Below are 181,182 nucleotides of genomic sequence, written 5' to 3' on the forward strand. Positions count from 1 at the left end.
CTAATAATATTATGAGGACTAATAGAAAGCTCTTTATAAAAACCTTGTTCTATTTATAATCAAATAATTAATTGAGGTCGTCGTGGATAATTCAGATATTGTAAAACAAATCTATGGAATTAATTTATCATATCTCCTGCTGGCGCAAAGGATGCTAAAGGAAGATAAATATGCAGCATTTTATCGACTAGGAATGGAAGAGAGATTAGCTGATAAAATAATGGAATTAAATCTTCACGAATTAGTGAAGCTCGCAGAAACGAATCAACTTATTTGTAAATTACGATTTGAACAAACAGAGGTGATTGAGAAATTAACACAAGATTCGCGTGTGGATGATTTACAGCAAATTCATACGGGTATCATGTTAGCCAGTCATTTATTACAAGCGCGTACCGATAGTAAGCGACTCAGACAATAGTGGGGAAGTTATGAAAGAAAAAAGCGTGTTAAGAGAGGGGCAAGATATTCGTGTTGCAATGGACCTGATCCGACTGGGGGCAAGATTACAGCTTTTAGAGAATGAGACCGTATTAAGTCGAGGCCGCTTAATTCGGCTCTATAAAGAGATTAAAGGTTCTCCCCCTCCTAAGGGAATGCTCCCTTTTTCTACAGACTGGTTTATGACGTGGGAGCATAATATTCACGCGACGGTCTTTTATCATGCTTGGCAATTTCTAAGAAAGACGACAGAGAAAACCGATGTTGATTGTCTTATCCTTGCCTACCGCTTGTACTTGGAGCAATGCCCTGCCGAGGAGGAGGGGAGCGAACCCCTATTAGGTCTTACACGTGCATGGACGTTAATCCGTTTTGCTGAGAGTGGCATGATTGAGCTTTCGGCCTGTCGGCAGTGCCAAGGACATTTTATTAATCATGCACACCAGCCGAAAGGGAGCTTTGTGTGCAGTCTATGCCAACCGCCCTCAAGGGCAATAAAAAAACGTAAACTTTGTTATTCCGAAGCCGATAAAGGGTATGAAGAGAATAAGGGGTTACGTTATGGAACATTATGAATAACTAAATTCACGTTTCAGCAATATATCTATCAGTAACTCCTTTATTTAAAAAATCAGGGATGTACCTTGTTAGGGAGTGACTGTGTTTATAATTATTGGCTATATTATAGTGACTGCATCGATTCTCGGTGGCTACGCAATGGTAGGTGGCCATATGGGAGCATTATACCAACCCTCAGAATTGGTAATAATTGGCGGCGCGGGAGTAGGGGCTTTATTTGTTGGTAACAATGGTAAAGCCTTAAAAAAGACACTTACCTCAATACCCATATTATTTCGTGGTTCTAATTACACTAGGCAACATTATCTTTCATTGATGAGCCTGTTATTCAATATTATGTCTAAATCGAGGCAGCAGGGATTGTTATCAATAGAAAAAGATATTGAAGATCCTAGTGTAAGTGAACTCTTTAACCAATATCCCAAACTCACGGCCGATCCCTTACTGATGCATTTTTTAACCGATTATTTGCGGCTGATGATTAGCGGTAATATGAGCGCCTTAGAAATTGAATCGCTGATGGATGAGGAAATTGAGACCTGTGAACATGAAAACGATGTTCCCGCACAGAGTATCGCGGCAGTGGGAGATGCCTTACCCGCTTTTGGTATTGTTGCCGCGGTCATGGGTGTCGTCCATGCGCTCGCTTCTGCGGATAGACCTCCCGCCGAATTGGGTGAACTTATCGCGCATGCGATGGTGGGTACCTTTTTAGGGATATTACTTTCGTACGGTTTTGTCTCGCCACTGGCAACTGTGCTGCGGCAGAAATCGGCAGAAAAAATTAAGATGCTGCAGTGTATTAAAGTGACCTTGTTGGCCAATCTGCATGGTTATGCACCGCAGGTAGCGGTAGAGTTTGGTCGTAAAGTGCTTTATACCACTGAACGTCCGGCCTTCACCGAGCTCGAGGATTTTGTGCGTAACAATAAACCGGGTGTCCGTAGTGCGGAGGCCAGCGAAGAATGAAAGACTCTAGGCCGCCCATTATTGTTATTAAGAAGAAGAAGAAACATGCTCGTCATGATAGCCATGGCGCGTGGAAGATTGCTTATGCTGACTTTATGACGGCGATGATGGCTTTCTTTATGGTCATGTGGTTGATCTCCATTGCCGACCCACAAAAATTAGAATCATTGGCCGACTATTTTCGTATGCCTTTACGGGTCGCGATCTCACCTGGAAAACATCAAAGTGATGCGACCTCGATTATTCCTGGTGGTGAGGCGGGACAGAAAACAAACGCTATAGAAAGCTTACCTAACTCGTCGCGGAGCGACAAGGATAAAGACCGCGACCGTAAAGCCTTACAAGGGATTAAAAATAGAATCGAACAACTACTGATCACCGATCCGCGATTGAAATCCTTACGGCCCCATCTATTTATCACCATGATTAATCGGGGATTGCGAATACAAATTATCGACAGTCAGCAACGCCCCATGTTTCTGAAAGGCAGTGCTAATATTGAGCCTTATATGGCCGAAATTCTGCAGGGCTTGGCACCTATTCTCAATGATGTATCGAATAAAATCAGCATTGCAGGTCATACCGACAATTCCCCCTATGCGAACGGCGATCATGGGTTTAGTAACTGGGAATTATCGACGCAGCGGGCCAATGCATCGCGGAGGGAGCTAGTGAAAGCCGGATTGGTTGAGGGAAAGGTACTGAGAGTTATCGGTATGTCAGACACCATGAATATGAAGGGTGTTGACTCCGATGCACCGGAAAACCGCCGGATTAGTTTGCTGCTCTTAACCCATGATGCCGAAAAAGAAGTGGAAAAGGAGAATCATGAAGGCCAAGCATTGGTCATCACTGCGGCAGGTGAACTGCAGCGTGCGATGACATCACAGAGTACGGAACAGGATAATCACGACCCACAGCCGACGGAGAGGAAAGAGTAAAGAATGGATATCTCTGATTTTTCTCAAACATTTTTTGATGAAGCAGATGAATTGTTGGCTGACATGGAACAGCACTTGCTGGCGCTGGAACCCTCCAATCCTGATTCAGAACAACTTAATGCAATATTTCGAGCAGCGCATTCCATTAAGGGCGGTGCGGGAACCTTTGGTTTTAGCATTCTGCAAGAAACCACACATATTTTAGAAAATATTCTCGATAATGCGCGATGCGGCGAATTGTCGTTAACCAGTCAGCTTATTGATCTCTTTTTGGAAACCAAAGATATCATGCAAGACCAACTCAATGCCTATAAAAGCTCTGCACAACCGGATGAAGCGACCTTTCAGTATATTTGTGAAATGTTACGCAAAATTGCGCTGAACCAGCCCGCGACAGCCATGGCAACCCCAGTCGTCAGTGATGTTATAGAGGCTGCCCCCCCACTACAGACGGAGCAGACAGTCAGGATAAAACTGTCGCGTCTAAAGCGTGCGGAAGCCGAGTTACTGCTGCAAGAAATAAACCATCTTGGCTCGGTCACGTTGCTCGGTCAGGATGCCGAGAGCTTGGATCTGCAGGTCAATGGAGTCAGTCGAGAGGCGTTGATTGCGGTACTCTGCTTTATCATTAATGAAGATCAAATTAGTTTTCCTGAAATAGGATCTTCGCCATTGTTATCCAACGACGAGGCTGGGGTTAAGGCGACCTCGCCACCACCGACACCGCCAACAGCCAGTAAACCTGCGGCGGCGAAAGCACCAGATAGCGGCAGTATTCGAGTTGCGGTGGAGAAAGTGGATCAGCTCATCAACTTGGTCGGAGAGTTAGTCATCACCCAATCAATGCTTTTACAGCACGTTTCAGAATTAGAGCCGACCCTGCACGGGGCATTGTTTAATACGGTGAATCAACTTGAGCGTAACGCTCGCGATTTACAAGAGTCGGTCATGTCGATACGTATGATGCCGATGGAGTATGTCTTTAGCCGTTTTCCTCGGCTCGTTCGAGACTTAGCGGCGAAGCTGGGTAAAAAAGTGGAGCTCACACTGCAAGGCGGCTCGACGGAATTGGATAAGAGTCTGATTGAACGGATTATCGATCCATTAACCCATCTGGTGCGCAACAGCTTGGATCATGGTGTGGAATTGGCAGAAAAACGTCGTGCAGCGGGAAAATCGGCGGAGGGAAACCTCGTTCTGTCGGCAGAACATCGCGGCGGCAGTATCTGTATTGAGGTGACCGATGACGGCGCGGGATTAGATTTGGATCGGATCTATCAAAAAGCCCTCAGTTCAGGTATTGCAGTACATGACTCGATGAGTCTAGAGGAAATTGCACAGCTTATTTTTGCCCCCGGTTTTTCGACCGCAGAACACGTTACCGATGTTTCAGGTCGTGGCGTCGGGATGGATGTGGTCAAACGTAATATCCAAGATATGGGCGGCCATGTTGAGATAGCGACCCAACCCGGTAAAGGGACGACTATCCGTATTTTATTACCCCTGACATTGGCCATACTGGATGGGATGTCAGTCAAAAGTGGCAATGAAGTCTTTATTGTGCCGGTCAACGCTGTGATGGAATCCTTACAGCCTCGTAAGAGCGAATTAAAATATTTGGCGGGTGGCGAACGTGTCTTGGAAGTCCGTGGCGAATATCTTCCGCTTATTTCGCTTGCGAATATCTTTGATATTGATAGCGCTCGTGAAGATCCGACCGAAGGTATTGTGATTATTTTACAAAATGCCGGTAAACGCTTTGCATTATTGGTCGATTATTTAATGGGGCAGCATCAAGTTGTTGTGAAGAATTTAGAAAGTAATTATCGACGAGTTCAGGGGATCTCTGCGGCAACCATTATGGGGGATGGCAGTGTTGCGTTTATTGTCGATGTCCCCGTATTGCAAGCGGTTAATCGTGAAAAGATTTCATCACAAAGCGACAATTAATTCTCAGGAAAAGCTATGGAAAGTAAAAATGAAGAGGGCCAGAGCCAAGAGTATCTTATTTTTACCTTGGGTAAGGAAGAATATGGCATCGATATTTTAAAGGTGCAAGAAATTCGCGGTTATGATCAGGTAACGCGAATAGCCAACACGCCAAAATTCATCAAAGGGGTCACTAATTTACGTGGTGTAATTGTACCGATTATTGATCTAAGAATTAAGTTTGCCCAAGAAAATATCGCCTATAACGATAACACGGTGGTGATCGTGCTGAATTTAGCGGAACGCATAGTCGGCATTGTGGTGGATGGGGTGTCCGATGTTCTCGCGTTGACAGCCGAAGATATCCGGGCTGCACCGGAATTTAGCGTCACCTTGTCCACAGAATATCTCACAGGACTTGGCGCCCATGGCGAGAGGATGTTGATTCTGGTTGATATTCAGAAGTTACTCAATAGTGAAGAAATGGCGTTAGTCGACCGACTGCATGCTGGTTAATGCGTCGTTATCGGCATTATAAAGAAAAGGATGCGATTACCGATAAGGTAATTATATAAAAGGACAATAGGGGACCCTATGTTACGCAAGCTTAAAGTTGTCACCAGTTTATTATTAATTCTTTGTATTATGGGCGTACTACAGATTGTCAGTAGTGCACTTTTTTTAGAAATGTCGAAAGATAACCAAACGATATTTTCGCAGAACCAAAAATTGAGAGTGCAACAGCAAAGTATTTCTGATGCGACCTCCTTTTTATTAGAAGCCCGATCGAATATTAACTTTGGCATGATCTATTCGTTACAAAGCGCCAAGGAAGAGGGCTTTGATGGAAAAATTAAAAAATTTTTAAGTAGCGCAGAAGAGAATATTCAGCAAGCAGACGATGAATATAAAATTTTCTGGAATACCTTTAGTGATAAAGAAAAAGAAGATTCTAAACTTGATGCCATGGGGCGGGCGTTTGTTGAGTATCGTAATGGACTGAATACATTATTAGCCTTACTGCGCGAAGGGAAAGTGAAAGAGTTTATGACCACCCCGGTTATGGATAAGCAAAAAAACTTCGATAACAAAATGAATCAATGGTATGCCAAAAATGAGAAAGAAGTAGAAATTGGTATCGACCATAGTCGCGAGCAATATGATCACGCATTAATTTTAACCGGTATTTTTATCGCGATTACGCTATTTGTTATCTTTCTGGCTTGGGTGGGGATCCACCGCGTATTACTTAAACCGTTACATGCGTGTATCCATCATATTCAAAATGTGGCGCGCGGTGACCTGACGCAATCGATCGAGATTGTCAGTCAAAATGAGATGGGCGAGTTGCTTACAACGGTAAGGCATATGCAGGATGAGCTAAAACATACCGTCGGATTGGTGCGGGATAGCTCGGAATCAATATTCAGTGGTGCCAGCGAAATAGCGAATGGCAGTAACGATCTATCGGCCCGTACCGAACAGCAAGCGGCTTCGCTTGAAGAGACAGCCTCCAGTATGGAGCAGCTGACCGCGACCGTAAAACAGAATGCCGAGAATGCTCGCCAAGCTTCGCAATTAGCCTTGAATGCGTCAGAGACGGCGCGCCATGGTGGCAATGTTGTCGATAACGTGGTGACTACCATGAAAGATATTGCCGACAGCTCTAAGAAAATTTCAGATATCACCAGCGTGATCGATGGGATTGCTTTCCAAACCAATATCCTGGCCCTCAATGCGGCGGTCGAAGCTGCCCGTGCCGGCGAGCAGGGGCGTGGATTCGCCGTGGTAGCAGGAGAAGTCCGTAACCTCGCCCAACGCAGCGCCCAAGCAGCAAAAGAGATAAAAATCCTCATTGAAGACTCTGTTAATCGTATCGATTCAGGCTCGCAGTTAGTCGAAAATGCTGGGGTGACGATGGGTGAAATCGTCAATGCCGTGACGCGTGTCACCGATATTATGGGAGAGATTGCTTCAGCCTCTGAAGAGCAAAGTCGCGGTATCGATCTGGTGAGTACGGCGGTGACAGAGATGGACCAAGTCACTCAGCAAAATGCCACCTTAGTCGAAGAGTCTGCCACGGCAGCGGCAACCTTAGAAGAGCAAGCCGGACTCCTTAGACAAGCCGTCGCAGTGTTCCGTGTCGGGCAGGCTTCCTCCTCTCCGCCGGTCAGTCACGCGGCACCGAAACACGCCTCAGCAACCGCGAACACTAGCAGTGTGGGCCAAATATCAAATAACGATTGGGAAACATTTTAATTTATCCACTCACTCGGGAAGTCCGCCTTTGAGGGGGCTTCCCGCCTTAAGTCAATAAGCGAAGGGATCATGCATAAACAACCCCCCAATACTCCGTCCACCTCCGCTGCGACGCAAAGTGGGCGTTACGAATTATCGGCACAAGATTTTCAGAAAATATCGGCGTTAATTTATCAGCGTGCCGGTATTGTACTGGCCGCCCATAAGCAAGAAATGGTCTATAACCGACTGTTAAGGCGAGTTAGGGCGCTGAATCTGGCTAATTTTAGTCAATATATTCAATTTTTAGAGAAAAATCCGCAGAGCAGCGAGTGGCAAGAGTTCACCAATGCATTAACCACTAATCTCACGGCTTTTTTTCGTGAGGCGCACCATTTTCCCATTCTCGCTCAGCGCGCTCGGCAACATAAAGGCTGCTTTACGCTGTGGTGCTGTGCAGCCTCTACCGGCGAAGAGCCTTGGTCACTGGCGATCACCTTAGCGGAATCATTGGGGCTGGGACCTGGGCGTTTTCAGATCTATGCCAGTGATATCGATACACATGTCTTAGAGAAGGGTAAGCAGGGGATCTATCGCCAAGAGAACCTGTCGATGCTTACTCCTGAGCAGTTACAACGCTACTTCTTTAAAGGAACGGGTGAACACAGTGGTCTGGTTAGGGTAAGGCCTGAACTGGCCGCCACCGTCAGTTTTTATCCGCTCAATTTATTGTCTCCCGAGTGGAAACTGAAAGAGAAAGTCGATGCAATTTTCTGCCGTAACGTAATGATATATTTCGATAAAAAAACACAACAGACCATTCTAAGTCGAATGGCCAATCTCCTTCAGCCTGATGGGTTACTGTTTGCTGGCCATTCAGAAAACTTAAGTCAGCTTAGTACTGACTTTTCACTACAGGGTCAAACCGTTTACCGACTTGCGGAGAAGAAGAAATGAGCAAGATAAGCGTGCTGTGTGTTGATGATTCTGCGTTAATACGCCAGCTAATGACCGAGATTGTTAACAGTCAAAAAGATATGGTTATGGTCGCTACGGCACCTGACCCCTTAGTGGCCCGTGAGCTTATCAAGCAACATAACCCGATGGTCCTAACGTTAGATGTGGAGATGCCTAAGATGGATGGTCTCGATTTCTTGGAGAAGTTGATGCGCTTGAGACCTATGCCAGTGGTGATGATCTCTTCGCTAACCGATCGGGGATCTGAGGTCACGTTGCGTGCACTTGAGCTGGGGGCCGTCGATTTTGTGACTAAACCGCAAATCGGGATTCGCGATGGCATTATGCAATATGGTGAAAAAATCTGTGAAAAAATCAGATCCGCCGCGCAGGCACGTCTGCCAAGTTATACGCAGCGTACCGCGGTGAAACCCGTATCGCTGAAAACGCTGATCGGCAGTGAGAAAGTCATTGCCATTGGTGCATCAACCGGTGGGACAGAAGCGATTCGACAAGTACTTGAGCCGCTCCCGCCCGCCTGTCCAGCCGTTTTGATCACACAACATATGCCCGCAGGTTTTACCCACTCTTTCGCTGAGCGGCTAAACCGAATCTGCCAGATTACGGTGAAAGAGGCTGAGCAGGGTGAACGTGTCCTTCCTGGCCATGCCTATATCGCACCCGGTGATAAGCATATGGAGCTTGCACGTTCTGGAGCCAATTACCAAATTCGGTTACTTGATACGCCCCCCGTGAATCGTCACCGACCCGCAGTCGATGTGCTGTTCAACTCCGTTGCACAGTGTGCTGGACGGAATGCCGTGGGCGTCTTATTGACCGGAATGGGAAACGATGGCGCGGCCGGGTTGTTAGAGATGAAAAAGGCAGGCAGTTGGACAATTGCCCAGAATGAAGCCAGCTGTGTGGTGTACGGCATGCCGCGTGAGGCCGTATTGCTTAATGCGACCTCTGAAGTCACCCACCTTGATGAGATCAGCCAGCATATGGTGAGTCGCCTCGCCTCGGGACAAGCTATACGTATTTAATAACAGTCGAATTATCGAGACACATTAACGCAAATAAGGAAAGGATCATGGCAGATAACTCTCTGAATTTTTTAGTCGTAGACGACTTTACGACAATGCGTCGTATCGTCAGAAATCTATTAAAAGAACTGGGTTTTACCAATGTCGATGAAGCGGAAGACGGGCAAGATGCCTTAAATAAGCTGCAAGCGGGTAACTTTGATTTTGTTATTTCTGATTGGAATATGCCAAATATGGATGGCTTAGCCCTGTTAAAAACCCTCCGTGCAGAGGAACGTTTTGCCAACTTACCGGTGTTGATGGTAACGGCAGAGGCAAAAAAAGAGAATATTATTGCGGCGGCACAAGCGGGGGCAAGCGGTTATGTCGTGAAGCCTTTTACTGCGGCAATCTTAGAAGAAAAGCTGAATAAAATCTTCGAAAAATACGGAATGTAAGGAGTTCCTATGAGCCATTCCTTACCGCCTAACGATAACGATCCTATGTCAGATATCATCGTTCGTTTGGGATCTTTGACACGGATGTTACGGGACAGTTTGCAGGAGTTAGGCCTTGAGCAGGCGATTGCGGATGCTGCTGATGCGATTCCCGATGCCCGTGGCCGATTGACCTATGTGGTCGAGATGACGACGCAGGCAGCGAATCGCGTATTGACCTGCGTGGAGCAAGCACAACCTGAACAAGATCAGCTAAAACAGCAAGCAGAGGTGCTACAAACGCGCTGGGACCAGTGGTTTGAAGCCCCGAAAAGCTTTGACGAAGCCAAGGCGCTGGTTACCGCGACACGGGAACATCTCGCCAGTATTCCTGTCATTACCGGGAGAACCAATCAGCTATTGTTGGAGATCATGATGGCGCAGGATTTCCAAGACCTCACCGGCCAAGTCATAAAAAAAATGATGCACGTTGTGGAGCAAATCGAAACTCAGCTGTTGATGGTATTGCTCGATAATATTCCAGATAACGCACGCGTCAGTCCAACCCAGAAAAATAGTCTATTGAATGGTCCGCAGATCGATACCACCGCCAGTGGCGTGATTGCCGACCAGTCACAAGTGGACGATTTATTAGATAGCCTCGGATTTTAGGCCTAAGCGCCGGGTACTTTACTCGTCGTGGTAAGGGGGGCTTATTATTAGCGTAATAAGCACCTCTTCTCACCTCTACTTCTTCAATAGCCTGATGTGGGCTCTGGCACTCTACGCAGAGTGATCCAATGAGGAAACCGCGGTGTCTGAAGAAAACAAAGACGATAAAACCGAAGAACCCAGTAGTCGTCGTATCGAGAAGGCGCGTGAAGAGGGGGATATCCCCCGTTCGCGGGAATTAACCTCGATGCTGTTATTACTGAGCGGCCTGCTCGCGCTTACACTCTGCTTGCCGATGAGCTGGCAGGGGATGATGCATATCGTTCGCTACAGTTGGCAATTCGATCTGAGTCATCTTAATGCCCATGACTGGGGCCCTTTTAGCCTCGATATGCTTCCCTTGAGCCTGCGGTTATTTCTGCCCTTTGGCCTAAGCCTATGGCTGGTCGCGATTGTCGCAAACCTGATTATTGGTGGCATTAACCTTAGCCCGAAAGCCTTACAGGTAAAATTCTCTCGGCTTAACCCTGTGTCGGGAATGAAAAAATTTTACAGCGCGCAGACAGGTGCTGAATTACTGAAATCCTTTCTAAAAGCCTGCATCGTTATCACAATCCTCCTCGCAATATTATGGGTAAATCAGCGCGAAATCCTCGGTCTTATTCATCAACCGCTAAGGACCGCCTTGACCGAAGGAACTTATGGCCTGGTCAAACTTTGGCTATGGGTAGTGATGGGAATGATCCCGATGGTGGCCTTCGACGTGTTTTGGCAGATCTACAGCTACCACAAAAAATTACGGATGACGCGGCAAGAAATTCGAGACGAGCATAAACAGCAGGAGGGTGACCCACACCTTAAGGGGCGTATTCGTCAACAAATGCGCGCCGCGGCACGCCAACGCATGATGGCGAATGTGCCACATGCCGATGTGATCTTAACCAACCCCACTCACTTTGCCATCGCGCTGCGCTATCAGGAAGGCAAGATGCACGCGCCACAAGTGGTCGCAAAAGGGCGTGGGCAGGTGGCAGCTAAGATACGCGCGCTGGCGAGCGAACACCGTATTCCCTCTCTGGAAGCTCCGCCGTTGGCGCGGGCATTATGGCGACATACTGAGGTAGGTGAACCTATTCCTGGAGCACTGTATACCGCCGTGGCGGAGGTGCTGGCATGGGTATGGCAGGTCCGCCGTTGGCGAAAGGTGGGGGGCCAAAAACCTGAGAGACCCCAGCAACTGGTGGTGCCCGCAGAGATGATTTTTGACTTAGAGAATGATGATGATGAATAAGTTGTATGCACGATTACGTTTACCGACCCGTTGGAACGAGGTGGATTGGCAGATCTTAGCGGGGCCTATCTTAATTTTACTGATTTTGGCGATGATGGTCCTACCGCTGCCCGCCATCCTGTTGGATCTCTTTTTCACCTTTAATATTGCTTTATCGATAATGGTGTTACTGGTCGCGATGTTCACGCGTAGGACATTAGAGTTTGCAGCTTTTCCCACCATCTTACTGTTTGCCACGCTGCTAAGGTTAGCCCTGAATATCGCCTCAACGCGGATTATTCTAATGGAGGGGCACACCGGTGGGGCGGCGGCGGGTCAGGTTATTGAGGCCTTTGGCCACTTTTTGGTCGGCGGTAATTTTGCCATCGGTATCGTGGTGTTCATCATCCTTATTGTGATCAACTTTATGGTGATTACCAAGGGGGCTGGGCGAATAGCTGAAGTCGGCGCCCGTTTCGTCTTAGATGGTATGCCGGGTAAACAAATGGCTATCGATGCAGACCTGAACGCGGGCGTGATTGGCGAAGAACAGGCCAAACAACGACGCCAAGAGGTGACACAAGAAGCGGATTTCTATGGATCGATGGATGGTGCCAGTAAGTTTGTGCGCGGCGATGCCATCGCAGGCATCATTATCATGGTAATCAATGTTGTCGGTGGACTACTGGTGGGCGTGGTACAGCATGGTCTGTCCGTCAGCCAAGCCGCCGAAACCTATACCTTGTTGACCATCGGTGACGGTCTGGTGGCCCAAATTCCCGCCTTGGTGATCTCCACTGCCGCAGGGGTGATTGTGACCCGTGTCAGTAATGACAGCAACGTCAGTGAACAGATGGTCAGTCAATTATTCAGTCGACCGCAAGTGATGATACTGAGTGCGGCCGTGATCGGTTTATTGGGGCTGGTACCTGGAATGCCCAATGGGATTTTCTTGGTCTTCGCGGCATTGTTATTGGGGCTAGCATGGTGGCTAAAAGGGAATGAAACCAGCGTTGACACGGAGACGCAGTCGCTAAGCGACCCGCAGCAAGCCCAGCCGACCGAGGCAAGCTGGCAGGATGTGGTGATCGAGGATGCGCTGGCAATGGAAGTGGGCTACCGACTGATCCCCTTAGTGGATGAGGCTCAGCAAGGGGAGCTACCGGGCAGGATACGGGGGATTCGCAAAAAATTTGCCACCAGTATGGGGTTTCTGCCACCGGGTATTTTTATCTCAGATAACCTATCGTTAGCCCCTGCCCATTATCGAATTTTACTCAAGGGCGTCACGATTGGAATGGGGGATGTCTGGCCAGGGCGTTGGCTAGCCATTAACCCAGGCAGTGCACGTGCTGATTTACCGGGTGAATCCACCCGAGATCCAGCTTTCGGTTTACCGGCCGTTTGGATTGATGGGGCGCTAAAAGAACAAGCGCAAACACTCGGATTCACCGTGGTTGAGGCGAGTACGGTCATTGCCACGCATCTTAACCATCTACTGAGTCAGCATGCTAGCGAGTTATTTGGACGCCTAGAGGCGCAACAACTGATCGACCATGTGGCGAAGAGCTTACCCGCGCTGACCGAAGGGATTATTCCCGACCTCTTATCGTTAACGACAGTGCATAAGGTGCTACAGAATTTATTGAGAGAACAGGTCTCGATTCGCGATATGCGTACGATCTTAGAAACCCTCACTGAACATGCTAGCACTACGCAAAACAGCCTGGAATTAACCAATGTGGTACGGGTTGCCTTAGGCCGGGCGATCACCCAGCAATGGTTCCAAGACGATGAGATTATTCAAGTGATCGGCCTTTCTCCAGCGCTGGAAGGATTATTGCAGCAAGTGATGCGTAATGGTGGTGGGTTAGAACCTGGTTTGGCAGAGCAATTGGTGAGTCAAGCGGGCGAAGCGATTGCTTATCAAGAATCACTCGGGGTGACACCTGTGTTGTTGGTCGATAGCGCGTTAAGACTGTTATTAGCGCGCTATCTTCGTCGGCACTACCGCCAATTAGTGGTGATGTCGACGGTAGAGTTGGTCAGCGAGAGACCGATACGCCAAACCGCAACCTTAGGCGATTAAGATGTGGCGTCGTGTGGTTCTAGGTCTCTTATTAGCCGTCGCGAGTCAGGGGGTACAGGCAACGATTGTCAGTGCCACGCTTAGTCACCCCGGGCAATCGATACAGCGCAAAGGCCATTGGTACCGTTTTACGCTCGGGCAATTGCCGTCAGACAATGCGGGGAAGGTCACGACGCTAGCTTGGCAGATCCAAAGTCTAGCGGCTTGGCCGCAGCCCCCTTCGGTTTTCGTCTGTCGTGATCGCGACTGCCAAGGTGTAGATTCCGTCGCTGGGGTGAGCCGCTGCTTCGCGGGTCAAGGGAGCCAAGGGGAGTGGTCGATTGTATTCGCCTTACCGGGGTCAGGAGCGCTGCAACCGCCTATTTTGATCACTGGGGTGTCGCTAACCCTTAATAGGCTGATCCTTTAGGATACGGGGCCCCAGCTGGGATTCAGAATATTAAGTTGAAACGACAGAGAGAAAAGAAACGCCTCCTGTTGTGAATGACGACTATTATTTACTCTTAAGCGAAACTCCACGAGACGGGGATTGCATCAAATATTGCGATTGTTGATACATAAGGTTTTTTGATCGCCTACTTACCAAGGGATGGCGCACTGTTACCCCGTATTGAACACGCAATCAATAAGGGGTACACCAGTGCATTATTTAGCACGTCATCGGCCTCGCTGGGTAAAAAGGCCCAAGCTGGCGGCTCGTTATACGGACTCAATATCACTTTACATCAGCGTGTCATTGTCTTTGCCGGGGGAGAGTCGCTAACCCACGATGAACAGGTTGTTGGGGCAGTGGGGATTGCAGGAGGAACGGCGGAGCAAGTTCAGCAGGTTGCCGACCATGTGGTGAAGGGATTTACATCACGCTGTGCGGCATCGGCAGGGAAACTAAAACGCCCGCAGTGCGGGCGTCTTATCAGCAAGGGCTAACGCTAGGGTTACATGCGCTCGACGGTATCAATACCGAGAAGATCTAAGCCACTTTTCAGCGTTCTTGCGGTCATAGCGGAAAGCTTGAGACGGGATTGACGGCTGTTCTCATCTTCCGCCGTTAACACCGGGCAGTGCTCATAGAAACCAGAGAAGAGTACGGCAACGTCATAGAGGTAGGCGCAAAGTACATGCGGTGTTCCTTCTCGAGCAACTTGCTGCAGGGTCTCTTCGAACTGCAGTAAACGCGCGGCTAAAGCGGCTTCACGGGATTCTGTCAGAGCAAGTGGCCCTTGAAGCGTTTGTTCATCAATACCGGCCTTACGGAAGATAGACAGGACACGCGTGTAAGCATATTGCAGGTAAGGGGCGGTGTTACCTTCAAAAGAGAGCATATTGTCCCAATCGAAGACATAATCCGTGGTCCGATTTTTAGACAGATCAGCATATTTCACTGCGCCGATACCAATAACCTCTGCCAGATGATTCAAGGTTTGGGCATCCATCTCAGGATTTTTCTCTTTCACTAGGGCTAATGCACGCTCGTGCGCTTCATCCAATAGGTCGGCGAGACGAATCGTTCCGCCTGCGCGCGTTTTGAATGGACGACCGTCTTTGCCTAACATCATGCCGAACATATGGTGCTCTAAGGGTACAGATTCTGGCACATACCCGGCTTTACGGACAATGGTCCAAGCTTGCATAAGATGCTGATGCTGGCGTGAGTCAATGTAATAAATGACCCGCTCAGCTTTTAACGTTTCGTAGCGGTATTTCGCGCAAGCTATATCGGTGGTGGTGTAGAGGTAACCGCCATCTTTCTTCTGAATAATCACACCCATGGGTTCACCTTCTTTATTGGTGAACTCATCTAGGAACACGACGGTGGCGCCTTCACTTTCAACCGCTAATCCTTTCTGTTTAAGGTCGGCGACAATACCTGGCAACATGCTGTTATACAGGCTCTCACCCATTACATTGTCTGCCGATAAGCTTACGTTTAAACGGTCGTAGTTACGTTGGTTCTGTTCCATGGTGATATCCACCAACTTACGCCACATTTTTAGGCAGTACTCGTCACCACCTTGCAGTTTGACCACATAACTGCGCGCGCGTAGGGCAAAATCTTCATCTTCATCGTAGGCGATTTTCGCGGCGCGGTAGAAGGCTTCAAAATCTTGGAGCGCAATCTCACCAGCATGATCCGCTTGCTGCTGTTCAAGATAGGCAATCAACATGCCAAATTGAGTCCCCCAATCACCGAGGTGGTTGGCACGGATAACATTATGGCCAAGTTTTTCGAGCGTCCGTACGGTCGCATCACCAATAATCGTCGAGCGTAAGTGACCGACATGCATCTCTTTAGCCACATTCGGCGCAGAGTAGTCGACGACAATCGTTTGTGGGGTAACCGGAGAGAGGTTAAGGTGCGCAGAACTGAGTGCAAGTTCAATTTCCGTTGCCAGCCACTGCGGGTCGAGGAAGATATTGATAAATCCTGGGCCGGCGATTTCAACTTTGTTCGCAATACCGGTCAGTGAAAGCTGTTCAACGACCTTTTCGGCGAGCTGTCGGGGAGGCATACCCAGTCGTTTCGCTGCACCCATAATACCATTGGCTTGGTAATCACCAAATTGTGGCTTCGCGGATTGACGGATGAGGGGTTCGCTATCGGCGGGAGCGCCGGCAGCCACCATAGCCTGACTAACTTTATCGCAGAGAAGAGCCTGAATATTCACCGGTATACCTTTATCAATTGAGTGTATGGCATGCCATACAGCACGGGATGTCGAAACATCGAAACGTAATAAGTTTAATGGTCGAGCAGTATACGTAAAAAAGCCTAAGGCGTCAGCCACCATCTGCATTTGTCATGCAGAGTGATTGAAATTAATCGGGTTTCGCCTTTACAGCGGGTGAACAGGGGGCGAAAATAACCCAACCATTATCGATGACAGCAGGGTATCATGCATCCACTCTTTATAACTCTTCCCGAATTAGCCGACGATCTCTCCCAGTTCGAGCAGAAATTAGCCTCGTTTGCGCAGCAGCTAGGGCTAAACTTGAGTGAGTTAACCTTTGACCATATTTCGTTACGTTGTCACCAAGATCGGACGGCAGAACGTTGGGCGATGGCGCTATCACAAGTGGGTCATTGTTTCTCCGAGGCAATAATTGGCGGGCGACCTATCCATCTTTATCGAATCGAACAACCCTTGGCGCTGTTAAATCATCACATCGATATTGTCGAGCTGCCTTGGCCGGGTGAGAAACGTTACCGCCATGAGGGCTGGGAGCATATTGAAGTGGTATTGCCGGGCGCGCCGGAACAGATTGGCCAACGAGCAATGGCCTTAATCGATGACCGCGGCTTAGTGACGCCTGGTATTAGCGTTAAGACTCGCCGCCCAGAGGCAAAAGCCGGGGCGTTGGATAATACGACCTTAGCGATCACTAATGGCGAGATCACACTGAAGTTTCATACTTACGCCATCGATAAAGTGGTCGCTAGCGAACACTAAAAGCGGGCTTAGGCCTGTTGAATGGCGTTATGCAGGCGAATTAAGGCTTCATCAAGTTGCGAGCGACAACAGCCAAAATTAAGCCGCACGGCTTGCGGATCGCCGAATGGCGCACCCGCTGTCAGCCCTAAACCCTGCTGTTCCAACCAGCGGTGAGGATTGGCCTGTTGTAGGCCTGACGCATCGATCCAGGCCAAGAACCCGGCATCGGGGACGACGAGGCGTAAGGCAGGTAGTGCCTGTAAAGATTTCACCAAAAGGTCACGATTTCCCCGTAAATAGTGACGTTGGGCGACTAACCACTGTTCACTCTGCTGCCAGGCGGCAAGGGTAGCGACGATACCTAAACTATTCGGCACTGGCATGCGCTGCGCGACGGCATGACGAATCTGCTCACGCAGCCGATTATTGGGGACAATGGCGATGCCACAGCCCAATCCCGCAAGATTAAATGCCTTGGCGGCAGAGAGTAAGGTGATCGAACGTTGTGCACTGTCCGTCGAGAGCGAGGCGAAAGGAGTGTGTCGGCGTCCTGGCTCAAGCAGTAAATCCGCATGAATCTCATCGCTACAGACTAGGAGATCATAATGTTCGGCATACTCGGCAAGCTGCTGGAGGGCTTCACGGGAATAGCTTTTGCCACCGGGATTATGTGGATGGCAAATAAAGAGCAAGCGCTCTTGCGGCGTTAGCGCTGGCAGTGGAGTACCGAGAAAATCAGGCTTATCGAAGAGGGGATAAGGGATTAACCGTTGCGCTCTTTGGGCATTGCGAGCACTTTGCGTGAAAGGCGGGTAGATGGGGGTATGGCAAACGGAGCTTTGCTCGGCCGAGAGAAGACACTCCTGCAATAAACTAAATAGGGGCTTTATGCCGGAGAGAGGAACGACCCAATCGGGATCGATTGTCCAATGGTACTGCTTTTCAACCCACTGGGTCGCGGCTTTTGCCAGTTCACCTTGGTCATCGGCATAGCCAAACACTCCCTGAGCGACCCGCTCGGATAAGGCGTGCTGAATAGCCGGTGCGACGCGAAAGTCAGTATCCGCTATCCATAGCGGTATGATATCTTGATCTCGATATTTAAGCCATTTCTCACTATCAGTGTGATTTCGCTCGACTCTTTCATCAAAATTAAATGACATACGTACTCCGGGCAGGTATGAAGTGAGAGACGCTATGCACAGTAGCATATCCAGTAGGTCTGACAAAGGAATCGACTATGCCGACTTTAGAAATATGCTGTTATGGCTTAGATTGCGCACTTGCCGCTATGCAAGCAGGCGCTGATCGTATTGAACTCTGTGCGGCGCCACAAGAAGGTGGTTTAACAACGTCGCTGGGTGTACTGCGTGAAGCTCGCTGCCAAATTTCGATTCCAGTACACCCGATAGTGAGGCCACGCAGTGGAGACTTTTGCTACAGCGAGCGAGAGTTCAAAATTATGCTGTCGGATATTGCACAGATCCGCGATATGGGATTTCCGGGGGTCGTGACGGGAATTCTTTGCCCTGAAGGGTTACTTGATAAACCGAGAATGCAAAAACTGATGACAGTCGCAAAAGGGATGGCAGTGACCTTCCATCGAGCTTTTGATCTGTGCAGTAATCCTTATCGAACCTATCACGAATTGGCTGAGTTAGGGGTAGCACGCATCTTAACCTCTGGGCAGCAGCAATCTGCCGAGGCCGGCATTAGCTTGTTACAAGAACTGACGATGATGGCCGCAGGGCCCATCATCATGGCCGGTGCAGGTGTCCGTTTATCGAATCTCCCGAAGTTTCTCGATGCCGGGATTAAAGAGGTTCATAGTTCCGCTAGCCGACAAGTGCCTTCGGCAATGCGCTATTGTAAAGCGGGTGTTTCGATGTGTTCAGATAAAATGGCGGATGAATATCTGCGCACTGAGGTCGATCCCAGCGTGGTGGAAGCCATGCAAACCCTCATCCGCCTGCAGGGGGATGTGCCGCCTTCCACGACGGCAGACCCTCACTCTCACCGCTTAGACGACCTCTCCGGGCTTACGGGCAATTAATACTGCGCGTAACGGCGCATGATAGCCTTCAATCGTTTTATGCGGATCGTTCGGGTCTAAAAATTCGGCCAACGATTCACTGGTCATCCACGACGTACGGCGCTGTTCGGTGATCGGTGTGACGGCTTGGTCAACAATCCGCACATCGACAAAGCCGGTTTTCTCTAACCAGCTTTTCAGGGCGAGGGCGGAAGGGAGGAAGTAAACATTACGCATTTGTGCATAGCGTTCACCGGGGACCAAGACTTGGTGTTCATCCCCTTCAGTTACCAGCGTTTCTAAGACGAGCTCGCCACCATTGACCAACTGATTTTTTAACTGCAGTAAATGGTCCAAGGGGGAGCGACGGTGATAGAGCACACCCATCGAAAAGACAGTATCAAAAGCTTCGCTTGTCGGAAGCTGCTCAATGCCGAGTGGCAAGAGATGAGCCTGTTGTGAATTACCCAGCAACTTACGCACAGCTTCGAACTGGCACAAGAACAGTTGCATAGGGTCAATACCGACGACCATTTTGGCGCCTTGGCCAATCATTCGCCACATATGATAACCGCTGCCGCAACCGACATCGAGAACCAAACGATCTTGGAGAGGGCTGATATGCGGTAAAACCCGATCCCATTTCCAATCAGACCGCCATTCGGTATCGATATGCGTGCCATAAAGATGATAAGGCCCCTTGCGCCACGGCATCAGTTGACGCAATAGCGACTCGATGCCCTGACGTTGACGCGGCGTCAGGTCGGGGTGTTCGGCATAAACTTGCTGAGCAAGGTCAAGTGAGTGAGGCGTAAGGGCCGGTAGGTATTGGATCGCTTTGTGCCACTGACGAAAATGACCATGTAAGTTCTCGCGCTGCCATTGGGCAAGCTGCGCTGGGATGACCTCTAACCATGAGGCGAGCGGACCGGTTGCGATCTGCTGGTAAAAATTTCCAAAATCTATCATTTGATGGCCACTAACGATCCAAAATTAAAACATTGAAACCACAGTTCAGCATGTTGAAAGCCGACAGCCTGTAATCGTTGTTGATGGGTACTTACACTATCGGTGAGCATAACGTTTTCGAGCATACTGCGCTTTTGACTGATTTCAAGCTCGCTATAACCGTTAGCGCGTTTGAAATCCAGATGCATATCGAACAGTAATTCACCCATCGTTTGGTCGGCAAAACTGAACTTTTCAGAAAGTACTAATGCGCCACCAGGACGAAGACCTTGCCAGATTTTTGCCAGTAAAGCTTCACGGTCTTGCGGCGGAATAAATTGCAGAGTGAAATTCAATACCACTAGTGAAGCGTTATCGATCTCGATATTTTGGATATCTTCCTCGATAACCTGTACCGGCGTTTGCGCACGAAAGGCATCAATATGACGGCGACAGCGCTCGACCATCGCAGGGGAGTTATCGACCGCAATAATTTCACAACCCGTCGCCGTGATGTTACGACGTACGGATAAAGTGGCCGCCCCAAGTGAACACCCGAGGTCGTAGACGCGGCTATTTTCCGTGACATAACGCCCCGCCAACATCCCAATCATAGAGATGATATTCGAATAACCTGGCACTGAGCGCTGGATCATATCGGGGAAGACTTCAGCTACTCGTTCATCAAAAGTCCAATCGCCTAATTTATCAATTGGCGCGGAAAATAAACTATCGCGGTGGGACATAACGGCGTTCGCTAACCTTGCAAAAAAAAAGTATTGTCGCAGAAACCGATCATCCGCGCATCTATAAGACAAGTTTTTAGCGATTTTCGACAAGCAAAAGCGTTAATTGCACAGATATCGAGCGCTATTACACTCATAGACTTATCCTTGACATTATTTTTCAGTATAATGCGAGCCATTTTGCAGCAATATCGCCAGATGGCAGCAGCTTACGTTAAACGCCTTCCGGGCCCAAAAGGATAATCAATGCGTACACTATATTGCGGACAACTTAATGTGTCCCACATCGGTCAACAAGTGACTCTCAGCGGTTGGGTGAATCGTCGTCGCGACCTCGGGAGCTTAATTTTCATCGATATGCGTGATCGCGAAGGGATTGTACAAGTCTTTTTTGATCCGGATGAGCAGCAGGCTTTTGAACTTGCCTCAGAATTACGTAATGAATTCTGTATCCAAGTGACAGGAAAAGTGCGCGCGCGCGATGAGCGGAATAAAAACGCAGAGATGGCCACCGGTGAAGTTGAAGTGTTTGCCACTGAGCTGACGATTATTAACCGTTCCGAGCCACTGCCGCTGGACAGCAATCATGTCAACAGTGAAGAAGCACGCCTGAAATATCGCTATTTAGATCTGCGTCGCCCTGAAGTGGCCTCTCGGTTTAAAACCCGAGCCAAGATTACGGCCTTCGTTCGTCGCTTTATGGAAGACAATGAGTTTCTGGATATTGAAACCCCGATGCTCACTAAAGCGACGCCAGAAGGTGCGCGCGACTACTTAGTCCCCAGCCGTGTTCATAAAGGTGAGTTTTACGCTTTACCGCAATCACCCCAGCTTTTCAAACAGCTACTGATGGTGTCTGGCTTTGACCGTTATTATCAGATCGTAAAATGCTTCCGCGATGAAGATTTACGCGCAGACCGCCAGCCAGAATTCACCCAAATCGATGTTGAAACCTCTTTTATGACGGCACCGCAAGTGCGTGAGGTCATGGAGCGTCTTATTCGTCAACTGTGGATCGCCATCAAAGGGGTGGATCTGGGCGAGTTCCCACAAATGACCTGGGCGGAAGCGATGCGTCGTTTCGGTTCGGATAAACCGGATCTACGTAACCCAATGGAACTGGTGGACGTTGCTGATTTACTGGCGCAGGTTGAGTTCCAAGTCTTCTCAGGCCCTGCAAACGATGCCAAAGGACGGGTCGCTGTATTACGTGTACCGGGGGGTGCGCAGCTAACGCGTAAACAGATTGATGATTACACCAAATTCGTTGGGCTATACGGCGCGAAGGGTATGGCATGGATGAAAGTCAATCAACGTGAAGCGGGCCTTGAAGGCATTCAAAGCCCGGTAGCCAAATTCTTAACGGCTGACATTATCGAGCAATTGCTCGAGCGTACCGCAGCAGAGTCCGGAGACATCCTATTGTTTGGGGCTGACCAAGCGACTGTCGTCGCGGATGCAATGGGGGCACTACGCCTAAAAATTGGTCGTGATTTAGCACTGACCGATGAAAGCCGTTGGGCACCGCTTTGGGTCGTTGATTTCCCAATGTTTGAACAAGACGATGAAGGGCATTTAGCCGCTATGCACCACCCGTTCACCGCACCACGCGATTTATCGCCGGAAGAGCTGAGCCAAGCGCCTAGCGAGGCGATTGCCAATGCCTACGATATGGTCATTAACGGTTATGAAGTCGGTGGGGGATCGGTGCGTATCCATACTGGCGCAATGCAACAAGCGGTGTTCAGCATTCTTGGCATCAGTGCTGATGAGCAACAAGAAAAGTTCGGATTCTTACTGGATGCGTTGAAATACGGTGCGCCACCGCACGCGGGATTAGCCTTTGGCTTAGACCGTTTGACCATGCTATTAACGGGTACGGACAATATTCGTGATGTGATTGCCTTCCCGAAAACTACCGCGGCCGCCTGTTTGATGACGGATGCACCGAGCGAGGCTAACCCGAATGCGTTGCAAGAGTTAGCGCTACAGGTAGTGAAAAAAGCTAAAACTGAGTCGGCGTAATGGCCTATAAGCATCCCGTTTCGGTGTTGGTGGTCATTTACGCAAGAAACACGAATCGGGTGCTGATGTTACAGCGTCAAGACGATGCAGCGTTTTGGCAATCCGTGACAGGCAGTCTGGAAAGCGGCGAACAGCCAGAACAGGCGGCCTTGCGCGAGGTGCAGGAAGAGACCGGATTTGTCTATACTCCTCCGCAAGACGTGCTGATTGACTGTTGTACACAGATTAGTTTTGAAATTTTTGAACAATATCGCCATCGTTATGCGCCAGGGGTGACCCATAACCAAGAACATTGGTTTACCTTGGGCGTTGAGTCCGAGAAGGACCCTGACTTAACTGAGCATACGGCGGCGCAGTGGCTTCCTTGGCAGCAGGCCGCGGCGTTAACCAAATCCTGGAGTAATCGCCAAGCGATTGAACGCCTTTTTGCCGAGGAATAATTCGATAGGAATACGTCTTACAACGTGTTCCGTTTACCGTTATTTGTTTGAGAGAATAAGATTATGGCTGGACATAGTAAATGGGCGAATACCAAACACCGTAAAGCGGCACAAGATGCGAAACGCGGTAAAATTTTCACTAAAATCATTCGTGAGTTGGTTACCGCGGCAAAACTTGGCGGTGGCGATCCAAGCTCGAACCCTCGCTTACGTGCAGCGATGGATAAAGCGTTATCTAACAATATGACGCGTGATACGATGGATCGTGCGATCGCACGCGGTGTTGGCGGTGATGATAACTCCAATATGGAAACAATCGTCTATGAGGGCTATGGCCCAGGTGGAAGCGCCATCATGATCGAGTGTCTGAGTGACAACCGTAACCGTACCGTTTCAGAAGTCCGCCATGCCTTTACCAAGACCGGCGGTAACCTCGGCACTGACGGTTCTGTTGCGTACCTCTTCAGCCGTAAAGGGGTCATCGCTTATGCACCGGGTCAAGACGAAGATGCGTTGATGGAAGCTGCGTTGGAAGCGGGTGCTGAAGATGTGGTGAGCTATGACGATGGCGCCATCGATGTCTTTACCGCGTGGGAAGAGTTAGGGGCGGTGAAAGATGCGTTAATCGCGGCAGGCTTAACGCCAGATGAAGCAGAAGTGACGATGATCCCTTCCACCAAAGCGGAAATGGATAGCGAAACGGCACCAAAATTATTACGCCTGATCGATATGCTCGAAGATTGTGATGACGTTCAGGAAGTTTACCATAACGGCGAAATTTCTGACGAAGTCGCTGAGAGCCTGTAGTAGGTGTTATACACACAATTCTTGGGTCAATTATGGCCATAATCCTGGGTATCGACCCCGGGTCGCGGGTAACCGGATACGGGGTTATACGACAAGTGGGTCGTCAATTGACTTACTTGGGAAGCGGCTGTATCCGAACCAATACCCCTGCGTTACCCGAGCGTTTACGGCTCATTTACGCCGGTGTCAGTGAGATTATCACGCAATTTTCGCCGGACTACTTTGCCATTGAGCAGGTGTTTATGGCGAAAAATGCCGATTCGGCTCTAAAGCTCGGTCAAGCACGTGGGGCGGCGATTGTGGCTGCGGTGAATCAAACCTTACCGGTTTTCGAGTATGCCGCCCGACAAGTCAAGCAAACGGTCACCGGAACCGGCGCGGCAGATAAAGCGCAAGTGCAACATATGGTGCGAACCTTATTGAAGTTACCTGCTAATCCACAAGCCGATGCCGCGGATGCCTTAGCGATTGCGATCACCCATTGCCATATCAGCCAAAACGCGCTGAGTATTTCTGATAAAGCGCTGGTCCTGACCCGAGGACGATTACGTTAGCGTTCTCATCGTAGGCTGGATATTCATCCAGCCTTTTTTATGGTATAAACGCAGCATTAATCCTCGCCAACATATTGATAAAGGTAATTGTATGATCGGACGTCTTAATGGAGTCATCATAGAGAAGCAACCGCCGCTAGTCTTACTTGAGGTCGGTGGCGTAGGCTACGAAGTCCATATGCCGATGACCTGTTTCTACGAACTGCCTGAAAAAGATCACACCGCCATTATTTTTACCCATTTTGTGGTTAGGGAAGATGCACAACTGTTGTTCGGCTTTAATCATAAACAAGAACGCACACTCTTTCGTGAATTAATCAAGGTAAATGGTGTGGGGCCAAAACTCGCTCTCGCTATCCTTTCCGGTATGTCAGCGCAGCAGTTTGTGAACGCGGTGGAGCATCAGGAAATTGCGGCATTGGTGAAACTGCCAGGGGTTGGCAAGAAAACCGCTGAACGACTGGTGGTGGAAATGAAGGATCGATTTAAAGGGATGCACGGGGATTTATTCAATACAGAGAGCGAATTTACCCTGACGGCACCGGCGACCGACCCGTCCTCGACCAATGATGCGGAGGCCGAAGCGGTGGCAGCGTTAGTAGCGCTGGGTTATAAACCGCAAGAAGCCTCGAAAATGGTGAGTAAAATTGCTAAGACTGGGGCGGACAGTGAAACCTTGATCAGAGACGCCTTGCGTGCGTCACTCTAAGGAAAAGTATGATTGATGCGGATCGCCTAGTCTCTGCGGAAGTGACTATAGATGAAGAACGCTTTGACCGAGCCTTACGTCCCCGTTTACTGGATGAATATGTCGGTCAACCGCATGTGCGCGAGCAGATGGAAATCTTTATTCGCGCGGCGAAAATGCGGGGCGATGCACTGGATCACTTGCTGATCTTTGGTCCTCCCGGGTTAGGCAAGACGACGTTGGCCAATATCGTGTCAAATGAAATGGGCGTCAATTTACGTACCACCTCCGGCCCAGTACTGGAGAAAGCGGGCGACCTTGCGGCCATGCTGACCAACCTCGAGCCGCACGATGTATTGTTTATCGATGAGATCCACCGTCTCTCTCCTGTCGTGGAAGAAGTGCTGTATCCGGCGATGGAGGACTACCAGTTGGATATCATGATTGGTGAAGGCCCGGCGGCGCGTTCGATTAAAATCGACTTACCGCCTTTCACCTTGATCGGGGCGACGACTCGCGCAGGTTCGTTAACCTCGCCATTGCGTGACCGTTTCGGTATCGTCCAACGCTTAGAGTTTTATCAAGTGGCTGATCTACAATCTATCGTGAAACGTGCGGCAGACTGCTTGGGACTATCGCTTAGCCAAGAAGGTGCGCTGGAGATTGCGCGTCGTTCGCGCGGGACTCCGAGGATTGCCAATCGGCTGCTACGTCGAGTGCGTGACTTTGCCGAGGTGAAAGCCGCGGGTGATATGAATGGAGAAGTGACCGCGAGTGCACTCGATCTGCTTAATGTCGACAGTGAAGGCTTCGATTATATGGATCGTAAATTATTGCTAGCGATTATCGATAAGTTCAGTGGTGGGCCAGTAGGCTTAGATAATCTTGCGGCCGCGATTGGTGAAGAACGTGAAACCATCGAAGACGTTATCGAACCTTACTTGATTCAGCAGGGATTTATCCAACGCACGCCACGTGGACGATTAGCGACCCAGCACGCTTATCAGCATTTCGATCTGCTCGACCACTATAAACACGTCTAACATCCTTACGCTTACCGTCCAATAGTCCGAGGAGTGTCATATTTTGGCATTCCTCTGCTTATTCTGCTTGCTATCTATCGTTTATACTTGTGAGTCACCAGCAGGAATGGGTATAACGATAGGGATATTATGAACAATTTCAATATATTAAGCTGCTTGACTGCCGTAGGGCTGCTCTCAGGCTGTGCATCCGTAAAACCGTCAGTGATTGAGGGAACGAATAAGAGTTCGGTGGGGGTTTTGTACCATGCCGCGCCAGCAGAGTTTAATGACGGGAATGTGTATTCTGATCCTGTTTTACGGGAAGTTACGCCAGTCCATAGTGCAACAGGGATGGGGCTGGCAGTCCTCTCTGCCGCATTAGGCAACCTAACAACTGCAAGCTTCGATAAGGAGACGTACAAAGGAAACCTGACTAAGACCTTGAAAAATCCAACACTGGATTATTTTGCACCCAGAGCGAATCAGGCACTTAGGGTGTGGTTAAATAGCCAAGGTGCAGGCTATGCTTACCAACAGCCGCTGAACGTAGGCTATTCGACATGGTCATTAATTTACAAAAATCTTAATAGCAGTGATTCCCTTTACGAGTTGAAATACAAAGTGTTCTTTTATAAAAAACCAGAGAAGGGATCGATCTTTAGCGGTTTTATTAAGCAAGCTTGTTCACCCGCCCCAGTGGAGGCTAATTTAGCTGATTGGCGAAATGATCACTATGCTAAAGTGAAAGTAGAAACCCAGCGTCTAATGGACCAGTGTCTGCAACAATTTGAGCAACAACTGCCAATACTCTTAAAGAAATAGCAGTATCGGCTACTCCACGATCAGAAAGATGAGGCCTCGGTTGTCCCGAGGCCTCATGCCTAATGGGACATCTTCTTTAAGCCACTAAGCATAAAGAGGGCGCTGGCGCTAAGGACGACCGACGGCCCAGCGGGGGTGTCGTAGTAAGCAGAAAACGTCAGTCCGCCGGTGACGGCAACCATCCCAATTAAGGTAGCAAAAATCGCCATCTGCTCGGGGGAGCGCGCAAAGCGACGTGCGGTGGCTGCAGGGATGATCAGTAACGAGGTAATGATCAGCGCTCCAACAAATTTCATGGAGACGCCAATGGTCAGGGCTGTCACTAACATCAGTAACATTCGGGTACGGGCTAAATTGACGCCATCTACTTGAGCCAGCTCAGGACTGACGGTCATCGATAACAGTGCGCGCCATTGCGAGATGATAACCGCCAGTACGATGACTACGCCACCTGCCATTAACGCTAAGTCTGAGGGCATCACTGATAGCAGGTCGCCGAACAGATAGGCCATCAAATCCACGCGAACGTTGTGCATTAAACTCACTACCACCAATCCAAGTGAGAGGGCACTGTGTGCCATAATCCCCAATAAGGTGTCGATAGCTAGGTGTGGGCGATGCTCAAGCACGACTAACAGAATCGCGAGGATAAGTGTTACGGCAATGACCGCATACCATGGATTAACGTTTAACAATAATCCGATGGCTACGCCAAGTAAGGACGCATGGGCGAGGGTATCACCGAAATAAGACATTTTACGCCAGACGACAAACGAACCCAGTGGGCCAGCGGTGAGGGTGAGTAATATTCCCCCTAGCCAACCTGGCAGTAACAGTTCAATCATGAGATCTCATTCTCCTTGCGTAACACTATCCGTCCCTTGAGATCATGACGGTGATTGTGATCATGCCGATAAATAGCCAATTGCTGAGAGGCGCGAGGGCCAAACATTGCGGTGAATTCGGGATGTTGCGAAACGACTTCCGGTGGACCTGAACAGCAAACATGATGATTGAGGCAAAGCACATCATCGGTTTTTGCCATGACTAAATGTAAGTCGTGCGACACCATCAGGACGGCGCAATGCAATTCATGGCGAAGCTGGTTAATCAGATCGTATAAAGCCACCTGTCCATTAACGTCGACACCCTGTGTCGGTTCATCAAGCACTAATAATTCGGGTTTACCCAGTAAGGCTCGGGCTAATAGCACACGCTGCATCTCACCGCCGGAGAGCTTTTGCATGGTTGAAAAACGCAGATGCTCGGCATTGACACGTTGTAACGCTGCCTGAATATCCGCTTTTCTAGCTTGGTGAGCTAATCGTAAAAAACGATCGACCGTTAGGGGGAGGGTGATATCTAAGTGTAATTTTTGTGGGACATAGCCAATACGTAACCCCGCTTTTTTAGTGACGGTGCCGCGAGACGGTGTAATAAGCCCCAGAATCAGTCGCACTAAGGTCGATTTTCCTGCACCGTTGGGGCCAAGTAAGGTGAGTATCCTGCCCGGTTGTAGACTCAAGGAGATATTGTGCAAGACCTGCTTTTGACCGAACGAAACATCGATATTTTCTAAAGTAACTAAGTTCGATGACATGGTTAATCAGTTTTCATTTCAAAAAGAGATGTTATATTATCACAACTCCATTTGAGGTTAATAGCTGAGACGCCAGTAATCATGAAAAGAAAAAATCATTTGCCGAAACTCGCCTTGGGTCTGTCCATCATGTTAGGAATGAATGGTTTAGCCCACGCCGACGTGGTGGCATCCATTAAACCGCTTGGCTTTATTGCTTCCGCTATTGCCGAAGGTGTCACACCGGTTACGGTAGTGCTTCCGGATGGTGCATCTGAGCATGATTATGCGTTACGGCCCTCTGATGTTCGTCGGATAAAAAATGCTGACCTGTTGGTATGGGTAGGCCCTGAAATGGAATCCTTCGTTACTCGCAGTGCTTCACAGCTCCCAGCAAATAAAAACCTTGAACTCTCGGCTTTACCCGTGATTCAATCGCACTTGGTTGGCGAAGTTGAAAATGATCACGATCATGCTTCGTCGTCCGCGAATACGCTAAACTCTGTAAATTCTTCTGATAGGGAACTGTCTGATAGTCATTCTCATCAAGGAACGTATAATTTGCACATCTGGCTATCGCCAGACATTGCGTTGATGAGTGCTACGGCTATCCATGATCGATTGGTCCAATCGATGTCCGCACAAAAAACAAAATTAGACAGTAATTTGTCGAAATTTAAAGCCAGTTTAAAAGATGCCGATGAACATATACGCCAGCAGCTTAGCTCAGTAAAGGATAAACGGTATTATGTCTTTCATGATGCCTACACCTATTTTGAGCAGCACTATGGCCTGTCACCGCTTGGGTATTTCACGGTAAATCCCGAAATCCAGCCGGGCGCACAGAAATTAAACGAAATAAGAACACAGCTGACTCAGCACAAAGCGCAATGTGTTTTTGCTGAGCCACAATTCAGACCAGCCGTCATCGACGCTGTTTCACGAGGGACAACAGTACAAAAAGGTACTTTAGATCCCTTGGGAAGCAATATCAGCTTATCGCAGGACAGTTATGTGAAATTCCTCTCACAATTGTCGAGCCAGTATGTGAGCTGTCTGAAACCAATGAACTAAAGAGGAAATTTTACAGTGCAGCAGATTGCTCGTTCTGTCGCTCTCGCGCTTAACACTTTACCGAAACGCCATCGTTTTATGTTGGGGTCATTGACCGCCATGACACTCGCGGTTGCCATTTGGCAGCCGCTTATCAATCATCACGATGAGAATAAAGAGACGTTAGTTCGTAAGATTGAACTCGAAGCGAGCCAACACCTCAGCGGCACAGACGCTTCCGAACCGGATGACCAAACAACCCCTTTACCTGATGAAGATCAAAATCTGCCCGCCGATCAGAAAGAGGCGGAAGGAACTCAAGATGCAAAAGAATATACCGTTGCATCGGGTGATACACTCAGTAGCGTATTGAATCAGTACGGTATCGACCTTTCTAATATTAATGCGCTGGTGGGTAGTGATGGCGCATTACGTAATCTCAATGTTGGACAAAGTCTTAACTGGCAAGTCAATGCTGAGGGCGAGTTAGAAACGCTAGATTGGGAAATTTCGCGCCGTGAAACCCGCCACTATACCCGTAGGCCGAACGGTACCTATAGTATGGAGCGTCAACTACAGCAAGGTGAGTGGCAAGACCATACGTTGGCCGGCACCGTAAAAGGGAGCTTTGCGAGCAGTGCGCAGCAGGCAGGACTGTCGGCTGGCGAAATCGCTTCAGTCATCAAGGCGCTACAATGGCAAATGGATTTCCGTAAACTGCGAAGTGGTGATCAGTTTAGTACTATTTTTTCTCGGGAAGTGTTAGCGGGTAAGCGTATGCAAAGCCAACTCCAGGCTGTGCGTGTACGTTCTGGTGGTAAGGATTACTATGCGTTTCGCGCGGAAGACGGCAAGTTTTATGATCAGAATGCTTCTGGCCTAGCAAAAGGCTTTTTACGTTACCCAACCGCTAAAACGTATCGTGTCTCGTCAAATTTTAACCCACGGCGATTAAATCCAGTGACCGGACGGATTACTCCGCATCGCGGGGTTGATTTCGCGGTACCTATTGGTACACCCGTACTCGCGACAGGAGACGGGGAAGTGGTTGTGGCGAACGCAAAAGGTGGGGCGGCAGGGAAATATGTTGCCATTCGCCATGGTCGACAATATATGACCCGCTATATGCACCTTAGCCGCGTAATGGTTAAACCTGGGCAAAAGGTAAAAAGAGGGGACCGTATCGCGTTATCGGGTAATACAGGACGCTCAACCGGCCCACATTTGCATTTCGAAATCTGGATTAACAATCAGGCGGTCAATCCGCTCACGGCGAAACTGCCGCGGATGGAAGGCCTGACAGGTAAAGATCGCAAAACGTATCTTGCACAGGTTAAAGCTTGGCAGAGCCAACTGACTTTCTAATAGGATAACGAGGGCCATGCAGTCTGTATGGCCTTTTTTTGGGGATGATGATGGGGCTTATCTCCCTGATCACTAGTAAAAGTCTATTGCAAAACTCTTCGCCATCACTATCATTAGCCACTTCTTCTAAGAGGCGAGTGCATGACTAACGAGAAACGTAACCAGTCTGAGTTTATCCCTGTCTTTAAAACTTCCTTCCTTAAACCGCAATTTTGGGGGAAATGGTTAGCCATTGGCGTAGCCGGAGCATTGGCGTATGTACCTGCCACACTCCGTGATCCGTTATTAGGTAAACTTGGTAAATGGGTGGGTAAGCGAGCGAAGGGTGCTCGTCGTCGTGCGCAGATTAATCTTCACTACTGTTTTCCTGATCTTTCCGTGGCGGAACGTGAAAACATTATTGATGAAATGTTTGCCACCGCACCGCAATCAATGGTGTTGATGGCCGAGTTAGCGTTACGTGACCCGCAACGCGTTCGACAAAAGATTGTGTGGCATGGGAAAGATATTATCGAGCGCTATCAACAATCAAAGCAGAATGTCATTTTTCTCGTTCCCCATGGTTGGGCCGTCGATATTCCGGCGATGCTGCTTGCATCGGAAGGCCAAAAAATGGCGGCAATGTTTCACAATCAAAAAGATCCGCTTATGGATTATATTTGGAACCGTCTACGTCGGCGTTTTGGCGGTCGCATGCATGCTCGCAATGACGGGATCAAACCTTTCATTGCCTCAGTCAGACAAGGTTATTGGGGCTATTATTTACCTGATCAAGATCACGGACCTGAACACAGCGAATTCGTCGATTTCTTTGCCACTTACAAAGCGACGCTACCGGCTATTGGTCGGCTGATGAAAGTCTGTCGAGCTAAGGTCGTGCCACTATTTCCGGTCTATAACAGCCGTCGTCATCAACTTGAAATCTTCGTCCGTCCAGCAATGGATGACCTTGAACATGCTGACGATAAAACCTTGGCGCGGCGGATGAATGAAGAGGTTGAGTTTTTCGTTGGTCCGAATCCTGAACAATATACGTGGATCCTGGAGTTATTGAAAACGCGTCAAGCTGGTGAGGAAAAGCCTTACCGTCGTAAAGATCTCTTCCCCTACAAATAATGAAACAGCCGCCTGCGCGGCTGTATCGATTATTCGACGGTGATGACGCGCTGTGTATTGGTGGTACCAGTCGCACCCATCACATCTCCTTGTGTGACAATGACTAAATCACCGGTCTGCAGATAGCCTCTAGACTTAAGCAGTTTGACTGCATCGTGGACCGCCAGTAAGCCATCGGTATATCCGGAAATCGCAACGGGAGTCACCCCACGATAGAGCGCCGTGCTATTAAGTGTAGCTTCATGGCGTGAGAGGGCAAAGATAGGGAGCCCTGACGTGATACGAGATGTCATTAACGCAGTACGACCTGACTCGGTCATGGTGATGATCGCCGTTACCCCCTTTAGGTGGTTGGCTGCATACATGGCAGACATCGCGATCGCCTCTTCGATATTATCAAATTGAATATCTAATCGGTGGCGAGAGACATTCACTTTCGGGATTTTTTCGGCCCCGACACAGACATTCGCCATCGCCTGTACAGTCTCTGCAGGATATTGGCCGGCAGCTGTTTCGGCAGAAAGCATGACGGCATCTGTGCCATCTAAAACGGCATTAGCAACGTCCATAACCTCTGCACGCGTAGGCATCGGGTTGGTGATCATTGACTCCATCATCTGGGTTGCCGTGATACTGGCCCGATTTAATTGACGCGCGCGGCTAATAAGATTCTTCTGAATACCCACTAATTCAGGGTCGCCAATCTCAACGCCAAGATCGCCTCGTGCGACCATAACAACATCACTGGCCAGAATGATATCGTCCATAGCCGCTTGTGTCGCTACGGCCTCTGCGCGTTCGACTTTCGCAACTATTTTCGCTCGGCAACCCGCTTCTTCGGCCAGACGTCGAGCATAGCGTAAGTCATCACCACAGCGCGGGAAAGAGACGGCGAGGTAATCCACCCCAATTTTGGCCGCCGTAATGATATCGGCTTTATCTTTTTCGGTTAGGGCTTCAGCAGAGAGACCACCTCCCTGTTTATTAATCCCTTTATTATTCGATAGAGGACCGCCGACCGTGACCTCAGTTAAGATATTATCCCCTTCAACTGCAGTGACGCGTAATTGTACGCGGCCATCGTCCAGTAACAGAATATCGCCAGCTTTAACATCCTGAGGGAGTGCCTTATAATCGATTCCAACTTGCTGATGGGTTCCTTCACCTTTGGGTAACGACGCGTTTAAGGTGAAAAGATCCCCGATATTCAGGAAGATCTTACCTTCGCGGAAGGTGGAGATACGAATTTTAGGTCCTTGTAAATCACCGAGAATTGCGACATGACGGCCCAATTTCTTTGCAATCGCTCTGACATTATTGGCGCGTGTGAGGTGGTCATCAGCAGAACCGTGGGAGAAGTTGAGTCGCACGACGTTCGCCCCCGCTGCAATCACTTTTTCTAGGTTATTATCGCGGTCAGTGGCAGGGCCTAATGTGGTAACAATTTTTGTTCTTCTAAGGCGTGGTGACATGGACAACTCCAGTAAGATCATCAGTGAAGAGAAAAGCCAGTTGTTGAGAATAGGTATTACACTCAATATCGCAGAAAACGATAAATGCTCGCAATGATTTTAGGGTACAACTTTAGGAACCAGTTTAACAACCAATTAACGTGTCAACGGTAGTCGACATTGATTTCACACAGCAAACTGTTTACCTCACTACTGTAAACGCAGTAAAGTGGGCAATAATATGAATCTAATGAACTCCTTAGCGGGTTTTCGCTACTTTACGTTAGAACGAGGAAAATAAAATGGCGTCAACGCAAACAGTCCAGGCTTGCGACCTGGTAATTTTTGGAGCCAAGGGTGATCTGGCACGCCGTAAGCTATTACCTTCGTTATACCAACTGGAAAAAGCCGGCCAAATCAATGATGAAACGAAAATCATTGGCGTGGGTCGTGCAGAGTGGGATAAAGCGACCTACACGCAAGAAGTTAATAAAGCGCTTAAAACCTTTATGAAAGAGGAGATCGATCAAGCGATTTGGGAAAAACTAAGCGCACGCTTAGATTTTTGTAACCTAGACGTCAATGAATCGGCGCATTTCACGAAGTTAGGTAAGCTGCTAGACCAAAAAAATCGCGTAACGGTTAACTATTTCGCGATGCCACCAAGCACCTTCGGCGCAATTTGTAAGGGCCTGGGCCATGCGAAATTGAATGCTAAACCTGCTCGAGTGGTGATGGAAAAACCGTTGGGCACGTCTTTAGAGACGTCTCAAGAGATTAACGATAGTGTGGGTGAGTACTTTGACGAAAGCCAAGTTTTCCGCATCGACCATTATCTGGGTAAAGAGACGGTTTTAAACCTTCTCGCATTGCGTTTCGCCAATTCTATCTTCGTGAACAACTGGGACAACAAAACCATTGATCACGTACAGATTACGGTTGCGGAAGAAGTGGGAATCGAAGGGCGTTGGGGCTACTTTGATCAAGCGGGTCAAATGCGCGATATGGTACAAAACCACTTGCTGCAAGTGTTGACGATGATCGCTATGTCACCGCCATCCGACCTTACCGCCGCCAGCATTCGCGACGAAAAAATTAAAGTATTACGTTCATTACGTAAAATTGACCGCACCAACGTGCGTGAGAAGACCGTGCGTGGTCAATATACTGCTGGCTTTGTGCAAGGTAAAAAAGTCCCAGGTTATTTGGATGAAGAAGGGGCTAACAAAGCTAGCTCGACAGAAACCTTCGTTGCTATCCGCGTAGATATCGATAACTGGCGCTGGGCGGGAGTTCCATTCTACTTGCGTACTGGTAAACGCCTACCTGCGAAATGTTCTGAAGTTGTTGTTTACTTTAAAAACCCAGAAATGAATCTGTTTAAAGAGTCTTACACGCAACTTCCGCAGAACAAGCTGACGATTCGTTTACAACCGGATGAAGGGGTCGATATCGAGATCCTGAACAAGGTGCCAGGGTTAGACCATAAACATAAGTTGCATACGACTAAACTAGACCTAAGTTTCTCCGAAACGTTTAACGAAAGTCATTTAGCCGATGCCTATGAACGTTTGTTATTGGAATCTATGCGTGGGATCCAAGCCTTGTTTGTTCACCGTGACGAAGTTGAAGCCGCGTGGACATGGGTTGATTCAATCATTGACGCCTGGGAGAAGGATGGCGAGTCGGCCAAACCTTACCAAGCGGGTACTTGGGGACCCGTTGCCTCGGTTGCCATGATCACCCGTGATGGGCGTTCTTGGAACGAGTCTGAAACCCCATTAGAGTAATCGATAACCGCCAGCTAGACTGGCGGTTTTTTTTAGCTAGCGTCAGAGACCTCAATGGATGCAGCGCTGGCTAAAGCGACTGAGACGGCCTTCTCGACGGTCTCCTCTATCGCCAAGGCCACACCTAACCGTCTACGTCCCGCAATACTTGGTTTAGCAAAGAGTCTGATTTGTTGACCCGCCGCCATCGCTTTTTCAAGTCCAGTAAAACTCACTGCTTCGCTGTGGAGTGTCGGTAAAATAACTGCGGAAGCCGAAGGCCCATATTGACGAATATGACCGATAGGTAATCCCAAGAAAGCACGGACATGCAGAGCAAACTCAGAGAGATCTTGGGAGATAAGCGTGACTAGGCCGGTGTCATGCGGACGAGGAGAGACTTCACTGAAGATGACGTCATCACCTCGCACGAATAGTTCGACACCAAATAGGCCAAAACCTGAGAGGGCGGTAACGACTTTTCTAGCGATCTCTTGTGCACGGGCTAAGGCAATGTCGCTCATTTGTTGCGGCTGCCACGATTCGCGGTAATCTCCTTCTTCCTGCCGATGCCCGATAGGTGCGCAGAAATGAATGCCATCGACGGCACTGACAGTGAGGAGGGTAATTTCGAAATCGAATTCCACTAACCCTTCAACAATAACTCGGCCCGCACCCGCACGACCCCCTTGTTGAGCATACTCCCAGGCAGCATCGCACTGATCGCGGTGGCGAAGTAGACTTTGACCTTTACCAGAAGAGCTCATTATGGGTTTGACGAAACAAGGGAATCCTATGGCCTCGACCGCCTGCAGGAATTCGTGTTGCTGGCTAGCAAAACGGTAGCGGGAGGTCGGCAGCGCCAATTGCTCTGCCGCTAATTGCCGAATACCTTCACGATTCATGGTGAGTTGAGTGGCCCGTGCGCAAGGCACCACGGTTACGCCTGTGGCTTCCAACTCTACCAGAGTCTCAGTCGCAATAGCCTCGATTTCCGGTACGATAAAATCAGGCTGTTCCAGAGCGATCACCGATTTTAAAGCTTCGCCATTCAACATATCGATGACATAGGCGCGGTGGGCGACGTGCATCGCAGGGGCGTTTTCATAGCGATCTACGCCAATGACTTCAATACCTAACCGCTGGCATTCGATAGCGACTTCTTTCCCCAACTCCCCACAACCCAATAACATCACTTTGGTTGCATTTTCACGTAACGCGGTGCCGAACTTTCGCATAACACTTTCCCAAGCTAAAAAATAATCGCCAATAAGTTTAAACGAAAACGTTTGCGTTAGCACGTCCAGCGATAAACACTGTAAAACAGGTAAGGCCTAAAGAAACATGCGATAATAAGGATATCACTCTCTCAATCGGTAGCTAACACCATGATGACTCCTCCTCAAGCCCGACGAATCCCATTCTTTCACCGAATGCACGGTGAAAAACGCGAAGATAATTTTGCCTGGCTGCGCGATGATGAGCGCGCGGATCCCGACGTTATTGACTATCTGGTGGCTGAAAATCAGTGGTGCGAGCAACAACTGGCCCCGCTCGCCGACCTTGAAGCGACGCTCTATGAGGAGATGACCGCGAGAATTCCCGGCAATGATCATTCGGTTCCTTTTTTGAAATCGGGGCATTGGTACCAACAGCGCTACCAGCAGGGGGATGACTATCCTCATTGGGTATGGCGCAACGATACTGAAAGCGCATCCTGGCAAACCTTATTGGATTGTAATGAACGCGCTCGTCACGCTGAGTATTACGAGTTGGGTGCATTAGAAATCACGGCCGATCATCAATATATGGCGGTGACGGAAGATTATCTGTCACGACGGGAATATGTGTTACGAATTCAACGATTGACCGACCAAACCTGGCTAGACACAGTGATCGAAGGAATTTCCCCTTCGATTGTTTGGGCCAACGATGGCCAGACGCTATTTTATATCAAGCAGGATCCCCAGACCTTGTTACCTTGGCAGGTTTGGCGTCATAGATTAGGCACTGATCCGGCAGCGGATTGTTTAGTTTATGAAGAACAAGATGATAGCTATTACGTAAGCTTAACTGGGAGCAGCTCTGAACAACGACTTTTCATTGTGTTAGAGAGTTCGACGACGAGCGAGGCATGGGTTATCGATGCGGACAAGCCACACTTAGCCCCGCGTTGCATTATCCCTAGACGTGAAAACCATGAATACAGTATCGATCACTTCCAAGGGCATTATTATCTTCGCTCAAATCGAGAAGGGCTTAACTTTGGGCTGTATCGTTGTGTTGATACTGAAGCGACTGAGGATGGCTGGCAGCAAGTTATTGCTGTATCTGAAGAGCGTATTATTGAAGATTTCCAACTCTTTAACGACTGGCTCGTTACGGAAGAACGCCTGCAGGGTAGAGTGGTTCTCTGCCAATATACGCTTACGGGAGGGCAGCGATTGCTATTACCGAAGCAGGCCGAAAATGGCGTGGTATGGATTGGGCATAACCCTGATGCTAACAGTACAGGCTTACGTTTTGGTTATAGCAGCCTGACCACGCCGACGACAACCTATGAATGGGATCTTAACACTCATCGCTTAACGCTGTTAAAGCAAGTCCATATTCCGCTTTATGAGGAGAGCGATTATGAAAGCGATTGGCGGTGGTTAACCATGCGTGATGGCGTTCAGGTACCAGTATCCCTCGTTTGGCGTAAGGACAGTCTACAATCCGGTCAGAATCCACTGCTGGTCTATGGCTATGGCGCATACGGGGCGGCGCTAGAGGCTGACTTTAGCTTCACGCGTCAAAGCTTACTCGATCGAGGATTTATTTATGCCATGGTGCATGTGCGCGGCGGAGGGGAGCTTGGCCGCGCATGGTACGACGCCGGACGGCTTGGCAATAAAATGAATAGTTTTTACGATTTTATTGACGCGACAGAGCAACTGTTGGCACAAGGCATTGGCGATCCGCAACGCTGTTATGCTATGGGTGGAAGTGCGGGGGGACTATTAGTGGCGGCGGTAAGTAACATCGCGCCGACCTTGTTCCACGGTATTCTTGCGCAGGTTCCCTTTGTCGATGTGGTCAGCACCATGTTAGACGAAAGCATCCCTCTGACTACCGGTGAGTATGAAGAATGGGGCAATCCTAATAGCGAGGCAGACTATATGACCATTAAAGCCTACAGCCCGTACGATAATGTCCGTAGACAAGATTACCCTCACCTTTTCGTGACGACAGGCTTACATGATTCACAAGTTCAGTATTGGGAGCCTGCGAAGTGGGTGGCTAAGCTTAGAGAACTGAAAACCGATGATCATCAATTGCTACTGTACACCGATCTTGATGCAGGACATGGTGGGAAATCCGGGCGCTATCAAGCCTATGTTGATATCGCTCGGGAGTGCAGTTTCTTGGTCGGCTTATCCAGCGGAATATGGCCTAACTCTTCAGTTTAGGTTCATAGGGTAATCGTGACAACGTCACAGAAAGCTGGCGATAGGTCGTCAGTTTTTCTTGAAAGTGCGCACGTAAGGACTCGGGTTGCTCGTTTTCGATATGAATTGGTATCACTGGCATATTGTAACGCTCTTTAAAGGCGACCCCAGCGGCGGCTAACTCGGTATTCAGTTGATCTTTCGCTTCTGCACTCAGTACAGCGAGATTGTATGTCATGGTGAAGTGTTCCTCCTCGGCAGGTAAGCGTTTAAAACTGATGCTTTCTTCTGCCACTTGAATGCGTCATTTGCTACACTGTGCGTTAAGTCACATGGCGGTTTTATTATTACGAATTTAAGGCACTATTCCAATGAAAAAACTCTTATCCGTACTTTTACTTACTCTGATTAGTAGTCAATCCTTTGCTTCTGAAGTGATTACGGTGAGTCGACGCGAAATCGGTAAGCAACAGTGGCCGCTCACCCGAGAAGAGATTATGTTACGTTGCGATAAGGATGGTGGCCTCTTTGCTATTAATGACAGTACGCTTATGCAATACCCGCTGAATGCCATTGCACAACAAAATGTTGATCAGAGAAAAAGCCAAGGTCAGCCTATTACATTGATTCAGGCCGATGATCCTCAACAGCCAGGCAAAAAAATGGACCTCTCACCGTTAACGTCTCGCGCTCAAGCTTTGTGTGGGCAGTAATTATTCAACGACTTAACCGTTAAGCGTAGTAACACTGATTCAATTGAAAGGGGGTCGATTAAGGCCCTCTTTTCTTTCCTATAACGTTGATCTTGCGCAAACCATTGCGAGTTACTCCTCTCGTCTTAACGTCCAACCCCTTAGAATTAGTAGTCAGCTAGCACACTTTTCTTATGCTCGCTCTATACAAGGGGATCGGTATGCATTCTAAAATCAATTGTAAGGTGATTATTTGGGCGACTCTGTTAGCAGGATTTATGAGTTCGTTGGTTAAATGGGGATCAGAAGTCAATATGCCTCCGCGCGTTGCAGGTGAAATATCCCCACCCGGTGCCCATATTGATGCCTGGCTAGGGTGGGCAGGGATAAATCAGCATTCGCTTGACTACCTTTATCAGGGAAATTCTGTTTTGGGGGCGGTAACGCTCTACCATTGGTTATTTAGCTTTGTCTTTGCTTTTGTCTATGTTGCGGGTGCCTATTACTGGCCGAAGATCCGTATGGGCTATGGCGTAGTCTATGGTGTAGTGATCACGGTGGTGATGCATGGCTTTCTTATCCCAGCGTTGGGATTTCGTCAGCCAATTTATGATGAGGGCAAAACGGGGTGGTTATGGAACCTTAATGGTTATGAGCTGTGGAGTGAAATTATTGGGCATATCTGTTGGTCAATGAGCATTGAGTTTAGCCTGATTGCCGTATTAGCACTCTGCGCTCAGCCCATCAAAGGGACGTGGCGTCGATAACACAAGTCGACACCGAATCGTAATAGGGTTCGGTGTCGAAAGCAGCTTTAGGGCTTAATCGGTGTGGACGCCACTGGCGGCGTGCTCTCTTCGAGTTTTTCACCGTTTTTCTCTTTCTCTTTTATCTCTTTTTTCACCCACGCACGGTCTTCTTCTGTCAGTTCTGAGGCATGTGTATTACTACTGCTTAATAACCAATAGAGCATCGCCAGTTGTGTCAGTCTTACACCACTGTTGCCCCGAGTGTTAATCGCATTTTTAAGCCGTTGCGATGGCGCCTGTTGGCTAAGGGAACGGTACTGTTCTGCTCCAGGAATACCTTTTTTACCTGAGGCGGCAGCATTCTGTTGCGCCGTCGGCGCGGCTGTGGCGGTAGGAGGAGTCTTTTGCTGCACTGGGCGTTTAAACATCTTCGACGACCCAAAGCCCCTTGATGAGAACGAACGCGCGTCGCTAAAGGTGGAGACGGTCATTAGTAGAGCAGGCAACAAGATGAGTAGGGGGCGGGCAATTTTTTTCATTATAGTTCCCAGAAGATAAAAAGAGTCAATAAGGGCAGTAGTGGACCCTGTAAGATGAGGACTGGGAGATTATACCAAGATAGTGCTGAACGGTTGCGGGTACCAATGTAAAGATTCACAATTATCCTCAAGGCCTGGTGGGTAAGTTGACGTAACTTTGAATTTATTGACATTATCCACCACCTCATATTCGAGCTATGGTAAGCCTTAGGTTTAGCTATACCTGTAAATGATATAAGCGGCTTGATAGAGAGGGTGTTAAGTGAGTCTACGATAGAAGCAAGGTTGATTTGGAGACCTTACATACTCACTTGAATCATATGCTCGCAAACTGGAACCTAAAAAATTATAACCACAATGATTGGTTTTATGGAACGGGTCAACTTCCTAAATGGTTGGGGTATTCCCTAGGTTCAGATTGATTCCTTTGTATCTACGCTCAGCAACATCAGCAACATCAGCAACATCAGCAACATCAGCAACATCAGCAAAGCCGTCCTCGCTTGTAGCTATGCATCCCGATGCGTTTATTACTTATTTGAAAGATGGAGGTTAGTTGAATGGTATATGAGCCTTGCTTATAAACGTATATAGTTAAATTTAACAGCCAAAGATTTTATGACCTCGCTAAATCTCTATATTAGTGATGATTTTCTTAAACTGCCTGAAACTGCGAGTGCTTTCAATTGAGTAGATTGCATATCTCGTTATCCGCGTAATACAGTTACTTCAGCTTAACTTTTTTATGTGCAAATGAAAAATAATCAAAGTATTAGTGTTCTCCATTTATGCGCACCACCTCAATACTGTCGAGGTGATATTTAGGAGCTTAGGATCAAAGTACTTTGGGGGCCCTTGATATTAATGCTGACCCTTTCACTGATTAGCGTTTGATTTCATAAGATCGATAACAAACGCCAGTGACGTAATCAGAGTTGACTATTTTTTATTAATACATGCGTAACCGACATTCCCCACCTATTGGCCACACTTACTTAAATAATGGTCCATTACGAACCAGCTCCCTAGGCAAGCTATTTTTAATTCGCTGATTAATTATTTTTGCCAGTCCTAACACCTGTTGCTGATAACTGATTAAACATTCTCCTTTAGGCAAGGGTGTCTCCGGATAAATATCTCGACCTCGATACCATTCAGCGGCTTGCTCGGCTGTCAGTTCGACCGTGGTGGTGGTGGCGTTAGCGAGGGCGGTTATCGCTTCATGATGCCAGCGATATCCCTTGTTGTGTATATCTGCTAATCGGAAACCAAGGCGTGAGAATTTAACCTTACCCATTAGCGGTTCGAGCGTTTTTGGGAATAGCCAGAGTTCTTTATCCCTTTGCCAGAGACTGAGCGAACTCTCCCATTTGATACCGATAGAGGCAGCTTGCTCAATGATAAGGTGTTGCGTTTTAGTTGGCAGCGGTTGGAAGGGAAGCTTACCCACCTTAAAACCTGGATGAGGAAGGGGATCTAAGCTACGCGTTTTACGCAGGCTAGCCACGAAAAATCCTTCACTATCAAAACGTTGTGGGAAAACATGAAGATAGCCTTCTGGCGTCGCCACGCGTTCTGCGCCTGGGAAGAGTGAGGCTAACGATTCGATCTCAACCGCATCTGGAAAAGTAGAGGAAAGTGACGCAATGACTTGCTGATTTTCAATGGTGTTAAGTGTGCAGGTGGAGTAGATCAATCGACCACCGGGTTTCAGTGCATGAAAAGCGCTCACTAAGAGTTCACGCTGAGTTTGCGCAATCTCTTCTGTGCTTTCGAGGCTCCAATGAGTGAAAGCGTGAGGATCTTTACGGATCACACCTTCACCTGAGCAAGGGGCATCTAACAATATTGCATCGAACTGTTCCGGCAAGGAGGCACCAAACACACGCGCATCAAAATGGGTCAGCGCTGTATTGACCACGCCACAGCGGCTGATATTGGCGTGTAAGACTTTAACTCGACTTGCCGCATACTCGTTAGCAACAATCAGACCCTGATTAGCCATTTTTGCAGCGATTTGCGTCGTTTTAGAGCCCGGTGCTGAGGCCATATCCATCACTCTACACGGCATCTCTTGCGCAGCAAATAGGGCCTGCACGGGCAACATCGAACTGGGTTCTTGAATGTAGAATAGACCACTTAGATGTTCTGCGTAGCTTCCTAAGGGGATTTGCTCATCGTTAACCTGAACCCAAAAACCTTCCTCGCACCAAGGCACCGGTGTGAGTTGCCAAGGATAGTCGGCAGTTAATTCTAGGAATTCTGCGACACTGATCTTTAAAGTATTGACCCGAATAGCGCGTCGAAGAGGGCGTTGACTGATCGCGATAAAATCTGCGAAATCATCTTCGTTGGGTAGCGCCTGACGCATGAGTTCGAGAAATTGGGCGGGAAAATCGATAGCTTCAGTACTCACAATGGGTTCCATGGCGGCAAAAGCTTAGTCTAGCATGAACACGGGCAGGAATTCTGCCCGTGTAGTAGCGATTATTCTTGGCGAGGAATAGCAGTTCCCCACTTTTGCCAACCGTCTGGCGCTTCATCGCGTAATAGGAAGTGTTTATTCGATTCCGCTTCAGGGGCTAGAGGGACAGTTGGTGGTGTCGCGAATTGAATACCTCCACGAATAAATTGTTGGAAGGTTCCGGTTTTAACCACACCACCGGTTAGGCCAAAATCGAGCGAGTAGCCAGAGGCCAACCAAAATACGGAGTTATTACGTACCAGGTGCTGATAACGTGTACTGATGCGCATCGCTATCTGTACCCGATCGGCTAAGTTCCCCAGAGAGGTGCCGGTGACGGTACCGACCTCAACACCACGGTACAGTACCGGTGTACCGACGGTAAGGGTTCCCGCATCTGGCGCATCGACATAGACGTTCAAACCATCTAAGTAGCGTGAATCGGTAATTGTATCCTCTTGCAGCTCGAAACTGCGGCGTATGCTGCCTGTACCCGGGTCGACATTAACATAAGGCTGCAACAGTGATTCTAAGTGGTTGACACCGTTAGATGATATTTCCGGTGAGACCACAGAAAATTGACTACCACTGCGGGCGAAATGTTGATCATATTCAGGGTAGAGCACTGCTTTCGCCTCAACTTGGTGTAAGTTCTGGCTGAGTGACAGGCTCTCAACTTGGCCAACATTAATGCCTAGATATTTGATGGGCATCCCTGCAGCCAATTTACTGCCATCGAAAGTATGGAAAGTAATTTGACTGCCGACTGCGTTCGCCGCATTACGGCTGGCAAAAAGCTCCCGATATTTACCTTTCTGCTTCGTGACCCCTGATAAGCTATCGAAGCTGATTGCACCTTTTAAAGCACGATTCAATGGAGTGGCCTGTACGGTGATACCGTTAGAATTAAACTGAACTCGCGCGCCCCCTTCGGCCCAGAACACGCTCGAATTGGTGATCAGTTTCCGGTATTCCGGTACGATATGCACAGACACAATAAAATTGTCTGCATTCGGGGTAATATCGACAATTTCACCGACTTGGTAACGGCGATAAAGTACTACGCTACCCGCTTGAATATCCGGTAAGCTTGTGGCGATAAGTTTCAACGTCACCGAGGGTTTATCTCCCTGAGTGTTGTCTTTTGCCGCATCGTCGTCAGCATAGAGAGGATAACGTGCGCTCGGTTGACCTTTCTTTCCGGTATTCACTCGGATACCGCCTTGAATCCATTGTTGTGGGGGGGCACCCACCATCTTCAAGCCATCGAGGCCCATGCGAATTCGAATCTGACTGTCGGCGATAAACTGGCTATCGGCATGAATAAAATGACGATATTGCGGTTCAACCGAGACTTGGAACGCCACGCCGTGGTCCGTCAGAGTGCGTTGTGCAATTTTACCAATCGGCACCCCATTAAGAATGAGGGGTTGACCTGCATCGATGCCGTAGCTATCTGGTGCGGTCAATTGAAGCGTTAGGCTATTGGGAACCTGTAACAGTGATTGGCTGGCAGGTAACACGGTAAATTCGGTTGCCGCTTCACCTTCACCTGGAATTAATTGTAAAACAGTACCCGCCAGCAATGAACCGACAGAGAGGTTTCCACTTTGTAAACTAGGCTGACGCATCTCAATACGTGTCCCCGTCCGCATTAAACCTACCACGCTCGGATCGACCGTCAGCTCACCGGTGACATGTTGTTGGTCGGTAAGATTGAGGTGAGTCAGCGTTCCGACTTGCAGGCCTTGATACATTAAAGCCGTTGAACCTGCGGTGAGGTTGTCAGCACTGGGTAACTTTAAGGTAAAATTAACCCCTCGCTGACTTTCGGCAAGATTAGGATAGAGTTCATAACGCTGTTGATTGCGTGCTGCCTCTGAGTCTTGAGGCGAGTCAAAGGCAATGGCGCCATTAATCAGCGCTGGAACGCTAGTGAGATTAACATTTACACCTGATGCCCCTAATTTCGCCTGAAGTCCTGAAACGTTCCAAAACCGGCTATTTTTCTTTACCAGTTGCGTGTAACGTCTTTCAATCAGTACGTCAATGAGAACGCCTTTGCCTTGTGGGGCAAAACTGTAATCATAAACACGGCCTACAGGGACTTTTTGATAATAGACTTGAGAACCGGTGTTGAGTGAACCTAAATCATTCGCGTGTAGTTGGATGATCAGACCACCGTTATTGACGATATTTTTCGGCTGACTATCAGACGCAGTAAAATTGTCAGTTGAGGCGCCATCTCCTGGCATCATACCGATATAGTTACCGCCGACCAAAGCATCTAACCCTGACACACCCGCCAACGATGCCTGAGGGGTGACTAGCCAAAATTTCGTGTTCGCGCGTAGTGCATCCTTCATACTACTTTTGATACTGGCTTTAATTTTTATGACGCGATAGTTATCGGTCAGAACGATATCCTGCACAGTACCAATTTCTACGCCTTGATAGCGAATAGGCGTGCGGCCAGGTACAATACCGTCTGCCGTATGGAAGTTAATGGTGATTGTCGTTCCACTTTCTTGATAATTTTTCCAAAGAAGCCACCCAGTGATCAGGATAGCCACGATGGGGAGAAACCAAAAAGGGGAAAGACGGCGCTTTTTCATAACCGTGGCGCTAATCGGTGTATTCGGCGTTTCCTGTTGCATGGGCATCCCAGAGTAAGCGGCTATCGAGCCATTCTACGGATAGAATGGTAAGAAAAACAGCGGAACCAAAATAAAGCGCAGCTGGTCCCATAGTAAAAGCAAGCAGTTGATCTCGATCCACGAGTGACATCATCAACGAAATAACGAACAGATCGAGCATCGACCATCTTCCAATCCATCTTACTGCCCTTAGCAATCGCACCCGAGTTTTAAGGCCTTGTTCACAGCGCATAGCAATGCTGATTAATAGTGCGAGCAAAATAATCACTTTACTAATTGGCACCAAGATACTCGCCGTAAAGACCACCATTGCCACAGGGATATTGCCACTGGCGAGCGAGAAGATTCCAGAGAAAATCGTATCGTCTTGACGGGCACCATTTATATAGATGATTGAAATAGGTAATAGATTGGCTGGGAAAAGAAAAATAATCGAACTGATTAACGCTGCCCAAGCTTTCTGTAAGCTATAAGGGATGCGCGGTGCCCATTTGACATGGCATCGCGGACAGCGCCCGCGATCATCATTTTGGCCACTATAATGACAATAGATACAGCACTTAACGTCTTCAGGCCGTAAGGCTTGACGTGGCTGAGGGTAAAATTTGTGCCACAGACTTTCGACATCAAGATGGATAATTAATAAAAGGTAGAACAGGGTAAGGCTGATAAAAGCGACTAAGCCATAGCCAGCAAAGAGATCTGCGTAATCCTTAACCTTGATCGCGGCCACGATAACCCCGATCAAGTAGATATCGAACATAATCCACTCTTTAAGCTTATCTAACACCAACAGGACTGGGCGTAGGTTCATCCCCAAATGTTTACCTACCGCCAGGTAAATGAAACTGAGCGCTAGCACCAGAGGGGTACCAATGACACAAAAACAGACCATTGCTGCGGTGAGAATATCGCCCTGATTGACCATCTGCATGATCCCCGCCAGCATACTGGCACTGATAGTCATGCCGAGTAGACGAATTTCAATAAGGGGGAGGGTCCAAGCAAGCGGCATTAGACAGAGCATTAGACAGGCCAAGCAACATAGTCGAGAAAAAGACCAATCTTTGCCCGTCGCAACTTTTACTCGGCATCGCGGGCAGTAGGCAACATCACCTCCCTTTAAAATGGGGCGGTGATATATATGGTCACACTCTCCACAACGTTTGAGGTCAGTGAAGGTTTCAGGAGAACTGATAGCGGTAATTTTCATCGCGCGTTATCGGTAATTATCGTTACAAAGCATAAAATTTTCATTGTTAGGTAATTAGGTCTGCTATAGTCGTTGAAAACGTAATGTATCAGAAGTTCCCTGAGTAAGAATATAAGCATAGTTGAGCGCTAGGCGATGTCTATTTCTTTTACTTGTTCATGGTTCCTTCGCGATTCATCAATGACACTGTATGGTTGGAAAATGAGTAAGTCAGAATTTTATCAAGATATGTCCCGAGATCTTGGCGCCCTGAACAGCGGTGAGCGAGCCTTTTTGCCTATTCTTGCGAATTGCAGCGCATTAATGTTCGAAAGAATGCCAGGGCTAAATTGGGTGGGTTTTTACCTGCTCAGTGAGCAAGACACCTTAGTGCTTGGCCCGTTTCAAGGTAAATTAGCTTGCGTTCGTATCCCAGTAGGGAAAGGCGTATGTGGCACAGCTGTGGCGACCGGTGACGTGCAACGAGTCGCTGATGTTCATCAATTTAGTGGCCATATCGCCTGCGATTCCGCCAGTAATAGTGAAATTGTTTTACCGCTGCGTTGTCATGGGGAAATTATCGGTGTGTTAGATATCGATAGTCCGCATTTTTCGCATTTTGATCATGAAGATGAAGCGGGTGTTCAATCTGTAGTGAATACACTTGAGACCCTACTCTCAGCCACAGAAATTTCTCTTTTTTTACAACAATTAAAAGGTAATTTCGCTGAGGCATAGCAATTAGCGCTGTAGTCATTATAATGACGCTTGTTCATGCCTGCGTTGGTCGGCAAAACCGTTGTAATCAGGAAATTTCATGGAAAATCAACCTAAGTTGAGTAGTAGTAAAGAAGTCATTGCATACCTTTCACAGCAATTTCCAAGCTGTTTTATTGCAGAAGGTGAAGCAAAGCCGTTAAAAATCGGTATTTTTCAGGATTTAGTCGAACGTATTCCGGCTGAAATGAATTTGAGTAAAACTCAGCTTCGCTCAGCGTTGCGTGTCTACACCTCGAGCTGGCGTTACCTTTACGGGATCAAAGCTGGCGCGACCCGTGTTGATCTTGATGGTAATGCATGTGGAACGCTGGAAGAGCAACACGTTGAGCACGCACGTCAGCAACTGGAAGAAGCGAAAGCGCGCGTTGCGGCACACCGTGCAAAACAACGCAGTGAAGCTAAAGCTGATGACGCAGGTAAAGCTGAACGCCGCCCACGCAAACCTACAGCCCGTAAACCTGCTGCACAGAATGCGTCCGCAACGGACAATAAATCTCGCAAGCCTAAGAGCGATTCGCGCCAATCATCCCCTGCTGAGGGTAAACCAGTGACTGATATTTCGGTCCTGAAAGTGGGTCAACCGATTCGCGTGAAAGCAGGTCTGAGTGCCGTCGACGCTACTGTTCTTGAAATCTCTAAAGAGGGAGTTCGGGTCCAATTAGCGTCAGGACTGGCAATGATTGTACGCCCAGAACATTTGCAGTTCTGAAACGGAGAGTGACCCAGGCATGAACACCAGTTTTAAAGTAAGTTTACTTGTCGCCACTCTGTTTATGGGTAAGGCGTTTGCTGCTGATCCAATCACACGTGAAGATCAGATCCCACAATTACAAGAGCAACCGCAACAAGTTACGGTAAGTCAGCGTGTCACGGCACGCTTTACTCAGTCGCATTATCGGCAAATCACGTTGGATGCTGCGTTTTCAAATAAAATTTTTGACCGTTATCTGAATATGATCGATTACAGTCATAATATTTTGCTGAGTAGCGATATTGCACAATTTGCTGACAAAAAGTCGCAAGTAGGCCAAGAACTGGAGTCTGGGAATCTCGACACGTTTTATCAGCTATTTAACTTGTCCCAGCATCGTCGCTTTGAACGTTTACAATATGCGCTGAGCGCATTAGCTAAACCAATGAATTTCACCTCTCATGAATCGATTGATTTGGACCGGAGCAAAGCGCCATGGCCAACCTCGACCGAGGAGCTGAATAAATTGTGGGACGCGAAAGTGACCTACGACGAGCTCACCTTAAAGCTCGCAGGGAAGAATGAACAAGAGATCCGCGATACGTTAACACGACGCTATAATGCGGCGTTGCGTCGCGTATCACAGACGACTAGCGAAGATGTTTTCCAAACGGCTATGAATGCGTTTGCGCATGAGATCGATCCCCATACTAATTATCTTTCACCGCGTAACACTGAACAGTTTAATACCGAAATGAGCTTATCCTTAGAAGGGATTGGGGCGGTATTACAGATGGATGATGATTACGCGATGATTAACTCGATGGTTGCAGGCGGCCCAGCGGCGCGGAGCAAGGCATTGAGCATCGGTGATAAAATTATCGGTGTCGGCCAAGTCGATCAACCGATTGAAGATGTCGTGGGTTGGCGTCTCGATGATATCGTCGAAAAAATTAAAGGGCCTAAAGGAAGTAAAGTTCGTTTAGAGATCCAGCCTGCAACGAAAGGCAGCAAAACGCGTATTATCACACTGACGCGTGAACGAATTCGTTTAGAGGACCGTGCCGTACAGGGTTCTGTTCATCAAGTCGGTAAGAACAAAGTTGGCGTACTGGACATTCCCGGTTTCTACGTCGGCCTTACTGATGATGTTAAAGTACAGTTGCAAAAATTGCAGAAACAACACGTCGACAGCATTGTCATTGACTTACGGACTAACGGTGGCGGAGCATTAACTGAAGCGGTATCCCTCTCAGGCCTCTTTATCCCCTCAGGTCCAGTTGTTCAAGTTCGTGATAATACTGGGAATATTCATCAAGACAGCGATGATGATGGGGTGGTTTATTACAATGGTCCATTAGTGGTGCTGGTGGATAGATTCAGTGCCTCGGCCTCTGAAATATTCTCTGCTGCGATGCAAGACTACGGTAGAGCCTTGATTGTCGGCGAGCCGACTTTCGGCAAAGGAACGGTTCAACAATACCGTTCATTGAATCGTATTTATGACCAAATGCTGCGTCCAGATTGGCCTGCATTAGGCTCGGTTCAATACACCATTCAGAAATTCTACCGCATCAATGGCGGCAGTACACAGCGTAAAGGTGTCACGCCGGATATTCTGATGCCGACAGGAGTTGAGGCGATTAAAACGGGCGAGAAATACGAAGATAACGCTCTGCCTTGGGATAGCATTAAAGCAGCGAGTTACTCGCCGATGGCAGACTTACAGCCTTACGTCGCCCAGCTACGTCAAGAGCACGATGCGCGTATTGCCAAAGACCGTGAGTTCCAATATATCATCAAAGATATTCAACGTTTCGATGCGATGAAAGACAAGATTAATATTGTTTCGCTGAATTTGGCGGAACGTCAAAAAGAGAGCAAAGAAGAGGATGCTCTGCGTTTAGAGCGTATCAACGCGCGTTTCCAAGCAGAAGGGAAAAAACCTCTTGCTTCGTTAGACGCACTGCCGAAAGACTATAAAGAGCCTGACCCTTATCTTGATGAGAGTGTCGCGATTGCTAACGATCTTGCCAGCGCGGAGAGTAAAAACCCGCCTGCTTCAATGGCGACTGAGAAGTAATTTATAAGTCTACGATAAACCCGCTTCGGCGGGTTTTTTTATAATGATCTCTCAGCATGTCAGTTAAATCAGACAAACAGCGAGAAGTGTATGACAAAATGTAAAGTTATGTCTTTTCAGTAGGATATACTGGCTCGCCTCTTGAAAACTCTTGGTAACAGCCTAGGATAGTGCCCAATAAGTTTTGGTTCTGTCTTCAAGGAAATATAAACGTCTATGATGCGTATCGTGTTGTTCCTCTGTACTAACCTCGCTGTTATGGCGGTGTTCGGTATCATTCTCAGCTTAACCGGCATTCGTTCGGCCAGTATTCCCGGCCTCCTGATTATGGCGGGCTTATTTGGCTTTGGTGGGTCGTTTATCTCACTGTTAATGTCTAAATGGATGGCGTTGCGCTCAGTAGGCGGTGAAGTCATCGAGCAACCGCGTAATGAAACCGAAAGATGGTTAATGCAGGTGGTGAGTCAGCAATCTCAACAAGTCGGAATTACTACGCCTCAAGTTGCCATTTATCACGCACCCGATATTAATGCCTTTGCCACGGGGGCGAGAAAAAATGCGTCCTTAGTTGCCGTATCAACAGGGTTGTTGCAAAACATGAATCGCGATGAAGCAGAAGCCGTTATTGCTCACGAAATTAGTCACGTCGCGAACGGTGACATGGTCACCATGACCCTGATTCAAGGGGTAGTGAATACCTTTGTCATTTTCATCTCACGGATTATTGCGCAGGTGGCATCGGGCTTCCTAAGCTCAGACCGTGAAGAGGAGGGTAGCAACGGTAACCCTCTGGTCTATTTTGCAGTCGCTACCGTCTTAGAATTAGTATTTGGTATCCTCGCCAGCATCATTACTATGTGGTTTTCACGTCATCGTGAGTTCCATGCTGATGCGGGATCTGCGAAGTTAGTGGGGCGTGAAAAAATGATTGCGGCATTGGAGCGTTTGAAAACCAGTTACGAGCCACAAGAGCCAGGCACGATGGCTGCATTTTGTATCAATGGTAAGCAGAAAAGCTTGAGCGATCTTTTTATGTCACACCCACCACTTGACAAACGTATCGAGGCGCTGCGTCAAGGTCAATATATCAAGTAATTAGGGTTTACATTTCCATATTATCATTGGTTTTTCGTAATAAGGGGCAGCGCTCAGACGCTGTCTCTGATGCATAAAGATAGTCTGCGTTAATCAAGCCTCTACCCGTGAGATATTCACAACGAAGATTAAACCCCGTTTTGTCCGCTTCGCGGTAGGTCAAAATGCCATAATCCGACACCATCATTATCGCCCAACCCCCGATAACTACGATTAATAGTCGCGTTAGCATGCTTGTCGATTTCCTGTCAGTAATTTGAGCTAGGGATGTAGCATGCCTTTGCCTGTTACAATAATCGATAAGAGATAACTGAAAGAATCCCGTACAATAATCCTGATGATTAAGTAGAGTAGAGCGAGTAGAATGAGCGCAATTTTAATGAAGATGGGTAGCAGGTTGAAAAATGAATGAATTGGTCGCTGGCGGCGGGAGCTATATGTTACCTGCGCTATTCGGTATTGCAGTGGTCTTTTTCTGTGTCGTGGTTTTTATTTCAATGCGCAGAGCAGTAAGAGCTAACGATCAGATTTTATTATTGGAAGCTTTACTGCGCGAACAGCGTAAACAAACTAAAGTGTTACAGCAGCTGGTGGAATTAAGCTGCGAACCCGAGGTTACTGAAGCTGACGTCGAAAACACGCCTGAGCTTGCAGTAGAGGAGCCTTCACATCTCACTTTCAGCGCAGAACGCTAAACATTTAGCAAGCGTTTGCTCAGTTGACAGTAGCAATGGGCAGAATATTTTTAATCGTCTTAATGAGTCGTGAAATTAATGATAAATTTTTAAAATGCTTATCCATAACTTTTCGGAAAAAAGCCCTTGCCATTAATAAAGTTATATGTGATAACAATTATTAGGATAAACGAGAACAGCCAGTTGTTGTAAAGTTTTTTGGTAAACCAGTTACGAGTCAGTAAGGTCACTTAGTCTTGTCTGTTGCCATTTAAGAAAACCACTTCATACACTATTTCTCGATTTTCTGTGTCAACTGCCTCTGGGCAACTATTATTTTAAAGGAATTGGTAAAATGGCAAAGATTAAAGGTCAGGTTAAGTGGTTTAACGAATCTAAAGGTTTTGGTTTCATCACCCCTGCAGACGGTAGTAAAGATGTATTCGTACACTTCTCCGCAATTCAAGGTAACGGTTTCAAAACTCTGGCTGAAGGCCAAAACGTTGAGTTTGAAATTCAAGATGGACAAAAAGGTCCAGCAGCAGTAAACGTCACTGCTATCTAATTCTCGGTTTACCGAAGCAATTATGAATCCCCGCTTATGCGGGGATTTTTCTTTGGTTTATCCCTTGAAAACGGTAAACTGCGCGGCTCAGATTATGCTTGGAGCCTATTTTGTATATTTGTCCATTATGTCACTCCCCCTTAACAGCAGACTTAAATGGCTACGCTTGTGAAAATCGCCATCGATTTGACCGGGCAAAAGAGGGTTATATCAATTTACTGCCTGTTCAGCATAAAGGGTCGAAAGATCCTGGTGATAGCCCAGAGATGATTCAAGCACGTCGGCAATTTCTCGAGGAAGGACATTACCAGCCTCTACGTGACCAAGTGGCTGAACTACTGGACCGCTACTTACCCTCTACTTCTGCACCGAATATTGTGGATTTAGGCTGTGGTGAGGGCTATTACACCTCTGCATGGCTCAAGTCTGATCGTCAGGTGTATGGTGTGGATGTCTCCAAGTTCGCGATAAAATCAGCAGCCAAGCGCTATCCAAAAATCCAGTTCAGCGTGGCATCGGGCTACCGTCTGCCGTTTGCTGCGGCCTCTTTAGCGGCGATAATTCGCATTTATGCACCGAGCAAAGGTGAAGAGTTAATGAGGGTTTTATGTCCGGGCGGAATTCTGATTACGGTTACCCCTGCAGCGCGCCATCTTTATCAATTTAAAGCGTTGATCTACCAAGATGTGCAACTGCACGAAGACAAAGTAGAGACTCTTGAAGGATTTGAGTGTTTACTCGAGAAAAGATTACATTATCCTTTAGCGCTTTCGGCCCCCAGTGCAACGCAGCTACTGCAGATGACCCCCTTTGCATGGCGAGCGAGTGAGCAGGTTTGGCAAACGCTAAGGGAATGCGATAGTTTTGGATGCGAAACGGATTTTAAAATTACGGTGTGGCGAAGAACAGAAGGGGCATGATATTCGTTAAAATGTAAATGTAAGCAAACATTTTGACGAATAGATTGCACCTGATAAAGTACCATTTATTACTATAACTAGGAGTATAGGTTAATCCCACATTATGGATCGTCACCGAGGTCTTTTTCTATTTCCCACACCGCAGTCACTACTCTGCACTCACTCTTTATCTCATCAAGAGCTTAACACTCTTCTGGTTACTGCAAGCGAGAGGAAAGCCTAATGGAATTTTTGCTGGACCCTTCGATACTGGTTGGTTTGCTTGCTTTAGTTGTTCTAGAGATTGTTTTAGGCATTGATAACCTAGTTTTTGTAGCGATTTTATCGGATAAATTGCCTCCGGCTCAGCGGGATAAAGCCCGTATCATTGGGCTAAGTTTGGCATTAATTATGCGTTTATTACTGCTCTCGGTGATGTCTTGGTTGGTCACATTGACGAAACCGCTGTTTCACGTTGCGCAATTTGCATTCTCTGCGCGTGATCTGATTATGTTGGTGGGGGGAATATTTCTACTCTTCAAAGCCACCACTGAATTGCATGAGCGGCTAGAAAGCTCGGGAGAAGTAGAGCAAGAGAGTAAGGGGTACGCAGGGTTCTGGGCGGTTGTGATCCAAATAGTGATCCTCGATGCAGTCTTTTCTCTGGATGCTGTCGTCACGGCGGTAGGGATGGTCAGCCATCTGTGGGTAATGATGACGGCTGTCGTTATTGCGATGATCTTGATGCTTATCGCTTCAAAACCCCTTACTCGGTTTGTCAATGCCCACCCGACGGTGGTTGTGCTCTGCCTGAGCTTCTTATTAATGATTGGATTGAGCTTAGTGGCAGAAGGATTTGGTTTCCATATTCCTAAAGGCTATCTGTACGCTGCGATTGGTTTCTCTATTATCATTGAATTTTTCAACCAAATCGCGCGCCGTAATTTTCTTAAATCCGAAGCGAGACGGCCTATGCGTGAACGGACTGCCGACGCTATTTTACGGTTAATGGGAAGTCGCTATCGTACGGCCAGCTCAGAAGTCGTAGGCGAAACGACAGCAGAGAATGCGCAGGCCTCACGGACTTTTAAAGATGAAGAACGTTTCATGATCAATGGGGTGCTGACACTGGCGTCCCGTTCGATTCGTAGTCTTATGACACCGCGTAATCAAATCTCATGGGTGGATGCAGAAGCATCGGTCGATGATATTCGTGTGCAGTTATTAGATACGCCTCACAGCCTGTTCCCTGTGGCGCGCGGTGAGTTAGATGAAATTATTGGAGTCGTCAGGGCGAAAGAGCTATTGATTGCTCTTGACCATGAACTGGATGTTGTCACCTTTGCTGCTCGCACGCCTGCGATGATCGTTCCAGAAACCTTGGACCCTATTAATCTTCTGGCTGTACTCCGTCGCGCTAAAGGCAGTATCGTGATGGTGACCAATGAATTTGGTGTTGTGCAAGGCTTAGTCACCCCTCTAGACGTTCTCGAAGCTATCGCCGGAGAATTTCCGGACGAAGACGAAACCCCAGATATTGTGGCGGAAGGTGAAGCTTGGTTAGTGAAGGGTGGTACGGATCTTCACTCCTTAGAGCAGCATTTGAATGTCTATGACTTAGTTGACGAGTCACATTCACATGCCTCGCTTGCGGGGCTGTTAATTGGCCAAGCTGGGCAGTTACCGGTAGAGGGTGAAGTGATCAGTATCGGTGAACTAGACTTTACAATTCTAAGAGTCAAAGACTACCGCGTTGAGCTTGTCCGAGCCAGCAAGCGGCAGGCTGACACCGAGAGCGAAGACGTTCATTAAAGGGCGACAAAAAAAGGCCGATTAAATCGGCCTCTTTTTTAGTCACACTGTACTTTTATCGCGAGCCCACCCCGAGAGGTCTCTCGGTATTTAGCATTCATATCCTTGCCCGTTTCGTACATCGTCTCGATAACTTTATCCAGTGAGACACGAGCTTGGCTGGTGCGACGCAGCGCCATTCTGGCAGCATTGATCGCTTTGACCGCTGCAATGGCGTTACGCTCGATACAGGGCACCTGTACCTGTCCGGCGACAGGATCACAGGTTAAACCCAGATTGTGTTCCATACCAATCTCTGCGGCCACGCAGACCTGCTCTGGACTAGCGCCTAACAGTTCGGCCAGTCCGGCCGCAGCCATCGAACACGCCACGCCAACTTCTCCTTGGCAACCGACTTCCGCACCAGAAATCGAAGCATTCATCTTGTAAAGAATCCCGATTGCACCTGATGCTAAGAAATAGTGGCGGGCAATATCGGGTGTGACAGGCTCTACAAATTGATCGTAATATGCCAGGACCGCAGGGACGATACCGCATGCTCCATTGGTTGGTGCAGTGACCACACGTCCGCCTGCCGCGTTCTCTTCATTGACGGCTAAGGCGAACATATTCACCCAGTCAATAACATTCATCGGATCATTATTATGGCGATGATTAGCCACCAGCAGGCGGCGTAGCGGAGCGGCTCTGCGGGGTACCCTGAGTGGCCCCGGTAATACGCCTTCAGTATTGAGTCCCCGATCGATGCAAGCTTGCATTGCGGCCCAGATAGCGGAAAAGTACTCATTGATTTCCTGCTTCGAATGCAGCGCTAGCTCGTTTTTCATGACCAGCCCGGATAAGGAAAGCCCAGTCTGATGGCAAGCGTCTAACATTTCTAAAGCGGAATGGAAAGGATAGGGAACTGTGACGGTGTTCAGCACCGGTTGGCCGAATTGTGACTCTTCGACAATAAAACCACCGCCAATTGAATAGTAGGTCTGAGAGACCAACAGCTTGTCCTCTTGCCAAGCGGTGAAGGTCAGTCCATTTTCGTGTAGCAATAGCGCCGTCGAATGGAATAACAAATCTTCCTGCTCATCAAACGCAATCTCATGTTCACCTAGCGCTAAAAGAAGCCGCTGACGCGCGCGTGCATCGGCGAGAAATGCCGGAAGGGAATCAATATTAACTGTATCCGGTGATTCCCCCGCCAAGCCCATAATAATGGCGGTATCAGTATGATGGCCTTTTCCGGTTAGGGAGAGAGAACCGTAAATATCGACAGTGACGCGCGTTGTCTGACTCAATAGCTGTTGGGCACTTAACATGTCGACAAAAAGCTTTCCGGCTTTCATGGGACCGACAGTATGAGAGCTCGACGGACCAATACCGATTTTAAACATATCAAAAACACTAATCACGTGGCGTTACCTTGCATCGACGAAAGCTAAATACCCTACAACTAGGGCTAATCAACAGTGATTATACCATTACTAAAGTAAAAAGAGAGTGAAACGCTCGCACTCGCAAAAATATCATTAATATTAATTGTACGGTACACAAGGCCATCAAGGGGCAGCGTTACCCGTCAGATGAAGGAGGATGTTGGCTGTCATTCCCCAAATCAGGTGTGAACCATATGGAAGAAAAGGTAACTGCTGTGAGCCGAAAGGTAATCTTACATAATGAGTTGGCTCGACAAGGTGCGTGAGAGGAATCTCGAAGACCTCTTCAACCTCATCGCGATTAAGGCTGAGACGAAAACCTGGCTGTACCAAGGCGAGGAAGGGTTTCACACAATGCTCGGTGCGGCTATTTACCGTGGGTAACGCACCTACATTTTGAATAAACTGAGGAGCAATGCCAACTTCCTCGTAGGTTTCACGTAGTGCGGTCTGATACAAAGAGCGGTCTGTTGGGTCTCGTTTTCCCCCCGGAAAAGCCACTTGACCAGGATGGTCACGCAGCTGGCGGCTGCGTCGAGTAAACAGTAACGTTGGACTTTGTGGATGGTTAATGATGGGCACCAATACCGCCGCTGAATGAGACGTCTCACTCAGGGAGTCATGTAACATTGGCGTCAGGAGGTAGTGGCTTAAAAAGCGAGACAAGCAATTATTCATTTTCATGTCCCAATGCTGAGAGGAGAGGTAATATTTTGCTGACTTTATGGAAGGTTTCCTGATATTCCTCTTGCCATTCGCTATCAGCCACCACACCGCCACCAGCTGAACAGTAAAGTTGTTGATTTTCGGCTACCAATGTTCGAATAGTGATACTGGTATCCATGTTTCCGCAGCGGCTGATATAGCCAATACTGCCACACCATGCATTACGCCGATGAGGCTCAAGTTCGTCTATGATCGCCATTGCCCGAATCTTGGGCGCTCCCGTTATGGAACCGCCTGGAAAACAGGCGCGTAATAAGTCTGTGGGGGAGACAGTAGTGGGAAGGGTGCCCGTTACCGTACTGACCAAATGATGCACGGCAGGAAAAGATTCAATTGCGAAGAGTGAAGGCACCTCAACACTTCCTGGTAACGCAATACGTCCTATATCGTTGCGTAATAGATCAACAATCATAAGATTCTCGGCACGATTTTTAGTGGATTGCGCCAACCACTGTTGTTGGGCGAGATCACGCTGAGGATCAGGGTCACGCGCAACCGTTCCTTTAATCGGTTTAGTTTCAATCCGGCTACCCTTCACGCGGATAAACCGTTCAGGCGACAGAGAAATCAGCGTCGAATTGGGTAAACGGATGAACGCACTAAACGGAGCACGGTTAGCGTCGCTGAGCGCCTGATAAGCCTGCCATTCGCAACCTTGATAGCCAGCGCTGAAGCGTTGCGCTAAATTTACCTGATAGCAATCTCCCGCCAAGATATAGGCTTGCACCTGTTCGAATTTTTGCCGGTAAAGGGACGCATCCATATTGCTTTGCCAATCACTGGTCAGTGTAAAGGGCGCGACTGGCTTAGCAGTCTGTGCAGTTAGCCAAGCGAGCCGTTGTTGCGCGTCAGTTAGGCTCACCAAGGTTAAGCGTTGCGCGGAATGATCGGCGATTAACGCCCAATCGTAAATACCCACCGCCATATCCGGGCAATTCAGGTCGGAACGGGCTTGCGAGGGCAGCGCTTCAAAGCGTCGGCCGAGATCGTAGCCCCACAGACCTAACGCACCGCCGCAGAAAGGCAGGTTTTGTCGAGAGACCTCAGGCAAACGCATTAAAGCTTGATCAACCAGTAATAAAGGATCTGCTAAAGAACTGCGTGTGTGGCCATCTTCTTCAATCACTGTTTCTTGCCCCCAGGTCGAGAGTGTGACCAGAGGGTCGGCGGTGAGGATATCAAACTGAGCATCGGTATGAGGCGATTGGGCTGAGCTAAGAAGCATTGCCCAAGGTAATTGCGCGAGGTTGGAAAACCATGTCTCCGCGGCAGCTTGATGATAAGATAGTGAGATACATTCAGGTGATTTAAGCGTCATGACTCAAGAGGTTCTTAATGTTCAACGGATTACCGGCATTATCGCATCAACAACAGCAACAAGCGGTCGAGCGAATTCAGCAATTAATGTCTGAAGGCCTATCAAGTGGTCAAGCAATTTCTCAAGTTGCACAAGAAATTCGTGAAAATTACCAAGGCGAGCCGCAACTCGCCCGCTTTGAAGAAGATGATGATGAATAAGGTATCGGTTATAAAGCGGCGATAATTTTTATCTCAACTTTATAACGGGGATCGACCAGCCCAGCCAATACGGTACAGCGCACAGGGGCATTGCCAGGCGAGACCCATGCATCCCATGCTTGGTTCATCGCTGCAAAGTCAGCGTGGTCAGTGAGAAAAATTGTCGCATCGAGGACTTTTGATTTGTCACTGCCCACCCGAGCCAAGATTCTGTCGATAACCGCTAATGCATTTTCAGTTTGAGCAAACGCATCAGCGTCAAGATTTTCCGGTACACTGGTGTAATATACAGTTTGATTATAGATTACGGCTTCGGACATACGATGTTCAGGATCGAGGCGTTGAATAGTCATGAGTGTCTCCTTTTTTGGGGTCAGCCTGACATAAGCGAGTAAAAATGTCATCTCTAATCCTCAATCCCATCAGGACAACCTCGTCGAAGGAGTTAGTTTGACCGACGATTTTTCACAAGAGGGCAATTTAGCGCAAGCTATCCCCGGTTTTCGCGCGCGTCATGCGCAGCAGGTTATGGCTAAGGCGATCAGTGATGCCATAAAAGATAACTCGACGTTATTAGTTGAAGCCGGTACGGGGACAGGAAAAACCTATGCTTATTTGGTTCCCGCGCTGCGCTCGGGAAAAAAGGCTATCATATCCACTGGCTCGCGAGCGCTTCAGGATCAACTTTATCATCGTGACCTGCCGACCATCGTTAATGCGCTGAAGTTTCGTGGTAAAACTGCCATCCTTAAAGGGCGCAGTAACTACCTTTGCCTAGAACGGCTCGATGCCCAAAATAGCGCGGGGGGGGATCTTCCAGTCCAACAGCTCTCTGAACTGGTTAATGTGCGGGCGTGGGCCAGTATGACGCAAGAGGGGGACACCAGCCAGTGTGCTGCAGTTCCTGAAGATAGCCCATTATGGCCGCTGGTGACGAGTACTAACGATAACTGTTTAGGTAGCGACTGCCCGCAATATGAGCAGTGCTATGTAGTGAAGGCGCGTAAACGTGCGCTAGATGCGGATATTATTGTCGTTAACCACCATCTCTTTTTAGCAGACCTTGTGGTGAAAGAGGGGGGATTTGGCGAACTGATCCCTGAGGCTGACGTCATGGTATTCGATGAAGCCCATCAGCTACCCGATATCGCCAGTCAGTATTTTGGACAGCAGTTGACGAGTCGACAATTACAAGATTTAGCGCGTGATATCACCATCGCTTACCGCACCGAAGTGCGTGAGGTCACCCAGTTACAAAAGGCGGCCGATCGATTGGCCCAAGCCACTCAAGACTTTCGGCTTGTTTTAGGGGAGCCGGGATTTAGGGGAAATTTACGTACATTACTCGCGGATCCTTCGCAACAGCGGATGCTACGCCTTCTCGATGATGCCTTGGAGCTATGTTACGACGTGAGTAAGCTTAATCTTGGACGCAGTGCACTACTTGATGCAGCCTTTGATCGTGCCGGGCAATATCGTAATCGTCTAAAGCGGCTGAATAATACCCAAGAGCCGGGTTTTAGCTATTGGTATGAATGCAGCCGTTACCACTTTACGCTAGCCTTGACCCCCTTGAGCGTGGCTGAACGTTTTCAAGAGATCATTAAGGCCCGTAAGACCAGTTGGGTATTCACTTCGGCGACATTGGCCGTTAATGGTGAGATGAATCACTTCGCTGAACGGTTAGGGGTACAACAAGCCCAACAGCTAATGTTGGAAAGCCCGTTCAATTATGCGCAGCAAACGTTATTGTGCGTACCGCGCTACTTGGCCGAAACCCGTCAGTCACGCACTGCCCAACAATTAGTATCACGCTTAACACCGCTGATAGAAGCGAACGATGGACGATGCTTCTTTTTGTGTACCTCATACCAGATGATGCGTGAGCTGGCCGTCCTTTTTCGCGAGACTATAGAACGCCCGGTACTGCTCCAAGGTGAAACCAGCAAAGGCCAGCTACTCGAACAGTTTCTGGCCGCGGGTAATGCATTATTGATCGCTACCAGTAGTTTTTGGGAAGGGGTAGATGTACGGGGCGAGGCGCTCTCCATGGTGATTATCGATAAGTTACCTTTTGCATCGCCTGAGGATCCATTATTAAAGGCCCGAATGGAAGATGCACAGCTTAAAAGTTATGATCCCTTTTACCATGTGCAACTTCCCGATGCCGTCATCGCCCTAAAACAGGGGGTGGGTCGGTTGATCCGTGATGAGCAGGATCGAGGGGTACTGATTATTTGTGACAGTCGCTTAGTCACGCGGCCTTATGGTGGGGTCTTTGTGAAGAGTCTGCCGGAATGTCCCCGCACCCGTGATCTTGATGTGGTACTCGATTTTATCCAGCGGCAGTAAGCTGGCTTTTACTCTCCGCCAACTCTGTGTACACTTGCGGCCAAGAAATACGGTATATGATGAAGACAAATTTAATGACTGATTATTCTCTCGACACACGACTTTTAGCCTTGGACACGGCCACTGAAGCCTGCTCAGTCGCTTTATTAAATCAGGGGCAGATCGAGGCCCAATTTGCGCTAACGCCTCGTGAGCATACCCAGCGTATTCTCCCTATGGTCGAACACGCATTACGAGACCAGCAACTCACTTTGCAACAGTTGGATGCTCTGGTCTGTTGCCTAGGCCCCGGTAGCTTTACCGGTGTACGGATTGGAATTGGTATTGCCCAAGGTTTAGCCTATGGTGCGCAACTATCGCTGATCGGTATTTCTAGCCTTGAAGCGCTAGCCGAGGGGACTTGGCGTCGGCATCAAGCAGAGAAAGTCTTGGTTGCAATTGATGCGCGAATGGGGGAAGTCTACTGGGCTACCTACCAGCGGGATGAGCAAGGGGTTTGGCAGGGTAAAGAGACTGAACAGGTGCTTTCACCTCAGGCTGCAGTGGAAAAAATGCACAGCCTAACGGGTGAATGGATGACGGCGGGAACCGGTTGGCAGGCTTACCCTGAGTTACTTGCGGGACATAAGCTGACGTTACAGCAAAGTGAGAGCCTGCTACCTCAAGCCGAAGATATGCTACCCTTAGCTTATCGTCAGTTACAGGACGGTCACCTTATCCATCCCGCGGAAATTGAGCCTATTTATCTGCGTAATGAAGTGACGTGGAAAAAGTTACCTGGGCGTTGAGTTGTTTTGGAAACTATTTAGCCGTCAATCTGTCTATTGTTTCAGTCTGATTGGGAGTGCGTTATGAAATATTATCACCGTGCTGTATTGGCTTGTCTTTTGCCCCTCGTTTTCTTAACGGGTTGCGTCTCTATTCCTAAATCGATTCAAGGTAACGCACCGTTACCCCAACAAGATTTTACACGCGTAATGAATGCGCCAAGCCTCTATATGGGCCAAGAATCACGCTTTGGCGGGAAAGTCATTAAGGTGACCAACCATGATAATGTCACTCGTGTCGAGTTGATGGTACAACCACTTGACGATGGCGCTCGGCCGATACTTGGGGCAGCATCTCTGGGGCGTTTATATGCTGATATCCCCAGTTTCGTCGATCCGGCAGAGCTTTCTAATCAATACGTGACCGTTCTTGGAAATATACAGCGGGTCACTCCCGGTAAAATTGGTGATCAAAACTATACCTTTTTGGTCATCAGCGTGACGGGTTACCAACGATGGCACCTCACTCAGCAAGTCATGACGCCACCGATGCCGATGGATCCATGGCTGTGGTACGGTCCGCGCTATGGCCGCCGGGGGTTCATCGACCCGTGGTGGAGTTACTCAATGCAGGGACCAATGCCTGTGCAAACTTTCCTGTCCGAATAGGATATACTGTGTCAGCCGGTCGCCGAAGGTGGCCGGTTTTTTTATGGGAGAATGGTGAGGGAGGAAGGTAACTTCACCGAGCTTAACAATAAGGAGTTTTATTTTTGATGAATAGTCAGCAGTCTCCAGCAGTAAGTCGAGGAATGGCTTCACACCGAGGCGTTTCTCGACTTAATGCTGAAAACACGTTTACTCAGCGTTACGATTCACTCTTGGATATGTTCGAAACGGCGGTCGCGCGTTATCCCGAACAAACAGCTTTCTCTAACCTTGGGGCGTCGTTAAGCTATCGCGAGCTGGATAAGCGGAGTAGGGCATTAGCTGCCTACTTTCAACATCAATTCAGGATTGTTGCTGGTCAACGAATCGGCTTGATGTTACCTAATTGTTTACAATATCCTATCGCGCTGTTCGCCATCATCCGCTGTGGTGCCATTGTGGTGAATATCAATCCTCTCTATACCGCGCGTGAGTTACGCCATCAACTGCACGATAGTGGCATCGATACCCTCGTTATTCTCAGTAATTTTGCACACACCGTGCAGCAAGTGATGACAGACAGCCCGGTGAAGCATGTCATTGTCAGTGAGCTGGGCGATGAGCATTCGCCACTACGGCGCAAGATGATTCATGTTACGCTGCACTACATCAAGAAAAAGGTGCCGAAGTGGCAGTTCGCCCATCAATCCTATCGTGATTGTCTGAAACACGGTCAAGACCTGCCTTATCAACGTCCGGTTATCGGTTTAGACGATATCGCCCTTCTACAATATACCGGTGGTACCACTGGTGTAGCAAAAGGCGCGATGCTGACTCATGGGAATCTACTCGCCAACATTGAGCAAATTAAAGCGGTATACGGCGACTTATTAGTCCCCGGGCAAGAGAAAATTGTTAGCGTTCTGCCTCTGTACCATATTTTTGCGTTGATGATTAACTGCTTACTATTTGTCGAACAGGGAGCAAGTAATCTTTTAATTACTAACCCTCTAGACATGGATAGCTGGGTAGCCTCGTTGAAAAAGATAAACTTTTCGGTGCTCTCCGGGGTCAACACGCTTTATGCGCGGTTACTGAATCACTCGGGCTTTCGCCAATTGGATTTCTCTGCGTTGAAGATCAGTGTGGCCGGAGGTATGCCGATTCAGAGTCATGTTGCGGCGCAGTGGCAGAGTTTGACGGGTATCCCGATCGTTGAAGGGTATGGGCTAACTGAATGCTCGCCGCTGGTGGCGGTCAATCCTTTATCAATACAGCAACACACCGGCACCATCGGATTACCTATCGCTTCTACCGAGATTGTCCTCCTTGATCAACAGGGAGCTCCAGTACCCGTAGGGCAACCGGGCGAGCTTTGTGTAAAGGGGCCACAGGTCATGAAAGGTTATTGGCGGCATTCGCAGGAGACGTCTTCGGTTATCGATACCCAGGGATGGTTTCATACCGGTGATATCGCCCTTATTACTGAGCAAGGTCTACTGAAACTGGTGGATCGAAAGAAAGATATTATTATTGTTTCGGGTTTCAACGTTTACCCCAGTGAAATCGAAGCTGTGCTTCATGAACATCCACTTATTAGCGAAGCGGTAGCGGTGGGGGTTGCTAGCGAAGTCAGTGGCGAGGCGGTGAAAGTATTTGTGGTACGCAAGGAAGTAAGTTTGACTGAGGCCCAGATTATTCGTCACTGCCGTGAGCAGCTGACAGGTTATAAAGTCCCTAAGATTATTGAATTTCGCGATACGTTACCTAAGAACCCTTTAGGTAAAGTTTTACGTCATGCGCTCACCACAGTCGTACAGCCTGAGAAATGACAGCTCGCGACGGTGGACCCCTGTTACAGAGAGAAATTATGCTAAGTTATCGTTATATAGAGACCGATCGTCAGTTGAGTGACTGTTGCGAAGAGGCACGTAAAGTCGATGCGATCGCGTTGGACACTGAGTTTGTCCGTACACGTACTTATTTCCCATTACTAGGATTAATTCAGCTTTATGATGGTCAGCACGTAAGTTTAATAGATCCGTTGCAGATTACTGATTGGCAACCCTTTGTAGAGGTGCTAGCCGATAAGAATGTGACCAAATACTTGCATGCTGGCGGTGAAGATCTTGAGGTATTTTTAAACCGCTTTGGGGTGGTCCCAACACCTATGCTCGACACACAAATTATGGCAGCTTTTCTTGGTCATCCATCATCCTGGGGCTTCGCCGCAATGGTTGCACACCATACTGGGATCCAGCTGGATAAGAGTGAATCCAGAACGGATTGGTTAGCCCGTCCGTTAACCGAAAAACAGTGTCAATATGCGGCAGCAGACGTCGAATATTTATTGCCTATCGCCCAACAACTCCATCAACAAGCTGTGGCAGAAGGGCAACTCGCCTATATTGAAAGCGAGTGCGCATTACAACTTCTTAGACGTCAGATTACCGTTGATCCACGTTTAGCATATATAGATATTTCACAAGCTTGGCAATTAACGCCTCGGCAGCTAGCCATTCTGCAATGTTTAGCTGAATGGCGATTAGATTATGCGCGGCAGCATAATATGGCGGTGAACTTCGTGGTGAAAGAAGAGCTACTGTGGAAGACGGCGCGCTTTAGCCCATCATCTCTAGCAGAATTAAGGGAACTAGGGGCAATAGGGCCTGAAATACGTTTCCACGGCGATACTTTATTAAGGTTGGTCAAGCAAGGTAAAGCCGTTGACGAGAAAGACTTACCTCGACCAGTAAAAAATATTATCGAAATCCCCCATTATCGCCAGCTTTTTGCACAGTTAAAAGAGGCGGTAAAGCAGGTCAGCGCAAGCAGTGGGTATAGCCAAGAGATGTTAGCTTCCCGTCGTCAGATAAATCAACTGATCAGCGCTCATTGGAAATTAAAGCCCAACGAAACGCAACCGGAATTACTTTATGGATGGCGTGGGGAGTTATTAACGACCGCCCTTAATAAGATATTAGCGCAATACTAAGTGAGGAAGAGCGGTGGAGAACCGCTCTTTCTTAACCACTATTTTTCCGCTTCTTCCGCTTCAGGTAAGGTGACATTAAGCTCGAGAATGGAGATGTCTTCTCCTTTCTGATCGAGTTGTACCGTTACCATATCAGGATCGATCTTCACGTATTTACAGATAACTTCTAAAATATCGCGCTTTAACTGTGGCAGATAATGCGGTTCGCTATCTCCACGGCGACGTTCAGCAACGATGATTTGTAAGCGTTCTTTCGCGATATTCGCGGTATTTTTTTTTCGGGATAAAAAGAAATCTAACAGCGCCATGGTTTATCCCCCAAACAGGCGTTTTAGGAAACCCTTCTTCTCTTCTTCAATAAAGCGGAAGGGACGTTCTTCGCCGAGCAAGCGTTCGACCGTATCACTGTATGCACGACCCGCATCAGACTCTTCATCAAGAATCACGGGCTCACCTTGGTTAGAGGCACGCAGTACAGATTGGTCTTCCGGGATCACGCCGACCAGAGGAATATGTAAAATCTCTAATACATCTTCCATGCTTAACATGTCGCCACGGTTAACTCGGCCCGCGTTATAACGGGTTAATAACAGATGTTCTTTGACAGGCGTTTCACCTTTCTCAGCACGGCGAGACTTAGAAGCAATGATGCCCAAGATTCGGTCTGAGTCACGTACAGAAGATACTTCAGGGTTAGTCGTAATGATCGCTTCGTCAGCGAAATACAACGCCATTAAAGCCCCCGTCTCAATCCCTGCTGGCGAATCGCAGACGATAAAATCAAAGTTCATTTTCTTTAATTCATTCAGAACTTTTTCAACGCCTTCGTAGTTTAATGCGTCTTTATCGCGCGTTTGCGAAGCGGGGAGGATATACAATGTCTCAGTACGCTTATCTTTGATAAGTGCTTGATTCAAGGTGGCATCACCTTGAATAACATTGACGAAATCATAAACCACACGGCGTTCACAGCCCATGATAAGGTCAAGATTACGAAGACCGATATCGAAATCGATAACGACTGTTTTTTTTCCTTTACGGGCGAGACCCGTTGCGATGGCTGCGCTTGACGTGGTTTTGCCAACGCCCCCTTTACCTGATGTAACTACAATTATGCGTGCCATATTTCTTGATTTCCTTAACTTAAGAAAAGGGGTCTAATTTAGAGATTCAATAGCCAGTGTACCTTCACGTAAGGCTAAACGAGCTGCTTTGGTAAAAAATTCACTTGGAATTTGATCCATGATCCAATATTCACCCGCGATGGATACCAATTCCGCTGCGAGATGAGTGCAAAATATTTGTGCTTGCTGATCACCACTGGCACCGGCCAGCGCACGTCCACGCATATTGCCATAGATATGAATATTGCCATCTGCCACTAGTTCAGCCCCAGCGCTAACGCTACTGGTCACGATAAGGTCGGCATTACGGGCATAGATCTGTTGGCCTGAGCGAATAGGGGTATCGATGATACGCGTGCGAAAGTTTTTTTCGTCTTCTTGAGCTTTTATCGTTTCAATTGGCTCAGGATTAGCGGGCGGGGCTTTCTGAACAGCGGTTTTACCTTCATTAAGTAAAGGCGTTCCTATCGAAGCAATTTTAATCTTGAGTTCTTCGTCTTTACACCCGCTAATACCGACAATCTTTAGTCCAGACCGAGACACGGCATGATGCATACTTTTCCAATCAACAGTGCTGTTTAACGATGCAACGTTAACCACAACAGGCGCGTTCGCCAAAAATGCTGGCGCTTGGGCGATTTTTTCCTGAAGGGCTTTTAACACCACGTCAGGCTGTGGATGATTTATATGGACAACAGAAAGTGTGAAGTTGCTGCCTTTGAGTTCAATGGGCGTCTGTGACATCTATACTTATTCAGTCCTGTGATTTTTTATACACCTTACCTGACTTTCCGAAAGAGTAAAGTCCTGCATAAGGCTAATATTTTGTTAACCCTAAGCATGTTATAATCCTCGTATTCATCAGGCAAGCAACCGAGTTACATTATTCGGAGAAATTTATGATTTGTGCAATATATCGTAGTTCGTTACGGGACCAGACATACTTATATTTGGGAAAAAAAGATGATTTTGGCTGTGTTCCCGAGGCATTAATGAAAGGATTTGGTAGACCGCAATTATCGATGGTTATTTCGCTAGAAGGCAGAGAACGTCTGGCTTCAGCAGATATTAATAAAGTAAAACAACAGCTTGTCGAGCAAGGTTACTACCTGCAGATCCCACCTCCGGTTGAGAATCTGCTGACGGAACATTTAGCGACCGAATCTAAGGCTGGCTAAGATTCATCTGTAAATGCCCAATTAGGTATTAAGATGGATAATGAACTAAATAAGTAATGTGAACCTGTTATTTGGATTGATTTATGACAATGCTTCCTTTTTGGCAAACAAAAAGTCTTGAGCAAATGAGTGATAGTGAGTGGGAGTCGGTTTGTGACGGCTGTGGTCAATGTTGCTTGAATAAGTTACAAGATGCTGATACCGATGAAATCTACTTCACCAATGTCGCCTGTAACCTTCTCAATATCAAAACCTGCCAATGTCGGCATTACGACAATCGCTTCGCCTACGAGCCAGATTGCATAAAGTTAACGCGCGACAACCTTCCTACTTTCTCATGGTTACCGAGAACCTGTAGTTATCGGCTGTTAGCAGAAGGCCACGATTTACCCGCTTGGCACCCTCTGAAAGTTGGATCAGCGAAAGCTATGCATGCGCAGCGTATTTCGGTCAGGCATATTGCAGTGAGAGAAAGTGAAGTAAGGAATTGGGAGGACCATATTATTCCTAACCCAGAATAATGGCACTGGCCACGCTTAAAGCACGTGGCCGTGTTAAGTTATGAACGATTTTTTTTAGGACACGGAAGCTGACTCGCAAGTACGATCAAGCCTATTACAAACAATACACCGCTTATTCCAACTAACCATTGTGGCATCGTCATCGATAACCACTCCCAACCTTTATCAGTACAATTTCCTGTTGCTGTGAAAATAGCGGGGAACCATTGATTCAAGGGCAGCCATTGTGGAAATCTTGGAAAGAAATCACAGGTTGCGAACAGGGGGGGGTGAAGCTGTAGCTGAGTTTGCTCCCAGGCTAAGGCGAAAGTTTTTGCCGCAGCCACTAGCCAGCCAATCATCGCGATAAAACGCAAAGGCGTTTTCGGCGCAATAGCGCCAATTAAAGCCGCTAATAGTAGCCCAGCCAACGCTGCCCGCTGATAGACACAGAGCACACAAGGCTTTTGCCCTAAGAAGAACTGGAAGCCCAACGCGGTAAGCTCTAATACTAATACTCCAGTCGCGAGCAATAACCATGCGCCTCGGTGTTGGGAGAAGTGTTTTAATTTCCGTAACATAACGTTCCTGTAGTCGAAAAGGGAAATACCGCCGAAGATAGTAGCAAAGAACGTGATGGGATCCTAACGGTCATCTTTGCCGCTTGAACCCGACACTATCATTCTCCCCTCGTTGACCAATCCTCACTGTATTTATATTAAAGACTAGTGATTGATGCTGATTAAATTAAAATAGTCAGAATTAAAATTCATTCTATTTTTTAGTTAAAATGCCAAATTTAATATAATTAATCGTTTATAAATTAATCACTTTGATATTTTCTTAGCATTTTTATTCGAAAAGTAAGCATAAAAAACTATGTTTTTAAATATGCGTATAAATTATTGTTTTTTTCTCTAAAAATAACGTGAAATAAACCTCTGTGATTTACCGGACTGCTATAGGTCATTTCACTAGATAGCGGGGTGGTTTTAGGATTAATGTTCTGTGAGGGTTCTATGCGAGTGCTGATTATCGGTGGTGGTGTGGTAGGGGTGACAAGTGCTTGGTATCTTGCTGCTGCGGGCCATGACGTCACTGTGTTGGAAAAACAGTCTGGGGTAGCAATGGAGACCAGTGCAGGCAATGCGGGGCAAATTTCCCCCGGTTACGCTGCACCTTGGGCGGCACCAGGCATCCCGCTTAAAGCGATAAAGTGGATGTTTCAAAAACATGCTCCATTGGCGATTCGGCCAGACGGTAGTCGTTTCCAACTGTCATGGATGTGGTCGATGCTGCGAAACTGTACGTTAGATCATTATCAAGAAAACAAAGCGAGAATGGTAAGGATCGCCGAATACAGCCGCGATAGTCTACGAGCGTTACGTCAAGAAACGGGTATCGTGTACGAAGGGCGGCAAGGGGGCACTCTCCAGCTTTTTCGTACTGCGCAACAATTTGATAATGCTGCTAAAGATATCGCGGTTCTTCAAGAAGCCGGCGTGCCATTTAATTTACTCGAATCGCACCAACTCACGTCGGTTGAACCTGGGCTGGCTAATAGCCTTGATAAATTAACGGGTGGACTACAACTCCCAAATGATGAAACGGGTGACTGTAAGCTCTTTACGCAACGTTTAGCGCAGCTTGCTGAACACGCGAACGTTAAGTTTCTGTTTAATCAGAATGTTGAACGCTTAACGGTCGACAACAATCGCATTACGTCAGTGGTGGCGAATGGTCATTCACTAGACGCCGATGCAATTTTAGTGACGGCGGGGAGTTGGTCCACATCGTTACTCAAGGGATTAGTCGATATTCCTGTCTATCCGCTAAAGGGCTATTCCATTACCTTACCAATCACCGACGAAACCCGCGCACCGGTGTCAACAGTACTCGATGAAACCTATAAAGTTGCGGTCACACGTTTCGACCAGCGTATCCGCGTGGGTGGCATGGCAGAAATTGTTGGTTTTAACAGCGAACTCCCTAGCGTAAGACGAGAAACACTGGAGATGGTCGTCAATGATCTCTATCCTAATTCAGCGTCGCTGGCCGAAGCCAACTACTGGACGGGGTTACGGCCGATGACGCCAGATGGCACGCCAATTGTCGGCAGGACACCGATAAGTAATCTTTATTTGAATACCGGCCATGGCACGCTAGGTTGGACGATGGCCTGTGGGTCTGGACGATTGATTACGGATATTATCTCTGGCCGTACGCCGGATATCGCTGCGGATGATTTATCCGTATATCGTTATCTACCGGGTTTTGAATCACGAACGTTACATTTACAGTCGCAAAACGGCTGAATTGAGGAGCGAGTTAACGATGTCTAGGCCGATAAAGGCAACTGTCAACACCACCGCATTGAGCCATAACCTCGGCAGGGTGAAAGCGCTCGCACCGGCATCAAAAGTATGGAGTGTGGTCAAAGCGAATGCCTACGGCCATGGCCTTGCGCGCTGCTATCAAGCGTTCGCCTCGACGGACGGTTATGCATTGCTCAATTATGAAGAAGCTATTCTGCTACGAGAGGCTGGGGTGACTCAGCCGATCTTACTGTTAGAAGGTTTTTTCAAACCTGAGGATTTAGCGTTAATTGAAGCCTACCAGCTGACTACGGCGATACACAGTGATTGGCAACTGCAAGCGCTAGCCGACTATGCAGCGAAAAAGCCCATTGCGGTTTACGTAAAAATCAATAACGGTATGAACCGTTTAGGCTTTTCGCCTGATCGCATTTTGCCCCTATGGCAGACGTTGCAAACACTGCCTGCGGTGGGAGAAATCACGCTTATGTCACACTTTGCGCGAGCAGATGAAGGCCCCGCATTTATTCGTGAGCCCTTACAGCGTCTAAAGCAGGCAACGGGGATGCTTGAAGCACCACGATGCTACGCCAACTCAGCAGCGAGCCTCTGGCATCCCGAGACTCATCATCAATGGATACGACCAGGGGTCGTCTTATATGGCGCATCACCGACGAGCTGCGCGGAGGATATTGCGCCATTCGATCTCCGCCCAGCGATGACATTAAGCAGTGAGATTATCGCGGTACAACAGGTTGCAGCGGGTGAGGGGGTTGGCTATGGACACCGTTACATGACGAGGACATCCCAGCGCATCGGAATCGTCGCATGTGGCTATGCGGATGGCTATCCTCGGCATGCACCTTCCGGCACACCCGTCTGGGTCGCGGGGAAAATGTGCAAAACTGTCGGCACCGTCTCAATGGATATGCTTATGGTCGATCTAACCGACTGTCCTGAGGCCGCGATTGGCAGTCCCGTCGAATTATGGGGCGCCCGACTGCCTGTTGATACTATCGCACAAGCAGCGGGCACGGTAGGTTATGAACTATTAACCGCGGTCACTCAGCGCGTCCCCTTTACGGTGATCACCTAACTCACTTCACTGAGGTGAGGGATCCTTTGATGTTTAAGCTGGTCAACCAAGCAATGGTGGCTAGCAGTCCACCTAATAGCATCATTATCGCCAGTGCAACATAGGGAGAGAGTGGGAGTAGCAATATGACTAAACTTCCTCCTGCACCTCCGGCCATCTGAATAAAACCGAGCAACGCTGACGCGACGCCAGCATTCTGCTGAAAAGGCGCCAAGGCGTAACTTGTTGCGGGACCCATAATAAATGCTAATCCTGCCACGGATATTGCCACTGGGATCATGTAGCTCAACCAGTGCGCAAGAATGGCTGGTGCCAGTAAGTAAGGCTCTAAAAAAAGGATAACGCCTGCCAAGGTCATCGATAACGTGCCGAGCAACAAACAGAATGGGCGACCACATTTGGGAATAATACGATTGGCCAGCGCGCTCACCGCCATTATCCATAATCCGTTGACACCAAAAATCACTGAAAAGCTAAAAGGAGATAAGGCGTCGTGCTCCATGAGTACCGTGGGCGCTAGAGATACGTAGGTCAAGACCATTCCTAACGCACTGGCAATTGAAAAGGTAAAAGCCAAAAATGCAGGTTGTTTGATAATCGACAGGTAAGTGCCGGCGGGAAAGATTGCACTACGCTGGGTCGAGTGTGGACGCGTCTCGGGTAGCCACTTATAGACAACGATCATCAGCACGAGGCCATAAAGAAACAGAAAGCTAAATGGCGCACGCCATCCCCAATAATTCGCCAAGATTCCGCCGAGCAGTGGGGCCAGGGCGGGAACGATATTTAACGATCCATTAAGAAAACTGTAGGCTCGTGCCGCATCATCGCCCTCGAGTCGATCGCGTACGCCACTAAACGCCACCACCGCGGTACAACATACCGCCATACCTTGAATAATACGTGCGACAAGAAATATTGGCCAATTGATAGCGAGGGCTGCGAGGGCGCTACCTAATAAGTAGAGGCCTAGCCCGACTAAGGCGATAGGTTTTCTTCCATAATTATCGACCAAAGGGCCGGAAATTAATTGCCCAATTCCCATCACTAATAAAAACAATGGGATTGTTAATTGAATGTGACTGACCGGTGTCTGCAATCCTGACGCGATATAAGGTAGCGTCGGCAGAAAGAGATCGATGCCTAAGGGCGAAAGTAGAACTAAACATAATAATAAAGCAATAAAATAGCGTGGGGAAATCATTACTCTTCTTCTTCTAATATACGTAAACCGACACGCGATATCGTGTCATCATCTTTTTCTGCAACAGTCAATTCAAGCTCCAACCACTGCAAGGCATCACCCACCACCGGATTACGGCCCAATTTCTCAATCATCAACTGCGATAAACTTTTTCCAACGGAGTCATCACGGGTTAATGTTAATCCATACACCGACGCAACTTGTTCTAATGAGGCTTGACCGTCCAGAATAAAATCACCGAAGAAACGTTGGTCCAGATCGACTGGCGGCGTTTGACTGAACATGTTGCCGAGGGCGGATAAATCACGTTCGCGTCCAATAACACAGAGAATATCATTTTCTCGCAGGCGGGTAGAGCCGCGAGGGTGCATCAGGACATTATCTCTGAATAAAGCCGTGATCCGAGTATGTTCTGGCATTTTTAGCTCACGCAATGGGGCATTGATACACCAATTTTCGGAGCCTAATTGATAGACATACTGCTCCCACGGGCTGTCAGGATGGATATCTAGACTATTACGTTGGAAGGGGTATACCGTGCGCGGCACAATCACTTTTGCAAGCTTTGCCGCGAAAGCGAGGGTACTACCTTGAAGCAGCAGGGAAACCATCACCACAAAAAAGGCGATATTGAAATAGAGTGAGGCATTATCAAGACCCGCCATCATCGGGAATACCGCGAGAATAATGGGGACGGCTCCTCGTAACCCCACCCAGCTAACAAAGCACCGTTCACGTAAACTAAAAGTCTTGAAAGGCAGTAAGCCGGCAAATACAGAAAGTGGTCGGGCTATAAAAATCAGCCATAGCGAGAGTAATAGGGCTGGCAACGCGATTTTCCACAGATCGCTCGGTACGACCAACAGGCCCAAAACAATAAACATGCCAATCTGACTAAGCCATGCTAAACCATCAAAAATTTGGGTGATCCCTGTGCGGTTACGAATACCGTTATTACCTAGCCAGCAACCCGTTAGGTAGACGGCAAGAATGCCACTTCCCCCGAGCAAAGTTGTTAAGGCGAAAACCAGTATACCGCCGCTGACCGCAAGCAGTGGATAAAGTCCTGCAGGCAGCGATATCTGGTTAATCAGCCGCTGTAACGTGAATCCGCCAAGCAGGCCGATAAGAATGCCTAAGCCAAACTCGCGTACTAATTGGATAATAAAGTTAGCGTCAATACCGTGATGGTGTTGCTGAATCATCTCAATTAACGTCACGGTTAAGAATACCGCCATCGGGTCGTTACTGCCTGATTCGATCTCGAGGGTTGAGCTAACCCGTTGGTTTAATCCTTTATCGCCGATCAAGGAAAACACTGCTGCGGCATCGGTCGAACCAATAATGGAGCCGATTAAGAAACCCTGCATGAGGTCAAGGTGAAACAGGTATGCAGCAAATGCACCGGTTAACCCAGCGGTGATTAGCACACCGACTGTCGCTAAAGATAATGAAGGCCAAATGGCGATACGAATGGAACCGATACTGGTACGCATACCGCCATCAAGCAAAATGACCGCTAAGGCGAGATTTGAGACCAGATAGGCGACCGGATAGTTATTGAAGACTATTCCACCGATACCTTGTTCGCCTGCGAGCATCCCCAGTGCCAAGAAGATGACGAGAATAGGGATACCTAACTTCGACGAAAAAGAGCTCAGTAAAATACTGGCGGTGACGAGTACCGAGCCGATAATAAATAAACTATTGATTGTACTTGAATCCATATTGGCTCATTCCTAACACCCGCTGAAGTGATGAGAGTATTACATATTTTGCGCCGTCTGTGTGGCCGTAATGCGTGTCGGTGAGAATAAGAATAACCTTATTTAATAGGACTTATTCGTAACTTCAGAATAAAAAGCTAGTTTTACTGTTAATAAGCCTTTTATTATCAAATTTAGACAAAAATAACTCGCTAAAATCATCTTTCTTGCGCGTTATTTTAGGAAGTAAGTCAACTCAGGGTGTGTACATGTTAAAAAAAGAGTTTTTTTTAGCCGCCTCATTGGTCGGCACCAGTGTTTTATTTTCACAAAATCTATTAGCTAGCCCCCTTTCAGTGGGGGTCGCTGCATTATGGTCTGAATCGCCCTACCACAATACTAAAGATCGTACTGTCCCATTCCCGTTAATCAATTATCAAGATCAGAATGTTTTCTTTCATGGGTTAGAGGCAGGGTACTATCTTTACCATGGCGAAGCCGATCAGTTCTCAATCATTGCCAATACCACCGGACAATATTTCAACCCACACCGCGCTCACCATAGCGCGATGCGTGGCCTCGATAAGCGTCATTTAACCATGATGATGGGTGGGGAGTGGACGCATGTTGCCACTTGGGGTGTTGTCAAAACCGCGTTGACCGGTGATGTGCTCAACGAAAGTAATGGCTTGGTATGGGACACTAACTATCATTACCCGTTACAATTTGGCGCGCTTTCTCTGATCCCCGGTGCGGGCGTAACATGGCAGAGTGCCAACCAAACTGATTATTACTATGGCGTCTCTGGTAAGGAGTCTCGTCGTACAGGGATTGATCGTTACAAGGCTGACGATAGCTGGTCTCCTTATGTGGATATCAGTGCGACTTACCAGTTGACGCGTGATTGGACGGTCGTGGCAGGTGCTCGTTATACTCATTTCGACAATGAAATTAAGCATAGCTCAATGGTCGACAAGTCAGGGCAAACTACCGTTTGGACTGGGGTTAATTACCAATTCTAACCTGTACTCTCCCAAAGGGTACTTTGGGAGAACGTCATCAAAACAGTAGCGGCGTGATCGTTACCGTTAATTCTGCTGGAGAGGTAGGCGTCGTGATCAAAGGCTGTCCTATCCTTGCTGTTTCTACACAGACCATCGTTTTATAGCCTTCATCGCTCATATCGCCCATCGATTGGGATAGGCTCTCGCCTGGGTTCCATGTGACAACGTCACTGTGACCTTGGTGTCGAATATTTATCAGGCGTTTTAGCTGTGGATCCTGCAGAATTGATTCGGCCGTCGGATGGGTGAAGATACGATCGACTTCGCCATGGTAAGTCTGCTCATTCTGTTGAACACCTAACGCATTATCTTTTACTTTATCGATGTAGCTGTTGCCTAGGCCACTCACTTTCACCTCCTCACAGTTACCGACTTGGAAATAGCTGTGTAGGGCGGCAGTCGATTTGAAATCCCCTTCAACTTTCACGCTAAGCTGACAAGATTCGGCGCTTAACTCAGCGTGTAAAGTCAGACTAAATTCATGGGGCCACATCGCGCGTGTTTCAGCGGAGTCGCGTAAACTCATCGTCACGTTTACCTGCTGAGCAAACTCTTCGCAGTGATCTAGCTGCCATAGAGAAGTGCGAGCAAAACCGTGGGAGGGTTTACCAGCGGGGCCAAACCATGGCCAGCAAATAGGCACACCGCCACGAATAGCCTTTCCTTGCGTGAAAGCCGTGCGATCGCTCAGCCAAATAACGGCAGGTTGGTTCAGTGGCTGCCAAGCGATTAATTGGCCACCTTGCAGCGAAAAAGCGGCATGGAATTCGGGATGATCAATAATAAGTAGCGTTAACTCACCTTGTTGACGAAGTGAGCAGAAGGGGGAAAGTTGCTCGGCGATAGGGAGTGTAAAAAGGGATGACTGCATAATATTCTCCAAAAAAAAAGGGCGACCGAAGTCGCCCTTATTCACAAGTGGAACGATTTATTTGCCTGCAACCAGGGCAACTAAATCAAGAACTTTGTGAGAGTAACCTGTTTCATTGTCATACCATGAAACCAGTTTAACGAAATTATCGTTCAGTGCGATACCCGCTTTTGCGTCGAATACAGACGTTAACGTTTCGCCGTTGAAATCAGTCGATACCACGTCATCTTCAGTGAAGCCTAAAACGCCTTTCATTGCGCCTTCAGAAGCCGCTTTAATTGCTTGGCAGATTTCTGCGTAAGAGGCTTTCTTCTCTAAACGCACGGTCAGGTCGACAACAGATACGTTAGGAGTAGGGACACGGAAAGCCATGCCTGTCAGTTTACCGTTTAACTCTGGTAATACTTTACCGACAGCTTTCGCCGCACCGGTAGAAGATGGAATGATGTTTTGGCTTGCACCACGTCCACCACGCCAGTCTTTGTGAGAAGGACCATCGACGGTTTTTTGCGTTGCAGTCGTTGCGTGAACAGTGGTCATCAGACCTTCGATGATACCAAAGTTGTCGTTGATCACTTTCGCTAACGGCGCTAAGCAGTTAGTGGTACACGATGCATTAGAAACGATGTCTTGACCGGCATATTTATCGAAGTTTGCTCCACGAACAAACATTGGGGTGTCATCTTTAGAAGGGCCAGTCAGTACGACTTTCTTCGCGCCTGCAGTGATATGTTTACGTGCAGTATCGTCAGTCAAGAAGATACCCGTTGCTTCCGCAACAACATCAACACCTACTTCGTTCCACTTCAGGTTAGCTGGATCTTTTTCGCTCGTTACACGGATTTTTTTACCGTTTACAATTAGCGCGCCATCTTGAACTTCAACGGTACCGTCAAAACGACCGTGGGTTGAGTCATACTTAAGCATGTAAGCCATATATTCTGCGTCTAACAGATCGTTGATCGCGACGATTTCAATGTCTGAACGTTGTTGCGCAGCACGAAACACAATGCGACCGATACGGCCAAAACCGTTGATACCTACTTTGATAGTCATATATTCCACCAGCTATTTGATAGTGAATAAAAGGTTGGCAGTAAAATTACAAAAACCGCTTCATACGTCAAGCTTAATCGTGTCAATTACTGTGTGAAATCAAATATGGCGCCTTTACAAAAAAGTCTCTAGTCTAGGGGTGCTCCTAATATTCGAAAAAAAAAACTAATTTGTTATGCATTTGTTATAATAGGGTCTTGGACTGTTTAGTGGAATGTATTATGAGCAACGAGCCATCATCTTTGTCTTCTCTTAACGAAATGCAGCGCTATGTTACGCAAGAGCGGGGGACAGAACCCCCTTTTAGCGGTGCATTACTGCATAACCAGCAAGAAGGGTATTATCACTGTATTGTCTGTCACTCGCCCCTGTTTTATTCTGACATGAAATACGATTCCGGGTGCGGCTGGCCGAGTTTTTATCAACCTGTTTCGAATGATGCCATCCGTTACTTGGAGGATAATAGCCATAATATGCACCGTGTTGAAATTCGCTGTGGCCAATGCGACGCGCATCTAGGTCATGTCTTTCCAGATGGGCCTCAGCCGAGCGGTGAACGTTACTGTGTGAACTCCGCATCATTGAATTTTACCGATGCTACAGGCAGTCAAACTAAAGGATAAGATCAAGATGAGTGCTGATTTACAGCGTGTCCTAGCAGAGATGACACCAGAGGTGTATAAACGTTTGGTGACCGCTACCGAGACAGGAAAATGGCCAGATGGCGTGGCACTCACACCAAGTCAAAAAGAGCACACTTTACAGCTTGTTCTGCTGTGGCAAGCTCGCCATAACGATAATCCCCAGCATATGTCAGTGGCTAAAGGCGGAGAGATGGTGATGAAAAGTAAACGGCAACTTAAAGAAGATTTCGGTATTACAGACGATATCACCCGAATTAATCTCGATTAAAAAATCAGGGTGCTCCGGGGCACCCTGATTCTGCTGTTACTCGCTCAGCTCACCGCGCAGATTACGCTGCATTAATACTCGTATTTCTTCCGCAGGCAACTGTTGAGAAAGCAAATAGTGCAACTTGGTCAAGGCGGCTTCAACCGTTAAATCACTCCCGCTGACGACGCCGGCTTGTTCTAATGCGTTGCCCGTCGCGTACCCTCCCATATTCACTTTCCCCGACATACATTGGGTTAAATTTACCACTACGATCCCCCGTTCGTAGGCCTCGGCTAATACCGCAACAAAGGCGGCAGATTGCGGTGCATTACCCACACCATAGGAGCGAAGAATCAACGCTCTCACCGGTTGGCGTAAGAAGTTACTGACAACATCCGGTGAGATCCCTGGATAGATGGTGACAACACCGATCGGTTGAGGGGTGATGGGGTGAACAATCAGCTCGCCTTGCTTAACGGGGGCTGGGGGCGTGTTAAGTTTTTTGATGTGAATACCCGCCTCGAGCAGGGGCGGTAGATTTGGCGAGGCAAAGGCGTTAAAGCCATCCGCGTGGGCTTTGGTGGTTCGATTACCCCGAAATAGGGTGTTATTAAAAAAGAGTCCTACCTCATTGATTGGGTAGTTTGCCGCGACGTATAACGCATTTAATAAGTTTTGTTGTCCGTCAGAGCGTAATTCAGCCAGAGGAATTTGTGACCCTGTCACAATTACCGGTTTACTCAGGTTCTCAAGCATAAAAGAGAGCGCCGACGCCGTAAAGGCCATGGTGTCCGTGCCATGAAGAATCACAAAACCATCGTACTCATCGTAATGCTCACGAATATCTTCAGCAATGACTTGCCAATCTGCCGGCGTCATATCGGAAGAGTCCATTAAGGGCGTATATTCATGAATAGTGAAAGCAGGCATTTCATGACGATGGAACTCAGGCATTAATTCCAATTGCTGTTGTAAATGTCCAGAGACCGGAATATAACCGTGGGTAGAACGCTGCATACCAATCGTTCCGCCTGTATAGGCAACATAAATATTTTTTTTCTGCATAACGGACACCGAGTAGCGGGATAAAGTAAAAAATAATGCTGGAGTATAGAAACTTCATCGGAAGAAATACAGCCCGACGACTGCCGGGCTACGAAGGCTAATTTATTACACCGCAGTTAACACACCAAGCATAACGATTTTGTGGGTCACCTTGCTGGTTAAAAAGCCCAGGTTGTTGTTGAGCTTTCGTCATCACTTCTGATAACGGGGCAGGCAACCAAGCTTTAACCTGGTCAGGAAGTTGCGCTGACACCGAGGCTTGCATCTGCGAAAATAGGGTATCCACCCAAGAAGGATCCTGCTGCACCCACTTCAGCGAGGCTTTTTGCAGATGCGCTAAGGATTGTGCCTTATTCACCGCATCATCAAAGTCACCTAAGGCGTCGACCAGACCGTTTTGTTTGGCGTCTTCACCGGTCCACACATGTCCTTGGCCGATGTCATTGATCTGCTCTGGCGTTTTATGACGCGATTCGGCAACCAAGTTGATGAAGTTACGATAACCATTCTCGATGGTGAGTTGCATCATTTGCGTCACTTGATCAGGTAAAGCCTTCGTCATCGAAATATCGGCTAGAGGCGAGGTTGATACACCATCGGTATGGACCCCTACAGAGCCTAAGGTGTTTTCAACGGTGTTGATGACGCCAAAGATACCGATAGAGCCAGTCAGTGTTGTCGGGCTGGCGATAATATAGTTGGCAGGCGTTGAAATCCAATAGCCACCCGACGCCGCAAGGCCGCCCATCGAGACCACGATAGGTTTTCCGGCTTTTTTCGCCGCCACTAGCTCTTCGCGAATTTGTTCGGATGCTGTGACGCTACCACCCGGGCTGTTTACACGTAGAATAATGGCTTTAATCGCTGGGTCGAGGCGGGCTTCTCGGATCTGCTGTGCAGTGGTTTCACCGCCGACGTTCCCCTCGCTCGCAGGCCCATCCATGATCGCGCCATTCGCGACAATTACCGCAACATTAGGTTTATCGTTATTCGCTTTGGCAGGAGCTGAATAATCATAAATACTCACTTGTTTGAAGGACTTTTGCTCAGAATCCCGACCAAATGTTTTAGTTAATTCTTGCTCTACCTCAGCACGGCTTTTTAACCCATCGACTAAGTGTGTTGATAAAGCATACTGGGCCGTGTTGCCACCGTTCGCTTTTAATGCAGTAATGATTGCGTCTGCCCCCGGGAAGAGTTGTTGTGGGGTGAGATGGCGGTTAGCTGATACAGTATTTAGATAGCCTTGCCATAGTTGCGTAATCCAACGTGTATCCGCATCACGCGCAGCAGGAGACATATCATCACGTAGGAAAGGTTCGACTGCAGATTTATAAGTTCCCACCCGGAATACGTGTGAAGAGACCTTAAGCTTATCTAACAGTGCTTTAAAATAGAGATTGTTGGTCGCCATACCGTGAAGATCAACAGCACCCTGCGGCGAAAGATAGAGATGGTCAGCATAGCTCGCCAGATAGTATTGGGCTTGAGTGAAATTATCGCCATAAGCATAAATTGGCTTACCCGACGCGCTAAATTCCTTCAGTGCTTTACCGATATAGTTTAATGCCGGTTGATCGCCGCCCGCGAAGTTGTGCAGGTCGAGGACGATTCCCGTAATAGAAGGATCAGTTTTCGCTTGGCGAATACTCTCGACGAGTTCGAATAATGCATTCTCTTGGCGAAGCTTGCTGTTAGTCCCTAAAAATTCTTGGCCTAGAAGTTTAGTGATTTTTTTATCTTGTGACGGCTGTTCCACTATTACGCCATCAAGGTTTAACACTAAGGCTTGCGTCGTGTTCACTGTACGGGTCGGTGTCGAGTCGTGAGAAAACAGTCCCCATAGTGCAATCCCGCATAAAATGAGGACGAGTAAGAAAAGGTTAAGGATACACTCTCTTACGAAATTGATAATACGCCATAGGCCACTCAAAACCCTGACTATAATTCGCCACGCAGTGCGCATAAATTCTCCATTTATTAATAAAATCTGATACTTAGATGGTCCAAAGAAAAACTTATCGTCTATCCTAATTAGACCCGAGTGAAAAGTCAGCAGTTAATCATCAAATACTGTTACAAAGCCTACCGATATGTCAGACTTCAACAAACCACCACCGTTAAGGGGAATAGCATGGATTCATTAGAGTTACTCTTACAGCGCCGTTCGGTCTCACGATTAACCACGCCTGCTCCGTCGGGTGAAGCGCTCGAGGCTATATTGCAAGCGGGGGCACGAGCACCGGATCATGGCGGACTAAAACCTTGGCATTTCTCGTTGATCCACGGTGAGGGTTTACAACGTTTTAGTGATTTACTCCGTCAGACCTCGATTGAGGATGCCCTTGATGATAAAGCCATCGAAAAAGCCACCCAAGCGCCATTTCGTGCGCCGCTCATTATCACAGTGGTCGCGCGCTGCCAAGAAAACCATAAAGTGCCGCTATGGGAACAAGTGGTGAGTGCAGGGTGCAGCGTGATGGCGATGCAAATGGCTGCGCAAGCACAAGGGTTCAACGGCATATGGCGTTCAGGTGCATGGACCGATCATCCCAAGGTCCGTCAGGCCTTTGATTGCCAGCCCCAAGATAAGATAGTCGGTTTCCTTTACCTCGGTACGCCGCAATTTAATGCGGTTTCGCCGGTACAACCTATCGATCTTGGTCCTTATGTCAGTGAATTCTGACAGTAAATTTGTTTAAAATCGGTAATAGTAGCCTGTTGATTGTCTGCGAAACGATCACTCTTTTCTATCAAGATTAAGGAATATCTTTTTCTATGCGAGTGTTTATTGCGGAAAAGCCCAGTCTAGCCCGCGCCATTGCCGATGTTCTTCCAAAGCCTCATCGTCGTGGGGAGGGGTACATTCAGTGTGGACCTCAAGATATTGTCACCTGGTGTGTCGGTCATCTCCTCGAACAGGCACAACCGGACCACTATGATCCTCGCTATGCGCGCTGGGCGCTTGCCGATTTACCTATTATTCCTGAAAAATGGCTGTTAACGCCCCGTAACGATGTAAAAAAACAACTTACAACTATAGGGAAACTTTTAGCCGAGGCGACACAGATTGTTCATGCCGGTGACCCCGATCGAGAAGGACAATTATTGGTCGATGAAGTGATCGATTACCTAGGATTACCCGCAGAAAAACGCCAACAAGTGCAGCGTTGTTTAATTAATGACCTAAACCCACAGGCAGTAGAGCGTGCCATCAAGCAATTGAGGAGTAACAGTGAATTCGCGCCACTCTGTATCTCTGCGCTAGCGAGGGCACGTGCCGATTGGCTTTATGGGATTAATATGACGCGTGCATATACCTTATTTGGACGACAAGCTGGATTTGATGGCGTGCTCTCGGTCGGAAGGGTTCAAACTCCTGTGCTGGGACTGGTGGTCCGCCGTGATGAAGAGATCGCGAATTTTATCGCCAAAGATTTTTATGAGGTGAAAGCGTTTGTTTTGGCTGATAACCAACCTTTTACAGCAACCTGGGTACCGAGTGAGGCGTGTGAAGGCTGGCAGGACGAAGAGGGTCGATTACTGAATCAAACCCTTGCTGAACATGTTGTGGCGCGGATAACGCAACAACCGGCCAAGGTGACGCACTACCAAAATAAAACAGAGAGTGAGATCGCGCCGTTGCCTTTTTCATTGTCGAGCCTTCAAATTGAGGCGGCGAGGCGGTTTAACCTCGGTGCACAGCAAGTTTTAGATATCTGTCAGAAGCTCTATGAGACGCACAAGTTAATCACTTACCCTCGTTCAGATTGCCGTTATCTTCCTGAAGAGCACTTCGTTGGGCGTCAATCGGTCATTAATGCGCTGCAAAGCCATCTTGCCGAATATCAATCTCTGCCCGATGAAATTGATCTCAGTCGACGTAATCGCTGCTGGGACGATAAAAAGGTCGATGCACACCACGCCATCATCCCCACTGCTAAACGAAATGCCGTTAAGCTTACTGAACATGAAAAAAACGTCTATGGCCTGATTGCTCGACAATATCTGATGCAGTTTGCGGAGGACGCGCAATACCGTAAATGTGTTATCGAGCTGGAAATTGCAGGGGGGAAGTTCGTGGCAAAGGCGCGCTTTCTCTCTAGCGCAGGCTGGCGCGTCCTGCTCGGGGCGAAAGAACGTGATGAAGAAAACGATGGGGCGGTCTTACCGGTGGTGGCGAAAGGCGACATCTTACAGTGTGAAGGAGGGGAGGTTATCGCGAAAAAGACCCAACCCCCCAGACACTTTACGGATGCGACATTATTGTCTGCCATGACTGGAATTGCGCGTTTCGTACAAGATAAAGCACTGAAAAAAGTGTTGAGAGAAACCGATGGATTGGGGACTGAAGCGACTCGCGCGGGGATTATTGAGTTACTCTTTAAACGTGGATTTTTAGAAAAAAAAGGGCGCTATATTCATTCAACTGTTGTAGGGCGAGGACTTATTCATGCCTTACCTCAACCTTCTGCGGCACCCGATATGACCGCCCATTGGGAATCGACATTAACGCGAATTAGTGAGAAACAGTATCGATACCAAGATTTTATGCAGCCCTTAGTGGATACACTGCATCAATTGATTGGCCATGCTCGGCAAACCCCCCCCACTCACGTGTTACGTGACCTTGCCAAACATTCACCGGCAAAACCCGCCTATAAAAAGCGGGTAGCGAAGAAGGTTTAAAGATCGAACTCTGACCATACCGGCGCATGGTCAGAGGGTTTTTCCATTGAACGCAATGGGTAATCAATACCACTGGCGATCAGGCGTGCATTGAGGGGCGCACTTGCCAGTAATAAATCGATACGCAGGCCCCGATTATCATCAAAGCCTTTCGAACGATAGTCGAACCACGAAAATTGGTCGTTAACCTCAGGATTGATCTGACGCCAAGTATCGGTCAGTCCCCAGTTAATAAGCGTTGCCATCCATTCACGTTCTTCAGGCAAAAATGAACATTTACCCGTCTTTAACCACCGTTTACGGTTAACCTCACCGATACCAATATCTGCATCTGTCACGCTGATATTTACATCGCCCATCACTAACACATGCTGGTCTGGGCTAAGTTGCGTTTGCAGATGTTGAGTCAGATCAGCGTAAAATTTTTGTTTAGCCGGAAATTTAGTGGGGTGGTCACGGCTCTCACCTTGTGGGAAATAGCCATTGATAACCGTGATACGCTCTCCCGATGGGGTTGGAAGTTCAGCCATTATAATACGGCGTTGAGCATCATCATCGTCAGTGATAAAGCCTCTTTGCACGGAGATAGGTTCGGCTTTCGTCATTAAGGCCACACCATAGTGACCTTTTTGCCCATGATAAAAGACGTGATAACCAAGCGCTTCAACCTCTGCACGTGGGAACATATCATCGTGAACTTTAGTTTCTTGAAGGCCGATCACATCAGGCTGGTGTTGCTCAACTAAGGCAGCAAGTTGGTGAGGGCGGGCACGAAGGCCATTGATATTAAAAGAGACAAATTTCACGTCGACATCCTAATTCATTCAGTTTTCATTATGGTAACGAGAATTGAGTTGAATGTCATGGAAGAGATAAGCGGAAAAACTAAGAAGTGGTGGTGGGAGAAGGATTCGAACCTTCGAAGTCTGTGACGGCAGATTTACAGTCTGCTCCCTTTGGCCGCTCGGGAACCCCACCTAATACTAAAGCCACACCCGTTATCGGGTGTGGCGGCATAATAGCAAACTTGATTAGCGAGTAAAGCATTAATCAACGTAATTGAACCGGTTGCTCTGTTTTTGCGCGAAAGGCGAATTAATTCTAATCAAGTGACTGACGCTATAAAATGATTGTACGATTCCCATACACAAAGACACGTTGTGCTAATACTTTATCGACGGCACGGCTGAGTACATTCTTTTCAACGTCGCGTCCAGCACGGATCATCTCTTCGGCGGTATAGCTGTGGTCGATATTGATAACGTCCTGCATGATGATTGGACCTTCATCCAAGTTGTCATTAACGTAATGCGCGGTGGCTCCAATCAGTTTCACCCCACGTTCATACGCTTGATGATAAGGTCGTGCGCCAATAAAGGCTGGTAGGAATGAGTGGTGGATATTAATAATTTGATTAGGGAAACGTTTGACGAATTCAGGCGTTAAGACACGCATATATTTTGCCAACACCACGTAGTCAGGCTGGTATTGATCGATACAGTCTGCCATGTGTGTATCGTGGGCTTCGCGCGTTAGGTTGTCATGACTAATATGGATGAACGGAATATCGAAGCGTTCCACTAACGATTTTAGGGTATCGTGGTTGCCGATCACGGCAGCGATCTCCACATCAAGCCCCCCAAATGCGCTTTTCATTAACAGGTCACCTAAGCAGTGTGCCTCACGCGTGACCATAATGACGATACGACGTCGGCCGGCAGCATGCAGCTCGCGCAATGAACCGCTGGGTAACGCTCCATCGAGATCGGCTAACAGTGTCGAGTCGTTGAAAATACCTTCTAATTCGGTACGCATGAAAAAACGCCCGGTACGGTGATCGACGAACTCATTATTTTGAACAATATTCAATTCGTGCTTATAACAAATATTGGTAATTTTAGCGATCAATCCCTTAGCATCGGGACAGATAGTACGGAGTATTTTACGTTCGATGTTTTTCGCTGACATTAAAGCTGATCCTGTGTTGCATCCTATTGCTGTGACACTAATAAACCTTAGCGCGCACAACACTTTTTGAATTTTTTTTGTGAGCCGCATGGACAAGTCTCATTACGGCCCGGTATTTTATGAACCCCGTCAAGATAATACCAGTGATTATTTTCACGCACAAAACGTGAGGTTTCGTAAATCCAACCAGGCTGTTGGTCACTGGTATAGCGAGCGAAGAAGGTGACGTAAGCTTCATTTACTGCACGTCCAGCATGCGTTTCAACAATCGATAGGCCTTGCCACAGCGTTCCAACACTATCATTTTGCAAAAGTTGCGCTAATTCTGCAGGGCGGCTTGAGGGATGCCACGTTTTGGCAACATACTGAAAAGCGTGTAGCGCATAAGCGGTGTAGCGTGAGCGCATTAATTGTTCAGCAGTGGTTGCAGAAGACCCCCCCCTAATTAGCGGGTCACAACATTGTTTTAGCGGGATGGCGCTTTCACAAGGACAGAGATCTGGCTGCACGGTATCTTCTCTTATAAGGGGAATGATGGTTAAAAGTCTTATTTCACTATTATTGAACACCGAGTCAAGAAAGTTCAGCTATACTCATTTCAACATCCAAAGCTGAGTAAGTTTTTTGTCTTCAAAGGCTGTCCAGTCGGTAGTATAAATGAAAGTGCAGGTAGATGAGTGTGGAAAATTTTTTAACCAATAAAATAGTGCTGATCATCGATAATGATCCGGTCTGTGACGCAGTGTTGGCTGAGTTTTTAAACTATGCTGGTGCGAAAGTGATGCAAACCGATAGCGGTGAAGAGGGGTTAGATCTCGTTGATCAACATGATGTCACACTGATTATCTGTGGTCTAAATCTACTGGACGTCCCAGCAGTTCCCCTCATCAAACAACTCCACTCTGCAACGGTACAGACGCCAATTATTGCCTTGACGGATACGCACGATGTGAACCTTATCGCCGCGGTGATGCGAGCAGGCGTCTACGATGTTATCCTAAAACCGCTTACTGATGTAGCCGCGTTAAAAAACTTATTGGTTGAAGCTATTTATCCCGATATGTTTAGCTCCCCAGTGGATGAAAGCGACAAACTTCAGGCAGAGTGGAACCATCTTGTTTCCTATCCCCAAGAGTCCTTAGCCTTATTAAGAAACTTACAGCCCCCAGCCCATTTAAAAGTGGCGGGATGCCAAGTCGGTTACCGACAACTGAATACCAGTGAGAATAATGGTCTGATCATCGATATCGCCGAATTATCGGATCAAGAATTTGGATTTTATATTTTTGATGCGGAGTGGGTCGGTGAGTACGGTGCGGTGGCTGCACTTTTATTTAGAGCCTTCTTTAATGATTTATTAAAAAAACACATTACTGCTCATCCGGATAATCTTCCGGCGCTCACCTCTGTTCTTCATGACTTACAACTATTATTAAAAAAATCCGGATTACATGGAGAGTACCCGTTAGTTATCGGCTATTTTAATCGACTGCGCGGACATCTTATTGTGGTTAATAGCGGGTTGTCTTGTGTCATTCATCATGATCACCAGCATACAACGTTAATCAAAGATCTGGCATTGGGACGTTATTTTCATGATTCCGCTCAAGAGCAACGGCTCTTGCTGACCAGCGCAGAGTGTGAGGTATGGAATGGACCGCGTAAGTTGTGGCTACGTTTTCATTAAATAACGTTACCAACCCTCTAAATAGTTAAACTATTTTTATTTTTTCTAGATAATTCTTACGAACAGTTATGGTAGCATTTAGACTCTTTAAAGGATGTTTTGGCAATTTGCCAACTTAACGAGGTTTGTTTGATGTCTGCTCATGTTTCTAAAATAAGAAAAGCAGTTATTCCTGTTGCGGGATTAGGTACTAGAATGTTGCCTGCGACAAAAGCTATTCCGAAAGAGATGTTACCCCTAGTTGATAAACCTTTAATTCAATATGTGGTTAATGAATGTATCGCTGCGGGCATCAATGAAATAGTGTTAGTGACACACTCTTCTAAAAACTCTATCGAAAACCACTTCGATACCAGCTTTGAATTAGAAGCGATGCTGGAAAAGCGCGTTAAGCGCCAACTTTTAGATGAAATCCAAGGGATCTGCCCTCCGCATGTGACTATTATGCAAGTTCGTCAAGGTGAGGCTAAAGGGCTAGGCCATGCAGTAATGTGTGCACACCCAGTAGTTGGAAATGAACCTTTCGCGGTGATTCTACCAGATGTTATTATTGACGAATATGAATCGAATCCTAAGAAAGATAACCTTGCTGAGATGCTTTCTCGCTTTGAAGCAACGGGTCATAGCCAAATCATGGTTGAACCCGTTGAAGACGTGACGTCATACGGTGTTGTCGACTGCCAAGGCGCTACTCTGCAACCTGGCGATAGCGCACCAATGGTAGGCGTGGTTGAAAAACCTAAAGCATCCGAATCACCGTCTAATCTTGCAGTTGTCGGTCGTTATGTTTTGTCTGCTGATATCTGGCCTTTACTGGCTAAAACGCCTGCTGGTGCTGGCGGTGAAATTCAGCTGACTGACTCCATAGCGATGATGATGGAAAAAGAAACCGTTGAAGCTTACCATCTCAAAGGCGTAAGCCATGACTGTGGTAACAAGCTCGGTTATATGCAGGCTTTCGTTGAATATGGTGTACGCCACCCAGTACTTGGCGAAGATTTCAAAGCATGGTTAGCGGAAAACGTTAAATAGTTTTTGGGATGACGAAGCTTATAAAAAAACCGCCATTTTGTGGCGGTTTTTTTTAACTCTTAATTAAAAATTCATCTAGGGTATCGCCTTGATCGAGGGCTTTCTGGATAACGGCAGGGGTTCGGCCTTGACCAGTCCAGGTATGAGTAATGCCCGATGAATCGGTATATTCATATTTAGCGGGCCTTTTGTCACGAGTTTGTTTGCTGGGCTTTGCTGGCGGAGTCTGCTGAACTAATTCACTAATATCAATTCCCTCAGACAGCATCATCTCTCGGATTTTATCCACGCGTTTTGCATGCTCAGCATCTAGCGCACCTTTACTCGCCTGTTCCTCACGACGTTCTTCTACAACTGCCGTAAATTTATCTAAAATATCGTAAAGGGTTTCTAAGGCGAAATTACGAGCCTCAGCACGTAAAAAACGATAATTCTTCAAAGCGAGAAGCTGATCACTCATAAGAGTTCCTCATGGGGAGGGTTGTATTAGTATTTTTTATGATATTACCTAGGGTAATCAGATTGCAACTTGTTCCCGATGCGACAGCATTTATTAGCCTTGCCGATGTTGGATTTAGTTAGCGTGACTCGAGTTGGGCTATGGTATGATCAGGCTTTGAATTTTCGATGAGATACTTTCTGTGGCACAGCTCTATTTTTACTATTCTGCGATGAATGCAGGGAAATCAACGTCTCTATTACAGTCCTCTTATAATTACCAAGAGAGGGGGATGAACACTCTGATTTTTACTGCGGAAATTGACGACCGATATGGTAAGGGGCGTGTGGCATCAAGAATCGGCTTATCCAGTAGTGCTGCACTTTTCAGTAAAGATACCGACCTTTTTCATGAGATTAAACAGTCCCATGACACCCAACAGCTTCATTGCATTTTACTTGACGAATCGCAGTTCTTAACAAGAGAACAGGTGAAACAACTCACTTATGTTACGGACCATTTGAATATCCCAGTATTGTGCTATGGCTTACGGACTGACTTCCGAGGGGAGCTATTTGAAGGCAGTTTATACTTACTTGCTTGGGCAGATAAGCTCGTGGAATTGAAAACGGTATGCCATTGCGGACGTAAGGCGAACATGGTGTTGAGATTGGATGCGCAGGGACGACCCTTCCACGATGGTGCTCAAGTGGTGATTGGCGGGAATGATAAATATATCTCCGTTTGCCGCAAACACTATTGGCAAGCGATTGAACAGGGCAGTGAGCAGGCGATTTTCGGCCAAGAAAAAGAAAACGCTTAGGGTATCTTTGAGCATGAGTAAGGATGTAACAACAGTGTCACTCTCTGCTCTGAATTAGTGCTGCCCACGTATTTCACCCCTAATGAGCACCAATTTAGTGCGTCGCATTAAAATGGCTCACCTTCTTGGTGCTTAAATTCATTTTATTAATAAATCTTTATTTTATATTCACGATCCTGATACATTCTTCCCCATTCTTCTAAACACTTAAAAAAATTTTTATAGGTGTTAATCAAAATCTCTCACATCCCATTCGACGTGTAAACCTTGGCATAAATATTGCTACCAGATATTTATAGGGTAAAAACCCTATCATTTAGTCGATGCTTTTATAAGCAAAAGTATTAATAGTGAACAATCAGATGATTATCAGTGAGATATATCACATAGCGTTCATGACAGACTATCAAGTTGACCTATTAACGCGTAAAAATTTGTCAATTGTCTGTAAGGCTAATGCAATAAATCAGTAATTGGACAGACAGGATTCACCGTCGGGGAAAACCCTATAACAATAATGAAAGTGTGTGGAGTCGTAATATGAAATTGACTAAAAACGTGATTGCTACGGCCGTGTTGTTGGCGTTATCTACGGGTCAAGCGGCAATCGCCGCAGAAGTCCCAGCAGGGGTACAACTCGCCGATAACCAGACACTGGTCAAGGGCAATGGTGGTGAGGTGCAATCGCTGGATCCCCATAAAATTGAAGGTGTGCCTGAAAGTAATGTTAGTCACGACCTGTTCGAAGGATTAGCCATCTCCAATAACCAAGGGCAAGTGGTACCAGGCGTGGCAGAAAGTTGGGAACAAAAGGATAATAAAGTGTGGACTTTCCACTTGCGTAACGATGCTAAGTGGTCGAACGGTGAGCCCGTTACTGCACAAGACTTTGTTTACAGCTGGCAGCGTCTCGCCGACCCGAAAACCGCTTCGCCTTATGCGAGTTTCTTACAATATGGTCATGTCGAGAATATCGATGAGATCATTGCGGGTAAACTATCGCCGGAAAAACTGGGTGTAAAGGCCCTCGACGCACACACGCTACAGGTTACCCTCTCAGAAGCGGTCCCTTACTTCTATAAATTAACCATTTATGCGGCGATGTCCCCAGTCTATGCGCCAGCGATCAAAGCTTATGGCGACCAATGGACGTCTCCCGCTCACTGGGTCAGTAATGGGGCATACACCTTAGCAAGCCATACGGTGAACGAAAGTATCGTGGTCGTGCGTAATAAGCACTATTGGGATAATGCGCATACGGTGATCAACAAGGTGACCTTCCTACCTATCTCATCAGAAGTGACGGACGTTAACCGTTATTTCTCTGATAACGGAAGCGATATAACCTATAACAACTTGCCAATTGAGTTGTTTAAAAAATTACAGAAAAATAATCCTAAAGATCTTCACGTTGATCCTTATCTCTGTACTTATTATTACGAAATCAATAATAAGAAAGCGCCTTTCAATGACGTTAAAGTCAGAACCGCGCTTAAATTAGGGTTAGACCGCGACCTTATCGTCAATAAGGTGCTAGCACAGGGTCAAACTCCGGCGTATAGCTTTACCAATCCGGCCACCGATGGTATTCAAATCGAGAAGCCAGAGTGGTTCTCTTGGAGCCAAGACAAACGTAATGAAGAGGCCAAGAAGCTGTTACAAGAGGCAGGGTATGGTCCTAACCATCCTCTACAGTTCTCACTGCTGTATAACACTTCCGACCTACATAAAAAACTAGCCATTGCGGCGGCGGCGATCTGGAAGAAAAATATCGGTGTTAACGTGACTCTGGTCAATCAAGAGTGGAAAACCTATATCGATTCCCGTCACCAAGGTAGCTTTGATGTTGCGCGTGCAGGCTGGTGTGCGGACTATAATGAAGCGAGTTCGTTCCTCAACTCGATGTTATCCAATAGTTCGAATAATACCTCTTTCTTCAAAGATGCTAATTTCGATAGCGAGATTGCGAAGAGTGTTAAAGCGTCTGATGAAGCTAGCAGAAGTGCGGCGTATCGCCAAGCTGAGATAATATTGGACCAACAATCGGCGGATATCCCCGTGTTCTATTATGCCAACACGCGTTTAGTAAAACCTTACGTTGGAGGCTATACCGGTAAAGATCCTCTCGATAACGTTTATGATAAAGACCTCTATATTATTAAGCACTAATTTTACAGGCATTCCCGGCGTGAAAACGCCGGGTTAATTTGTTTATATAAGCCTGATAGGTGAAGCAATGTTGACATTTATTTTTCGTCGGTGTGTTGAAGCCATTCCGACCCTGTTTATTTTGATTACGATCTCTTTCTTTATGATGCGTTTAGCACCCGGCAGTCCCTTTACCGGTGAGCGCAGTCTATCGCCGGAAGTGATGGCCAATATTGAAGCTAAATACCATCTGAATGAGCCTATCGGCCAGCAATACTTCAATTATCTGGTTCAACTCGCCCATGGCGACTTCGGTCCTTCCTTTAAATATAAAGACTACTCCGTAAACTATTTAGTGGGCCAAGCATTCCCTGTCTCGGCCAAACTGGGGCTGATCGCTTTTATCTTTGCCTTAGTGGTAGGGGTGAGTGCGGGGATATTTGCCGCGTTAAAACAAAACAGTTGGCTGGATTATACCGTGATGGGGATTGCCATGACCGGGGTGGTGATACCGAGTTTTGTGGTCGCGCCCTTACTGGTGATGCTGTTTGCCATCTCCTTAAAATGGCTACCGGGCGGTGGTTGGAACGGTGGCCAGTGGCAGTATGTATTATTACCGATGCTGGCACTTTCACTGGCTTATATAGCCAGTATTGCCCGGATTATGCGCGGTTCGATGATCGAGGTAATGCACTCTAACTATATTCGCACCGCTAGGGCTAAAGGTCTTCCGATTTCCCGAATTGTACTGCGTCATGCCTTACGTCCGGCGTTATTGCCAGTTATCTCTTATATGGGACCGGCTTTCGTCGGCATCATCACCGGATCAATGGTTATTGAGTCCATCTTTGGTCTTCCAGGCATCGGGCAGCTGTTTGTGAATGGTGCGTTGAATCGTGACTATTCATTAGTCATGAGCCTGACGATTTTAGTCGGGGTATTGACCATAGTATTTAATGCGATTGTTGACGTGCTCTATGCCGTTATCGATCCTAAAATTCGTTATTAAGCTGGAGACCCGCATGTTAGCAAGTAAAAAAAATAGTCAGGCGGTCGAAGCTTTTACTGAGCAACTCGATATTGAAGGGCGTAGTTTATGGCAAGATGCCCGTCGACGTTTTATTCATAACCGTGCAGCCCTCTTCAGCTTAATTATTTTGCTGTGTATTGTGCTCTTCGTCATTTTCGCACCACTGTTATCCTCTTTCGCCTACGACGACACTGATTGGTCGATGATGTCAGCCGCCCCAGATTTAGCCTCTAAGCACTACTTTGGTACTGACTCTTCAGGTCGTGATTTACTGGTCCGTGTGGCGATTGGTGGCAGGATCTCATTAATGGTTGGCGTCGCTTCTGCAATTATCGCGGTCATTGTGGGGACTTTTTACGGTTCACTAGCCGGTTATCTCGGTGGAAAAGTCGATGCTGTCATGATGCGTATCTTGGAAATCCTTAACTCTTTTCCTTTTATGTTCTTCGTTATTTTGCTGGTCACCTTTTTTGGTCGAAATATTCTGCTGATCTTCGTCGCGATAGGGATGGTGTCATGGCTCGATATGGCGAGGATTGTACGGGGGCAAACGTTAGGGCTGAAGCGCAAAGAGTTTATTGAAGCCGCACAAGTGGGTGGTGTGTCCACCGTGAAAATTGTGATCCGTCACATTGTGCCAAACGTTTTGGGTGTCGTGGTGGTTTACGCGTCGTTATTAGTACCCAGTATGATCTTATTCGAATCTTTTCTTAGCTTCTTAGGGCTTGGCACCCAAGAGCCGCTCAGTAGCTGGGGCGCTTTGCTCAGCGATGGGGCTAACTCAATGGAAGTTTCTCCTTGGTTGTTACTGTTTCCAGCGGGATTCTTAGTCGTCACACTGTTTTGTTTTAACTTTATCGGCGATGGCTTACGCGATGCGCTCGATCCTAAAGACCGCTAGGAGGGACGATGATTTCATTAACACAGCACCCATTACTGCTTGATGTCAAAGATTTACGCGTCACTTTTAGTACGCATGATGGTGATGTCACGGCTGTCAATGATCTCAATTTTTCATTAAAGCCTGGGGAAACCCTGGGCATCGTTGGCGAATCAGGTTCAGGAAAATCGCAAACTGCTTTCGCCCTGATGGGATTATTGGCAAAGAACGGTCGTATTGGTGGCTCTGCGCGCTTTAATGGCCAAGAGATCCTCAACCTTCCTGAAGCCCAGTTAAATCGACTGCGCGCTGAAGAGATGGCGATGATATTCCAAGATCCGATGACTTCGTTGAACCCCTATATGAAAGTGGGTGACCAACTCATCGAAGTGCTTAGACTGCATAAAGGAATGAGTAAGAGAGAGGCATTTAAGCACTCTCTACAGATGTTAGACGCGGTCAAAATGCCGGAAGCACAAAAGCGAATGGCGATGTACCCGCATGAATTTTCCGGCGGGATGCGACAACGGGTGATGATCGCTATGGCGCTGCTATGTCAGCCAAAGCTATTAATTGCGGATGAACCGACAACCGCACTGGATGTGACCGTTCAAGCGCAAATCATGACGCTATTGAACGAGCTTAAACACGAGTTCAATACCGCCATTATCATGATTACCCATGACTTAGGGGTGGTCGCCGGGATTTGTGACAAAGTTTTGGTGATGTATGCCGGCCGGACAATGGAGTATGGTAGCGCACGGGATATCTTCTATCAGCCGGTACACCCTTATTCACAAGGATTACTCAATGCTGTGCCACGTTTGGATAGCGATGAGGAGAGCTTACTGACCATACCGGGCAATCCCCCTAATTTATTACGTCTTCCCAGTGGTTGTCCTTTCCAACCACGATGCGCTTATGCGACCGAAAGTTGCCGTCAATCACCGCAACTCGAGGCTTTTGCAGCAGGACGTCTGCGCGCTTGTCACCACCCTCTGGAGGTCGCACGATGAATGATATCGCGCTACAAGATAGAAAAGTTTTACTCGAAATCGCTGACTTACGTGTCCACTTCGATATTAAAGACGGTAAGCAGTGGTTCTGGCAGCCTAAGAAGAGCTTGAAAGCGGTCAATGGCGTTAGCTTACGGCTTTATGAGGGCGAAACCCTGGGCGTGGTCGGTGAATCGGGCTGCGGGAAATCGACACTTGCCCGCGCGATTATTGGCCTCGTTAAAGCCAAAGGAGGACGGGTGACGTGGTTGGGACGTGATCTGTTAGGGCAAGATGATAAAGCTTGGCGCGACGCGCGTAGCGATATTCAAATGATTTTCCAAGATCCGCTTGCCTCATTAAATCCCCGTATGACGGTCGGTGACATTATTGCAGAACCGTTGAAAACGTATTATCCGAAGATGGCGAAACGAGAAGTTAGCGAGAAAGTCCGCGCGATGATGATGAAAGTGGGGCTATTACCTAATCTGATAAACCGTTATCCACATGAGTTTTCCGGCGGACAATGTCAGCGTATCGGTATCGCCCGTGCGCTCATCTTAGAACCGAAGTTAGTGATCTGCGACGAACCCGTCTCTGCATTGGACGTATCGATTCAAGCTCAAGTGGTAAACTTACTCCAGAAACTGCAGCGTGAAATGGGGCTATCGCTTATTTTTATTGCCCATGATTTAGCGGTGGTCAAACATATTTCTGATCGGGTATTGGTTATGTACTTAGGCCATGCCGTCGAGTTGGGAACCTACGATCAGGTATATCACCAACCGCTGCATCCTTACACCCAAGCTTTGATGTCTGCGGTGCCAATTCCCGATCCGGATAAAGAGCTGACCAAGCAGGTTCAGTTACTCGAAGGGGAACTTCCCTCACCGATCGATCCACCTTCAGGCTGTGTCTTTCGTACGCGCTGCCCGCAAGCAGTGGCGGAATGCGCAAAAACCAAACCGGTATTAGAAGGTAATTTCAGTCATGCAGTGTCATGTCTGAAAGTTGACCCACTGTAATGGACTACGCCCTAGCGGTAGCTAGGGCGTATAGAACTGACTTATTCTCGCCACAAGATGTGGCAGAGTTTATGGTCTTTTTCTCTACACAGTAGAATACGGGCGAAAATATCGGTGATCGGCGCATCTTCATCGTCCCCAAGCCCAATGACGACTTCAGCGAAAAAATCTGGGTTTAGATCAAAATCAACGTGCTCTTCCCAATCAGCCGAAGGGTCATGAAGTTCTGCACCGCCACGGGATTCAAATTGGAGATTAAACAGAATCGTGTCGGCAGGGTCTAAGTTATCGGCGGCCAGCTCCAAGAAAATATCATAGGCTTGTTCTAGTGTTTCATCTTCGGTAAGGCGATTATTTAAATCCATAAGTAACCTAGTTATTTTCAGTAAGAGAGACAAATTAAGGCTGTTTTACAATAATGGGCTCAAGAAGTAAAACAATCGTTCGACAATACGTTTCCAATAAGCGCGGTGCAACCACTGTTCTTTAGAGAGGAGGGATGAGCGAGCAATATAATCGCGTTGCACGCAGTCCAGATCATTACCGAAATCAGCATCATCAATGACCAAAGTGATTTCAAAATTTAACCATAAACTGCGCATGTCTAAATTTACCGTGCCAATCAGGCTAAGCTCACCATCGATCAAGACACTTTTGGTGTGCAGTAAATCTTCCTCAAAGAGATAGATCTTGACTCCTGCATCGAGTAATTCGCTAAAAAAAGCTCGGCTTGCCCAACCTACGAGCAGAGAATCATTCTTCCTTGGGACGATCAAACTGACGTCAACGCCACGTAGCGCGGCAGTACAGATGGCATGTAGGAGATCATCGCTGGGGACAAAATAAGGTGTGGTCATTATCAAGCTTTCGCGTGAGGCATAAATGGCCGTCAATAAGGCTTGATGGATAAGATCTTCAGGAAATCCAGGGCCTGAAGCAATAACGTGAATAGTATGCCCAGAAGATTGCTCAAATGGCATGCTAACGCGTTCGGGCAACGGCGGAAGGACTCTCTCGCCGGTTTCAATTTCCCAGTCGCAAGAGTAAACAATCCCCAACGTTGTCGCGACGGGGCCTTCCATGCGAGCCATTAAGTCAACCCACTGGCCAACACCCGCATCTTGTTTGAAAAAGCGAGGATCCACCATATTCATGCTACCGGTATAAGCGATAGCATTATCAATAAGCACGATTTTTCTGTGCTGGCGTAAGTCCAAGCGACGAAGAAAAAAACGAAACACATTGACTGGTAGTGCTTGAACCACTTCGATACCCGCATGTCGCATTCTCTCAGGCCAAGCACTTTTAAAAAATTGTCGGCTCCCCGCACAGTCAAGCAGTACCCGGCAGGTCACACCGCGTCGGGCAGCACTGATAAGGGCATTGGCGACGTGATCGCTTTTACCACCAGGCTGCCAAATATAGAAAACCATTTCAATCCTGTGATGAGCGAGGTTGATATCGCGAATGAGCGCTGTCATAACATCTTGTGCACTGGTCAGAAGTTGTAGCTGATTCCCTTTCACGCCAGGAATACCTTGTCGGTTCTCACAGAGATTAAACAGGCTGCTGGCCACATCACTGGTATGGGTCGCGAAGATATGCTGGCAACTTTTTAAGTCTAGAAGCCACTGTGCAGTCGCTGGCCACATACTCCGTGCACGTTCCGCTCGGCGCCTACCTAGGTAAAGTTCGCCAAAGGCGATATAGGCTATCACCCCTAATAGCGGTAGGAAGAAGATGATGAGTAACCAGACCATGGAAGAAGAGACTGTTCGGCGCTTTATTAGGATTCTAATCGTCACGGTAGCTATCAATAGCCAGTAACTAAAGAGGATGACACCGTTTAGAACGCCATAAAAAGTCGCTGAGGTCATAGGCTGAATTGATTTCCCAAATAGAGTTGAGTGTAGTGTACGTGGTGTATAAGGAATGTAAACCAATTCCGGATTTTTACTGGTCACGCGATTTGATCAGGAAAAAAACTCTAAAAAGACGGGTTTAGGGAAGCATTCTACAGGAACCATAGGTCACAGAAGGACATATTGAGGGGGATTTAGCGGAGATAGCCTATAATCTTCCCCGCTAAGTCAAAATGGTTGGATTAAAAAACGCGTTTAAAAGGACGTACGGTAACGGTTTGGTATATCCCAGCAGCAACGTAGGGATCGTCATTAGCCCAGGTTTGCGCCTCGTCAAGAGAGGCAAATTCAGCAATGATCACCGATCCAGAGAATCCAGCATGTCCGGGGTCTTCACTGTCGGCGATCGGCATAGGTCCTGCGGTCAGGAGACGGTCTTCATCTTTTAAAATCTGTAATCGGGCGAGATGAGCTGCTCGTACACTAAGACGCTTCTCTAATGAATCTTTATTATCTTCCGCGTAAATGACATAAAGCACAGGAACACCTTTGTGGGTAGGGTAAAAGATGAAAGTTACTGTAATATGACGCAGGGTGCAATGAAAAAGCAGAGGAGATCGTATTTCTCTAGCTGTAATGAAAACAGCATTGAAACTGATTGCTATTTGCATTTAGAATATCGGTAATACTTTGAGCGAAAGAATATTATGAGCAGTCTAACCGAAGAGTTACCTAAACGTGGATCGATTGCGACAATCGTCTCTATTGCATTGCATGGTGCAGTGATTGCAGGATTACTGTACGCTTCGATGAATCGTGATTTTCAGTTGCCTCCTCCTCAGCAGGCAATCAATGTCTCATTGATTGCGCCTGAAGTTCAACCTGAGCTTGCCGCGAAAAGTGCCCCCGCAACACCGCAGCCAATTTCGTCTCCGGAACCCACGCCGGCGCCCCAAGTTGAGCAACCGCCAGTTGAACAAAAAGTCGACATACCGGTGGAAAAGCCTAAGCCTAAACCGGTGAAAAAAGTCGTTCACAAACCGGTACAACACGAGAAACCTAAGCCAGTGGTGCACAAACCAGTGGAAAAGCCGGTCGAGCATAAAGCACCGCCCGCGCAGGATAATCCTTTTAACCAACAAAATACTCAGCCGCAAACGCGAGCACAAACCGCGCCACAAAAATCCACTGATCAGCAGAAAAGTGTGTCAGAGGGGAAACCGCAGCGCTTAGCGACGGTCAATCCAGCTTATCCTGCCCGAGCCTTAGCGTTGCACGTAGAAGGCCGTGTTCGCGTCAAATTTGATGTGGATGCGAGTGGGGCCGTTGATAATATTGACATCGTTTCAGCAGAGCCTAGAGGAATGTTTGATCGCGAAGTCAGAAATGCAATCAGACGCTGGCGTTATGCCCCGGGGCATCCTGCACAAGGTCAAACTTATAACATTATCTTTAGAATCGACGGAAGTTCGTCAATCGAACAATGATAAACAGCGTGAAGGTTTCTTCACGCTTTCATCAGATTAGGCAGAGTGGGGAAGACCTTGTGTCTGCGCGGGCAGTGAACGAGGTTTACCTTGTTCGTCCACCGCAACATAGATAAAGACCGCCTCAGTCGTACAATAACGTTGACCAATTGGCTCAGATGACACCTTTTTAATCCATACTTCCACATTGATAGTGATTGAACTGTTCCCCGTCTTGATACAACTTGCATAACAGCTGACGACATCCCCCACCGCAACTGGTTTAAGGAAAGTCATACCATCGACGCGGACGGTCACTACCCGGCCTTCAGCGATCTCTTTTGCCAGTATCGCGCCTCCCATGTCCATCTGTGACATGACCCAACCGCCGAAAATATCCCCATTGGCATTGGTATCGGCTGGCATGGCAAGGGTACGTAGTACCATTTCACCTTGCGGACTGCGTATAACTTCGCTCATGACATTGCTCCACACTAAAGTAATTATTGTTTTTGTTATTTATCTGTCTGTGGCATATGACGCCAAATAAAAAGCCCATTAACTAAGGTGAACACCACCGTCAGTATCGTTAATCCAAACATTTTAAAATTAATCCACACCGCTTCGGGTTGCCAAAATGCCACGTAGACATTCAGTGCACCACAGAAGATAAAAAAGAGTACCCAAGCATAAGTTAGTTTACGCCACAGGCTATCAGGAAGTTGAACCTCTTTTCCTAACATCGACTGGATAATCGGTTTCTTCATAAAAAACTGGCTGTACAGCAGAGCTAAAGCAAAAAAACCGTAGATAGCCGTCACTTTCCATTTAATAAATTCATTATTATGGAAAATTAGCGTTAATGAACCGAAAAGTGTGACCAAGATAAAGGTTACCCAAGTCATTTTCTCGATTTTGCGATAAATAAACCAGGTTGCGATGAGCGCAAGCGCCGAAGCGATAATCAACGCGCCGGAAGCCACGAAGATATCGTAAAGCTTGTAACAGATGTAAAAAGCGACTAAAGGTAGAAAATCGAGCAACTGTTTCATTGTAAAGTCCTAATGCAGCCTACGACTAGGCTGCAAGATGATTAACGGATCTGGGCGGTAATACGATAGAGGTAAATCAATAATAACGCTGACGATAAGTGCGCTAACACATTGCTGAGAAGCAAAATAAGGCTGTTAGGCATTAGCCCAAAGCTACCAAAGATAAAGGTCAGCGCAATTCTTACCACAAACCATGCAATCACTGCAGGGGCGATAAGACGGATATTTTTCCAGACTAGTGGCACACTCTGTTTCATGGTCTTCAGCAGCCCACGATCATTTTCCAGCAGCAGTACCGGCGATAAGGAGAACAACACCATTAACACGACACCCGGTACTATTAATACATAGAACCCGAGTTGCACGATGGTGGTCAATAAGAAGGTCTGAATAAGTAGGCGAGGCCACACTGGTGCGCTGGCGCCGATAGCGCGGATGGCACTTGTCGCCTGTCCTTGAGCTGTCGCAGAGAGATACTTCAGCACGCCTCCTACCAACAAGGTATTCCCTATCAGCGCAGAGAAGGTCATTACGGCCGAGATATGCATTAATACACTGCGTTGATCGTCACTCATGTCCTTAATGAGAGCAAAGAGCGAGTCGGTACTTTCGCCACTTTGTAAAAAGTCACTCAACGGGTCTGTCGACGGAAGAAATGTCTTAAGCAACAATACTGTAACAAATGCTGAGAGCAGTGAAATCAAGATCAACGGCTTGAAATGCTGCTTAAACTGCTGAGCAGCGTCACGGTAAGATTGATTGGCCGTGAGGGACATGAAAACTCCTTGATGTATAGGGAAAACTTGCGCTAATTGTACATGGATAAGTCGGTAACTGGCACAGGACTTACATAACTTTCTATTATATCGATTTATTGGCGTGATTGGGGAATTAGCAACGAAGACTTTGAACTCTCTAGAAGTAAAAAACCTTATTCAATTTGATCTCGATCAAGACTTTGTTTTATATGAAATAATTGCTGCATTATTCACATGAATTTGATCGATAAACACGACAGAATAGGCACAATAATTATAGGTGTTTACGTTTCGTCACTTTTTATTGATAAGTTCAGGAGTTTTTATGAAAGCGCGTAAAATTGTTTTAGCCATGGCTCTTGTGTTCCCAGCAATGGCCTCTGCGCATCAAGCCGGCGATTTTTTCATTCGTGGTGGGGCAGCGCTAGTCCGCCCAACCGGGAACTCGGATAACGTGTTGGGCTTAGGTTCCTTCAACGTTAGCAATAACACCCAATTAGGACTGACGTTTACCTATATGGCAACGGATCATATTGGTGTGGAGCTTCTGGCGGCGACCCCATTTAGACATAAAGTCGGTTTACGCTCCACAGGTAATATCGCCACAGTACACCAACTGCCACCGACGTTGATGGCTCAATATTATTTTCTGGATAGCAGTGAGAAGTTCCAACCTTATGTCGGTGCCGGGATTAATTACACCACTTTCTTCGATAATAAATTCAATAATACTGGCCGCCAAGCGGGTCTATCAGACTTACGTCTTAAAGATTCTTGGGGCTATGCCGCGCAAGCGGGGATGGACTACCAGTTAAACGATCATTGGATGCTGAATGCATCGGTTTGGTATATGGATATCAAAACGAAAGTTCGCTTTAAAGCGGCTGGCGAATCCCAATCAATCGATACTAAAATCAACCCAGTGGTCTTCTTCTTAGGAGCAGGTTATCGTTTCTAGGCGATATAAAAGGCCGTTTTAACGGCCTTTAAAATTGGCTTACTTAATTTGCATACCATTCACCACCGAACGAACGCCAGGTACGGTGCGTGTCACATTGACTGCTTTTTGTGCCGCTTGCGCAGAACTTACAAAACCACTTAACTGTACACGGCCCTTAAAGGTCTCGACGTTAATTTCCGTTGAACGTAAATCCTTCTCGCCTAATAGCTTGGCTTTAACTTTGGTAGTCACCACGGTGTCATCAATATAGCCACCAGTACCTTCGTGTTTTGGTGTTGGCGCACAACCCGCAAGTGATAAGCCCAGTACCGTCGCTAATAAACCCGTTGTCACTATTTTTGCAAATTTCATTCGATGCCTCCCTGTTGAATCTTGATTGGATAGTGATCAGTCGATCAGCTCAAATTTAGCTTATTAATAAGAAATCTACTAATATTTCTCTACGAAATCTTAATCTGAATCACTGCTTCGGCGACTTTTTGGTGGCAGCTTTCAGCTCGGTAACGAACTGTTTTAATGCCTCAAGTAAACGCGCCGGATCCTCTGCATACTGTTCGATAATCTTTACGGTAGCAGAACCGGCGATAGCGCCTGCGGCACCTGAGTCGATCGCCGCACGCACTTGTTCGGGTTGTGAAATACCAAACCCTTGAATCGCAGGCGGCGCCCCGAACTGGTTAAGCTTATCAACCAGGTGGCCTAGGGAAGTGGTCGCGCGATTTTCTGCCCCGGTTACCCCTGCACGAGAGAGAAGGTAAGTGTAACCTTGGCCCCACTGACCAATAGATTCCATCAATGCATCGTCGGCATTTGGCGGACAGATAAAGATTGGGGCAATACCATGACGGGTTGCCGCTTGACGGAACGGCAAGGACTCTTCGATCGGCACATCAGCAATCAGCACCGAGTCAACTCCAGCTTGCGCGCAACGTTGATAGAACTCATCAATACCTTGGCTGAAGACCAAGTTTGCATACATTAAGAGGCCGATCGGAAGATCGGGATATTTACTGCGTACCGTATGCAAAATATCGAAGCATTTTTGGGTGGTCGTTCCTCCGCTAAAAGCGCGCAAAGTTGCGGTCTGGATAGTGGGGCCATCGGCAAGAGGATCAGAAAAAGGGATACCCAGCTCTAAGGCGTCTGCGCCACCGGCGACTAAGGCGTCGATGATTTGCAAAGAGAGCTCAGGGGTGGGATCTCCCAAAGTTACAAAAGGGACAAACGCGCCTTGGTGTTGCTCAGCTAAACGGGAAAAAAGTGTTGCGTAACGGTCCATTAAATTTCTCCACGCTGTTGTAGAATATCGTGCACAGTAAATATGTCTTTATCGCCACGGCCGGAGAGGTTGACGACTAACAGTTGTTCTTTCTCCGGTGCTGCTTTGGCCATTTTCATGGCATGAGCCAATGCGTGTGAGGATTCCAATGCCGGGATGATACCTTCCGCTTTGCATAATGCTTTAAATGCTTCTAAGGCTTCATCGTCAGTTATCGACTCATAATCAGCTCGACCAGTGCTATGCAAATAGGCATGCTGTGGGCCAACAGAAGGGAAATCTAGTCCAGCAGAAATGGAATAAGACTCTTCGATTTGTCCTTCCTCGGTCTGCATCATCGGTGCTTTCATACCGAAATAGATGCCCGTTTTACCATGTTTTAAGGGCGCACCGTGCTCGCCACTCTCTATACCGTGACCTGCAGGCTCTACGCCAATCAATTGTACTTCAGGCGTATCAATAAAGTCTGCAAACATCCCGATTGCGTTCGATCCGCCGCCGACACAGGCGATAACGGCATCAGGAAGGCGCCCCTCTTTTTCTAAAATCTGCTGACGTGTCTCTTCACCGATTATCCGTTGGAATTCGCGAACGATGGTAGGGAAGGGATGCGGACCTGCCGCGGTCCCTAACATATAGTGGGCTGTTTCATAACTTCCCGACCAATCACGTAATGCTTCATTACAGGCATCTTTCAACGTCGCAGAACCACTGTGGACGGGAATCACTTCTGCGCCCATTAATCGCATACGGAAGACATTGGGTGACTGACGTTCGACATCTTTCGCCCCCATGTAAATACGACACTTCATGCCCAATAATGCACAGGCGAGCGCAGAAGCCACACCATGCTGGCCAGCACCGGTCTCTGCGATAATCTCATTTTTCCCCATACGTTTAGCCAATAAGGCTTGACCCAATACCTGATTGGTTTTGTGTGCCCCGCCGTGGAGAAGATCTTCACGCTTAAGATAAAGACGGGTCTGGGTACCCGCCGTCAAGTTTTGGCATAAGGTGAGGGCGGTTGGACGGCCTGCGTAATCTTTTAGCAGTTGAGTAAATTGTTGTTGAAATTCTGGGTCACGTTGCGCACTCACAAAAGCTTCTTCTAGCTGCGCTAAGGCAGGCATTAGAATTTGCGGGACATATTGCCCGCCGTACTCACCAAAATAAGGATTTAATAATGTCATTGTCAGTATCCAATCATTGTTATTGAGCGTAAGTGTTGATTGCGTTGAAAACGGTAATCAGTTTTTGTTTATCCTTAATGCCTGGCGACGTTTCCACGCCAGAATTCAGATCAACACCAGCACAACCAAGTGCTAAGGCGGAGGCGATATTGTCTGCATTCAGCCCACCCGCCAAGATGATGTCATCCAGTGGCTGGTCGGCGAGTAGCTGCCAATCAAAGCACTGGCCACTACCGCCGTGTCCGTTATCGAAGACGTAGCGATCAACGCCGATCCAACCGCGATCGGGTAAATGCCCTTCGATCTTAAAGGCTTTCCAAATTTGGCAGCTAGCGGGTAATAAGTCGCGCAGACGGCGGACGTAAGAAGGATCTTCGTTACCATGAAGCTGTACTGCAGATAAGCCCAATGCTTCGACTTTTACGATAATATCGACGACTTCGACATCGCGGAAAACACCGACATAACGCAGCGGTGCGCTTTCGATGATGCGCGTAGCTTGCTCTTCATTCACGCAACGCGGAGAGCCTTCAACAAAAATTAATCCGCCATAAAGCGCTCCGGCTTGATAAGCGTCTTGAGCGTCTTGGCCACGGGTTAATCCACAGACTTTATTTTCGCCGGAGAGCAGACGCTTAACGGCAAAACGTAAATCATCTTCCGCCATCAGGGATGAGCCAACCAAAAAACCTTGTGCATACTGGTTAAGATCATTGATTTGTGAATAGTGCTGAATACCGGATTCGCTAATGACCAAGGTGCCTGCAGGCAGTTGACTCGCCAACTGGCGGGTTTTTTCCGTGTCCACCGAGAGGTCGCGTAAATCGCGATTATTAATCCCAACGACCTCGGCTTTCAGCGCGATAGCGCGTGCTAACTCTTGCTGATTACTGACCTCGGTGAGGATCCCCATCTGTAAGGTCTTAGCTACCTCAGCGAGCAGGCGATACTGATCATCGTCTAATACAGATAGCATCAATAGGATAGCATCGGCTTGATAGTAGCGCGCCAACCAGACTTGGTAAGGATCAACCATAAAGTCTTTGCAGAGCACTGGCTGGTGGACCGTTTGTCGCACAATCGGTAGAAACGCGAAGTCGCCTTGGAAATACTTCTCGTCGGTCAAGACCGAGATGGCCGATGCGTAGTCACGGTAGACAGTGGCGATGGCTGCGGGATCGAACACATCACGAATCAAGCCCTTGGAGGGCGAAGCCTTCTTACACTCTAAAATAAAGGCGGGGTTATGCTTGCGCAATGCTTGAGTAAAGGAGCGATCGCTGGGGGTGACCTCAGCTTGGAAATCTGACAGTGGTTGCGCGGCTTTACGCGCCGCTATCCAAATTTTCTTATCATCAACGATTTTCTGAAGTACGGTACCCTGCATATTATCCTCTTGCGGCTAACGCTGTAACACATTGATAGGCAGCACCACTACGCAACACGTCGAGGGCTTTTGAGGCATTCTCGCGTAGGTTTTCTTGGCCAAACAGTTTCATTAACATCGCAACATTGATAGCAATGGCATGCTCATGGGCTTCCTGACCTTTACCCTGAAGTAATTGCGTTAAAATGTCACGGTTTTCTTCCGGAGTGCCACCCCGAAGGCTCTCAATAGGATGCATGGAGAGGCCAAAATCCTCAGGACTGATCTGATAACGCGTGATCTCCCCGTCTCGTAATTCTGCGACGTCCGTTGTGGTATGAATCGCAATCTCATCCATACCGCCACCGTGTACCACTGCTGCACGTTGATACCCTAAGACGCGTAACGTCTCGGCAACAGGCTGTACCAACTCAGGACTGTAGACGCCAATCAGCGCCAACGGAGGACGAGCAGGGTTGATCAATGGCCCGAGCACATTAAATAGCGTTCGCGTGGCAAGCTGCTTGCGTACCGGCATCGCATGGCGAAAGCCCGTATGATAGTGCGGTGCAAATAAGAAGCAGAGATTTAACTCATCTAAGGCTGCCCGGGCTTGCGCAGGGGGCATATCCAAATTAATACCAAACGCCGCTAAGAGGTCAGAAGACCCAGATTTACTCGAAACGCTGCGATTACCGTGTTTTGCTACCTTGAACCCGCATGCCGCTGCCACAAAGGCACTCGCGGTTGAAATATTAATACTGTTTGAGCCATCACCACCCGTCCCGACAATATCCGCAAAAAGGGTATCAGGGCGAGGAAAAGGGAGTGCATGATTAAGGAAAGCGCTGGCGGCACCGGCGATCTCTTGTGGCGATTCGCCCCGTACTTTCATTGCGATCAATAGCCCAGCCAAACTGACTGGGTCGATTTCGCCTTTTACCACGGCAGAAAACAGTTGTTCACTCTCTTGCTGACTGATCTGTTGCCCCTGATAGAGGCGCTCAAGTAATAATTTCATGGAGATCCCTTATCGTGTTAACGCCCAAGCAAGCGTCTGTTCCAGTAATTTAGCACCATGGGTGGTGAGGATGGATTCAGGATGAAATTGGAATCCACACACACGGTCTGCATCGTGTCTAACGGCCATCACCATACCGTTGAAGGTGGCATTGACCGTTAAACTTGGCGGCACGTCACTTCCGACAAGCGAGTGGTAGCGCGCAACAGGTAAAGGGCAAGGTAAATGTTGGAACATCTCGAGATTATCGTGGGTGATAGCCGAGGCCTTGCCATGGAGGATTTCGCCTGCTTGCCCCACTGTTCCACCGTAGCTTTCGACGATGGCTTGGTGTCCTAAACAGATACCGATGATGGGGACTTTACCGCGTAACTGTTTGAGTAACTCCGGCATACAGCCCGCTTCACTGGGGGCACCCGGGCCTGGGGATAATAAGACGATAGGTTGCTCAAGGCTAGCCACCTTGGTGACTAACTGTTCCACTGGCACGTTATTACGGAAAATAACCACGTGATGGCCAAACGTCCGTAACTGGTCGACCAGGTTGTAGGTAAAGGAGTCAAAATTATCAACTAATAGGATATCAGCCATTAGAAAATCTCCTGGCAATGGTGGGCGGTCGCGATAGCTCTTAACACCGCACGCGCTTTATTTCGGCTTTCGTCCGCTTCAGACTGCGGATCTGAATCGAGTACCACTCCTGCGCCTGCTTGCACGCTGGCTATTCCGTTTTCAATATAGGCGGAGCGGATGACGATACAAGTATCAAAGTCTCCGGTGCCGGTGAAATAGCCGACGGCACCACCATAGCTGCCACGACGTGTCTTTTCATGTTGTGCAATCAGCTGCATTGCCCGAACTTTAGGCGCACCACTTAAGGTTCCCATATTCATACAGGCACGGTATGCATGCAGTACGTCCAGATCATTGTGTAAGCGGCCCACAACACGAGAAACGAGATGCATCACGAAGGTATAGCGGTCTACCTTCGTAAGGTCTGCCACGTAACGACTGCCGGGTGTACAGATGCGAGCTAAGTCATTACGGGCCAAATCGACTAACATAAGATGTTCGGACATCTCTTTCTCATCGTTACGCATATCCAGCTCGATGCGGCTATCGAGGTCAAGGTTGAGCGAACCGTCTGCATGCCTACCGCGCGGGCGGGTCCCTGCAATAGGGTAGATCTCTATTTGACGGCTCTGGGCGTCATATTTCAGCGAACTTTCTGGGGACGCGCCGAACAGACTGAAATCTTGGTCCTGTAGGAAAAACATATAAGGACTTGGATTACTTTTCTTCAATACATCGTAGGCCGCCAGTGGAGAGGGGCAAGGTAAAGAAAAGCGTCGAGAAGGAACGACTTGGAAAATTTCCCCTTGGCGAATGGCCACTTGGAGCGCTTTTACGATATTGCAATAGGTCTCATCGTCTTGATTACAGCTGAGCTGCATACCGGGTACCGGGGCAGCAGACACTTTGGTTGGTGTGGTGAGCATCTGCTGGTGGAGCTGATGGAGTCTTGCTTGCAGACGCTGGAATTCATCGCTACTGTCAGTGAATAGGCTGGCTTGAAGACGAGCTTGTTGGGTTTGGTGGTCAAGTACTAGCAGCGTTTCAGCCAGATAGAAGCAATAGTCTGGGCAGGCTTGATCTTGCTGCAAAGGAGGCAGGTCTTCAAATCCCGCTACTAAGTCATAAGCAAAGAGTCCGCCCAAAAATAGGGCGTGGCGCTGTTGGTCGCTATCGGCGACTAAGGTCGGGACCAGACGCAGCACATCGAAAACAGAGGCGGATTTTAAACGGCTATCTTCATCTTGTAGCAAGGTTGGTTCGCTAAAGGTGATAATTAACTGATCGGCGCAAAGCGAGGTATCTGCTTCAGTCGGAAGTTTGTCAGAGAGCAAGGGTAACAAGCTACGACCATTAGCACTCAATGCTTGGACCTTAACAATATTGCCTAGCGCACTGATACGTAACGCGCTGTCGACTATCATCAAGCTCTGTAAATCGTCCTTGCTACTTACATCTGCCGATTCGAGCAGTAAAGTAGAAGGCCTCGCGCCACAGAGTTGATTAAAGAGTGCAGTCGGGTCAGCAGAATAGGGTGTTTCAACTGTGATGAGTTTGAGTTTGCTGGATATCATGAGTGTTATCTCTATTATTCTTCCAATAAAAAGCCCGCCGAGTGGGCGGGCTTAGAAATCTGCATAGCGGTTATTTTAGCTGGATGCATGACAACGTCGCCCGATTATGGGAGAGTGACGCGCCACCACTGTGAATGCTTTACTGTTATAACCATCATGAGATTGTGTCCTGTCTGGAGTCTTGTGTACTAGTTAACTAGTTCACGGCGGAATTGTCAACACTCAAGGTTAACTAAAAGTGATTTATCAGTAGGAGAAATGTTGAACACGTCTGAGAGAGTAAATTTTGACCGATAATGTACGCGCGATCATCTATGATTTGCATAGCCATACCCAAGCTTCTGATGGCCTACTGAGTGCGCGTGAACTCGTTCGCCGTGCCTACGAGCGTGGGGTTAAGGTGTTGGCGATTACTGACCACGACACCACGGCTGCAATAGAAGATGCCGAAACCGCGATTCGTGAAGAGAATCTGGATTTGACCCTCGTCTCGGGAGTCGAGATCTCGACCTTGTGGGAAAATCACGAAATACATATCGTTGGCTTAGGTTTTGATCCTCATCATCCGGCGATGGTGGAGCTATTACAGCAGCAATACCAGCGAAGAGAGGATCGCGCAGCGATGATTGCTGAACGGTTAGCGAAAGCAGGCATTGCTGGTGCGCTAGAGGGGGCGCGGCAAGAGGCGGGAACAGGGCAGATTACCCGAGCCCATTTTGCTCGTTACCTTATTCAGCAAGGTAAAGCTGAGACAATGGCCCAGGTATTTAAACATTATCTGGCCCGCGGGAAGACGGGGTATGTCCCCGCTCAATGGTGTACGCTGCCCGCAGCGGTGGAGGCGATCCATCACGCTGGAGGGGTGGCCGTGGTGGCACACCCTGCACGCTATCAACTCTCTACCAAATGGTTGAAGCGTTTATTGGCTTATTTCGCCGACGTCGGCGGGGATGCGATGGAAGTCGCACAATGTCAACAGGCACCGAACGAACGGCAACAACTGGCCAAGTATGCAGTGGATTACGGCTTATCTGGCTCACTGGGCTCTGATTTTCATCAACCCTGTGCATGGATAGAGTTAGGTCGTAAACTATGGTTACCGAAAGATGTGGTTCCCATATGGGAAAAATTTCCAGCTTTAGCTGCCCCAACTCGGGGGTAGGAGACGACGATGAGTCAATTATTTTATATTCACCCAGAAAACCCTCAGCCACGTATTGTTAAACAAGCGGTCGAGCAAATTAATCAAGGGTCAGTGATCGTTTATCCAACGGATTCGGGCTATGCGATTGGTTGTAAACTTGAAGATAAAGCCGCCATGGAACGGATTATCCGTCTGAGACAATTAGATGGACGGCATCATTTTACGTTGATGTGTCGGGATCTCTCGGAACTTTCGACCTACGCACAGGTGGATAATATTGCCTTCCGTTTGTTGAAGAATAACACGCCAGGTAGTTACACTTTTTTGTTAAAAGCGACGAAAGAAGTCCCTCGCCGCTTGATGAACGAAAAGCGTAAAACTATCGGATTGCGTGTTACGTCACATCCGGTCGCCCAAGCCTTATTAGAGGCATTAGGCGAACCGTTGATGTCCACAACGCTTATCCTGCCAGGCAATGACTTTGCGGAATCCGATCCCGAAGAAATCCAAGATTCTATTGGGCATCAAGTTGATTTGATACTGAATGGTGGCACGATTGGTCAGCACCCGACCACCGTTATCGATCTCTCTGACGGGGCGCCTGTCATCGTTCGACAAGGTGCGGGAGACACTCGTCCCTTCGAATAGCAGTATTGGGCAATCACAGTATTGCCCACTCTTTTTTAACGTGAATTACCGTTAATCCTGATGATTTTTATTACAGGGATCGAACATGACGTCTGTTGGCACACGTCGCTGAACCAAATTTCGCCTTGCTCGCCGATCATCACCCCATCGCTATTCGCAAAAAGTTTCTCATAACGTTGATGACGTACGACATCCTGCAGGCTGTGGGTGAAAATTTTGTCATAAACCGCAAGAAAATCTTTCTTGTCAAGCAGTATACGATCACGGCCCGCCACTTGAGCAGTAATGGGATAACTTAACATACTAGCGACTTGTTGCTTATCTTGGTGCGACACTGCTCGCTGGAAGGTTAAAAAAAACTGATGATACTGATTATGGCTGTTAGCGCCCATGAGTTGGTCAAGTCGTTGATCGATATTGGTGGTTGAGTCTGCATAACTGGCACTGGCGAATAATAGCGCACTGCTTAAGATAAGCGCGATGGGACGACAGGGTAAACGCATGGGGAACTCCGTTAGAAACATAAATCCAGAGGTTGTTGTGTTGACCTCAACAATCAATAAATGACGCTTCTCATTTGCGAGGTTGATAACGACCAAAGGTTAAGTCAGCGCATGAATAGAGTCCAGCGATTTTCCCGTAAAGGAAATCCCTCAATCTGCGCGATAAAAGGCGTTACATCCCATCGGTCATCCTGTATAATGGCAATAGAGAATAACTTAAGTTATTGATTTTAAATGAATTTATAAACTGATGCCTGGGAAGGCGACAGCGAGGCAGTTATGAGCGAGAAGTTACAGAAAGTTTTAGCGCGAGCGGGACACGGTTCACGTCGTGAAATCGAAACCCTGATCGCGGCAGGCCGCGTGAGTGTTGATGGCAAAATTGCCACGCTTGGGGACAGGGTCGAACCCTCTAATGCAACGAAGATTCGTATTGATGGCCGTCAAGTGGCGGTCATTGCGTCGGAAAGCGAAGTGTGTCGTGTCCTCGCGTACTACAAGCCAGAAGGTGAGCTGTGTACCCGAAACGATCCTGAGGGACGCCCGACCGTTTTCGACCGTCTCCCTAAATTACACGGCGCACGCTGGATAGCCGTTGGCCGCCTTGATGTAAATACCTGTGGTTTACTCCTGTTCACCACCGATGGTGAGTTAGCTAACCGCCTAATGCACCCAAGTCGTGAAGTTGAACGTGAATATGCAGTGCGGGTTTTTGGGCAAGTTGACGATGATAAGATCCGTCAATTAAGCCTTGGTGTGCAACTTGAAGATGGCCCGGCAGCCTTTAAAACGTTGAAATTTGGTGGTGGTGAAGGGATCAACCAGTGGTATAACGTAACCCTTACCGAAGGCCGTAACCGTGAGGTTCGTCGTCTCTGGGAAGCGGTAGGTGTACAAGTCAGCCGCTTAATGCGTGTACGCTATGGCGATATTCATCTTCCTAAAGGCCTGCCTCGTGGTGGCTATACCGAGATGGATCTTACCGCTGTGAACTATTTGCGTGAGCTGGTGGGGATGAGTGAAGAGACCGTCTCTAAGCTGCCAGTTGAGAAAGATCGTCGTCGTACCAAAGCGAATCAAATTCGTCGCGCAGTGAAACGTCACAATCAAGTTTCAGGTAACACGCGTCGGCAAGCGACTCGAGGCGAAGCCAGTCAGAAGGCAAAGCCTGCTTCGGCAACGGCGAAAACGAAATCGAGACCGAGTTCTAAGCGTCAACAAACTAAGTAATAGAGGCCCGAAAGGGCCTTTTTTTGTTACTTAAAAAGAACGACCCCCTCATCCTGAACCTTGATTTGTTGACGAGCGTGCCGAACAAAACGCGAGAGTGGACAGAGGGTTTTGTCGTCATTACGAAAACAGCCTTTATGAAAGTCATCAGCTTCCAGCATTGGAACCTGCAACGATAAGGGCGTTAATGCACGCCATTGGTCTAGACTTCTTGTCATAAAACTTAGCTGAATAAACTGCTTACCAGTTGTCGCGTCATGAAAGCGTAAAAAAACTAAACTACCGCCAGGGGGAATATCGTTACGAGGATATTCTGCTAGCTGCCAATTGAAGTCGAGCATGGTTTGTAATTGCGCGATATTAGTATCATGACCGACGAATAGGACGATCGGGCTGGCTAAGTGCGAAGCGTAGCGGGAAGCATCATCCGTCAAGGCATCCAGAATTTGTGTCATCAGCAGCGAGCCACCTTGTCTAGCGTATTCAGGGGTATCGCTGACAAGGTCATATTTCGCTGCGTGTAATGCCATTAATGCACCAACATCTTTAGCCTGTCGTATGTGGCCAAAAGCCACCTCAGAAAGGGGGAGGTTTTCGCTGTAAGCAAGCCTGATAGTCTCCGCCATCGATGCTGCGTGCGCCACCGGACCCGCTAACTTGGGTTGACTGTTAGCTGTGAGAGTAATGTCCCACGGGGTATCCAAAAATGCACAGCTTGCCAAGTGTGGGGCGCATACCGCTTGGCGGAACAACGCCACTGCGGCACGATAGTGCTCGGTCAAGGGGGCTTCTGCTGCCATTCGCGCATGAATTTGATTTAGGATTAAGGCTGTATTAGGTGGCGTTAGTGCCATCTTATTCGCATCAAACAGTGGGTCGGCTGCAGAGTGTGTATGCGCTATGGGTATGCCACATCCAGGGAACAACCCATCAAGTAGGGCGCTGCCTGTGGCCTGAGTACGCTGATCGGGTGCCGTCCATACGCTCACACTCTGTCGGGCTGGACACCCCTGGTGGAGAGGGAGTGTTAACCCCCAATGTTGCCACTGTTCAGCGAAAAATTTACCCTGCTGTACCATTCCTGCATAGCCATGTCCTGTTAGATGACCGGCGGGAACACTCCACTTTGGCCAGTGCTGACCGGTGAGTGCGCTATAGTCGCGGTCATCGGTGGGGGAACGAACACCGTGGCGAGCGACTACCACGACTTTATCGAGTATGAAGCGCGAAGCGGCTTCACTTAGTGACGTATAGCCCAACAATCCAATACAGCCGATAATCAACGCATTTTTTATGAGAGAGCGGGGCATGAAACTGCGACCTTTTTTCTACTGACTAAGCGGCAAGAGTAGCATCGAGCTGCGGCCTTCGCAGTTTTTTAAGACAAATTTTCTGGGTCTTTGTTTAATACAGGGGGAAATGATTATAATTAATGGAAAAACGTATGATTAAAAAAGCCAGTTATCTCTCGATAACTGGCTTTTTTTAAGAATTTGGCTCCTCTGACTGGGATCGCCTTTGCCAGTAACTGGCTAATAATCAAGCTAAATTAGAATACTCTTCCTGTCAAGACCACCAAAATGACCACCAAAAGTTGTAGGTTACATAAATCTGGTTTGAGCAACTGCTGATAGCTATTAAGTTGTGTTCTAAAAGTGAAGTGTTATGAGAATGATCATTGAATAGTCTACCAAAACTGAACAGTGTCCAACTATATCTGATAGTCTTCTCAATGCCAAAGTGGACATTGTGCAGGAGGTCAGTCTTCCCTTCGGCTTGTCATGCAGGTTAGTACTGACGTTTTCTGTGGTATTCAGCTTAAACCGCACGGCTGTTTTCTTCTTTAGCACAATGGGCCACATCGGTGGCCTATTTTTGTAGCCGGAGCTACCTCGTCAGTAAGGAATATCATCCTGGTTAGAGTCGAGGTTCCAAGGGGGCTCTTCAGAAACAGAGGGACGGGCAACTTCAGGCTTATAAACGTGTTTGTCCCGCCTGACCGTATCGGTGGAATACTCAAAGCGAGCGGCCCTTATACCGTGAACGCTAACAGAAAGTAGATCGATCTCAATAGCTGGCTCCCGGTTGTCCTTAAGGTGGGGGTGCATCTCTTCTTCCTGCTGGGAATTGGCATCCACGAGCTCTGTGATTTCTGTTACACAGATGTCTGTCTCCCAGTCATCTTCATCGTACTGATGTCCGTAACTTATCCTGCAGCCTTCCTGTGCAGGCAACGTCTGATAGCTGACACAAGAGGCTTTGTGGAACAGGACAACGTTGTAGCTTTCATCCGACTTAAGACCAGACAGCTGCACCGATGGATACAAAATTCCGTCAAGGGCCATCGTGGGGGACTCCGCTAGATATTCCGCAATGACCTGGGTCGGGATATAGCTAAAATCCTCCTCACCCGGCAGCACGGGGTCCACTATCCGACTGGTTAGCGTTCTTAGGAATGCAGCTTGCTCGCGTTTTCTGATAAAGTCCGGGTCAAGCATGCTGCCATTCTCCCAGACATTTTCCAGCGCAAGAAGATTCAGCAGCCTGAGCGGGCGGATAAGGATGAATTTAGCACATACCACATTGCAGCCCACCGGAGGTCTTATCTCCGAAATAGCGGTTTCCGCAGAACTGGCACCATAAAATACAGAAATACCTCGGGCGCTCATACGATTTGCACCACTGAGCCGGTAAGGAGGAGGCCCTAATTCTCGATCCGGTGTAATCAATATGCTCTCCAGCTCATCATGTCCACGGCACCATCTGGCCCGATAAAGGAAAGGAACTTCGGTATCAGGCCCCGCCTCTATTATAACCTTGCCGTTCCTTCCTGACCGCATAGCTTCCACGCCACTGAAAAGGCCATCCAGTGTCTCCGTGACAGAGGGGTTGATGTAGCGGGATTCAGTTTTGAGTGTGGTTACAAACCTTTCCCAAATGGAGTTTAGACGCCCGGTGCTCACCTTCCGGCGTTCTACATAATGCGATTCACACGCAAATTCAGTTTCCAGACCCATAGTGTCAGAGTCAAAATCAGAATGCCTTTCCTCAAGAAGCTGCTGTACATCGTGTGCCACTTCGGGACTGGTTTGTAGGAGGTCTTCAATCACCTGTCCAATTTCCTCCCCGTCGCGATACCAATCTTGTCCGCAATGCTTAATCATTGCATATTCCATTGTGGAAGGTTCATCCGAAGTACGGACGAAATGTTCTCCGATAGCTTGTTCTGTCAGATTGCTAATAGTTTCCAGGGTAAAGCAGGCGCAAGTTTCCTCGCAGTAGTGGCATGCATTAACGGAACCATTTACCTCGATACGTTCGCCGAGAAAAGCTTCTCCAATACAACACGCACAAATCCAGATTTCATGAGTTTCTTTGATGTTCATATTAAGGATGTTTCCCCTGGGCAATTTGTTCTACAAGTAGGCCTTTTTTAGGCCAGTACGCCGCGATATCAGTCTAAATGAGTGTGTCGGTCACCGATAATGATTGCCGGACACTTTTCGTTGTTTCTGTCTGACTACGCCAGTCAAAGTAATTAGCTTCTGATATCCCTTTCATTTACGCAACTTCTGAGAGCGTTATGCTTAACGGCGGAAAGTGTTAGCCACGGTGGCAGCCTTACGTTTTGGTGAAATGCATTTTAAACCGTGTTTCCATGACGTCATTAGAGTTTTTGATGGGAGGAACAGGGATTCTGACACCAGGGGATTGTTGGCGGCGGTGGAAAGACTGCAGGCAGTGGTTGAATACTGGATTTGAGTTCATCCATTTGAAATTAAGAGTAATTTTTCTCAGTAGGTAGTGATTTCTTAGTAAATTAGCTTACAGAAAAGCATTGAAGCACTGAGTTAGATTAAGTTGATTTAAGGCTGCATAAGTCTATTGCATGATTAATCATGTGAATCAATAGTTAACCATGATAAAATTGTTTCATAAAATCACAACTGCTTTGTTTACTTATAACTATCTAATGTATAAGGTTTTTATGCTATGAGAGTTTATCTGAATGATGGTGGCAATGGTGACTGCCTGATATTAGCAACAGAAAACACATCAATTATGATTGATGGTGGAACTGCTTCCTCATATAAGAGTTGGAATAAAATTTTATCGAGATTTAGTAAATTTGATGCTTTGTTTGTTACACATATCGATAATGATCACGTCAATGGTGTGATTCGCATGCTTGAGGAGAAGTCTCATCCAATTTTGAAAGAAGTATTCTTTAATGGCATTGAGCAGTTGACTAGCGCTAAACGCCTTGAAGAAAATATATCTCAAGAGGAAGCATCTGCTCTTGATACGATCATATCTAACTTTTCTAAAGATGTTGAAGGCGAATCAGATATAGGATTTTCAGAAGGAACATCTCTTTCTTTTATTTTGGAAACTTTAAACTACAGAATAAACGAAAGATTCGAGAGTGGTGTGATTACAAATACCTCAGTTCCAGATAAATTTATTATAGGTGATATTACCATTGAAATTATTGGGCCAACGGATGAGTGTATTTCAAAGATAAAATCAGATTGGATTAATATTTTATCAGAGTATGGTTTAAAAATGAAAGGATTACATAAAAAGCACAGTATTGCTTTTGAAAAGTACATAGATTCTTTAAACAGTGATATTGATGGTGAAGAAATATGTGGATCCTCATGTGAGACTATTGAACAATTATCTGATGTGCCATTTGTTGATGATGGTTCTTTGAACAATATGAGTAGTATATCTTTCTTGGCAGAGTTTAACGAGAAGAAGGTTCTATTTCTAGGAGATAGTGACACAAAGACTATTACTCATTGGATGGATCTTAAGGGTTATGAAACTCTTGAGGTAGACGCAGTTAAATTACCACATCATGGCAGTAAACATAATTATAATAGAATTCTTTTAGAGAGGATTTTATGCAAAAGATATTTAATCAGTACTAATGGGAAAAAACATTTTCATCCGGATTTAGAAACGTTGGCTCGAATTGTCAGATACTCTAAAAAACAACCTGTTGATATTTATATTAACCATCCAATCGCACATATCAATGAGTCATTCAAAGAAAAATTCTCAAAATATAGCTGCGGCTCAAAAATAATGATAAATGAGAAAGAGATTTTGATATGAAATTAGAAGATTACCCTAAAGATAAAGTGTATATATTTAAGTCTCAAAATGGTGATTCAATTAGAAGAGGGACCTGTTTTTGTATAAGTAATAATATTGTTCTTACAGCTAAGCATACGTTAGAAGAGAATGGTGAGTACAGTTTGTTTTTAACCCCCGACGATTTTATATCTGGATATGAAGTTAAGTTAAAGTTACTTGATGAATATGATAATTCTAATATGGATTTTGCGCTCCTTAAATGTATTGAGTACGAGTTTTCATCTTTTATACATACAGGAACGGTAGACCTTGTCATTGATGAAAAAGTACATGTTTATGGTTTTCCTGTTGAAAAGAAGCAAGTTCCAGCAGCGTTCTCTTCAACTGTATGCAGTTTAGTTGGGGATATTACTACGACAAAACATAGTTTTGAAATTGCACAAGCACCTACTGTTTCAAAATATAAAGGTATGTCGGGTTCTCCCGTTTTGTTTAACGGATATGTGGTTGGTATGCTGATCGTACAACAGGGTAGTACAACGCTGCATGTTTTATCTATTTCAGAAATATATAATAATCTAGGAGTAGTTTTTAATAATTTGCGTTTAAAGGCTTCAGTGCGGGAAGAAATTGAGTACATGCCGCCTCCACATCCTGACACCCCGTTTGAAATATGTGTAGATTGCAATAAAGACATTCCGAATATTAAAGGGGTTGATATTGGTTTTGAGTACAACGAATGGCGTAAAAATGATCTTATTGAGTACTCTAAAGATTGGTTAATTGATTATTCACTAACTGCGCAAAATAAGAAGGCTATAGGAAACCGGCCTGCGAAACAATTAGCAGAGGCCATTAAAAAGTATCCTGTTAATGATTTGGATGCCTTAGGAGATCTTTTCTTACATATGGCGATTAGGCAAAGTCATAAAACAATTCCTGTAGTTAATGGTGTTTACCATATAAATGGTGACTTATTGTTTTCTTGTTCACATATTGTCATAAATGGTGGGCAGGTTGAATTATGGCTCGGTGCTTCATCAATCAAAGATACCATGGATGATGCTATCACATCTGTATTGGAAAATATTAATAATCTTATCAGTGTTAATGAAATTAAAACTAGACTTTTACTAATAACATCTGAAATAGATTTAGATTGGCCCTTTAAAGATAAGTTGCAAAAACTCTCTGATAATAGAATCCCTATTGAGAGTCGCGTCGATAAAATAATCATCCCTATTTTCATCGTAAATTCCAGCGAAATCATTAAAAATTACAATAAGACTGAGTTTTTAAAAAAGTTCAGAGATAGTATAGATGTTTGTCGAAAATCATTGTCCTCATGTTATAACAACAAAATAGTACATCTTGTTGATGTAAGGGTTTTTCTCTTTCCTGTTGATGATATTGTTTCTTTGTATAATGATTTTAAAAAGGAAGTGTTGCAATGAATATTGCTAAATATAATGAATTGAAAGATAAAATCAATGCCGAGAACAGTCTTTGGCTAGAAATTATCATTGAGTTGATTAATGAGTATAACAAACATGTAAATTATCACTTAATTCAAGATCTAGTTCTGCGGATGTTAGATAAGAAAGATCTCTTTAATGAGAATGTTAACTTGTTAAATAGACTGGTTTTGGAATTAGGTCTGTTTCCTTATGTTGATGCCGATGGTTTGGATTTTAAAACCAAGTTGGGGGTGGGTGTCTTTTTATCTCCGATAAATCAGGAAACTAAATTTCATGTAAAACAAGCAGAAGTCTATTATAGAATAATTAACGGTGAAAACATTGTCTTAAGTGCTCCAACCAGTTTCGGTAAAAGTCTTATAATTGATGCTTTAATTAGTTCTCAATGCTTTAATAATATTGTTGTGGTAGTGCCAACAATAGCATTGATGGATGAGCTTAAGAAAAAATTTCATAAACACAAAGCCACATATAAGATAATAACACAATCAAATCAGGATGCGGCTGAAAAAAACATCTTCATATACACACAAGAAAGAGTGATTGAACGTAATTTCAAAGCGACAAATGTTGATTTTTTTATAATTGATGAGTTTTATAAACTAGCGCCTAGTAGCAATGCTGATTATCGATGTGATAGATTGAATATAGCTTTTCATAAGTTATATAATATATGCAAAAGATTTTATATGCTTGGTCCAAATATAGATGGAATTATTGATGGATTAGAAGACGACCTGAACTGCTCATTTGTCAAATTCGATAAATACAAGACTGTTGCTGCTGATGAATTTTACTACGAATTAAAAACAAAAGGCAAGGATGAATATGTTGATATTGAAAGAGATAAATATTTAACAAGGATTTTAAAGAATATAAGCTCTGATGAACAGACGGTCATTTATTGCAAATCTCCTAAAAGAGCCAATTTTTTAATGTCTAAAATATTGGCAATGGGATTCACCAAGAAACATGATGAAAATAAGTTGTTTACCAGATGGTTAAGGGATAATTATCATCCTGAGTGGAGTTTAGCAAACGCAGTGGATTACGGAGTAGCATGTCATCACGCAAAACTTCCAAGGGCAATTGGAGCATTTATTGTCGACTCTTTTAATAAAAAGAGAATTTCAGTTTTAGTGTGCACGTCTACGCTTATTGAGGGCGTTAATACAAATGCTAAAAATGTCATAATTTACGATGATTGTATTACTGGCCGAACTAAATTAGATTCATTCACATTTAATAACATATCTGGAAGAAGTGGCCGGATGTTTGAGCATTTTGTGGGGAAGATTCATATAATAGGCAGTAGGCCAAAACAACAATTGCCATTAATTGATATTCCCATTGTCACTCTTAGCGAAAATGCCTCTGACTCTATGCTTCTTCAAATACAAAATGATTTATCAGAGACAAATCTAACTAGAATATTTAAGTATACCCATCAACAAATTTTACCAATTGAACTAATTAACAAGCACCAAGGCGTTTCACCAGAAAAGTTATTAAATTTTGCCGATGCTTTGATGGAGCAATGTGGTAAATGGCATAATGTCATGGTTTGGGACTCATTATACCCAACCAAAGATCAACTTAATCATTTATGCTTTATTTTGTTTAAGTATTTTTCATTATCCAGAATGGGAAGTGGTGCGGTGAAGACTGCCTCTCAACTTCACACCCGTCTAAGATCCATTATGAGTCATGAAAGTGATTTGAAATTAATTAATGATGAATATTCTTATTGGAAAAGTCGGAATGTGGATTATAAACCTGATGATGCAGTGCAAGTGATTTTCGATTTTAAAAGAAATTTAGTTAGTTATAATCTCCCTAAGATTATCCTTGCAATTAATGATATTCAAAAACTGATCTTTTCAAGATTTGACTATAGTTTTGGTGATTACACTAATTTTTGTCATGCGTTAGAGGCTCATTTTGAATTGCCAACGTTGGTTACGTTGGAGGAATTCGGAATTCCAATGCAAGTATCTAAAAAAATCGCAAAGATAGCCAATATTACGGCTGAGGATAATATAGATATTACTTTAAGTAAAATAAAATCGGCAGCAGAAAAGAAGGAAGTGATCAATTCGTTAGGTGAATTTGAAACTTCTCTTTTGAAGAGCATTGTATGTTTTTTGTGAGGAAGATGACGACTGTTTAGCTTTTTTTGTTTAATGGGGAGTGCGGTTGCGTATAAAAATGTTTATACGCAATTTTTATCTGGAATATTATATGGCTATGGATTTTATAATTATGTCGGGACCTTATTATTTTGCGTGTTTTTTAGAATGTCTTTTAGTGAAAATGCAAAGTAAATAGTTTATTTAAAGCAAGTTTAATAAATTTTAAGTATTAAGTCATGCTCTGAACATATCTCGCTCAAAATTTCATAACACCGCTGCGGAATAAGGGGCGCTACGCCTGCCTATACAGGGTCAGTTTTTCTCCGCGAGTTTTCCGTTCCCCGTAACAGCTTCCGGCTAATCATTTTCCAACACAACCCATCCCGCAAGGGTAAATGGCACGCATTCTGCGCCCTTCCGTGCCGGAACGATGCCTGGAAAGCGAACCGCAGGCGATACGAAGACGAAAATCACACCACTGACGGGAAAAAAACATGACCATTCCCCTGCATACCACCCAGATTAGCGCCCCTAACACCGCAACGGCGACCAGCGTATCCCCGCTGGAGCAGTCAGGCTCCTCAAAAACGAAATTTTCTCAGTCCAGAACAGATTTTTATCAGACCGTCACCGACAACATCATTGCAGCGCTAGAAGCCGGTGTAAAACCGTGGTTTTGCCCGTGGCAAGAGTGCTGGGTATGTCTGGATTACCTTCCAACTTCCCAACCGGTATTGCGTATAGTGGAATGAATATCATGCTGTTGTGGTGCAGTGCGTCAGAACAGGGCTTCGGTGATTCACGCTGGATGACCTACAAACAAGCACAGGCAGTCGGTGGGCAGGTTCGCAAAGGCGAGCACGGCACTACAGCCATTTTCTATACAACTTTAGAGAAGGAAAGCGAAGACGGCGAAATCGACCAGATACCAATGCTGAAAACCTTCACCGTGTTTAACGTTCAGCACATTGATGGTCTTCCACTGGCAACTGAAACCATCAGCCCGGAAGCAACATTTGACCCGTTGCCGGAGGCTGAAAAACTGTTCCGAAAAAGCGGCGCAAATATCATTGAGAAAGGACAAAACGCTTTTTTCCAACCCTCAACTGATGAAGTACGGCTGCCAGAGCGCCATCTTTTTTCTGATGCTGCTAATTTCTACTCTACCGGTCTGCATGAGATGGTTCACTGGAGCGGTGCGAAAAACCGTCTTAACCGTGAAATGAAAGGAGAATTCGGCAGTGAGGATTATGCATTTGAGGAGTTGATCGCCGAGGTGGGAAGCGCGTTCCTGATGGCGGATTTGGGGATTGTCGGAGAGGTCCAGCACCAAAGCTACATTGCTTCCTGGCCGAAAGCACTGAAAAACGACAAACGCTATATTTTCAAAGCTGCCAGTGCGGCATCCAAAGCGCATCGTTATTTGTTGGATAAGGCTTGAAGGTAGAGGGGAAGAAGCTACAAAGGAATGTGGCTTTGACCTTATAGAGCTGTGCGCAGAGTAACGCTTGTATCAGGGGGTGATATTTTCCCCTACGAATTATCCTGGCACTTGATGGCAGGATAATTCGTAGGCTGCAGGGCGGGCGGCAAAGAGCCCGCTCACCCCTATAGATGTATTGGCTTAAACTTGATCTGGCCGTGTTCGCTGCTAGAACATGATTCAACCTGACAATCGGCAACGAGCGAAATATATTCATTCTGACCATGAGAATTACACTTTTAATTGATTCAGGGTATGCGCTTACTGGTTACGAATATTGAGCGAGAATCATGCGATGATCGCCTCTTTTCTTTTGAGCCAGTAGGTGCTCCACGTTCGCTAACGAATACTCAGGGCATGCAGATAAATTGCTGGATATCTATTCCGAAGAGCGTGGAATGCATACCAATCCCCGATGAAAAGGAGTTGGTGATGACCGTGACTAATCAATTTGCTGCGCACGTTGGTCTGGACTGGGCAGATAAAATACACGATGTCTATGTTCAGTTTAAAAACGGTGAACGCGTATTCCATGTGATTAAACATACAGCAGAAGCGCTTGATGTCTGGCTTACCGAGTTACACCAGAAGGTAAAAGGCAGGATCGCTATCGCCGTTGAGCTGAAGAAAGGTCTCGTGGTGTATGCTCTTCAGAAATATCCTTTTATCACCGTTTTCCCCTTCCACGCTTTGTCCTTGGCTCGTTACTGGCAAGCTTTCTCCCAGCGGCGCTTAAGATGACCCACAGGATGCCGAGCTGGCATTAGAGTTAATGCTGCGTTATCCCCAAAAGATAAAAGCCATTGAGTCCAATAATGCGGATATCCGGTTAGAGGCTAATGCCTTGATGGCAACAGCACTGGCGACACAAATTAAAGTCGTGAGTGAAATCATCAAAACCTATGACGAACGAATCGAAGCACTGTTTGACACATTGCCAGATGCGGGGCTGTTCAAATCACTTCCGGGCATGGGGCCGTGTATGGGCCCACGAATGCTTGCTGCACTTGGTGATAACCGTGGCCGGTTTAACAGCGCTGAAGAAATTCAAAACTACGCAGGTATTGCTCCGGTGACAGAACGAAGTGGCCAGAAATCCTGGGTTCACTAACGATGGCAATGTGCGAAGTTCGTCAGGCAGACCTTTGTTGAATGGGCTGCCAAGATCGTTAACTCATCATACTGGGTCAGACTTTATTACTAGGGCCAGCGAGACAAAGGGAAATCGCATCAATCAGCCATCCGGGCTCTGGCGTTTAAATGGATAAGGATCATTTACCACTGCTGGAAGTCCAGAACCCGCTACGACGAAGTAAAATATTTGCTGGCACTCGAAGCGCGACTCTCGCCCTTACTTAGGCCATAAAAAAGCTTGTTGAATGCCTCAGCGCATGAAGCAGACATTACTAACACCGCAGCGTATTTATCACCGGGAATCAGGTCACACATTGCACGAACACAGTACTTGTTGCACGGCATCGAAATTCTTCCAGTTTCTCTACTTAGCGTTAATTCCCCATCTTCAACCTCTTTCCTGTATGAAAAGCCACTCGACCTTGCAAAGAAAGATGTCGTTAACCTTTTGTCAATATTTCTTACTATTTCATTGCAAGTTGCTTCCAAATGACTCATTCAGGAGTTAGGATCTATCCTATTCAGCAAGGTTTAACAGGAATGTTTATGAAGAAAGTAATGGCTGCGCTTGCAATAGTCCTTTCCTTGAGTAGTTGTGACAAGCCCAAAATTGATACTTCCAGTGACGAAAGCATGAAGATATCAATTCAGAAGGTAAGGGAGTCACTTCCAGAGAATCAACGCACTGCATACGATAGTGCGCTTAAGGTAGTAGCTCTTAACCATTTGAATCTTACTGATCTAACGCAAGCAGGGATGACAAAAAATACCTCTGGTATCGAGGCACAAATGAAAAGCGAACTTTCAGGTAAAACCGGAGAAGAGGTCATCTCTTATGCCGAAACGATTAGAAAGGAGAGAGCTGAACGCGACCAAACTCAGGCACTTCAGGAAATCTCGGAACTTCTACAAAAGCAAAAAACCGCAGAAAGTAGCCTGAAGGAACTTGAATCCTTAAAGGTATCCCGCTCCCGTTTTTACTTTGAGAAAAAAATTATGGAAGAGATCAGCCCATCATTGAGTTGAGCGTTGAGAACGGCACAAATAAAGCCATCGCGCGCGCTTATTTCAAAGGCGTCATCGCAAGCCCGGGAAGGGAAGTTCCGTGGTTAACCGACACCTTCAATTACCAGATTTCTGGTGGTCTTGAGCCTGGAGAAAAGGCTGAATGGAACCTGGCACCGAATATTTTTTCCGATTGGGGAAAAGTGAATGCTCCCTCTGACGCTGTATTTACCGTAACCGTTATAAGAGTCGATGATGCGCAGGGCAATCCTGTGTTTGGCGATGCCGAATTTTCTGAGCGTGACGCAAAAAGACTGGCTGAATTCCAGGCTGAATACCCCAATTCCCCCTCCTGAATATTCATTGGCAAAGCTGAGGTCTGGCACTTAGTTATACCAGGCCATAGCTGACTGGCTGAAGCGCGACGAATCTTTTTAAATCACCTATCGGTTCAAAGACCGAAAAACGTTGAGCTCAACGATTACGAACATATGTCACGGGGAGACACTTAAATGTTCTTGAATGACCAGGAAACGGCTACAGATCTTTTGTACTACTCGGCGATTGCCGAGACGGTGGTGAAGCTCATTGAAGAGACACCCTAGGCTCCGATTACAATTGGTGTTCACGGTGACTGGGGAGCGGGTAAATCTAGTATTCTCAAGATGTTGCAGACCTCATGTGAAAATAAAGATAAGACTCTCTGCATCTGTCCAGATAATCTGACCACCACTGCATCATCGCCTTGCGGGCTTCCAGATGCTCCGCCTTGTGGATGTATGCTGCCCGAACGCTATTGAGCTCATGATGGCTCATCTGACGTTCAACCGCATCCAGTGACCAGAGACCTGATTCAACCAGGGCACTGCAGGCCATTGCCCGAAACCCGTGGCCGCATACATCCTCTTTAGTATTATATTCCATCAGCCGCAGCGCCTTATTAACCGTATTTTCACTCATTGGTCTGGATGGATTCCGGATGCTGGGGAACAACAACTCCTGAACACCGGAGATTTCTCTTATCTGCTTCAGTATGTCGATGGTCTGATGTGACAGCGGCACAATATGTGGCGTACGCATTTTCGTCCCCCTATCGGAATAGCTAACTCCGGGGATCGGCTCTCGTGTGGCGGGGATAGTCCAGATTTTGTTTCTGAAACTTAATTCCGACCAGCGGGCAAACCGCAGTTCACTGGAGCGAATAAAGACATGTAGGGTGAGAGAAACAGCCAGCTGGGTTAATTCCCGTCCCTGATGATAACCATCAATTCGGCTCAATAGTTTGGGTAGTCGTTCAAGGGGAAAGGCGGGATAGTGTCGTTTAACAGGTGCTGCGACTTCCAGTAGACCTTTTTGCTCAATGCCTTTTAGCAGATTGATAAAGTGACGAGGTTTCAGTTCAGCTACTGGCAAGTGTCTAATCACAGGAAATATATGATTGTTCATGCTGGCAAGAAGAGGGGAGGCGTGGTTCCCTGACCATGTTCTGTTGCTTTTATGCCAGCTAAACACAACGTGCTTAAATGTTTTTTCCGGAAAGCGGGCCGCTTTCTCTGTGATACGTTGCTGTGATGGATTGATATTCTGCGTCAGCAGCTTGCGTATGCCATCACGTTGCTGACGAGCTTAAGCCAGAGAAACATCGTGATAGGCACCTAGGCCGAGGCGGGATTCTTTACCATTGACTCGGTATTTCAGATACCAGAGACGTGAACCGCCTGGATTGAATAAAAGGTACAGGCCATGAGAATCGGAAACTTTGAAAGGTTTAGTGAATGGTTTTAAGCTGCGGATTTTTGTGTCGTTAAGAGATCTTTGGGGGTCACTCCGTCATCGAACCAACTTGACCCCAAAATTCTCCCGATGCAGAGGGAAAACTAAAAATGCATCGGGAAGATTTTTCATGCTAACTTATTGAATCTAAATCATATAAGGATTCGCAAAGAGACATGAAAACAAGAATTTGGCTCCTCTGACTGGACTCGAACCAGTGACATACGGATTAACAGTCCGCCGTTCTACCGACTGAACTACAGAGGAATTGTGTTAACGCGACGAATGCTAACGATACAGCGGAGCAATGTCAAAGCTAAAATAGCCAATTCACAACTGATCGCGTAATAAAACGGCAAATTGTTTAAAAAGTAGGTTAACTTACTGATTAAATTGATCTAACCCTAACTTTTCCAACCACTCCTCGACGGAATCTTGACTGCTTATCTCCGGGTGTAACAACCCATTGACCATAAAGCTGGGCGAGACGTGGATACCGTTTTGTCGCGCGTACTTCGCATGACGTTTCACTAAATCTTGGAGAGATGTTTGGTCGAAAATCTCTCGAACATCTACACCGCTATATGACACTAAGCGCTGAAGGAGCTGTTCGGGCGTGGTATGTAGATTGGGGCCTCGACAATGATCGATAAACTCGAACTCTTCACGATGGTCGGCCACGCTTTGCATAACGCTCATCACTGCGGACTGGCCTTGAGTGAGTGTGGAGGCGGCGAGAATATATCGAACTATTATTCCTGAAAACATATGCCAAGGCTGCGACTGGAGGAGGATTTTGATTTGAAGCTGCTCCGGCCCAGCCGCGTTGAGGAGCGCAGGGAGTTTATTGAACGCTAACACAGAAAAGGGGCAGGTCGGTTCGAGAAAGACTTCGAAAACTAACTCGCCCTTACCCCATGTCAAGCTTTGCTCGCTATGGCGAAACAGTGTAGTGGTCATAGACTTTCCTTGAAAGAGTGGTCGTCAATTGATCAAGCGTGGCAAAGATAGGTCAACTTTTCAAGCCAGTAGAGCAATTACACCGCAGGCCCAGTTTTCCGACCAGGTTGCGCATCAAGGCTTTGTCCGTGAGTCGTGAGGCTATCATCGCCCATTAACCATAAATACAGTGGCATAATGTCACTTGGCGTCTTTAACTTCATGCTGTCTTCACTCGGGTAAGCCCTTGCCCGCATCTGGGTGCGAGTCCCCCCCGGATTGATGCAATTAACTCGGACTTTTGTGCTGGCCAGTTCTTCTGCTAGCACTTGCATCATTCCCTCGGTCGCAAATTTCGACATCGCATAAGCTCCCCAGCCTTCACGGCCTTGGCGGCCAACACTTGAGGTAGTGAAGATAAGCGATGCCTGTTCTGCATTATGTAACAAAGGCATGAGTGCTTGTGTCAGATAAAAAACGGCGTCGAGATTAACCGTCATAACTTGTTTCCAAAGCGTGGCGGGCGTATCCATTAAGGGCATGATTTCACCCAGCATACCGGCGTTGTGTAGGACACCGTCCAAGGTCGGTGCCACCAGAGCAATATGCTTTGCTAACTCGTGATAATCTTCAAGTTTAGCGGTAGCAAAATCTATCTTGAACAGCGAGGGTAATTTGCCAAATTTATGATGGATTTCGGCACCGACGCGGTCAAGCTTCTGTTGATTGCGGCCAAGAAGGATAAGTCGAGCACCGTGATGCGCATAAGACAGCGCCGCTTCATGTCCAATTCCATCGGTTGCACCGGTCACAACAATGGTTCGATTTTTAAGAAGATCGATGGGTGCTTGATATTGCATAGCGTTTTCCTTAAGCAGTAGAGATGAGCGGTTATGCCGTTTTGACGGCTATGTTACAATTATAGGTGATGATGAAATACGACCGATTATTACAAAAATTTAATTTTACCGTCATTTACCCCCAGAGGAGAATAATGTGGGTTTTATAGCAGAATATGGCTTATTTTTAGCTAAAAGTGTGACCGTACTGGTGGTTATCGTGGCCCTAGTACTCCTCATTATGAATCAGCGCGGAAAAACGAAACAGTCACCGGGTGAATTACTGATTCGAGAACCTGGTAAAGAGTTTGAACAACTGCAAAAACGCCTCGAACTTGCGCTGGTGGAGCCATCCGCTCAGAAACAATGGCGAAAAACAGAAAAACAGAATGAGAAGGCGCGTATAAAAGAAAGGAAAGCCGAGGCTAAAGCAGGTACTACGCTGACTAAACCTGTTCTCTATTTATTAAATTTTAAAGGCAGTATGGATGCTCACGAAGTGGAAACGCTTCGTAAAGAAGTTTCTGCTGTGCTGTCTGTCGCCAAACCGGGTGACGAAGTCTTACTTAAACTTGAAAGTCCTGGCGGGGTGGTACATGGTTATGGGCTCGCTGCTTCACAACTGCAACGTATTCGCGATCAGGGCATCACGCTTACGGCAGTCGTCGATAAGGTGGCCGCTAGCGGCGGCTATATGATGGCCTGCGTGGCAAACCATATCGTGGCGGCACCCTTTTCAATTATTGGATCAATCGGTGTTGTGGCGCAAATTCCCAATATCCATCGCTTACTTAAAAAAAATGATATTGATGTAGAACTGCATACTGCAGGCCAGTACAAGCGCACATTGACCATGCTCGGCGAGAACAGTGAAGAGGGCCGGGAAAAATTTCGTCAAGATTTGGATGATACCCATCAACTGTTTAAGTCCTTTGTGGCACAAATGCGCCCAAGCTTAGATATTAATAGTGTCGCGACTGGAGAACATTGGTACGGCAAACAAGCTCTTGAGAAAGGACTTATTGATGAGATTTCGACGAGTGATGCGTTGATCATAAGTAAGATGCAACAATTCCGGTTATTGAGCATCAGCTATGCGCGCCGTAAAACACTGATAGAGCGATTTACGCAAAGTGGTGCCTCGGTCGTCGAAAAGGCGATCCTTAAGCTCTGGCAACGGGGTCAAAAACCGCTTCTGTAACATGGATGCTTATCGGTCAAAGCCTCTTTTCAAAGAGGCTTTTTTGTTGCTATTGATATAATTAGCCTCTCTATTTTCTTATAGGCTTATGCCTCAAGCCGCTTGAATTAATGTTGCGAAACTGATTTTATCAGGTAGAGTGTGGCGATTTAGCGTAGCAGACTAGTGAGTCCGGTTTTGCGACAAAGCTGGGAATTAAATTATTTTAATCAGTTGGTTATTTCCCGCGAGAATGCCACAATTGTGTTATACAACACATTCTGTAACAGAATGTAGCGGGTAATAAATGTTATCCATCAAAGTTTTTTCACGTTCATTGAACGTTTCTATTAGGTAGATTATTTATGGGTAAAGCACTTGTCATAGTGGAGTCACCTGCAAAAGCCAAAACGATTAATAAATATCTGGGCAGTGGCTACGTTGTCAAATCAAGTGTGGGCCACGTTCGTGACTTACCAACGAGTGGTTCGGCAACAAAGAAAAGTGGAACTGCCAGTAAAGCGAAAGGTACTAAAGCGGTAAAAAAAGACGCTACAGAGACCTTAGTTAACCGTATGGGTGTCGATCCCTGGCATGGTTGGAAAGCCAACTACCAGATTCTACCGGGTAAAGAGAAAGTCGTGGCAGAGCTGCAAGCGCTCGCAAAAGACGCTGACCATATCTATCTCGCAACGGATTTGGACCGCGAAGGGGAAGCGATTGCTTGGCACTTAAGAGAGATTATTGGCGGTGATGATAAGCGCTTTAGCCGGGTTGTTTTTAACGAAATTACGAAGAATGCGATACAACAAGCCTTTGAAAAACCGGGTCAGTTAAATATTGACCGCGTCAATGCTCAGCAGGCGCGTCGTTTTATGGACCGCGTTGTCGGTTATATGGTTTCTCCCTTACTCTGGAAAAAAATTGCCCGTGGACTTTCTGCAGGACGCGTTCAGTCTGTAGCAGTGCGTCTCGTGGTCGAACGCGAGCGGGAAATTAAAGCTTTCGTTCCGCAAGAGTATTGGGAAGTTGACACTAAGCTGAATACTCCCAAAGGCGATGAGCTGTTAATGCGTGTTACGCATAAGCTGGACAGCGCGTTTCGTCCAACGCACAAAGCCGAAACCGATGCCGCCGTTAAATTACTGCAAAAAGCGCGTTTCGAGGTGCTCGATCGCGAAGATAAGCCGACAAGCAGTAAAGCGAGCGCACCCTTTATCACCTCAACCCTGCAACAAGCGGCCAGCACACGTCTTGGTTACGGCGTGAAAAAAACGATGATGTTGGCGCAACGCTTGTATGAAGGGGGGCATATTACCTATATGCGTACTGACTCAACTAACTTGAGCCAAGACGCTATCAGTATGGCACGTGATTACATCCAAACTGAATTTGGTGACAAGTATTTGCCTGAGTCTGCGACCCTCTATTCGAACAAAGAAAATTCACAAGAAGCGCACGAAGCCATTCGTCCTTCTGATGTATCCGTTGATGCTGAGCAGCTTAAAGATATGGAAGCTGACGCACGTAAGCTTTATCAACTGATTTGGCGTCAATTCGTTGCTTGTCAGATGACACCTGCGCGTTATGATTCGACAACCTTAACGGTAAAAGCAGATGAATACGTACTCAAGGCGAAAGGTCGTACCTTACGCTTTGACGGTTGGACCAAAGTGATGCCAGCCCTACGTAAAAATGATGAAGATATGACTCTACCTGTAGTCAAGGTAGGCGACGAACTTGATCTACAGGAGATTTTACCTCGTCAATTATTCACCAAGCCGCCAGCACGCTTTAGCGAAGCGTCTTTAGTTCGTGAATTAGAAAAACGTGGTATTGGTCGCCCATCGACTTACGCATCAATTATCTCGACCATCCAAGATCGTGGTTACGTGCAAGTCGAAAACCGCCGTTTCTACGCTGAAAAAATGGGAGAAATCGTCACGGATCGCTTGGAAGAAAACTTCCAAGAGTTGATGAACTACGATTTTACTGCACGCATGGAAGATAATCTCGACCAAGTCGCAAACAATCAGGCGGAGTGGAAAGGGGTACTGGATAATTTCTTCGGTGACTTCAGTCAACAGCTCACACAAGCTGAGAAAGATCCGGCAGAAGGGGGCATGCAGCCCAATCCTATGGTACTGACCTCTATCGATTGCCCAACCTGTGAACGTGCAATGGGGATTCGTACCGCGACTACCGGTGTCTTTTTAGGCTGTTCGGGCTATGCCTTACCGCCTAAAGAGCGTTGTAAGCAAACCATTAACCTTATCCCAGAGAGCGAAGTTTTAAACATTCTCGAAGGGGATGATGCAGAAACTAATGCCTTACGTGCCCGTCGCCGCTGCGTTAAATGCGGCACGGCAATGGACAGCTATTTGATCGATGAAAAACGTAAGTTACATGTCTGCGGTAATAACCCCTCATGTGATGGGTATGAAGTCGAAGAAGGTGAGTTTCGTATTAAAGGGTACGATGGCCCAATCGTCGAGTGTGATAAGTGCGGCAGCGAAATGCACCTGAAGTTGGGACGTTTCGGCAAGTATATGGCCTGTACTAACGAAGAGTGTAAAAACACTCGGAAGATTTTACGTAATGGTGAAGTTGCGCCTCCAAAAGAGGATCCTGTTCCGTTACCAGAATTAGAGTGCGAAAAATCAGAGGCTTACTTTGTTCTGCGCGATGGCGCTTCGGGTATCTTCTTGGCAGCAAATACTTTCCCTAAATCACGGGAAACCCGTGCGCCGTTGATTGAGGAACTCCAACGTTTTAAAGACCGTTTACCAGAGAAGTTTATTTACCTAACGGAAGCCCCTGCAGTGGATCCTCAAGGTAATAAAACATTTGTTAGATACAGTCGTAAAACAAAGCAACAATATATCTCCTCCGAAAAAGAAGGCAAAGCGACAAACTGGACGCTGTTCTATATTGACGGCAAATGGCAAGAAGCTAAAAAGTAATGAAATTCTGCACGCCTGATCAGGGCGTGCACGGCTCTCCACCTCGCGACAACCCCTTAAAACTGTTATAACCAATTATTCTTTCTGAATATAAATAATGTTATCATGGTTATAGAAATGCACTTTCCTCGCCTTTCCAGGCAGCCTAGCCTCTACGTTGTAGCGTGTTAAGGAAGATTAATGAAATTACAGCAGTTGCGTTATATCGTCGAAGTTGTTAACCATAATTTAAATGTCAGTTCGACGGCTGAGGGGCTTTATACCTCACAACCTGGTATCAGCAAACAAGTCAGAATGCTTGAAGACGAACTGGGTATTCAAATCTTCTCACGTAGTGGCAAACACCTTACGCAAGTCACACCAGCCGGTCAGGAAATTATTCGGATTGCGCGTGAGGTATTATCGAAAGTCGATGCGATTAAGTCAGTTGCCGGGGAGCACACGTGGCCAGACCAAGGTTCTCTTTACGTTGCGACTACGCATACGCAAGCGCGGTACGCATTACCTGAAACGATCAAGGGTTTTATGCAGAAGTATCCACGTGTTTCGTTGCATATGCATCAGGGGTCGCCAACGCAAATTGCGGAGTCCGTTTCAAAAGGCAACGCCGATTTTGCGATTGCCACCGAGGCTCTACACCTCTATGACGACTTGATCATGCTGCCTTGTTACCACTGGAACCGTTCGATTGTGGTCCCTCCCACACACCCGCTGGCGCAGAAGAGCGAGATTACTATTCAAGAGCTCGCTAACTATCCTCTGGTAACCTATACTTTTGGTTTCACTGGCCGATCCGAGCTAGATACTGCGTTTAGCCATGCAGGACTTACTCCAAAAATTGTGTTCACTGCGACCGATGCAGACGTTATCAAAACCTATGTACGATTAGGGTTGGGGATTGGTGTTATCGCGAGCATGGCGGTTGATCCGATTTCAGACCCTGATTTAATTGGTATTGATGCTTCTAATATCTTTACTCATAGCACAACGAAAATTGGTTTTCGGAGTAGTAGCTTTCTTCGCAGCTACATGTACGACTTTATCCAACGCTTTGCATCACACTTAACACGCGATGTTGTTGATACGGCAATTGCCTTAAGGTCCAATGACGATATAGAGGCGATGTTCAAGGATATAAAACTGCCTTTTAAATAAAGTTGATAGGGTTATGTAAAACTTCGTCGCGTTAGACAAGATGAACTTGATCGTAATCATAGGCAAGTTTCAAATTCTCGCCATACTGCACGCCTTAAACAAAATACAATTGTGGCAGGCACAATGATGAAAAAGCAAATAGAATTCCCCGCAGCACATCACCCAACGCCACGATGCTCGGTTAAGTTTATATGGGTACTGAGTATTGGGTTTTGTGTGGGTTTTTGGGCGTTAGTAAGTTATCTACTTTGGGCGGTTTTACGTTAATGGCTTCTTAGAAAGAGAAAGTTAGAAGAGTAGGACTGAGCCTCTATTGAGAACTCAGCTCATTACTTTTCTTATACCCTTCCAAGCTTTAAGAGTGGCTCAACAAATGTCCAAGTTTTGCTGCTTTCGTATCAAGATAGTGACTGTTTTTGGGATTACGACCGACTTGAAGTGGAACTCTTTCAGTTATTTTTATACCGGCTTCGCTCAGCACACTTACCTTTTTGGGATTATTAGTCAGTAGACGGATTTTAGCGACACCCAGTAGCGTCAGCATGTCGGCACAGAAAGAGAAATTACGTTGGTCTGGAGCAAAACCTAATGCCTCATTGGCTTCGACCGTATCATAGCCTTTATCTTGAAGTGCATAGGCTTTTATCTTATTGATTAATCCTATGCCCCGGCCTTCTTGACGGTGATAAAGTAATATTCCTCGTCCTTCTTTAGCAATGGCATCGAGTGCAGACTCGAGTTGAAATCCACAATCACAACGCAAACTAAACAACGCATCGCCCGTTAAACATTCGGAGTGAACACGAGTGAGAACAGGTGTATCACCACTGATGTCACCGAACACTAACGCAACATGATCTTTTTGCGTAGAAATTTCTTCGAAGCCAACCATCAGAAATTCACCCCATTGGGTGGGGAGCTTGGCTTCGGCTACACGTGTTAACTGCATTACATACCTCAGTATTTAAATTATACTCAATATTTTTGATGCTTACGCTTATTCTGCCACACTCTCAGCAGAAGTCTGTAAGATGTTAAAGAAAAAGCACACCAAGATACTAATGCTATGAGGAATTATGGCTAAGCAGCTACAAAACCTAACGATTGGCGCGTTATTATTATTGTTACCGGCGCTGTTAACTTTACTCTATGGGTGGCATTGGACCGGACAATGTTGTACCCAAAGTGCTTATCCTTTTTATCTGTTTACTCAAACGGTGACCCGGCCATGGGGTATTATTACCTCGATCATTCTCGCGTATATGCTGTATCGACACGCACAATCTTCGGTACGGAAGCTCTGGGTATTATTGCTGTTAATCGTGGTGGTAGTCTGGGGCGGACAGGGCATTAAATCACTGTTAAAACCTTATTTTGCTGAACCCAGACCTTATGTTGTTGCGCTGATGGAACAGATGCATCAGGCTCCTGACTTCTTTTATCAACACAGCAAATTAGCGCGCCAACGACTGGTCAGCCAGGCCCATGTTTTTTGGCCAAGTTTACCGGATTGGCAGCAGAGACATTGGCAACATGAAACAGGGTATTCATTTCCTTCTGGACACAGCTTCTTTGTCGCCAGTTGGTTACTGCTGTTCTATGGTTTGTTGAGTTTTCGAAAATCTTGGCCAGTGTTAATTCTGGTTACCTTATGGGCATGGGCGGTGATGTGGAGTAGAATGTTGCTAGGCATGCATTGGCCAAGAGACCTCGTCGCTTCTGTTGTGATCGCTTGGAGCTTCACGCTTGTTGTATTGGTGGTTTATAAGGTCTTATCTCGCCGCTGATCGGTACAGGGGTTTTTTTACCAATTTCGATTGTAAAAGCGTGAATGATCCCCATACTATAAGCAGTAATGGGTAAACTTTTTTTAATTCATTTTGATTAAATAGTTGATTCGCTGAATCAACGGTTTGAAGGGATGCCAAGTGAAATTCAAATATTTGCTACTATTTATCGTCGTTTTATTCATTTTTATTGTCTCTTTCACACTTGGGGCAAAAAATGAACAAGTAGTTACCTTCAACTTTTTAGTGGCGCAAGGCACATTCAGATTATCGAGCTTATTGGCATCTTTGTTCGGTATCGGCTTTCTTTTAGGCTGGGTAATTTGTGGTCTATTCTGGTTGCGTGCTCGGGTAGCCTTGGCCCACACGAAAAATAAAGTCATTAAACTTGAACAACAGCTCAGTAAGCAACATTAACCTTATGTATGATGAGCCGCGCTATTTAGAGGCTAACGATGCTTGAATTGCTGTTCCTACTATTACCCGTTGCAGCCGCCTATGGCTGGTATATGGGAAGAAGGAGTGCCCAGCAGGGTAAGCAACAAGAGGCTAACCGACTGTCACGTGAATATGTGACAGGGGTAAACTTTCTTCTGTCAAATCAACAAGATAAAGCCGTAGACCTCTTCCTTGACATGCTCAAAGAAGATGCCACAGACGTTGAAGCCCATCTTACTTTAGGGAACCTTTTCCGTTCTCGCGGAGAAGTCGACCGTGCGATAAGAATCCACCAATCCCTTATGGAAAGTACCTCGTTGGACTATGACCAGCGCTTGCTGGCCATCCAGCAGTTGGGTAGGGACTATATGGCAGCGGGGCTGTATGATCGTGCAGAGTCTATGTTTAAACAATTGATTAATGAAAATGATTTTAAAGTCAGTTCATTAAAACAGTTGCTCTCACTCTATCAATTGACGAGCGATTGGCAGCAAGCCATCGACATTGCAGAAAAACTGGCACGTGCTGATAAATCTCAGCAAGGTACCCATATTGCTCATTTCTACTGCGAATTAGCCCTTCAAGCTATGGCAGGGGATGATCTGGATCGCGCATTAACGCTACTGCGTAAAGCTGAATCAGCGGATAAGAACTGCGGCCGTGTGTCGATTATGTTTGGTAGAGTCTGGACCGCGAAAGGGGAACCGGACAAGACTATTCAGGTATTACAAAAAGTGCCCGAACAAGATGCTGAAATGATCAGCGAAGTGCTACCCCTTATTAAAGAATCTTATCAGCGTTTAGGGGATATGAGCCAATGGCGAGTGTTCCTCGAACAATGTGTCGAAAAACATCAGGGAAGTATGGCCGAACTTTATTTGGCAGAGGAGATTGAGTCGCAGCAAGGTCTCGAATCTGCTCAGCACTTCCTTGAAGCGCAACTTCACTCTGCACCCACGCTCAATGGTTTTCACCGACTTGTTAACTACTATTTGGAAGGCACTGAAGATGGTCGTGCGAAAGAGAGCTTAGCGGTGCTTCGAGATATGGTCGCAGAGCAACTGCGGTTGAAACCTCGCTATCGTTGCCAAAAATGTGGGTTTACTGCCCACGCCATTTATTGGCATTGCCCATCTTGTAAAAGTTGGTCAACCATTAAACCCATGAGGGGATTAGACTCATAAAAAAAACACGCACTTTAGTTACAACATACTTATGATACATTAGACCCATCTAACATTGGCATTGTCACTAGTTTAGTTAAGCAGGTAAACTAAGGCTGAAATGGTTACCTATCTATCGTAAGGAATAATATGTCTGTAACGTCACCCGTAATTGTGGCCCTCGACTTCGATAATTTGGATTCAGCTTTGGCCTTGGCTGATCAAATCGACCCAAAAAGTTGTCGTTTGAAAATCGGAAAAGAGATGTTTACACGTTTCGGACCAGAAGTTATTCACGCCTTACACCGTCGTAATTTCGAATTGTTCCTTGATTTGAAGTTTCACGATATTCCCAACACAGTGGCGAAAGCGGTCACTGCGGCGGCCGACCTCGGTGTATGGATGGTTAATGTCCATGCAGGTGGGGGAGCTCGGATGATGGAAGCAGCGAAGCATGCATTGGAACCTTTTGGTAGTTCCGCGCCTCATCTCATAGCGGTGACAGTGTTAACCAGTATGGATCAATCTGACTTAAACGGCTTGGGGATAAAAGATACGCCCTCACAGCATGCCGCGAATTTAGCGCAGCTAGTAAAGTCATCAGGACTAGAGGGTGTCGTCTGTTCTGCACAAGAAGCCGTAGAGTTTAAGCAGGCGTTTGGAAATGAATTCTTACTGGTTACACCTGGGATTCGTCCAGTGGGTAGCGAGCAAGGCGATCAGCGACGGATTATGACGCCGATTGATGCGATCAACGCTGGGGTAGATTATATGGTCATTGGTCGACCAATCACGCAGTCAGCGGCGCCAGAGCAGACGTTACAACAGATTTTACGTTCTTTGGAGTCCGCATAATGAAAGATGATGCACCATTAGTCTATTCAACCGATGGGGGGCGCATTAGCCCGACTAAAGAAGTTGTCTCGCGTCCAAAAGGCGACGGGATTGTTCGATTAAGCCGCCAAACCAGTGGCCGAAAAGGTAAGGGTGTCTGTATCATTACAGGCCTCGATATAGACGATGCAGCACTTAGCCAACTTGCAGCCGAACTAAAGAAAAAATGCGGTTGTGGTGGGACAGTGGTCGATGGAAATATTGAGATACAGGGCGATAAGCGCGATTTCCTGAAAGGATACTTGGAAGGAAAAGGCTATCACGTAAAACTGGCTGGCGGCTAGAGATTGCTTGATAAGGCCGGTATGAGTACCGGCCTAACAATTAATGACCTGACTGATGCCCGATCACGCCACCTAATGCTGCACCCCCTAGCGTGCCTAATCCGTCACCGTGAGTTAAGACTGACCCACCGATTGCACCTATACCGGCTCCTAAAGCCGTATTACGGTCTCGTTTTGACCAATTTGCACAGCCACTCAAAACGGTTACGAGTGTTAAAGCAATCACAGCTTTAGACATGGTTTTATTAATTAATGTCATCATTTCTCCTTGTTGAATGGGGGCACCCCAGAGACAACCATTCAACTAAATTGACTATTGGTAAAGAGAGTTAATAGCAAGTATTAAGGATTTTAATTTGCGTTAATTCTCTAATATAAGTGAATTCTCTTAAATGGCATTAAGTTGACTGTATTTTACAATTATCCACTATTAAAACAGCAATTTTAGGACGTCGGTATCTCCGTCCCTGCTATCATAGCGAAAAAAAACCACCCATAAGGGTGGTTTGAAAGTAGGTTGAACCCTTAAGCGACTGGGCGCGCCACGACAGAACGGGTTTCCATTCTCACTTCGGCAATGGTCACCTCAATGATATCCGTGACACGATAACGCTCTTCACCTTTTACCATCGCAGTACCCAATTCTTGGCTACAGACGAGTTCATCACGTACAGAGTGAATAAAGGGTGCAGGAATAAAGGCGACAGCACCGTTATCAACTAAACGGATACGCATCCCGCCACGGCTGATATCGATGATTTCTGCCGTGAACTTCTGATCTGTGCCTGCGAAAGGCTGTAAGTAGCGGGAGTAGAGCCAATCCCCTACATCGCGTTCAGCCATACGGTGTTGGCGACGTCGTTCAGACATACGTAAGGTTAAGGCTTCTTCTGGTTGAGTCTCTTGTTGTTTCAAGATGATAGACTTTAGAAGACGATGGTTGACCATATCGCCATACTTACGAATCGGTGAGGTCCAGGTTGCGTAGGCATCTAATCCTAACCCAAAGTGTGGGCCTGCCGCGGTACCAATCTCCGCAAAGGATTGGAAGCGACGGATGCGGCTATCTAAGTATTGTGTCGGTTCTTCATCTAAACGACGACGTAACACCTTGAATCCATCAAGTGTCGCGATCGATGATGCCTCAACCTTAATCCCATGGTTAGCCAGAATCGCACTAGCTTGCTCTGCATTCTGTTCATCGAAGCCGCTATGTAAGTTGTAGATACCAAAACCAAGCTGATCGCGTAAAACTTCTCCTGCGACGATATTGGCGGTGATCATTGCCTCTTCAATCATCTTATTGGCTACGCGGCGTTGCTCGGTGATAATTTCCAGTACTTCGCCTTTTTCACCTAATACAAAGCGATAATCTGGGCGGTCTCGGAAGACGAGAGCATGAGTCTTACGCCATTGATGGCGAATGCTGTAGAAGCGTTGTAATAGGGTAATTTGCTGTGCAATCGCATCACTTTCTGGCTGCCATTCGCCCGTGCTCTCTAGCCAATTTGAAACGTTATCGTAGACCAGTTTTGCCTTCGACTCTATCCACGCAGCATAGAATTCAGGGGTACCGGTGATGGCACCTTCGCTATCGATGGTGATATCACAGGCTAAAACAGGGCGTTTTACGTTCGGACGTAATGAGCACAAATCATCGGAAAGCTCACGCGGTAACATGGGGATATTGAAGCCCGGCAGGTAGTTGGTGAACGCCCTTTCTGCTGCATTATCATCGAGAGGTGTGTTAGGGGCAACCCAAGCAGTCGGGTCGGCAATTGCCACGGTCAGACAGAGATTTCCATCGTCAAGTTGTTGAGTGAATAACGCGTCATCCATATCCTCTGTTGAGGCGCTATCAATCGTTACAAAATCTAGTGCGGTGAGGTCACGACGCTCAAGCGTTTCGGGCTGAAACTCCGGCAGCTCTGCCTCGGGTGCACTGCGGCCTAAATTGTGACGTGACAGTGTCACCCACCAAGGAGCAAAGTGATCGTCTCCGAAGGTAATGAACTCTGTCAATTCTGCATAGAACCCACGATCGCCTTTAAGCGGATGGCGTTTCATTTCTGCAACAGCCCAATCGCCAGCGACGAATTCGTGCTTTACATCACGTGCAGGGCGGCATTGGATAGCCTCTTTCAAAAGAGGATGATCAGGGATAATCGATAAGCGATCATCTTTTTTCTGTACTCTTCCCACGAAACGACTGAGGAAAGGTTCAATCAGTTTCTCTGGCTCGGCGCTTTCTTTATCTTTATTCGTTTGGATCACTGCGCTAATTTTATCGCCGTGCATCACTTTCTTCATTTGCGGCGGGGGAATAAAGTAGCTTTTTTGGCCTTCAACTTCTAAAAAACCAAACCCTTTATCGGTTCCTTTGACTACACCTTCAACGCGTGGAGTCTGATCATGCAGTGTCTGTTTAAGCTGCGCCAGCAGCGGATTATCTTGAAGCATAATTTTCAGTCATCTGTGGCTAATTGGCGGCAACCAGTTTTACGCGAATCGATAGGTTGCGGCAAGACATTAATCGCGCAATTAGCGAGTGGGAGTGGAATGACGGGAGGAATTAAGCAGGTACTAAGCGTACCTGCTTAATGATATTATTTAAGTTCTAATTCGTTCATTGCCGCGATGCTGAAACCACCGTCGACATGAACCACTTCACCGGTGATGCCACCCGCTAAGTCAGAACATAAGAATGCAGCTGAGTTACCCACATCTTCGATAGTCACGGTACGACGAATTGGGGTAACCGCTTCGCAATGAGATAACATCTTACGGAAATCCTTGATGCCTGAGGCTGCAAGCGTACGAATTGGACCTGCAGAGACGGCATTGACACGCACGCTATCAGGACCCATCGCGTTAGCCATGTAACGAACGTTAGCTTCTAAAGAGGCTTTTGCTAAGCCCATAACGTTGTAGTTAGGGATTGCACGCTCAGCACCTAAATAGGAGAGGGTCAGTAACGCGGCGTTAGGGTTCAGCATTTCACGGCACTCTTTGGCCATCGCAACGAAGCTGTATGCGCTGATGTCGTGTGCAATTTTGAATCCTTCACGGGTTACAGCATTAACATAGTCACCGTCTAATTGATCTGCCGGGGCAAAACCAATTGAGTGGACAAAACCGTCGAACTTAGGCCAGGTTTTTGCCAATTCCGCGAACAGTGTCTTGATGCTTTCATCTTCAGCAACATCGCAAGGCAGGACGATATCAGAACCGACTTCTTTAGCGAACTCTTCAACTCGGCCTTTAAGCTTGTCATTTTGGTAGGTGAAAGCTAGCTCAGCGCCTTGTTTATGCATCGCTTGTGCAATACCCCAAGCGATAGATAACTTACTTGCTACACCTGTGATAAGAATGCGTTTACCTGAAAGAAAACCCATAATATTTGTCCCTTAACTATCAGTATTGTTAGCAGAATCGGTCTCTGCAAAAAAGTTGGCGCGATTCTAACACGACTTTTCTTCTATAGGCTAATTTGGCGAGGTCAGTGGAGAAATTATCGCCGAATAACCTAGTCGTTACGCCATGCATCGGACGTCAGTTCGCTACCAAAATGGCTATTGATTAATTTTCGCGTCAAATCATGAAGCGGACAGGCTAATACGTCGGCAGTGCCCCCGCGTTCAACCACTTCTCCCTCACGCATGACGATAAGTGAATCACTGACATGTTTCATCATGCCTATTTGTTGCGTGACATAGATATAAGAAAGCCCATCGCGCTCTTGTAGCTCTAACATCAAATTGACTAACTGCGAACGCATCGTCATATCCAAAGAGGTCATGGCTTCATCAGCAATCAAGATCTTAGGCTGTAAGATCAGTGCCCGCGCGAGAGCAAGACGCTGACGTTGTCCTGGCGCTAACATATGCGGATATAACCCCGAATGCTCTTTCAGTAATCCCACTTTTTTGAGCGTAGCGATGATATGTTGATAACGCAGCTCATCGGTCAATTCGCTATTGAGCCTTAAGGGCAGGTCAAGAATCTGACTGATTCGATGGCGGGGATTTAACGATGCGGTAGGGTCTTGTAAGATCATTCGGATTAACGGACTGCGAAAACGATAATCGCCATAGACTAAAGGTTGATTATTAATCAGCATCTCTCCCGACGTGGGGGCAACAATTCCCGCTAGCATCTTAGCTAACGTTGATTTTCCGGAGCCATTTTCACCAATAATGGCGAGGGTTTGTCGCTCCTTTAACGTGAAACTCACATTTTTCACGGCATCGATTTGTTGGGAGCGAAACAGCCCGGTCTTGTATCGAAAAGTTTTGCTCAGATTCCTAACTTCTAACAGGGTTTCTAACATGGCTAACTCTCGATATTCAGCGGAAAATGGCAGGCATATTGATGATGCTTAGTGCCGGTTAGAGGGGGACGAACCATACATTCCCGTTGTCCATAGGGGCATCGAGGGCCCAATCGGCAGCCCAGAGGTAAATGTTCCAGAGAGGGGATCGACCCATTTAGTGTATTTAAGCGGCTTTTATGCGGAAGCGGCTGACCAAAATCTGGCATGGCACGCATCAACGCTTGGGTATAGGGATGGTGAGGCGTCGAAATCAACTCTTTACTCGTCGCTGTTTCCACTGTCTGCCCACAATACAGTACTTGGATACGATTAGACCACTGGCTTACCGTACGAAGGTCATGGCTAATCAATAGCACAGTTGTATTATTGTTTTGATTCAATCTTCTCAATAGCCGGAAGATTTGGTCTTGGGTGGTCGACTCCATCGCATTTGTGGGCTCATCGGCAATCAACAGTTTGGGTTGGCTGGCCAAGGCGATAGCAATCATTACCTTCTGACATTCACCTTCGGTTAATGCATAAGGGTAACTGCGCATGATATCGCGGTGGTCACGAATTCCCACGCGGTGCAGGATATCGATCACGCGCTCTTTACGCCAAGGTAATAGGCGTTTATACCAAGGGCCTTTAAACGTTTCACTAGGTATGGCTTGTTTTAACTGACGACCAATCGAGGCAGAGGGATCAAGGCAGGCTTGCGGTTCTTGGAAAATCATCGAGATATGACGGCCAATGATCTTACGGCGCTCCCGCGGGGATAGGCGAAGCAAGTCGATATCACCAAAACGCATACGATCGGCCGTGATCCGCCAATTATCAGAGGTTACGCCACAGATCGCTTTAGCGACTAAGCTTTTCCCCGACCCCGATTCCCCGACCAATCCGAGAATTTCGCCTTCGTTCAACAATAGATTAACGCGGTCTACCGCTCTAATCGGCTTATTATCGTTTACTAATTCAATGGTTAAATTACGAATATCGAGCAGTGGCATCTACTTCACTCCTGCATCAACAGCGCGGCGTACGCCTTCACCGAACAGATTAATCAGTAGAATTGCGCCCATAATTGCCGCACCGGGTAACATGACCGTCCAAGGGGCGACATAGATTAACTCTAGTGAGTCCCCTAGGATGGTGCCCCATTCGGCTGAAGGCAACCTAGCCCCTAATCCTAGAAAGCCCAATGCTGAAATATCAAACAGAGCGATCGAAAGGCACCGCGTGACGTCACTGACTAATACCGGTAAAATATTTGGCAAAATGGTCCCTTTCAACAGTAAAAAGGGACCCGCACCATCCATTTTTGCCGCCACGACATACGCTTCGTTCATCTCTTCGCGAATGGCTAGGTAGAGGGTACGGATCATTCTAGGGGTAAGGGCAATCCATACTGCCAGCATCGCGTGGCCGAGGCTCGGGCCGAGGAATGCTACCACGATAATCGCGAGTAATAGCGAGGGAAGCGATAATGCAATATCTAAGAAGTGATTAATGGTGGCTGAGCGTAATCCCCGAGTCATTCCCGCCAGAATACCGAGTAAAAAGGCACAGGCCGCAGCAAAAATGGTCGCCACTAGCGCACCGCCAACGGTAGGCAACGCCCCAGCTAATAAACGACTTAGTAAATCACGGCCAAGATCATCGGTGCCTAAAAAAAACGAAACATCGCCATACCGGGACCATGACGGGGGTAATAACTGGTAGCTGATAAACTGTTGATCGAGCCCATAGGGAGCCAGTAATTGACCAAAGATACAGAGCAAAAGCAGGGCGCAGGTCCCATAGAAACCGATCATCGCTGAAGTATCGCGATAGAAAAAATGCCATGCTCGTCGAAATGCGCCAGGAAGCTTCTCTTCCTGATAAATCTTATCGATTGGCATACCATTCCTTATGTTTAAGTGGGTCGATAATGGCGCCGAAGATATCGGCCAACATATTGATGAAAATCACTAAGGTCCCTAAGGTCATAACCCCAGCCGAGATAGCATTATAGTCAGCTTGTCGCACGGCTATGATCAACCAACGTCCAATTCCTGGCCAGTTAAACACTGCTTCAGTGATCATTGCCAAGGTCAGTAAGGTTGAAAACTGTAACCCTAAATGCGGAACGATAGGAGGTAGTGCGTTATGAATTACATGGCGACGTACTACTGTGAAGCGGGATAAGCCACGAATGATAGCCGCTTTAATATAGCCCTGATTAATAATATCTAACGTACTGTCTCGCATTAATCGTATGAGCTCTGTCATCGGTACGATCGATAGCGTTACCACCGGTAAGACGAGATGGCGTAAAACGCTTAATAACATCTCATGGCGTAAAGGCGAATGGGAGAGCCACGCATCGACTAAGGCTGAGCCGGTAATCGCCGGTGCGGGATAGAGCAGATTGATACGACCTGACACAGGAAACCAGCCGAGAGAGAGCGAGAAGAGCATGGTTAACAGTAGGGCAAGCCAGAAGACCGGCAGAGAAAATCCGACTAAGGCAAAACCACTGATCAGTTTATCTTGCCATTTATAGCGGTGGATCGCCGCAATAATTCCTAAAGGTAATCCGACCAATGTAGCCAGTATCGCGGCCAATAAACAGAGTTCGAGGGTAGCAGGAAAAACTTCCAGCAGCTGCTCGCTAACCGGCTGGCCATTAATGCTGGAGACCCCAAAGTCGAAGTGCAGCATACCTTGTAGCCAGAAAAAATACGCGTCACTCACCTTCGCTCCCTGTAAGGGGGCATGCGGGGTATAGTAGCAAAGACTGAAACTCACCCACGAAAGCAGTACCAAGGTGACAAGTAATAAACATAGGCGTCGAGCAATGTAGAGGCTCATGGCGTCACCCCTTGTGTCGTATCACGGTAGACACCCGCAAAGGAACTATTTCCAAATGGACTGAGCACAAGTCCTTTAATGTCGTAACGATAAGCTTGTAATCGTAAAGACGAGGCAAGTGGCAGAATCGGAAGCTGTTGCGCTAAAATTTGTTGCGCTTGGCGATAATAATCGATGCGGCCTGATAGCTGCTGTGACAGCAGGGCGAGATGTAAGGTGTCGTCAAACTGCTCATTACACCAGTGGGCATAATTAGTACCAGAGTTAATCCCAGCACAACTTAGCATAGGGCGGAAGAAGCTATCTGGATCGTTGCTATCAGTACTCCAGCCGCCGAGCGTTAAATCATGATTCATCGCCATTAGCTGGTTCTCTTGAAAGCGTCCTTCAACAGGTTGAATCTCGACATGTACACCAATTCGCGCCAAATCAGCTTGAATCAGCTCTGCCGTTTTCAATTGGCTAGGATTCCATGGCTCTGACGCAACGGGCACTAACATCTTTAAGTGTAGGTCGCTGATATGCATCTGCTTGAGCAGCTGCTTGGCTTTATCAGGGGCATATTCTGTCACGGTCGACTCGTTATCGTAAGCCCAAGACGCTCTCGGAAGCACTGATGCCGCTGTTTCCGCAGTCCCGTAATAGATTGACGCCATTAAGCGCTCGTTATTAATGGCGAGAGATAGTGCGCGCCGAACATTTACGTTATCGAGAGGCGGGCGCCGAGTGTTAAAGGCTAAAAAAGCCATATTCATTCCAGGGCGCAGGGTCATCCGTAAACGGGGATCGTCGCGTAATATAGTCAGTTGGCTGGCGGCGGGATAAGCCAGAACGTCACATTCGCCGGTTAACAGTTTCGAGAGACGCCCAGTGCCTCCTGCGCCTAAGTCAACCACTACCTGACGTAAGCGGGGTACGCCTTTCCAATAAAACGGATTGCGTTGTAAACGGATAAATTGGCCGCTGCGATATTCGCTTAATTGGTAGGGGCCGGTACCGACAGGTTGGCGATCGAGCATTTCTTTCTGATGCGCTTGGCTTAGCTGATGAGCATATTCCGCAGAAAGAATGGCCGCATAATGGGTCGCCATATGCCATAAGAAGCTAGCATCTGGGTGGACGAGTTTAATCTCGACGGTATGGCTATCTAATTCTTTAACCGATTGAACACTGTCAGCAAATTGTAGACTATCAAAATAGGGATAATGACCGCCATTGACCTGGTGCCAAGGATGATGCTTATCGAACATTCGCGCAAAGCTGAACACCACATCCTCTGCATTCATTTTCCGGCTTGGTGTAAACCATGGCGTATGCTGGAAAGAGACATCGGATCGGAGATGAAAGATAAAGGTGGCACCATCATCTTTGACTTCCCAGCGTTCGGCAAGGGCTGGAATAAGGCGGAAGGTATAAGGATCCACCTCTAACAGTCGGTCGTAGAGCTGAGCGGAGAGCGTATCGATCACCACAGCGCCACTCGCAAGTTGAGGATTAAACGTATTCACCTCGCCATTCACACAATACACGATACCAGTATTGTGCGTCGGGGAGGCGGTGCATAGGGCAGGGGTTGCGCATAGCACACCAAAACTGGCGAGCAAAGCTCGTAACATTTTCGTCATAGGGGACTAAATTAATGAACCATTCGCTAATTTTACCCTAAGCCACCACTAAAACCAATCACAGGGCAATAATGAGACAACGGAAGTTTTTTAAAAAAGAATGAGAAACATTTGCAAATGCTAATGATAATGATTACTATCAAGTCATCTGATGATGACAGGTTATCAGATACGACATTGCTCACATTGCTTCTAGTATTTTTGCCCGCTGACCGCGGGCTTTTTTTTATCCAGCGTATGGCACTCGAGCTAAATTCCGTGTTTCTTTAACAACGCTCTAAATTGATGATAGGTCAGCCCTAAAGCTTTAGCGGCAAGCGTGTGTTGCGAAAACTGTTGCAAACTCGCTTTCACAAAGTCGGCTTCTTGCTGATGTTGCCACTCACGTAAATTGATTGGCAGAGCTAAGCGTGCCGAGTGAGAATCTTCAAGGACGGGTTTGCTAGAAGGCGTATGGAATGGGCTCAGGATCACTTCATTAAGGGGAGTGTCTACTTGTGTTGAACGATAGATCGACCGTTCAACTACATTCTTAAGCTCCCGCACATTACCTGGCCACGCGGCGTTCAGCAGTTGTTGTTCTGCAAAATGAGTGAACCCCGCAAAATAGGGTCTACTGAGCTCGCGACACATCTGCATGGCAAAATGGTTAGCTAAAGGCAAGATATCTGCTTGGCGTTCCCGTAACGGCGGTACGTAAATCACGTCAAAGGCAAGACGATCGAGGAGGTCTGCCCTAAATTTACCTGCTGCCACACGGGCGGGGAGATCTTCGTGTGAAGCGCAAATTACGCGAACATCTACTGTCAGGGTGGTCGAGCCCCCAATCCGTTCAATCTCTCCATATTCAATCGCACGTAATAATTTTTCCTGAACAACCAAAGGTGCATTGCCGATTTCATCTAAAAAGAGTGTGCCTTGGTGCGCGCGTTCAAAGCGGCCTTGGTGGCGCTTTTGTGCCCCCGTAAATGCCCCCGTTTCGTGGCCGAATAGCTCGGAGTCTAAGAGATTTTCATTTAACGCCGCACAGTTCAGCGTAATAAAATTTTCCTGCCAGCGAGTAGAGAGGAAATGGAGTCGTTGCGCCACTAGCTCTTTACCACTTCCGCGTTCACCTTGGATAATAACGGGTTTATTCAGTGGAGCCAGTGTCGAAACGTGTTCAAGCATATTAAGGAAATTCTCGGATTCACCGAGCACGCTATCACTGTTCATAGTTAGTTTTTTTCGCCAGATGTTGGTTAATTTAACCATTTTAGCTGAAAATACTCAAATGTATAATCGATAAAATCAATATAAATCAATAATTTAAATATTGGCATGGGATTTGCTAAACGAGAGGTGATTATCCCAATTATCATAAGAGGACTTTGTTATGGGCATTTTTTCACGGTTTACTGACATCATTAATTCAAACATCAACACGTTACTCGAAAAGGCTGAAGATCCTCAAAAAATGGTGCGTTTGATGATTCAAGAGATGGAAGATACGCTGGTTGAAGTACGAACGCATTCCGCCAAGGCGCTAGCAGAAAAGAAACTGTTACAACGTCGCATTGATTCAGCTGCTGTCCAATCTGAAGAGTGGCAGCAAAAAGCTGAATTAGCGGTGCGTAAAGATAAAGAAGAACTCGCTCGCGCAGCGCTCATTGAAAAACAAAAATTGACGCAGTTGGCCGACAAATTACAAGCAGATGCAGTCATTCTCGATGAGAATCTTAGTAAGATGAAGCATGAAACTGCTGAACTCGAAACCAAGTTGACTGAAACGCGTGCTCGTCAGAAGGCGCTATCGCTACGTTATCAAACGGCCTCGACCAGTCGCCAAATTCGTCAACATATTGATAGCGGTAAAATCGAGAAAAATCTGGCGCGTTTCGAATCGTTTGAACGTCGCATCGATCACATGGAAGCTGAAGCTGAAGTGTTAAAGTCGGCCAATACTGCTAGCCTAGATCAGCAATTTTCTGAACTCAGTGCCGATGATGAGATCAGTCAGCAGCTTGCTAAAATTCGCCAACAAGTTGCTAAGCCTGAATAATACAGCCTACTGTAATCGACTAATAAGGAGTGTTGATGAGCGGATTTTTACTTAGTGTACCCTTAACGCTGTTTATCGTGTTTATCGCGCCCCTATGGCTGTGGCTACACTATAACAATAAGGGCAAACTCTCTAATAAGCTCTCTGTTAAAGAAATCGCACAGATCGAACAGCTCAAGAGAGACGCCGATCGTATGCAGGATCGTATTCACGCTTTGGAAGCGATACTGGATGCTGAAAACCCAGAGTGGAGACAATCATGATCAAACTTCCCTTTATCAGTGATAAGCCCCTTTATCGTAATAGTGAAGAAGGTAAGATTTTAGGTGTCTGCGCAGGAATAGCGGATTACAGTGGGCTACCTGTTAATCTCGTACGGATTATCGCTGTGCTCTCAACCTTCGGTTTATTCTTTGTCACACTATTGCTCTATGTTGCGTTGGGCTTCATTTTAGACAAAAAACCGCGTGGTTCATCGGCAGAACCCGCTACACTTTCTATAGATGAGGTATTGAGTCAAGCCGATCAAACGTTGAAAGAGAGTGAACAACGGTTACGCAAGATGGAAGGCTATGTGACGTCTGAAACTTTCTCGGTGCGCAGCCGATTTCGCAAGCTTTAAGTCATCTGTTTCAAGATAAACGGATTATAAAGTGAGGGTATGATGAATAAGCAATGGAAAGACTCAGCAAAACGGCAGGTTAAGCCTGCCTTAAAATCAGTGGGTAAATTTGTACTCATCAACGCGGTAACTTTTGGTCCGGCGGGCGTCGCGGGCTGGGCGGTCAAATCCGTCAGTAAGAAACCCGTAAGACTGTTTCTTGGAATGGTGCTTGAGCCAGTCTTAAGTAAAGTGATGAAAAAAATTTCTGCTAAACTACTGAAAGAGCAGCATGAAAAAACTTCAAAATGAGGTGATGTCTTGGGTACAACGCAGCATGGACCAGCATCTCTGTCTCGCCGTGACAGGGCTAAGCCGCAGTGGCAAAACGGCCTTTATTACGTCGCTGGTTAATCAGTTACTCTCTACTCACCATGGTGCGCGCTTACCGCTCTTCACCCCACTGCGTGAGGGGCGGATTATCGGGGTCAAACGGGTTCCTCAACGCGACCTTGCTACGCCGAGCTTTAGCTACGACCGGGGGATTACCCAGCTTTATGGCCATCCTGCTAGTTGGCCCACCCCCACGCAGGGAGTGAGTAAAATCGAGTTGGTCATTCGCTACCGAACTCAGCATGCGCTAAAGCGTTATCTTAAAGAGACCTCCTCACTGCGCCTTGAAATTATCGATTATCCCGGTGAATGGCTGCTCGACCTACCGATGCTGGGGCAAAGCTATTCACAGTGGTCTGCGCAAATGCGCGAACTGCTCACGGGGCAGCGTGCAGAGTGGGCATCGACTTGGCAGGCAGCTTGTGCTGACTTGGATCCTCAGGCGCCAGTTGATGAATTATTGTTGGCAGAAATTTCCCAACGTTGGACAGATTACCTTCACCGATGTAAAGCTGAAGGTTACCATTTTATACAGCCAGGCCGTTTCATATTACCCGGAGAGATGGCGGGGGCGCCAGCACTACAATTTTTCCCATGGCCATTTGACGAACTTCCTGCTGAACATACCGAGAACCGTACTGCTTCAACCTTTTCGACGCTAAAACAGCGCTATGATTTTTACTGCCAACATGTAGTGAAGAAATTTTACAAAGAGTACTTCGTGAAATTTGATCGCCAAATTGTGTTAGTGGACTGCTTACAGCCGCTAAATCGTGGGGCTAACGCCTTCAACGATATGCGCTTAGCGCTCACACAACTGATGCAGAGCTTTCATTATGGTCAACGCTCCTTAATCCGCCGACTGTTTTCTCCGGTAATCGACAAACTGCTGTTTGCGGCGACTAAAGCAGATCATGTCACCAGCGATCAACATACCAATATGGTCTCTCTGCTGCGTCAGGTGACCCAAGCCGCTTGGCAGAATGCAGCATTTGAAGGGGTAAAAATTGAGTGCTTAGCCTTGAGTTCAATTCAAGCCACTATTCCAGGGGTCATTGAACATCAGCATCAACAGGTACCTGCATTACGGGGGCGACGCTTACCTGACTATCAACCGGTCTCGCTTTATCCAGGTGAAGTGCCCACTCAGCTGCCTAACGCGTCATTTTGGCAACAGCAGGGCTTTAGATTCGAAAACTTCACGCCCTTAGAGATGGATGCAGACAAGCCATTACCCCATTTGCGGATGGATAATGCGTTAGATTTTTTATTGGGAGACAAACTGACATGACGGGCAAGGAGGTTAGGCCTCGTATCGATTTTGCTGACACGCCAGTGGAGCCGAACGCAGAGAAGATTAAAACCTCTCATCACTTCGATGAAGCGCATGCAGAGCAGCATTTCATTGCGCAAGAATTTGACACTGCAGAGGAGGATGTAAACCAAGTCGATGAGATTAGCTTAGAACAGAGCTTACGTCCGAGATTCCCTGTCTGGGCGCGCCTATTGCTATTTGGGATGGTTATTCTGTTGGTCAGCGGTATGGCGCAGTTGGTTGAATCGATCATTACCGCGTGGCATGACAAGCAGTGGTTTACCCTTGGCATGGCAACCGCGGGAGTGATGATCGTCTGTGCGGGATTGAGTGCGCTGCTAGCTGAAATCGGCCGACTGCGGCGTTTAAAAAAGCAGATGCATATCCATCAGCAAGCACAGACACTATTATCAAGCCATAGTCATCAACACGCTGTCGCGTTCTGCGAGTCCTTAATTAAGAATGCCGGGTTACCGGTTGAGCACCCAGCGGTGATGCAGTGGCGGGCGGCGTTAGATCCCTCACTGAACGATAAAGAGGTCATCACCCTCTATTCGACGCTTATCCAACCAACTTTCGATAACCAGGCGCGCCGTTTAATTCGGCAAACGGCTACGCAGTCAGCCATCATGATTGCCACAAGCCCTTATGCGTTAGTGGATATGGGGTTGGTGGCTTGGCGCAGCCTGCGAATGATTAGTCAAATTGCTCATCTCTATCAGGTTGAACCTGGTTATTTTGGGCGGATAAAGTTACTGCGAGCGTTGTTAGTCAATATGGCTATCGCGGGAGCCACGGAGTGGGTGCAAGAGAGCAGTCTCGATTGGCTTTCACAAGATCTGGCTGCACGTCTTTCGGGACGCGTTGCGCAGGGTGTCGGTATTGGATTACTGACCGCACGCTTAGGGATAAAAACCATGTCGCTCTGTCGCCCCATTCCGTGGCCAGAAGGAGAGGCGCCGAAGGTGAGTGACTTCCGCCGTGGATTAATCGCCGATCTCGGTGAAAAATTTCGTCGACGTAAACCGACTCAACCGTCTTAGTACCATTATGCGCAAAAGTGTCAACTTTTCCTGACAGAAATATTCTGCTTTAATGAGTCCTAGCGTATACTTAAAGGATTACGCTGTCGGGGAGAGTTGTCATGCGCTTAGAAGTACAATGCCAAGATCGTCAAGGATTGGTGCACGAACTTTTAAATTTATTGGTTAAACGCAATATTGATCTGTATGGTATTGAGATCGGTGAACACTATACGGTCTATTTGCGCTTTAGTTCGGTGGATTTTGATGACTTCAGCGGCCTTATGGCTGAAATACGAAGAACACCGGGCGTCAGCGATGTTCGCCGAGTGACCTATATGCCTTCTGAACAGGCAAAGCGCACGTTACATGCATTAGTCAACAGCTTGCCAGATCCTATACTTTGTACGGACAGTAAAGGGCGCGTGGATCTCACTAACCATGCTGCTCAACAGCTATTTGCGCTTAATCCGCACGCCCCGGTTCACTCGCTGACGAGCCTAATCCCGGGGCTTGAATTGCCGCATACTCAGAGCCCAAAATCCGTTCCGCTTACGCTGCAGGGACGTGATTTTCTGGCTGAAGTCTGTCCACTTTTCTTGCCAGATGATGATAGCGCTCAGGATCAGCAAACCGGTACCTTAATCCTACTCAACGCTGCCACAAAACTAGGCAGAGCCATCACCCTTAGTGATCTCGATAGCGAAGGGGCGTTTAATCATATCATTGCAGACAGTCCAAAGATGCGCCAAGTGGTGCAGCAAGCGAAGAAACTTGCGTTGCATGATGCGCCTTTATTGATTATTGGCGAAACCGGTACCGGTAAAGATATTATTGCGCGTGCCTGTCACCAACTGAGTCCACGTCACAGCCAGCCGTTCTTAGCCTTAAACTGTGGCTCGATACCGGATGACGTTGCAGAAAGTGAGCTATTTGGTCATGCTGCTGGGGCCTATCCCAATGCGCTTGAAAGCCAAAAAGGCTTTTTCGAACAAGCGGCAGGGGGGACGGTATTTCTTGATGAAATCGGCGAGATGTCACCGAGCCTGCAAACCAAATTATTACGTTTTTTAAATGATGGGACCTTCCGACGCGTAGGGGATGCGCACGAGGTACACGTGGATGTCCGTGTGATTTGTGCAACCCAAAAAAATCTGCAAGAACTGGTCGACCTCGGCAGATTCCGTGAAGATCTCTTCTATCGCTTAAACGTCTTATCTTTGCAACTCCCAGCGTTGCGCGAGCATCCGCAAGATCTGATGGCCCTCGCCAGTTTCTTTGTGGCACGTTTTGCCCATGAGCAGGGGATTGCGGTACCGAAACTGGCTCCGTCACTGGCAACGCATCTTTCTCGCTATCACTGGCCGGGAAATATCCGCCAGCTTAAAAACTGCCTGTTTGCAGCGATGACGCAATTTGAAGGTGACGAGTTACGTCCTCAGGATGTGAATCTCCCTAGCTATACGACGGATGAAGACGTCGATGTGTTGCAGCTAGAAGGAACCCTTGATGAAATCAATGGCCGATTTGAGCGCTCAGTGTTGACTACGCTCTATGCCAGCTATCCGAGTACGCGAAAGTTAGCGAAGCGCTTAGGCGTGTCGCACACGGCCATTGCAAATAAGTTGCGAGAATATGGTATCGGGCAGAAGAGTAGCGAAACTAAAGCGTTGAACGAGCGGTAGACTAAATAGGCCAAGCTAGGGTTGCTTGGCCTGAAAGATTATTTCAAGCTGCTTAACGCAGCCTCATAATCGGGTTCTTGAGCAATTTCAGCAACCAATTCGCTATAAATCACTTCATCTTTTTCATTTAATACCACTACTGCTCGCGCGGTTAGGCCAGCAAGAGGACCTTCTTGAATATCCACACCCCACGCAGCTTTGAATTCTGGATGACGGAAAGAAGATAACGATGCAACGTTATCTAGTCCGTCTGCGGCGCAGAAGCGAGATTGTGCGAAAGGTAAATCTGCCGAGATGCAAAGTACCACGGTGTTTGATAATTCCGATGCTAATTGGTTAAATTTACGAACAGAAGCGGCACACACACCAGTATCAACACTTGGAAAAATATTCAGTACTTTGCGTTGACCTTCGTAGGCACTTAAGCCGACATCCGCGAGATCTTTATTGGTCAGCGTCAGTGCGGGGGCTTTGCTACCGGCTGTTGGGAATTGGCCTGCGACAGCAATCGATGAACCTTTAAGCGTAACAGTTTGCGACATTATAACGTCCTTAAATTAGTGGGGTTGTCCCTATTTAGTAGGAACTTTAATGAGTTAACCTTACTTTTATGACATACTTTTGCGGTTTAATCGAGAGCTGAAATAAGAATCCCTGTATTGGACCCTGACTGTGAGTTCACCGAGGTAAAGGAATATTGCCTATGCGCCATCAATCGAGTATTACTATCGCCTGTGTAGTCCCGCTCTGTCTACTGTTGAGTGGGGCAGTCAACGCTGACTTAGCCCCCCACCAAGAGATCGTACGTCAGATTAAAGATGAGCCAGCCTCTCTCGATCCGGCACAAGCGGTGGGACTGCCTGAGATACCAATCCTCCGTGACTTATTCGAAGGTTTAACCAATCAAGACCCGCAAGGACGTGCAGTACCTGGTGTCGCACAGAGTTGGCAAAGTAGCGACCAAAAGGTATGGCTCTTCACGCTGCGTAAAGATGCTAAGTGGTCTAATGGCGATGCTGTGACAGCAAAGGATTTTGTCTACAGCTGGCAGCGGATGGTCGATCCTCGTACCAGCTCCCCTTATGCTTGGTTTCCTGCACTAGCGGCCATCCAGAATGCTGCCGCAATCACGGCGGGGAAGATGCCGGTGACACGTTTAGGGATAGTGGCGACCGATGACTACCACCTCAAGGTCACGCTGGAGCATCCTGTAGCGTGGTTTCCAGCATTAACCAGTAGTTTCCCGCTCTATCCGGTACCGTATAAAATTATCGCGCAATATGGTAATCAGTGGACTTTACCGGGCAATCTTGTCGGAAATGGGGCGTATAAACTGGACAAGCATATCGTGAATGAACGTGTGGTGCTGACACGAAATCCTCACTATTGGGATAATGTTCACTCGACACTGGATAAGGTAACCTTTGTCCCGCTCAGCGATTCCGTCACGGCGACCCATTGGTATCAAGCGAACAATATTGATGTGACGGAGTCTTTCCCAAAAAATCGCTATCAAAGCCTGAAGCGCGCGCTACCAGGGGAAGTGTATACTCCAGCACAACTGGGCACTTACTATTATGCGTTCAATACGCAACAGGGGCCCACGGCCAATGTTAATGTCAGAAAAGCACTGTCATGGAGTATTGATCGGCAAATTATTGCAGAGAAAATTTTAGGCACCGGTGAGAAGGCAGCATGGCATCTTACCCCAGATATTACACAAGGCTTCACCCCGCCAACCTTAGCGTATCAACAACTCAGCCAAGACGAACGCAATCGACAAGCTAAGTTACTCCTAGACGCCGCGGGTTATGGGCCAACTCACCCGCTAAAACTCAGCATTCTGTACAACACTTCTGATAGTAATAAACAGATTGCCATCGCCGTGGCATCGATGTGGAAAAAAAATCTGGGTGCGCAGGTTAGCTTAGTGAATCAAGAGTGGAAAACCTATATCGATAGCCGTAAGCAGGGGAAATTCGATGTGATCCGCGCCTCATGGGTGGGGGATTATAATGAACCCTCGACTTTCCTTTCATTATTGACTTCATACCATACCGGTAATATCTCACGCTATACAAACAGCCGTTACGATACGTTACTGGACAAGGCTAGCATGGCAACCACTTCGGGGGCTCGAGAAAAAATTTACGCAATGGCAGAACAGATGATCGCTGACGACGCGCCTATTGCCCCGATTTATCAATATACCAATGGGCGATTAATTAAACCTTGGGTAAAAGGTTATCCGATCACTAATCCCGAAGACGTTGTCTACAGTCGCCAGCTGAGTATCGAAAAGCATTAATGAAATTTTACGTATTAAGTTACAGACGAGGCGCTAGTTCACCTACACTCGAAAGAAATATGAGAAAAAGGGATCTGTTTTGAGCTCAATCGATATTACGCAATTACACGTGCCTGATGCCATCATTGCTTGTCAACTTGATGGCGCAGGGGGGATGTTACCTATCACCTCGGCGGGGGAAATTGGGCCAACCAAACCTTGCTGGGTTCACTTAGATTACTCCTCAACAGTGAGTAGAGAATGGTTACAGTCTACGCCATTGATCCCAGATGCTGTGCGTGATGCCTTAGCCGGTGACAGCCTGCGCCCGCGAATTAGTCGGCTTGCCGATGGTTTTATGTTGGTATTACGCAGTATAAACCACAATGATAATGCGCGGCCTGACCAATTAGTGGCTGTGCGGGTATTTATTAATGGTGACTTAATTATCACCACACGTAAACGTAAGGCGCGCGCGGTCGATACGGTCTGGGAGGATTTACAAAAGGGTAATGGTGCAGAGAATGCAGGAAACTGGATTGTCGAATTTTGCGATGCCCTGACCGAACAATGCAGTGAATTTATCGAGCAATTGTACGACCGTATTATAGCGTTAGAGGATGCATTGCTCGAGGGTAAAGTACCGGCGCGAGGTGAAATGGCGTTGTTGCGTAAGCAATTAATCGTGATGAGGCGCTATATGGCCCCTCAGCGTGATGTGTTTGCGCGTATCGCTAATGAGAAATTTACTTGGATGGCGGATGAAGATCGACGCTTGATGCAGGATATTGCCGAGAGACTAGGCCGTGGGTTGGAAGATCTCGATGCCGGTATCGCGCGTACTGCGGTCATCAGTGACGAGATCGATGCACTGATAGCCGAGTCGATGAACCGCCGCACCTATATCATGTCGTTAATGGCGATGGTGTTTTTACCGGCAACGTTCCTGACGGGGCTTTTCGGCGTGAATCTAGGTGGGATTCCTGGGGGAAGCTGGCACTATGGCTTTGCCGTATTTTGTATTATTTTGGCGGCGATTGCGATTGCGGTCACACTCTGGTTGAAGAACCGTCAATGGCTCTAGCGATAGTCATACTAAAAGCTGATCTGAATCAAAACGCTAAGGTGGCGGCTGGGGCATACTTCTTCTCGCAGGTGAATGCAACGTCAAGCGATGGACGTTGTGCTCCACATTGTCTTATATTTTGAATTAAAGCATAGCGTAATTGATTCTCATGACCCCGGCACCTAGGCAACTAGGGCCGGTTTTTTTGTATGAAAAAGGGAGGCAACGGCCTCCCTTGATAGTTAGTTCAGTTCGACAATATCGAGTCGGTCTAGAGCATGGGGCTCATCATCGTTATCTTCTGGCTGCCAGCCCATCGGGGTAGTCGGTAGCGTTTCGCGGTCGAAGGCTAAATCGCCACCTTCTACAACAGGGCTTCCGTGCGTGACAGCATGAAAATCAAATAATGTGGTATCGGCCATATGTGAAGGGACAATGTTTTGCATAGCGCTGAACATCGTTTCGATACGGCCAGGATAACGCTTATCCCAGTCACGTAACATATCGCCAATCACTTGGCGTTGCAGGTTTGGCTGCGAGCCACACAGGTTACAAGGAATAATCGGGAATTGTTTGGCCTCAGAGAAGCGAATGATATCTTTCTCCCGGCAGTAGGCGAGAGGACGAATGACGATATGTTTGCCATCGTCGCTCATGAGCTTTGGTGGCATCCCTTTCATTTTTCCGCCATAGAACATATTCAAGAATAGTGTCTGAATAATGTCATCGCGGTGATGGCCTAAGGCAATTTTCGTGCAACCGAGTTCGGTAGCGGTACGGTATAAGATACCGCGACGCAGGCGAGAGCATAATGAGCAGGTCGTTTTGCCTTCTGGGATCTTTTCTTTAACGATCGAGTAGGTATCTTCTTCGACGATCTTATACTCTACGCCCAGCGACTCCAGGTACTCTGGCAGAATATGGCCAGGGAACCCGGGTTGTTTCTGATCCAGGTTGACGGCGATCAGAGAAAAATTGATGGGTGCACTCTTTTGTAGGCTACGTAGAATTTCCAGCAAGGTATAGCTATCTTTGCCGCCAGAAAGACACACCATGATGCGGTCGCCTTCCTCAATCATAGAAAAATCAGCAATCGCCTCGCCGACGTTGCGACGCAAGCGTTTTTGTAATTTATTGAGGTTGTATTGCTGTTTATGGGTAATTTCGGGATTGAATGACATTAAGCGAGTACCTGAATCAAAAATTCTACGAGAAAGTCGTTGGGCAGCGGATAAACGGGTGGTGGTTTAACGCGCGGCGAAGTCTAGCATATTTCTTGGCTTAATCAGAAGCGTTGCTGCAAAAGTCTTTAAAATTCCCGTTTTACCGCTAAATGTTAAATTAAATCGTAAAAAGTTATGTATTAACTCGATTATTCGCGGCAACTCTGACATATTTTCAAGCTCTTGCTTATCGTCCTTGGAGCTTACCGAATGAAAGTCGTTTCCTCACTGATTGCGGGTACCGTAATGTTACTGGCGGGTTGCAGCAGCCACCAACCAGCAGAACCTGAGCAGCAAGCTACCGCTGCGCACATCCAACCAGTACATATGTCAGCTATCGCGTCCGATAACTGTGCGATGGCAGGAGGATCGTTAGCCTATACTCGTCAACTTGACGGGAGTCGCGTGGGGATGTGTCAATTAGTCAACGGTAAGCGTTGTAGTGAGACGGCACTGATGAGCGGTAACTGCGCACGCTAAGATTTTACCTTCGCGTGCACGTTGTTAGGTTACGGCGTTATCGCAAGGTTGCCCAGAGAAGATCTGCGATAGATTGATTAAGGTTGTCAGGGCAATACTAGAAAGCGCTTCTTGGGTTAAGAAGGCTTGGTGTCCGGTAAACAGGACATTATGGCAAGCTGAGAGGCGTCCAAAAATATCGTCTTGGATAATTTCATTCGATTTGTCTTCAAAAAATAGATCTCGCTCGTTTTCATAGACATCCATCCCTAATGCTCCAACTTTCCCATTTTTTAACGCTTCGATTGCGGCAGAAGAATCGATCAAACTGCCGCGGCTAGTATTGATGATCATCACCCCTTTTTTCATTTTATCGAAGGCACGAGCATTCAGCAGATGGTGATTATCGGAGGTCATCGGACAGTGTAACGAAATAATGTCTGATCGCTGGAGTAGGTCGTCTAAGGTCGTGTAGGTTGCACCACATGCTTCTGCTTCGGCACTCGGATAAGGGTCGGTGGCCAGAAGTTCCATCCCAAAACCGCGTAAAATACGTAACGTGGCTAGGCCTATCTTACCCGTCCCGATAATACCGACCGTCTTGCCGAACATATTGAAACCGGTCAAGCCTTCCAGTGAAAAATTACCTTCTCGCGTGCGTTGATAAGCGCGATGGATGCGACGGTTCAGGCACATCATCATACCGATGGTATGCTCGGCGACCGCTTCGGGGGAGTAAGCCGGTACACGTACAACCTCAATGCCGAGTTGATGGGCGCTGGGGAGATCGACATTATCAAACCCTGCGCAGCGCAGCGCTACAACACGCACACCAAGACGATGTAATTCCGTTAAAATTTCATCATTACACTCGTCATTGACAAAGAGGCAGACTGCTTGATGGCCCATAGCATTTTTGGCTGTTTCGGCTGTGAGTCGAAAGTCAAAAAAACTAAAAGTATAAGTAAACTGTTTATTCACTTCAGTCAGCACTGCTTGGTCATAACTCTTCGTACTATAAACTGCAATTTTCATAGTTTTTTCTCCATTAGAGACCGGGGATGTTATACTTCGAGCAGAATGGGTACATTTTGAGCTATATCATGATTGAAAGAGTAAATTAGTAAATTAAATTAATGAGTTAACGGGATTTGTTAAAAGCGTTATAAGGGATAAGGAAATATGTCGTTAGCGTTACGCTATATCTTATTTGCTGTAGCAATTGTTATTATTAGCTTAGTTGGACTGGGGCTATCCATCAATCAATGGTCGATGATCGTCGTGCAACACTTTTTACCCAGTGGGGTAACGGTTGAACGGCAAAGTCGGTTTTCACTGTCGCTATCTCACATCACCTTACCTTCATTTACCCTAAACGCTCAGGGATGTCAGCTCGTTGAAGCTTCCACACCGCGTATCGCATTGAGCCGTTACCCGTTAAAAGTGACAATAGATAAACTGACGCTTAATAGCGACTGTTTCAAGCAGTGGCCTGTTGACTCAACCACTGACAGCAAACCTTTGAGTCTTAGTCAGCTTCAGCGGCAAATTCCCGGGATAAATCTAGATATCGCCTCATTGATGATAGCCCCATGGCAAACCTATCAAGGCACGGTGCATTTTTCTTCATCCGGTGCTCATCAACAACTGACTTATCATGGGCCAGCGCTCAATGTAGACGCTGAGCTTACTGGGCAAACACTCACCCTCAAAAATCTTAGCTTTACGCATCCTTTATTGGCACAACCTTTAAATTTATCGGGCAAAATACAGCTCGCTGACAGGGTTACTGCTGTGCCTGAACAGGCAAATTTACAGGGTAAGGTCGTGCTAGCATCTTATCCTCAGTCCCTGGATGTGACACTGTCACGAGATAAACAGCAAGGAGCGTTGATTGTTAAGGATTCTGCGGTTGAGCAACCTCTCTTAAATGCGCCTTTTAAACTGACAGCTGACCAATTTCAAATCGAAAAAGGAATGTGGTCTTGGCCGATACCCGCACAACCTCTCAGCGGCTTCTTCTCGTTTTCCGCTGAACATTGGCAACAGGGCTTTGAGCAGACGGTGATTACCGGCCGTGTCAACGCGCTCACTCGAGGACGCGGGGGGAAAGGAAATGTAGTATTGAGCCTAGGCCCAGGAAAGTTATCGTTATCGAATAATCACTATCCCTTGCGCTTAACTGGTACTGCCAAACTGAAAGATCTACAGTTTTATGCAGGACTCCCGGCAGCCTTGACGGGGGCATTGCTTGATCCGGTCATTCATTTCCAGCCGAAAGCGTTATTATTAATGCGCGGCGAACTCTTGCCCGGTTGGGAAGTCGATGAGGCCAGATGGCCGATAGCCGGTGTGCGCTTGACTCAGCAAGGTCTCAGTGGCCTATTACAAGCCAACTTTATGGTCAGAAATGAGCGCAGCAGTTTTTACCTTCTGCATTTAGCCGGTATGGCTGACAATTTTTTACCGGACAAAGGACGTTGGGATTGGCGTTATTGGGGGAAAGGGATGATCTTACCACTCACCGCGAATTGGGATGTGCAAGGCCGTGGCTTCTGGCATAACGAAGAGATAACGCTAACCTCATTGTCGACAGGCTTCGATCAGATCCGTTATGGCAGCATGTTGATGCAAAAACCTCGTATGACGCTGACTGAGCCTGCACATTGGGTAACTCAACAAGATAAGCCTCAGTTTAGCGGCCAATTTACCATCACCGCTGATCACACCTTCTTCGGGCAGACCAGCCAGTTGCCTGCCGCGCAACTTGATCTAAACGTTAACGGTACCACTCCCGATCAATTTGGCTTTAAGGGCCAGTTAGTTGCAAACCGTATCGGGCCAGTACGCGTTATCGGCCGCCGAGATAATAGCCGTTGGTTGGGACGAGCCTGGTGGCCCGAACAGCCATTGTCGGTTTTCCAACCCTTAGCAGGACCGACAAAGAGTGTCGCGTTGCGCTCAGGTAATTTACGCGCTCAGGCCGCGTTTTCTTTAACTGAGGATGATGGGTTCCAAGCTGGTGGGCACTGGGTGGTGAAGGATGGCAACATCTGGCTACCGGATTATCAATTTCATGGCGTCAACTTCTTGTTACCGTTTCGTTTCAGTGATCATCGTTGGCATTTTGGCTTGCGCGAACCAGTATCGTTATCGGTAGAGACCATCGATAATAAATTCCCGATGAGCCATCTAAGCGTTAAGCTGAAAGGGAGTTGGCCGTGGGACGAGAAAAATCCATTAATGCTTAATGATGCTTCGTTGGATATTTTTGGCGGGACCTTGTCGATGGATCATTTACGCTTGCCACAGCGTAAGAGTGCATTGCTAGAGATTAAACATCTTGGCATGAGTCAGTTAATTACGGCTATTCATCCCAAACAAATCGCCATGTCAGGTAAAATTAGTGCGCAGTTACCTTTCTGGGTTGAAAATTCGCCATGGCTGATTGAAAAAGGGTGGATTAAGGATGATAAAGGCTTAACGCTACGCGTGGATAAAGATTTACTCGACCAAATATTGAAAAATAACTTGGCAGCAGGCGCGGCTATTGATTGGTTACGTTATATGGAAATTTCTAAATCTTATGCCACCGTTAACGTCAGTGCTAAAGGGGATATGGTGATGAAATCACAGATCCATGGCACAAGCCGCTTCGATGATAAAAGGCAGCGCGTTAACCTTAATTATCAACATACTGAAAATATCTTTATGCTATGGCGTAGTCTGAGTTATGGCGATAACTTACAGTCGTGGTTAGAGGAGCAAACCCGTCTGCCCGCTAATAAGGAAAATATAAAATGAAACTAGGATTTCTCGCGCTGCTTAGCGTCTCAACCACCTTGGTCGGTTGTATCCCAAAAATTGAAGTTGCGGCACCGAAAGAACCCATTACGATAAATATGAATGTAAAGGTCGACCACGATATTACCATTAAAGCGGACCCAGAGGTTGAGCGTCTCCTTAAGCAGCGGCAAGCAGAGAAGACTCCTGAGAAAATGCAAGCGCCCGGTCAGACTACGGCAAAAAGCGCCAATTGAGGCGCTTTAGCTCTTGAGGTAACAGAATTAGACGATCTGCGTAATCTCGGCTTTGGCCTGCTCGATGGCTTTCGTCGCCACATCCGGCCCGTAGGCAATCCCTTCTGCTAAGATAGTCTGCACATCGGTGATTCCAATGAAGCCTAAGAATAAGGCGAGGTATGGGGTAACCAAATCTGTTGGGGTATCTTTGTGAATTCCCCCGCGAGTGGAGAGCACAATAGCTTTCTTACCGGTGACTAATCCTTCAGGTCCGGTTTCAGTGTAACGGAAGGTCACGCCAGCCCGAGCAATTAAATCAAAGTAGGTCTTTAATTGTGTCGAGATAGTAAAGTTATACATCGGCGCTGCAAGCACGATGATGTCATGAGCTTGTAATTCGGCAATCAACTCATCTGAGAGGAGTAGCGCCTGTTGTTGGCGTTCTGTGAGTGCCGCATCGCTCGGACGTAAGGCTCCCACTAATTCACCATCGAGAACGGGAATCGGGTTTGCGGCGAGATCACGAACTGTGACAGTGTCACCTTTAGCGATCGCTTTTTCCGCATAATAGTCTGCTAACAGGGAGGATTGCGAATAATCGGCGAGAATGCTGGATTTGAGTACTAAGACTTTGCTCATGATAATTCCTTATCAAACGGTTAGTTATCGTTACTATAGGAGGAAAGGTGGAGAGAAAAAAGCTAATCTTTTCGATATCTATCTTCAAAATTTCTGAATGATACTTGTCGCCCGACATCGACCGTGCAACAACGGTTGCTGCCTGCCGTTTACCTCTGAGTTATGCTATAATCCGCCCATTGCAGGCGACTTCTTCGCCTTACACCTATTGCTACGCTTCGTTGCTTACTTTTCAAGGTAATACCGTTCTATGTCTAAAACTGAATCGACGACTCTTTCCTCTCTCTGGACTCGCAGCGAACAGGTTTCATTTCGTGACCGCCAGCAACTGCGTCGGCGATTGCGGGGGGTCGATAAGATCACTGGATCTGATGCACAGCAAGCGGTACTCACTAAAATTGAACAAGAGCTGCTAACGGCTGAGCAGCGACTGGTGACTCACGATGCTAGCCGTCCAGCGACTATCCATTTCCCTGAGAATCTTCCGGTCAGCCAAAAACAGCAGGCGATTGCCGATGCAATTGCCAACCATCAAGTGGTCATTATCGCAGGGGAAACTGGATCAGGGAAAACGACACAGATCCCGAAAATCTGTCTTGCACTCGGTCGCGGGCGTCAAGGACTTATCGGCCACACCCAACCACGACGCTTAGCGGCACGTACCGTTGCGACCCGTATCGCTGAGGAACTTGGGACCACGCTGGGGGGGGTGGTTGGCTATCGAGTCCGTTTTACCGATCAAATTTCTGACCAGACACATATTAAATTGATGACAGACGGTATTTTACTGGCTGAGATCCAACAAGATAAACGCCTGCTACAGTACGATACGATTATCATCGATGAGGCGCATGAACGCAGCCTCAATATCGATTTCTTGTTAGGTTATTTGCGCGAGTTATTGCCCAAACGCCCTGATTTGAAAGTTATTATTACCTCAGCGACGATTGATCCAGAGCGCTTCTCCAAACATTTTAATGATGCGCCAATCATTGAGGTGTCCGGTCGTACCTATCCAGTGGAAGTCCGCTACCGGCCCGTGAGTGCCGACAGTAGCGAAGGTGACCGCGACCAACTGCAAGCTATTTTCGATGCCGTGGACGAACTCTACCGTGAGCCACCTGGCGATATCCTTATTTTTATGAGCGGAGAGCGAGAAATCCGCGATACCGCTGATGCGCTTTCCCGTCAAGGGCTAGCCCACACAGAGGTTTTACCGCTCTATGCGCGATTGTCGAATAGCGAACAGAACCGAGTGTTCCAGGCCCACACGGGACGCCGCATTGTCTTGGCAACGAATGTCGCTGAAACCTCACTTACCGTACCGGGTATCAAATACGTTATTGACCCAGGTACGGCGAGGATTAGCCGTTACAGTTACCGAACTAAAGTGCAGCGGCTGCCTATTGAGCCGATCTCACAAGCCTCGGCGAATCAACGAGCAGGTCGCTGTGGTCGGGTCTCTGAAGGGATTTGTATCCGTTTATATGCCGAGGACGATTATCTCTCTCGTCCCGAATTTACCGACCCGGAAATTTTACGAACCAACTTAGCCTCGGTTATTTTGCAAATGACGGCGCTAGGGTTAGGTAATATTCAGCACTTTCCCTTTGTTGAAAAGCCGGATAATCGCAATATTCAAGATGGCGTACGGTTATTAGAAGAGTTGGGGGCGGTCGAAAATGCCGCTCACGATGTCCAGAAATTAACCCCCTCGGGTCGACAATTAGCGCAATTACCGATCGACCCGCGGTTAGCTAAGATGGTGCTCTCGGCACAACAATTTGGCTGTGTTCGCGAAGCGATGATCATCACTGCTGCACTCTCCATCCAAGATCCTAGGGAACGTCCCGCCGACCGTCAGCAGGCTTCTGATGAGAAGCATCGCCGATTTGCGGATAAAGAGTCGGATTTTCTGGCTTGGGTCAATTTATGGGATTACGTGCAAGCACAGCAGAAGTCATTAACCGGCAACCAATTCCGCCGCCAATGCAAAAGCGATTATCTCAACTATCTGCGTATTCGTGAATGGCAAGATATTTATACGCAATTACGGCAAGTGGTGCGCGAACTCGGGTTCTCCCTTAACAGCGAACCGGCTCCCTACCGCGAGCTACACAGTGCCTTGTTAAGTGGACTGTTATCACGGGTGGGCCAAAAGGAAGTCGAAAAGGGCGAGTTTATGGGCTCACGACAAACACGTTTTCATCTTTTCCCCGCATCAAATTTATTTAAAAAACCGCCTAAGTGGGTAATGGTGGCTGAACTGGTGGAAACCAGTAAATTATGGGGTAGGATCGCCGCCAAGATCGAACCTGAGTGGATTGAGCCGCTGGCGGGTCACTTAGTCAAACATAGCTACAGTGAACCCCATTGGGAGAAGAAGCAGGGCGCCGTCTCTGCCTTCGAAAAGGTCACGCTATACGGCTTACCGATAGTTTCACAGCGTAAAGTCAATTATAGCAAAATCGACCCGGCGATCTGTCGTGAGCTCTTTATTCGTCACGCTCTTGTCGAGGGGGAATGGCAAACCCAACATCGATTCTTTAGTCATAATCAAAAATTACGTTTGGAAGTTGAGGACCTTGAGCATAAATCACGTCGCCGCGATATCTTGGTCGACGATGAAACGTTATTCGCTTTTTACGATAAACGTATCCCAGATACTATCGTCTCGGTGCGCCATTTCGATAAGTGGTGGAAGACAGCTTATAAACAGGATCCGTATCAACTCGATTTCGATAAAAACATGCTGGTCCGTGAGGGTGCAGGGACCATTGATGCCAATGATTACCCTAATAGTTGGCGGCAAGGCAACGTGCAATTACCGCTCACTTATCAATTTGAACCTGGTAAGGATGCTGATGGGGTGACCGTCCATATTCCATTGCCGTTACTTAATCAGATTAACGAACAAGGTTTTGATTGGCAGATCCCTGGACTGCGTAAAAGCCTAATCGTGGCATTGATTAAGTCGTTGCCGAAGCCGATCCGTCGTAATTTCGTGCCAGCGCCAGACTATGCTGACGCATTTTTAGGCCGGGTAACGGATGTAAACTTACCGCTACTCGAATGTTTAGAGCGTGAATTTCGGCGGATGAGCGGCGTCACGATTGAGCGCGAGGCGTGGCATTTAGCACAGGTACCAGACCATCTTAAAATGACGTTCAGGGTGGTCGATGGGAATAAGAAAACCCTGCAAGAGAGTAAATCCCTGACTGAACTCCAGCTGCAGTTGAAGGGTAAGGTACGGGAGACACTCTCCAAGGTCGCCGACGTTGGCTTAGAAAAGCAGGGCGTAACCGAATGGGACTTTGGCGAACTGCCGCAAACCTTTAGCCGTAAGCAAGCGGGTTTTACCTTGAAGGCGTGGCCAGCATTAGTGGATGAGAAGCAAAGTGTCGCAATCAAGTTATTCGATACCGAAGCGGAACAACAACAAGCGATGTGGCAGGGGCAACGGCGGTTGCTGCTACTTAACATTCCTTCACCAATCAAATATCTGCACGAGAAGCTGCCTAATAAAGCGAAGCTCGGACTGTATTTCAATCCTTATGGTCAAGTCCTACAGTTGATTGATGATTGTATCCACTGTGGGATCGATAAAATTATGGCGCAGCAAGGCGGGCTGGTTTGGCACGAGCAGCACTTTATGGCGTTACGTGAGAAAGTCAAAGCGGAGTTGAACCAGACCGTTGTAGAGATTGCGCAGCAAGTCGAGCAGATCCTCTCCACCGTTTTTGCGATTAATAAACGTCTGAAAGGGCGGGTCGATATGGCCTTAGCACTGGCACTCAGTGACATCAAAGCACAGCTATCTCATTTAGTCTATCCAGGGTTCGTGACGCAAAATGGCTGGCAGAAGCTTGCCGATACCTTAAGGTATTTACAGGCTATCGAGCGGCGATTAGATAAGCTCCCCGTCGATCCGCACAGTGATCGTGCAAGAATGTTGCGCGTGCAGCAGGTTGAACAGGCGATACAGCGTTATCGTAATAAATTACCTAAGGCTGAACAGCACAACTATAAGGTGGTGGCTGCGCGCTGGATGGTCGAAGAGTTAAGGGTAAGCCTTTTTGCCCAGCAACTGGGAACCCCTTATCCGGTGTCAGAGAAGCGGATCACGCAACTACTGGAAGAGTCACCGAGCTGATGCTCGGTGCGACTTATTGAATATTATTGGTCAGCGCCGAAATTTTGCTGTTGAAAGAGCTTACGGCGATAGCACGGTTATCGGCGCGGTAACGATCTTGCGCAGAAGGCGCGGAGCTTTGCACGCCAATAATCTGCCATTGATTGTTATTATTAATCATCAAGGGTGAACCGCTATCGCCCGGTAGCGTATCGCATTGGTGTGATAACACCGCCGTTTGTGACCAGCCAGTGATTTTACAGCCGATATGGGCAAAGAGATTATCCAGGTTATCGGCAGGGTAGCCCGCTTGCGTTACGCTATTATCCACCGTGCTTAATGCTGCAATTAACTGCTCTCTTTTACCGCTAAAGAGTGGGATTGGAGTAATCGCTGAAGGGGGATTGTGTAGAATCACGACAGCATAATCTGAAGGGGCGGCTTTCGCTGGAACAATCCACCCTTCACCTGCCGCTTTAAGTTTTCCTGCCAAGCCAGGTGCGACTTTCGCATCAATATCGTGGATCTCGTAAACCCAGCCTTTTTTTGTGGTAACAAAGCGTAATGCCACAGGCGGATCAAATTTACCGGGAGGGGCGAGTAAGCAGTGTCCAGCCGTTAAGGCGACATGCGGGGAAATCAGGGTGGCAGTACAGAGATTACCACTCTCCGTCTCAAGTTGACCGATAGCATCCCAAGGATGAAGTTGCGGCTTATCAATTTCTATGCGGTGATCTTTGCCGAAAAAGAGTGTTTTTATCTCTGCTGCACTGGGGGTATCGTCATCTGCGTAGGCAGTAAAGTGACAGCAGAACAGGGCAAAAAAACACAATCTTTTGAAGCGCATAATGTTCTCAACAGCAGCATAGAAAATTTATAGCGACACTATAGACGTATCAACTAAGAAAAGGGAAGGTAATTGTCACTCAGTGGATGAGGTTAGATAAAACAACACGCAGCCATAATGCCACAAACAATGACGGTCAGAAGAATAATTTCGTAACGGTAGCGGCGCATCATCGACAGACCCCCGTAAAGAAACACCCGGCATAACCGGGTGTTTATATCACTTTGACGCTAGTAACGCTTAAGGCTCACTTATTTTTTAGTGGCTTTCTTAGCGTGGTGTTTTTTTGCAGCTTGCGCTTTTTGTGCAGCAGGTTTTACTTTTTTAGCGTGGTGCTTTTTTGCTGCTTGAGCTTTTTGCGCTGCAGCAGGTTTTGCTTTCTTAGCGTGGTGCTTTTTTGCTGCTTGAGCTTTTTGCGCTGCAGCAGGTTTTGCTTTCTTAGCGTGGTGCTTTTTAGCTGCCTGCGCTTTTTGCTCTGCAGCAGGTTTTGCTTTCTTAGCGTGGTGCTTTTTAGCTGCCTGCGCTTTTTGCTCTGCAGCAGGTTTTGCTTTCTTAGCATGATGCTTTTTAGCATGGTGCTTAGCAGGTGCTGCAGTAGTTGTAGTCTTAGCAGCAGAAGCTGCTGGGGTAGCTGTGGTGTCTGCAGCGAAAGCTGCTGAAGAGATACCCATAGCCGCGGCAACTACCAGTGCGAAAAGCTTTTTCATTTGAATTTCCTCAATATCACATTATCGGATAGCTCACTGCGGAGCCGGTAGAGTCACTATATGAGGATTCCTGAAAACTGTCCGTTGGTGATTGGTATCGGTATGTAACGGTATGTACATCTCGACTAGTTTCCCAAGTAACGGCGCGTTAAGTGCTGTTTAAACCATTTAGGATTCAGTGTTTCCCCTGTAGCCTGTTGCACTAATGTGTCGACGGAGAATCGGCTACCGTGGCGCCAGATCGCATTATTTAGCCAACTGAAAATAGGGTCGAGATCCCCTAGGGTGATAGCTTCATCCACGCTCGGTAGCTGTTGCGCTAGGCTATTGAACAGTTGTGCAGCGTACATGGCACCTAAGGTGTAGGTCGGGAAATAGCCAAAGGAGCCATCCGTCCAGTGAATATCTTGCATACAACCATTGCGATAGTCTCCCGCAGTACTCAAGCCGAGGTAGCGTTGCATTTTCTCATCCCATAGTGCTGGAATATCTGCGACATCAATCTTGCCATTAATCAGTGACCGTTCAATTTCGTAGCGCAGCACGACATGGGCAGGGTAGCTTACCTCGTCGGCATCGACACGGATCAATCCAGGGCTGACGTGCTGGACTTGCTGCACTAAGTCGTCAAGGGTGAGATCAGCAGCGGCGGTGAGATGTTGGCAGATAAGAGGATGCAGGCGTTGTAAAAATGCCTTACTGCGGCCGAGCTGCATCTCAAGAAATAGGCTCTGTGATTCATGTATCGCGGTAGAACGAGCCAAGGCAATAGGCTGACCTGGCCACTGTTTAGGCAAGTTTTGTTCATAGCGTGCATGGCCAGTTTCGTGGATGACGCCCATCAGGGCACTGAGGAATTCACTGCTATCATAGCGCGTGGTGATCCGCACATCCGTTGACACACCCCCACAGAAAGGATGAGCACTGACGTCAAGCCGACCATGATTAAAGTCAAAGTCCAGCAGTTGCATAACAGACTCTGCTAAGGCTTTTTGTTGTGAGATAGGGTAAATACGAGCAGTCTTTAGGGCGGTGGCAGCCGGTTGTTTCGCGATAACCTGTTGCAGAAGATCGGGTAACCAACCAATTAATTCACCGAAAAGGGTATCGAGTCGTTGGCTTGTCATGCCAGGTTCATAAAGATTGAGCAATGCGTCATAAGGTGTACTGCCGAGTGCTTGCGCCCGAAGTTGCGCCTCTTGTCGTGAGAGGTTGACCACCGGCACAAGGTTACGTTGAAATCCTTGCCAATCATTATCAATACGCTGTTGACGCCACGCTTGCTCGCAACGACTGCCGGCGAGGGCTTTGGCCTCGACCAATTCAGTGGGCAAGATCGCTGCATCGGCATAACGACGCGATATTTCACGAAGATTAGCGTGTTGGTCGCTGTCTAATGGCTCCTGTTGCGCCTGCGCGATCAGTTCTGCTGTGCTGGCTTGCACGAGAATTTCATGATGCATCACACTGAGTTCAGCTAAAGCCTCGCCGCGTTGATCGCTGCCGCCGCTAGGCATCATGGTCTGCATATCCCAGCCAGCAATAGCAGAGAGATGATCAAGGCGAGCTAAGCGTTGAAAACGTTCAGTGAGGGCTTGGTAAGCTTTCATTTATTATCCTTGTGCGTAGCAGTAAGCAGTGAAGTATCCGGAGTAAAAGAATTAAGAGGCCAACTAAAACGTAAACAGGCTCCCCCTAAGGGGCTACTTTCCGCCCGAATAGAGCCTTGAAAGGCGTGAGCGATGGAGTGGACGATCGCTAAGCCCAAGCCGCAGCCACCCGTTGCGCGGTCACGACTCGGATCCAGACGTACAAAAGGCTCAAAGATTTTCTCCCGTTGCTCGGCGGGAATTCCCGGCCCATCGTCTTCGACTTGTAAATAGCCACATTGCGAGTCAAACCATAAACTGATGCGTAATCGTCGCTCGGCATACCGTAAGGCATTGTTGACCAGATTATCGAGCACACGCTCCATTAAACGATTATCGGTGATATGACAGGCTCCCTTGGGTGGAACATCCAATTGAATCATCTTATCCGCGCGGATAACGCGCAGATCATCCACCCACTCGACCAGCCATTCGCTCAGATCGATCTGCTGTAGAGAGAGGGCAACTTGTGGGCGGTCGAGGCGAGCGAATGTCAATAACTCTTGGATCAGTGCCTCAAGTTGCCCGATATCGCGGTTTAACGCCGTTGACTCGGCTACTGACAAGTTATCGCTCATCGCTAAGCGATAGCGTAAGCGAACTAATGGCGTTCGCAATTCATGGGCAATGCCATCGATAAGTAATTTTTTACTGGCAACAAGGTCTTTAATATTATCGGCCATCTGGTTAAACGCGATCCCCAATCGATATAAACTAGAGGTATTCTCGAATTGTGTCCGAGCATCTAAATCACCCTCACCAAATCGCTGTGCCATCTTCTCTAATTTCAGCATTTCTTGCCAGTGTGGACGCATCCAGATAAATACTGGAAGCGCTAAAGACATGGCAATAAAGGTTAAGAGCAACACATCGAGCATGCGCATCTGATGGAGAAAGAACAGATAGGGGATCGGGCCGACGGACAACACATAGTGACTACGAGGGATATGCTGGATAAAGGTGTATTGATCGTCTAAGGCAACGATTTCGCCAGCATGCAATCGGCGCATATCGGCAGGCGGCAATTGATAGTTTGTCAGCGGCTCAATATGCAGCTTAAACGAAAGGTTAAGATCGAGATTATCAACGGTACTGTTCCAATCCTTAGGCGGGATTTCGCGCAGTTCGCTGCGCATCAGTGATAGCGAACTGGCCATCAGGTCATTCATTGACTGTCTGCCCGCACGCTCTGCCGTCATTTTATAGACTAGGCCGACCAATAGGGTCATGACAATGAAGCAAACAAATAAGAGAAGGTAGAACTGAATAAACAGTTTTTTCATTCTGAGTCGGTTTCCCACGCTTGTGGGGCAAAGAGATACCCTTTATTACGAATCGTTTTGATACGAAAAGGCTCTGTGGCACTGTCGTAAAGTTTTTTTCGCAGGCGTGAAATGGCGACATCAATACTCCGGTCCATACCATCGTAACTCACTCCGCGTAATGTCTGCAGTAACACATCGCGGTTCAAAATTTGTCCTGCATGGCTTGCCAACTCCCACAACAAGTCAAAATCCGCAGTGGAGAGGGCGATAATTTCACCCGCTAGGGTGACCTGTCGGTTCACCATATCGATGGTGAGTTTGCCAAAGCTCATCACACGACTTTGACGCGCGGCACTCGGTCGTTCGTCTGTAGAGGCGGCGGAAGGTTGATTTTGACGTAGATGTAAACGCAACCTTGCCAGTAATACCGCCGGCGGTGTTGTTTTTAAAATATAGTCATTGGCACCTATCTCTAGCGCTAATATATGGTTCATATCGCTATCCAACGAGGTTAACAATACGATTGGCCCTTGCCACTGAGTCCGCAGATCGCGGCATAAAGACATCCCATCTTTTCCTGGTAACATTATATCAAGTAACACAAGATCAGGTTTCTCGGCTAAAATCGTCGCTTCCGCGCGATCGCCACGCGTTTCGATAATCACTTCAATATCATGTTTTTTCAAGTAGGCCGAAATTAATTCGCCGACCTCAATTTCATCTTCAACGTAAACTATTTTATTCATTTTTAACAAATTCTTTTTTTATTTAACAATAAAACAACGTTACTGGAAATTATAGTTACGTTATCACGAAAAAGGCATCTCTTGCTGGTATAATAACGTAATTATATGCGACTATAAGCGCCGCAGATATGTGGTAGAAAATGACGAACACTGGGGGATGATGTGCCGATGCCATCGACATCAACAATTGAAAATAATGACTCTATTTCATTTAATTACAGTAGCTTACTTTTAGCTTCCTGTAAGAAGAAATGGCGTTTCGTTGATGCGATTTACGGAGTCCTCCCTATCTTTGGCGTAGTCACTCGAAAATCGGCACATAATAAGCTGGAAACTGTGGAGTACTTCAAAGAACTGGCACTGCAAATTATTTCGACACAAGTCAGCGACGAAATGAATATTGCTCGATTATTGGTGCTAGCTGAACAACAAAATATTAAACACTTTACTATTCAATTACCTTATTCTCTTTCTGAGCATCAAATCACGCTTATCTACACGGAATATCGAAAGCCAGTTTCTTTACAGCAAGAAAATGACTTTCTGCATGTTCGCTTCTGAAAGTTAAGGGGTAAGCCCCTCCTGTGGGATGACAGAATCGTTGTTAAACGGACAAAATCAATCTGAAATGGATAAGATTTTTGTAAATAGCCTCACCTCTTCACCCTTCCTAAAAGGGGAAATGGTATAGTTTTATTGATTCGGCTTTAAAATTATCCTGAAATAATTTACTACACAATCGGATGCATAAGGATTCATGGCGTCAGAATTCATCTAAGCCATTCTGAAGCGTTTTAAAAGGGAAGTTTACGCCCCAGAATCGCTCTGAGGGCGTTTGAGCGGCGCGCGCAAAACCGGCTTATGCTAAGTGGCAATGTGTACGTTATCGCTAGAGTCCCAACTCTGACAGTTCAAGATGATCGTCAGGGCGTCGACCAAGAGGCCAATGGAATTTACGCTCAGATTCATTTATTGGCATATCGTTGATTGATGCATATCGGTTAGTCATTAAACCATTATGGTCGAATTCCCAATTTTCATTCCCATAGGAACGAAACCAATTACCTGAATCATCGTGCCATTCGTAAGCGTATCGTACGGAAATGCGATTTTCATTAAATGCCCATAACTCTTTAATGAGTCGGTACTCTACTTCTTTATTCCATTTTCTAGAAAGGAAGCTTTTCGCTTCCTCTCGATTACTTACGAACTCTGTACGATTACGCCATCTGGTGTTCAATGAATACGCTAATGATACCCTTTCAGCATCGCGGCTGTTCCATGCATCTTCAGCAAGACGTACTTTCTTGATGGCGGATTCTAAAGTAAATGGTGGTACAGGTACGCGTTTTTCATCTGCGTTGTTAAGCAAAATAATAATCTCCGATTGTGAACCTACTAAGTACTCTTAATCATATGATGAAAGCAATAAAAATCTTCTATTCATAGTTTACGCAAGGTTGCCATATATTAAATATGGTTAGATGTCATCGTTGGAATAGGCATGGTAGATACAGTAGCTAAAACTGAATTGAGGATAGTGAATGTTTAACATTTCAGAAGTTGATAAAGGTAATTCTGACTTGACCCGGTTGGTTAGCGAGCTCGATGCTTTTCTAAGCGAATTGTACCCTGCAGAAAGTAATCACCTAATAGATCTCTCAGCAGTCAGTGATGAACAGCTAAGGTGCGTGATCGTCCGTGATGGGGGGGACACACCTGCAGGCTGTGGAGCTTTGCTCTTCCACGAAGATGGATCAGCTGAGATTAAGCGGGTTTATATTCGACCGGAATACCGAGGAAGGAAGCTTGGAGAGAAGATAATCAGTGCAATCGAGGGAATTGCTTCAGCAAATAATTCACGACTCTTGCAGCTTGAAACAGGCATTCACCAACAACCAGCTATAGCGCTTTATCGCAGATGCGGTTACAACATGTGCGATGCATTTCCCCCGTATAAAGCAGATCCCTTGAGTGTTTTTATGTGCAAAGAGCTTCTTTAACGCAACGCTTTGATAGCGCCAAGGGAGGCCACGTTATGATAAATAGCATCGCTATTTAGAATGTACGTGGTGTAGCGATGCTGGAAATAAAACTATTTTAGATCTATTTTGTCACTTTCTGAGAGATTAACTTTTCTGAACCAGGGTTGGAGAGTGATTCGCTTTAGATCTTTTTTGTCACCCCCACACCTCCAACTCGCCTTTATATCTTACTCAACGTGATGGCTAAACCACTAAAGAGTATTGATATGATCATCACCTTATCGATCGTCCGCAGTCTATAATGCTGGCGATGTTGCCATCCGGCGTAAAGAAACACTAACAGGCCAGGTGCGTAAAGCGTCAGCGACATCATCAGATGGTTGAGACCTGATGCATAGAGTAACCAAATACCGTACAACGTCGCGCCAATACCGATAAGAAGTGGTCGATAGCAACGTGTTTGATAGCTGATTTTAGCTAAAAATAAGCCAACCAGCAGATACGGGACTAATACCATCTCTGAAGCGATAATCAATAATGTGCTGTAATCAAGATGATAGAACGCTATCGCGATAAGGCAGAGCTGAACGCTAATGTTTGTCATCCACAAACTACCGATTGGGGCGTCCGCCGCATTCTGTCTCGCGATGACCTTAGGAAATGCACCGCGTTTGGCCGCGATAAAAGGAATTTCTGCCGCCATAATAGTCCAGCTTAGGTAAGCACCAGAGACCGATAAAATAATGCCTCCCACAATAATCCAATAGCCGTAAGGGCCAATCATTTCGACCAGTAATCCCCCCATCGATGGATTTTTCATAGTGGCAAGGGTTTCTCTAGGAACAATTCCGAGCGACAGTATCGTCACCAGTAAATAGACAATTAGCGCAGAGATAACGGCAAAAAGTGTTGCCTTACCGATGTCATTCTTATTTTTCGCGCGGCCAGAGACCACCACGGCACCCTCAACACCTATAAAGACCCACAGAGTGATCAGCATCGTCTGCTTAACCTGCGACCATACTGGAAGATGTAGTTGTGCTCCGGAAAAATCGAATGAAAATTGGCGATAGTCGAAATGCATGGTCCCAACAACGATGAAGAGGACTAAGGGCACCAGTTTACCGAGAGTGGCAAGTAGATTAATGCTTGCTGCGGTTTGAACGCCGCGAGTAATTAACGCATGAATAATCCATAACAATATCGATGCGCCTAACATGGATTGCCAAGTATTACCGTCGCCGAATACTAGGTGTCCAGGGGAATCTGTAAAAAAACTGAGCGCAGAGAAGACCACAACAAGATATGAAACGTTAGCAATCACTGCACAGAGCCAATATCCCCAAGCAGAGAGAAAACCAATGGTTTTACCAAAGCCATCCTCGGCATAAGTGAAGATCCCGCCATCGAGATCAGGGCGTAAGCGCGAGAGATAAAGCATGGCGGTAGCCAAAAAAAGAATACCGACACCGGTGATTGACCAGCCAATCACTAAGGCCTCGGAACCCGAAACGGCGGCTATATTTTGCGGGAGACTGAATACACCCGCGCCAAGCATGGAGCTAAGGACTAATGCGGTGAGCGCACCCACGCCTATTTTTTTTCCGTTCATAAACACCTACTAACTTGCTAAAAAGTCTCGATAAGCTTACTAAAACAGCAGGTGATGCTAAGAAAAGAAAACAACACAGCATATTTCATGGATCGAGTTAGGGCGCTGATTCTACGAAGTGAAGGGTAATTTTGCAATGAGTATAAATGCGGAAAAATGATTATTTATGCAGTAGGGGGATAAAAAAGCACCCGAAGGTGCTTGAGTTGTTATTTGAACAGTTCTGCGGTGACAGTGAGGTTACCGCCACTTTGGTTCTGCCATTGGCGAGTAATGTGGTAATACTTCGCCCCTTTATCTGCCGCTCTTCGGGCGATAGCGGTCGACATCTCCGTTGGGTTACCGAAATGTGCCGTGATTGTTACCGTATCGAAAGGCGTCATCTGGGCTGCGGTGATATCATTCACTTCTTGGATCTTGCCGCCTTGTGGAAGTGAGACGGTATAGCGCTTATTGGTAGACGTTTGAGTTTCATAAAAACGTCCAACACTCTGACTGGTCGAGTCTGAAGAGGCTACGCCTGGAATTTCTACTTTCTTGGCGGCTGCGCCCCCCGCTGCGAGAGCCGCTTTACCGGCTTGCGAGTCAGCTGGAATAGCATCCGGACTCTGTACAACGCGTTTCGGTGCATCGGCTTTATACACATAAGCCGTCACATACTGGTTACCGCCGTTATTCGCTGCAATTTGACGAATAATAAAGAATGCATCGGCATCCTTCGCTTTTGCCGCACGCGAAATGGCGTATTCAACCTGAGGCTGGCTAGGATAAAAGCCACGAATACTGACGGTATCGTAAGGCTCTAAGCGATAGGCTTCGGCTTTAGGTAACTCTTTAATCCCATTGATATAACGATATTGTGGATCTTTCGGGGCAGGGGCTGCATCAGGGAGGTAGAGGTCAGCAGTAACCCGCCAGTTTCCGCCATTACTGTTACTATCGTTGACGGATACGACATAGAATCCGGCTGCGCCCGCATTGTCGGCCCGTTTAGAGACGGCATTACTCACGTCAATCAACGAGTTGAAGCGGCCTGAAAAAGTGATTCTTTTATAGGGTGCCAGAGATGCGGCTTTTTGAGGGCTAAGTTCTTGAGCGGCAAAGGCAGTAGACAGCCCTAGCGAAATAAGCGCTGTTGCTAAAACTGTAGCAGTAAATTTCATAAAACGTCCTTCAGCTTGCACAGAAAACAAAAAATTATTGTTAATTATTGAAGGGTGATTATTACATGGAAAAGATAAGCTGTCTTAGTCAATTGTTTGACAAATGTCTATAAAAAAAAGCGCGAAGGGTAGAGTCGTCAAATTATTAACGACTCTTGATAAAGAATGGGTTACTCAGGTGACGCATCAGGCCGTATCACTAACAGATCACAGCGTAAATGATCGATGACCTGCTCAGCCGTGTTACCCAAGAAAGCTGCTGACAATCCGGTACGGCCAAAAGTCCCTAATACGACAACCCCGGCATTTAATTGCGCGGCAATTTCGGGAATAACCTCTTCAGGTTCGCCTTGCTCTACATAAGTATCAGCACTGTCTATTGAGAAGGGCTGACGTAGCGCTTTCATGGCTAACAGATGTTGGCCCCTTACCGCATCACTGTAACTCTGTGCATCAAAGTCAGGCAGTTCAATCGCGAGGTTGACTGGCGTGATGGGATAGGCCCCTACGAGCCGCACCGCAGTCTGGTTCACCTGTAACGCTAATGCCTGTGTTTCACGAACTAATTTCCGATTAAGATCATCATGTTGTTGATCGTCGCTGACTAAGTTAACGGCCACCACCGCAGTCGCGTCTTCTGGCCAGGGCTGATCTTTAACCATCCACACTGGACAAGGGCTTTTACGGAGGATTTGCCAATCTGTAGGCGTAAAGATGACCGATTCCAAGCGATCATACTGGTGCGCCATTTTCAGTACCAGATCATAATTCCCCGTTTCGATCTCTTGTAAGATAGCTTCTTGTTGACGATTATGCCAAATCACCTTCAATACAATATCGACCCCAGACTCAAGATAGACGCGCGCTTGATAGCGAAGCCATTCAGTACGTTGTTGGATCATCTCTTGGCGCATACTCTCTCTTTCTTCCGTAGCAAGTGCCGTGGTCAACTCGTAAGAGAGGTCATAAATAGCGAGAAATGCAGTGATTTTGCCGCCCAGCCGATGATTAAGATATACCGCGCGACGAAGAGCGGGTTGGTCATCCTGATCTGGGTCAATGGCCACGAGAATATTTTGATACTGCGTCATATGACAATCCCTCAGTGTATGGAGTTAACTAAGGATAGTCCGGAATTAATGAAACAGAGGTTAAAACCGGAACATCATTGTTCAGTAACATAGCGTATCCGGTTTGGCTTATCTAGAGGAGATTTATGCACATTTCTGTGCATGTCCTGCCAGCACGTTCAACATATCGTGGTTTTCAATCGTAATATATTTACCCTTCACTGATAGCATGCCGCTTTTCTGGAAACGACCTAACAACCGACTAATTGTTTCGACGGTAAGTCCTAAATAATTTCCAATATCGCCACGCGTCATCGTTAATCGGAATTCACGTTGAGAAAAACCGCGTTTGCCAAAACGTTGCGAGAGACTCCAAATGAAAGCCGCTAAACGTTCTTCTGCATTCTTCTTAGAAAGCAATAAGATCATTTCTTGGTCAGCTTTAATTTCGCCACTCATAAGTCGCATGATTTGATGACGTAAGGCTGGCATCTTGCCGGCTAGATCATCCAGCGTATCGAATGGGATCTCACATACCATAGAGGTTTCAAGCGCCTGAGCGAAAGAAGGGTGGTGGCCCGAGGTAATAGCATCAAAGCCAATCACATCACCCGCCAGATGGAAGCCGGTAATCTGCTCGTCGCCTTGCTCGGTAATGGTATAGCTTTTCAATGTACCAGAACGCAGCGCGTAGAGAGATTTTAGTTCATCTCCAGCTTTGAATAAGGATTGAGACTTTTGGATAGGTTTTTTACGCTCAATAATATTATCGAGCTGATTAAGCTCATGATTATTTAAGGTAAAGGGGATGCACAGTTGGTTGATACTGCAATCTTGACAGTGAATAGAACTGCCATTCACTGGCGCACGTTTGATTAATCTTTTTTCACTTAGCATGATGAATACTCCGTAATATTGTCTGGAGATACTTTAACATTTTTCGCGAAGAAAAAAAGGTCTTATCCACGATCAATTTATCGTGGGTTTTTCGATAAAAAAACTGACTTTTCTTTTGTTTAAAATCAATAATATAAGTTAATAATAAAAATCATTTACTTTTATAATTTACAAAAAAATACATTAGATGCTACGAATTTATAAATATAATTAATATTAGCTATCTAACAATATATTAAC

General features: G+C 47.1%; 167 protein-coding genes, 2 tRNA genes, 7 pseudogenes and 1 other annotated feature. Of the genes and pseudogenes, 99 read left to right on the forward strand and 77 right to left on the reverse strand.

The window, feature by feature from the left end:
* Positions 1–82: 82 nt before the first annotated feature.
* The 15 genes from flhD to MKR94_RS00075 all read left to right on the forward strand — a co-directional run bounded on the left by flhD (position 83) and on the right by MKR94_RS00075 (position 14,474).
* On the forward strand, positions 83–421 hold the full coding sequence (gene flhD / locus MKR94_RS00005) for a flagellar transcriptional regulator FlhD (protein WP_241644854.1): 339 nt from the start codon (positions 83–85) through the stop codon (positions 419–421).
* A gap of 10 nt (positions 422–431) precedes the next feature.
* Positions 432–1,016 carry a flagellar transcriptional regulator FlhC gene (gene flhC, locus MKR94_RS00010; protein ID WP_241644855.1) on the forward strand — a complete coding sequence of 195 codons (585 nt, stop codon included), beginning with the start codon at positions 432–434 and terminating at the stop codon, positions 1,014–1,016.
* Between the two features lie 85 nt (positions 1,017–1,101).
* Complete coding sequence (motA, locus tag MKR94_RS00015; RefSeq protein WP_241644856.1) at positions 1,102–1,989, forward strand: flagellar motor stator protein MotA; 888 nt, start codon at positions 1,102–1,104, stop codon at positions 1,987–1,989.
* Positions 1,986–2,930 (forward strand): flagellar motor protein MotB, encoded by a 945-nt coding sequence (gene motB, locus MKR94_RS00020; protein WP_241644857.1) that lies wholly within the window; start codon positions 1,986–1,988, stop codon positions 2,928–2,930. Before motA ends, motB begins: the two co-directional genes overlap by 4 nt.
* A 3-nt stretch (positions 2,931–2,933) precedes the next feature.
* On the forward strand, positions 2,934–4,880 hold the full coding sequence (gene cheA, locus MKR94_RS00025; RefSeq protein WP_241644858.1) for a chemotaxis protein CheA: 1,947 nt from the start codon (positions 2,934–2,936) through the stop codon (positions 4,878–4,880).
* 15 nt (positions 4,881–4,895) lie between these two features.
* The gene (gene cheW / locus MKR94_RS00030; protein ID WP_241644859.1) at positions 4,896–5,375 is read left to right on the forward strand and encodes a chemotaxis protein CheW; all 480 of its coding nucleotides are present in this window, start codon (positions 4,896–4,898) and stop codon (positions 5,373–5,375) included.
* Positions 5,376–5,453: 78 nt separating this feature from the next.
* Positions 5,454–7,118 (forward strand): methyl-accepting chemotaxis protein, encoded by a 1,665-nt coding sequence (locus MKR94_RS00035; protein ID WP_241644860.1) that lies wholly within the window; start codon positions 5,454–5,456, stop codon positions 7,116–7,118.
* 69 nt (positions 7,119–7,187) lie between these two features.
* Positions 7,188–8,054 (forward strand): protein-glutamate O-methyltransferase CheR, encoded by an 867-nt coding sequence (gene cheR, locus MKR94_RS00040; RefSeq protein WP_241644861.1) that lies wholly within the window; start codon positions 7,188–7,190, stop codon positions 8,052–8,054.
* The gene (locus tag MKR94_RS00045) at positions 8,051–9,100 is read left to right on the forward strand and encodes a protein-glutamate methylesterase/protein-glutamine glutaminase (RefSeq protein WP_241644862.1); all 1,050 of its coding nucleotides are present in this window, start codon (positions 8,051–8,053) and stop codon (positions 9,098–9,100) included. The genes cheR and MKR94_RS00045 overlap by 4 nt, the downstream gene beginning before the upstream one ends.
* 47 nt (positions 9,101–9,147) lie before the next feature.
* Positions 9,148–9,537: a chemotaxis response regulator CheY gene (cheY, locus tag MKR94_RS00050; RefSeq protein ID WP_241644863.1), complete on the forward strand. Its 390-nt coding sequence runs from the start codon at positions 9,148–9,150 to the stop codon at positions 9,535–9,537.
* A gap of 9 nt (positions 9,538–9,546) precedes the next feature.
* Positions 9,547–10,188, forward strand: coding sequence for a protein phosphatase CheZ (gene cheZ, locus MKR94_RS00055; protein ID WP_241644864.1), 642 nt, complete (start codon positions 9,547–9,549; stop codon positions 10,186–10,188).
* A 142-nt stretch (positions 10,189–10,330) separates the two neighbouring features.
* Positions 10,331–11,479, forward strand: a complete 1,149-nt coding sequence (flhB, locus tag MKR94_RS00060; RefSeq protein WP_241644865.1) for a flagellar biosynthesis protein FlhB — start codon at positions 10,331–10,333, stop codon at positions 11,477–11,479.
* Positions 11,472–13,547, forward strand: coding sequence for a flagellar biosynthesis protein FlhA (gene flhA, locus MKR94_RS00065; protein ID WP_241644866.1), 2,076 nt, complete (start codon positions 11,472–11,474; stop codon positions 13,545–13,547). The genes flhB and flhA overlap by 8 nt, the downstream gene beginning before the upstream one ends.
* A 1-nt stretch (position 13,548) precedes the next feature.
* Complete coding sequence (locus tag MKR94_RS00070) at positions 13,549–13,956, forward strand: flagellar protein FlhE (RefSeq protein ID WP_241644867.1); 408 nt, start codon at positions 13,549–13,551, stop codon at positions 13,954–13,956.
* 158 nt (positions 13,957–14,114) lie between these two features.
* On the forward strand, positions 14,115–14,474 hold the full coding sequence (locus MKR94_RS00075) for a GlcG/HbpS family heme-binding protein (protein WP_241644868.1): 360 nt from the start codon (positions 14,115–14,117) through the stop codon (positions 14,472–14,474).
* 8 nt (positions 14,475–14,482) lie between these two features.
* Here the strand turns inward: MKR94_RS00075 and argS are convergent, their stop codons facing one another.
* Entirely contained in the window at positions 14,483–16,213 is a 1,731-nt protein-coding gene (gene argS, locus MKR94_RS00080; protein ID WP_241644869.1) for an arginine--tRNA ligase, read from the reverse strand.
* A 228-nt stretch (positions 16,214–16,441) separates the two neighbouring features.
* On the opposite strand from argS, the gene MKR94_RS00085 reads away from it, so the two are divergent.
* Positions 16,442–16,996 (forward strand): VOC family protein, encoded by a 555-nt coding sequence (locus tag MKR94_RS00085; RefSeq protein ID WP_241644870.1) that lies wholly within the window; start codon positions 16,442–16,444, stop codon positions 16,994–16,996.
* An 8-nt stretch (positions 16,997–17,004) separates the two neighbouring features.
* On the opposite strand, the gene MKR94_RS00090 is transcribed toward MKR94_RS00085, so the two are convergent.
* Positions 17,005–18,141 (reverse strand): MalY/PatB family protein, encoded by a 1,137-nt coding sequence (locus tag MKR94_RS00090; protein ID WP_241644871.1) that lies wholly within the window; start codon positions 18,139–18,141, stop codon positions 17,005–17,007.
* A gap of 77 nt (positions 18,142–18,218) precedes the next feature.
* Between MKR94_RS00090 and cutC the strand changes: the two genes are divergently transcribed.
* Positions 18,219–19,031: a copper homeostasis protein CutC gene (gene cutC, locus MKR94_RS00095; RefSeq protein WP_241644872.1), complete on the forward strand. Its 813-nt coding sequence runs from the start codon at positions 18,219–18,221 to the stop codon at positions 19,029–19,031.
* Here the strand turns inward: cutC and cmoB are convergent.
* Entirely contained in the window at positions 18,999–19,979 is a 981-nt protein-coding gene (cmoB, locus tag MKR94_RS00100) for a tRNA 5-methoxyuridine(34)/uridine 5-oxyacetic acid(34) synthase CmoB (protein WP_241644873.1), read from the reverse strand. The genes cutC and cmoB overlap by 33 nt on opposite strands.
* Positions 19,976–20,704, reverse strand: coding sequence for a carboxy-S-adenosyl-L-methionine synthase CmoA (gene cmoA / locus MKR94_RS00105; RefSeq protein WP_241644874.1), 729 nt, complete (start codon positions 20,702–20,704; stop codon positions 19,976–19,978). The genes cmoB and cmoA overlap by 4 nt, the downstream gene beginning before the upstream one ends.
* 246 nt (positions 20,705–20,950) lie before the next feature.
* Here cmoA and aspS point away from each other — a divergent pair, with 246 nt between their 5' ends.
* The 7 genes from aspS to MKR94_RS00140 all read left to right on the forward strand — a co-directional run bounded on the left by aspS (position 20,951) and on the right by MKR94_RS00140 (position 27,065).
* Positions 20,951–22,729, forward strand: coding sequence for an aspartate--tRNA ligase (aspS, locus tag MKR94_RS00110; RefSeq protein ID WP_241644875.1), 1,779 nt, complete (start codon positions 20,951–20,953; stop codon positions 22,727–22,729).
* Entirely contained in the window at positions 22,729–23,169 is a 441-nt protein-coding gene (gene nudB / locus MKR94_RS00115; RefSeq protein WP_241644876.1) for a dihydroneopterin triphosphate diphosphatase, read from the forward strand. Before aspS ends, nudB begins: the two co-directional genes overlap by 1 nt.
* Positions 23,170–23,232: 63 nt before the next feature.
* Positions 23,233–23,976: a YebC/PmpR family DNA-binding transcriptional regulator gene (locus MKR94_RS00120; RefSeq protein WP_092675139.1), complete on the forward strand. Its 744-nt coding sequence runs from the start codon at positions 23,233–23,235 to the stop codon at positions 23,974–23,976.
* A gap of 32 nt (positions 23,977–24,008) precedes the next feature.
* Positions 24,009–24,530 (forward strand): crossover junction endodeoxyribonuclease RuvC, encoded by a 522-nt coding sequence (ruvC, locus tag MKR94_RS00125; protein WP_048913164.1) that lies wholly within the window; start codon positions 24,009–24,011, stop codon positions 24,528–24,530.
* Between the two features lie 91 nt (positions 24,531–24,621).
* Positions 24,622–25,239, forward strand: coding sequence for a Holliday junction branch migration protein RuvA (ruvA, locus tag MKR94_RS00130; protein WP_099822738.1), 618 nt, complete (start codon positions 24,622–24,624; stop codon positions 25,237–25,239).
* Between the two features lie 8 nt (positions 25,240–25,247).
* Positions 25,248–26,261, forward strand: coding sequence for a Holliday junction branch migration DNA helicase RuvB (gene ruvB / locus MKR94_RS00135; RefSeq protein WP_241644877.1), 1,014 nt, complete (start codon positions 25,248–25,250; stop codon positions 26,259–26,261).
* A gap of 129 nt (positions 26,262–26,390) precedes the next feature.
* Positions 26,391–27,065: a hypothetical protein gene (locus MKR94_RS00140; RefSeq protein WP_241644878.1), complete on the forward strand. Its 675-nt coding sequence runs from the start codon at positions 26,391–26,393 to the stop codon at positions 27,063–27,065.
* 59 nt (positions 27,066–27,124) lie between these two features.
* Here the strand turns inward: MKR94_RS00140 and znuB are convergent, their stop codons facing one another.
* Together znuB and znuC are read right to left on the reverse strand one after the other, a co-directional pair.
* Complete coding sequence (gene znuB, locus MKR94_RS00145) at positions 27,125–27,910, reverse strand: zinc ABC transporter permease subunit ZnuB (RefSeq protein ID WP_241644879.1); 786 nt, start codon at positions 27,908–27,910, stop codon at positions 27,125–27,127.
* The gene (gene znuC, locus MKR94_RS00150; RefSeq protein ID WP_241644880.1) at positions 27,907–28,665 is read right to left on the reverse strand and encodes a zinc ABC transporter ATP-binding protein ZnuC; all 759 of its coding nucleotides are present in this window, start codon (positions 28,663–28,665) and stop codon (positions 27,907–27,909) included. The genes znuB and znuC overlap by 4 nt, the downstream gene beginning before the upstream one ends.
* A gap of 81 nt (positions 28,666–28,746) precedes the next feature.
* Here znuC and znuA point away from each other — a divergent pair, with 81 nt between their 5' ends.
* The 3 genes from znuA to lpxM all read left to right on the forward strand — a co-directional run bounded on the left by znuA (position 28,747) and on the right by lpxM (position 32,178).
* Complete coding sequence (gene znuA, locus MKR94_RS00155; RefSeq protein ID WP_277755557.1) at positions 28,747–29,718, forward strand: zinc ABC transporter substrate-binding protein ZnuA; 972 nt, start codon at positions 28,747–28,749, stop codon at positions 29,716–29,718.
* Positions 29,719–29,733: 15 nt separating this feature from the next.
* A complete protein-coding gene (gene mepM, locus MKR94_RS00160) occupies positions 29,734–31,062 on the forward strand; it encodes a murein DD-endopeptidase MepM (RefSeq protein WP_241644881.1) in 1,329 nt (442 codons plus the stop codon).
* A gap of 141 nt (positions 31,063–31,203) precedes the next feature.
* Complete coding sequence (gene lpxM / locus MKR94_RS00165; protein WP_241644882.1) at positions 31,204–32,178, forward strand: lauroyl-Kdo(2)-lipid IV(A) myristoyltransferase; 975 nt, start codon at positions 31,204–31,206, stop codon at positions 32,176–32,178.
* A gap of 29 nt (positions 32,179–32,207) precedes the next feature.
* Here lpxM and pyk read toward each other — a convergent pair whose 3' ends face one another.
* The gene (gene pyk / locus MKR94_RS00170; RefSeq protein ID WP_241644883.1) at positions 32,208–33,650 is read right to left on the reverse strand and encodes a pyruvate kinase; all 1,443 of its coding nucleotides are present in this window, start codon (positions 33,648–33,650) and stop codon (positions 32,208–32,210) included.
* Positions 33,651–33,931: 281 nt separating this feature from the next.
* Here pyk and zwf point away from each other — a divergent pair, with 281 nt between their 5' ends.
* Entirely contained in the window at positions 33,932–35,419 is a 1,488-nt protein-coding gene (zwf, locus tag MKR94_RS00175; protein ID WP_241644884.1) for a glucose-6-phosphate dehydrogenase, read from the forward strand.
* A gap of 32 nt (positions 35,420–35,451) precedes the next feature.
* Here zwf and purT read toward each other — a convergent pair whose 3' ends face one another.
* Positions 35,452–36,636 carry a formate-dependent phosphoribosylglycinamide formyltransferase gene (gene purT / locus MKR94_RS00180; RefSeq protein WP_241644885.1) on the reverse strand — a complete coding sequence of 395 codons (1,185 nt, stop codon included), beginning with the start codon at positions 36,634–36,636 and terminating at the stop codon, positions 35,452–35,454.
* 150 nt (positions 36,637–36,786) lie between these two features.
* On the opposite strand from purT, the gene MKR94_RS00185 reads away from it, so the two are divergent.
* Entirely contained in the window at positions 36,787–38,850 is a 2,064-nt protein-coding gene (locus tag MKR94_RS00185; RefSeq protein ID WP_241644886.1) for a S9 family peptidase, read from the forward strand.
* On the opposite strand, the gene MKR94_RS00190 is transcribed toward MKR94_RS00185, so the two are convergent.
* Positions 38,834–39,067: a DNA polymerase III subunit theta gene (locus MKR94_RS00190; RefSeq protein WP_048913150.1), complete on the reverse strand. Its 234-nt coding sequence runs from the start codon at positions 39,065–39,067 to the stop codon at positions 38,834–38,836. The genes MKR94_RS00185 and MKR94_RS00190 overlap by 17 nt on opposite strands.
* A gap of 133 nt (positions 39,068–39,200) precedes the next feature.
* Here MKR94_RS00190 and MKR94_RS00195 point away from each other — a divergent pair, with 133 nt between their 5' ends.
* Complete coding sequence (locus MKR94_RS00195; protein WP_214216355.1) at positions 39,201–39,542, forward strand: DUF2511 domain-containing protein; 342 nt, start codon at positions 39,201–39,203, stop codon at positions 39,540–39,542.
* Positions 39,543–39,742: 200 nt separating this feature from the next.
* A complete protein-coding gene (locus MKR94_RS00200) occupies positions 39,743–40,288 on the forward strand; it encodes a DUF1440 domain-containing protein (RefSeq protein WP_241644887.1) in 546 nt (181 codons plus the stop codon).
* Between the two features lie 47 nt (positions 40,289–40,335).
* Here MKR94_RS00200 and MKR94_RS00205 read toward each other — a convergent pair whose 3' ends face one another.
* Positions 40,336–40,809 (reverse strand): hypothetical protein, encoded by a 474-nt coding sequence (locus tag MKR94_RS00205; RefSeq protein WP_241644888.1) that lies wholly within the window; start codon positions 40,807–40,809, stop codon positions 40,336–40,338.
* 290 nt (positions 40,810–41,099) lie between these two features.
* On the opposite strand from MKR94_RS00205, the gene MKR94_RS17085 reads away from it, so the two are divergent.
* Complete coding sequence (locus MKR94_RS17085; protein WP_422047478.1) at positions 41,100–41,231, forward strand: DUF2268 domain-containing putative Zn-dependent protease; 132 nt, start codon at positions 41,100–41,102, stop codon at positions 41,229–41,231.
* 569 nt (positions 41,232–41,800) lie between these two features.
* Here the strand turns inward: MKR94_RS17085 and rsmF are convergent.
* The 3 genes from rsmF to yebS form a co-directional block, all read right to left on the reverse strand.
* Positions 41,801–43,225 (reverse strand): 16S rRNA (cytosine(1407)-C(5))-methyltransferase RsmF, encoded by a 1,425-nt coding sequence (gene rsmF, locus MKR94_RS00210; protein ID WP_422047479.1) that lies wholly within the window; start codon positions 43,223–43,225, stop codon positions 41,801–41,803.
* A 71-nt stretch (positions 43,226–43,296) separates the two neighbouring features.
* On the reverse strand, positions 43,297–45,930 hold the full coding sequence (locus tag MKR94_RS00215; RefSeq protein ID WP_241644890.1) for a PqiB family protein: 2,634 nt from the start codon (positions 45,928–45,930) through the stop codon (positions 43,297–43,299).
* Positions 45,899–47,143: a membrane integrity lipid transport subunit YebS gene (gene yebS, locus MKR94_RS00220; protein WP_241644891.1), complete on the reverse strand. Its 1,245-nt coding sequence runs from the start codon at positions 47,141–47,143 to the stop codon at positions 45,899–45,901. Before yebS ends, MKR94_RS00215 begins: the two co-directional genes overlap by 32 nt.
* Positions 47,144–47,344: 201 nt before the next feature.
* On the opposite strand from yebS, the gene MKR94_RS00225 reads away from it, so the two are divergent.
* The 4 genes from MKR94_RS00225 to htpX all read left to right on the forward strand — a co-directional run bounded on the left by MKR94_RS00225 (position 47,345) and on the right by htpX (position 51,771).
* Positions 47,345–47,860 carry a GAF domain-containing protein gene (locus MKR94_RS00225; protein WP_241644892.1) on the forward strand — a complete coding sequence of 172 codons (516 nt, stop codon included), beginning with the start codon at positions 47,345–47,347 and terminating at the stop codon, positions 47,858–47,860.
* Positions 47,861–47,939: 79 nt separating this feature from the next.
* Positions 47,940–48,611, forward strand: a complete 672-nt coding sequence (proQ, locus tag MKR94_RS00230) for an RNA chaperone ProQ (protein ID WP_099822756.1) — start codon at positions 47,940–47,942, stop codon at positions 48,609–48,611.
* Between the two features lie 19 nt (positions 48,612–48,630).
* Entirely contained in the window at positions 48,631–50,676 is a 2,046-nt protein-coding gene (gene prc, locus MKR94_RS00235; RefSeq protein WP_241644893.1) for a carboxy terminal-processing peptidase, read from the forward strand.
* Positions 50,677–50,892: 216 nt separating this feature from the next.
* Positions 50,893–51,771: a protease HtpX gene (htpX, locus tag MKR94_RS00240; protein WP_241644894.1), complete on the forward strand. Its 879-nt coding sequence runs from the start codon at positions 50,893–50,895 to the stop codon at positions 51,769–51,771.
* 7 nt (positions 51,772–51,778) lie between these two features.
* On the opposite strand, the gene MKR94_RS00245 is transcribed toward htpX, so the two are convergent.
* Positions 51,779–52,003, reverse strand: a complete 225-nt coding sequence (locus tag MKR94_RS00245; protein ID WP_241644895.1) for a YobH family protein — start codon at positions 52,001–52,003, stop codon at positions 51,779–51,781.
* A gap of 172 nt (positions 52,004–52,175) precedes the next feature.
* Between MKR94_RS00245 and MKR94_RS00250 the strand changes: the two genes are divergently transcribed.
* The 4 genes from MKR94_RS00250 (at position 52,176) to MKR94_RS00265 (ending at position 55,721) form a co-directional block, all read left to right on the forward strand.
* The gene (locus MKR94_RS00250) at positions 52,176–52,466 is read left to right on the forward strand and encodes a YebO family protein (protein ID WP_241644896.1); all 291 of its coding nucleotides are present in this window, start codon (positions 52,176–52,178) and stop codon (positions 52,464–52,466) included.
* A 334-nt stretch (positions 52,467–52,800) separates the two neighbouring features.
* Positions 52,801–53,010, forward strand: coding sequence for a transcription antiterminator/RNA stability regulator CspE (gene cspE / locus MKR94_RS00255; RefSeq protein WP_001062678.1), 210 nt, complete (start codon positions 52,801–52,803; stop codon positions 53,008–53,010).
* Positions 53,011–53,117: 107 nt separating this feature from the next.
* On the forward strand, positions 53,118–53,930 hold the full coding sequence (rlmA, locus tag MKR94_RS00260) for a 23S rRNA (guanine(745)-N(1))-methyltransferase (RefSeq protein ID WP_241645289.1): 813 nt from the start codon (positions 53,118–53,120) through the stop codon (positions 53,928–53,930).
* A gap of 222 nt (positions 53,931–54,152) precedes the next feature.
* The gene (locus tag MKR94_RS00265; RefSeq protein WP_241644897.1) at positions 54,153–55,721 is read left to right on the forward strand and encodes a TerC family protein; all 1,569 of its coding nucleotides are present in this window, start codon (positions 54,153–54,155) and stop codon (positions 55,719–55,721) included.
* 38 nt (positions 55,722–55,759) lie between these two features.
* Here MKR94_RS00265 and MKR94_RS00270 read toward each other — a convergent pair whose 3' ends face one another.
* From MKR94_RS00270 to pabB, 3 genes are all read right to left on the reverse strand, one after another.
* On the reverse strand, positions 55,760–57,124 hold the full coding sequence (locus tag MKR94_RS00270; RefSeq protein WP_241644902.1) for an L-serine ammonia-lyase: 1,365 nt from the start codon (positions 57,122–57,124) through the stop codon (positions 55,760–55,762).
* A gap of 147 nt (positions 57,125–57,271) precedes the next feature.
* Positions 57,272–57,832, reverse strand: a complete 561-nt coding sequence (locus MKR94_RS00275) for a CoA pyrophosphatase (RefSeq protein ID WP_241644904.1) — start codon at positions 57,830–57,832, stop codon at positions 57,272–57,274.
* Positions 57,819–59,192 (reverse strand): aminodeoxychorismate synthase component 1, encoded by a 1,374-nt coding sequence (pabB, locus tag MKR94_RS00280; protein WP_241644906.1) that lies wholly within the window; start codon positions 59,190–59,192, stop codon positions 57,819–57,821. The genes MKR94_RS00275 and pabB overlap by 14 nt, the downstream gene beginning before the upstream one ends.
* Positions 59,193–59,209: 17 nt before the next feature.
* Here pabB and MKR94_RS00285 point away from each other — a divergent pair, with 17 nt between their 5' ends.
* Positions 59,210–59,392, forward strand: a complete 183-nt coding sequence (locus MKR94_RS00285; RefSeq protein ID WP_048913128.1) for a YoaH family protein — start codon at positions 59,210–59,212, stop codon at positions 59,390–59,392.
* An 8-nt stretch (positions 59,393–59,400) separates the two neighbouring features.
* Here MKR94_RS00285 and MKR94_RS00290 read toward each other — a convergent pair whose 3' ends face one another.
* Positions 59,401–59,745, reverse strand: a complete 345-nt coding sequence (locus MKR94_RS00290; RefSeq protein WP_214216339.1) for a RidA family protein — start codon at positions 59,743–59,745, stop codon at positions 59,401–59,403.
* A gap of 97 nt (positions 59,746–59,842) precedes the next feature.
* On the opposite strand from MKR94_RS00290, the gene MKR94_RS00295 reads away from it, so the two are divergent.
* The 5 genes from MKR94_RS00295 to rnd all read left to right on the forward strand — a co-directional run bounded on the left by MKR94_RS00295 (position 59,843) and on the right by rnd (position 66,154).
* Positions 59,843–61,744, forward strand: coding sequence for a DNA repair helicase YoaA (locus MKR94_RS00295; RefSeq protein WP_241644907.1), 1,902 nt, complete (start codon positions 59,843–59,845; stop codon positions 61,742–61,744).
* A gap of 59 nt (positions 61,745–61,803) precedes the next feature.
* Positions 61,804–62,532, forward strand: a complete 729-nt coding sequence (tsaB, locus tag MKR94_RS00300) for a tRNA (adenosine(37)-N6)-threonylcarbamoyltransferase complex dimerization subunit type 1 TsaB (protein WP_241645290.1) — start codon at positions 61,804–61,806, stop codon at positions 62,530–62,532.
* A 63-nt stretch (positions 62,533–62,595) separates the two neighbouring features.
* Positions 62,596–63,180: a Slp family lipoprotein gene (locus MKR94_RS00305; RefSeq protein ID WP_241644908.1), complete on the forward strand. Its 585-nt coding sequence runs from the start codon at positions 62,596–62,598 to the stop codon at positions 63,178–63,180.
* A 143-nt stretch (positions 63,181–63,323) separates the two neighbouring features.
* Complete coding sequence (locus MKR94_RS00310) at positions 63,324–64,991, forward strand: AMP-binding protein (protein WP_241645291.1); 1,668 nt, start codon at positions 63,324–63,326, stop codon at positions 64,989–64,991.
* 38 nt (positions 64,992–65,029) lie between these two features.
* Positions 65,030–66,154 carry a ribonuclease D gene (gene rnd, locus MKR94_RS00315; RefSeq protein ID WP_241644910.1) on the forward strand — a complete coding sequence of 375 codons (1,125 nt, stop codon included), beginning with the start codon at positions 65,030–65,032 and terminating at the stop codon, positions 66,152–66,154.
* Positions 66,155–66,192: 38 nt separating this feature from the next.
* Here the strand turns inward: rnd and minE are convergent, their stop codons facing one another.
* Genes minE through minC form a run of 3 tightly spaced genes read right to left on the reverse strand, consistent with a single transcriptional unit; the run spans position 66,193 to position 68,022 of the window.
* On the reverse strand, positions 66,193–66,462 hold the full coding sequence (minE, locus tag MKR94_RS00320; protein ID WP_062812076.1) for a cell division topological specificity factor MinE: 270 nt from the start codon (positions 66,460–66,462) through the stop codon (positions 66,193–66,195).
* A 3-nt stretch (positions 66,463–66,465) separates the two neighbouring features.
* Positions 66,466–67,278 (reverse strand): septum site-determining protein MinD, encoded by an 813-nt coding sequence (gene minD, locus MKR94_RS00325; RefSeq protein ID WP_099822771.1) that lies wholly within the window; start codon positions 67,276–67,278, stop codon positions 66,466–66,468.
* Between the two features lie 33 nt (positions 67,279–67,311).
* Positions 67,312–68,022 (reverse strand): septum site-determining protein MinC, encoded by a 711-nt coding sequence (gene minC, locus MKR94_RS00330; protein ID WP_241644913.1) that lies wholly within the window; start codon positions 68,020–68,022, stop codon positions 67,312–67,314.
* Positions 68,023–68,177: 155 nt separating this feature from the next.
* Here minC and MKR94_RS00335 point away from each other — a divergent pair, with 155 nt between their 5' ends.
* Both MKR94_RS00335 and MKR94_RS00340 read left to right on the forward strand, forming a co-directional pair.
* Positions 68,178–68,456, forward strand: a complete 279-nt coding sequence (locus MKR94_RS00335; RefSeq protein ID WP_241644916.1) for a YcgL domain-containing protein — start codon at positions 68,178–68,180, stop codon at positions 68,454–68,456.
* 83 nt (positions 68,457–68,539) lie between these two features.
* A complete protein-coding gene (locus tag MKR94_RS00340) occupies positions 68,540–68,977 on the forward strand; it encodes a YcgN family cysteine cluster protein (protein WP_048913119.1) in 438 nt (145 codons plus the stop codon).
* 38 nt (positions 68,978–69,015) lie between these two features.
* Here the strand turns inward: MKR94_RS00340 and dsbB are convergent, their stop codons facing one another.
* On the reverse strand, positions 69,016–69,537 hold the full coding sequence (dsbB, locus tag MKR94_RS00345) for a disulfide bond formation protein DsbB (RefSeq protein WP_241644919.1): 522 nt from the start codon (positions 69,535–69,537) through the stop codon (positions 69,016–69,018).
* Positions 69,538–69,975: 438 nt separating this feature from the next.
* Here dsbB and MKR94_RS00350 point away from each other — a divergent pair, with 438 nt between their 5' ends.
* Positions 69,976–71,271, forward strand: coding sequence for a D-amino acid dehydrogenase (locus MKR94_RS00350; RefSeq protein WP_241644921.1), 1,296 nt, complete (start codon positions 69,976–69,978; stop codon positions 71,269–71,271).
* Positions 71,272–71,290: 19 nt separating this feature from the next.
* Entirely contained in the window at positions 71,291–72,367 is a 1,077-nt protein-coding gene (gene alr, locus MKR94_RS00355) for an alanine racemase (protein WP_241644925.1), read from the forward strand.
* Between the two features lies 1 nt (position 72,368).
* Here the strand turns inward: alr and MKR94_RS00360 are convergent, their stop codons facing one another.
* Positions 72,369–73,571, reverse strand: coding sequence for a multidrug effflux MFS transporter (locus MKR94_RS00360; protein WP_241644927.1), 1,203 nt, complete (start codon positions 73,569–73,571; stop codon positions 72,369–72,371).
* Positions 73,571–75,298, reverse strand: coding sequence for a potassium/proton antiporter (locus MKR94_RS00365; RefSeq protein ID WP_241644930.1), 1,728 nt, complete (start codon positions 75,296–75,298; stop codon positions 73,571–73,573). The genes MKR94_RS00360 and MKR94_RS00365 overlap by 1 nt, the downstream gene beginning before the upstream one ends.
* Positions 75,299–75,546: 248 nt before the next feature.
* Here MKR94_RS00365 and MKR94_RS00370 point away from each other — a divergent pair, with 248 nt between their 5' ends.
* Positions 75,547–76,299, forward strand: coding sequence for a MipA/OmpV family protein (locus MKR94_RS00370; protein ID WP_241644936.1), 753 nt, complete (start codon positions 75,547–75,549; stop codon positions 76,297–76,299).
* Positions 76,300–76,336: 37 nt separating this feature from the next.
* Here the strand turns inward: MKR94_RS00370 and MKR94_RS00375 are convergent, their stop codons facing one another.
* Positions 76,337–77,212: a D-hexose-6-phosphate mutarotase gene (locus MKR94_RS00375; RefSeq protein WP_241644938.1), complete on the reverse strand. Its 876-nt coding sequence runs from the start codon at positions 77,210–77,212 to the stop codon at positions 76,337–76,339.
* A 57-nt stretch (positions 77,213–77,269) separates the two neighbouring features.
* A complete protein-coding gene (gapA, locus tag MKR94_RS00380; protein ID WP_241644940.1) occupies positions 77,270–78,268 on the reverse strand; it encodes a glyceraldehyde-3-phosphate dehydrogenase in 999 nt (332 codons plus the stop codon).
* 221 nt (positions 78,269–78,489) lie between these two features.
* Here gapA and msrB point away from each other — a divergent pair, with 221 nt between their 5' ends.
* Entirely contained in the window at positions 78,490–78,891 is a 402-nt protein-coding gene (gene msrB, locus MKR94_RS00385) for a peptide-methionine (R)-S-oxide reductase MsrB (protein WP_241644949.1), read from the forward strand.
* Positions 78,892–78,898: 7 nt separating this feature from the next.
* Complete coding sequence (locus MKR94_RS00390) at positions 78,899–79,180, forward strand: YeaC family protein (RefSeq protein WP_241644950.1); 282 nt, start codon at positions 78,899–78,901, stop codon at positions 79,178–79,180.
* A gap of 36 nt (positions 79,181–79,216) precedes the next feature.
* On the opposite strand, the gene ansA is transcribed toward MKR94_RS00390, so the two are convergent.
* Positions 79,217–80,227, reverse strand: a complete 1,011-nt coding sequence (ansA, locus tag MKR94_RS00395; RefSeq protein ID WP_241644951.1) for an asparaginase — start codon at positions 80,225–80,227, stop codon at positions 79,217–79,219.
* A gap of 97 nt (positions 80,228–80,324) precedes the next feature.
* Positions 80,325–82,193: a signal peptide peptidase SppA gene (gene sppA, locus MKR94_RS00400; protein ID WP_241644952.1), complete on the reverse strand. Its 1,869-nt coding sequence runs from the start codon at positions 82,191–82,193 to the stop codon at positions 80,325–80,327.
* 168 nt (positions 82,194–82,361) lie between these two features.
* Between sppA and MKR94_RS00405 the strand changes: the two genes are divergently transcribed.
* Positions 82,362–82,913, forward strand: coding sequence for an NAD(P)H nitroreductase (locus MKR94_RS00405; RefSeq protein WP_099822786.1), 552 nt, complete (start codon positions 82,362–82,364; stop codon positions 82,911–82,913).
* A gap of 92 nt (positions 82,914–83,005) precedes the next feature.
* Positions 83,006–84,916, forward strand: coding sequence for a DNA topoisomerase III (locus MKR94_RS00410; RefSeq protein ID WP_277755559.1), 1,911 nt, complete (start codon positions 83,006–83,008; stop codon positions 84,914–84,916).
* Here the strand turns inward: MKR94_RS00410 and xthA are convergent.
* From xthA to MKR94_RS00430, 4 genes are all read right to left on the reverse strand, one after another.
* On the reverse strand, positions 84,913–85,722 hold the full coding sequence (gene xthA, locus MKR94_RS00415; protein WP_048913104.1) for an exodeoxyribonuclease III: 810 nt from the start codon (positions 85,720–85,722) through the stop codon (positions 84,913–84,915). The two genes, MKR94_RS00410 and xthA, sit on opposite strands and share 4 nt — an antisense overlap.
* Before the next feature lie 87 nt (positions 85,723–85,809).
* Positions 85,810–85,894, reverse strand: a tRNA-Tyr gene (locus MKR94_RS00420).
* Positions 85,895–86,035: 141 nt separating this feature from the next.
* Entirely contained in the window at positions 86,036–86,884 is an 849-nt protein-coding gene (purU, locus tag MKR94_RS00425; RefSeq protein ID WP_241644953.1) for a formyltetrahydrofolate deformylase, read from the reverse strand.
* Positions 86,885–86,931: 47 nt separating this feature from the next.
* On the reverse strand, positions 86,932–87,393 hold the full coding sequence (locus MKR94_RS00430; protein WP_241644954.1) for a YchJ family protein: 462 nt from the start codon (positions 87,391–87,393) through the stop codon (positions 86,932–86,934).
* A gap of 170 nt (positions 87,394–87,563) precedes the next feature.
* On the opposite strand from MKR94_RS00430, the gene MKR94_RS00435 reads away from it, so the two are divergent.
* Both MKR94_RS00435 and galU read left to right on the forward strand, forming a co-directional pair.
* Positions 87,564–88,571: a response regulator gene (locus MKR94_RS00435; RefSeq protein ID WP_241644955.1), complete on the forward strand. Its 1,008-nt coding sequence runs from the start codon at positions 87,564–87,566 to the stop codon at positions 88,569–88,571.
* Between the two features lie 132 nt (positions 88,572–88,703).
* Entirely contained in the window at positions 88,704–89,603 is a 900-nt protein-coding gene (gene galU / locus MKR94_RS00440; RefSeq protein WP_241644956.1) for a UTP--glucose-1-phosphate uridylyltransferase GalU, read from the forward strand.
* A 52-nt stretch (positions 89,604–89,655) separates the two neighbouring features.
* Here galU and MKR94_RS00445 read toward each other — a convergent pair whose 3' ends face one another.
* The gene (locus tag MKR94_RS00445; RefSeq protein WP_241644957.1) at positions 89,656–90,063 is read right to left on the reverse strand and encodes an H-NS family histone-like protein; all 408 of its coding nucleotides are present in this window, start codon (positions 90,061–90,063) and stop codon (positions 89,656–89,658) included.
* A 181-nt stretch (positions 90,064–90,244) separates the two neighbouring features.
* Here MKR94_RS00445 and MKR94_RS00450 point away from each other — a divergent pair, with 181 nt between their 5' ends.
* The 6 genes from MKR94_RS00450 to oppF all read left to right on the forward strand — a co-directional run bounded on the left by MKR94_RS00450 (position 90,245) and on the right by oppF (position 96,943).
* A complete protein-coding gene (locus MKR94_RS00450) occupies positions 90,245–90,865 on the forward strand; it encodes a thymidine kinase (protein ID WP_241644958.1) in 621 nt (206 codons plus the stop codon).
* A 540-nt stretch (positions 90,866–91,405) separates the two neighbouring features.
* Positions 91,406–93,034: an oligopeptide ABC transporter substrate-binding protein OppA gene (oppA, locus tag MKR94_RS00455; RefSeq protein WP_241644959.1), complete on the forward strand. Its 1,629-nt coding sequence runs from the start codon at positions 91,406–91,408 to the stop codon at positions 93,032–93,034.
* Between the two features lie 67 nt (positions 93,035–93,101).
* A complete protein-coding gene (gene oppB, locus MKR94_RS00460) occupies positions 93,102–94,022 on the forward strand; it encodes an oligopeptide ABC transporter permease OppB (RefSeq protein ID WP_062812362.1) in 921 nt (306 codons plus the stop codon).
* A gap of 13 nt (positions 94,023–94,035) precedes the next feature.
* On the forward strand, positions 94,036–94,944 hold the full coding sequence (gene oppC / locus MKR94_RS00465) for an oligopeptide ABC transporter permease OppC (RefSeq protein ID WP_241644960.1): 909 nt from the start codon (positions 94,036–94,038) through the stop codon (positions 94,942–94,944).
* Between the two features lie 8 nt (positions 94,945–94,952).
* On the forward strand, positions 94,953–95,939 hold the full coding sequence (gene oppD / locus MKR94_RS00470) for an ABC transporter ATP-binding protein (RefSeq protein WP_241644961.1): 987 nt from the start codon (positions 94,953–94,955) through the stop codon (positions 95,937–95,939).
* Positions 95,936–96,943, forward strand: coding sequence for a murein tripeptide/oligopeptide ABC transporter ATP binding protein OppF (gene oppF / locus MKR94_RS00475; protein WP_241644962.1), 1,008 nt, complete (start codon positions 95,936–95,938; stop codon positions 96,941–96,943). Before oppD ends, oppF begins: the two co-directional genes overlap by 4 nt.
* Positions 96,944–96,984: 41 nt before the next feature.
* Here the strand turns inward: oppF and MKR94_RS00480 are convergent, their stop codons facing one another.
* From MKR94_RS00480 to MKR94_RS00490, 3 genes are all read right to left on the reverse strand, one after another.
* Positions 96,985–97,308 carry an HI1450 family dsDNA-mimic protein gene (locus MKR94_RS00480; RefSeq protein WP_241644963.1) on the reverse strand — a complete coding sequence of 108 codons (324 nt, stop codon included), beginning with the start codon at positions 97,306–97,308 and terminating at the stop codon, positions 96,985–96,987.
* A gap of 45 nt (positions 97,309–97,353) precedes the next feature.
* Positions 97,354–98,820: a cardiolipin synthase gene (gene cls / locus MKR94_RS00485; RefSeq protein WP_241644964.1), complete on the reverse strand. Its 1,467-nt coding sequence runs from the start codon at positions 98,818–98,820 to the stop codon at positions 97,354–97,356.
* A 227-nt stretch (positions 98,821–99,047) separates the two neighbouring features.
* Positions 99,048–99,344, reverse strand: a complete 297-nt coding sequence (locus MKR94_RS00490; protein ID WP_048912202.1) for a YciI family protein — start codon at positions 99,342–99,344, stop codon at positions 99,048–99,050.
* A gap of 168 nt (positions 99,345–99,512) precedes the next feature.
* Between MKR94_RS00490 and MKR94_RS00495 the strand changes: the two genes are divergently transcribed.
* Complete coding sequence (locus MKR94_RS00495) at positions 99,513–100,292, forward strand: energy transducer TonB (RefSeq protein WP_241644965.1); 780 nt, start codon at positions 99,513–99,515, stop codon at positions 100,290–100,292.
* A gap of 36 nt (positions 100,293–100,328) precedes the next feature.
* Here MKR94_RS00495 and yciA read toward each other — a convergent pair whose 3' ends face one another.
* From yciA to MKR94_RS00510, 3 genes are read right to left on the reverse strand one after another with little or no spacing between them, the layout of a single operon-like run.
* Entirely contained in the window at positions 100,329–100,751 is a 423-nt protein-coding gene (gene yciA / locus MKR94_RS00500) for an acyl-CoA thioester hydrolase YciA (RefSeq protein WP_241583798.1), read from the reverse strand.
* 35 nt (positions 100,752–100,786) lie between these two features.
* Positions 100,787–101,323: a septation protein A gene (locus MKR94_RS00505; RefSeq protein WP_241644966.1), complete on the reverse strand. Its 537-nt coding sequence runs from the start codon at positions 101,321–101,323 to the stop codon at positions 100,787–100,789.
* 41 nt (positions 101,324–101,364) lie between these two features.
* Complete coding sequence (locus MKR94_RS00510) at positions 101,365–102,099, reverse strand: YciC family protein (RefSeq protein WP_241644967.1); 735 nt, start codon at positions 102,097–102,099, stop codon at positions 101,365–101,367.
* Between the two features lie 307 nt (positions 102,100–102,406).
* Between MKR94_RS00510 and ompW the strand changes: the two genes are divergently transcribed.
* Positions 102,407–103,039, forward strand: coding sequence for an outer membrane protein OmpW (ompW, locus tag MKR94_RS00515; RefSeq protein WP_241644968.1), 633 nt, complete (start codon positions 102,407–102,409; stop codon positions 103,037–103,039).
* Between the two features lie 39 nt (positions 103,040–103,078).
* Here the strand turns inward: ompW and MKR94_RS00520 are convergent, their stop codons facing one another.
* From MKR94_RS00520 to MKR94_RS00545, 6 genes and pseudogenes are all read right to left on the reverse strand, one after another.
* Complete coding sequence (locus MKR94_RS00520; protein ID WP_241644969.1) at positions 103,079–103,393, reverse strand: BON domain-containing protein; 315 nt, start codon at positions 103,391–103,393, stop codon at positions 103,079–103,081.
* 109 nt (positions 103,394–103,502) lie between these two features.
* Positions 103,503–104,321, reverse strand: coding sequence for a tryptophan synthase subunit alpha (trpA, locus tag MKR94_RS00525; RefSeq protein WP_241644970.1), 819 nt, complete (start codon positions 104,319–104,321; stop codon positions 103,503–103,505).
* Complete coding sequence (gene trpB / locus MKR94_RS00530; RefSeq protein ID WP_241644971.1) at positions 104,321–105,511, reverse strand: tryptophan synthase subunit beta; 1,191 nt, start codon at positions 105,509–105,511, stop codon at positions 104,321–104,323. The genes trpA and trpB overlap by 1 nt, the downstream gene beginning before the upstream one ends.
* 19 nt (positions 105,512–105,530) lie before the next feature.
* Positions 105,531–106,898, reverse strand: a complete 1,368-nt coding sequence (gene trpCF / locus MKR94_RS00535) for a bifunctional indole-3-glycerol-phosphate synthase TrpC/phosphoribosylanthranilate isomerase TrpF (protein ID WP_241644972.1) — start codon at positions 106,896–106,898, stop codon at positions 105,531–105,533.
* A gap of 1 nt (position 106,899) precedes the next feature.
* Positions 106,900–108,489 (reverse strand): annotated as a pseudogene (gene trpD / locus MKR94_RS00540) (bifunctional anthranilate synthase glutamate amidotransferase component TrpG/anthranilate phosphoribosyltransferase TrpD).
* Positions 108,489–110,045, reverse strand: a complete 1,557-nt coding sequence (locus tag MKR94_RS00545) for an anthranilate synthase component 1 (RefSeq protein ID WP_241644973.1) — start codon at positions 110,043–110,045, stop codon at positions 108,489–108,491. Before MKR94_RS00545 ends, trpD begins: the two are co-directional and overlap by 1 nt.
* A gap of 24 nt (positions 110,046–110,069) precedes the next feature.
* Positions 110,070–110,178, reverse strand: a sequence feature (Trp leader region).
* 153 nt (positions 110,179–110,331) lie between these two features.
* Here MKR94_RS00545 and rnm point away from each other — a divergent pair.
* Both rnm and MKR94_RS00555 read left to right on the forward strand, forming a co-directional pair.
* Complete coding sequence (gene rnm / locus MKR94_RS00550; RefSeq protein WP_241644974.1) at positions 110,332–111,207, forward strand: RNase RNM; 876 nt, start codon at positions 110,332–110,334, stop codon at positions 111,205–111,207.
* Positions 111,208–111,216: 9 nt separating this feature from the next.
* Positions 111,217–111,837 (forward strand): L-threonylcarbamoyladenylate synthase, encoded by a 621-nt coding sequence (locus MKR94_RS00555; RefSeq protein ID WP_241644975.1) that lies wholly within the window; start codon positions 111,217–111,219, stop codon positions 111,835–111,837.
* Positions 111,838–111,872: 35 nt separating this feature from the next.
* On the opposite strand, the gene MKR94_RS00560 is transcribed toward MKR94_RS00555, so the two are convergent.
* Positions 111,873–112,340, reverse strand: coding sequence for a hypothetical protein (locus MKR94_RS00560; protein WP_241644976.1), 468 nt, complete (start codon positions 112,338–112,340; stop codon positions 111,873–111,875).
* A gap of 279 nt (positions 112,341–112,619) precedes the next feature.
* Between MKR94_RS00560 and rluB the strand changes: the two genes are divergently transcribed.
* Positions 112,620–113,570, forward strand: a complete 951-nt coding sequence (gene rluB, locus MKR94_RS00565) for a 23S rRNA pseudouridine(2605) synthase RluB (protein ID WP_241644977.1) — start codon at positions 112,620–112,622, stop codon at positions 113,568–113,570.
* Positions 113,571–113,596: 26 nt separating this feature from the next.
* On the opposite strand, the gene MKR94_RS00570 is transcribed toward rluB, so the two are convergent.
* The 3 genes and pseudogenes from MKR94_RS00570 to MKR94_RS00580 all read right to left on the reverse strand — a co-directional run bounded on the left by MKR94_RS00570 (position 113,597) and on the right by MKR94_RS00580 (position 116,956).
* Positions 113,597–114,880, reverse strand: a complete 1,284-nt coding sequence (locus MKR94_RS00570; RefSeq protein ID WP_241644978.1) for a histidine-type phosphatase — start codon at positions 114,878–114,880, stop codon at positions 113,597–113,599.
* Between the two features lie 119 nt (positions 114,881–114,999).
* A pseudogene (locus tag MKR94_RS00575) lies at positions 115,000–115,194 on the reverse strand (hypothetical protein).
* Positions 115,195–115,465: 271 nt separating this feature from the next.
* A complete protein-coding gene (locus tag MKR94_RS00580; RefSeq protein ID WP_241644979.1) occupies positions 115,466–116,956 on the reverse strand; it encodes an RES family NAD+ phosphorylase in 1,491 nt (496 codons plus the stop codon).
* 607 nt (positions 116,957–117,563) lie between these two features.
* Here MKR94_RS00580 and MKR94_RS00585 point away from each other — a divergent pair.
* The 8 genes and pseudogenes from MKR94_RS00585 to MKR94_RS17090 all read left to right on the forward strand — a co-directional run.
* Entirely contained in the window at positions 117,564–118,694 is a 1,131-nt protein-coding gene (locus tag MKR94_RS00585; RefSeq protein ID WP_241644980.1) for a ComEC/Rec2 family competence protein, read from the forward strand.
* Positions 118,691–120,130, forward strand: coding sequence for a Hachiman antiphage defense system protein HamA (locus MKR94_RS00590; RefSeq protein ID WP_241644981.1), 1,440 nt, complete (start codon positions 118,691–118,693; stop codon positions 120,128–120,130). The genes MKR94_RS00585 and MKR94_RS00590 overlap by 4 nt, the downstream gene beginning before the upstream one ends.
* Positions 120,127–122,304 (forward strand): DEAD/DEAH box helicase, encoded by a 2,178-nt coding sequence (locus MKR94_RS00595; RefSeq protein ID WP_241644982.1) that lies wholly within the window; start codon positions 120,127–120,129, stop codon positions 122,302–122,304. Before MKR94_RS00590 ends, MKR94_RS00595 begins: the two co-directional genes overlap by 4 nt.
* 476 nt (positions 122,305–122,780) lie before the next feature.
* Positions 122,781–123,727 (forward strand): annotated as a pseudogene (locus tag MKR94_RS00600) (ArdC family protein).
* Between the two features lie 474 nt (positions 123,728–124,201).
* Positions 124,202–125,135: pseudogene (locus MKR94_RS00605) on the forward strand (transposase).
* Positions 125,136–125,449: 314 nt separating this feature from the next.
* A complete protein-coding gene (locus tag MKR94_RS00610; RefSeq protein ID WP_241644983.1) occupies positions 125,450–125,929 on the forward strand; it encodes a DUF6694 family lipoprotein in 480 nt (159 codons plus the stop codon).
* Complete coding sequence (locus tag MKR94_RS00615; protein ID WP_241644984.1) at positions 125,926–126,264, forward strand: hypothetical protein; 339 nt, start codon at positions 125,926–125,928, stop codon at positions 126,262–126,264. Before MKR94_RS00610 ends, MKR94_RS00615 begins: the two co-directional genes overlap by 4 nt.
* 261 nt (positions 126,265–126,525) lie before the next feature.
* Positions 126,526–126,573, forward strand: a pseudogene (locus MKR94_RS17090) (hypothetical protein); the annotation flags it as partial.
* Here MKR94_RS17090 and MKR94_RS00620 read toward each other — a convergent pair.
* The 4 genes and pseudogenes from MKR94_RS00620 to MKR94_RS00635 all read right to left on the reverse strand — a co-directional run.
* Positions 126,569–127,720 (reverse strand): annotated as a pseudogene (locus MKR94_RS00620) (tyrosine-type recombinase/integrase); the annotation flags it as partial. The pseudogenes MKR94_RS17090 and MKR94_RS00620 overlap by 5 nt on opposite strands.
* A 152-nt stretch (positions 127,721–127,872) precedes the next feature.
* Positions 127,873–127,948 (reverse strand) — tRNA-Asn (locus MKR94_RS00625).
* A 114-nt stretch (positions 127,949–128,062) separates the two neighbouring features.
* Positions 128,063–128,641, reverse strand: coding sequence for a DsbA family protein (locus MKR94_RS00630; RefSeq protein WP_241644985.1), 579 nt, complete (start codon positions 128,639–128,641; stop codon positions 128,063–128,065).
* Between the two features lie 77 nt (positions 128,642–128,718).
* Positions 128,719–129,480 (reverse strand): YciK family oxidoreductase, encoded by a 762-nt coding sequence (locus tag MKR94_RS00635; protein WP_241644986.1) that lies wholly within the window; start codon positions 129,478–129,480, stop codon positions 128,719–128,721.
* Between the two features lie 136 nt (positions 129,481–129,616).
* Here MKR94_RS00635 and sohB point away from each other — a divergent pair, with 136 nt between their 5' ends.
* The 3 genes from sohB (at position 129,617) to cysB (ending at position 134,757) form a co-directional block, all read left to right on the forward strand.
* Positions 129,617–130,660, forward strand: a complete 1,044-nt coding sequence (sohB, locus tag MKR94_RS00640) for a protease SohB (protein ID WP_241644987.1) — start codon at positions 129,617–129,619, stop codon at positions 130,658–130,660.
* Positions 130,661–131,004: 344 nt separating this feature from the next.
* The gene (gene topA / locus MKR94_RS00645) at positions 131,005–133,602 is read left to right on the forward strand and encodes a type I DNA topoisomerase (protein ID WP_241644988.1); all 2,598 of its coding nucleotides are present in this window, start codon (positions 131,005–131,007) and stop codon (positions 133,600–133,602) included.
* A gap of 180 nt (positions 133,603–133,782) precedes the next feature.
* Positions 133,783–134,757, forward strand: a complete 975-nt coding sequence (gene cysB, locus MKR94_RS00650) for an HTH-type transcriptional regulator CysB (protein WP_241644989.1) — start codon at positions 133,783–133,785, stop codon at positions 134,755–134,757.
* A 355-nt stretch (positions 134,758–135,112) separates the two neighbouring features.
* Here the strand turns inward: cysB and ribA are convergent, their stop codons facing one another.
* Positions 135,113–135,706, reverse strand: coding sequence for a GTP cyclohydrolase II (ribA, locus tag MKR94_RS00655; protein WP_241644990.1), 594 nt, complete (start codon positions 135,704–135,706; stop codon positions 135,113–135,115).
* A 127-nt stretch (positions 135,707–135,833) separates the two neighbouring features.
* Here ribA and MKR94_RS00660 point away from each other — a divergent pair, with 127 nt between their 5' ends.
* From MKR94_RS00660 to yciH, 5 genes are all read left to right on the forward strand, one after another.
* Entirely contained in the window at positions 135,834–136,544 is a 711-nt protein-coding gene (locus MKR94_RS00660) for a phosphatase PAP2 family protein (RefSeq protein ID WP_241644991.1), read from the forward strand.
* A 141-nt stretch (positions 136,545–136,685) separates the two neighbouring features.
* Positions 136,686–136,961 (forward strand): LapA family protein, encoded by a 276-nt coding sequence (locus tag MKR94_RS00665; protein ID WP_241644992.1) that lies wholly within the window; start codon positions 136,686–136,688, stop codon positions 136,959–136,961.
* A gap of 38 nt (positions 136,962–136,999) precedes the next feature.
* Positions 137,000–138,166 (forward strand): lipopolysaccharide assembly protein LapB, encoded by a 1,167-nt coding sequence (lapB, locus tag MKR94_RS00670; RefSeq protein WP_241644993.1) that lies wholly within the window; start codon positions 137,000–137,002, stop codon positions 138,164–138,166.
* 129 nt (positions 138,167–138,295) lie between these two features.
* A complete protein-coding gene (gene pyrF / locus MKR94_RS00675; protein WP_241644994.1) occupies positions 138,296–139,000 on the forward strand; it encodes an orotidine-5'-phosphate decarboxylase in 705 nt (234 codons plus the stop codon).
* Positions 139,000–139,323, forward strand: a complete 324-nt coding sequence (gene yciH, locus MKR94_RS00680) for a stress response translation initiation inhibitor YciH (protein ID WP_241644995.1) — start codon at positions 139,000–139,002, stop codon at positions 139,321–139,323. Before pyrF ends, yciH begins: the two co-directional genes overlap by 1 nt.
* A 40-nt stretch (positions 139,324–139,363) precedes the next feature.
* On the opposite strand, the gene osmB is transcribed toward yciH, so the two are convergent.
* From osmB to pspF, 9 genes are all read right to left on the reverse strand, one after another.
* Positions 139,364–139,585 carry an osmotically-inducible lipoprotein OsmB gene (osmB, locus tag MKR94_RS00685; RefSeq protein WP_422047480.1) on the reverse strand — a complete coding sequence of 74 codons (222 nt, stop codon included), beginning with the start codon at positions 139,583–139,585 and terminating at the stop codon, positions 139,364–139,366.
* Between the two features lie 263 nt (positions 139,586–139,848).
* Positions 139,849–141,783, reverse strand: coding sequence for an exoribonuclease II (locus tag MKR94_RS00690; protein ID WP_241644997.1), 1,935 nt, complete (start codon positions 141,781–141,783; stop codon positions 139,849–139,851).
* 146 nt (positions 141,784–141,929) lie between these two features.
* Positions 141,930–142,718: an enoyl-ACP reductase FabI gene (gene fabI, locus MKR94_RS00695; RefSeq protein ID WP_241617117.1), complete on the reverse strand. Its 789-nt coding sequence runs from the start codon at positions 142,716–142,718 to the stop codon at positions 141,930–141,932.
* 131 nt (positions 142,719–142,849) lie between these two features.
* Positions 142,850–143,653 (reverse strand): putrescine export ABC transporter ATP-binding protein SapF, encoded by an 804-nt coding sequence (sapF, locus tag MKR94_RS00700; RefSeq protein WP_241644998.1) that lies wholly within the window; start codon positions 143,651–143,653, stop codon positions 142,850–142,852.
* Between the two features lie 2 nt (positions 143,654–143,655).
* On the reverse strand, positions 143,656–144,648 hold the full coding sequence (sapD, locus tag MKR94_RS00705; protein WP_241644999.1) for a putrescine export ABC transporter ATP-binding protein SapD: 993 nt from the start codon (positions 144,646–144,648) through the stop codon (positions 143,656–143,658).
* The gene (gene sapC / locus MKR94_RS00710) at positions 144,649–145,539 is read right to left on the reverse strand and encodes a putrescine export ABC transporter permease SapC (protein ID WP_241645000.1); all 891 of its coding nucleotides are present in this window, start codon (positions 145,537–145,539) and stop codon (positions 144,649–144,651) included.
* Entirely contained in the window at positions 145,526–146,491 is a 966-nt protein-coding gene (gene sapB / locus MKR94_RS00715; protein WP_241645001.1) for a putrescine export ABC transporter permease SapB, read from the reverse strand. The genes sapC and sapB overlap by 14 nt, the downstream gene beginning before the upstream one ends.
* Positions 146,488–148,116 (reverse strand): ABC transporter substrate-binding protein SapA, encoded by a 1,629-nt coding sequence (gene sapA, locus MKR94_RS00720; RefSeq protein ID WP_241645002.1) that lies wholly within the window; start codon positions 148,114–148,116, stop codon positions 146,488–146,490. Before sapA ends, sapB begins: the two co-directional genes overlap by 4 nt.
* Before the next feature lie 249 nt (positions 148,117–148,365).
* A complete protein-coding gene (gene pspF / locus MKR94_RS00725) occupies positions 148,366–149,331 on the reverse strand; it encodes a phage shock protein operon transcriptional activator (protein ID WP_241645003.1) in 966 nt (321 codons plus the stop codon).
* 160 nt (positions 149,332–149,491) lie between these two features.
* Between pspF and pspA the strand changes: the two genes are divergently transcribed.
* The 7 genes from pspA (at position 149,492) to tyrR (ending at position 155,173) form a co-directional block, all read left to right on the forward strand.
* A complete protein-coding gene (gene pspA, locus MKR94_RS00730; protein WP_241645004.1) occupies positions 149,492–150,157 on the forward strand; it encodes a phage shock protein PspA in 666 nt (221 codons plus the stop codon).
* Positions 150,158–150,192: 35 nt separating this feature from the next.
* Positions 150,193–150,420, forward strand: a complete 228-nt coding sequence (gene pspB, locus MKR94_RS00735) for an envelope stress response membrane protein PspB (protein ID WP_241645005.1) — start codon at positions 150,193–150,195, stop codon at positions 150,418–150,420.
* A complete protein-coding gene (pspC, locus tag MKR94_RS00740) occupies positions 150,417–150,779 on the forward strand; it encodes an envelope stress response membrane protein PspC (RefSeq protein ID WP_048912167.1) in 363 nt (120 codons plus the stop codon). Before pspB ends, pspC begins: the two co-directional genes overlap by 4 nt.
* Positions 150,780–150,818: 39 nt before the next feature.
* Positions 150,819–151,070, forward strand: coding sequence for a phage shock protein PspD (gene pspD, locus MKR94_RS00745; RefSeq protein WP_422047188.1), 252 nt, complete (start codon positions 150,819–150,821; stop codon positions 151,068–151,070).
* The gene (locus MKR94_RS00750; protein ID WP_241645006.1) at positions 151,051–152,442 is read left to right on the forward strand and encodes a YcjX family GTP-binding protein; all 1,392 of its coding nucleotides are present in this window, start codon (positions 151,051–151,053) and stop codon (positions 152,440–152,442) included. The genes pspD and MKR94_RS00750 overlap by 20 nt, the downstream gene beginning before the upstream one ends.
* Positions 152,439–153,509, forward strand: coding sequence for a YcjF family protein (locus MKR94_RS00755; RefSeq protein WP_241645007.1), 1,071 nt, complete (start codon positions 152,439–152,441; stop codon positions 153,507–153,509). Before MKR94_RS00750 ends, MKR94_RS00755 begins: the two co-directional genes overlap by 4 nt.
* A gap of 101 nt (positions 153,510–153,610) precedes the next feature.
* Positions 153,611–155,173 (forward strand): transcriptional regulator TyrR, encoded by a 1,563-nt coding sequence (gene tyrR, locus MKR94_RS00760; protein ID WP_241645008.1) that lies wholly within the window; start codon positions 153,611–153,613, stop codon positions 155,171–155,173.
* 38 nt (positions 155,174–155,211) lie between these two features.
* On the opposite strand, the gene tpx is transcribed toward tyrR, so the two are convergent.
* On the reverse strand, positions 155,212–155,715 hold the full coding sequence (gene tpx / locus MKR94_RS00765; RefSeq protein ID WP_241645009.1) for a thiol peroxidase: 504 nt from the start codon (positions 155,713–155,715) through the stop codon (positions 155,212–155,214).
* A gap of 161 nt (positions 155,716–155,876) precedes the next feature.
* On the opposite strand from tpx, the gene MKR94_RS00770 reads away from it, so the two are divergent.
* Positions 155,877–157,481, forward strand: a complete 1,605-nt coding sequence (locus MKR94_RS00770) for a peptide ABC transporter substrate-binding protein (protein ID WP_241645010.1) — start codon at positions 155,877–155,879, stop codon at positions 157,479–157,481.
* Positions 157,482–157,560: 79 nt separating this feature from the next.
* A complete protein-coding gene (gene zntB, locus MKR94_RS00775; protein WP_241645011.1) occupies positions 157,561–158,544 on the forward strand; it encodes a zinc transporter ZntB in 984 nt (327 codons plus the stop codon).
* A 224-nt stretch (positions 158,545–158,768) separates the two neighbouring features.
* Here the strand turns inward: zntB and ttcA are convergent, their stop codons facing one another.
* Complete coding sequence (gene ttcA / locus MKR94_RS00780) at positions 158,769–159,707, reverse strand: tRNA 2-thiocytidine(32) synthetase TtcA (protein WP_241645012.1); 939 nt, start codon at positions 159,705–159,707, stop codon at positions 158,769–158,771.
* Between the two features lie 252 nt (positions 159,708–159,959).
* Between ttcA and MKR94_RS00785 the strand changes: the two genes are divergently transcribed.
* Complete coding sequence (locus tag MKR94_RS00785; protein ID WP_241645013.1) at positions 159,960–160,229, forward strand: putative hemolysin; 270 nt, start codon at positions 159,960–159,962, stop codon at positions 160,227–160,229.
* 24 nt (positions 160,230–160,253) lie between these two features.
* Here MKR94_RS00785 and MKR94_RS00790 read toward each other — a convergent pair whose 3' ends face one another.
* Complete coding sequence (locus MKR94_RS00790; protein ID WP_241645014.1) at positions 160,254–161,243, reverse strand: 2-hydroxyacid dehydrogenase; 990 nt, start codon at positions 161,241–161,243, stop codon at positions 160,254–160,256.
* A 147-nt stretch (positions 161,244–161,390) separates the two neighbouring features.
* On the opposite strand from MKR94_RS00790, the gene MKR94_RS00795 reads away from it, so the two are divergent.
* Together MKR94_RS00795 and MKR94_RS00800 are read left to right on the forward strand one after the other, a co-directional pair.
* Positions 161,391–164,012, forward strand: a complete 2,622-nt coding sequence (locus tag MKR94_RS00795; protein WP_241645015.1) for a YdbH family protein — start codon at positions 161,391–161,393, stop codon at positions 164,010–164,012.
* Positions 164,009–164,182, forward strand: a pseudogene (locus MKR94_RS00800) (YnbE family lipoprotein); the annotation flags it as partial. The gene MKR94_RS00795 and the pseudogene MKR94_RS00800, both read left to right, overlap by 4 nt.
* 93 nt (positions 164,183–164,275) lie before the next feature.
* Here the strand turns inward: MKR94_RS00800 and MKR94_RS00805 are convergent.
* A complete protein-coding gene (locus MKR94_RS00805) occupies positions 164,276–164,869 on the reverse strand; it encodes an FMN-dependent NADH-azoreductase (protein WP_241645016.1) in 594 nt (197 codons plus the stop codon).
* Between the two features lie 250 nt (positions 164,870–165,119).
* Here MKR94_RS00805 and hrpA point away from each other — a divergent pair, with 250 nt between their 5' ends.
* Positions 165,120–169,022: an ATP-dependent RNA helicase HrpA gene (gene hrpA, locus MKR94_RS00810; RefSeq protein WP_241645017.1), complete on the forward strand. Its 3,903-nt coding sequence runs from the start codon at positions 165,120–165,122 to the stop codon at positions 169,020–169,022.
* Between the two features lie 13 nt (positions 169,023–169,035).
* Here the strand turns inward: hrpA and MKR94_RS00815 are convergent, their stop codons facing one another.
* The 5 genes from MKR94_RS00815 to rstA all read right to left on the reverse strand — a co-directional run bounded on the left by MKR94_RS00815 (position 169,036) and on the right by rstA (position 174,215).
* Positions 169,036–169,848, reverse strand: coding sequence for a trypsin-like serine peptidase (locus MKR94_RS00815; RefSeq protein WP_241645018.1), 813 nt, complete (start codon positions 169,846–169,848; stop codon positions 169,036–169,038).
* 251 nt (positions 169,849–170,099) lie between these two features.
* Positions 170,100–170,555 carry an acid resistance repetitive basic protein Asr gene (gene asr / locus MKR94_RS00820; protein WP_241645019.1) on the reverse strand — a complete coding sequence of 152 codons (456 nt, stop codon included), beginning with the start codon at positions 170,553–170,555 and terminating at the stop codon, positions 170,100–170,102.
* Between the two features lie 125 nt (positions 170,556–170,680).
* Positions 170,681–172,165, reverse strand: a complete 1,485-nt coding sequence (locus MKR94_RS00825) for a carboxypeptidase M32 (protein WP_241645020.1) — start codon at positions 172,163–172,165, stop codon at positions 170,681–170,683.
* Positions 172,162–173,487, reverse strand: coding sequence for a two-component system sensor histidine kinase RstB (gene rstB / locus MKR94_RS00830; protein WP_241645021.1), 1,326 nt, complete (start codon positions 173,485–173,487; stop codon positions 172,162–172,164). Before rstB ends, MKR94_RS00825 begins: the two co-directional genes overlap by 4 nt.
* Entirely contained in the window at positions 173,484–174,215 is a 732-nt protein-coding gene (rstA, locus tag MKR94_RS00835) for a two-component system response regulator RstA (protein WP_241645022.1), read from the reverse strand. The genes rstB and rstA overlap by 4 nt, the downstream gene beginning before the upstream one ends.
* A 168-nt stretch (positions 174,216–174,383) precedes the next feature.
* Here rstA and MKR94_RS00840 point away from each other — a divergent pair, with 168 nt between their 5' ends.
* On the forward strand, positions 174,384–174,776 hold the full coding sequence (locus MKR94_RS00840) for a hypothetical protein (protein WP_241645023.1): 393 nt from the start codon (positions 174,384–174,386) through the stop codon (positions 174,774–174,776).
* Between the two features lie 328 nt (positions 174,777–175,104).
* Here the strand turns inward: MKR94_RS00840 and MKR94_RS00845 are convergent, their stop codons facing one another.
* Complete coding sequence (locus MKR94_RS00845; protein WP_241645024.1) at positions 175,105–175,587, reverse strand: nuclear transport factor 2 family protein; 483 nt, start codon at positions 175,585–175,587, stop codon at positions 175,105–175,107.
* Between the two features lie 172 nt (positions 175,588–175,759).
* Here MKR94_RS00845 and MKR94_RS00850 point away from each other — a divergent pair, with 172 nt between their 5' ends.
* On the forward strand, positions 175,760–176,218 hold the full coding sequence (locus MKR94_RS00850) for a GNAT family N-acetyltransferase (RefSeq protein WP_241645025.1): 459 nt from the start codon (positions 175,760–175,762) through the stop codon (positions 176,216–176,218).
* Between the two features lie 202 nt (positions 176,219–176,420).
* On the opposite strand, the gene MKR94_RS00855 is transcribed toward MKR94_RS00850, so the two are convergent.
* From MKR94_RS00855 to MKR94_RS00870, 4 genes are all read right to left on the reverse strand, one after another.
* On the reverse strand, positions 176,421–177,812 hold the full coding sequence (locus MKR94_RS00855; protein WP_241645026.1) for a basic amino acid/polyamine antiporter: 1,392 nt from the start codon (positions 177,810–177,812) through the stop codon (positions 176,421–176,423).
* A gap of 209 nt (positions 177,813–178,021) precedes the next feature.
* Positions 178,022–178,975, reverse strand: coding sequence for a DUF1471 family protein YdgH (gene ydgH, locus MKR94_RS00860; RefSeq protein ID WP_241645027.1), 954 nt, complete (start codon positions 178,973–178,975; stop codon positions 178,022–178,024).
* Between the two features lie 170 nt (positions 178,976–179,145).
* A complete protein-coding gene (gene uspE / locus MKR94_RS00865; RefSeq protein ID WP_241645028.1) occupies positions 179,146–180,066 on the reverse strand; it encodes a universal stress protein UspE in 921 nt (306 codons plus the stop codon).
* A gap of 123 nt (positions 180,067–180,189) precedes the next feature.
* Positions 180,190–180,942 carry an FNR family transcription factor gene (locus tag MKR94_RS00870; protein WP_241645029.1) on the reverse strand — a complete coding sequence of 251 codons (753 nt, stop codon included), beginning with the start codon at positions 180,940–180,942 and terminating at the stop codon, positions 180,190–180,192.
* Positions 180,943–181,182 lie beyond the last annotated feature (240 nt).

Origin of the sequence: Rosenbergiella metrosideri, assembly GCF_022602565.1 — a bacterium.
Taxonomy (GTDB): Bacteria; Pseudomonadota; Gammaproteobacteria; order Enterobacterales; family Enterobacteriaceae; genus Rosenbergiella; species Rosenbergiella metrosideri.

What these genes read in the sequence shown, in the direction of transcription:
- flhC (WP_241644855.1), top strand. Translation starts at nt 432, where the DNA reads ATGAAAGAAAAAAGCGTGTTAAGAGAGGGGCAAGATATTCGTGTTGCA.
- motB (WP_241644857.1), top strand. Translation starts at nt 1,986, where the DNA reads ATGAAAGACTCTAGGCCGCCCATTATTGTTATTAAGAAGAAGAAGAAA.
- cheA (WP_241644858.1), top strand. Translation starts at nt 2,934, where the DNA reads ATGGATATCTCTGATTTTTCTCAAACATTTTTTGATGAAGCAGATGAA.
- cheW (WP_241644859.1), top strand. Translation starts at nt 4,896, where the DNA reads ATGGAAAGTAAAAATGAAGAGGGCCAGAGCCAAGAGTATCTTATTTTT.
- MKR94_RS00035 (WP_241644860.1), top strand. Translation starts at nt 5,454, where the DNA reads ATGTTACGCAAGCTTAAAGTTGTCACCAGTTTATTATTAATTCTTTGT.
- cheR (WP_241644861.1), top strand. Translation starts at nt 7,188, where the DNA reads ATGCATAAACAACCCCCCAATACTCCGTCCACCTCCGCTGCGACGCAA.
- MKR94_RS00045 (WP_241644862.1), top strand. Translation starts at nt 8,051, where the DNA reads ATGAGCAAGATAAGCGTGCTGTGTGTTGATGATTCTGCGTTAATACGC.
- cheY (WP_241644863.1), top strand. Translation starts at nt 9,148, where the DNA reads ATGGCAGATAACTCTCTGAATTTTTTAGTCGTAGACGACTTTACGACA.
- cheZ (WP_241644864.1), top strand. Translation starts at nt 9,547, where the DNA reads ATGAGCCATTCCTTACCGCCTAACGATAACGATCCTATGTCAGATATC.
- flhA (WP_241644866.1), top strand. Translation starts at nt 11,472, where the DNA reads ATGAATAAGTTGTATGCACGATTACGTTTACCGACCCGTTGGAACGAG.
- MKR94_RS00070 (WP_241644867.1), top strand. Translation starts at nt 13,549, where the DNA reads ATGTGGCGTCGTGTGGTTCTAGGTCTCTTATTAGCCGTCGCGAGTCAG.
- MKR94_RS00085 (WP_241644870.1), top strand. Translation starts at nt 16,442, where the DNA reads ATGCATCCACTCTTTATAACTCTTCCCGAATTAGCCGACGATCTCTCC.
- MKR94_RS00090 (WP_241644871.1), bottom strand. Translation starts at nt 18,141, where the DNA reads ATGTCATTTAATTTTGATGAAAGAGTCGAGCGAAATCACACTGATAGT.
- cutC (WP_241644872.1), top strand. Translation starts at nt 18,219, where the DNA reads ATGCCGACTTTAGAAATATGCTGTTATGGCTTAGATTGCGCACTTGCC.
- cmoB (WP_241644873.1), bottom strand. Translation starts at nt 19,979, where the DNA reads ATGATAGATTTTGGAAATTTTTACCAGCAGATCGCAACCGGTCCGCTC.
- cmoA (WP_241644874.1), bottom strand. Translation starts at nt 20,704, where the DNA reads ATGTCCCACCGCGATAGTTTATTTTCCGCGCCAATTGATAAATTAGGC.
- aspS (WP_241644875.1), top strand. Translation starts at nt 20,951, where the DNA reads ATGCGTACACTATATTGCGGACAACTTAATGTGTCCCACATCGGTCAA.
- nudB (WP_241644876.1), top strand. Translation starts at nt 22,729, where the DNA reads ATGGCCTATAAGCATCCCGTTTCGGTGTTGGTGGTCATTTACGCAAGA.
- MKR94_RS00120 (WP_092675139.1), top strand. Translation starts at nt 23,233, where the DNA reads ATGGCTGGACATAGTAAATGGGCGAATACCAAACACCGTAAAGCGGCA.
- ruvC (WP_048913164.1), top strand. Translation starts at nt 24,009, where the DNA reads ATGGCCATAATCCTGGGTATCGACCCCGGGTCGCGGGTAACCGGATAC.
- ruvA (WP_099822738.1), top strand. Translation starts at nt 24,622, where the DNA reads ATGATCGGACGTCTTAATGGAGTCATCATAGAGAAGCAACCGCCGCTA.
- ruvB (WP_241644877.1), top strand. Translation starts at nt 25,248, where the DNA reads ATGATTGATGCGGATCGCCTAGTCTCTGCGGAAGTGACTATAGATGAA.
- MKR94_RS00140 (WP_241644878.1), top strand. Translation starts at nt 26,391, where the DNA reads ATGAACAATTTCAATATATTAAGCTGCTTGACTGCCGTAGGGCTGCTC.
- znuB (WP_241644879.1), bottom strand. Translation starts at nt 27,910, where the DNA reads ATGATTGAACTGTTACTGCCAGGTTGGCTAGGGGGAATATTACTCACC.
- znuC (WP_241644880.1), bottom strand. Translation starts at nt 28,665, where the DNA reads ATGTCATCGAACTTAGTTACTTTAGAAAATATCGATGTTTCGTTCGGT.
- znuA (WP_277755557.1), top strand. Translation starts at nt 28,747, where the DNA reads ATGAAAAGAAAAAATCATTTGCCGAAACTCGCCTTGGGTCTGTCCATC.
- lpxM (WP_241644882.1), top strand. Translation starts at nt 31,204, where the DNA reads ATGACTAACGAGAAACGTAACCAGTCTGAGTTTATCCCTGTCTTTAAA.
- pyk (WP_241644883.1), bottom strand. Translation starts at nt 33,650, where the DNA reads ATGTCACCACGCCTTAGAAGAACAAAAATTGTTACCACATTAGGCCCT.
- zwf (WP_241644884.1), top strand. Translation starts at nt 33,932, where the DNA reads ATGGCGTCAACGCAAACAGTCCAGGCTTGCGACCTGGTAATTTTTGGA.
- purT (WP_241644885.1), bottom strand. Translation starts at nt 36,636, where the DNA reads ATGCGAAAGTTCGGCACCGCGTTACGTGAAAATGCAACCAAAGTGATG.
- MKR94_RS00185 (WP_241644886.1), top strand. Translation starts at nt 36,787, where the DNA reads ATGATGACTCCTCCTCAAGCCCGACGAATCCCATTCTTTCACCGAATG.
- MKR94_RS00190 (WP_048913150.1), bottom strand. Translation starts at nt 39,067, where the DNA reads ATGACATACAATCTCGCTGTACTGAGTGCAGAAGCGAAAGATCAACTG.
- MKR94_RS00195 (WP_214216355.1), top strand. Translation starts at nt 39,201, where the DNA reads ATGAAAAAACTCTTATCCGTACTTTTACTTACTCTGATTAGTAGTCAA.
- MKR94_RS00200 (WP_241644887.1), top strand. Translation starts at nt 39,743, where the DNA reads ATGCATTCTAAAATCAATTGTAAGGTGATTATTTGGGCGACTCTGTTA.
- MKR94_RS00205 (WP_241644888.1), bottom strand. Translation starts at nt 40,809, where the DNA reads ATGAAAAAAATTGCCCGCCCCCTACTCATCTTGTTGCCTGCTCTACTA.
- MKR94_RS00215 (WP_241644890.1), bottom strand. Translation starts at nt 45,930, where the DNA reads ATGCAACAGGAAACGCCGAATACACCGATTAGCGCCACGGTTATGAAA.
- yebS (WP_241644891.1), bottom strand. Translation starts at nt 47,143, where the DNA reads ATGAAAATTACCGCTATCAGTTCTCCTGAAACCTTCACTGACCTCAAA.
- MKR94_RS00225 (WP_241644892.1), top strand. Translation starts at nt 47,345, where the DNA reads ATGAGTAAGTCAGAATTTTATCAAGATATGTCCCGAGATCTTGGCGCC.
- proQ (WP_099822756.1), top strand. Translation starts at nt 47,940, where the DNA reads ATGGAAAATCAACCTAAGTTGAGTAGTAGTAAAGAAGTCATTGCATAC.
- prc (WP_241644893.1), top strand. Translation starts at nt 48,631, where the DNA reads ATGAACACCAGTTTTAAAGTAAGTTTACTTGTCGCCACTCTGTTTATG.
- htpX (WP_241644894.1), top strand. Translation starts at nt 50,893, where the DNA reads ATGATGCGTATCGTGTTGTTCCTCTGTACTAACCTCGCTGTTATGGCG.
- MKR94_RS00245 (WP_241644895.1), bottom strand. Translation starts at nt 52,003, where the DNA reads ATGCTAACGCGACTATTAATCGTAGTTATCGGGGGTTGGGCGATAATG.
- MKR94_RS00250 (WP_241644896.1), top strand. Translation starts at nt 52,176, where the DNA reads ATGAATGAATTGGTCGCTGGCGGCGGGAGCTATATGTTACCTGCGCTA.
- cspE (WP_001062678.1), top strand. Translation starts at nt 52,801, where the DNA reads ATGGCAAAGATTAAAGGTCAGGTTAAGTGGTTTAACGAATCTAAAGGT.
- MKR94_RS00265 (WP_241644897.1), top strand. Translation starts at nt 54,153, where the DNA reads ATGGAATTTTTGCTGGACCCTTCGATACTGGTTGGTTTGCTTGCTTTA.
- MKR94_RS00275 (WP_241644904.1), bottom strand. Translation starts at nt 57,832, where the DNA reads ATGAAAATGAATAATTGCTTGTCTCGCTTTTTAAGCCACTACCTCCTG.
- pabB (WP_241644906.1), bottom strand. Translation starts at nt 59,192, where the DNA reads ATGACGCTTAAATCACCTGAATGTATCTCACTATCTTATCATCAAGCT.
- MKR94_RS00285 (WP_048913128.1), top strand. Translation starts at nt 59,210, where the DNA reads ATGTTCAACGGATTACCGGCATTATCGCATCAACAACAGCAACAAGCG.
- MKR94_RS00290 (WP_214216339.1), bottom strand. Translation starts at nt 59,745, where the DNA reads ATGACTATTCAACGCCTCGATCCTGAACATCGTATGTCCGAAGCCGTA.
- tsaB (WP_241645290.1), top strand. Translation starts at nt 61,804, where the DNA reads ATGAAGACAAATTTAATGACTGATTATTCTCTCGACACACGACTTTTA.
- MKR94_RS00305 (WP_241644908.1), top strand. Translation starts at nt 62,596, where the DNA reads ATGAAATATTATCACCGTGCTGTATTGGCTTGTCTTTTGCCCCTCGTT.
- MKR94_RS00310 (WP_241645291.1), top strand. Translation starts at nt 63,324, where the DNA reads ATGGCTTCACACCGAGGCGTTTCTCGACTTAATGCTGAAAACACGTTT.
- rnd (WP_241644910.1), top strand. Translation starts at nt 65,030, where the DNA reads ATGCTAAGTTATCGTTATATAGAGACCGATCGTCAGTTGAGTGACTGT.
- minE (WP_062812076.1), bottom strand. Translation starts at nt 66,462, where the DNA reads ATGGCGCTGTTAGATTTCTTTTTATCCCGAAAAAAAAATACCGCGAAT.
- minD (WP_099822771.1), bottom strand. Translation starts at nt 67,278, where the DNA reads ATGGCACGCATAATTGTAGTTACATCAGGTAAAGGGGGCGTTGGCAAA.
- minC (WP_241644913.1), bottom strand. Translation starts at nt 68,022, where the DNA reads ATGTCACAGACGCCCATTGAACTCAAAGGCAGCAACTTCACACTTTCT.
- MKR94_RS00335 (WP_241644916.1), top strand. Translation starts at nt 68,178, where the DNA reads ATGATTTGTGCAATATATCGTAGTTCGTTACGGGACCAGACATACTTA.
- MKR94_RS00340 (WP_048913119.1), top strand. Translation starts at nt 68,540, where the DNA reads ATGACAATGCTTCCTTTTTGGCAAACAAAAAGTCTTGAGCAAATGAGT.
- dsbB (WP_241644919.1), bottom strand. Translation starts at nt 69,537, where the DNA reads ATGTTACGGAAATTAAAACACTTCTCCCAACACCGAGGCGCATGGTTA.
- MKR94_RS00350 (WP_241644921.1), top strand. Translation starts at nt 69,976, where the DNA reads ATGCGAGTGCTGATTATCGGTGGTGGTGTGGTAGGGGTGACAAGTGCT.
- alr (WP_241644925.1), top strand. Translation starts at nt 71,291, where the DNA reads ATGTCTAGGCCGATAAAGGCAACTGTCAACACCACCGCATTGAGCCAT.
- MKR94_RS00360 (WP_241644927.1), bottom strand. Translation starts at nt 73,571, where the DNA reads ATGATTTCCCCACGCTATTTTATTGCTTTATTATTATGTTTAGTTCTA.
- MKR94_RS00365 (WP_241644930.1), bottom strand. Translation starts at nt 75,298, where the DNA reads ATGGATTCAAGTACAATCAATAGTTTATTTATTATCGGCTCGGTACTC.
- MKR94_RS00370 (WP_241644936.1), top strand. Translation starts at nt 75,547, where the DNA reads ATGTTAAAAAAAGAGTTTTTTTTAGCCGCCTCATTGGTCGGCACCAGT.
- MKR94_RS00375 (WP_241644938.1), bottom strand. Translation starts at nt 77,212, where the DNA reads ATGCAGTCATCCCTTTTTACACTCCCTATCGCCGAGCAACTTTCCCCC.
- gapA (WP_241644940.1), bottom strand. Translation starts at nt 78,268, where the DNA reads ATGACTATCAAAGTAGGTATCAACGGTTTTGGCCGTATCGGTCGCATT.
- msrB (WP_241644949.1), top strand. Translation starts at nt 78,490, where the DNA reads ATGAGCAACGAGCCATCATCTTTGTCTTCTCTTAACGAAATGCAGCGC.
- MKR94_RS00390 (WP_241644950.1), top strand. Translation starts at nt 78,899, where the DNA reads ATGAGTGCTGATTTACAGCGTGTCCTAGCAGAGATGACACCAGAGGTG.
- ansA (WP_241644951.1), bottom strand. Translation starts at nt 80,227, where the DNA reads ATGCAGAAAAAAAATATTTATGTTGCCTATACAGGCGGAACGATTGGT.
- sppA (WP_241644952.1), bottom strand. Translation starts at nt 82,193, where the DNA reads ATGCGCACTGCGTGGCGAATTATAGTCAGGGTTTTGAGTGGCCTATGG.
- MKR94_RS00405 (WP_099822786.1), top strand. Translation starts at nt 82,362, where the DNA reads ATGGATTCATTAGAGTTACTCTTACAGCGCCGTTCGGTCTCACGATTA.
- MKR94_RS00410 (WP_277755559.1), top strand. Translation starts at nt 83,006, where the DNA reads ATGCGAGTGTTTATTGCGGAAAAGCCCAGTCTAGCCCGCGCCATTGCC.
- purU (WP_241644953.1), bottom strand. Translation starts at nt 86,884, where the DNA reads ATGTCAGCGAAAAACATCGAACGTAAAATACTCCGTACTATCTGTCCC.
- galU (WP_241644956.1), top strand. Translation starts at nt 88,704, where the DNA reads ATGTCTGCTCATGTTTCTAAAATAAGAAAAGCAGTTATTCCTGTTGCG.
- MKR94_RS00445 (WP_241644957.1), bottom strand. Translation starts at nt 90,063, where the DNA reads ATGAGTGATCAGCTTCTCGCTTTGAAGAATTATCGTTTTTTACGTGCT.
- oppA (WP_241644959.1), top strand. Translation starts at nt 91,406, where the DNA reads ATGAAATTGACTAAAAACGTGATTGCTACGGCCGTGTTGTTGGCGTTA.
- oppB (WP_062812362.1), top strand. Translation starts at nt 93,102, where the DNA reads ATGTTGACATTTATTTTTCGTCGGTGTGTTGAAGCCATTCCGACCCTG.
- oppC (WP_241644960.1), top strand. Translation starts at nt 94,036, where the DNA reads ATGTTAGCAAGTAAAAAAAATAGTCAGGCGGTCGAAGCTTTTACTGAG.
- oppD (WP_241644961.1), top strand. Translation starts at nt 94,953, where the DNA reads ATGATTTCATTAACACAGCACCCATTACTGCTTGATGTCAAAGATTTA.
- oppF (WP_241644962.1), top strand. Translation starts at nt 95,936, where the DNA reads ATGAATGATATCGCGCTACAAGATAGAAAAGTTTTACTCGAAATCGCT.
- MKR94_RS00480 (WP_241644963.1), bottom strand. Translation starts at nt 97,308, where the DNA reads ATGGATTTAAATAATCGCCTTACCGAAGATGAAACACTAGAACAAGCC.
- cls (WP_241644964.1), bottom strand. Translation starts at nt 98,820, where the DNA reads ATGACCTCAGCGACTTTTTATGGCGTTCTAAACGGTGTCATCCTCTTT.
- MKR94_RS00495 (WP_241644965.1), top strand. Translation starts at nt 99,513, where the DNA reads ATGAGCAGTCTAACCGAAGAGTTACCTAAACGTGGATCGATTGCGACA.
- yciA (WP_241583798.1), bottom strand. Translation starts at nt 100,751, where the DNA reads ATGAGCGAAGTTATACGCAGTCCGCAAGGTGAAATGGTACTACGTACC.
- MKR94_RS00505 (WP_241644966.1), bottom strand. Translation starts at nt 101,323, where the DNA reads ATGAAACAGTTGCTCGATTTTCTACCTTTAGTCGCTTTTTACATCTGT.
- MKR94_RS00510 (WP_241644967.1), bottom strand. Translation starts at nt 102,099, where the DNA reads ATGTCCCTCACGGCCAATCAATCTTACCGTGACGCTGCTCAGCAGTTT.
- ompW (WP_241644968.1), top strand. Translation starts at nt 102,407, where the DNA reads ATGAAAGCGCGTAAAATTGTTTTAGCCATGGCTCTTGTGTTCCCAGCA.
- MKR94_RS00520 (WP_241644969.1), bottom strand. Translation starts at nt 103,393, where the DNA reads ATGAAATTTGCAAAAATAGTGACAACGGGTTTATTAGCGACGGTACTG.
- trpA (WP_241644970.1), bottom strand. Translation starts at nt 104,321, where the DNA reads ATGGACCGTTACGCAACACTTTTTTCCCGTTTAGCTGAGCAACACCAA.
- trpB (WP_241644971.1), bottom strand. Translation starts at nt 105,511, where the DNA reads ATGACATTATTAAATCCTTATTTTGGTGAGTACGGCGGGCAATATGTC.
- trpCF (WP_241644972.1), bottom strand. Translation starts at nt 106,898, where the DNA reads ATGCAGGGTACCGTACTTCAGAAAATCGTTGATGATAAGAAAATTTGG.
- MKR94_RS00545 (WP_241644973.1), bottom strand. Translation starts at nt 110,045, where the DNA reads ATGATATCCAGCAAACTCAAACTCATCACAGTTGAAACACCCTATTCT.
- MKR94_RS00555 (WP_241644975.1), top strand. Translation starts at nt 111,217, where the DNA reads ATGAGTCAATTATTTTATATTCACCCAGAAAACCCTCAGCCACGTATT.
- MKR94_RS00560 (WP_241644976.1), bottom strand. Translation starts at nt 112,340, where the DNA reads ATGCGTTTACCCTGTCGTCCCATCGCGCTTATCTTAAGCAGTGCGCTA.
- rluB (WP_241644977.1), top strand. Translation starts at nt 112,620, where the DNA reads ATGAGCGAGAAGTTACAGAAAGTTTTAGCGCGAGCGGGACACGGTTCA.
- MKR94_RS00570 (WP_241644978.1), bottom strand. Translation starts at nt 114,880, where the DNA reads ATGCCCCGCTCTCTCATAAAAAATGCGTTGATTATCGGCTGTATTGGA.
- MKR94_RS00580 (WP_241644979.1), bottom strand. Translation starts at nt 116,956, where the DNA reads ATGAACATCAAAGAAACTCATGAAATCTGGATTTGTGCGTGTTGTATT.
- MKR94_RS00585 (WP_241644980.1), top strand. Translation starts at nt 117,564, where the DNA reads ATGAGAGTTTATCTGAATGATGGTGGCAATGGTGACTGCCTGATATTA.
- MKR94_RS00590 (WP_241644981.1), top strand. Translation starts at nt 118,691, where the DNA reads ATGAAATTAGAAGATTACCCTAAAGATAAAGTGTATATATTTAAGTCT.
- MKR94_RS00595 (WP_241644982.1), top strand. Translation starts at nt 120,127, where the DNA reads ATGAATATTGCTAAATATAATGAATTGAAAGATAAAATCAATGCCGAG.
- MKR94_RS00610 (WP_241644983.1), top strand. Translation starts at nt 125,450, where the DNA reads ATGAAGAAAGTAATGGCTGCGCTTGCAATAGTCCTTTCCTTGAGTAGT.
- MKR94_RS00630 (WP_241644985.1), bottom strand. Translation starts at nt 128,641, where the DNA reads ATGACCACTACACTGTTTCGCCATAGCGAGCAAAGCTTGACATGGGGT.
- MKR94_RS00635 (WP_241644986.1), bottom strand. Translation starts at nt 129,480, where the DNA reads ATGCAATATCAAGCACCCATCGATCTTCTTAAAAATCGAACCATTGTT.
- topA (WP_241644988.1), top strand. Translation starts at nt 131,005, where the DNA reads ATGGGTAAAGCACTTGTCATAGTGGAGTCACCTGCAAAAGCCAAAACG.
- cysB (WP_241644989.1), top strand. Translation starts at nt 133,783, where the DNA reads ATGAAATTACAGCAGTTGCGTTATATCGTCGAAGTTGTTAACCATAAT.
- ribA (WP_241644990.1), bottom strand. Translation starts at nt 135,706, where the DNA reads ATGCAGTTAACACGTGTAGCCGAAGCCAAGCTCCCCACCCAATGGGGT.
- MKR94_RS00660 (WP_241644991.1), top strand. Translation starts at nt 135,834, where the DNA reads ATGGCTAAGCAGCTACAAAACCTAACGATTGGCGCGTTATTATTATTG.
- lapB (WP_241644993.1), top strand. Translation starts at nt 137,000, where the DNA reads ATGCTTGAATTGCTGTTCCTACTATTACCCGTTGCAGCCGCCTATGGC.
- pyrF (WP_241644994.1), top strand. Translation starts at nt 138,296, where the DNA reads ATGTCTGTAACGTCACCCGTAATTGTGGCCCTCGACTTCGATAATTTG.
- yciH (WP_241644995.1), top strand. Translation starts at nt 139,000, where the DNA reads ATGAAAGATGATGCACCATTAGTCTATTCAACCGATGGGGGGCGCATT.
- osmB (WP_422047480.1), bottom strand. Translation starts at nt 139,585, where the DNA reads ATGATGACATTAATTAATAAAACCATGTCTAAAGCTGTGATTGCTTTA.
- MKR94_RS00690 (WP_241644997.1), bottom strand. Translation starts at nt 141,783, where the DNA reads ATGCTTCAAGATAATCCGCTGCTGGCGCAGCTTAAACAGACACTGCAT.
- fabI (WP_241617117.1), bottom strand. Translation starts at nt 142,718, where the DNA reads ATGGGTTTTCTTTCAGGTAAACGCATTCTTATCACAGGTGTAGCAAGT.
- sapF (WP_241644998.1), bottom strand. Translation starts at nt 143,653, where the DNA reads ATGTTAGAAACCCTGTTAGAAGTTAGGAATCTGAGCAAAACTTTTCGA.
- sapD (WP_241644999.1), bottom strand. Translation starts at nt 144,648, where the DNA reads ATGCCACTGCTCGATATTCGTAATTTAACCATTGAATTAGTAAACGAT.
- sapC (WP_241645000.1), bottom strand. Translation starts at nt 145,539, where the DNA reads ATGCCAATCGATAAGATTTATCAGGAAGAGAAGCTTCCTGGCGCATTT.
- sapB (WP_241645001.1), bottom strand. Translation starts at nt 146,491, where the DNA reads ATGAGCCTCTACATTGCTCGACGCCTATGTTTATTACTTGTCACCTTG.
- sapA (WP_241645002.1), bottom strand. Translation starts at nt 148,116, where the DNA reads ATGACGAAAATGTTACGAGCTTTGCTCGCCAGTTTTGGTGTGCTATGC.
- pspF (WP_241645003.1), bottom strand. Translation starts at nt 149,331, where the DNA reads ATGAACAGTGATAGCGTGCTCGGTGAATCCGAGAATTTCCTTAATATG.
- pspA (WP_241645004.1), top strand. Translation starts at nt 149,492, where the DNA reads ATGGGCATTTTTTCACGGTTTACTGACATCATTAATTCAAACATCAAC.
- pspB (WP_241645005.1), top strand. Translation starts at nt 150,193, where the DNA reads ATGAGCGGATTTTTACTTAGTGTACCCTTAACGCTGTTTATCGTGTTT.
- pspC (WP_048912167.1), top strand. Translation starts at nt 150,417, where the DNA reads ATGATCAAACTTCCCTTTATCAGTGATAAGCCCCTTTATCGTAATAGT.
- pspD (WP_422047188.1), top strand. Translation starts at nt 150,819, where the DNA reads ATGATGAATAAGCAATGGAAAGACTCAGCAAAACGGCAGGTTAAGCCT.
- MKR94_RS00750 (WP_241645006.1), top strand. Translation starts at nt 151,051, where the DNA reads ATGAAAAAACTTCAAAATGAGGTGATGTCTTGGGTACAACGCAGCATG.
- MKR94_RS00755 (WP_241645007.1), top strand. Translation starts at nt 152,439, where the DNA reads ATGACGGGCAAGGAGGTTAGGCCTCGTATCGATTTTGCTGACACGCCA.
- tyrR (WP_241645008.1), top strand. Translation starts at nt 153,611, where the DNA reads ATGCGCTTAGAAGTACAATGCCAAGATCGTCAAGGATTGGTGCACGAA.
- tpx (WP_241645009.1), bottom strand. Translation starts at nt 155,715, where the DNA reads ATGTCGCAAACTGTTACGCTTAAAGGTTCATCGATTGCTGTCGCAGGC.
- MKR94_RS00770 (WP_241645010.1), top strand. Translation starts at nt 155,877, where the DNA reads ATGCGCCATCAATCGAGTATTACTATCGCCTGTGTAGTCCCGCTCTGT.
- ttcA (WP_241645012.1), bottom strand. Translation starts at nt 159,707, where the DNA reads ATGTCATTCAATCCCGAAATTACCCATAAACAGCAATACAACCTCAAT.
- MKR94_RS00785 (WP_241645013.1), top strand. Translation starts at nt 159,960, where the DNA reads ATGAAAGTCGTTTCCTCACTGATTGCGGGTACCGTAATGTTACTGGCG.
- MKR94_RS00790 (WP_241645014.1), bottom strand. Translation starts at nt 161,243, where the DNA reads ATGAAAATTGCAGTTTATAGTACGAAGAGTTATGACCAAGCAGTGCTG.
- MKR94_RS00795 (WP_241645015.1), top strand. Translation starts at nt 161,391, where the DNA reads ATGTCGTTAGCGTTACGCTATATCTTATTTGCTGTAGCAATTGTTATT.
- MKR94_RS00805 (WP_241645016.1), bottom strand. Translation starts at nt 164,869, where the DNA reads ATGAGCAAAGTCTTAGTACTCAAATCCAGCATTCTCGCCGATTATTCG.
- hrpA (WP_241645017.1), top strand. Translation starts at nt 165,120, where the DNA reads ATGTCTAAAACTGAATCGACGACTCTTTCCTCTCTCTGGACTCGCAGC.
- MKR94_RS00815 (WP_241645018.1), bottom strand. Translation starts at nt 169,848, where the DNA reads ATGCGCTTCAAAAGATTGTGTTTTTTTGCCCTGTTCTGCTGTCACTTT.
- asr (WP_241645019.1), bottom strand. Translation starts at nt 170,555, where the DNA reads ATGAAAAAGCTTTTCGCACTGGTAGTTGCCGCGGCTATGGGTATCTCT.
- MKR94_RS00825 (WP_241645020.1), bottom strand. Translation starts at nt 172,165, where the DNA reads ATGAAAGCTTACCAAGCCCTCACTGAACGTTTTCAACGCTTAGCTCGC.
- rstB (WP_241645021.1), bottom strand. Translation starts at nt 173,487, where the DNA reads ATGAAAAAACTGTTTATTCAGTTCTACCTTCTCTTATTTGTTTGCTTC.
- rstA (WP_241645022.1), bottom strand. Translation starts at nt 174,215, where the DNA reads ATGAATAAAATAGTTTACGTTGAAGATGAAATTGAGGTCGGCGAATTA.
- MKR94_RS00840 (WP_241645023.1), top strand. Translation starts at nt 174,384, where the DNA reads ATGCCATCGACATCAACAATTGAAAATAATGACTCTATTTCATTTAAT.
- MKR94_RS00850 (WP_241645025.1), top strand. Translation starts at nt 175,760, where the DNA reads ATGTTTAACATTTCAGAAGTTGATAAAGGTAATTCTGACTTGACCCGG.
- MKR94_RS00855 (WP_241645026.1), bottom strand. Translation starts at nt 177,812, where the DNA reads ATGAACGGAAAAAAAATAGGCGTGGGTGCGCTCACCGCATTAGTCCTT.
- ydgH (WP_241645027.1), bottom strand. Translation starts at nt 178,975, where the DNA reads ATGAAATTTACTGCTACAGTTTTAGCAACAGCGCTTATTTCGCTAGGG.
- uspE (WP_241645028.1), bottom strand. Translation starts at nt 180,066, where the DNA reads ATGACGCAGTATCAAAATATTCTCGTGGCCATTGACCCAGATCAGGAT.
- MKR94_RS00870 (WP_241645029.1), bottom strand. Translation starts at nt 180,942, where the DNA reads ATGCTAAGTGAAAAAAGATTAATCAAACGTGCGCCAGTGAATGGCAGT.